The organism is Roseomonas elaeocarpi, assembly GCF_042433915.1.
GTDB classification, from domain to species: Bacteria; Pseudomonadota; Alphaproteobacteria; order Acetobacterales; family Acetobacteraceae; genus Roseomonas; species Roseomonas elaeocarpi.
The window spans coordinates 1-230,686 of sequence record NZ_JBHLUN010000012.1 but is presented as its reverse complement, the minus strand read 5'-3'; the positions used below and the strand labels follow the sequence as shown (position 1 = coordinate 230,686).

Annotated in this window: 189 protein-coding genes, 1 tRNA gene and 1 pseudogene (1 of these 191 cut by a window edge); 117 read left to right on the top strand and 74 right to left on the bottom strand. The window is 72.3% G+C overall.

Annotated features, from left to right (window positions below; genetic code table 11):
* The 3 genes from ACFFGY_RS17570 to ACFFGY_RS17560 form a co-directional block, all read left to right on the top strand.
* Positions 1–310 carry the 3' end of an aldose 1-epimerase family protein gene (locus tag ACFFGY_RS17570; protein ID WP_377045813.1) on the top strand. It extends 587 nt beyond the left edge of the window, so 310 of the gene's 897 nt are visible here — the last part of the coding sequence; its start codon lies beyond the left edge, outside the window; it ends in the stop codon at positions 308–310.
* A gap of 295 nt (positions 311–605) precedes the next feature.
* Positions 606–1,802 carry a M20 aminoacylase family protein gene (locus tag ACFFGY_RS17565; RefSeq protein WP_377045812.1) on the top strand — a complete coding sequence of 399 codons (1,197 nt, stop codon included), beginning with the start codon at positions 606–608 and terminating at the stop codon, positions 1,800–1,802.
* A gap of 331 nt (positions 1,803–2,133) precedes the next feature.
* Positions 2,134–3,726 carry an ABC transporter substrate-binding protein gene (locus ACFFGY_RS17560; RefSeq protein WP_377045821.1) on the top strand — a complete coding sequence of 531 codons (1,593 nt, stop codon included), beginning with the start codon at positions 2,134–2,136 and terminating at the stop codon, positions 3,724–3,726.
* A gap of 154 nt (positions 3,727–3,880) precedes the next feature.
* Here the strand turns inward: ACFFGY_RS17560 and ACFFGY_RS17555 are convergent, their stop codons facing one another.
* Together ACFFGY_RS17555 and ACFFGY_RS17550 are read right to left on the bottom strand one after the other, a co-directional pair.
* Positions 3,881–4,867 carry an ROK family protein gene (locus ACFFGY_RS17555; RefSeq protein ID WP_377045811.1) on the bottom strand — a complete coding sequence of 329 codons (987 nt, stop codon included), beginning with the start codon at positions 4,865–4,867 and terminating at the stop codon, positions 3,881–3,883.
* A gap of 23 nt (positions 4,868–4,890) precedes the next feature.
* On the bottom strand, positions 4,891–5,883 hold the full coding sequence (locus tag ACFFGY_RS17550) for an SDR family oxidoreductase (protein ID WP_377045810.1): 993 nt from the start codon (positions 5,881–5,883) through the stop codon (positions 4,891–4,893).
* A gap of 104 nt (positions 5,884–5,987) precedes the next feature.
* On the opposite strand from ACFFGY_RS17550, the gene ACFFGY_RS17545 reads away from it, so the two are divergent.
* The 10 genes and pseudogenes from ACFFGY_RS17545 to ACFFGY_RS17500 all read left to right on the top strand — a co-directional run.
* Positions 5,988–7,796 carry a glycoside hydrolase family 15 protein gene (locus tag ACFFGY_RS17545; protein WP_377045809.1) on the top strand — a complete coding sequence of 603 codons (1,809 nt, stop codon included), beginning with the start codon at positions 5,988–5,990 and terminating at the stop codon, positions 7,794–7,796.
* Between the two features lie 177 nt (positions 7,797–7,973).
* Positions 7,974–8,189: a hypothetical protein gene (locus ACFFGY_RS17540; RefSeq protein WP_377045808.1), complete on the top strand. Its 216-nt coding sequence runs from the start codon at positions 7,974–7,976 to the stop codon at positions 8,187–8,189.
* Between the two features lie 306 nt (positions 8,190–8,495).
* Positions 8,496–9,074 carry a DUF1684 domain-containing protein gene (locus tag ACFFGY_RS17535; protein WP_377045807.1) on the top strand — a complete coding sequence of 193 codons (579 nt, stop codon included), beginning with the start codon at positions 8,496–8,498 and terminating at the stop codon, positions 9,072–9,074.
* Positions 9,075–9,247: 173 nt separating this feature from the next.
* Positions 9,248–10,849, top strand: a complete 1,602-nt coding sequence (locus tag ACFFGY_RS17530; protein ID WP_377045806.1) for an ABC transporter substrate-binding protein — start codon at positions 9,248–9,250, stop codon at positions 10,847–10,849.
* Between the two features lie 91 nt (positions 10,850–10,940).
* Entirely contained in the window at positions 10,941–12,002 is a 1,062-nt protein-coding gene (locus ACFFGY_RS17525) for an ABC transporter permease (RefSeq protein ID WP_377045805.1), read from the top strand.
* Positions 11,999–12,847, top strand: coding sequence for an ABC transporter permease (locus tag ACFFGY_RS17520; protein ID WP_377045804.1), 849 nt, complete (start codon positions 11,999–12,001; stop codon positions 12,845–12,847). Before ACFFGY_RS17525 ends, ACFFGY_RS17520 begins: the two co-directional genes overlap by 4 nt.
* Positions 12,844–14,124: an ABC transporter ATP-binding protein gene (locus ACFFGY_RS17515; protein WP_377045803.1), complete on the top strand. Its 1,281-nt coding sequence runs from the start codon at positions 12,844–12,846 to the stop codon at positions 14,122–14,124. The genes ACFFGY_RS17520 and ACFFGY_RS17515 overlap by 4 nt, the downstream gene beginning before the upstream one ends.
* The gene (locus ACFFGY_RS17510) at positions 14,109–15,272 is read left to right on the top strand and encodes an ABC transporter ATP-binding protein (RefSeq protein WP_377045802.1); all 1,164 of its coding nucleotides are present in this window, start codon (positions 14,109–14,111) and stop codon (positions 15,270–15,272) included. The genes ACFFGY_RS17515 and ACFFGY_RS17510 overlap by 16 nt, the downstream gene beginning before the upstream one ends.
* A gap of 13 nt (positions 15,273–15,285) precedes the next feature.
* Positions 15,286–15,975, top strand: coding sequence for a nucleotidyltransferase family protein (locus ACFFGY_RS17505; RefSeq protein WP_377045801.1), 690 nt, complete (start codon positions 15,286–15,288; stop codon positions 15,973–15,975).
* A 333-nt stretch (positions 15,976–16,308) separates the two neighbouring features.
* Positions 16,309–16,635: pseudogene (locus ACFFGY_RS17500) on the top strand (cupin domain-containing protein); the annotation flags it as partial.
* 72 nt (positions 16,636–16,707) lie between these two features.
* Here ACFFGY_RS17500 and ACFFGY_RS17495 read toward each other — a convergent pair.
* On the bottom strand, positions 16,708–17,805 hold the full coding sequence (locus ACFFGY_RS17495) for an alkene reductase (RefSeq protein ID WP_377045800.1): 1,098 nt from the start codon (positions 17,803–17,805) through the stop codon (positions 16,708–16,710).
* 322 nt (positions 17,806–18,127) lie between these two features.
* Here ACFFGY_RS17495 and ACFFGY_RS17490 point away from each other — a divergent pair, with 322 nt between their 5' ends.
* The 3 genes from ACFFGY_RS17490 to ACFFGY_RS17480 all read left to right on the top strand — a co-directional run bounded on the left by ACFFGY_RS17490 (position 18,128) and on the right by ACFFGY_RS17480 (position 21,110).
* Complete coding sequence (locus tag ACFFGY_RS17490; RefSeq protein WP_377045799.1) at positions 18,128–18,892, top strand: meso-2,3-butanediol dehydrogenase; 765 nt, start codon at positions 18,128–18,130, stop codon at positions 18,890–18,892.
* Positions 18,893–19,160: 268 nt separating this feature from the next.
* A complete protein-coding gene (locus ACFFGY_RS17485; protein ID WP_377045798.1) occupies positions 19,161–20,594 on the top strand; it encodes a leucyl aminopeptidase family protein in 1,434 nt (477 codons plus the stop codon).
* Between the two features lie 114 nt (positions 20,595–20,708).
* Positions 20,709–21,110 carry a MarR family transcriptional regulator gene (locus ACFFGY_RS17480; RefSeq protein WP_377045797.1) on the top strand — a complete coding sequence of 134 codons (402 nt, stop codon included), beginning with the start codon at positions 20,709–20,711 and terminating at the stop codon, positions 21,108–21,110.
* Positions 21,111–21,375: 265 nt separating this feature from the next.
* Here the strand turns inward: ACFFGY_RS17480 and ACFFGY_RS17475 are convergent, their stop codons facing one another.
* The 6 genes from ACFFGY_RS17475 to ACFFGY_RS17450 are packed head-to-tail and all read right to left on the bottom strand — an operon-like array spanning position 21,376 to position 28,457.
* Positions 21,376–22,962 (bottom strand): ABC transporter ATP-binding protein, encoded by a 1,587-nt coding sequence (locus tag ACFFGY_RS17475; RefSeq protein ID WP_377045796.1) that lies wholly within the window; start codon positions 22,960–22,962, stop codon positions 21,376–21,378.
* Positions 22,962–23,993: an ABC transporter permease gene (locus ACFFGY_RS17470; RefSeq protein ID WP_377045795.1), complete on the bottom strand. Its 1,032-nt coding sequence runs from the start codon at positions 23,991–23,993 to the stop codon at positions 22,962–22,964. The genes ACFFGY_RS17475 and ACFFGY_RS17470 overlap by 1 nt, the downstream gene beginning before the upstream one ends.
* Positions 23,990–25,078 carry a microcin C ABC transporter permease YejB gene (locus ACFFGY_RS17465; protein WP_377045794.1) on the bottom strand — a complete coding sequence of 363 codons (1,089 nt, stop codon included), beginning with the start codon at positions 25,076–25,078 and terminating at the stop codon, positions 23,990–23,992. The genes ACFFGY_RS17470 and ACFFGY_RS17465 overlap by 4 nt, the downstream gene beginning before the upstream one ends.
* Positions 25,079–25,093: 15 nt before the next feature.
* Entirely contained in the window at positions 25,094–27,001 is a 1,908-nt protein-coding gene (locus tag ACFFGY_RS17460) for an extracellular solute-binding protein (RefSeq protein WP_377045793.1), read from the bottom strand.
* Between the two features lie 50 nt (positions 27,002–27,051).
* Complete coding sequence (locus tag ACFFGY_RS17455; protein WP_377045792.1) at positions 27,052–27,897, bottom strand: inositol monophosphatase family protein; 846 nt, start codon at positions 27,895–27,897, stop codon at positions 27,052–27,054.
* A gap of 14 nt (positions 27,898–27,911) precedes the next feature.
* Positions 27,912–28,457 (bottom strand): c-type cytochrome, encoded by a 546-nt coding sequence (locus tag ACFFGY_RS17450; protein ID WP_377045791.1) that lies wholly within the window; start codon positions 28,455–28,457, stop codon positions 27,912–27,914.
* A 124-nt stretch (positions 28,458–28,581) separates the two neighbouring features.
* Here ACFFGY_RS17450 and ACFFGY_RS17445 point away from each other — a divergent pair, with 124 nt between their 5' ends.
* The 5 genes from ACFFGY_RS17445 (at position 28,582) to ACFFGY_RS17425 (ending at position 32,915) form a co-directional block, all read left to right on the top strand.
* Complete coding sequence (locus ACFFGY_RS17445; protein ID WP_377045790.1) at positions 28,582–29,352, top strand: 3-deoxy-manno-octulosonate cytidylyltransferase; 771 nt, start codon at positions 28,582–28,584, stop codon at positions 29,350–29,352.
* Complete coding sequence (locus tag ACFFGY_RS17440; protein WP_377045789.1) at positions 29,349–30,299, top strand: prephenate dehydratase; 951 nt, start codon at positions 29,349–29,351, stop codon at positions 30,297–30,299. The genes ACFFGY_RS17445 and ACFFGY_RS17440 overlap by 4 nt, the downstream gene beginning before the upstream one ends.
* Before the next feature lie 472 nt (positions 30,300–30,771).
* On the top strand, positions 30,772–31,581 hold the full coding sequence (locus ACFFGY_RS17435) for an undecaprenyl-diphosphate phosphatase (RefSeq protein ID WP_377045788.1): 810 nt from the start codon (positions 30,772–30,774) through the stop codon (positions 31,579–31,581).
* Positions 31,582–31,689: 108 nt separating this feature from the next.
* A complete protein-coding gene (locus ACFFGY_RS17430; RefSeq protein ID WP_377045787.1) occupies positions 31,690–32,304 on the top strand; it encodes a hypothetical protein in 615 nt (204 codons plus the stop codon).
* A 197-nt stretch (positions 32,305–32,501) separates the two neighbouring features.
* Positions 32,502–32,915 (top strand): hypothetical protein, encoded by a 414-nt coding sequence (locus ACFFGY_RS17425; RefSeq protein ID WP_377045786.1) that lies wholly within the window; start codon positions 32,502–32,504, stop codon positions 32,913–32,915.
* Positions 32,916–33,058: 143 nt separating this feature from the next.
* Here the strand turns inward: ACFFGY_RS17425 and ACFFGY_RS17420 are convergent, their stop codons facing one another.
* Entirely contained in the window at positions 33,059–33,706 is a 648-nt protein-coding gene (locus ACFFGY_RS17420) for a CoA transferase subunit B (protein ID WP_377045785.1), read from the bottom strand.
* Between the two features lie 20 nt (positions 33,707–33,726).
* On the bottom strand, positions 33,727–34,476 hold the full coding sequence (locus ACFFGY_RS17415; protein WP_377045784.1) for a CoA transferase subunit A: 750 nt from the start codon (positions 34,474–34,476) through the stop codon (positions 33,727–33,729).
* 184 nt (positions 34,477–34,660) lie between these two features.
* On the opposite strand from ACFFGY_RS17415, the gene ACFFGY_RS17410 reads away from it, so the two are divergent.
* Positions 34,661–34,736 (top strand) — tRNA-Ala (locus ACFFGY_RS17410).
* A 142-nt stretch (positions 34,737–34,878) separates the two neighbouring features.
* Here ACFFGY_RS17410 and ACFFGY_RS17405 read toward each other — a convergent pair.
* Positions 34,879–37,401 carry an AsmA family protein gene (locus tag ACFFGY_RS17405; protein WP_377045783.1) on the bottom strand — a complete coding sequence of 841 codons (2,523 nt, stop codon included), beginning with the start codon at positions 37,399–37,401 and terminating at the stop codon, positions 34,879–34,881.
* A 383-nt stretch (positions 37,402–37,784) separates the two neighbouring features.
* On the opposite strand from ACFFGY_RS17405, the gene ACFFGY_RS17400 reads away from it, so the two are divergent.
* The 8 genes from ACFFGY_RS17400 (at position 37,785) to ACFFGY_RS17365 (ending at position 48,233) form a co-directional block, all read left to right on the top strand.
* A complete protein-coding gene (locus tag ACFFGY_RS17400; protein ID WP_377045782.1) occupies positions 37,785–38,747 on the top strand; it encodes a GntR family transcriptional regulator in 963 nt (320 codons plus the stop codon).
* Positions 38,748–39,325: 578 nt separating this feature from the next.
* Positions 39,326–40,819: an FAD/NAD(P)-binding protein gene (locus ACFFGY_RS17395; RefSeq protein WP_377045781.1), complete on the top strand. Its 1,494-nt coding sequence runs from the start codon at positions 39,326–39,328 to the stop codon at positions 40,817–40,819.
* A 159-nt stretch (positions 40,820–40,978) separates the two neighbouring features.
* Positions 40,979–42,652, top strand: a complete 1,674-nt coding sequence (locus ACFFGY_RS17390; protein ID WP_377045780.1) for an ABC transporter substrate-binding protein — start codon at positions 40,979–40,981, stop codon at positions 42,650–42,652.
* 163 nt (positions 42,653–42,815) lie between these two features.
* Positions 42,816–43,748, top strand: a complete 933-nt coding sequence (locus ACFFGY_RS17385) for an isocitrate lyase/PEP mutase family protein (RefSeq protein ID WP_377045779.1) — start codon at positions 42,816–42,818, stop codon at positions 43,746–43,748.
* A gap of 108 nt (positions 43,749–43,856) precedes the next feature.
* Positions 43,857–44,837 (top strand): ABC transporter permease, encoded by a 981-nt coding sequence (locus tag ACFFGY_RS17380; protein ID WP_377045778.1) that lies wholly within the window; start codon positions 43,857–43,859, stop codon positions 44,835–44,837.
* Positions 44,834–45,748, top strand: a complete 915-nt coding sequence (locus ACFFGY_RS17375) for an ABC transporter permease (protein WP_377045777.1) — start codon at positions 44,834–44,836, stop codon at positions 45,746–45,748. Before ACFFGY_RS17380 ends, ACFFGY_RS17375 begins: the two co-directional genes overlap by 4 nt.
* Positions 45,749–45,750: 2 nt before the next feature.
* Positions 45,751–47,019 (top strand): ABC transporter ATP-binding protein, encoded by a 1,269-nt coding sequence (locus ACFFGY_RS17370; RefSeq protein WP_377045776.1) that lies wholly within the window; start codon positions 45,751–45,753, stop codon positions 47,017–47,019.
* Positions 47,020–47,216: 197 nt separating this feature from the next.
* Positions 47,217–48,233, top strand: a complete 1,017-nt coding sequence (locus tag ACFFGY_RS17365; RefSeq protein ID WP_456316173.1) for an ABC transporter ATP-binding protein — start codon at positions 47,217–47,219, stop codon at positions 48,231–48,233.
* 100 nt (positions 48,234–48,333) lie between these two features.
* On the opposite strand, the gene ACFFGY_RS17360 is transcribed toward ACFFGY_RS17365, so the two are convergent.
* The gene (locus ACFFGY_RS17360) at positions 48,334–48,912 is read right to left on the bottom strand and encodes a TetR/AcrR family transcriptional regulator (protein WP_377045774.1); all 579 of its coding nucleotides are present in this window, start codon (positions 48,910–48,912) and stop codon (positions 48,334–48,336) included.
* 106 nt (positions 48,913–49,018) lie between these two features.
* Between ACFFGY_RS17360 and ACFFGY_RS17355 the strand changes: the two genes are divergently transcribed.
* Positions 49,019–49,606 (top strand): DUF308 domain-containing protein, encoded by a 588-nt coding sequence (locus ACFFGY_RS17355; protein ID WP_377045773.1) that lies wholly within the window; start codon positions 49,019–49,021, stop codon positions 49,604–49,606.
* Positions 49,607–49,763: 157 nt separating this feature from the next.
* On the opposite strand, the gene ACFFGY_RS17350 is transcribed toward ACFFGY_RS17355, so the two are convergent.
* Genes ACFFGY_RS17350 through ACFFGY_RS17340 form a run of 3 tightly spaced genes read right to left on the bottom strand, consistent with a single transcriptional unit; the run spans position 49,764 to position 52,092 of the window.
* Positions 49,764–50,927: a glutathionylspermidine synthase family protein gene (locus ACFFGY_RS17350; protein ID WP_377045772.1), complete on the bottom strand. Its 1,164-nt coding sequence runs from the start codon at positions 50,925–50,927 to the stop codon at positions 49,764–49,766.
* Positions 50,924–51,655 (bottom strand): DUF1190 domain-containing protein, encoded by a 732-nt coding sequence (locus ACFFGY_RS17345; RefSeq protein ID WP_377045771.1) that lies wholly within the window; start codon positions 51,653–51,655, stop codon positions 50,924–50,926. The genes ACFFGY_RS17350 and ACFFGY_RS17345 overlap by 4 nt, the downstream gene beginning before the upstream one ends.
* A gap of 2 nt (positions 51,656–51,657) precedes the next feature.
* The gene (locus ACFFGY_RS17340; RefSeq protein ID WP_377045770.1) at positions 51,658–52,092 is read right to left on the bottom strand and encodes a DUF350 domain-containing protein; all 435 of its coding nucleotides are present in this window, start codon (positions 52,090–52,092) and stop codon (positions 51,658–51,660) included.
* A gap of 163 nt (positions 52,093–52,255) precedes the next feature.
* Here ACFFGY_RS17340 and ACFFGY_RS17335 point away from each other — a divergent pair, with 163 nt between their 5' ends.
* Both ACFFGY_RS17335 and ACFFGY_RS17330 read left to right on the top strand, forming a co-directional pair.
* Complete coding sequence (locus tag ACFFGY_RS17335) at positions 52,256–52,534, top strand: metal/formaldehyde-sensitive transcriptional repressor (protein WP_377045769.1); 279 nt, start codon at positions 52,256–52,258, stop codon at positions 52,532–52,534.
* An 11-nt stretch (positions 52,535–52,545) separates the two neighbouring features.
* A complete protein-coding gene (locus ACFFGY_RS17330) occupies positions 52,546–53,784 on the top strand; it encodes a nickel/cobalt efflux transporter (RefSeq protein ID WP_377045768.1) in 1,239 nt (412 codons plus the stop codon).
* 182 nt (positions 53,785–53,966) lie between these two features.
* Here ACFFGY_RS17330 and ACFFGY_RS17325 read toward each other — a convergent pair whose 3' ends face one another.
* The 9 genes from ACFFGY_RS17325 to ACFFGY_RS17285 all read right to left on the bottom strand — a co-directional run bounded on the left by ACFFGY_RS17325 (position 53,967) and on the right by ACFFGY_RS17285 (position 64,544).
* Positions 53,967–54,743, bottom strand: a complete 777-nt coding sequence (locus tag ACFFGY_RS17325) for an SDR family NAD(P)-dependent oxidoreductase (protein ID WP_377045767.1) — start codon at positions 54,741–54,743, stop codon at positions 53,967–53,969.
* Between the two features lie 61 nt (positions 54,744–54,804).
* On the bottom strand, positions 54,805–55,782 hold the full coding sequence (locus ACFFGY_RS17320) for a substrate-binding domain-containing protein (protein WP_377045766.1): 978 nt from the start codon (positions 55,780–55,782) through the stop codon (positions 54,805–54,807).
* A 35-nt stretch (positions 55,783–55,817) separates the two neighbouring features.
* Entirely contained in the window at positions 55,818–57,455 is a 1,638-nt protein-coding gene (locus ACFFGY_RS17315) for an ABC transporter substrate-binding protein (protein WP_377045765.1), read from the bottom strand.
* Positions 57,456–57,695: 240 nt separating this feature from the next.
* A complete protein-coding gene (locus ACFFGY_RS17310; RefSeq protein WP_377045764.1) occupies positions 57,696–58,061 on the bottom strand; it encodes a hypothetical protein in 366 nt (121 codons plus the stop codon).
* Positions 58,062–58,077: 16 nt separating this feature from the next.
* Complete coding sequence (locus ACFFGY_RS17305) at positions 58,078–59,985, bottom strand: potassium transporter Kup (RefSeq protein ID WP_377045763.1); 1,908 nt, start codon at positions 59,983–59,985, stop codon at positions 58,078–58,080.
* Between the two features lie 263 nt (positions 59,986–60,248).
* A complete protein-coding gene (locus ACFFGY_RS17300) occupies positions 60,249–61,043 on the bottom strand; it encodes an amino acid ABC transporter ATP-binding protein (RefSeq protein ID WP_377045762.1) in 795 nt (264 codons plus the stop codon).
* 29 nt (positions 61,044–61,072) lie between these two features.
* Positions 61,073–62,206: an amino acid ABC transporter permease gene (locus tag ACFFGY_RS17295; protein WP_377045761.1), complete on the bottom strand. Its 1,134-nt coding sequence runs from the start codon at positions 62,204–62,206 to the stop codon at positions 61,073–61,075.
* A gap of 12 nt (positions 62,207–62,218) precedes the next feature.
* Positions 62,219–63,421 (bottom strand): amino acid ABC transporter permease, encoded by a 1,203-nt coding sequence (locus ACFFGY_RS17290; RefSeq protein ID WP_377045760.1) that lies wholly within the window; start codon positions 63,419–63,421, stop codon positions 62,219–62,221.
* Between the two features lie 94 nt (positions 63,422–63,515).
* Positions 63,516–64,544: an amino acid ABC transporter substrate-binding protein gene (locus tag ACFFGY_RS17285; RefSeq protein ID WP_377045759.1), complete on the bottom strand. Its 1,029-nt coding sequence runs from the start codon at positions 64,542–64,544 to the stop codon at positions 63,516–63,518.
* Between the two features lie 643 nt (positions 64,545–65,187).
* Here ACFFGY_RS17285 and lhpI point away from each other — a divergent pair.
* Positions 65,188–66,168 (top strand): bifunctional Delta(1)-pyrroline-2-carboxylate/Delta(1)-piperideine-2-carboxylate reductase, encoded by a 981-nt coding sequence (lhpI, locus tag ACFFGY_RS17280; protein WP_377045758.1) that lies wholly within the window; start codon positions 65,188–65,190, stop codon positions 66,166–66,168.
* Positions 66,169–66,232: 64 nt separating this feature from the next.
* Here the strand turns inward: lhpI and ACFFGY_RS17275 are convergent, their stop codons facing one another.
* The 3 genes from ACFFGY_RS17275 to ACFFGY_RS17265 form a co-directional block, all read right to left on the bottom strand.
* A complete protein-coding gene (locus tag ACFFGY_RS17275) occupies positions 66,233–66,763 on the bottom strand; it encodes a hypothetical protein (protein WP_377045757.1) in 531 nt (176 codons plus the stop codon).
* Positions 66,760–68,577, bottom strand: a complete 1,818-nt coding sequence (locus tag ACFFGY_RS17270; protein WP_377045756.1) for a transglycosylase domain-containing protein — start codon at positions 68,575–68,577, stop codon at positions 66,760–66,762. The genes ACFFGY_RS17275 and ACFFGY_RS17270 overlap by 4 nt, the downstream gene beginning before the upstream one ends.
* Positions 68,578–69,061: 484 nt before the next feature.
* Positions 69,062–70,318, bottom strand: a complete 1,257-nt coding sequence (locus ACFFGY_RS17265) for a methyltransferase (protein ID WP_377045755.1) — start codon at positions 70,316–70,318, stop codon at positions 69,062–69,064.
* Positions 70,319–70,682: 364 nt separating this feature from the next.
* On the opposite strand from ACFFGY_RS17265, the gene ACFFGY_RS17260 reads away from it, so the two are divergent.
* The 4 genes from ACFFGY_RS17260 (at position 70,683) to ACFFGY_RS17245 (ending at position 76,082) form a co-directional block, all read left to right on the top strand.
* A complete protein-coding gene (locus ACFFGY_RS17260) occupies positions 70,683–72,224 on the top strand; it encodes a hypothetical protein (protein WP_377045754.1) in 1,542 nt (513 codons plus the stop codon).
* An 81-nt stretch (positions 72,225–72,305) separates the two neighbouring features.
* The gene (locus ACFFGY_RS17255; RefSeq protein WP_377045753.1) at positions 72,306–72,857 is read left to right on the top strand and encodes an invasion associated locus B family protein; all 552 of its coding nucleotides are present in this window, start codon (positions 72,306–72,308) and stop codon (positions 72,855–72,857) included.
* Between the two features lie 281 nt (positions 72,858–73,138).
* Positions 73,139–74,266 (top strand): 23S rRNA (adenine(2503)-C(2))-methyltransferase RlmN, encoded by a 1,128-nt coding sequence (rlmN, locus tag ACFFGY_RS17250; RefSeq protein ID WP_377045820.1) that lies wholly within the window; start codon positions 73,139–73,141, stop codon positions 74,264–74,266.
* 253 nt (positions 74,267–74,519) lie between these two features.
* On the top strand, positions 74,520–76,082 hold the full coding sequence (locus ACFFGY_RS17245; RefSeq protein WP_377045752.1) for a carboxylesterase/lipase family protein: 1,563 nt from the start codon (positions 74,520–74,522) through the stop codon (positions 76,080–76,082).
* Between the two features lie 227 nt (positions 76,083–76,309).
* On the opposite strand, the gene ACFFGY_RS17240 is transcribed toward ACFFGY_RS17245, so the two are convergent.
* Positions 76,310–79,480, bottom strand: coding sequence for an efflux RND transporter permease subunit (locus tag ACFFGY_RS17240; RefSeq protein WP_377045751.1), 3,171 nt, complete (start codon positions 79,478–79,480; stop codon positions 76,310–76,312).
* Positions 79,481–79,495: 15 nt separating this feature from the next.
* Positions 79,496–80,839 (bottom strand): efflux RND transporter periplasmic adaptor subunit, encoded by a 1,344-nt coding sequence (locus ACFFGY_RS17235; protein ID WP_377045750.1) that lies wholly within the window; start codon positions 80,837–80,839, stop codon positions 79,496–79,498.
* A gap of 328 nt (positions 80,840–81,167) precedes the next feature.
* Here ACFFGY_RS17235 and ACFFGY_RS17230 point away from each other — a divergent pair, with 328 nt between their 5' ends.
* A complete protein-coding gene (locus ACFFGY_RS17230) occupies positions 81,168–81,749 on the top strand; it encodes a TetR/AcrR family transcriptional regulator (protein WP_377045749.1) in 582 nt (193 codons plus the stop codon).
* Positions 81,750–81,768: 19 nt separating this feature from the next.
* Here ACFFGY_RS17230 and ACFFGY_RS17225 read toward each other — a convergent pair whose 3' ends face one another.
* The 3 genes from ACFFGY_RS17225 to ACFFGY_RS17215 form a co-directional block, all read right to left on the bottom strand.
* Positions 81,769–82,365, bottom strand: a complete 597-nt coding sequence (locus ACFFGY_RS17225) for a DUF4919 domain-containing protein (RefSeq protein ID WP_377045748.1) — start codon at positions 82,363–82,365, stop codon at positions 81,769–81,771.
* 227 nt (positions 82,366–82,592) lie between these two features.
* On the bottom strand, positions 82,593–83,351 hold the full coding sequence (locus tag ACFFGY_RS17220) for a type 1 glutamine amidotransferase (RefSeq protein WP_377045747.1): 759 nt from the start codon (positions 83,349–83,351) through the stop codon (positions 82,593–82,595).
* 99 nt (positions 83,352–83,450) lie between these two features.
* Positions 83,451–83,888, bottom strand: a complete 438-nt coding sequence (locus ACFFGY_RS17215; RefSeq protein WP_377045746.1) for a helix-turn-helix domain-containing protein — start codon at positions 83,886–83,888, stop codon at positions 83,451–83,453.
* 237 nt (positions 83,889–84,125) lie between these two features.
* On the opposite strand from ACFFGY_RS17215, the gene ACFFGY_RS17210 reads away from it, so the two are divergent.
* The 9 genes from ACFFGY_RS17210 (at position 84,126) to ACFFGY_RS17170 (ending at position 95,379) form a co-directional block, all read left to right on the top strand.
* The gene (locus ACFFGY_RS17210) at positions 84,126–84,599 is read left to right on the top strand and encodes a GNAT family N-acetyltransferase (RefSeq protein ID WP_377045745.1); all 474 of its coding nucleotides are present in this window, start codon (positions 84,126–84,128) and stop codon (positions 84,597–84,599) included.
* Between the two features lie 333 nt (positions 84,600–84,932).
* The gene (locus ACFFGY_RS17205) at positions 84,933–85,520 is read left to right on the top strand and encodes a nucleotide exchange factor GrpE (RefSeq protein WP_377045744.1); all 588 of its coding nucleotides are present in this window, start codon (positions 84,933–84,935) and stop codon (positions 85,518–85,520) included.
* A 349-nt stretch (positions 85,521–85,869) separates the two neighbouring features.
* Positions 85,870–87,825 carry a molecular chaperone DnaK gene (dnaK, locus tag ACFFGY_RS17200; protein ID WP_377045743.1) on the top strand — a complete coding sequence of 652 codons (1,956 nt, stop codon included), beginning with the start codon at positions 85,870–85,872 and terminating at the stop codon, positions 87,823–87,825.
* Between the two features lie 110 nt (positions 87,826–87,935).
* Positions 87,936–89,081 (top strand): molecular chaperone DnaJ, encoded by a 1,146-nt coding sequence (gene dnaJ, locus ACFFGY_RS17195; protein ID WP_377045742.1) that lies wholly within the window; start codon positions 87,936–87,938, stop codon positions 89,079–89,081.
* Between the two features lie 200 nt (positions 89,082–89,281).
* Positions 89,282–91,516 (top strand): TonB-dependent siderophore receptor, encoded by a 2,235-nt coding sequence (locus ACFFGY_RS17190; protein WP_377045741.1) that lies wholly within the window; start codon positions 89,282–89,284, stop codon positions 91,514–91,516.
* Between the two features lie 167 nt (positions 91,517–91,683).
* The gene (locus tag ACFFGY_RS17185; protein WP_377045740.1) at positions 91,684–92,121 is read left to right on the top strand and encodes a PRC-barrel domain-containing protein; all 438 of its coding nucleotides are present in this window, start codon (positions 91,684–91,686) and stop codon (positions 92,119–92,121) included.
* Positions 92,122–92,433: 312 nt separating this feature from the next.
* Entirely contained in the window at positions 92,434–93,207 is a 774-nt protein-coding gene (gene dapB / locus ACFFGY_RS17180) for a 4-hydroxy-tetrahydrodipicolinate reductase (RefSeq protein WP_377045739.1), read from the top strand.
* A 68-nt stretch (positions 93,208–93,275) separates the two neighbouring features.
* A complete protein-coding gene (locus tag ACFFGY_RS17175) occupies positions 93,276–93,887 on the top strand; it encodes a DUF7002 family protein (protein ID WP_377045738.1) in 612 nt (203 codons plus the stop codon).
* A gap of 382 nt (positions 93,888–94,269) precedes the next feature.
* Complete coding sequence (locus ACFFGY_RS17170) at positions 94,270–95,379, top strand: SDR family oxidoreductase (protein WP_377045737.1); 1,110 nt, start codon at positions 94,270–94,272, stop codon at positions 95,377–95,379.
* A 77-nt stretch (positions 95,380–95,456) separates the two neighbouring features.
* Here ACFFGY_RS17170 and ACFFGY_RS17165 read toward each other — a convergent pair whose 3' ends face one another.
* The 8 genes from ACFFGY_RS17165 to ACFFGY_RS17130 all read right to left on the bottom strand — a co-directional run bounded on the left by ACFFGY_RS17165 (position 95,457) and on the right by ACFFGY_RS17130 (position 102,747).
* Positions 95,457–96,104, bottom strand: a complete 648-nt coding sequence (locus tag ACFFGY_RS17165; RefSeq protein WP_377045736.1) for a phosphoribosylanthranilate isomerase — start codon at positions 96,102–96,104, stop codon at positions 95,457–95,459.
* Between the two features lie 95 nt (positions 96,105–96,199).
* On the bottom strand, positions 96,200–96,922 hold the full coding sequence (pyrF, locus tag ACFFGY_RS17160; protein WP_377045735.1) for an orotidine-5'-phosphate decarboxylase: 723 nt from the start codon (positions 96,920–96,922) through the stop codon (positions 96,200–96,202).
* 94 nt (positions 96,923–97,016) lie between these two features.
* The gene (locus ACFFGY_RS17155) at positions 97,017–97,361 is read right to left on the bottom strand and encodes a LapA family protein (protein ID WP_377045734.1); all 345 of its coding nucleotides are present in this window, start codon (positions 97,359–97,361) and stop codon (positions 97,017–97,019) included.
* Positions 97,361–97,666: an integration host factor subunit beta gene (gene ihfB, locus ACFFGY_RS17150; RefSeq protein WP_377045733.1), complete on the bottom strand. Its 306-nt coding sequence runs from the start codon at positions 97,664–97,666 to the stop codon at positions 97,361–97,363. Before ihfB ends, ACFFGY_RS17155 begins: the two co-directional genes overlap by 1 nt.
* 25 nt (positions 97,667–97,691) lie before the next feature.
* Complete coding sequence (gene sppA / locus ACFFGY_RS17145) at positions 97,692–98,633, bottom strand: signal peptide peptidase SppA (RefSeq protein WP_377045732.1); 942 nt, start codon at positions 98,631–98,633, stop codon at positions 97,692–97,694.
* 124 nt (positions 98,634–98,757) lie between these two features.
* Positions 98,758–99,885, bottom strand: coding sequence for a ferrochelatase (gene hemH / locus ACFFGY_RS17140; RefSeq protein WP_377045731.1), 1,128 nt, complete (start codon positions 99,883–99,885; stop codon positions 98,758–98,760).
* Positions 99,882–100,907, bottom strand: coding sequence for a hydroxymethylbilane synthase (locus tag ACFFGY_RS17135; RefSeq protein WP_377045730.1), 1,026 nt, complete (start codon positions 100,905–100,907; stop codon positions 99,882–99,884). Before ACFFGY_RS17135 ends, hemH begins: the two co-directional genes overlap by 4 nt.
* A 355-nt stretch (positions 100,908–101,262) precedes the next feature.
* Complete coding sequence (locus tag ACFFGY_RS17130) at positions 101,263–102,747, bottom strand: catalase (protein WP_377045819.1); 1,485 nt, start codon at positions 102,745–102,747, stop codon at positions 101,263–101,265.
* A 137-nt stretch (positions 102,748–102,884) separates the two neighbouring features.
* Here ACFFGY_RS17130 and ACFFGY_RS17125 point away from each other — a divergent pair, with 137 nt between their 5' ends.
* Together ACFFGY_RS17125 and phoA are read left to right on the top strand one after the other, a co-directional pair.
* Positions 102,885–103,943 (top strand): LysR substrate-binding domain-containing protein, encoded by a 1,059-nt coding sequence (locus tag ACFFGY_RS17125; protein ID WP_377045729.1) that lies wholly within the window; start codon positions 102,885–102,887, stop codon positions 103,941–103,943.
* A 131-nt stretch (positions 103,944–104,074) separates the two neighbouring features.
* Positions 104,075–105,598, top strand: a complete 1,524-nt coding sequence (gene phoA, locus ACFFGY_RS17120; RefSeq protein WP_377045728.1) for an alkaline phosphatase — start codon at positions 104,075–104,077, stop codon at positions 105,596–105,598.
* A gap of 117 nt (positions 105,599–105,715) precedes the next feature.
* On the opposite strand, the gene ACFFGY_RS17115 is transcribed toward phoA, so the two are convergent.
* Positions 105,716–107,350, bottom strand: coding sequence for an MDR family MFS transporter (locus ACFFGY_RS17115; protein WP_377045727.1), 1,635 nt, complete (start codon positions 107,348–107,350; stop codon positions 105,716–105,718).
* Positions 107,351–107,605: 255 nt separating this feature from the next.
* Here ACFFGY_RS17115 and ACFFGY_RS17110 point away from each other — a divergent pair, with 255 nt between their 5' ends.
* The 6 genes from ACFFGY_RS17110 to ACFFGY_RS17085 all read left to right on the top strand — a co-directional run bounded on the left by ACFFGY_RS17110 (position 107,606) and on the right by ACFFGY_RS17085 (position 114,159).
* Positions 107,606–108,562, top strand: coding sequence for a lysophospholipid acyltransferase family protein (locus tag ACFFGY_RS17110; RefSeq protein ID WP_377045726.1), 957 nt, complete (start codon positions 107,606–107,608; stop codon positions 108,560–108,562).
* A 258-nt stretch (positions 108,563–108,820) separates the two neighbouring features.
* A complete protein-coding gene (locus ACFFGY_RS17105; RefSeq protein WP_377045725.1) occupies positions 108,821–109,684 on the top strand; it encodes a Hint domain-containing protein in 864 nt (287 codons plus the stop codon).
* Between the two features lie 434 nt (positions 109,685–110,118).
* A complete protein-coding gene (gene miaB / locus ACFFGY_RS17100; RefSeq protein ID WP_377045724.1) occupies positions 110,119–111,663 on the top strand; it encodes a tRNA (N6-isopentenyl adenosine(37)-C2)-methylthiotransferase MiaB in 1,545 nt (514 codons plus the stop codon).
* Positions 111,660–112,787: a PhoH family protein gene (locus ACFFGY_RS17095; protein ID WP_377045723.1), complete on the top strand. Its 1,128-nt coding sequence runs from the start codon at positions 111,660–111,662 to the stop codon at positions 112,785–112,787. Before miaB ends, ACFFGY_RS17095 begins: the two co-directional genes overlap by 4 nt.
* 64 nt (positions 112,788–112,851) lie before the next feature.
* The gene (gene ybeY / locus ACFFGY_RS17090) at positions 112,852–113,253 is read left to right on the top strand and encodes an rRNA maturation RNase YbeY (protein WP_377045722.1); all 402 of its coding nucleotides are present in this window, start codon (positions 112,852–112,854) and stop codon (positions 113,251–113,253) included.
* 3 nt (positions 113,254–113,256) lie between these two features.
* Complete coding sequence (locus ACFFGY_RS17085) at positions 113,257–114,159, top strand: hemolysin family protein (protein WP_377045721.1); 903 nt, start codon at positions 113,257–113,259, stop codon at positions 114,157–114,159.
* 126 nt (positions 114,160–114,285) lie between these two features.
* On the opposite strand, the gene dinB is transcribed toward ACFFGY_RS17085, so the two are convergent.
* On the bottom strand, positions 114,286–115,347 hold the full coding sequence (gene dinB / locus ACFFGY_RS17080; protein WP_377045720.1) for a DNA polymerase IV: 1,062 nt from the start codon (positions 115,345–115,347) through the stop codon (positions 114,286–114,288).
* A 208-nt stretch (positions 115,348–115,555) separates the two neighbouring features.
* Positions 115,556–116,419, bottom strand: coding sequence for a LysR substrate-binding domain-containing protein (locus ACFFGY_RS17075; RefSeq protein WP_377045719.1), 864 nt, complete (start codon positions 116,417–116,419; stop codon positions 115,556–115,558).
* 98 nt (positions 116,420–116,517) lie between these two features.
* Here ACFFGY_RS17075 and ACFFGY_RS17070 point away from each other — a divergent pair, with 98 nt between their 5' ends.
* Positions 116,518–117,636: a bile acid:sodium symporter family protein gene (locus ACFFGY_RS17070; protein ID WP_377045718.1), complete on the top strand. Its 1,119-nt coding sequence runs from the start codon at positions 116,518–116,520 to the stop codon at positions 117,634–117,636.
* 65 nt (positions 117,637–117,701) lie between these two features.
* Here the strand turns inward: ACFFGY_RS17070 and ACFFGY_RS17065 are convergent, their stop codons facing one another.
* Entirely contained in the window at positions 117,702–118,529 is an 828-nt protein-coding gene (locus ACFFGY_RS17065; protein ID WP_377045717.1) for a fumarylacetoacetate hydrolase family protein, read from the bottom strand.
* Positions 118,530–118,776: 247 nt separating this feature from the next.
* Between ACFFGY_RS17065 and ACFFGY_RS17060 the strand changes: the two genes are divergently transcribed.
* Complete coding sequence (locus tag ACFFGY_RS17060) at positions 118,777–119,556, top strand: SDR family NAD(P)-dependent oxidoreductase (RefSeq protein ID WP_377045716.1); 780 nt, start codon at positions 118,777–118,779, stop codon at positions 119,554–119,556.
* A 316-nt stretch (positions 119,557–119,872) separates the two neighbouring features.
* On the opposite strand, the gene recR is transcribed toward ACFFGY_RS17060, so the two are convergent.
* Positions 119,873–120,481 (bottom strand): recombination mediator RecR, encoded by a 609-nt coding sequence (gene recR / locus ACFFGY_RS17055; RefSeq protein ID WP_377045715.1) that lies wholly within the window; start codon positions 120,479–120,481, stop codon positions 119,873–119,875.
* A 577-nt stretch (positions 120,482–121,058) separates the two neighbouring features.
* Here recR and ACFFGY_RS17050 point away from each other — a divergent pair.
* The 4 genes from ACFFGY_RS17050 to ACFFGY_RS17035 all read left to right on the top strand — a co-directional run bounded on the left by ACFFGY_RS17050 (position 121,059) and on the right by ACFFGY_RS17035 (position 124,807).
* Positions 121,059–121,970 (top strand): N-acetylneuraminate lyase, encoded by a 912-nt coding sequence (locus ACFFGY_RS17050; protein ID WP_377045714.1) that lies wholly within the window; start codon positions 121,059–121,061, stop codon positions 121,968–121,970.
* A 254-nt stretch (positions 121,971–122,224) separates the two neighbouring features.
* Positions 122,225–123,043: an SDR family oxidoreductase gene (locus ACFFGY_RS17045; RefSeq protein WP_377045713.1), complete on the top strand. Its 819-nt coding sequence runs from the start codon at positions 122,225–122,227 to the stop codon at positions 123,041–123,043.
* Positions 123,040–123,885, top strand: a complete 846-nt coding sequence (locus ACFFGY_RS17040) for a FadR/GntR family transcriptional regulator (RefSeq protein ID WP_377045712.1) — start codon at positions 123,040–123,042, stop codon at positions 123,883–123,885. Before ACFFGY_RS17045 ends, ACFFGY_RS17040 begins: the two co-directional genes overlap by 4 nt.
* Before the next feature lie 109 nt (positions 123,886–123,994).
* The gene (locus ACFFGY_RS17035) at positions 123,995–124,807 is read left to right on the top strand and encodes a transporter substrate-binding domain-containing protein (protein ID WP_377045711.1); all 813 of its coding nucleotides are present in this window, start codon (positions 123,995–123,997) and stop codon (positions 124,805–124,807) included.
* 272 nt (positions 124,808–125,079) lie between these two features.
* On the opposite strand, the gene ACFFGY_RS17030 is transcribed toward ACFFGY_RS17035, so the two are convergent.
* From ACFFGY_RS17030 to ACFFGY_RS17020, 3 genes are all read right to left on the bottom strand, one after another.
* The gene (locus ACFFGY_RS17030) at positions 125,080–125,847 is read right to left on the bottom strand and encodes a DUF3891 family protein (RefSeq protein WP_377045710.1); all 768 of its coding nucleotides are present in this window, start codon (positions 125,845–125,847) and stop codon (positions 125,080–125,082) included.
* A gap of 82 nt (positions 125,848–125,929) precedes the next feature.
* Complete coding sequence (locus tag ACFFGY_RS17025) at positions 125,930–126,226, bottom strand: VOC family protein (protein WP_377045709.1); 297 nt, start codon at positions 126,224–126,226, stop codon at positions 125,930–125,932.
* Positions 126,223–126,840 carry a pyridoxamine 5'-phosphate oxidase family protein gene (locus tag ACFFGY_RS17020; protein WP_377045708.1) on the bottom strand — a complete coding sequence of 206 codons (618 nt, stop codon included), beginning with the start codon at positions 126,838–126,840 and terminating at the stop codon, positions 126,223–126,225. Before ACFFGY_RS17020 ends, ACFFGY_RS17025 begins: the two co-directional genes overlap by 4 nt.
* An 81-nt stretch (positions 126,841–126,921) precedes the next feature.
* Between ACFFGY_RS17020 and ACFFGY_RS17015 the strand changes: the two genes are divergently transcribed.
* On the top strand, positions 126,922–127,812 hold the full coding sequence (locus tag ACFFGY_RS17015; RefSeq protein WP_377045707.1) for a LysR family transcriptional regulator: 891 nt from the start codon (positions 126,922–126,924) through the stop codon (positions 127,810–127,812).
* Positions 127,813–127,981: 169 nt separating this feature from the next.
* Here ACFFGY_RS17015 and ACFFGY_RS17010 read toward each other — a convergent pair whose 3' ends face one another.
* The 7 genes from ACFFGY_RS17010 to ACFFGY_RS16980 form a co-directional block, all read right to left on the bottom strand.
* Complete coding sequence (locus ACFFGY_RS17010; RefSeq protein WP_377045706.1) at positions 127,982–128,782, bottom strand: SDR family oxidoreductase; 801 nt, start codon at positions 128,780–128,782, stop codon at positions 127,982–127,984.
* A gap of 97 nt (positions 128,783–128,879) precedes the next feature.
* Positions 128,880–129,761: a Bug family tripartite tricarboxylate transporter substrate binding protein gene (locus tag ACFFGY_RS17005; protein WP_377045705.1), complete on the bottom strand. Its 882-nt coding sequence runs from the start codon at positions 129,759–129,761 to the stop codon at positions 128,880–128,882.
* A gap of 180 nt (positions 129,762–129,941) precedes the next feature.
* On the bottom strand, positions 129,942–130,769 hold the full coding sequence (locus ACFFGY_RS17000) for a sugar phosphate isomerase/epimerase family protein (RefSeq protein ID WP_377045704.1): 828 nt from the start codon (positions 130,767–130,769) through the stop codon (positions 129,942–129,944).
* Complete coding sequence (locus ACFFGY_RS16995; protein WP_377045703.1) at positions 130,766–131,926, bottom strand: dihydrodipicolinate synthase family protein; 1,161 nt, start codon at positions 131,924–131,926, stop codon at positions 130,766–130,768. Before ACFFGY_RS16995 ends, ACFFGY_RS17000 begins: the two co-directional genes overlap by 4 nt.
* Positions 131,927–131,930: 4 nt before the next feature.
* Complete coding sequence (locus ACFFGY_RS16990; protein ID WP_377045702.1) at positions 131,931–133,085, bottom strand: Gfo/Idh/MocA family protein; 1,155 nt, start codon at positions 133,083–133,085, stop codon at positions 131,931–131,933.
* A 172-nt stretch (positions 133,086–133,257) separates the two neighbouring features.
* Positions 133,258–134,040, bottom strand: coding sequence for a trypsin-like serine peptidase (locus ACFFGY_RS16985; RefSeq protein ID WP_377045701.1), 783 nt, complete (start codon positions 134,038–134,040; stop codon positions 133,258–133,260).
* Between the two features lie 40 nt (positions 134,041–134,080).
* Positions 134,081–134,725: a TetR family transcriptional regulator gene (locus ACFFGY_RS16980; protein ID WP_377045700.1), complete on the bottom strand. Its 645-nt coding sequence runs from the start codon at positions 134,723–134,725 to the stop codon at positions 134,081–134,083.
* 403 nt (positions 134,726–135,128) lie between these two features.
* Between ACFFGY_RS16980 and ACFFGY_RS16975 the strand changes: the two genes are divergently transcribed.
* From ACFFGY_RS16975 to ACFFGY_RS16955, 5 genes are all read left to right on the top strand, one after another.
* Positions 135,129–136,112, top strand: a complete 984-nt coding sequence (locus ACFFGY_RS16975) for an SMP-30/gluconolactonase/LRE family protein (protein WP_377045818.1) — start codon at positions 135,129–135,131, stop codon at positions 136,110–136,112.
* 61 nt (positions 136,113–136,173) lie between these two features.
* Positions 136,174–136,872 carry a glutathione S-transferase family protein gene (locus tag ACFFGY_RS16970; RefSeq protein ID WP_377045699.1) on the top strand — a complete coding sequence of 233 codons (699 nt, stop codon included), beginning with the start codon at positions 136,174–136,176 and terminating at the stop codon, positions 136,870–136,872.
* A gap of 323 nt (positions 136,873–137,195) precedes the next feature.
* Positions 137,196–138,212, top strand: a complete 1,017-nt coding sequence (locus ACFFGY_RS16965) for a Bug family tripartite tricarboxylate transporter substrate binding protein (protein ID WP_377045698.1) — start codon at positions 137,196–137,198, stop codon at positions 138,210–138,212.
* A 66-nt stretch (positions 138,213–138,278) separates the two neighbouring features.
* Positions 138,279–139,268: a class I SAM-dependent methyltransferase gene (locus tag ACFFGY_RS16960; protein ID WP_377045697.1), complete on the top strand. Its 990-nt coding sequence runs from the start codon at positions 138,279–138,281 to the stop codon at positions 139,266–139,268.
* A gap of 301 nt (positions 139,269–139,569) precedes the next feature.
* On the top strand, positions 139,570–139,947 hold the full coding sequence (locus ACFFGY_RS16955) for a septal ring lytic transglycosylase RlpA family protein (protein ID WP_377045696.1): 378 nt from the start codon (positions 139,570–139,572) through the stop codon (positions 139,945–139,947).
* 399 nt (positions 139,948–140,346) lie between these two features.
* On the opposite strand, the gene ACFFGY_RS16950 is transcribed toward ACFFGY_RS16955, so the two are convergent.
* Positions 140,347–142,647: an NADP-dependent malic enzyme gene (locus ACFFGY_RS16950; RefSeq protein ID WP_377045695.1), complete on the bottom strand. Its 2,301-nt coding sequence runs from the start codon at positions 142,645–142,647 to the stop codon at positions 140,347–140,349.
* A gap of 122 nt (positions 142,648–142,769) precedes the next feature.
* On the opposite strand from ACFFGY_RS16950, the gene mutS reads away from it, so the two are divergent.
* Positions 142,770–145,568 carry a DNA mismatch repair protein MutS gene (gene mutS / locus ACFFGY_RS16945; protein ID WP_377045694.1) on the top strand — a complete coding sequence of 933 codons (2,799 nt, stop codon included), beginning with the start codon at positions 142,770–142,772 and terminating at the stop codon, positions 145,566–145,568.
* The gene (locus tag ACFFGY_RS16940) at positions 145,568–148,369 is read left to right on the top strand and encodes a [protein-PII] uridylyltransferase (RefSeq protein ID WP_377045693.1); all 2,802 of its coding nucleotides are present in this window, start codon (positions 145,568–145,570) and stop codon (positions 148,367–148,369) included. Before mutS ends, ACFFGY_RS16940 begins: the two co-directional genes overlap by 1 nt.
* A 54-nt stretch (positions 148,370–148,423) precedes the next feature.
* Here ACFFGY_RS16940 and ACFFGY_RS16935 read toward each other — a convergent pair whose 3' ends face one another.
* Entirely contained in the window at positions 148,424–149,563 is a 1,140-nt protein-coding gene (locus ACFFGY_RS16935; RefSeq protein ID WP_377045692.1) for a 2-aminoethylphosphonate--pyruvate transaminase, read from the bottom strand.
* 340 nt (positions 149,564–149,903) lie between these two features.
* Here ACFFGY_RS16935 and ACFFGY_RS16930 point away from each other — a divergent pair, with 340 nt between their 5' ends.
* A complete protein-coding gene (locus ACFFGY_RS16930; RefSeq protein ID WP_377045691.1) occupies positions 149,904–151,490 on the top strand; it encodes an ABC transporter substrate-binding protein in 1,587 nt (528 codons plus the stop codon).
* 120 nt (positions 151,491–151,610) lie between these two features.
* Positions 151,611–151,931: a hypothetical protein gene (locus ACFFGY_RS16925; protein ID WP_377045690.1), complete on the top strand. Its 321-nt coding sequence runs from the start codon at positions 151,611–151,613 to the stop codon at positions 151,929–151,931.
* 90 nt (positions 151,932–152,021) lie between these two features.
* On the opposite strand, the gene hrcA is transcribed toward ACFFGY_RS16925, so the two are convergent.
* Together hrcA and ACFFGY_RS16915 are read right to left on the bottom strand one after the other, a co-directional pair.
* Complete coding sequence (hrcA, locus tag ACFFGY_RS16920; RefSeq protein ID WP_377045817.1) at positions 152,022–153,074, bottom strand: heat-inducible transcriptional repressor HrcA; 1,053 nt, start codon at positions 153,072–153,074, stop codon at positions 152,022–152,024.
* Positions 153,075–153,307: 233 nt separating this feature from the next.
* Positions 153,308–154,207: a DMT family transporter gene (locus tag ACFFGY_RS16915; protein WP_377045689.1), complete on the bottom strand. Its 900-nt coding sequence runs from the start codon at positions 154,205–154,207 to the stop codon at positions 153,308–153,310.
* Between the two features lie 256 nt (positions 154,208–154,463).
* On the opposite strand from ACFFGY_RS16915, the gene rph reads away from it, so the two are divergent.
* Both rph and ACFFGY_RS16905 read left to right on the top strand, forming a co-directional pair.
* A complete protein-coding gene (gene rph, locus ACFFGY_RS16910) occupies positions 154,464–155,291 on the top strand; it encodes a ribonuclease PH (RefSeq protein ID WP_377045688.1) in 828 nt (275 codons plus the stop codon).
* A complete protein-coding gene (locus ACFFGY_RS16905; RefSeq protein ID WP_377045687.1) occupies positions 155,288–155,938 on the top strand; it encodes a non-canonical purine NTP pyrophosphatase in 651 nt (216 codons plus the stop codon). The genes rph and ACFFGY_RS16905 overlap by 4 nt, the downstream gene beginning before the upstream one ends.
* A 74-nt stretch (positions 155,939–156,012) precedes the next feature.
* On the opposite strand, the gene ACFFGY_RS16900 is transcribed toward ACFFGY_RS16905, so the two are convergent.
* Complete coding sequence (locus tag ACFFGY_RS16900) at positions 156,013–158,088, bottom strand: methyl-accepting chemotaxis protein (RefSeq protein ID WP_377045686.1); 2,076 nt, start codon at positions 158,086–158,088, stop codon at positions 156,013–156,015.
* A 169-nt stretch (positions 158,089–158,257) separates the two neighbouring features.
* On the opposite strand from ACFFGY_RS16900, the gene ACFFGY_RS16895 reads away from it, so the two are divergent.
* From ACFFGY_RS16895 to ACFFGY_RS16855, 9 genes are all read left to right on the top strand, one after another.
* Positions 158,258–159,019, top strand: coding sequence for an aspartate/glutamate racemase family protein (locus ACFFGY_RS16895; protein WP_377045685.1), 762 nt, complete (start codon positions 158,258–158,260; stop codon positions 159,017–159,019).
* Positions 159,020–159,226: 207 nt separating this feature from the next.
* On the top strand, positions 159,227–160,414 hold the full coding sequence (locus ACFFGY_RS16890; protein ID WP_377045684.1) for a flagellar motor protein MotB: 1,188 nt from the start codon (positions 159,227–159,229) through the stop codon (positions 160,412–160,414).
* Positions 160,411–161,277, top strand: a complete 867-nt coding sequence (motA, locus tag ACFFGY_RS16885; protein ID WP_377045683.1) for a flagellar motor stator protein MotA — start codon at positions 160,411–160,413, stop codon at positions 161,275–161,277. The genes ACFFGY_RS16890 and motA overlap by 4 nt, the downstream gene beginning before the upstream one ends.
* An 82-nt stretch (positions 161,278–161,359) precedes the next feature.
* Complete coding sequence (locus ACFFGY_RS16880; RefSeq protein ID WP_377045682.1) at positions 161,360–161,782, top strand: PaaI family thioesterase; 423 nt, start codon at positions 161,360–161,362, stop codon at positions 161,780–161,782.
* A gap of 342 nt (positions 161,783–162,124) precedes the next feature.
* Positions 162,125–163,207, top strand: coding sequence for a methionine ABC transporter ATP-binding protein (locus ACFFGY_RS16875; protein ID WP_377045681.1), 1,083 nt, complete (start codon positions 162,125–162,127; stop codon positions 163,205–163,207).
* Positions 163,204–163,875 carry a methionine ABC transporter permease gene (locus ACFFGY_RS16870; protein ID WP_377045680.1) on the top strand — a complete coding sequence of 224 codons (672 nt, stop codon included), beginning with the start codon at positions 163,204–163,206 and terminating at the stop codon, positions 163,873–163,875. The genes ACFFGY_RS16875 and ACFFGY_RS16870 overlap by 4 nt, the downstream gene beginning before the upstream one ends.
* A gap of 39 nt (positions 163,876–163,914) precedes the next feature.
* Positions 163,915–164,742: a MetQ/NlpA family ABC transporter substrate-binding protein gene (locus ACFFGY_RS16865; protein WP_377045679.1), complete on the top strand. Its 828-nt coding sequence runs from the start codon at positions 163,915–163,917 to the stop codon at positions 164,740–164,742.
* 14 nt (positions 164,743–164,756) lie between these two features.
* A complete protein-coding gene (locus ACFFGY_RS16860) occupies positions 164,757–165,575 on the top strand; it encodes a MetQ/NlpA family ABC transporter substrate-binding protein (RefSeq protein ID WP_377045678.1) in 819 nt (272 codons plus the stop codon).
* An 11-nt stretch (positions 165,576–165,586) separates the two neighbouring features.
* A complete protein-coding gene (locus tag ACFFGY_RS16855) occupies positions 165,587–166,402 on the top strand; it encodes a MetQ/NlpA family ABC transporter substrate-binding protein (protein ID WP_377045677.1) in 816 nt (271 codons plus the stop codon).
* Between the two features lie 187 nt (positions 166,403–166,589).
* Here ACFFGY_RS16855 and ACFFGY_RS16850 read toward each other — a convergent pair whose 3' ends face one another.
* Complete coding sequence (locus ACFFGY_RS16850; protein ID WP_377045676.1) at positions 166,590–166,901, bottom strand: hypothetical protein; 312 nt, start codon at positions 166,899–166,901, stop codon at positions 166,590–166,592.
* 131 nt (positions 166,902–167,032) lie between these two features.
* Complete coding sequence (locus ACFFGY_RS16845) at positions 167,033–168,598, bottom strand: transglycosylase SLT domain-containing protein (protein WP_377045675.1); 1,566 nt, start codon at positions 168,596–168,598, stop codon at positions 167,033–167,035.
* Positions 168,599–168,977: 379 nt separating this feature from the next.
* Between ACFFGY_RS16845 and ACFFGY_RS16840 the strand changes: the two genes are divergently transcribed.
* From ACFFGY_RS16840 to ACFFGY_RS16815, 6 genes are all read left to right on the top strand, one after another.
* On the top strand, positions 168,978–169,598 hold the full coding sequence (locus ACFFGY_RS16840) for an outer membrane lipoprotein (RefSeq protein ID WP_377045674.1): 621 nt from the start codon (positions 168,978–168,980) through the stop codon (positions 169,596–169,598).
* 142 nt (positions 169,599–169,740) lie between these two features.
* A complete protein-coding gene (locus ACFFGY_RS16835; protein ID WP_377045673.1) occupies positions 169,741–170,577 on the top strand; it encodes an ABC transporter permease in 837 nt (278 codons plus the stop codon).
* A gap of 2 nt (positions 170,578–170,579) precedes the next feature.
* The gene (locus ACFFGY_RS16830) at positions 170,580–171,317 is read left to right on the top strand and encodes an ABC transporter ATP-binding protein (protein ID WP_377045672.1); all 738 of its coding nucleotides are present in this window, start codon (positions 170,580–170,582) and stop codon (positions 171,315–171,317) included.
* 255 nt (positions 171,318–171,572) lie between these two features.
* The gene (locus ACFFGY_RS16825) at positions 171,573–171,887 is read left to right on the top strand and encodes a hypothetical protein (protein ID WP_377045671.1); all 315 of its coding nucleotides are present in this window, start codon (positions 171,573–171,575) and stop codon (positions 171,885–171,887) included.
* 224 nt (positions 171,888–172,111) lie between these two features.
* Positions 172,112–174,046: an acetate--CoA ligase gene (acs, locus tag ACFFGY_RS16820; RefSeq protein WP_377045670.1), complete on the top strand. Its 1,935-nt coding sequence runs from the start codon at positions 172,112–172,114 to the stop codon at positions 174,044–174,046.
* A gap of 463 nt (positions 174,047–174,509) precedes the next feature.
* Positions 174,510–175,727, top strand: coding sequence for an MFS transporter (locus tag ACFFGY_RS16815; RefSeq protein ID WP_377045669.1), 1,218 nt, complete (start codon positions 174,510–174,512; stop codon positions 175,725–175,727).
* Positions 175,728–175,965: 238 nt separating this feature from the next.
* Here ACFFGY_RS16815 and ACFFGY_RS16810 read toward each other — a convergent pair whose 3' ends face one another.
* Positions 175,966–176,184 carry a DUF1674 domain-containing protein gene (locus tag ACFFGY_RS16810; RefSeq protein ID WP_377045668.1) on the bottom strand — a complete coding sequence of 73 codons (219 nt, stop codon included), beginning with the start codon at positions 176,182–176,184 and terminating at the stop codon, positions 175,966–175,968.
* A gap of 281 nt (positions 176,185–176,465) precedes the next feature.
* Here ACFFGY_RS16810 and ACFFGY_RS16805 point away from each other — a divergent pair, with 281 nt between their 5' ends.
* Both ACFFGY_RS16805 and queE read left to right on the top strand, forming a co-directional pair.
* Positions 176,466–177,020 (top strand): 6-pyruvoyl trahydropterin synthase family protein, encoded by a 555-nt coding sequence (locus ACFFGY_RS16805; RefSeq protein ID WP_377045667.1) that lies wholly within the window; start codon positions 176,466–176,468, stop codon positions 177,018–177,020.
* Positions 177,017–177,703, top strand: coding sequence for a 7-carboxy-7-deazaguanine synthase (gene queE / locus ACFFGY_RS16800; protein ID WP_377045666.1), 687 nt, complete (start codon positions 177,017–177,019; stop codon positions 177,701–177,703). Before ACFFGY_RS16805 ends, queE begins: the two co-directional genes overlap by 4 nt.
* On the opposite strand, the gene ACFFGY_RS16795 is transcribed toward queE, so the two are convergent.
* The 6 genes from ACFFGY_RS16795 to ACFFGY_RS16770 all read right to left on the bottom strand — a co-directional run bounded on the left by ACFFGY_RS16795 (position 177,700) and on the right by ACFFGY_RS16770 (position 185,193).
* Complete coding sequence (locus ACFFGY_RS16795) at positions 177,700–178,641, bottom strand: LysR family transcriptional regulator (RefSeq protein ID WP_377045665.1); 942 nt, start codon at positions 178,639–178,641, stop codon at positions 177,700–177,702. The genes queE and ACFFGY_RS16795 overlap by 4 nt on opposite strands.
* Complete coding sequence (mdoH, locus tag ACFFGY_RS16790) at positions 178,638–180,452, bottom strand: glucans biosynthesis glucosyltransferase MdoH (protein ID WP_377045664.1); 1,815 nt, start codon at positions 180,450–180,452, stop codon at positions 178,638–178,640. The genes ACFFGY_RS16795 and mdoH overlap by 4 nt, the downstream gene beginning before the upstream one ends.
* A gap of 181 nt (positions 180,453–180,633) precedes the next feature.
* Positions 180,634–181,995: a patatin-like phospholipase family protein gene (locus tag ACFFGY_RS16785; RefSeq protein WP_377045663.1), complete on the bottom strand. Its 1,362-nt coding sequence runs from the start codon at positions 181,993–181,995 to the stop codon at positions 180,634–180,636.
* A gap of 162 nt (positions 181,996–182,157) precedes the next feature.
* The gene (locus ACFFGY_RS16780) at positions 182,158–183,666 is read right to left on the bottom strand and encodes a tripartite tricarboxylate transporter permease (protein WP_377045662.1); all 1,509 of its coding nucleotides are present in this window, start codon (positions 183,664–183,666) and stop codon (positions 182,158–182,160) included.
* A 3-nt stretch (positions 183,667–183,669) separates the two neighbouring features.
* Positions 183,670–184,149 (bottom strand): tripartite tricarboxylate transporter TctB family protein, encoded by a 480-nt coding sequence (locus tag ACFFGY_RS16775; protein WP_377045661.1) that lies wholly within the window; start codon positions 184,147–184,149, stop codon positions 183,670–183,672.
* Between the two features lie 27 nt (positions 184,150–184,176).
* Positions 184,177–185,193 carry a Bug family tripartite tricarboxylate transporter substrate binding protein gene (locus ACFFGY_RS16770; protein WP_377045660.1) on the bottom strand — a complete coding sequence of 339 codons (1,017 nt, stop codon included), beginning with the start codon at positions 185,191–185,193 and terminating at the stop codon, positions 184,177–184,179.
* 379 nt (positions 185,194–185,572) lie between these two features.
* Here ACFFGY_RS16770 and ACFFGY_RS16765 point away from each other — a divergent pair, with 379 nt between their 5' ends.
* The 3 genes from ACFFGY_RS16765 (at position 185,573) to ACFFGY_RS16755 (ending at position 188,835) form a co-directional block, all read left to right on the top strand.
* Positions 185,573–186,973: a hypothetical protein gene (locus tag ACFFGY_RS16765; RefSeq protein ID WP_377045659.1), complete on the top strand. Its 1,401-nt coding sequence runs from the start codon at positions 185,573–185,575 to the stop codon at positions 186,971–186,973.
* Positions 186,970–187,986 (top strand): hypothetical protein, encoded by a 1,017-nt coding sequence (locus ACFFGY_RS16760; protein ID WP_377045658.1) that lies wholly within the window; start codon positions 186,970–186,972, stop codon positions 187,984–187,986. Before ACFFGY_RS16765 ends, ACFFGY_RS16760 begins: the two co-directional genes overlap by 4 nt.
* Before the next feature lie 111 nt (positions 187,987–188,097).
* On the top strand, positions 188,098–188,835 hold the full coding sequence (locus ACFFGY_RS16755) for an IclR family transcriptional regulator (RefSeq protein ID WP_377045657.1): 738 nt from the start codon (positions 188,098–188,100) through the stop codon (positions 188,833–188,835).
* Between the two features lie 212 nt (positions 188,836–189,047).
* Here ACFFGY_RS16755 and ACFFGY_RS16750 read toward each other — a convergent pair whose 3' ends face one another.
* Positions 189,048–189,560: an MOSC domain-containing protein gene (locus tag ACFFGY_RS16750; RefSeq protein ID WP_377045656.1), complete on the bottom strand. Its 513-nt coding sequence runs from the start codon at positions 189,558–189,560 to the stop codon at positions 189,048–189,050.
* 313 nt (positions 189,561–189,873) lie between these two features.
* On the opposite strand from ACFFGY_RS16750, the gene ACFFGY_RS16745 reads away from it, so the two are divergent.
* From ACFFGY_RS16745 to otnC, 12 genes are all read left to right on the top strand, one after another.
* A complete protein-coding gene (locus ACFFGY_RS16745) occupies positions 189,874–192,171 on the top strand; it encodes a TonB-dependent siderophore receptor (protein WP_377045655.1) in 2,298 nt (765 codons plus the stop codon).
* A 10-nt stretch (positions 192,172–192,181) separates the two neighbouring features.
* A complete protein-coding gene (locus ACFFGY_RS16740; protein ID WP_377045654.1) occupies positions 192,182–193,360 on the top strand; it encodes an ABC transporter substrate-binding protein in 1,179 nt (392 codons plus the stop codon).
* A gap of 434 nt (positions 193,361–193,794) precedes the next feature.
* Positions 193,795–194,895 (top strand): YncE family protein, encoded by a 1,101-nt coding sequence (locus tag ACFFGY_RS16735; protein ID WP_377045653.1) that lies wholly within the window; start codon positions 193,795–193,797, stop codon positions 194,893–194,895.
* Positions 194,896–194,923: 28 nt separating this feature from the next.
* Complete coding sequence (locus ACFFGY_RS16730) at positions 194,924–196,192, top strand: isochorismate synthase (protein WP_377045652.1); 1,269 nt, start codon at positions 194,924–194,926, stop codon at positions 196,190–196,192.
* Positions 196,189–197,913, top strand: coding sequence for a (2,3-dihydroxybenzoyl)adenylate synthase (locus tag ACFFGY_RS16725; protein WP_377045651.1), 1,725 nt, complete (start codon positions 196,189–196,191; stop codon positions 197,911–197,913). Before ACFFGY_RS16730 ends, ACFFGY_RS16725 begins: the two co-directional genes overlap by 4 nt.
* Positions 197,910–198,554 carry an isochorismatase family protein gene (locus tag ACFFGY_RS16720; RefSeq protein ID WP_377045650.1) on the top strand — a complete coding sequence of 215 codons (645 nt, stop codon included), beginning with the start codon at positions 197,910–197,912 and terminating at the stop codon, positions 198,552–198,554. Before ACFFGY_RS16725 ends, ACFFGY_RS16720 begins: the two co-directional genes overlap by 4 nt.
* Positions 198,551–198,808, top strand: coding sequence for a phosphopantetheine-binding protein (locus ACFFGY_RS16715; RefSeq protein WP_377045649.1), 258 nt, complete (start codon positions 198,551–198,553; stop codon positions 198,806–198,808). The genes ACFFGY_RS16720 and ACFFGY_RS16715 overlap by 4 nt, the downstream gene beginning before the upstream one ends.
* Positions 198,805–203,457, top strand: coding sequence for an amino acid adenylation domain-containing protein (locus ACFFGY_RS16710; RefSeq protein ID WP_377045648.1), 4,653 nt, complete (start codon positions 198,805–198,807; stop codon positions 203,455–203,457). Before ACFFGY_RS16715 ends, ACFFGY_RS16710 begins: the two co-directional genes overlap by 4 nt.
* Positions 203,458–203,529: 72 nt before the next feature.
* Positions 203,530–204,291: a 2,3-dihydro-2,3-dihydroxybenzoate dehydrogenase gene (locus tag ACFFGY_RS16705; RefSeq protein ID WP_377045647.1), complete on the top strand. Its 762-nt coding sequence runs from the start codon at positions 203,530–203,532 to the stop codon at positions 204,289–204,291.
* A 133-nt stretch (positions 204,292–204,424) separates the two neighbouring features.
* Positions 204,425–205,309: an alpha/beta hydrolase gene (locus ACFFGY_RS16700; protein WP_377045646.1), complete on the top strand. Its 885-nt coding sequence runs from the start codon at positions 204,425–204,427 to the stop codon at positions 205,307–205,309.
* 390 nt (positions 205,310–205,699) lie between these two features.
* Positions 205,700–207,994 (top strand): TonB-dependent receptor, encoded by a 2,295-nt coding sequence (locus ACFFGY_RS16695; protein ID WP_377045645.1) that lies wholly within the window; start codon positions 205,700–205,702, stop codon positions 207,992–207,994.
* Positions 207,995–208,253: 259 nt separating this feature from the next.
* Complete coding sequence (gene otnC / locus ACFFGY_RS16690) at positions 208,254–208,886, top strand: 3-oxo-tetronate 4-phosphate decarboxylase (RefSeq protein ID WP_377045644.1); 633 nt, start codon at positions 208,254–208,256, stop codon at positions 208,884–208,886.
* Positions 208,887–208,997: 111 nt separating this feature from the next.
* Here the strand turns inward: otnC and hutU are convergent, their stop codons facing one another.
* From hutU to hutI, 3 genes are all read right to left on the bottom strand, one after another.
* Complete coding sequence (gene hutU / locus ACFFGY_RS16685) at positions 208,998–210,674, bottom strand: urocanate hydratase (protein ID WP_377045643.1); 1,677 nt, start codon at positions 210,672–210,674, stop codon at positions 208,998–209,000.
* Between the two features lie 468 nt (positions 210,675–211,142).
* On the bottom strand, positions 211,143–212,672 hold the full coding sequence (hutH, locus tag ACFFGY_RS16680) for a histidine ammonia-lyase (RefSeq protein ID WP_377045816.1): 1,530 nt from the start codon (positions 212,670–212,672) through the stop codon (positions 211,143–211,145).
* 101 nt (positions 212,673–212,773) lie between these two features.
* A complete protein-coding gene (gene hutI / locus ACFFGY_RS16675; protein ID WP_377045815.1) occupies positions 212,774–213,994 on the bottom strand; it encodes an imidazolonepropionase in 1,221 nt (406 codons plus the stop codon).
* Between the two features lie 185 nt (positions 213,995–214,179).
* Between hutI and ACFFGY_RS16670 the strand changes: the two genes are divergently transcribed.
* The 11 genes from ACFFGY_RS16670 to ACFFGY_RS16620 all read left to right on the top strand — a co-directional run bounded on the left by ACFFGY_RS16670 (position 214,180) and on the right by ACFFGY_RS16620 (position 230,288).
* The gene (locus tag ACFFGY_RS16670) at positions 214,180–214,842 is read left to right on the top strand and encodes a UTRA domain-containing protein (protein ID WP_377045642.1); all 663 of its coding nucleotides are present in this window, start codon (positions 214,180–214,182) and stop codon (positions 214,840–214,842) included.
* Positions 214,843–215,028: 186 nt separating this feature from the next.
* The gene (locus ACFFGY_RS16665; protein WP_377045641.1) at positions 215,029–216,024 is read left to right on the top strand and encodes a nucleoside/nucleotide kinase family protein; all 996 of its coding nucleotides are present in this window, start codon (positions 215,029–215,031) and stop codon (positions 216,022–216,024) included.
* A 63-nt stretch (positions 216,025–216,087) separates the two neighbouring features.
* A complete protein-coding gene (locus ACFFGY_RS16660) occupies positions 216,088–216,801 on the top strand; it encodes a nucleoside/nucleotide kinase family protein (protein WP_377045640.1) in 714 nt (237 codons plus the stop codon).
* A gap of 13 nt (positions 216,802–216,814) precedes the next feature.
* Positions 216,815–218,146 (top strand): lipopolysaccharide biosynthesis protein, encoded by a 1,332-nt coding sequence (locus ACFFGY_RS16655; RefSeq protein WP_377045639.1) that lies wholly within the window; start codon positions 216,815–216,817, stop codon positions 218,144–218,146.
* Positions 218,143–219,006: a hypothetical protein gene (locus ACFFGY_RS16650; RefSeq protein WP_377045638.1), complete on the top strand. Its 864-nt coding sequence runs from the start codon at positions 218,143–218,145 to the stop codon at positions 219,004–219,006. Before ACFFGY_RS16655 ends, ACFFGY_RS16650 begins: the two co-directional genes overlap by 4 nt.
* A gap of 341 nt (positions 219,007–219,347) precedes the next feature.
* Positions 219,348–220,859 carry an MDR family MFS transporter gene (locus ACFFGY_RS16645; protein WP_377045637.1) on the top strand — a complete coding sequence of 504 codons (1,512 nt, stop codon included), beginning with the start codon at positions 219,348–219,350 and terminating at the stop codon, positions 220,857–220,859.
* Positions 220,860–220,941: 82 nt separating this feature from the next.
* Positions 220,942–222,237: a lactonase family protein gene (locus tag ACFFGY_RS16640; protein ID WP_377045636.1), complete on the top strand. Its 1,296-nt coding sequence runs from the start codon at positions 220,942–220,944 to the stop codon at positions 222,235–222,237.
* A 440-nt stretch (positions 222,238–222,677) separates the two neighbouring features.
* Entirely contained in the window at positions 222,678–225,044 is a 2,367-nt protein-coding gene (locus ACFFGY_RS16635; protein WP_377045635.1) for a patatin-like phospholipase family protein, read from the top strand.
* A gap of 204 nt (positions 225,045–225,248) precedes the next feature.
* Positions 225,249–226,463 (top strand): ABC transporter substrate-binding protein, encoded by a 1,215-nt coding sequence (locus tag ACFFGY_RS16630; RefSeq protein ID WP_377045634.1) that lies wholly within the window; start codon positions 225,249–225,251, stop codon positions 226,461–226,463.
* A 70-nt stretch (positions 226,464–226,533) separates the two neighbouring features.
* Positions 226,534–228,420: an ABC transporter permease gene (locus tag ACFFGY_RS16625; protein ID WP_377045633.1), complete on the top strand. Its 1,887-nt coding sequence runs from the start codon at positions 226,534–226,536 to the stop codon at positions 228,418–228,420.
* Entirely contained in the window at positions 228,417–230,288 is a 1,872-nt protein-coding gene (locus ACFFGY_RS16620) for an ATP-binding cassette domain-containing protein (RefSeq protein ID WP_377045632.1), read from the top strand. Before ACFFGY_RS16625 ends, ACFFGY_RS16620 begins: the two co-directional genes overlap by 4 nt.
* Positions 230,289–230,686 lie beyond the last annotated feature (398 nt).

The following is a 230,686-nucleotide window of genomic DNA, read 5'->3' as shown; positions in this document are numbered from 1 at the left end:
CGACACCGCGCTCTTCGCGCGTGATGCGCTGGTGTTCCGTGACCTGCCCACCCGGCGCGCGCGCTTCTGCGGCCCCTCTGGCGCGGCGGTCGACATGCGCTGGGACGGCTACCGGGATTTCGGCGTCTGGACCAAGCCGCAGGAAGCCCCCTTCCTCTGTCTGGAGCCCTGGCGCGGCCATGCCAGCCCGGCCGGGTGGGAGGGCGAGTTCAATGGCAAGCCCGGCATCGTGAACCTGCCGGCGGGAGAAGAGGCTTCCTTCACTTGGACGGTCGACCTCGTGCCGCCCGGGTCGGCCACGGCCGGCTGATCCCGCGCGCCGCTGCGGGACGGAGCGCGGGAGCAGGGCGCAACATTGGCGCTCCGCCAGGCACCCAGCCCGGCGGCGCGACCTGCTGCGCGCCGCTTCCCATGACGGGTGACAGCGCCTCGCGGGTGATCGCCCCACAAGGCTGGTGGCCTGCGTGCTGACGCCCCCTGCGTGACGCCTCCCGGGCGGCTGATCGCCCGCGCACCCGGTGGTCCCGAATTGCCTCCGCCGCATTGACCCCTTCCGGAACGCGGGCGACCCTTCCGCACGAAAGCTCGTCCGGAAGGAAAAACCCATGCCCGCACAGAACCCCCTCGATGCCATCCGCGCCTACGAGGGCGAGCTGATCGCGATCCGTCGCGACATCCACGCCCATCCCGAAACCCGCTTCGAGGAAGTCCGCACCGCCGGCATCGTGGCGGAGAAGCTGCGCGACTGGGGCTTCGACGTCACGGAAAAGGTGGGCGTCACCGGCGTGGTCGGAACGCTGCGCGGCACCCGGCCGGGGCAGCGTGCCATCGGCCTGCGCGCCGATATGGACGCGCTGTTCATCGAGGAAGAAACCGGCCTACCCTATGCCTCCACGGTGAAGGGCAAGATGCACGCCTGCGGCCATGACGGGCACACCACGATGCTGTTGGGCGCCGCGCGCTACCTGTCGGAGAACCGCGACTTCGCCGGCACCGTCCACCTGATCTTCCAGCCCGCCGAGGAAGCCGGCACCGGCGCCAAGGCGATGCTGGCCGACGGGCTGTTCGACCGCTTCCCCTGCGATGCCGTCTACGGGCTGCACAACAGCCCCGGCATCCCGGTCGGCCGCTTCGCCACGCGGCCCGGCCCGATGCTGGCGGGTGCCGACTTCTGGGGCGTCACCTTCACCGGCACCGGCGGGCACGGCGGCGCGGCGCCGCACCTGGCCACCGACGTGACCGTGGTGCTGGGCCACTTCCTGCTAGGCCTGCACACCATCGCCGCCCGCTCGCTCGCGCCCACCGAGAGCGCGGCGATCAGCGTCGGCTACATCAATGGCGGCGCCACGGAATCGCCCAACGTCATGCCCTCCGTCGTGGAGGTGCGCGGCACCGCCCGCTACTTCGAGCCGAAGACCCAGGAGACCATCATCCGCCGCCTGCGTGAGCTGGCCGAAGGCCTGGCCGCCGTCCACGGCTGCAAGGCGGAACTCGACTACCAGGCGCTGTGCATCCCCACCGTGAACGACGCCGCCAAGACCGTGGTGGCGCGCGAGGCCGCCGCCGCCCTCGTGGGCGCGCCGCAGGTGGGCGAGGTGCCGCCTTCCACCGGCGGCGAGGACTTCTCCTTCATGCTGCGCGAGAAGCCCGGCGCCTTCATGCGCATCGGCAACGGCTCCAACCCGGACGGCAGCTTCCACAACGTCCACACGCCGCACTACGACTTCAACGACGAGGCCCTGGCGCTGGGCTCGGCCTACTGGGTCAGCCTGGTGCAGGAGGAGCTCGGCCTGAAGGACTGATGCCAGGCTGCACGGGTTTGGGCCTGTGCAGCCCTCTGTCGCGCCTGGGTTGACGGGAAGGCCGCACGCCGGACTTCCATGGGGGCCGCCATGCGGAGGGCGGTGACGTCCTCCGCATGACGGCGTGAGTTCCGGCCCGGCCCATCCGGGCGCAGCGGCCGGGCCCGCCCTTTGCAAGGTACGGCTTTGCCGATAACCCGGATGGTTACGCCTGCTCCGCACGGGCGGGATGCCCAGGCCCGGGAGCAGAGCCCCGGTCCCAAGGAGCCCCGCCGTCCGGGAACGGGGCGGCGCAGGACCAAGGATAAGGGGGAAACCGGACATGACCACGATGCTGCGCACCGCGCTGCGACCCTTGCTGCTCGGTGGGATCGTGGCGCTCTCGCTCGCGGCGCCGGCCGCGCGCGCCCAGGATGCGGCGCAGACCCTGACCATGGCGGTCAGCGCCCCACCCGCCAGCATCGACCCGCACTACTACACGCTGACGCCGAGCATCATGCTGTCGTCGCACATCTTCGACCGGCTGGTGCAGCGCGACGCCAATTCCCGCCTCACGCCCGGCCTGGCAGAGTCCTGGCGCCTGGTGGACGACACGACCTGGGAGTTCAAGCTGCGCCCCGGCGTGAAGTTCCACGACGGCAGCGACTTCACCGCGGCCGACGTGGCCTATTCGATCGAGCGCGTGCCGCAGGTGCAGAGCCCGAGCTCCTTTGCCGTCTACACCCGCGCCATCGCCTCCACCGAGGTGGTGGACCCGCTGACGATCCGTTTCCACACCAAGGAACCGTCGCCGTTGCTGCCGACGGATCTGGCCAACATCTTCATCGTGCCGCGTTCCACCGCGGCCCACGCCGCGAGCTCCGACTTCAACAGCGGCGTGGCGGCGATCGGCACCGGCCCCTATCGTTTCGAATCCTACGAGCCCAATAGTCGTGTCCGCCTCGTGCGCAACGACGCATACTGGGGCGGCAAGCCGCAGTGGGCGCGGGTGGACTACCGCATCATCACCAATGACGGCGCCCGCGTGGCGGCGCTGCTGTCGGGCGACGTCGCGCCGATCGACAACCTGCCCACCGCCGACGCCGCGCGGCTGCGCAAGGACGAGCGCCTCACGGTGGTGGAGGGCAACAGCACGCGCCTCGTCTTCATCGGCCTCGACACCGAGCGCAGCGGCGCCACGCCGGACGTGACCGGGCCCAATGGCGAGGCGCTGGACCGCAACCCCTTGCAGGACCGCCGCGTGCGCGAGGCGCTGAGCGTCGCGATCAACCGCCCGGCCATTGTGTCGCGGGTGATGGAGGGCGCGGCCCTGGCCTCGGGGCAGTTCATGCCGCCGGGTGCCTTCGGCTACGCGCCCAACATCGCCGTGCCCGCCTATGATCCGAACCGCGCCAAGCAGCTGCTGGCGGAAGCGGGCTACCCGAACGGGCTGACGATCACGCTGCGCGGTCCCAACGACCGCTACGTCAACGACGCGCAGATCGAGCAGACCGTCGCGCAGATGTGGACGCGCGTTGGCGTGAAGACCCGCGTCGAATCCCAGCCGCTGGCCACCGTGATCGGCAAGCTCAATCGCTTCGAGGCCTCGGCCTTCCTCTTGGGCTGGAGTAACTCGACCGGTGAGCCGTCTTCCTCGCTCAAGGCGGTGCTGGGCACGCGCAACGCCCAGACCGGGCTCGGTCTGTCCAACTTCGGCCACTACAGCAACCCCGCCTTCGACGCGGTGGTGGCGAAGGCGCTGGCCACGCTGGACGACAAGGCGCGCGAGGCGCTGATGCAGCAGGCCATGGCGATGGCCATGGAGGACGTGGCGGTGATCCCGCTGCACGTCCAGAAGAGCGTCTGGGCGATGCGCCGGGGCTTGCGCTACGAGGCGCGGGCCGACGAGGAAACCCGTGCCATGAGCCTCAGCCCCGCGCCCTGAGGAGGCATCGGGAGCGCGGCCAGGAAAAGGTCTCTTGACGGCCTCCGGGTGCGACATCGCGCCCGGGGCCTGCCGGCTCGGTTCACCGGTCGACCCCTTCGGCCGGCTCCCGTCGGCCGCGCCCTCGCTGACCCCGGGCTCGGCCCCCTTCGGCTCAGTCCCGGCGGGCCAGGACCTCGCGCGCCACGCCGGCGGCGCCCACCAGCCCGGCATCGTCGCCCAGCGCCGCGCGGAGGATCTCGGCCGGGCGGAAGCCGGGCAGCAGCTGCTCGCGCAGGGTGCGCTCGATGGTGGGGCGCATCTCCTCCAGCAGGGCGGAGACGCCGCCGCCCACCACGATCCGCTCCGGCGCGTAAAGGTGGTGGAGGTTGCGGAAGCCCACGCCCAGCAGCACCGCTTCTTCCTCCAGCACGCGAGCGGCCACGGCGCAGCCTTCGCGCGCCGCCCGGCCGGCATGTTCGCCGGTGGCGGGCGCGTCGCCGGCTACCGCTGCCAGGTGACACGCGGGCTCCGCCGCCACCGCCGCCCTGGCACGCCGCCCCAGCGCGGTGCCCGAGGCCAGCGCCTCCCAGCAGCCGCGCTGGCCGCAGTTGCAGGGCTCGGAGGTTTCGGCGATCCGGGTATGGCCGATCTCGCCCGCGAGGCCGCCCAGGCCGCGCAGCAGCCGACCGTCCACCACGATGCCGCCGCCGATGCCGGTGGACACCGTGACGTAGCAGAAGCTGCGGCAGCCCTGGCCGGCACCGGCATGCCATTCGCCGATCGCCGCGACCTTGGCGTCGTTCTCCAGCGCGGCCGGTAGCCCCGTCAGCTCCCGCAGGCGCCCGGCCAGCGGCACGTCGCGCCAGCCCGGCAGCGCCACCATGTGGATGACGCGCCCCTCGGCGGCGTCGAAGGTGCCGGGCAGGCCGACGCCGATCGCCGCGGTGTTCTCGTCGCGCAGCGCCGCGATCATCGCCCGCATCTGCCCGATCACCGCTTCCGGCCCGCCTTGCGCGTCGGTGCGCTGGCGCTCGGCGCGCAGGATGCGCCCCGCCGGGTCCACCAGCGCCACGCGCAGCTGCGTGCCGCCCAGGTCGATGCCGATGACGTTGGGGGGAGCGCCCGGCGAGGGGCTTCCCGGCTGTGGGTCGCTGCTCATGCGCGGCTTATCGCGCCGTGCGCTCAGATCCGCCAGCGCCGGGCGAGCAGGTGCAGGCCCGACAGCAGCCCGACGCCCAGCGCCGCCACCACCGCGCCCTTGTGGTAGGTGGTGAACATTTCCCACGAGCCGCGGCGCGCCAGGTGGTCGAAGCGGCCATGCGCCGCCTGGTGGCCCGCCACCGGCTGGAACAGGTTGCCCGGGGCGGAAGCGGGCTGGGGCCTGTCGCCCATCTGCGTGTCGTAGCCGTGCTTCGCGAGGTAGCGGTCCGCGAAGCCGGGCGCGAGGCGGTTGCCGATGATCGCCTTGACCGTCGGCAGCCCCACCCAGATCTCGCGCCGCCGGTGGGTGGCCGCGAAGACGATGGCGCGCGCCGGAACCTCGGGCTGGAAGATCGGCGGCACCGGCTGCGCCATCTTGCCCATCCGGTTGCGCGACCAGTCGAATTGCGGCGTGTTCACCGCCGGCAGGTGCACCATGGTCAGGTGGATATTGGCGCGGTCGTGGATCAGCTCGGAGCGCAGGCTGTCGGTGAAGCCGCGGATCGCGGCCTTGGCGGCGCAGTACACCGCCTGCAGCGGGATGGAGCGGTACACCAGCGCCGAGCCGACATTGACGATCGTGCCGCGCCGCCGCCGACGCATCCGCCGCAGCGCCGCGACGGTGCCGTGCACCGTGCCGAGATAGGTGACCTCGGTGCCGCGCCGGAACTCCTCGGCCGTCACCTCCATCACTGGCGCGAAGACGGTGGCCATGGCGTTGTTGACCCAGACCTCGATCGGGCCGAGCTCGCGCTCCACCCGCTCGGCCGCGGCGTCGATCGCCTTGTCGTCGGCCACGTCGGCCGGGATCGCCAGCGCGCGCACCCCCATGCCGCGCAGCTCCGCCGCCGTTTCCTCCAGCCGCTCCACGCCCCGGGCGATCACCGCCACGTCCCAGCCCTGCCGGGCGAATTCCCGCGCCGTCGCGCGCCCCACGCCGGCGCTGCCGCCCGTCACCACCACGATCCGCGCCACGCCGCACCCTCCGAAACCTGATCTCGCAGCGCCAACGTGAGGCCCCCGCCCGCGTTGCCTGGAGCGATGCGGCAGCCGGGCCGCTCCCCGAGAGTTGCAGCCCCATGTCCAAGCCCATCGAAGATTACGCCATGATCGGCGACGGTCAGACGGCCGCCCTGGTGGCGCGCGACGGCGCGGTGGACTGGCTGTGCTGGCCGCGCTTCGACAGCGACGCCTGCTTCGCGGCCCTCCTGGGCGAGGAGCGCCACGGCTACTGGCGCATCGCGCCGGAGGACGGGGAGGGTGGGGAGCCCGCGGTGTCGCGCCGCTACCGCCCCGACACGCTGGTGCTGGAAACCGGGTTCCGCACCCGCGCCGGCGCCGTGCGAGTGATCGACTTCATGCCGGTCCGTCCCGACGGCGAGGCCTCGCTGCTGCGGCTGGTGGAAGGGCTGGAGGGCGAGGTGGCGATGCGCTGCACCCTGCAGCTGAGCTTCGACTACGGCTCCATGCCGCCCTGGGTGTCGCGCGAGAGCGCCTGCCATGAATCCGGCCTCGTCGCGGTGGTGGGGGCCAACAAGGTGGTGTTCCGCACCGAAGTGCCGCTGGACACCACCGAGCACGGGGCCGAGGGCCGCTTCACCGTCCGGGCCGGGCAGCGCCTGGCCTTCACCCTCCAGCACGGCCCGTCCCACCTGCCGCCGCCGGAGCCGCTGGACGCCTGGGCGCTGCTGGACGCGACGGAGCGGCACTGGCGCGACTGGATCGCGCCGTTCAGCAAGCCCACCGACTGGCCCGAGGCGGTGCGCCGGTCGCTGATCACGCTCAAGGCGCTGATCCACCATCCCACCGGCGGGCTGGTGGCGGCGCCGACGCTGGGCCTGCCCGAGATCCCGGGCGGCAACATGAACTGGGACTACCGCTACTGCTGGCTGCGCGATTCCACCTTCACGCTGACGGCCCTGCTCAATGCCGGCTTCCGGGACGAGGCGCGGGCCTGGCACGACTGGCTGCTGCGGGCGATCGGCGGCCTGCCGGAGAAGATGCGCATCATGTACCGCCTCGACGGCGAGCGACGGCTGGAGGAATGGAACGTCCCCTGGCTGCCGGGCTACGACGGCGCGCAGCCGGTGCGCGTCGGCAACGCCGCGGCCGGGCAGCGGCAGCTCGACATCTACGGCGAGGTCCTGGACAGCACGCTGCTGGCGCGCGGGGCCGGCATCGACAGCAGCCACCATTCGGCCGAGGTGTCCTTGCGCCTCGTGCGGCACGTCGAACGGATCTGGCGCGAGCCCGACCAGGGCCTGTGGGAATCCCGCGACGCGCCGCAGCACTACGTGTATTCCAAGGCCATGGCCTGGATCGCGGTGGACCGCTTCCTGCGCCTCGACGACAGGCGGAGCGGCGTTTCGGCGGAGGAGATGGCGCGCTTCCGCCGCCTGCGCGACGAGATCCACGCCGACATCTGCGAGCACGGCTTCAACAGTCGCACCGGCACCTTCGTGCAGCACTACGGCTCGCGCAGCCTCGACGCCTCGCTGCTGCTGCTGCCGCTCACCGGCTTCCTGCCGGCCGACGAGCCGCGCATGGCCGCCACGATCACCGCGATCGAGGAGCACCTGCTGGAAGGCGGCCTCGTGCGCCGGATGGCCGCCCCCTTCGGCGCGCCGCTGATCCGTGCCGAGGAAGGCAGCTTCATCGCCTGTTCCTGCTGGCTGGCCGACTGCATGATGATGCAGGGGCGCCACGACGATGCGCGCGCGCTGTTCGAGCGGGTGCTGGCGCTGCGCAACGACGTCGGCCTGTTGTCGGAGGAATACCACGTCCCCAGCCGCCGTCTGATCGGCAACTTTCCCCAGGCGCTGAGCCACCTGGCGCTGGTGAACACCGCGCTGGGCCTGTGCGGCACGGTGATCCGGCGCGGCGGCTGAGCGGCCCCTGCCGCGTCCCTCCGCCTGCCCTTCCGGAGGTCCGGCGCAGGGACGCGGCCACAACGACGCGGTACCGGGCACAACCACGGCACGAGAAAAATTTGTTCCGGCTTCAAATGACCTGTTAACCCCTCCGGTAAATGATGCAGAGTGTTGCTGGACAAGGAACATCGCGTCATGCGTCGCTCATCCCCCCTGCGCGACATGGCCGGAGTGTTTGTTGCCACGGGCCTGTTGCTGACCGCCTATTTCGGCGCCTTCATGGTGCTGGAGCAGCGGTCGGACTGGGTTGCCGAGTGGCTGCCGCTCCGCGTCTCCGTCGGCCTGACCATCGCACCGGAAATGCCGGACACCCCGCTCTCGGTCACGCCGCTCGCCACGCGGCAATCCTGAGCCACCCAGGCCGACCTTCCGACGCGCCCCCGCGCGGTGGCCACGGCCACGACCCTTCGCGCGCTGGCGACCCGGTGCGCGGGAGTGTGACGCCGTGACGCGTTGCCCCGGCAGGCGCCGGGCGTCTATGGCGGTGGCATGACGCAGCCCCCGAACGATCCGCACGCGGCGGGCCCCGCCGCCGGGACTTCCGCTGGGAGCCCCTTTGGGAACTCCAGTGAGAACCCCACTGGGACCTCCGCCTGGAACCCCGCTGGGGATCTCACCGGGGGCGACACTGCGGCGCTGTGGGACTGGCGCCGGCGCGTGGCCGACCTTTACGCCGCGATCCGGGCCGAGCCCGAGCCGGAGCGCGCCTGGCAGCTGTGGCGCGACACCCGCGCGGCGCTGTTCCGCAGCCACCCACAATCCCCGATCGAGCCGGCGGCGCGCGCCGCCCATCCTGGCCCGCGCCTCTATCCCTACGATCCCGCGCTGCGATTCGCCGTCACGCTGCGGCCGCCCGAGACCGCCGAGGTGCTGGAACTGCCGGCCGGCGCCGACGGGGCCGTGGTGCTGGACGGTTTCGCCCGCACCGAGGGGCTGGGCGAGGCGCTGGGGGGCGAGTTGGTGCTCTACTGGATGCGCGGCTACGGCGGCGGCGTGTTCCTGCCCTTCGCCGACGCCACCAGCGGCCGGGAAACCTACGGCGCCGGGCGCTACCTGCTGGACACGATCAAGAGCGCCGATCTCGGCCGCGACGGGGCCGGCCGCACGGTGCTGGACTTCAACTTCAGCTACTTCCCGTCCTGCGCCTACTCGCCGCGCTACACCTGCCCGCTGGCACCGCGCGGCAACCGCCTGCCCATGGCCGTGCGCGCGGGGGAACGCCTGCCGGAGGGCTGAGGGCGGGAATCCTCGCCCCGGTCCCGTTCAAGACCCGTTCATCACCCGCCCCATCGCGGACCCGCTGCTTGCCCCGGCCGGGACGGATCGTTTCTATGTCCTCCCGAAGCCGCGAGGCGAGGTCCGACCCGCTTCCCGGGGGAACGGCCGGGATTGTTCCAGGAGGCCACGCGATGCGCCAACCGACCCGCCGGCAGCTGCTGTCGGCCACCGCCAGTCTTTCCGCCGCAACCGCCCTCGGCGGCCTCGCCCCCGCCGCGCTGGCGCAGGCGGCCGCGCAAGGCCCAGGGCAAGGTGGCTCGCAGGGGCGCCCGCGCAGCCTGGCCGTGGCCATGTCGCGCGACATTCAAGGCGCCCTGCTGCCGACCTCGCGCACGAGCTTCCAGGAAGCCAACATCATGCGCGCGGTGATGCAGGGGCTGATCTCCTTCAAGCCGGGCACCTTCGACTGGGAACTCCAGGCCGCGCGCAGCATCACCCAGGTCTCGCCCACCGAGATCAGCTTCGAACTCCGGCCCGGCCTCAAGTGGCACGACGGCTCGGGCGAGATGACGGCCGAGGACGTGAAGTTCTCCTTTGAAAGCTTCAGCCAGCCCGGCCCGGACGGCCGCCCTTCCACCTACAAGGCCGACTGGGACGCGCTGGACCACGTCGAGGTCACCGGCCCGCTTTCCGGCCGCATCCTGCTCAAGAAGCCAGCGCCGCAACTCTGGACCGTGGTGCTGCCGGAGGGTTCGGGGCTGATCTACTCGCGCAAGGCGCTGGAGGCCGGGGCCTACCGCACCGACCGGCAGCCGCTGCGGGTGATCGGCACCGGGCCCTACCTGTTCGGGGAATGGGTGCCCAACCAGCGCGTGGTGCTGCGGCGCAACCCCGACTGGGTGGGCGACAAGCCCGATTTCGACGAGATCGTGGTGCGCCCGGTGCGCGACCCGAAGACCGCGGAACTGGCGCTGCGGGCCGATGAGCTGCAGTTCACCGCGGTGGAGCCCTCCTCGGCCGCCGCGGTGGCGAAGCTGCCGGCCACCCGGGTGCTGAACCAGGACAGCATCAACATGGTCTGGATCGGCATCAACGTGGAGAAGCCGCCCTTCACCGACCTGCGCGTGCGGCAGGCGATCCGCCTGGCCCTCGACCCCGAGCAGATCACCCAGGGCGGCTACGACGGCGCGGTGGGCACCGCCACCGGGCCGATCGCGCCGCCGCTGCTGGGCTACTGGAAGGACGCGCCGCGCCCGGCCCGCGACGTGGCGGCGGCGAAGAAGCTGCTAGCCGAGGCCGGGATGCCGAACGGCTTCCGCACGCGGCTGACGCTGCTCAACCGCCCGGTCTTCCAGAACGTGGGCGTGATCACCCAGGCGCTGCTGGCCGAGGTTGGCATCCAGCTCGACCTCGACGTGCAGGATGCCGGCACCTTCTGGTCCGCCGGCAGCGGCGATGCCGGCAAGGCGCTCGACTTGTCGCTCCAGCGCTTCGGCGGCAAGGCGGACCCGGCCTTCCAGCTGCAATGGTTCACGGCGGACCAGGTGGGGCAATGGAACTGGGAACGCTGGCGCTCCCCCGAATATGACGAGCTGTACCGGCGCGCCGGCGCCACCGACGACAAGGCGGAGCGCGCCCGCCTCTACATCGAGGCGCAAAAGGTCATGGAGGCCTCGGCCGCCTTTATCTGGCTGACGCACGAGAAGAACGTCATGGGCTTCCGTGACTGGCTCCAGCCCGCGGTGATGCCCAACGGCGACGACATGCTGCTGGCGCGGTTCCGCAGCGCGTGACCCCGCGCCACCGGCCGGGCGGGTCGCGCCCGGATGACGCCGGCATGGCCGGGCGCGGCGCCGCGCGGCCGCGCTGGGCGGGGCAGGGCCGGTGAGCCTCGCCGGCAGCGGCGTCGCGCCGGCGCCGCCCGCCGCGCTGCGCGGGCACGCCGCGGGACCGGCCGGCCCGAAGCCGCCGCGCGCGCCCGTGCCGCCGACGCTGCGCTACCTCGGCGGCCGGCTGCTCACCACCGCAATGGTGCTGCTCGGCGCCACGGTGCTGCTCTTCGCGCTGACGCTGGCGATCCCGGGCAACCCGGCGCAGGTGATGCTGGGGCCGCGCGCCACGCCCGACGCGGTGGCCGCCTTCACCGCCGCCATGGGCCTGGACCAACCGGTGCCGCTGCGCCTGCTGCGCTTCCTGGGCAACGTGCTGCGCGGCGACCTCGGCCGCGACGTGGTCAGCGGCCGCCCGGTGCTGGCGCTGGTGCTGGAGGTGTTTCCCTACACCCTTTCGCTCACCGCGGCGGCGATCGGCCTAGCGGTGGCGGTGGGGGTGCCGCTGGGCTGCTTCGCCGCGGTGTACCGCAACTCCTGGCTCGACCAGCTGACGGCGGTGCTGAGCGTGAGCGTGATCGCGGTGCCGAACTTCGTGGTGGCGGTGGTGCTGGTGCTGGTGTTCTCGGTCTGGCTCGGCTGGCTGCCGGTGCTGGGCACGGGCGGCGATGGCGCGGCGGGGGGCGGGGGTACGGTCGCGCGTCTGGTGCTGCCGGCGCTCTCCCTGGGGCTGAGCTGGATCGGCTACATCGCCCGCCTCCTGCGCGCCTCGCTGCTGGAGGTTCTGGCCGAGCCGCATATCCGCACCGACCGCGCCTACGGCATGGCGGAATGGCGCATCGTGGGAAAATACGCGCTCAAGCTCGCGGCGCTGCCGACGCTGGCGATCCTGGGGCTGGGCGTCGGCCGCCTCCTGGGCGGGGCGATCTTCGCCGAGATCGTGTTCTCGCGCCCCGGCCTCGGCACGCTGGTCTTCGATGCCATCAACCTGCGCAACTACCCGGTGCTGCAGGCGAGCGTGCTGGTGGTGGTCTTCGTGTTTACGCTGACCAACCTCGCGGTGGACCTGCTCTACGCTTGGCTCGACCCGCGCCTGGGGCGGGAGGAGCGGCGTTGAGCGCCGCTGCGGAGGCGGTCCGCGCCATCTGGCGCGACGGTACCGGGCGCATCGGCCTCGTGCTGGTGGTGCTGGTGCTGCTGTTCAGCCTGGCAGGCCCGGCGCTGATCCCCTGGGACCCGAACCGCCTCGACGTGCTGCACCGCTTCAGCGGGCCTTCCGCGGCACACTGGCTGGGCACCGACCACCTCGGCCGCGACATGCTGGCGCGGCTGGCCGATGGCGGGCAACTGGCGCTGGAAGTGTCGATCCTGACCATCGCGGTGGCGCTGCTGGCGGGCACGGCGGCCGGCGTCGCGGCCGGCTTCGCGCCGCCGGGGCTGGAACGCGTGATCCTGGTGGTCTTCGACGTGGTCAGCTCCTTTCCGGGCCTGCTGCTGGCGCTGGCGGTGGTGGCGCTGCTGGGGCCGGGGCTGGACAAGGTGGTGCTGGTGATCGCGCTGACCATGGTGCCGCATTTCGGCCGGGTGGCGCGGGCGCAAACGCTGGGCGTGCGCAACAGCGCCTTCCTGGAAGCGGAGCGCGCCCTGGGCGCCGGCCCCGTCCGCATCGTGCTGGTCCACGTTCTGCCCAATATCCTGGGGCCGCTGCTGGTGCTGGCCAGCATGGACATTCCCGTGGTGATCACCGTCGAGGCGGGCCTGAGCTTCCTGGGCGTGGGCATCCCGCCGCCGCGCGCTTCCTGGGGGGCGCTGCTGCACGACGGCTACAACAACCTCGCGCGCTCCACCTGGCCGGTGGCGCTGGCGGCCGTGGCGCTCTGCGCGGCGACGCTGGGCTTCACCCTGTTCGGCGAGGCGCTGCGCGACGCGGTGGACCCCCGCCTGCGCGGGCCCGCGGCATGAGCGACGCCGGACAGCCGGACGGGGTCGCGGTCAGCATCCGCGGCCTGAACCTCGGCTTCCGCACCCCGCGCGGCCCGGCGCTGGCGCTGCGCGACGTGTCGCTCGACCTCGGGCGCGGCCGGGCGCTGGGGCTGGTGGGCGAGAGCGGTTCGGGCAAGTCCACGCTGGTTTCCGCGATCCTGAGGCTGCTGCCGGGCAATGTGGAGAGGCTGTCGGGCGAGATCCGCTCCGGCGGCGAGGACCTGCTGCAGCTGGCGCCGGAGCGGATGCGGCAACTGCGCGGCACCCGCTTCGCGATGATCTTCCAAGACCCGATGACGGCGCTGAACCCGGTGTTCCGCATCGGCACGCAACTGGTGGACCTCCAGCGCGCCCGCCATCCCCGCCTGCCGCGCGCCCTGCTGCACGAGCGTGCCGTGGCGATGCTGCGCCGCGTCGGCATCCCCGAGGCGGAGCGCCGGGTCCACGGCTACCCGCACGAATTCTCCGGCGGCATGCGGCAGCGCGTGATGATCGCCGCCGCCCTGCTGGCCGAGCCCGAGGTGCTGCTGGCCGACGAGCCCACCACCGCGCTCGACCCCACGGTGGAAGGGCAGATCGTGCGGCTGCTGAGCGCGCTGCGGGCCGAGATGGGCGGCACGATGGTGCTGATCTCGCACAGCCTGGCGCTGATCGGCGAGCTCTGCGACGACGTGGCGGTGCTCTACGCCGGCGTCGTGGTGGAAACCGGCACGGTGCGCGAGGTTCTGGAACAACCGCTGCACCCCTATACCCGCGCGCTGCTGGCCTGCGAGGTCGGCGCGGACGCCCCGCGCGGCGTGCCGCTGCGCTCGATCCCGGGCGAGGTGCCCGACATCGCGCGGCTGCCGCCGGGCTGCATCTTCGCCGACCGCTGCGCGCTGGTGATCGAGGCCTGCCGCGCGGCGCAGCCGGCGCTGCGCCCGCCCGGCGAAGCCTCGGCGGCAGGCGCGGCGACGGCGGCCGCCCCGTCCGGCCCGAGCCCCGATGGCCCAGTTCCCGGTAACCCGACCGCCGATGGCCTGACGCCGGATGTCGCCGGCCCTGGTGCCGCGATCCCCGGGGTTGCAATTTCCTCTGCCGCGACGTCCGCCGGCCCGGCTTCCGGTGTCCTGGCCGGCGACGCCCCACCTCACGAGGCCCCGCTCCCGGCCGATGCCGTCAGGATGGGGCGAGGGGACACGCCGCGAAACGGCACCATCCGGCGCGGCGACGCGTTCCGGGCGAATGCGAGGATGGCGGCGTGCATCCGCATCTGAGCCAGGGCGCCTCCACCCCGCCACCCGCGGCACCGGGATCGGGCCCGGCCGGAAGCGGCCGAGGCCCTGCTGGCGACGGCCTCAATGGCAACGGCCCGAATGGCGATGATCGCGGTGGCGACGGCCCCGGTCGCGCCAGCTCCGCGAACAACGGCGCGCCCCGGAACGCGGAAGCCGCCCCAATCCCCGAAGGCCCGATCCCCGAAGGTCCGATCCTGGAAGCCTCGGGCGTCACGCTGGTGTACCGCGACGGCACGCGCGCGGTGGACAACGTGTCGCTCCGGCTGCGGCGGGGCGAGATCCTGGGGCTGGTGGGCGAGAGCGGCTCGGGCAAGAGCTCGCTTGCCCGGCTGCTGCTGGGCCTCGCGCGGCCCGGCGCCGGCACGGTGCGCTTCGAGGGGCGCGACCTCGCCTCGGCCGACCGGCGGGCGCGGCAGGCGTTGCGCCGGCGCGCGGCGATGATCTTTCAGGACCCGGTGGCCTCGCTCTCGCCCCGGCTGCGCCTGGGCAGCCTGCTGCGCGAGCCGCTGCGCATCCACGGCCTGCCGCTGCGCGAAGGCTGGCCGGCGGCGCTGGCGGTGCTGCGGGCGGTGAACCTGCCCGAAGCGATCTTGGAGAAGTACCCGCACCAGATCAGCGGCGGGCAGGCGCGCCGCTTCGCCATCGCCCGCGCCCTGGTGCTGGAGCCATCGCTGGTGATCGCCGACGAGCCCACGGCCGGCCTCGATCTGTCGGTCCAGGGAGAGGTGGTGAACCTGCTCACCGGGCTGCGCGACCGGCTGGGCCTGGCGCTGCTGATGGTGTCGCATAACCTGCCGGTCGTCGGCGCCGTCGCCGACCGCGTGGCGGTGATGTACCTGGGCCGTCTCGTGGAGGCCGGCGCGGCGGAGGTGGTGTTCCGCACCCCGGCGCACCCCTATACCCGCGCGCTGCTGGCCGCCGTGCCGCGGCTGCGCCCCGGGGGGGCGGAGGCCGGGCCGGTGCGGGACGTCCTGCCCGGCGAGGTGCCGAGCCCGCGCAACCCGCCGGAAGGCTGCCACTTCCGCACCCGCTGCCCGATCGCCGAGGAGGTTTGCCGGACCGTGCCGCCGCGGCACCGGACGGGTGAGGGCGTGGAGGTGCTGTGCCACAAGCCGCTGGTGCGCTGAGGGGAGGGGCGGCATGACGGAGCCCGCGGACTTCGCCCCCTCGGCGGAAAACCTCCTCCTCGCGGCGCGGGAGAACCCGGTGAACGCGGCGCTGCTCCGGCGCCTGCCGGCGCTCGGGCTGCCGCAGGGCTTCCTGACCGCCGGATCGCTGTTCCAGGCGGTGTGGAACCGGCTGTCGGGACGGCCGGCGGCGGCGGGGGTGCGGGACTACGACGTCTTCTACTTCGACAGCAGCGATCTGAGCTGGGAGGCCGAGGACCGGGTGATCCGCCGCGTGGCCGAGGCGACCGCCGACCTCCTGCCCCCGTCCGATGCCGCACCCGTGGCATCGCGCGCGGCGCCGATGCCCGGTGCGCCAATCTCCGCTGCACCCTTGTCCGGGGCACCGCTGCCCGCGGCGCCAGTGGAGGTGCGCAACCAAGCGCGCGTCCACCTGTGGTACCGCGACCGCTTCGGCAGCGACTACCCGCGCCTCGGCTGCGCCACGGATGGCATCGATCGCTACCTGATCCCCTGCACCAGCGTCGGCATCTCGCTGGAAACCGGCGCGCTCTACGCGCCCGACGGGTTCCATGATCTTTGGGCCGGCGTGCTGCGGCCCAACCCACTGCTGCCGGACCTGCCGCTGTTCCGGCGCAAGGCCGAGAGCTACCGCGCCCGCTGGTCCTGGCTGCGGGTGGTGGAGGCGGTGGACGGAGCCTGAAGCGGCGGCGCGCCGGTCTCGTGGCGGCAGACAGAACGCCTGCTCGCGCGGACGCCCATGCGGGTGTCAGGAGGGCCGCCAAAGAGCCGCCGGGTGGGCTGCGACGGTGGCGGAACTGTTGTCATCCGCCCATGCGCTCCGGTAGCCTGGGGCTCCCTCGTAAGCCAAGCAGCGCGACCATGAGGGGCGCCGGCGATATCCCGCCGCCGCCCGTTGTGCCGCCACGCTGCGACGCGTGACCTCGCCGGCCGCGTGTCCGGCGCTTCAGGAGAAGCCACCATGTCCGATGCCGCCGCGCCGACCACGACCTATCGCGTGGGCGAGAGCGACACCCGTCCCTGGGGCTCCTGGCACCTGCTGGATGCCGGGCTGGGCTACGTCGTCAAGCGCATCGTGGTGGAGCCGGGCCAGCGCCTGAGCCTGCAGAAGCACCGCCACCGCGCCGAACACTGGGTGGTGGCCAATGGCACCGCCCGCGTGGTGCGCGGCGAGGAGGTCCTGACGGTGGGGGAAAACGAGTCCATCTTCCTGCCGCTGGGCGTGGTGCACCGCATGGAAAACCCGGGCGACGTGCCGCTGGTGGTGATCGAGGTGCAGCTGGGCAAGCACCTGAGCGAGGACGACATCATCCGCCTCGAGGACAACTACAACCGGGTCTGATACAACCGGGTCTGATACAATCAGGTCTGGCCGCGCCGTTCCGCGGCCGGGCGCCGCGTGGCGACCGGCCGCTCAGGCTGCGTCGAGCATGGGGTAATCCGTGTAGCCCTCCGCCCCGCCGCCGTACCAGGTGCTCTTGTTGTCGGTGTTGAGCGGCGCGTCGCGGCGCAGCCGCTCCACCAGGTCGGGATTGCCGATAAAGGGCCGGCCGAAGCAGATGAAGTCCGCCAGGTCGTCGTGCCGCGCGCGCAGCGCCATCTCGCGCGTGTAGCCGTTGTTGGCGATGTAGCCGCCGTTGAAGCGGGCGCGCAGCCGCTGGAAGGAGAAACCTTCCGGCTCGTCGCGGCTGCCCTGGGTGACGCCCTCGACGCAGTGCAGGTAGGCCAGCTCGAAGCGGTTCAGCTCCTCCACCAGCAGGCCATAGGTGCCCATGGGATCGCTGTCGAGCGGGATGCCGCCCACCTGGTTGGTCAGCGGCGACAGGCGGATGCCCACGCGGTCGCCGCCCCACACCGCGCAGACCGCCTCCGCCACCTCGAGCGTGAGGCGGATGCGGTTGGCCGCCGGCCCGCCGTAGCGGTCGTCCCGCTGGTTGGTGCTGTCGCGGATGAACTGATCCAGCAGGTAGCCGTTGGCGGCGTGGATCTCGACGCCGTCGAAGCCGGCACGCTTCGCCACCTCCGCCGCGTGGGCGTAGTCGCGCACGATCCCGGCCATCTCGCCGGTCTCCAGGGCGCGTGGGGTGGGGTGCGGCTTGAAACCCTCCTCGGTGAAGGCCTGCCCTTCCGGCCGGATGGCCGAGGGGGCCACGGGCAGCGCGTGGCCCGGCTGCAGGTCCGGATGGCTGATGCGCCCGACATGCCAGAGCTGCAGCACGACGTGGCCGCCCGCCCCGTGCACCGCGTCGGTGACCAGCCGCCAGCCCGCTTCCTGCTCGGGCGTGTAGCAGCCGGGCGTGAAGGCGTAGCCCTTGCCCTGGGGCGAGATCTGGCTCGCCTCCGTCACGATCAGCCCGGCGGTGGCGCGCTGGCGGTAGTATTCGGCGTTCAGCGGCCCCGGCGCGTCGCCCGCCCCGGCGCGGGAACGGGTGAGCGGCGCCATCACCACGCGGTTGCGCAGGTGCAGGGCGCCCAGCCTGGCGGGCTGGAACAGGTCGCTGCTGGCGGACATGCGGTCGAGGCTCCGTCGGTTCGGGGCCGGCGCCTCCTGTCACCCTGAGGGCTGGAGCGGCGCAGGCCGGGTTGCGGCAGATGCCGCCCTTCGGTGACGGAGCGGTTCGCGGGCCGGGAAGTTTGCCCGCCACGCCGTCGCGACACGAAATCTTCCCGCAGCGCGGGAAAACAGGAGGCGGCGCGCACGCCTTGCCGCCACGAACGCTGGAACCGCCGCCGCGATGGGCCGTTCGGCATGGGCATGGCGCAACCTGTGGCCGCGGCGGGCGGCGCTGCCACCGGTTGCCACCCAACCCGGAACATCTGGAGATCCCCCGACCATGGCTGGTTTCGAAGGCAAGACCGTGATCGTCACCGGCGCCGGCTCCGGCATCGGGGCCGCCACGGCACGGCGCTTCAACGAGGAAGGGGCCTCGGTCGTGCTGGCCGGGCGCACCGAGGAAAAGCTGAGCGCGGTGGCGCGCGGCATGGAGGCGCGGCGGGTGCTGGTGCACGCCACCGACGTGTCGGACCAGAGCTCGGTGGAGGCGCTGGTGGCCGCCACGGTGGAACGCTTCGGGCGGATCGACGTGCTGGTGAACAATGCCGGCGTGGCGCCGACCGGTCCCTTCGCGCGCACCTCGCTGAAGGACTGGCGCGAGGTCATGGCGATCGACGTGGACGGCGTGTTCTTCGGCATCCGCGCGGCGCTGCCGCAGCTGCTGAAGAACGGCGGCAACATCGTCAACGTGTCGTCCGTGTCGGGCCTGGGCGGCGACTGGAACATGAGCTTCTACAACGCCGCCAAGGGCGCGGTGAGCAACCTGACGCGCTCCCTCGCCCTGGAGCTCGGCGGCAAGGGCGTGCGCGTGAACGCCGTGGCGCCCAGCCTGACCATGACCGAGCTGACCGCCGGCATGGAAAACAACAAGGCGCTGATGGACCGCTTCGCCGACCGCATCCCACTGGGCCGCGGCGCCGAGCCGGAGGAGGTAGCCGACGTGATCCTGTTCCTGGCCGGCCACGGGGCGCGCTTCGTCAACGGCGTCATCCTGCCGGTGGATGGCGGGCTGATGGCCTCCAACGGCCAGCCGCGCCAGGCCTGAGGGCGGCCCGCGCGGCCGGGCACAGGGCCGGGTACAGGGCCGGGTACAGGGCCGCGGCGTCCCGCAGGAGAAGATCGTTTCTTGCGCAGGATGATGTATGGGCCGGGGTTTCCCGCCCCTCCGCAGGGCATCCCCACCACGATCGGCACGCTTTTGATCCGCGGCCGGTCTGGGCAGCCCGGCGGATGGGCGTAACGTCCGCGCCTTTCTTTCCGAAGCGGGGTGCCGGCGACTCCAGGCCCGCCCCATCCAGCACGAGGCCCAGCCCATGAACGAGATCCCGCCCCGGGACATCCCCCAGCTTCGCGCCCTGGAGGGCCTCGCGGCAGCCGGTGGCGACAGCCTGCCGCTGCGGGCCATGTCGGCGGCCGGGCTGGACGCCGGGCTGGCGGCGCTGGCGCCCGGGCAGGCCGCCTTCCTGCGCGCCACGGGCTTCGCCGCCAAGGCTGGCGAGCTTCGCCTGCTGCCGGGCGAGGCTGGCCTGGCCGGCGCCGTGCTGGGCCTGGGCGAGGAAGCGTCGCTTCCCTGGACCTACGGCGACCTGCCGCGGACCCTGCCGGAAGGCACCACCTGGCACCTGGAAGGCGAGGCCGACGCGGAGGCTGCGGTGCTCGGCTGGGCGCTCGGCGCCTACGGCTTTCACCGCTACCGCGCGCCCAAGCGCCAGCCCGCGCGCCTTGTGCCGCCGGAAGGCACCGGCTGGTCCGCCACGGTGGCCGAGGCGGCGCAGTGGGTACGCGACCTGATCAACACCCCGGCCTCCGACCTCGGCCCGGCGGAGCTGCTGGAGGCGGCGCGCCTGCTGGCCGCGCGCGAGGGCGCCGATTTCGAGACCGTCACCGGCCCGCTGCTGGCCGAAGGCTTCCCGGCGCTGGCCGCGGTGGGTAAGGGCAGCAGCCGCGCGCCCGGCGTCGGCATCCTGCGCTGGCAGGGCGCGGCCGACGGCCCGCTGGTGGCGCTGTGCGGCAAGGGCGTGTGCTTCGACACCGGCGGGCTCGACCTGAAGCCGCCGGCGGGCATGCTGCGCATGAAGAAGGACATGGGCGGCGCCGCGACGGTGCTGGGTCTCGCGCGGCTGATCATGCAGGCGAAGCTGCCGGTGCGATTGCTGGTGATGGTCGGCGCGGTGGAGAACAGCGTGTCGGGCGACGCCTTCCGCCCCGGCGACGTGTTGCGCACGCGCAAGGGCCTCACCGTCGAGATCGGCAATACCGACGCGGAAGGGCGCCTGGTTCTGGCCGATCTTCTCGCCTTCGCGGGTGAGCAGCAGCCCGCCCTCATTGTGGATTGCGCGACGCTGACCGGCGCTGCGCGCGTGGCACTGGGGCCGGACCTTCCCGCGCTGTTCAGCAACAACGATGACGCGGCCGCAGCCCTGCTCGCAGCGGGTGACAGGAATCACGACCCTGTGTGGCGCCTCCCATTGCGCCGTGGTTACGATTCGTGGTTGGACAGCTCCGTTGCGGACATCAACAACGTGGCCTCTCGACCAATGGCGGGTGCCGTGGTCGCGGCGCTCTTCCTGAACCGCTTCGTTCCCGGTGGAACCCCTTGGGTTCACCTGGATCTGTACGCCTGGAACGACTCGCACCGCCCCGGCCGTCCGGAAGGTGGTGAGGCACAGGCTCTTCGCGCTCTCCATGCGGGGATCGCGGATCTGCTTCCCGCGCTCAAGAACGGGAACGATGGCAAGCCGGGTTGAACGCCGTTGTTTGTGGCGCGATGCACGGCGTCGTGCCTTCGCTGGCGATGTTGAGGGGGCTGGAGCGATCCGGACACGACGTCACGGCGCAACTTGGAAGGATAAGAATACACTATGGCGGTGAAGATGACTGGAGATGAACTCGTGGAGGTCCTGCGCGACACGGTGGTCGCGCTGGTACGACGCGACGGGCCTGACCTTTCGGCACGCCAGCTCGGTGTCTTCCTGACCGCCTATCTCGCAGAAGGACCACACACGGTGCGCGGCCTGGCAGCCTCGCTCAACGTGTCCAAGCCGGCGATCACCCGCGCGCTCGACCGGCTGGGGGAACTCGACCTGACCCGCCGCAAGACGGATCCGCAGGACCGTCGCAGCGTGCTGGTGCAGCGGACCGCCAAGGGCACCAGCCTGCTGCGCGACATGTCGACGATCATGGGTGAGGCCGTCGCCATGCCGCAGGGCACGGCCACCGTCGAGGCCGCCAACAGCGAGAACAAGGCGCGTCACGCAGTCTGAGCAGTTCGGCGGGCAGGGCCTGTGGCCGCTGCCCGCGATTTCTCCGCACGAGGCTGGTGGGGCGGCGTCGCGCGGAAGGCCGTCCGGATGTCGCGCGGAGAACCGGGTTCTTCGCGCGACGATCCCTCCCCCGGACCGGGCCGCGAAGGCCCTCCCGACGCTTCACGCGATCTTCACGCAACAACTCCGGGACGTGCTCCCGCCCGGCGATGCCTTCCTGCTCCGCCACCTGTCGCGGTGATGGGCGCGGAAAGGGGCGCGGCGATCAGTTCCCGCCGTTGAAGGCCGCAGAAAGAAGCTCGCGCGTATAGGCTTCGCGCGGCGCGGCCAGCATCCGCTCCGTTTCGCCTTCCTCCACCACGCGGCCGTTGCGCATCACCAGGATGCGGTGGGCCATCGCGCGCACCACGCGCAGGTCGTGGCTGATGAACAGGAAGGCCAGCCCGTGCCGGTGCTGCAGCCCGCGCAGCAGGTCCACGATCTGCCGCTGCACCGACACGTCGAGCGCGCTGGTCGGCTCGTCCAGCACCAGCAACTGCGGCTGGAGCACCAGCGCGCGCGCGATGGCGATGCGCTGCCGCTGCCCGCCGGAGAATTCGTGCGGGTAGCGCTGCGAGGCGGCGGGATCGAGCCCGACCTCTTCCAGCGCCACCTTGACGCGGCGCTCCCGCTCAACGCGGCGCAGCGATGCCTCGTGCACGGCCAGTCCTTCGCCCACGATGTCGGCCACGGTCATGCGCGGCGACAGGCTGCCGAAAGGGTCCTGGAACACGATCTGCATCGCGCGCCGTACCGGCCGCAGCGCCGTTCGCGACAGCCCGTCGATGCGCTGGTTCCGCAGCATCACCGTGCCGCTGCCGGGTGCCAGCCCCAGCAGCCGCAGGCCCAGCGTGGTCTTGCCCGAACCGCTCTCGCCCACCACGCCCAGCGTTTCGCCCGCGCCGATGCGCAGCGACACGCCGTCCACCGCGCGCACCTCCGACACCACGCGGCGCAGGAGACCGCGGCGGACGGGAAAGGTGACGCGGATGTCGCGCGCTTCCAGCACCGACTCTCCACTGTCCGGGCACGGCGGTGCGGTGCCGCGCGGCTCCGCTTCCAGCAGCATGCGGGTATAGGGATGCGCCGGCCGTGCCAGCACCTCCGCCGCCGGGCCGGTTTCCACCGCGACGCCCTGGCGCATCACCACCACGCGGTCGGCATGGCGGCGCACCAACGTCAGGTCGTGGGTGATCAACAGCATCGCCATGTTGCCGCGACGCTTGAGGTCGTCCAGCAGGTCGAGGATCTGTCGCTGCACCGTGACGTCGAGCGCCGTGGTCGGCTCGTCCGCGATCAGCAGCTTCGGCGCGTTGGCCAGCGCCGCCGCGATCATCACGCGCTGCCGCTGCCCACCCGAAAGCTGGTGCGGGAAGGCGTCCAGCCGGTTCTCCAGCACCGCCAGCCCGGCATCGCGCAGCAGGCGGCGCACCTCCTCCGCCAGGGCGCGGCCGCGTAAGGGGCGATGGAGGGTGATCGCTTCCGCCACCTGCCGCCCGATCGTGTGCAGCGGGTTGAGCGAGGTCATCGGCTCCTGGAACACCATCCCCACCGTGCCACCGCGCAACCGCCGCAGCTCACCCTCAGGGGCGCGCAGCACGTCCACGCCGTCCAGCGTGACCTGGCCCGATGGGTTGGCGCCACCCGTCGACAGGAGCTTGAGGCAGGACAGCGCCGTGACGCTCTTGCCCGAGCCGCTCTCGCCCACGATCGCCACGGTCTCGCCGGGCTGCACCGCGAAGCTGACGCCGTGCACCACGGTGGTGCCGCGAAAGGCGACCTGCAGATCGCGGACCTCGAGGATCGGCGGCATCAGCGCCCGCCGCCCGGCAGCTTGCGCGGGTCGAAGGCGTCGCGCACCGCTTCACCGATAAAGATCAGCAGCGTGAGCGTGCCGCCCAGCACCGCGAAGGCCGTGATGCCGAGCCAGGGCGCCTGAAGGTTGTTCTTCGACTGCGCCACGAGTTCCCCCAAGGAGGGCGAGCCGGGTGGCAGGCCGAAGCCCAGGAAGTCGAGGCTGGCCAGCACGGTGACGCTGCCCGACAGGATGAAGGGCAGCATGGTCAGCGTCGCCACCATGGCGTTGGGCAGGATGTGGCGCACCATCACGCGCGCGTCCGACACGCCCAGCGCCTGCGCCGCGCGGACGTAGTCGAGGTTGCGGCCGCGCAGGAACTCCGCCCGCACCACGCCGGTCAGGCTCATCCACGAGAACAGCAGCAGGAAGATCAGCAGCGTCCAGAAGCCGGGCTCGATCACGCTGGCCAGGATGATCAGCAGCAGCAGTTGCGGCAGCCCGCTCCAGACTTCGATGAAGCGTTGAAACGCGAGGTCCACCCAGCCGCCGTAATAGCCCTGCACCGCCCCCGCCGCGATGCCCACCACCGAGGAGACCAGCGTCAGCGCGAAGCCGAACAGCACCGAGATGCGGAAGCCCCAGATCACCCGCGCCAGCACGTCGCGCGCCTGGTCGTCGGTGCCGAGCCAATTGCGCGCGTCCGGAGGGGAGGGCGCGGGGCGGCCGAGGTCGCGCACCACCGTGTCGTAGCGGAAGGGCACCGGCGGCCAGATGGCCCAGCCGCGCTTCCCGACCTCGTCGATCAGGGCCGGGTCGCGCCAGTCGGCGTCGGTGGGGAAGCCGTCGCTGAGGATGTCGCTCTCGGCGTAGTCCACCAGCACGGGAAAGAACCAGCGGCCCTCGACATGCGCCACGATGGGACGGTCGTTGCTCAGCACCTCGGCGAAGAGGGTGACGGCGAAGAGCACCCCGAAGATCCACAGCGACACGTAGCCGCGGCGGTTGGCGCGGAAGTTCGCCCAGCGGCGACGGTTCAGAGGACTCAACGGCGCGCCTCGAAGTCGATGCGCGGGTCCACCAGCGTATAGGCGAAGTCGCCGATGATCTGCATCACCAGCCCCAGCAGCGTGAAGATGTAGAGCGTGCCGAACATCACCGGGTAGTCGCGCCGGATCGCGCTCTCGAAGCCGAGCAAGCCCAGACCGTCGAGCGAGAACACGATCTCCACCAGCAGCGCACCGGTGAACAGGATGCCGATAAAGGCCGACGGGAAGCCCGCGATGATCAGCAGCATGGCGTTGCGGAAGACGTGGCCGTAGAGCACGCGCCCCTCCGTCGCGCCCTTGGCGCGGGCGGTGAGGACGTACTGCTTGTTGATCTCGTCCATGAAGGAGTTCTTGGTCAGCATCACGAGGCCCGCGAAGCCGCCCACCACCAGCGCCACGGTGGGCAGCACCATGTGCCAGGCATAGTCCAGCGCCCTGGCGCCGAAGCTCCAGTTCTCGGCACCTGAGGACAGCAAGCCGCGCAAGGGGAACCACTGCACGAAGGAGCCGCCGGCAAACAGCACCACCAGCAGGATCGCGAACAGGAAGCCCGGCACGGCGTAGCCCACCAGCACCACGCCTGAGGTCCAGGCATCGAAGGCGGTGCCGTCGCGCACCGCCTTGCGGATGCCGAGCGGGATGGAGACGAGATAGATGATCAACGTGGACCACAACCCGAGGCTGATCGACACCGGCAGGCGCTCGGCGATCAGGCTCAAGACGGAGCGGCCGCGGAACAGGCTCTGCCCGAAGTCGAAGCGCAGGTAGCTGCCGACCATCTCGGCGAAGCGCGTGGTGGCGGGCTTGTCGAAGCCGAAGGCGCGCTCGATGTCCTTGACCACCGCGGGGTCGAGGCCGCGCGCGCCGCGGTAGTTCGAGCCCTCGGAGCCGCCGCCGGGCTGCCGCACCTCGCCCGTGCCGCCGGTGACGCGCGACAGCGCGCCGCCGCCGTTGTTGCGCAGCTCCGCGATCATCTGGTCCACCGGGCCGCCGGGGGCGAACTGCACCACGACGAAGTTGATCAGGATGATCCCGAACAGCGTCGGGATCACCAGCAGCAGGCGACGGAGGAGGTAGGCGGCCACGCGTTCAGGCCCCGTTCAGGTCGGGGACCGCCGCGCCTCGCTCAGCGCCTTCTCGCGCGCCGGGTCGATCCACCAGCCCTCGATGCCGATATTGTAGTGCGGGTTGCGCGGCGGCCGGCCGAACTTGTCCCACCAGGCGATGCGGAAGGTGCTGCTGTACCAGTTCGGCACGACAAAGAAGTTCCACAGCAGCACGCGGTCCAGCGCATGGGTGCGCGTCACCAGCTCCTCGCGGTTGGGGGCGTTGATCACCAGCTCGACCAGCGCGTCCACCACCGGGTCGCTGATGCCGATGGTGTTGCGGCTGCCGGGCTGCTTGGCGGCCTCCGAGCCCCAGAAGTCACGCTGCTCGTTGCCGGGCGACAGGCTCTGGCCGAACAGGTCGATCGTCATGTCGAAGTCAAAGTTGTCGGTACGCACCTGGTACTGCGCCGCGTCCACGGTGCGGACCGTGGCCTGCACGCCGAGACGGGTCAGCGACTGCACGTAGGGCAGGGCGACGCGCTCGTAGGTGGAATCCGCCAGCAGGATCTCGAAGCGCAGCGGCTGTCCGTTGCGGTCCACCATCTGCCGGTCCTTGATGACCCAGCCCGCCTCGCGCAGGAGGTCCAGAGCGCGGCGGGCATTGTCGCGGTTGTTGCCGCTGCCGTCGGTGGTGGGCAGCTTGAAGGCCTGGGTGAAGAGCGCCGGCGGCAGCTTGTCGCGGAAGGGCTGGAGGATCTCCAGCTCCCGCCCCTGCGGCACGCCCGACGACGCGAGCTCCGAATTCGCGAAATAGGAGTTGGTGCGCGTGTAGGAATTGTAGAAAAGGTTGGCGTTCATCCACTCGAAATCGAAGACCAACCCCAGCGCCTCACGCGTGCGGCGGTCGGCGAAGACCGGGCGGCGCAGGTTCATGATGAAGGCCTGCATCCCGGCCGGGATCTCGTGGTGCAGCTCGTCGCGCTTGACCAGCCCGCGCGCCACGGCCGGGAAGTCGTACTGCGTGGCCCAGGAGCGGGCGATGTTTTCCTGCCGGAAGTCGAGCTGCCCGGCCTTGAAGCCTTCGAAGGCCACGGTGGCGTCGCGATAATACTCGAAGCGCTGCGTGTCGAAGTTCTGCAGCCCCCGCATGGTCGGCAGGTCGCGGCCCCAGTAGTCGGGCACGCGCTGCAGCACCATGCTGCGCCCGGCCTCGAAGCGCCCGACCTTGTAGGGACCCGAGCCCAGCGGCAGCTCCAGCCCCGGCTGCGCGAAGTCGCGCCCTTCCCACCAGTGCTTCGGCAGCACCGGCATCTGCCCGATGATCAGCGGCAGCTCGCGGTTGCCGGGGTTGCGGAAGCGGAACACCACGCGGCGCTCGTTCTCGGCCGTGGCGCCCTCGATGTCGCCCCAGTAGTTGCGGTAGCGTGGATGGCCCTTCTCGCGCAGCGTCGCGAAGCTCCAGGCCGCGTCCTCCGCCGTGACGGGCCGGCCGTCGTGCCAGCGCGCCTCGGGCCGCAGCTCGAACGCGGCCCAACTGTTGTCGGCCGCGACCTCCACCACCGCCGCCAGGTGCGCGTAGGCGGTGCTGGCCTCGTCGGCGCTGTCCATCAGCAGCGTTTCGAACAGCAGCGTGATGCCCACGGCCGGGGTGCCGCGCAGGATGAAAGGGTTGAAGCTGTCGAAGGAGCCCAGCGCGGTGCGCACGAACTCGCCCCCCTTGGGCGCGTCGGGGTTCACCCAGGCCCAATGCGGGAAATCCGCCGGCAGCTTGGGCTCGCCCAGCAGCGACAGCGCGTGCGTGCGCCGCGCGGCGCCAGTGGAGGCGGCGGCTGCACCGGGCGCGGCCGGGGTCGGCGTGGCCGGGGCCTGGGCGCCCGTGGACTGGCCCCGGGCGCCCCGCCCGATCACGGGCAGGGTGGCGGTGGCGAGGGAGGCGGCGAACAGGTTGCGGCGGAACATGCGCCCAGGATGGGGCTTCCCGCCGGTCCCCTCAACCGTCTCGCGGGCAATCAGGCACTTCGCAACAATCGGCCGGCCTGAGCGGTCAGCGCCCGGTCGCCCACCGCCAGCACCGTACCGTCGCTCTCGAGCGTCAGGGGCTGCCCATCCCAGTCGGTGACGGCGCCGCCCGCGCCTTCCACCACCGGTACCAGCGCGGCCCAGTCCCAGGGCTTCATGGTGCTGTCCACCACCACGTCCACCAGCCCCAGCGCCAGCAGCCCGTAGCTGTAGCAGTCGCCGCCCCAGGTGACGCGCCGCACGGCGCCGCAGATCGCGTCGCGCGCCGCGGCTTCCTCGGGGCGGAAAATGGAAGGGCTCGTGCAGCTCAGCTCCGCCGCGTCCAGGCCGGGGCAGGGGCGGCAGCCCGCGGTGCCGCCGAAAGGACCACGGAAGCGGGTCGCCTCCCCGGCGAGGCCGATCCAGCGCTCGCCGGTCACCGGCTGGTCAATGATGCCCAGCACCGGGCGGCCGCGGTGCAGGAGGCCGATCAGCGTGCCGAACAGCGGGCGGCCGGTGACGAAGGCGCGCGTGCCGTCGATCGGGTCGAGCACCCAGACCCACTCGGCCTCGGGGCGGAGGCTGCCGTGTTCCTCACCGATCACGCCGTGCTCGGGAAAATGGGTGAGCAGGTGCTCGCGGATCGCCCATTCGGCGTCGCGGTCGGCCTTGGTGACGGGGCTGGCATCGCCCTTGGCCTCGACCAGCAGGGCGGAGCGGAACAGCGGGCGGATCACCCTGCCCGCGAGGTCGGCCGCCGACTCGGCCGCCGCCAGGAACGCGTCCGCCTCCGTCGCGGCGGAGGGGAAGCCGGGGCGCGCGCCATCGGTCGCGGGGGTGTGCCCGGTGCCACTCATCGTCCTGTTGGCCTTTACTGCGGGGTGGGCAACGGTTCGGGGTTCGGGCTCAGCGTGCGGAGAAAGGCGATCACGTCGGCGCGCTGCTTCTCGCTGGCCAGCCCCGCGAAGCCCATGCGGGTGCCGGGCATCGCCTTGGCCGGCGCCGAGATAAAGGTGCTGATCGCCTGGTAATCCCAGACCTTGTCGGACAGGGCCTTGTTGGCGGCGGAATAGTTGAAGCCTGCCTCGGCCGCGTGGTGACGCCCGACGATGCCGTACAGGTTCGGGCCGACGCCGTTTTTGCCGTTGTTCTCAAAGATATGGCAGGCGCCGCAGGTGCGGGTCGCCAGCGCCTTGCCGGCATCGGCGTCGGCGGAGGCCAGCAGCGGCGCGATCGGGGCCACCTCGTAGGGTGCGGCCGGGGCGCTGCCGGCCGCGGCGGGCGCGTCGCCCACCTGGATGGCGGGCTTTTCCAGCGGCTCCGGATGCACCACCACGCTGCCGATAAAGCCCGCGACACCGAAGACGACGCCGGCCGTCAGGACCGCCGCAAACACCTTATTTGCTTCCAGGCTCATGCGCCCCGCCCATCCCTCAAGCTTCGTGCGCTTGGGAAACGCCCGGAGGGCACAGGTTTGCGCCAGCCCCACGCCTCCACTACAAGCAAGAAACCTTAAACACGCGAAACCTGTCCCACAACCCGTGCGCCCGCTCGTCCTGATCCCGGCCCGGATGGCCTCGACCCGCCTGCCCGACAAGCCGCTGGCCGACATCCATGGCAAGCCCATGATCGTCCATGTCCTGGAGCGTGCCCGCGAGGCCGCGATCGGGCCCGTGGCGGTGGCCTGCGACACCCCCGCCATCGCGGACGCCGTCCGCCGCGCCGGCGGCGAGGCGGTGCTGGTGCCCGACGACGTGCCGTCCGGCACCGACCGCATCAACCTGGCGCTGGCCACCCTCGACCCGCTCGGCGAGCACGACGTGGTGGTGAACCTCCAGGGCGACCTGCCGACCCTGCCGTCCTCGATGCTGCGCTCGGTGCTGATGCCGCTGGCCGACCCGGCGGTGGATATCGCCACGCTGGTGGCGCCCATCACCTCGGCGGAAGAAGCCGCCACCCCCAGCGTGGTGAAGTGCGCCTGCGCCTTTGCCCGCGGCGGCACGGTGGCGCCGGCGCTGTACTTCTCGCGCAACGCCATTCCCTCGGGCCCCGGGCCGCTGTGGCACCACATCGGCGTCTACGCCTATCGCCGCGTGGCGCTGGCGCGCTTCGTGGCGCTGCCGGAAGGCTTCCTGGAAGCGCGCGAGAAGCTGGAACAGCTGCGTGCCCTGGAAGCTGGGATGCGGATCGGCGCGGCCCGGGTGGACCACGCGCCCTTCGGGGTGGACACGCCGGCCGATCTCGAGCGCGCCCGCGAGGCGCTGCGGCCGCGCGGGGCGCCGGCCGGCGGGGTGGCCGGAGGGGCAGCATGACGGACGAGGTGACCGTGATCGAGGACGCCGCGGTTCAGCGAACCGGCAACACCCCTCCGCTGCCCGGTGGGCAACCGTCGCGCAGCACGGGCGGGCCCGAACGGGTGATCGCCTTCCAGGGCATGCCCGGCGCCTATTCCGACCTCGCCTGCCGCGCCGCCTATCCCGGCTGGACCACGCTTCCCTGCCCCTCCTTCGAGGCCGCGATCGTGGCGGTGCGCGAGGGCCGCGCCACGCTGGCCATGCTGGCGTCCGAGAACTCGCTGGCCGGGCGCGTGCCCGATATCCACCGCCTGCTGCCCGATGCCGGCCTGTACGTGGTGGCGGAGCATTTCGAGCGCGTGGAGCACTGCCTCCTGGCGCCGCGCGGAGCCACCATGCGGTCGATCCGCCGTGTCCACAGCCACCCGGTGGCGCTGGGACAGATCCTCCGTCTCCTGCGCGACAACAACTACCAGCCGGTGATCGAGGCCGACACCGCCGGCGCCGCCGAGATCATCGCGGCGCGCAACAGCCTCGAGGACGCGGCGGTCGCCTCTTCACTGGCGGCCGAGCTCTACGGCCTCGAGATCCTGCGCCGCAACGTCGAGGATGCCGAGCACAACACCACCCGCTTCTACGTGGTGTCGCGCGAGCCCGAGGCGCCGCCGGCCGAGGCGCCCGACTGCGTCACCACCTTCGTGTTCCGCGTCCGCAGCGTGCCCGCGGCGCTCTACAAGGCGCTGGGCGGCTTCGCCACCAACGGCGTGAACCTGACCAAGCTCGAATCCTACATGCTCGACGGGCATTTCACCGCGACGCAGTTCCTGTGCGACGTGGACGGACACCCGGATCAGCCGCCCCTCGCCCGGGCGCTGGAGGAGCTGCGCTTCTTCTCGCGCGAGGTGCGGGTGCTGGGCACCTACCCCGCGCATCCCTACCGCCGGGAACAGGCCGCGGCCGGCTGAGGTTCCGTCGTGCCGCCCCAGGCCTGCCGCGGCCCGCTGCCGGCCCGTGACGCCCGCCGCCGGCCCGGCGCCGCGGGGCGCGGGGCAGCACGGCCGCGGGCGGGAGCACCGGTGACGCGGCCCCGGCTGTCCGGATCCTGGCTGGCCCGGCTCTGCGTGGCCCGACTCTGCGTGGCACGGGTCTGCGTGACCCGGCACCGGGCGGCGCGGTCCGCAGCGCCCCGCGCGCCCCGGTTGGCATGGTTCGCCGCGACGTGGCTCGCTCCGGCGCGGTTTGCCGCGGCAGGCTCCGCCCCGCCGCCGTCCCGCCCCGAAAGCGCCGGCCCGGAACCCCTCCCGCCCGGCGCCGCATCCCGCCGCGCAGCACCCCCGGCCGCCGCGACCCGCGGCCCGGCCGCGCCACCCGCTTCAACCCCCTCCCGACCCTCCCGCCGTCCCCTCGCGGCCTGATCCTCCCGGAGCGAATGACGACATGGATATCGCTGCCCTGATCCCGGCCATCATCATGGGGCTCGTGGAAGGCCTCACGGAGTTCCTGCCGGTGTCCTCCACCGGCCACCTGATCCTGATGGGCGACCTGCTGGGCTTCCAGGAGCCGCCGGGCAAGACCTTCGAGATCGCGATCCAGCTCGGCGCCATCCTGGCGGTGATCTGGGCCTATCGCGCCGACCTCGTCACCATCCTCCTCGGCATGTGGCGGCCGCGCACGGCGGAACGCTTCGTGGCGATGAACATCATCCTGGCTTTCCTGCCGGCGCTGGTGCTGGGCGCCACGCTGCACGGGATCATCACCAACCTCCTGTTCAACGCCTGGGTGGTGTCGTGGGCGCTGGTGCTGGGCGGCATCGCGCTGATCGTGATCGAGCGCCGCCGCCCCAAGGCCACGATCCCCACCATCGCCGAGATCGGCCCGCTGTCCGCGGTGATCGTGGGCTTCGGCCAGGTGCTGGCGATGATCCCGGGCACCAGCCGCTCGGGCGCCACCATCATCATGGCGCTGCTGCTGGGCGTGGAGCGCCGCGCGGCGGCCGAGTTCTCCTTCCTGCTGGCCATTCCCACCATGCTGGCCGCCACGGTGTTCAGCCTTTGGAAAGCGCGCAACGAGCTGGCGGGGGGCGACCTCACCCAGATCGGCGTGGGCTTCGTGGTCGCCTTCGTGGTGGCGCTGCTGGTGGTGAAGGCGCTGCTGCGGATCATCACCCGCACCGGCTTCGAGCCTTTCGGCTGGTACCGCATCGCGCTCGGAACCGTGATGCTGGTCTGGCTGTACCTCCGGGGTTAGACCTATCGGAGGTTGTGGAAGGGACGATTCGTGCCCGTCCCGGCCCAATCCGTCCCGCCTTGCCCTTTCCCTGGGTGAGGCCGGACTCAACCGGGAAAGAACTGCGCCATGCGCCGGACCCAGCCCTTCCTCCTCGTGCTTCTGCCGGTGCTGGTCGCGGCCGGCGGCGCGGCGGCGCAGTCCTGGCCCAACGACGTGAACCCGCGCGGCGACGCCATCAACGCCGCGGTGGCACCGCTGGAGCGGATGCTGGATGCGGCGCCGCGTCCCACCGTGGCGCGCCCCGGCCTGCCCGTGGCCGAGCGCGCCGCGCCCATCCCGATCCTGGACTGGACCCCGCCGCCCGCCGCGGCACCCGCCGCCGCGCCCCGCCGGCCGGCCCGCCGCGTTGCCCGGCGCGCCGCACCGCGCGCGGCCGCGCCGCCGCGCCAGGACAACGCCTGGCTGGAACAGCGCCTGGCCACGCGCGAAGGGCAGATGGAAACGCTGCGCCAGCAGATCGAGCAGGACCGTCGCACCCTGCAGGCTCAGCGCGCGAGCGCGACCCCCGGCCAGCCCGCCCCCCAGCCCTCCACTGGCCAATCCGTCATCGGCCAACAGCCCAGTGCCCAACCGCCCGGGGGCGCGGACGCGCCGGCCTCCGCGCGCCCGGCCTCCGCCCCCGTATCAGCACCCGCGGCGGTCCCGGCCGGCGGCGCGGTTCCGCCCGGCAACGGGCGCTGAGCCGCCCGCCCTGCGCCGTTTGCGACCCTTGGTCAGCCCCTGTTTTCATTCAGGGTAACAGGGCTGTCTGACAGAAATGCCACACTGTGTCCCTGAACCAATCTTGTGTTCGGTGGGGGCTGGTAATGGTTCCGGGTTCCATGCGGTCATGCGCCCCGGGTGATTCGCTTCAGACTCACCGGGAAAGGATCCGTTACATGAACCCCCGCTTCCTGCTGGCTCTGCCCATGCTGGTGACCCTGGCTGCCTGCGTGAATCCGCCGGCCCCGCCGCCGGCGCCGCCGCCGCCGGTCGTGCCGCCCGCGCCGCCCGTCGCCGCCGTGCCGCCCGGCCTCGACGGCACCTATATCGGCCAGGCCATCGCCGCGCCGCGCCAGCGCGCCTGCCGCCCGCAGCGCATGAACCTGAGCATGACCGTCAGCAACGGCCACGCCGTCCTGGCCGTGGACCGTCGCCGCGAGGTCGAGTCCGACATTAACTCCGACGGCAGCGTCAGCTTCAACACCGACATGGGCACGGTCGACGGCAAGTTCGCCAACGGCGCCATGACCGGCCAGGGCGTGCGCATGGGCGTGTGCAACTACAACTTCTCGCTCAAGAAGCAGGGCTGATCCGTTCCGCCGCCGGTCCCGGCCGGCGGCTCCCGGAACGCGGCAAGGGCCGGTCCCACGGGGCCGGCCCTTTTCCGTTCCTGCCCGCGAACCAGTTCCGGGCGGCCGCGGGAGCGGGCGGAACCGCAGCCCCGCGTCCCGCTTCAGGCCGTGGCGAGCGCCACCGCGTAGTCCGCCTCGGTCTTGGCGCGGACCTCCTCCTCCGACACGCCGGCGGCGAGCTCGACCAGCCGCATCCCGCCCGCCACCTTGTCGATCGCGAAGACCGCGAGGTCGGTGATCACCAGGTCCACGACGCCCGTGCCGGTCAGCGGCAGCGTGCAGCGGTGCAGCAGCTTCGGCGCGCCGCGGGCGGTGTGCTCCATCAGCACCACCACGCGCTTGACCCCGGCCACGAGGTCCATCGCACCCCCCATGCCCTTTACCATCTTGCCCGGCACCATCCAGTTCGCGAGGTCGCCGTTCTCCGCCACCTCCAGCGCGCCCAGGATCGACAGGTCGATATGCCCGCCGCGGATCATCGCGAAGGAGCTGGCGCTGTCGAAGAACGAGGTCGAGGGCAGGGCGGAAACCGTCTGCTTGCCGGCGTTGATCAGGTCCGGGTCTTCCTCGCCCTCGAAGGGGAAGGGGCCCAGGCCCAGCATCCCGTTCTCGCTTTGCAGCTGCACCGCCATGCCATCGGGAATGTGGTTCGCCACCAGGGTCGGGATGCCGATGCCGAGGTTGACGTAGAAGCCGTCCTCCAGCTCGCGCGCCGCACGGGCGGCCATCTCGTCGCGTGTCCAGGCCATGTGCTTGCTCCCCCTCGTTTTCAGGCCACCGCCGGCTCGGAACCGGCCGCCGCCGGTGCCGCCGCGGCGCGCTTGCGCGTGGTGCGCTGCTCGATGCGCTTCTCGTAGCCCGGCGGCACCACCACGATGCGCTGCACGTAGATGCCCGGCGTGTGCACGTGGTCAGGGTCGATCTCGCCTGGCTCCACCAGCTGCTCGACCTGCACCACCGTGGTTTTCGCGGCGGTGGCCATCATCGGGTTGAAGTTGCGCGCCGTCTTGCGGAACACGAGGTTGCCCTCCGTGTCGGCCTTCCAGGCGTGGATGATGGCGAGGTCGGCGAAGATGCCGCGTTCCATCACGTAGCGTTGGCCGTCGAACTCGCGCACCTCCTTGCCCTCGGCCACCGCGGTGCCGACGCCGGTGCGCGTGAAGAAGGCCGGGATGCCGGCGCCGCCCGCGCGGATGCGCTCGGCCAGCGTGCCTTGCGGGTTGAACTCGATCTCGAGTTCCCCGGCCAGGTACTGCCGCGCGAACTCCGCATTCTCACCCACGTAGGAAGAGATCATTTTCCGGATCTGCCGCGTGTGCAGCAGCAGCCCCAGCCCCGCATCGTCCACGCCGGCATTGTTGGACACCACCGTCAGGTCGCGCACGCCGGACTCCCGTAGCGCCTCGATCAGCAGCGCGGGAATGCCGCACAGGCCGAAGCCGCCCGAATGGATCAGCATGCCATCGTGCAGCAGCCCCTCCAGCGCCGCCGCCGCCGTGTCGAAGACCTTCCTGCTCATGCTGCGTGCCTCTCCGGACGTGTTCCGGCGCGACGCTAGCGGCGAATTCGCCGCCCCGGAAGCGGCGGCGCGATGGGGTCGGTGAAAGCCCCGGCGCGCCAACCTGCGACATGGCCGCAAAAGCGTGGGCAGGGGGGCTTGCGGCCCCTCCGATGCCCGGCTATACGCCGCGAACCGCAACGGCGGGGCCATAGCTCAGTTGGGAGAGCGCCTGAATGGCATTCAGGAGGTCGTCGGTTCGATTCCGATTGGCTCCACCACGCGGTTCCAGTTTTCCTCCGCTGGTGTCCGGTGTCGCGATAATCCGCTGACGCCATCTCGCGCGAAGCCGATCGCGCAAGTCTCACACATCATCATGCGCGACGCTGCGATCATCGGGCGCGGCGCTTCGCGCAACGCGCGTCACCGCACGCGCGATCGCATCTCCGCGCAGCTCGGCGCCTGATCGCCGCCGAACAGCGCGCCGAGCAACAGCCCCACCTTGTCGAGGCCCGAAGCGTCGAGCTTGCCCTCGATCGCGCGGAACGGCCCTTCCACCACCACCGGTGCCGAAACCTGCGCGCCCGCCAGCGGCACCAGCGGCCGCAGGCCCAGCGACAGCCGCTCCGCCCCGAGATCGACCTCGCCCGCGCCGTCGAGCTGCAGGTGCGTGCTGTTCAGCGCGATCAGCGGGAAGCGGCCGACGCCGCCGTCAAACGTCCCGGTGAGGTCGAGGCAGCGGATCTCCGTGCGCCCTTGCGCCGGCACGGTGATGCCCAGCGCCTTCAGCGCGGGCGCCGCCACCGCCATCAGCGCCGCGTTGCTCATCCCGCCGCCCGTGACGCTCGCGGCCACGGTGCCGTCCAGCGTGGCGCCGATCGCGTGCAGGCTGCGCCCCCGGGCCCGCAGCCGCGCCTGGAGGCGCATCGCCCCCTCGAAGCCACCTGGCAGCCCGGCATAGCGCCCGATCAGCGACAGCGGCACGGCGGGCGCGTCGAGCGTGAGGCTGACCGGCACCGCAGCGCTCCTGGCATCGGCGCTGAGCGACAGCGTGGCCGGGCCGCCCGGCAGCTGCAGCCCCAGGCGCTCCACCTGGAGCTGGCTGTCGGCCAAGCGCATCGCCAGGTCCAGCCCGCGCCAGTCCTGCGCCCAGAGCCGCGTCGCGCCGACCTTGGCCTGGAGGTCGATCCGGTTGCCACGCAGCGCCTCCCAGTGCAGCGGCGTGTCCGGAATGACGGTGCCGCCCGCCGCCTCCCGCGACGACGTGGTTCCGCCCGACAGCGCATCCCCCAGCAGCGCGTCGAGGTCCAGCCGGTCGCCGCGCAGCCTGGCCTGCACCGCGGGCACCGTGCCGGACGTGAGGGTGACCTCGCCCGCGAGCACCGCTTCCCGCGCCGAAAGCTTCGCGTCGCGCAGCCGCAGCGTGCCGGCCCCTTCCGGCAGGCTCAGCCGCGCCTGCGCCGACAGCGCCGTGAGCGGCGGCAGCGCCGTGCCCTTTGGCAGGATGCGCGCCCAGGGCGGCAGGCTGGGCGTTTGCAGCGCCGTGTCGGCCTCGAGGCCGCGGAAGCCGCCGTCCTCGGTGGCCAGCGTACCGTCCAGCTGCAGCGTGCCGGCCGGCGCCGCGCCGCCCGTCCCGCCGCCCTCGGCCTTCAGCATGAGCGCGACCGGGCTGCTGTTGCGCTCCTCCAGCCGTGCCGGCACGCCGAAGCGCCCCTCGAAGCCGAAGGGCTGCGCGGCGTAGCGCAGGCTACCCGAGGCTTCCGCCACGCCGCCCGCCTCCGGCAGCCGCAGCGTGGCCGGGCCCAGCACCAGCCCCGGCACCTGGGCGCCCAGGTCGCCGCCGGTGATCCGCAGCGCCGTCTTGCCGATCACCGGCAGGTCCCCGGTGTCGCGGCCGCTGCGCAGGTGGCTCGACACCCGCACCCCGCGCAGCGCCGGCAGCCCCATCGGCGGCAAGAGGGCGTTGAGCTTTTCCAGCGCCGGCACGTCGCCCTCGACCTGGAGGTCGTAGCGCCCGGCCAGGCTCATCTGCCCGCTCGCCTCGAGCGTGGCGTCGAAGGCGGTCACCCGCCATTGCGTGTTCCAGGGATCGTGCACCTCGCCGGTGGGCGTGGCCGAGGCCTCGAACGAGAAGGCCTCGTAGTCCGAGTAAACCAGCACCGAGCGCAGATCGAGCGGCGCCCCTTCGCGCAGGTGCTGCCAGTCGAGCGAGCGGATGCCGACCACGTGCGTGCGGTTGGGCAGGCGCAGCGTGACCATGCCGTTGCGCACCCGCGCCCGCTCGATCGCCAGCGCGACCGGCGAAGCGGGCGAGGCGGGCGGGGGAGGCGGCGCGGCGGCGGTGCTGGCGCGCGGCGAGGCGACGGGCACCGCACCGGAGGGCCCGGAGGGGGTGCCAGTGGTGGCACCAGGGGGAACGCCAGTGGTGGTGCCCGGGGCGGCGCCCGGAGTGGCGCTCGTGGCGGGCCCGGGGATGGACCCCGGTTTCTCCGGGGCAGGCGAGGGCACCGTGGCAGCCGGTGTTGCGGCGGCAGGGTCCGCCCCGGGCACGTCCGGCCCCAGCACCCAGTTCGGCCGCCCGTCCACCAGCTCGAACAGGATGTTGGGACCGATCAGCGTGAGCTGCTCCACCTCCAGCCGGCGGTGCAGCAGGGCCCAGAGCGACAGCCGGGCCTCGATGCGCTCGGCCCGCGCCATGTCGGGGCGCGTGCCGCCGGGCAGGTTGGCGAGCGTGACGTCGGACACCTCGACCGTGGGCGACAGCGCCCAAGCCACGCGCAGCGGCCCGCCCAGCGAGAGCACCCGCCCCGTGCTCCGTTGCACCGCGGCGGTGAGTTCGCCCTTGTAGTCGTCGGGGTCGAGCACGGCCAGGGCCGCGCCCACCGCCGCCACGGGCAGCAGCGGCACGAGCGCGAGCAGCAGCAGCCAGCGGTTCCGTCGCCTCACGCGGTCCTCCTGCGCGCTGGTTGCCGGCACCCGGCGGAGCGGCCTTTATAGCGTGGCCCTGGCAGGGGCGCTTCCCCCACGCCGTTCACAGGGGCGTCGCCGGGGGATGGCCGCCGCCCTGCCGGCCGGGCGCACCCCGGTCGCGGCGCCGTTTCCGGCCCGGCTCCGCGCCCCCGGTCCGAAACCGGTCTCCGGCGCCGCGCGACCCGCCCTTGCGCCTCCCTCACGATCCGGGCGCGGGCCGGCCGTCGGCGGCGTCGCGGCGGGGTGCTCACGGGCGGGGGTGATTCCCCGCCGTCCGCGTCCGTTCTAGCCTCCGCCCGAGGCACGGGGCGGCCGCTGGCCACGTCGCGTGCGCCGGTTCTTTCCGCCCGGCACGGTGCATGGAGGCGACCGCTGCGATGACCAAGGCCGCGCGACACGACGGGACCTCCGGTGCCGAGGCTCCCCGCCCCGAGGTTCTCCACCGCGAGGCTCTCCATCGCGAGGCTCCTCACGGTGGTGCGTCTCATGGTGAGGCTTCCCAGGGTGAGGCTTCCCAGGGTGATGCTTCCCTGGGTGAGGTCCCCCATCGCGACGCCCCGTTCGTCGAAGCCCGGCATCCCGCCGCCCCGGACCCCCACGGCGCCCCGCACGCCGCTCCGCACGCCCCCCCGGCGCCCACCGCCCCGTGCGCAGTCCCCGCCACGCCGCCGCCCCTGGCGGAACAGGCCTACCGCGCCATCCGCTCCCGCATCATCGCCTGCCGCTACCGCCCGGGCAGCCGGCTCAACGAGGCCGAGGTCGCGGCGCAGCTCGGGCTGGGGCGCACCCCCGTGCGGCAGGCCTTTGACCGGCTGCGCCTCGAAGGGCTGGTGACGGTTCACCCGCGCAAGGGGGTCGAGGTGCGCGGCTTCGAGGTGGGGGAACTGCTGGAGATCGCCGAGGCGCGGCTGGCCAACGAGTGCCTGGCGGCGGGGCTGGCGGCCGAGCGCGCCACCGCCGCAGACCTCGCGGCGCTGGAGGAGATCCTGCTGCGCAGCGGCGTCGCCACCGAACCGCAGGAGACCGCGCGGCTGATGCAGCTCGACGCCGAGTTCCACGGCAGGCTGGCCGACATCGCCGGCAACACCGTGCTGGCCGCGCTGCTGCGCAACCTGTGCGACCGCACCATCCGCTTCTGGTTCGTGGCCGCCGGCCGGCAGCAGCACCGCCGCGCGGTGATCGAGCAGCACGCCGACATCGTGGCCGCGATCGCCGCCGGCGACCGCGCGGGCGCCGAGGACGCGATGCGCCGCCACCTGGAGGATTTCCGCCGCAGCGTGATGCGGCAGCCGGGGCTGGAGCGCCTGTCCGGAACGCCCTGAAGGCGGGCGGCCGAGGACCGGGCGCCCCGAGGACGCGGCGCCTGAGGACGGGTGCCTGAGGGCAGGCGCCCCAGGGTGGGCGTTTAAGGACGGGCGCCTGAAAACGAAGGATCCCGGAGCGTGAGGGTCCCCGAAGCGCAGCGCGTTCCGGCGCGCGGCCGCCGTACCATGCCCGCCCGCCGGTAATGGCCTGCCGGCCGTCGGTTCCATCCCGGCCGCCGCGACGCCGGGGCACCGGTCGGACGCAGCCTTCGCGCCCCGATCACGGTCACGCTGCTCGCGCCTTGGTCTGATATTTCTCAGACCCGGTTTTCTGCCGCATTTCGTCCGAACAAGGCCGTTGACCGGGCCGATCCGGAAAGATCACAGTTCACTCGGGAAATCCACTCCCGGTTTTAAAAGAAACCGGAAGAACGGATTGGTGGGGTGAGGCCAGTTCCGGGGCTGGTCCCGGCGCCAATGCTTCTGGCGTGACTTCGCTGTTCTGGTTCCTGGTCGTGCTGGATTGCTGAACATCCGGACCTGATCTGATGCTGGACTTGGTGGAACCCGGGAAGGCCCGGAAAGGAAAAGACCCGATGACCTCCGCGCGGGACGCCGCCCTGCCCGATGCCACCGAGGCCCTGGCCCGCTGGGCGCGTTCGGACCTGGCCCGCATTGCCCATCCCGCGCGCCCCTGGGTGCCGCCGCGGACCGGCCCGGACGGGGAACCGGCGCTGGACGTGCTGGTGGTGGGGGCCGGGCAGTCGGGCCTGGCCACGGGCTTCGGCCTCCTGCGCGCGCGGGTGGACAACATCCTGCTGGTGGACCGGGCGGAGCGCGGGATGGAGGGCCCCTGGCGGACCTTCGCGCGGATGCCGACGCTGCGCTCGCCGAAGGACTACACCGGCCCCGACCTCGACATCCCCAGCCTGACCTACCAGTCCTGGCACGAGGCCCGCTACGGCGCCGCCCACTGGCAGGCGCTGGACCGCATTCCGCGGGGCGACTGGGCGGACTACCTGCTGTGGCTGCGCGACACCGTGGGGGTTCCGGTGCTCAACGGCGTGGCAGTCACCGGCATCGTCCCCGCGCGCGGTCCCGGGGGCGAGTTCCTGGCCGTCACGCTGCGCGACGGGGCAGGGGTGGAAACCGTGCGCTACGCCCGCCGCGTGGTGCTGGCCACCGGGCAGGACAGCATGGGCCGCTGGGTGATGCCGGACTTCATCGACCGCCTGCCCGAACACCTGCGCGCCCACAGCGCCGACCCGATCGACTTCGCCGCCCTTCGCGGCCGCACCGTGGCGGTGCTGGGCGCGGGCGCCTCGGCGCTCGACAACGCCGCCATGGCGCTGGAGGCCGGCGCGGCTTCGGTGCACGTCTTCTGCCGCCGGCCCGAGCCGCAGCTGGTGCAGCCCTATCTCTGGCTGACCTTCCGCGGCTTCCTGCAGCACCTGAGCGAGCTCGACGATCCGTGGCGCTGGCGGCTGATGCGCTACATCCTCAGCCTGCGCGAAGGCTTTCCGCAGCCGACCTGGGACCGCTGCGCGCGGCACGCGAACTTCACGCTGCACACCGGCGCCCCCTGGCTCGATGCCCGCGCGGCGGGGGATGGTCCAAAGGGGGATAGCCCAAAAAGGGACAGCTTAGTGATCGAAACGCCGCAGGGACCCTTCCGCGCGGATTTCGCCATCTGCGGCACCGGCATCGACGTGGACCCGACGCTGCGGCCCGAACTCGCCGCCTGTGCCAGCAACATCGCCAGCTGGGGCGACCGCTACGCCCCGCCCGAGGGGGAGCGGGACGACCGCCTCGCGCGCTTCCCCTATCTCGGCCCCGACTACGCCCTGCAGGAACGTGTGGCGGGCGAAACGCCCTGGATCGGGCGGCTGCACCTGTTCTCGATCGCCTCGACCGTCAGCTTCGGCCCCTCCGGCTCCTCGATCAACGCCATGACCACGGCGGTGCCCAAGCTGGTGACCGGCCTCACCGGCGCCCTGTTCCGCGAGGACCTGGAAACCCACTGGGCCTCGCTGCAGGCTTGGGACGTCCGGCAGACGGATCTCCGCCTGCCGGTGCCGAGCCCGGCCTGAGGGAAAGGCGGCGCCATGCTCCCGACCGACCGGCCCCGAGATCCCGCCGCCCCGTTGGCCCCGGATTTGCCTGGCGGATCGCCAGCGACCCGCCATCCCGCCACCCGCGCGCCGCGACCCGCGTCGCGCCGCCGCCATGCCCGAGGGAGAGACCGTTCCATGCTGCCCCCATCCCCCCCGAGTATCCCCGCACCCACCAGCACCGGCCTTTCCGCCCCTGGCGTCCCCTCCGGCGACCGGGCGCGTAGGCTGCGCCGGGTTGTCGGGCGCGGCCTCGCCGCACTGGCGCTGTCGCTGGCCCTGGCGGCTTCGCCCCTGGTACCCGCAGCCCAGGCCCAGGGAACGGCGGAAACCCCGGTGCGCGGCGGCACCATGACGATCATCAACGGTTCCGACATCCGTTCCTGGGACCCGGCGATCACCAGCGGCACCTACCCGGGCGGCCCGATGGACGTGCTCGACGCCGTGTACGGCTTTCTCGTCTACGTGGACGTGAAGGGCATCGTCACCGGCGGCATGGCCGAAGGGCTGACCAGCCCCGACGCCGTGACCTGGACGCTGAAGCTGCGCCCCAACCTCCGGTTCACCGACGGCACGCCCTTCGACGCCGAAGCGGTGCGGTTCAACTGGGACCGCATCGCCAACCCGCAGACGCTCTCGCCCGCGCAGGGCTTCGTGGCCGCCTGGGCCAAGAGCATGACCGTGGTGGACGCAACGACGCTGCGCATCACGCTGAACTCACCCAATGCCAGCTTCGCGGCCCAGGTGGCGGAATTGTGCCCCTTTATCGCCTCGCCCGCCGCGCTCAAGGCCGCGCAGCAGAAGACCGACATCAAGCCGGTGGGGGCGGGCGCCTTTGTCCTGCAGAACTGGAACCAGGGCATCTCGATGACCCTGACCCGCAACCCGGACTACTGGGACCAGCCGCGCCCCTATCTCGACACGTTGAAGTTCGCCATCATCCCTGAAACCAACAGCCGCATCGCGACGGTGGTGCAGGGCGGCGCCACGATGATGGCGGGCTATCCCTTCCAGTTCGGCAGCAACGCAAAGGCCAGCGGCGTGGCCACGCGGGAAATCCCGATCCGCGGCATCTATCGCGGCTACTTCAACCAGGCGAAGGGCATCTTCACCGACCCCCGCGCGCGGGAAGCCGTGTACGAGGGCATCAACCGCGCGCGACTGATGCAGGCCTATACGCAGGTGGGCGGCTACACCCCGCCGAGCAGCTACTTCGGCACCCAGTCGCCTTACTACGACGGCTCGCACCCGCTGCCGGGCTATGATCCGAAAAAGGCGCAGGCCGCCTTCGACGCGATGAAGCGCGACGGCAAGCCGCTCGACATCCGCATCGTCACCTACACCAACTCCGACCTGAAGCGCCTGACGGGCTACGTGCAGCAGGTGCTGAACAGCTTCGACGGCGTGAAGGCCACGATCACCGAGGTGGATCAGGCGATGCTGGTGACGCGCTGCCGGCAGCAGCTCGAATTCGACCTGTGCTTCGAGGGCGGCGTGACGGTGGCCAACGGGGCGGAGCCGCTGATCTCCAACCTGCTCAGCTCCGACGGGTCCTTCAACTGGGGGCAGTACCGCAACCCGGCCATGGACGCCGCACTCGCCCGCGCCAACGCCACGCCCGACCCGGCCGCCGCCAAGGCCGCCTATGCCGAGGTGCAGGCGATCTTCGCCCGCGACCTGCCGCTCTACATCTTCGGCGAGGAAACGCGCTTCCTGCTGCTGCGCAACAACACCGGCGGGATCGTGCCCTCCAACGGCGGCATCCTGCAGAAGCAGTTCCTCTACCTTTGCCCGGATGTCTGCGTGAAGTGACGCCTCCGGGCGGGGAGATCGCGCGACCACGGCCGCGTGACGCGACGGGCGGCGCCGGAACCGCCGCGGGCGGCATGAACCGCCCCGGCAGCGAACGGCCCGACACAATGACGATGACGCCGCGCGGATCGCGGCGCCGGTGCAACGGAAGTGGAGACGGTTGATGCTCGACGGGCGAAAAAAGAAGACCTTCCGCGAGGTGATGTCCGAGGGCCAGGTCTTCACGCCCTGCGTCTGGGACTGCTACTCCGCCAAGGCGGCCGAGATGGCGGGCTTCGGGGCGATCCTGCTCAGCGGCGCCTCGCTCGGCTTCAGCATGTCGGGCGTGCCCGACCTCGGCCTGCACAACCAGGAAGAGCTGGTCTGGGCCACCGACCGCATCGCGGACTACTCGCCGCTGCCGCTGATCATCGACGCTGATGACGGCTTCGGCGACGTGGCGCAGGCCTATCGCACCTGCCGTCGCCTGGCCAAGGCGGGCGCCGCCGCCATCCTGCTCGAGGACACGCCCAACGAGCGCGGCTACGCCCGCTTCGGCCGCGCCATGGAAGCGGCGACGCTGGCGGGCAAGGTGGACGGCAACGTCCCGCACGAGGTCATCCCGCAGGACCTGTGGCTCGCCAAGATCAAGGCCGGCATCGAGGCCTGCGCCGGCACCGACTGCGTGGTGATCGCGCGCACCGAGAGCAAGCTGGAGCACGGCCTGGACGACGCCATCGAGCGCTGTTTGCGCGCCGAGGCGCTGGGTGCCGAGATGACCTACGTCCACGGCCTGCGCACCATCGAGGAATGCCGCAAGGTCGCCGCCGTGCTGCCGGGCTGGAAGATGTTCGGCGACGTGGCGACGGTGAACGGCGTACCCTTCGTGGAGCTGGATGAGATCGCGGCGCTGGGCTTCAATCTCGTGACCATGCATTACCTCGAGAAGGGCTCGATGTTCGGCATGATGGATTACGGCCGCCGCGTCTTCGCCGACCGCAGCACGCGCTACGCCGACGAGCACACGATGGGGGGCCTGAGCAAGCAGGAGCAGCGCGCCCTGCAGGAGCGCGACCGCGGCTGGCTCGACGCCGAGGAGGAGTGGAAGCGGCTGTGACCGGGCACCGGGTTCCATGGCTGGCCGACCGGTCCGGCGCGCTCACGACGGTTCCGCCGGCACGCCCCCGGGCGGCGGCTGAGCCGGTTGCTTAAGGAGCCCCGCACCATGCGCGCCGCCATGCCCCGCCTGCCCCTGCCGCCGGTGCTGCGCGCCGTGGTGACGCGGCTGCTCGCCGGCATTCCGGTCTTTCTCGTGGTGACCTTTGCCGCCACGGCGCTGAGCGGGCTGATGCCGGGCTCGGCGGCGCAGCTGATCCTGGGCGACACCGCGACGCCCGAGCAGATCGCGGCGCTCAACGGGCGCTACGGCTACGACCTGCCGGTCTGGGAACGCTACGCGCACTGGCTGAACCGGCTGCTGCACGGCGACCTGGGCGAAACCCTGTTCAGCGGCCAGTCCGTGGCGGGCCTCCTGTTCGACCGCGCCGCGGTGACCTTCGAGATCGCCACGCTGGCGATGGGCGTATCGCTGCTCATCGCCCTGCCGCTGGCGCTGCACAGCGCGAGCCACCCCAAGGGCGTCCTCGATGCCGTCTTGCAGGGCGTGTCGTCGCTGATGCTGTCGCTGCCGACCTTCGTGACGGTGGTGATCCTGGGCTTCGTCTTCGCCGTCGTGCTGCGCTGGCTGCCCGCCACCGGCTGGGTCGGCCTCACCGAGGACCCGCTCAACAACCTCCGCTCCGTGGCGCTGCCGGTGATGTGCCTGAGCGTGCACCAGTGCGCCTATTTCTACCGCGTGGCGCGCGCCGAGTTCACCGCGACCCTGGCGGAGGACTACGTCACCGTGGCGCGCGCCAAGGGCATGCCGCTGCGCCACATCCTCCTGCGCCATGTTCTGCGCCCGTCGCTGCCGCCGGTGCTGACGGTGATGGGCCTGTCGATGACCTACCTGCTCGGCGGCTCCTTTATCGTCGAGAGCTACTTCGCCGTGCCCGGCATCGGCTGGACGGTGCTGAGCGCGGTGAGCAGCCACGACCTGCCGGTGGTGCAGGCGATCCTGACGCTCACCGTCGCGATCTTCGTGGTGATCTTTATCCTGGTGGACCTGGGCTACGCCGCCGTCGACCCGCGGGTGACGATGCGATGAGCGCGCCCCTCAACCCCGACCTCGCCTCCGCCGACGCGGCCATCCCGCCGGAGGTCCGCGCCGCCTGGCCGCGCACCGCGCGCCTGCGCCTGCCGCGCACGCGGCCCACCGAGCTCTTCAGCATCCTGTTCCTCCTCGCCCTGGTGCTGGCGGCCGCCCTGGTGGAGTTCATCCCCGGGCTGGAGCGGCCGAACTTCCCCTATGGCGACTTCTCGCAACCCCCCGAGTGGAGCCTGAACGGCTTGCTCGGCACCGACGCGCTGGGCCGCTCCATCCTGTCGCGCGTGCTCTACGGCGCGCGCACCTCGCTGGGCATCGTGGCCGTGGCCACCGCGATCGCGCTCAGCCTCGGCCTCTTGCTGGGGATGCTGGCCGGCTACCACCGCGGCTGGGTGGAACGCGCGGTGGACCTGTACAGCAACGCCATGGCCTCGCTGCCGCCGATCCTGGTGATCCTGGCGCTGATCGCGGTGGTGGGGAATTCCGTGCTGACCATGATGCTGGCGCTGGGCATCCTCGACATCGGCACCTATGCCCGCATCGCCAAGGGCGGCGTGATCGCGCAGAACGACCGCGACTACGTGCTCGCCGCCCGCGCCATGGGGGCCGGCGACGGGCGCATTCTCCTGCGCGAGATCCTGCCCAACCTCGTGCCCGCGCTCACCGCCATCGTGCCGCCGCTGATGGCCGGGCTGATCATCACCGAGGGCTCGCTGAGCTTCCTGGGCTACGGCATCCCGGCCCCGGCGCCGAGCTGGGGCGGCATGATCGCGGGCTCCACCGACCTGCTCAACCGCTTTCCGCTGCTGATCCTGGGGCCGGTGCTGGCGATCGTGCTGACGGTCTACGCCCTCAACACCGCGGGCGACGCGCTGGCGCGCCGCCTCAACAGCCGCGAGCGGGACGGTTGACCATGATCCTGGGTCGTTCCCGTTCCGCCGCGTCGCTGCCCCTGGCCGCGCTGCCCCGCCCCGCAGCCCGCCAGCCCGGTGACGCGACGGCCCTGGCCGCCGCGCCCGGGATCGCCTCGGCCGACAACACCGCGGCCGGCACCATGGCGCCCGCCGCCATCGCGCCCGGCACCGCCGCGCCCGATACCACCGCGCCGGGCGCGGTCGCCGCCGGAACCGTCAACGCCGGGACCGGCGCAACCGGACGGCGCGCGGCGGAAGCACCGCTGCTCGAATGCCAGGCCTTGCGCTGCGAACTCGGGCCCGTGGCGCGGCCGGTGCGGGTGCTGCACGGCATCGACCTGCGCCTCGCCCCGCGCCGGGCGCTGGGCATCGTGGGCGAGTCCGGGGCCGGCAAGTCCATGCTGATCAAGACGGTCATGGGGCTGCAGCCCGCCGGCGCCCGCGTCGGGGGCCGCGTGGTGCTGGGCGGCACCGATCTCGGCGCCCTGCGGGAAGACCGCCGCCGCGCCCTGCTCGGCCGCCGCGTGGGAATGGTGTTCCAGAACCCCATGACCTCGCTCAACCCCTTCGTGCGCGTCGGGCAGCAGATGGAGGAAGCGAGCCGCTTCCATCGCGGCCTGAACCGGGCCGAGGCGCGGGCGCTGGCGATCTCGCTGCTGCGCATCGTGGGCATCCCCGATGCCGAGGCCTGCCACCGGCAATACCCGCACCAGTTCTCCGGCGGCATGAAGCAGCGCATCATGATCGCGACCGCGCTCGCCTGCGAGCCGGAGCTGCTGATCGCCGACGAGGCCACCACCGCGCTGGACGTGACGGTGCAGCGCGAGATCCTCGATCTGCTCGGGCGCCTCCAGGCGGAGCGGCACATGTCGATGATCCTGGTGACCCACAACCTCGGCATCGTCGCCGGCCGCACCGATGAGGTGCTGGTGCTCTACGCCGGCCGCGTGGTGGAACACGGTCCCACCGAGGCGGTGTTCCGCCGCCCCCGGCACCGCTACACCGAGGCGCTGCTCGCCGCCATGCCGCGCCTCGACCAGCCGGCGCACGCGCGTCTGCGCACCATCCCCGGGCAGCCGCCCAACCTCGTCAACCCGCCCGCCGGCTGCCCCTTCGCGCCGCGCTGCCCGGCCGCCGAGGCGCGCTGCCACCGCGAGATGCCGCCCGAAACCAGCGAGCCCACCTCGGACGGCGTGGCGCACCGCTTCAGCTGCTGGGTGCCGGTGGACCGCGCCGCGGCGCCGGTTCTGGCGGAGGCGCTGCCGTGAGCGGCGTTCCGGCCCAGCCGCAGGCCCGTTCCCCGGCGCCGCTGCCGGCCTCCGCACCCCCGGTCGCCACGCCACTGGCCGCGATGCCCCCGGTCGCCACGTCACTGGCCGCGACGACGGCCGCCCCGTCGCCGACCACCTCGCCCCTGCCGGCCTCATCCCCGGCCGCCTGGCCTGCTTCTGCCGGCGACGCGCCCATGCCCGATCCTTCTGCCCCCGCCCCATCGGCCAGCCCCGCGCAGCCCGTGCTGTTGGTGCGCGACCTGACGGTGCGCTTCGAGCGCGGCGGACGCCGCTTCAACGCGGTGGACGGCGTGTCCTTCGCGGTCGCGCCCGGGGAAACGCTGGGGCTGGTGGGCGAGTCCGGCAGCGGCAAGACCACGATCGGCCGCGCCATCCTCCAACTCCTGCCGCAAGGCTCAACCGTGGAGGGCGCCGTCCTGCACGAGGGCGTGGCGCTGAACACCCTGTCCGCCGCCGCCCTGCGTGCCCGGCGGGCGCGGCTGCAGATGATCTTTCAGGACCCGGTTTCCTCCTTCAATCCGCGCCGCGCGGTGGAGGAGATCGTGGCGGAAGGCCTGGCCATCCAGGGCCTGCCCCGCGCCGAGCGCACCCGCCGCGTCGAGGCCGCCCTGGCCGACGTGGGCATGAGCCGCGAGGCCGTGCGCGGCCGCCGTCCGCACCAGTTCTCGGGCGGGCAGTGCCAGCGCATCGCCATCGCCCGGGCGCTCGCCGTAGGGCCGGAGCTGATCGTGTGCGACGAGCCGGTGGCCTCGCTCGACGTGTCGGTGCAGGCGCAGGTGATCAACCTGCTGGGGGACATCCGCGCCCGGCGCGCGCTGGCGCTGATCTTCATCTCGCACGACCTCGCGGTGGTGCGAAACGTCAGCGACCGCGTGGCGGTGCTCTACCTGGGCCGCATCGTGGAGATCGGCACCAACGACGCCCTCTACGCCCGGCCGGCGCATCCCTACACGCGCATGCTGCTCGACGCCGTGCCGGTGCCCGATGCCAGCCGCCGGCTGGTGCCCGCCGCGGTGCCGGCCGAGATGCCGTCGCGCCTGGCGCCGCCCTCGGGCTGCCGCTTCCGCACGCGCTGCCCCCGCGCGCAGAGCCTCTGCGCCGAGGCCGAGCCGCAGCTCCGCCCCGTGCCGGCCGGCCAGCAGGTCGCCTGCCACTTCCCACACGACGAGCCCGCGCCCGGCGCCGCCTAGCGCAGCTTCGACCCTTCCTCGCGACAGCGGACCGGGTCGACAGCCGCCGGCGGCCCGCACCGGCGCCCGCACTCGATCAGCAGGGCGCCCCCATGCCCCGTCAGCCGGGCGGGCGGATCCGGTCCAGCGACGCTTCCACGATCGGCGCGAACTTCGCCGGATCGTCGAAGGCACGCGCCGCCAGCATCGCGCCGTAAACGGAGGCCATGAACATTTCCGCCTCGGCCGCCGCCGGGTGGCGCAGTTGCATCGTGCCCTGCCGGACGCCGAGGGCGAGCACGCGCGTGAGCCAGGTCGAGAGATCACCGAAATGGCCCCGAACCGCGGCCGAGACTTCCGGCGGCAGGCTGGGCATCTCGGCGGCAAGAACGCCCGCGAGGCAGAAGGGCGCGCTCTGGTCGGTGATGCAGCGCTCCCAGTAGCCGGTATAGGCGCGCAGCTGCTCGTTCGCCGCAGGCTCCGCTGCCGCCAGCAACTCCGTCTGCTCGCGGATCAGGGCACGGGCTTCCTCCACCACCGTCACCACCAGGTCGACCTTGGTGGGGAAGTGGTGATGGATGCTGGCCTTCCGGATGCCGAGGCTTTCCGCCAGGTCGGCGTAGCTGAACCCGTTATATCCGTTTCGCATGATCAGCTGGCGCGCCTCGCTGACCAGCCGCGTCGCGGTTTCGCTCACCATGATGCCGTCCAGACCTACCTTCTGATAGGCAGATAGGTCGCCCCGGGAACGCTTGCAAACGCCAAAACTACCTTCTAGTAGGTAGACAGGAGCAAGGAGAACCCTCGTGCAGCCTGACACCGCCATCAACTGGACCTCCGCCAGCCGCGACGGCTGGCTCAAGCCGTACTACTTCACGCGCGCCGCCTTCTCCCTCGTCTGGGTGGCGCTCGCCTTCGGGATCGGGCGAAGCGATCCCGTGGCCGCCGCGGTGCTGTTCATCAGCTATCCGGCCTGGGACGCACTGGCGAACTACGCCGACGCGCGCCGCAACGGCGGTCTCGCCCGCAACCGGAGCCAGTCGCTCAACCTCGCCGTCAGCGCACTGACCACGGTTGCGGTGATCGTCGCGCTCGGCCAGAGCCTGGCCGCGGTGATCTCGGTCTTCGGGGTCTGGGCGTTCCTGGCGGGCCTGTTCCAGCTCCTCACCGGGGTGCGTCGCTGGAAGGCCGGCGCGCAATGGGCCATGGTCCTGAGCGGCGCCCAGTCCGCCCTGGCCGGCGTGCTGTTTATCGGCCGCGCGGCCAGCCCCGACATGCGAGGCGTCACCGACATCGCGCCCTACGCGGCCTTCGGCGCCTTCTATTTCCTCGTCTCGGCCGTCTGGCTCACGGTTGCCGACCTGCGGCGAGGCGCGGTGCGGATCGCGGGGTAGGTCGTTGCCGGCCGGCGCGGGAGGGAAGGGCGATGACCCTCCATCCCGTCCGGGTTGGAGAACGGGTCGCGCGCCCTCGGGCACAGGCCGGCCATCCGTGCGCCGATCGCGACCCACCCGCCCGGAGGCGGCCGGGGCGCGGCAGGAACCGGGACGCTCAGCGGAACAGGTGCGGCAGCACGCGGCTGTTCTCGCGCACCACGGCATCGCGGGATTCGCGGAAGATGATGCCGCAGGCCCTGTCGCCGGCGATCCAGGAGCCGATGACGCCCGTCCAGCCGTCCTGCGTCAGCATCGCGGCCCGGCGCTGGCTGACGGTCGCGCCGCCGCCGTAGCTGCCGTCGGTGCTGGCCACCGGCCGGCCATCGCGCAGCATCCGGATATTTGCGCCCTCCCGCCCCAGCGCCGGCTTCTCCACCCATTCGCCACTGGCGGGGGCGGGGCCGTGATGGGCTTCCAGCAGGTTGGGATGGCCCGGGTTCAGCTCCCACAACAGGGGCAGGATGGCCTTGTGGCTCAGCACGGCCTTCCAGGGCGGCTCCACCACGCCCAGGGTGTCGCGCGCGAAGAAGGGGCCGAACTCGTCGGTCGCGGCCCATTCCCAGGGATAGAGCTTGTGCAGGAAGTGGATGCGGTTCTCCGCCGCGTCGCGGAACTCTCCCGCCGCGTCGTTCCAGCGGATCTCGGGGATGTCGATGGCGCGCGTCGCGATGCCGGCCTGCGTGGCCAGGTCACGGAAATAGGTGGAATGCGCCCATTCCTCCGGCGCGTCGCGAAAGGCGGTGAAGTGCATGGGCCGGCCGTGCATGCGCGCGCCCAGGGACCGGAAACCGTCCAGCAGCGCCTCGTGCAGCGAATTGAACTGGTCGGCGCCGGGATCGACCTCCTGCAGCCAGAACCACTGGGCGAGCGCCGTCTCGATCGCGAGCGTCGGCGTGTCCGCATTGTATTCCAGCAGCCGCGCGGTGCCGGTTGAGGCATCCCAGGCGAGGTCCATGCGGCCCATCAGCGCCGGATCGCCGCGCAGCCAGCTCCGGCAGCTATAGTCGGCCAGCCATTCCGCCATGCCGAACTCCGTGAGGAGCCGCTGCGGCTCGCGCCGCACCAGGTGGTCCACGGCGCCCAGGCACAGCGCGTGCAGCTCCGTCGTGGCGTCATCCAGCGCATCGACCTCGGCTTCGCTCAGCTCCCAGTGGTCGCCTTCGTGCCACCACAACCCGCCGCCCGGCTCGGGTTCCAGCCCGCCGGAATGGTAGTCGAGGCCGATCTCCGCCAGCCGGTCCTGCCAGTCCGGCCGGGGCTCGCCGGGCCGGCGGATCAAGAGCCGCCGCCGGCATGCGCCGCGGCGGAAAAGCCGAGCCCGCCGGCGCGGCTCACCGAACCGCCGGCGCGGGCGTAGCTCGATCCGGTTCGCGCCCCCCGCGACAGCAGCCCCTCGCCCTCGGCGGAGGTGGCGGCCCGGCGGAACCCGCCCCGCGCCTCGCCGTCCGAGGAGCCGGCATAGCTGTTGCCGGAATACCAGTAGCGCCGCCCGCCGCCGCCGGCGCCGCCCGAGCCGGAGGAGGATGCGGTGCACCCGGCGCCACCCTGAGTCCCGGGCGGGCAGGCCGGCGGCGCGGCCCCGGCATAGACCGGGGTTGCCCCGCGCGTGCCGTCGGACAGGGCCCGCCCGATCATGACCCCCGCCATGACGGGGATAAAGGTCGAGGCGGCGGTGGCGGCTCCAGGGGAGGCTCCAGGGGCGGTCCAGGGGGAGGCTCCAGGCACGTCGTCGGCCTGGGAGGGCTCGGCCCCCAGCGGCGCGCAGTCCGAGCCGGTGGCGGCGCGGCAGGCCTCGGCGGAGCTGAAGCGGGGCGCGGTGGCGGCATGGCTCAGCCGGGCGGAGCGGAAAACCTCGGCGCATTCCGAAGCGGCCTCGTCCCCCAGGCGGTCGACGCAGGCGGCCTGCGTTTCCAGCACGCCCTCGGTGTCCGGGTCTCTGTTGCAATAGGCCAGGCCCAGCCCGGCACCGGCCAGCAGGGTGAGCGTGATGGTGGTGGAGCGGCGCATGCTCAGGGCTCCGCCGTCGTGCCATCGGGCGTCATGGTGGCGGCGTTGAGCAGGCCGCAGGCGAGGCTGAGCCCGGCCAGCACGATCCCCGCCGCGAGGTCGCCGCGCTCCATCCGCTCCCGCAGGCCCGGGCCGATGATGAGCCGGGCGAGCAGGAGGGCGAGGAGCTGCACCGCCAGCCCCACCAGGCCCCAGCTCAGCATATCCGCCCGGGACACCGCGCCGCGCATGATGCTGCAGAGCACGAGCGCGTAGCCCGTCAGCGTGCCGGTGAAGCTGAGGGCCGCGGCCGCGTTGCCGGCGCGGATCAGCCGGAACTCCCGCCAGGGCGTGAGCAGCGTGTAGGCCAGCACGAAGGCGCCGGTCATCGCCGCCGCGGTGGCGAACCAGGTCAGGAAGTCCGGCAGGGTCGCCAGGTAGCCGATCGAGGACCTCATCGTGTCGTGGGGGCCATGGGAAGCTCCGAATCCGGGCGGGCGGCGCGGGCCGTCACCGTGTGACCGTACGTAACCACCATTGCGCCGAAGCGGCGAGCCCGGTCCCGACCGGGTCCGCAGGTCGGCGTTGCAGTACCATAACCCCCCACCCTATATGCGTGGCATGGCCCATACCGTCGCGAACAAGTCGAAGCTGATCGCCCGCGTCAGGCGCATCAAGGGACAGGCCGAAGCCCTGGAGCGTGCGCTCGAGGCCGAGGTCGGCTGCACCGACGTGCTGATGCTGGTCGCCTCGCTGCGCGGCGCGGTGCACGGCCTCAGCACGGAAGTCGTGGAAGATCACATCCGCAACCACGTGGCCGATCCGGCGACCGACCCCGATCCGGCGCGCGCCAAGGGCGCCGCCGAGCTGATCGAGGTCATCCGCACCTACCTGCGGTAACGAGGCCCGCCATGACATCGCTCACCGACCTGTTGCAGCAGGGAAGCGGACACGCCTGGCTGTTCATCCCCACGGCCATCCTGCTCGGCGTGCTGCACGGGCTGGAGCCCGGCCATTCCAAGACCATGATGGCGGCCTTCATCATCGCCATCCGTGGCACCGTCACCCAGGCGGTGCTGCTGGGCCTTTCCGCCGCGCTGTCGCACACGGCCGTTGTCTGGGTGGTGGCGCTGGGTGGCCAGTACCTGGGCCGCAACACCGCCTCCGAGGAGATCGAGCGCTGGCTGCAGATCGCCTCGGCCGTGGTCGTCGCCGGCGTCGGCCTCTGGATGATCTGGCGCACGCGCCGCGACCAGCTGCTCGAGGCGGCCGGACACCACCATGCGCATGGGCATGATCATGGGCATCACCATGGCCACGCGCACGAACACGACCAGGGCTACGGGCACAGCCACAGCCACAGCCACAGCCACGGGCACGATCACGGGCCAGAGCACGACCACGCGCACCATGGCGCGGAAACCCGGCAGTTCGACACCGGCCACGGCATCGTCGCGCTGGAGATCTTCGAGGACGGCGTGCCGCCGCGCTGGCGGCTGCGCAGCCTCAGCGGCCAGCGATGGGCCGCCGCCGACGTGGCCGTGACCACCGGGCGCGGGGACGGGGAGAAGCAGCGGTTCAGCTTCGTGGACCGGGGCGACTACCTCGAGAGCGTGGAGGAAATCCCGGAGCCGCACGCGTTCATGGCCCGCATCAGCCTCGGCCACGGCAGCCACACCCACGACTACGACCTGCCCTTCGTCGAGGGCCACGGCCACGACCTCCTGCACGAGGAAGCGCGGGGCCTCCAGATCGTGCAGGGCGGCGAGTACATGGACGCGCACGAGCGGGCGCACGCCGACGACATCGCCGCGCGCTTCCAGGGGCGGAGCGTCACGACAGGGCAGATCGTCCTGTTCGGGCTGACCGGCGGGCTCATCCCGTGCCCGGCGGCGATCACCGTGCTGCTGCTCTGCCTGCAGCTCAAGCAGCTCACGCTCGGCGTGGTGCTGGTGGTCTGCTTCAGCATCGGCCTGGCCGTGACGATGGTGTCGGCCGGCGTGATCGCGGCGCTCAGCCTCCGCCACATCCAGAAGCGGTGGTCAGGCTTCGGCACCCTGGCGCGGCGGGCGCCCTACGCCTCGGGCGTGCTGATGCTGCTGATCGCCGCCTACATGGCCTTTTCGGGCTGGCACGGCCTCGCCGTGTAAGGCGCAGCCCTGGCGCCGCCGCGGCCGGTCAGGTCCCGCCCTGCGACGGGCGAGGTTGCCGCGGCCTGCAAACGGTACGGGGCGGCAGTCGTCACGGGTGGCACCCGGCAGTGGCGGCGCCCTGCGGGGGAGGACAGCGGACAGTGCAAATCCAGCCGCTGCCCCATCGCAAAGCCCCGGCGCTACAGCCCCGGCCGGCCCTGCGCCCCGTCCACCGGGATATGCGCGCCGTTGATCCAGCGGGCCCGCTCCGACAACACGAAGCACACCACGTCCGCGATCTCCTCCACCGTGCCCATGCGGCCGGCGGGGAACTCGTCGCGCAGGAAGGCCGTCATGCGCTCCGGCTCCGCCTGCATGCGCCGCGCCCAGCCGCCGCCCTCGAACATGATCGAGCCGGGGCTGACGGTGTTGACGCGGATGTTGTCGCGCGCGAGCTCGGGTGCCAGCGAGGCGGCGAGCTGGATCTCCGCCGCCTTGGCGGTGGCGTACTGCGCCTTGCTGCCGGGCTTCCAGCCGGAGATCGAGGAGATCAGCACCACCGAGCCGCCGCCCTGCCGCCGCATCTCCGGCACCGCGGCACGGATGGTGTTGACGCTGTGGAACAGGTTCAGCCCGAAGGTCCTGGTCCAGTCCTCGGCGCCCGCTTCCTCGAACCAGCCGCCGGCGGTGCCGCCGACGTTGCACACCACGAGGTCCACCCCGCCCAGCGCCGATGCGGCCTCCGCCACGAAGCGCGCGGCATCCTCGGGCACCGCGACGTCGGCCACCGTGCCGAAGACCTGCGCCCCGTCCGATGCCGTCCGCAGCGCCGCCTCGGCGTCGCGCAGCCCCTCGGCCGAGCGGCCGCAGACCGCCAGCGCCGCGCCCTCGCGCAGCAGCGCGGTGCCGATGGCCCGGCCGATCCCCCGCGTGCCGCCGGTCACCAGCGCCCGCTTTCCCCGCAATCCCAGTTCCATCCTGCGTCTCCCCTGATCCCCTGCCGCGACGGCGGGCGCGCTGCCCGCCGCCCCCTCCGCCTCAGCTCTCCAGGTATTCCCGGAAGAACTCTTCCGGCTCGACCATCCGGCCCACGATGCCGGAACGGTAGGCCTGGTCGGCGAAGACCCGCACCTGTTCCCGGTTCCGCTCGAAGCCGTAGGGGTGGAAGTCCTCGCCCAGCAGCGCCTCGGTACGCTCCAGCTCATCCTCCAGCCAGGGCGTGGCGTAGGGGAAGTTGCGCTGGGCGGCGGTGAAGGCGTCGTTGCAGCGGCTGAAGCCTTCCGTCAGCGCCCCGGCGATCCAGCGGTTGCTTTCCCACACCGCGCGGCGCACCAGCACGAGGTGCTGCACGGGGAACATCGCGGTGCGGCGGAAGTATTCGCTCTCCACCTCGGGGAAGTCGGGCGTCAGCCGCACGATCGGCCCGTTTTCCCGGTGGTAGGCGAGGGGGCGCGGCGGGGAGAACAGCGCGTCGATCTCGCCCGCGATCAGCATCTCCGACAACGACCGCCCCGTGGCCACGGCCTGCACGCCGGCGGGCAGCGGGCCGGGGCCGCTGGCGGGCTGCGGCTCGTCCACCGTGCCGATCCACCACTCAATTCCCTCGACCGAAACGCCGAAATATTCCAGCAGGTGCCGGTACCAGACCGCGCCGCTGTTGGCCCAGCCGTACATGCCGATCCGCCGCCCCTGGAGGTCGGCCGGCACCCGCACCGCGCCGCCGGCACGCACGTAAAGGTCGCGCGCCGTGAAGCCGCGCAATGGGAAGACCGGCAGTGCGACGTGGCTGCGGTCGCCCGCGGCCAGCCGCATCAGGTGGCGGCACATCGAGGACTCGCCCCCGTCCACCGCCGGGTCGTTCAGCGCCCGGCGCAGCATCTCCGCCCGGTCCGGCCAGGAGCCGCCGCGCCCCAGCGTCAGGGTGAGGTCGATGCCCGGCACCGAGACCTCCCCGCGCGCGAGCGGCATCAGCCGCGCGTAGTCGGCGCAGCACAGGTGGATCGGCAGATCAGCCATGACTGGCTCCCCCTCGGGTCTATTCGCGCCCGTCGTCACTGCGGCTGCACCATGGCGGCCGCCAGGTAGCCGTCGGAGCGCGGCGCGTAGTGCAGGCCCTTGCGCAGGGCGTAAACATTGTCGGTGTAGAGCAGCGGCACCACCGCCTGGTCCGCCATCGCGATCTCGGCCGTCTTCTGCAGCAGCGCCGACCGTTTTGCGTCGTCCACGGTGCGCATCGCTTCCGCCAGCACCGCGTCCACCTGCGGGTTGGAATAGCGCGACCGGTTGGAGGAACCCATGCCGGTCTTGAAGTCCACCGTTCCCACCTGCGAGCGCAGCGGGAAGGATGCCTCGCCGGTGGTGGAGCTGTTGCCGATCAGGAAGGCGCTGTAGTTGTAGTTCGGCGCGCTGGCCTGGGCGATGAACACCGACCAGGGCGGCGTCTCGACCTTGGTCTCGATGCCCACCCGGCCCAGCATCTGCCCCACCGCCTGCGCCACCTTGGCGCCGTTGATGTAGCGGTCGTTGGGCGCATACAGCGTCATCGCGAAGCCGTCGGCGTAGCCGGCTTCCGTCAGCAGCTTCTTCGCCATGGCCGGGTCGTAGCTGTCGGGCTTCAGCCGCGGGCTGACGCCGAAGAAGCCGTCCGCCAGCAGCTGCCCCGCGGGCGCCGCCGCGCCCTCCATGATGTTGCGCACCAGCGCGTCGCGGTTGATCGCGTGCGAGATCGCCTTGCGCACCCGCAGGTCCTGCAAGGGGTTGCGCGGCAGGGGCGAGCCGTCGCGCGCCGTCACGCCCGGCGTCTGCGCCCGGAAGCTGTCGAGGTGGAGGAACTGCACCGCGTTGGATCGCGTGCTGACCACGCTCAGCTGCGCGTTCTTGCGCAGCTGCGGCGCGTCGCTCGGCGGCACGCTGTCGATCGCCTGCACGTCGCCCGCCAGCAGCGCCGCCACGCGCGAGGCGTTGACCGGGATCATGCGGATCGTGGCCTTTTCCCAGGCCGGCTTCGGACCCCAGTAGCGGTCGTTGCGGCGCAGCGTCACGCGGTTGTTGGGCACGTATTCCACGAAGCTGTAGGGGCCGGTGCCGACGGCGGCCACGCCGCTGTTGAAGTCCGCAGTGGGCGCGTGTTCCAGCGCGCGGGGCACGATCATGACCGAGCTCAGATCCACCGGCAGCAGCGGGGTGGGTCCTTCGGTGCGGAAGCGGATGGTGTGGTCGTCCACCACCTCGATCCCGGTGATGGCACGCGTGTAGACCAGGAAGGAGCCGGGGCTGTTGGGCACCCAGGCCACGCGCCGGATCGAGGCCGCCACGTCCTCCGCCCCGAAGGGCTTGCCGTCGTGGAACACCACGCCCTGCCGCAGCGTGAACTCCCAGGTCGTGTCGTCGAGCGCCTTCCAGGCGGTGGCGAGGCCCGGCTGCGGTTGCTGCCGCTCGTCCATGTGGATGAGGCGGTCGAACAGGTTGATGTCGATGTTGAAGTTGGAGGACAGGTTGTGGAAGTGCGGGTCGATCGAGGTCACCGCCGAGGCGACGCCGATCGAGATCTCCCGTGCCTGATCCCCCGGCGCGCCGCTCCCCTGGGCCGCGGCCGGCTTCAAGGCGCCCAGCCCACCCGCCAGCAGCGACACCCCCGCCAGCACCGCCTCGCGCCGCCGCAGCGTGCCGCCTCGTCCGATCCGCACCATCACGGCCTCCGTTCCATTGAGCGTCGCCGTCCAGCAAGCTGCGTGCCGACCCCACCGCCGGAGCCATGTGTCAGCGGGGAGGCTGGCGCGCGGGCGCCGAACCGGGCCACGCCGGGACCATCGCCCGTCACCCGGGCGGGCACACGGGCAGGTCAGCGCGGCCAAGTCAGTGCGGGCAGACGGGGCCAGCCAAGCGGGGGCGAGCAGGCGGGGAGGGGCCGGCAGCGACCCGCCCGGAACTCAGCTGACGCCGACCACCCGCCAGGAATTGCTGCGGCCGTCGGGCTCCACGATGGTGACGTGCTCGCCCGGGCGCAGGCGCAGGTGCCCCTGGATCATGGCGTGCAGCGGCGCGTCGTCGGCAGCCCCCGGCTGCCGGAAGAAGCGCAGCGTCCAGCCGAGGTCGGGGTCGTACTGCACGTCGCCCTCGCTCAAACCGTCGCCCGGCCAGATGCGCCGCGCCAGCCAGGGCGCCGGGTCGGCCTGCCAGGCCTCGGCCGAGGGCAGCCCGCCGCCGTCCAGGGTCAGGTTGATCTCGTAGCGGTGCTCCGGGCTTCCTTCCGGCAATCCCGGGCCACCGCTCGGGGACAGGATCACCAGGGCCACGCCGCTTCTCCTCCGCTCAGATCGCGATTCTTACACCCAGTTCCACCACCCGGTCGCTGGGAATCCGAAAGAACTCCGTGGCAGGCAGCGAGTTGCGGCTCATCACCGTGAAGAGCCACTGCTGCCACATCGACATCTTGGGCACCGTGGCCTGCACCAGCGTTTCGCGCCCGAGGAAGTAGGAGGCCTGCATCGGCTCGAAGGTGTTGTCGTCGCCGTGCAGCGCGTCGAGGTCGCGCGGCACGTTGGGGCTTTCCAGGAAGCCGTAGCGCAGCATCACCCGGTGGATGCCCGGCGCCAGCGTTTCCACCGAACCCCGCTCGGCCGCGGTGGGCACGTCCTCGTTGATCACGGTCACGAAAATGATGCGCTCGTGCAGGACCTTGTTGTGCTTGAGGTTGTGCAGCAGCGCGTTGGGCACGTAGTCCGCCTGCCCGGTCATGAACACCGCGACGCCGGGCACCCGGATGGTGCGCGACTGCGGCAGCCGCGCCAAGAAGGATTTCAGCGGCAGGCTGTCCTGCCGGAAGCGGCTGAACAGCAGCTCCCGCCCACGGCGCCAGGTCAGCATCTGCCCGTAGAGCAGCGCGCCCAGCAGCAGCGGCACCCAGCCGCCATCGGGGATCTTCAGCACGTTGCTCAGGAAGAAGGCGAGGTCGAGCAGGAAGAGCGGCAGAAATACCACCACCACCAGCGGCCAGGACCAGCCGAAGCGCTTGTGGAACACCAGCCCCGCGAGGCAGGAGGTGGCCAGGAAGGTGCCCGTCACCGCGATGCCGTAGGCGGCGGCCAGGCTGTCGGAATTGCGGAAGGTCAGCACCAAGACCACCACGCCGCTCAGCAGCGCGAAGTTCACCTGGGGCACGTAGATCTGCCCTTCCTCGGTCTCGCTGGTGTGGCGCACCACCAGGCGCGGCAGGAGGCCCAGCTGCACGCATTGCCGCGCGATCGAGAAGGCGCCCGAGATCATCGCCTGGCTGGCGATGATGGTGGCCAGCGTCGCCAGCACCACCATCGGCAGCCGCAGCCATTCCGGGGCCAGCAGGAAGAAGGGGTTGTCCAGCGCCGCCGGGTCGCCCAGCACCAGCGCGCCCTGGCCCAGGTAGTTCAGCACCAGCGAGGGCAGCACGAAGAACAGCCAGGCCAGCCGGATCGGGCGGGAGCCGAAATGCCCCATATCGGCATACAGCGCCTCCGCCCCCGTCACCGCCAGCACCACCGAGCCCAGCGCCACGAAGGCCGCGAGCTGGTAGGTGATGCAGAAGCGGATGGCGTGGTGCGGCGACAGCGCTGCCAGCACGCCCGGCTCACGCACGATCTCGACCAGGCCCAGCAGACCCAGCAGGGCGAACCACATCACCATCACGGGGCCGAAGATCCGCCCCATGGCGTGGGAGCCGCGGTACTGCACCAGGAACAGCGCCACCAGCACCACCAGCGAGATCGGGATCACCCACTCGCCGAAGGTGGGCGAGATGACCTTGAGGCCTTCCACCGCGGAGAGCACCGAGATCGCCGGCGTGATGATGCCGTCGCCGAAGAACAGGCAGGCGCCGGCGATGCCGATCAGCAGAACGATGCCGCGCGCCCGCTCGCTCACCACCGCGCGCTGGGCCAGCGCCATCAGCGCCAGGATGCCGCCCTCGCCACGGTTGTCGGCGCGCAGCACGATCAGCACGTATTTCAGCGTGACCACCAGGATCAGCGACCACACGATCAGGCTGAGGACGCCCAGCACCTCCCACCGCTCCAGCCCGTCGGAGGAAAAATGCAGCAGCGCGGCCCGCAGCGCGTAGAGCGGGCTGGTGCCGATATCGCCGTAAACGACGCCGAGGACGCCCACCAGCAGACCGAGGGTCAGGGGGCGGGCACCGCCGGGAGACGTGTGGGATGTCACGAAGGTCCGGGCAAGATCGTTGAACATAACGCATACGCCCGCGCCCGACGGGGATGCAAGGGACGGCCCGATGAAGGGATGGCGAGCCGCCGCACCCCCTCTCGCCGGCGGGGCGGGGCGCCGGTTCCGGTGGCCCGCGCGGGGCGGTCACCGCCGCCGCGGCGGCGTCCGCTGGCCGTCCGGTGGCCGGTGGGGCCGGGCTCTGGCCCGCGGCGGCGCCACGCGGCCGGGCCTCCCCGCCGCCCCGCGTCACCCCCGGCGCCCGTGGGGCGCCGGGGAGGGGGACGCCCTCAGTGGCCGCGCAGGATCTGGCTCAGGAAGCCGCGCAGGCGATCGGTGCGGGGGTTGTTGAACAGCTCCTCCGGCGGGCCGCTCTCCACCACCTCGCCGCGGTCCATGAACACCACCCGGTCGGCGACGGTGCGGGCGAAGCCCATCTCGTGGGTGACGCAGATCATGGTCATGCCGGTGGCGGCCAGGCCGATCATGGTGTCGAGCACCTCCTTGATCATCTCGGGATCGAGCGCCGAGGTCGGCTCGTCGAACAGCATGATCTTGGGCTTCATGCACAGCGCCCGGGCGATGGCCACGCGCTGCTGCTGCCCGCCCGACAGCTGGCCCGGGTACTTGTTGGCCTGATCGGGGATCTTGACCCGGCGCAGGTACTCCATCGCCTCTTCCTCGGCCTGGGCCTTGGGCGTGCGGCGCACCCAAATCGGCGCCAGGGTGCAGTTCTGCAGGATGGTGAGGTGTGGAAACAGGTTGAAGCTCTGGAACACCATGCCGACCTCGCGCCGGATGGTGTCCAGCGCCCGGACGTCGTCGGTCAGCTCCACCCCGTCCACCACGATGCGGCCCTGCTGGTGCTGTTCCAGCCGGTTGATGCAGCGGATCATGGTAGACTTGCCCGAACCCGAGGGGCCGCAGACCACCACGCGCTCGCCGGTCGCGACCTGCAGGTTCACGTCGCGCAGCACGTGCATCGCGCCGTACCACTTGTTGACGTTCTCGAGCAGGATGGCCGGCGGCGCGCCGGCCTTCACGGCGGAGGCGACGTGGGGTTCGAGGGCGAGGGCTTCGCTCATGCTGTGATCCCTTCGGAACGGTTGCGGCGTCAGCGCCGGCGATGGCGGTTGAGCTCGGCCTCGAGGCGCTGCGAGTAGCGCGACATGGCGAAGCAGAACAGGAAGTAGACGAGGGCCACGGTGATGTAGACCTCGACGCCGAAGCCCTGCCAGGCGGGCTCGATCACCGAGGTCTTGGCGGCCGTCAGCAGGTCGAAGATGCCGATGATCAGCACCAGCGAGGTGTCCTTGAAGAAGCCGATGAACGTGTTCACCAGCGGCGGGATCACCAGCCGCAGCGCCTGCGGCAGCACGATCAGCCCGGTCTTCTTCCAGTAGCTCAGGCCCAGCGCGTCGGCCGCCTCGTACTGGCCCTTGCTCAGCGCCTGGAGGCCGCCGCGCACCACCTCGGCCAGGTAGGCGCCGGCGAACAGGATGATGGCGATCTGCGCGCGCAGCAGCTTGTCGATGTTCATGCCCTCGGGCAGGAACAGCGGAAACATCACGCTGGCCATGAACAGCAGCGAGATCAGCGGCACGCCGCGGATCAGCTCGACGTAGACGATGCACAGCAGCCGGATCGCGGGCATCGATGAGCGTCGCCCCAGCGCCACCAGGATCGCCAGCGGAAAGGCCACCGCGATGCCGAAGGTGCTCAGGATCAGCGTGATCGGCAGCCCGCCCCAGCGCTCCTGCGACACGTAGCTCAACCCGAAGACGCCGCCCCACATCAGCAGCGCGATCACCGCCAGCGTCACCACCCAGATGACCGCCAGCTCCCATCGCCAGAAGCGGCGCATGGCCGAGATGGCGTAGAGCGCGATGAACAGCAGGCACACGATGGCCGGGCGCCACTGCTCCTCATAGGGGTAGGTGGCGAACAGGATGAAGCGGTGCTTCTCGGTGATCACCGCCCAGCAGGCGCCGGTGCCATGCAGGTCGCGGCACACCTGGGTCTGGTTGTCGGGCACCCACCAGATCGCGTTGATGAAGGCCCAGTCCACGAAGCCCACGGCCCAGCGGATCAGGAGATAGGCCAGCAGCAGCGTGACGGCGGTGGAGATCCAGCCCGAGAACAGGTTGGCCCGCACCCAGGCCACGGGCCCCACCACGGTGGCGGGGGGCTGGCGCGGCGCCGCCTCGGGCGAGGCGGCGGCCGCGGTGTTGAGGGTGATGTCGCTCATCCCCGGGGCTCCTCAGCGCTCAACCAGCGCGATGCGCGTGTTGTACCAGTTCATGAAGAGGCTGATGCTCAGGCTGATGCACAGGTACACCAGCATGATGATGGCGATGCCCTCGATCGCCTGACCGGTCTGGTTCAGCGTGGTGTTCGAGATGCTGACGATGTCCTGGTAGCCGATCGCCACCGCGAGCGAGGAGTTCTTGGTCAGGTTCAGGTACTGCGAGGTCATCGGCGGGATGATCACCCGCAGCGCCTGCGGCAGGATGATCCGGCGCAGCACCGTGGAGCGCTTCAGGCCCAGCGCCTCGGCCGCTTCCCACTGGCCGCCGGCCACCGAGGTGATGCCGGCCCGCACGATCTCGGCGATGAAGGCCGCGGTGTAGAGCACCAGCCCCAGCAGCAGCGTGAAGTATTCCGGGCTGATCGAGGCGCCGCCGGCGAAGTTGAAGCCCCGCAGCACCGGCAGGTCCGGCTGCCAGGGCGCGCCCGCCGCCGCCCAGACGGCCACCGGAAACACCACCAGCGCGCCGATCGCCGCCGGCCAGACGCGGCGCGGCTGCCCGTCCTGCATCTGCCGCGCGCGGGCGTTGCGGGCAAAGGCCCAGAGGCCCAGCGCGCCGAGGATAAAGGCCAGCACGGCGTAGGTATGCGCGTCCTGCCACTGCACCCAGGGCAGCTTCAGGCCGCGGTTGCTGAGGAAAACGCCGGTGACGGGGTTGAGCGACTGCCGCGGCGCCGGCAGCGCCTGCATGATGGTGTACCAGAACAGCAGCTGCAGCAGCAGCGGGATGTCGCGGATCACCTCGACGTAGATCGCCGCGATCTTGCCCAGCAGCCAGTTGCGCGACAGCCTGGCAATGCCCACCAGCGTGCCCAGGACGGTGGCCAGGATCACGCCCACCACCGCGACCTTGAGCGTGTTCAGCACGCCGATCAGCAGCGCCCGAAAATAGGTGCTGGTGGGGGTGTAGTCGATCAGGTGCTCGCCGATCGGCAGCCCGGCCTCGCGGTTGAGGAAGCCGAAGCCCGTGGCGATGCGCCGTACCTCGAGGTTGTGCATCGTGTTGCCGACCAGCCACCAGATGATGGCGGCCACCAGCGCCACGATCAGCACCTGCCACACCACGGCGCGGACGCGCTCGTCGCGCCAGCTCAGGCGGATCGCCCGCTTGGGCGGGGCTCGGAGATAGCGCGGATCGGTCGAGCTCTGCGACATCGTCGGGGCCTCTGTTCTTCTCAGGCGCTGTCAGCAAGTCTTCAGCAAAGGGGTGGCGCGGGCCGGGAAGATGTCCCGGCCCGTGCCCGTCACATCAGCGCAGCGGCGGCGCGTACTGAATGCCGCCCTTGTTCCACAGCGCGTTCACGCCGCGCGGCAGGCCGATGGCGGCGAGGTTGCGGTCAAAGATCTCGCCGTAGTTGCCCACCTGCTTGATCATGGTCGCCGCCCAGGTGTTGGGCACGCCCAGCATCTGGCCGAAGTCGCCGCTCTTGCCCAGGAAGCGCTGCACGTCGGGGCGCGGGTCGTTGGCCAGGCTGTCGACGTTCTTGCTGGTGATACCCAGCTCCTCGGCGTTGATCTGCGCGAAGAACACCCAGCGCGCAAGGTCGGCGAAGCGCGCGTCGCCCTGGCGCACGGCCGGCGCCAGCGGCTCCTTCGAGATCAGCTCCGGCAGGATCACGTAGTCGGCCGGCGTCGGCTGGGCCGAGCGCGTGGCGGCCAGGCCCGAGCTGTCGGTGGTGTAGGCGTCGCAGCGCCCGGCCACGAAGGCGCCCACCAGCTCCTCCAGGCGCTCGATCACCACGGGGGTGAACTGCACCTTCTCGGTGCGTGCCCAGTCGGTCAGGTTCTGCTCGGTGGTGGTGCCCGGCTGCACGCAGATGGTGGCGCCGTTCAGGTCCTTGGCGTGCTCCACGCCGGCGGACTTCTTCACCATGAAGCCCTGGCCGTCATAGAAGGTCGTGCCGGCGAAGTCGAAGCCCAGGCTGGTGTCGCGCGACAGCGTCCAGGTCGTGTTGCGCGCCAGGATGTCGACCTCGCCCGACTGCAGCGCCGTGAAGCGGTTCTGCGCCGTCAGCGGCACGTAGCGCACCTTGCTGGCATCGCCCAGGATGGCGGCCGCCACGGAGCGGCAGAAGTCGACGTCGAAGCCCTTCCACACGCCCTGGCTGTCGGGCTGGGCGAAGCCGGCGAGGCCGGTGTTGGTGCCGCACACGAGCGAGCCGCGCGCCTTGATGGCGTCGATGGTGTTGCTGTTCGCCGCCGGCGCGGCGGGGGCCTGCGCCCGGGCGGAAGGCGCGAGCGGGCCGCCCAGCGCCGCGGCGCCGAGGGTCCCGAGCATCAGAGCAAGCCGAACTGGCCGCATAAAGCTAGTCTCCCAACATTTCCTCGAAGGCCCGGACGAGGCGCTGCCGCGTCGGGCGAAACCCTGTCCGGACCGGTCTGTCCCAACCCCTGGCTTCGGATCCTCCGTAGCCCTCCCCCGCTCGCGGCGCAAATGAGCCATGCGCTTCGGCGGGGTCACCTTGCCCGGAATGCACGTGTCCGGGCGCCGCTGCGGGCGCGCGCCGGAAAAGCGTTGCTCGCTGTGCCGCAGCAATCCTTGTGCCAGGGCAATTTGCTGTGCCATCGCCCAGCGGAGTGACGGGCACCGTCTCCGCCGCAGCCAAGCTGACACCCACTCACGGCCGGTAGCGGTCATGGCCGGTCCCCTTCGCCTGCGGCCGGGGAGCCACCGCGCCGGGCAGGCTCGCCCGCCCGGATGGTTCGGCCACCCGGCCCGGCAGGGCGGCACAACGGGCTGACCCGGTGGGACAGGGGATGTCCGGGGCGCGGGTGGCCAGGATGCGCGGTCCGGACCATGCTGGGCGGGTTCCACCGGCCACGGCGGCGCGGAACCCGCGCCTTCCCCGCTGCCATGTTCCCGGCAGCGGCCCGGATGAACCGTTCCACGGCCCCACGACCCCCCGAAGGAGGCGAGGCAGATGCACCACATGGACCGGCCCGCCGTGGCCGCGGCCCTGCCCTGGCCGGCGCTGATCGAGGCGCTGCACGACGTCTTCCGCACCGGTTGCGAGGCGCCGCTGCGCCACCGCCACGCCCTGCCGCCCTCGGGCGGGCAACCGGCCTCGCTGCTGCTGATGCCTGCCTGGCAGGCAGAAAGCCCCACCGGGGGCAAGGGAGGGGGCTACACCGGCGTCAAGGTCGTGCACGTCATGCCGGGCAACGCCGCGCTGGGCGTGCCGGCGGTGCAGTCGGCCTTTCTGCTGAGCAGTGGCACCACCGGCGAGCTCCTCGCGGTGCTGGACGGCGGCGAGCTCACGGACCGGCGCACCGCCGCGGCCAGCGTGCTGGCGGCGGGCTTTCTCGCGCGGCCCGACAGCCGCCGGCTGCTGATCCTGGGCAGCGGCCGCGTGGCCCAGGCCCTGGCCGAGTGCTACCGCAGCGCCTTTCCCCTCGAGGACGTGGCCGTCTGGTCCCGCCGTGCCGCCAGCGCCGAGGCGCTGGTGGCCACCCTGCGCGCCCACGGCCACCCGGCCCGCCTGGCCGCCCGGGGCGCGGAGGGCGAGGGCCCGCCCGAGGCGGAGCTCGCCGCCGCCGACATCATTGCTGCCGCCACCCTGTCCGACCGGCCGCTGGTGCGCGGTGCCGCGGTGCGGCCGGGCACCCATGTCGACCTGGTGGGCGCCTTTCGCCCCGAGATGCGGGAGTCCGACGGGGCGCTGCTGCGCCGCGCCCTGCTCGCGGTGGACACCCGCCCCGGCGCGCTGGCCGAGGCCGGCGACGTGGTGCAGGCCATCGCGGAAGGTGCGATCACCGAGGCGGAGGTCGCGGCCGACCTGTTCGCGCTGTGCCGGGGCGAGCACCCCGGCCGCACCGACCCGGCAGAGGTGACGGTGTTCAAGTCGGTGGGCTGGGCCGGCGAGGACCTGGCCGCGGCGGCCATGGCCTTCGGGAACCGCTGAGCGCCCGCTCTTCAAACGTGCGGTGGCAGGAGGTGGTGCTGGCGGAGCGGGCGCCATCGCCCCGCTAGCCCGGCGGCAGCGCCAGCTCCCACCCGTCCTCGCCCCGGGTCAGGCCCGCCCCGGCCTCGCGCAGCAGCGCCGCTTCCGCCGCCGGCGGCTCCCAGCCCATCATCAGCACCTCGCCCCGCAGCACCAGCGCCACCGGCGCGTCGGCCGGCATGCGCGCCGCCAGCCGCAGCAGCGCCGCGTCCAGCGTCGGGCGGCGGATCTCCAGCTCCACCCCCGCGTCGTCGGCCTCCAGGCTGAGCCGCCGCCCCGCCGCGAGGCTGAGCAGCGGCAGCATCTCGCGCAGGTAGGTCGCGGCCTCGATCCGGGCCACCTGCGCGTCGCGCGTCAGCCCCAGCAGCGACCGCATCAGCCCGTCATATTCCTCCGCCGCCTCCAGCGCGCGCCGGATCTGCCGGCCGCCGCGCTCGCTCTCCGGCAGGGCGCGCACGGCCGATTCCAGGTTCATCAGCAGCACCATCGCGAGGTTGTTGGCCGCGTGGCGCGCCGGGCTGAACAGGAAGGAGAACTCGTCGAGAACCGAGCTCATCGCGGCAGAGCCTCCAGGATGTCGTGAAACAGGCGCGCGGGGAGTGTTCCTCCTCCAACGTTGTCCATGGGCGTTCCGTCATCATTGCCGAGCCAGACGCCGATCACATTCCGGCCGGAAAAGCCGATGAACCAGGCGTCGCGGGAATCCTGGGTGGTGCCGGTCTTGCCGCCGACGATGCGCCCCGGCACCGCGGCCGCCCGCCCGGTGCCGCGCGTCACCACCGCTTCCAGCGCCCGGCGGATGGCAAAGGCGTCGTCCTCGCTCATCGCCCGTTCCGGCGGCGGCGCGGGCAGGGGGCGCAGCGCCGTGCCCTCGCGCGTGGCGCTCAGCGCGTAGGGCGTGACCCGCAAGCCCCCGTTGGCGAAGGCGGCATAGGCGGCCACGAGCTCCAGCAGGCTCGCCTGCCCCGTGCCCAGCACCACCGTGGCGTCGCGCGGGAAGGGCCCCGCCAGCCCGAGCCGTTCCGCCACCGCGATCGCCGGCGCCGGGCCGCCGGCGCGCAGCAGCACCCGCACCGCAGCGGTGTTGATGCTGTGCGCCAGCATGTCGGTGACCGTGATCTCGCCCCGGCTGACCCAATGGCCGTTGCCGGGCGACCAGTTGCCCAGCGTCAGCGGCTCGTCCGACACGGTGCTGTCGATCGACATGCCGTTCTCCAGCGCCGCCAGTACCACGAAGGGCTTGAAGGCCGATCCCGGCTGGCGCCTGGCATCCACCGCCCGGTTGAACTGGCTTTCGCGATACGAGGCCCCGCCCACCATCGCCCGCACCGCGCCGCTGGTGGCGTCCAGCACCACCACCGCGCCCTGCGTCACGCCGGCCTTCTCGCCCGGGCCGTGCAGCGTCGCCTCCAGACGCGCTTCCGCCAGCGCCTGCACCCGGGCATCGAGCGTGGTGCGCAGGATGAGGTCGCCGGCCTCGGGGAACTGCGCCGCCAGATCGTCCTGCGCCCAGTCGGCGAACCAGCCGGCGTTGCGCGCGCTCTGCCTGGGCAAGCTGATCCGCTCGCCCTCGCGCGTGGCCTGCTCCTCGGTGATCGCGCCGGTTTCCGCCATGGCGTGCAGCACCTCCTTGGCGCGGCGCGTGGCGGCCTCGGGGTTGGCGCGCGGGTTGAGGCGCGACGGCGCCTTGGGCAGCCCCATCAGCATCGCCGCCTGCCACAGCGTCAGGTTGCGCGCCGACACCCCGAAATACATCCGCGCCGCCGCGTCCACGCCCCAGGCCCCGGCGCCGAGGTAAACGCGGTTGAGGTAGATCTCCAGCAGCTGGTCCTTGGTGAAGCGGTGCTCCAGCCACAGCGCCATCACCACCTCCTGCGCCTTGCGCCGGAAGGAGCGGTCGGGGCTGAGGAACAGGTTCTTGGCCAGCTGCTGCGTCAGCGTCGAGCCGCCCTGCACCACCCGCCCCGAGGTCACGTTGGTCACCGCCGCCCGCAGCAACCCCACCGGGTCCACCCCGAAATGCGACCGGAAGCGCCGGTCCTCGATGCTGATCAACGCCGCCGGCAGGAAACGCGGCACGTCGCGCAGCCGCAGCGTGTCGCCGTACAGGTCGCCGCTGGTGGAAATCGTCTGCCCGTTGGAAGCCTCCAGCGTCAGCGCCGGGCGCCGCGTGGCGGCCAGCGCCTTTTCCGGCGCCGGCAGGTCCCACACCAGCGACAAGGCCAGCACCGCGGCCGCGATGCTCCCCCAGATGCTCAGCACGATCCCGCGCCGCAGCCAGCGCCCCCAGCCGACCGGCGCCCGCGCCCGGCCGGCCGCGCGCGGTGGTGGCGCCTCGGGCAGCTCACCCCGGCTGGCGGCGCGTCCCATCGGACTGCCGGCGGGGTTGCCGGGGCGGGCGGCGTCCGGAGGGGGGCGCCTCACGTGGGGGAGCTTTGGCGTTCGGGTGCGGCGGCGTCCCGGTGGGAAGGCGCTGCCTTCCCCCGGACCCCCATCCGCCAGGAACCTGAGGTTCCTGGACCTCCCGTTCGTGGGTGCCGGCAGGATCGGACCGCCGGTGGCGGTGTCAGGGAGTTGATTTGCAGCAGCACCTGCCGCGGCCGGCTCACGCCGGAGAGCCTGGCTCTCCGGCGACTGCGGGGGCCGCCCGTGCGCCGTTCCTGAAAATTCTTCCTGGTGCCGCGCCCTGCGTTAGCCGCCGAAGTTCCACCGTTACTGCCCCACGCCAAACTCCTGGCGGGGTCTCGGGGTGGCCCTGCCACCCTGGGCGGAAAGGGTCCGGGAAAGGCAGCGCCTTTCCTGGCCACGGCGCCCCGCCCGGGCGCGACATCCGTCCCCCCGGACAGCGCCACCCTCAGCCCGGTGCCCGCAGCAGGAGGCGGTTCAGCGGCTCCATCACCCGCCGCAGCGCCGCGAAGTCGCGCCCCACCGCCTCGCGCGACGCGCCGTTGGCCGCCAGCAGGTCGGTGATCTCGCCGATGCTCCGCACCCCGTCCACGCGCCCCAGGATGGCCGCCCCCAGGCGGGGCAGGGGCATCTGCACCCGCAACCCGTCGAAGCTCACCGGCAGGGTGCCGCCCCCGCCGATCCCCTTGGCCACGGTGGGCCCGTCCAGCTCCCGCAGGATCGGCACCGAGGCCGGGTCTTCCCACAGCGCGTCGCGTCCCTCGGCCGGGTCCTGGTCCTCGGGGCGCGTGCAGTAGGCGATGTGGATGCCCATGTTGCCCGTCAGAGCCTCGGCCAGCGCGGCGCGCCCCACCGGGTCGAGCCGCGCCGCGCGCTCGCGCAGCTTCGGGTCGGGCAGGTAGATGTCGGGATCGTAGCGCAGCGGTTCCACCAGGCAGCTCAGCCGCAGGCCGGCACCTTCGATCAGCGCGGCCAGCTGCGGCACCGTGAAGGCCACGTCGCGGGGGTTGAGCAGCAGGTCATACAGCCCCGCATCGCCGCCCTCGGTATGGTCGGTGATCCAGGGGTTGCGCCGCAGCCAGGCGGTGTCCGGCGCGTGCCGCCACACCCGCTTGCCGATGTCGAGGCGGGTCGCCGGCGCCTCGTCGGTGGGCGTGAGCATCCGCATCGCGTCCTGCAGCATGTACACGCCCGTCCGCCCGTGCGGCGCGTACACCATCAGCCCGATCCCCCCGCCCGGCGCGAGCGAGGCCGCGAGGTTGCGCAAGCCCGCGAGCGGGTCGGGCAGGTGGTGCAGCACGCCGCAGCAGTCGATGTAGTCGAACAGGCCCAGCGCCGGGTCCGGCAGCTCCAGGATCGAGCCTTCCACGAAGCGCAGGTTCCCCAGGCCCCGCTTCGCTGCCCGCGCCTCCGCCACCCGGCGCGCCGCCGCCGAGCGGTCGAGCCACACCACCTCGCCCGGCCGTTCCTCGCGCGCCATCTGCTGCGCCAGCATGATCGTGCCGTCGCCCGAGCCGCCGCCGGCCATCAGCGCCCGCATCGGCCGGCTGGCGGCGCGGCGCGCGCCGAACACCCAGTGGTCGACCTCCCGCAGGTGCGAGGGCGAGCCCACGATCAGCCGCCTGGCTTCCTCCGCCGGGTCGCGGGCCGGGTAGGGGTAGCTGTCGTACTGCGCGGCGAGCTCGCGGTCGCGTTGGTCCTGCATGGGGTGGCTGCATAGGGCGCCGCCGCGGGGCGCGCCAGCGGCAGTTCGGCGGAAGCAACGCGCCCGGCGCGCGGCACGCGGGTTGGGCCCGCGGCGGCCACCCTCGGCCCGCCCGCTGACACAGCACCGGCTGGCGCGGTCGCCCGGGGGCGTGGCTGCCGCTGGCGTGGCCATTCGGTGGCGTGCCGCCCGCCGCCGTAGCCATCCGATGGCATGGCCGCCCGTTGGCCTAAGGCCTCCGGCGGCGTGGCTACCCGCCGACATGACCGCCCGGCGACGCGGCCGCCGCGGAATGCGCGCCGTTGACAGGGCGACGGATGCGTGGCGCTGCTGGAGGTCAGCTGAGCCTTGGCGGTGCTTCGCGATGATGCGACGGAAACCCTTCGGCTCGATGGCCCTGCCCTTCGCACCGGGCGGTGGGACCGTGGCGCCGCGCCGCGCGCTGGCCGTGGTGGTGGGCCTGCTCGTCCTGCTGCTCCTGCTCGGCCGCCTCTGGTGGCTGCCGGCGCATGCGCCGCTCGACGTCAACGAGGGGTGGAACGCGATGCAGGCGATGCGGGCCTTCGGGCCGGGCAGCCTGTACCCGCCGCCGGACGCGCTGACGGCCAACAACTACCCGCCGCTCTCCTTCTTTCTCGTGGGCGGGGTCGGCCGCCTCACGGGCGACAACGTGGTGGCGGGACGGCTCGTCTCCCTTCTCGCCGAGGCCCTTGCCGCCGCGGCCGTCCTCGTCGCGGCCGGGCGGCTGGCGCGGGGGCGGGTCTGGGGCTGGCTGGGCCTGGGGATCTTCGCGGGCTTCGCCGTGACCCTGCTGCGCCCCTACGCCGTGATGAACGACCCGCAGTGGATCGCGGAGGCCGCCATGCTCTGGGCCTTCGTGCTGCTGCTGCCCGCCTCGCCGGACCGCCGGCTGCGGCGCGGCGCCGTCGCCTTTTCGGCGCTGCTGGTGGTGGCCGGGCTGCTCACGAAGCACAACGCCGTGGTGTTGCCGGCGGTGATGTTCCTCTGGCTCTGGCGGACCGAACGCGCGGCGCTGCTCCGGTGGTGCCTCACGGGGCTCGGGCTGGCCGTCCTGGCGGGCGGCGCCATGCTGCTGCTCTGGGGCACGGCGCCCTTCGTCGGCATCCTGGGGGCGGCCCGCAGCTACTCGCTGAGCCGCATGGTGCTGAAGGGCGGCCCCACGCTGCTGGCCCTCCTGCCCGGGCTGCTCGCCTGCGCGCCGCTGTGGCGGCGGCGGCGCGACCCCGCGGGATTCGTCTCGATCCTGCTGCTCCTCTTCTCGGTGCCCGTCGCGCTGATCCAGCGCAGCGGCGACGGCGTGGACGTCAACGCCGCCTTCGAGGCGGTGATCGCCCTCGCGGTCGCGCTGCCGGTCGCCTGCGCCACCCGCCCCGAGGGCGCGGGTCGGCGCGTGCTGCTCGCCGTCCTGCCGGTCCTCTGCCTCCTGCCTTTCGCCATGCGCGACAACCTTGGCGAGCTGAGCGGCCGCGACGCTGCCGTGCGGCGCTGGGCGGACCTCGTCGCCCGCGTCGCCGCCGCCACCGGCCCGGTCGCCTGCGACGACCAGGTGGTCTGCTACTGGGCCGGGCGGGATGCCGGGCTCGACGTCTTCCTGCTCAAGCAGCGGCTGCTCAAGGGGCCGGACCCCGCGCTGGAGGCCGCCCTCGCGGCGCGGCGCTTCGCCATCATCGAGCTGCGGACCGACGACACCAGCTGGCACGCCGACCTGCTGCGGCCGCTGATCCTTCGCTACTACGTGCCGGCCTACGCGGCGGGGGGCGTGGCGCTGCTGGTGCCGGCAGGGGCCGCCGCCGGCCCGACGCCTGCCTGCGGACCGGCGCGAGCGTCGCCGGGCGGCCCCCCGGCGGATGCCTGCGTGGCGGGAAGCACCCCGGATCACCCCTGAACCGACGGTTGTTCCTGCTTCGCAACATCGTCCTGGGGGGATTTTAGCCGGAGCTTCATGCATTCAAGCGGTTGAAGCCGGGTGCTGCGACCGCTTATCTGCCGCCGCATGAAGCCGCAGCTCTTCCTCACCCTCGCCGCCCTGTCCTTCCTCGCCCCGGCCCCGGCCTTCGCACAAGCCCGGGGGGCAGCCGCGCCGCAAAGGCTGGGGAGTTTCGGCAACTGGACCGCGGCCACCCACCAGGAAGGCGGCGCCAAGGTCTGCTACGCCTTTACCCGCGCCAGCAAGAGCGAGGGCGGCGGCAACCGCCAGAACGTCATGCTCACCGTGACCCAGCGCCCGCAGGGGCGTGACCAGGTGGCGGCCTCGCTCGGCTACGCGCTGCGCCGCGACGCCGGCAACGACGACGTGTCCGGCAATGTCGGCGGCAACGACCTGCGCTTCTACGGCGCCGGGACCAACGCCTTCGCCCAGGAAGGCACCGCGGCGGTGGCGGCCTTCAAGGCGGGCCGCGACCTCGTGGTGAAGGGGCCCGGCCCCCAGAACAAGGGTGGTACGACGGATACGTTCTCCTTGAGCGGCTTCTCGGCGGCGTATGATGCCATCTCCAAGGAGTGCCCACCCCGCCGATGAACCAGATCGTCCCGCCCGCCGCCCCGACGGAGGCGCCGCTGTCCGACCGGACCGCCGCGCAGCCCGTCCGCCACGATGCCCCCGCCCGCGACACCGTCCCGGCGGAGGCCGCCGCGCGCGTGGACGCACCTGCCATCGCCCCGCAGCGCGGGCCTTCCCCGGCGCAGCGCCTGCCCAGCCGGGCGGCCGCCGCGGTTCCCGCCCAGCCGGCCCAGGCCTCCGCGCCGGCCCCCAGGCAGGCCATCGTGCCCGACGTCACGCCCGACGAGGCGTCGCGCATCATGATGAAGTCCGCCCTCTTCGCCCCGCCGCCGGCCACCCTGCCGGACGGCCGCCGCGACCTCGTGGGCCTGTCGCGGGCCGAGCTCGAGGCCGAGATGGTGGCGATGGGCGAGAAGGCCTTCCGCGCCCGCCAGCTCTGGCACTGGATCTACCACCAGGGCGTCCGCGACTTCGCGCAGATGCCCACCATCGCGCGGCCCATGCAGCAGCGCCTGGCCGAGCGCTTCGTGGTCGGCCGCCCCGAGGTCGCCACCGAGCAGCTGAGCAAGGACGGCACCCGCAAGTGGCTGCTCCGCTTCCGCGACAGCCAGCAGGTCGAGACCGTCTACATCCCCGACGGTCAGGAGGACCGCGGCGCGGTGTGCATCTCCACCCAGGTGGGCTGCACCCTGAGCTGCCGCTTCTGCCACACCGGCACCCAGAAGCTGGTGCGCAACCTCGGCGCCGCCGAGATCGTCGGCCAGTTCATGGCCGCCCGCGACACCTACAACGAATGGCCCTCGCCCAAGGACGGCACGCCCCGCCACCTCAGCAACATCGTGGTCATGGGCATGGGCGAGCCGCTCTACAACTACGAGAACGTGGCCAAGGCGCTCACCATCGTCATGGACAACGAGGGGATCGGCCTGAGCCGCCGCCGCATCACGCTCTCCACCTCGGGCGTCGTGCCGATGATGGACCGCTGTGGCGCGGAGCTGAACGTGGGCCTCGCCGTCAGCCTCCACGCCGTCACGGATGAACTCCGCGACGTCATCGTGCCGCTGAACCGCAAGTACCCCATCAAGGAGCTGATGGCCGCCTGCCGCCGCTACCCCTCCGCCTCCAACGCGCGTCGCATCACCTTCGAGTACGTCATGCTCGACGGCGTCAACGACTCCGAGGCCGAGGCGCGTGAGCTGGTGCGGCTGCTCAAGGGCATCCCGGCCAAGGTCAACCTGATCCCCTTCAACCCCTGGCCGGGCAGCGAGTACCGCACCTCCAAGGGCGAGGTCGTCCGCCGCTTCGCCGAGATCGTCAGCGACGCCGGCTATTCCGCGCCGATCCGCCGCCCGCGCGGCCGCGACATCCTGGCCGCCTGCGGCCAGCTCAAGACCGAGAGCGAACGCCAGCGCCGCCCGGCGGCCTGAGCGGCGCGCTGTTTCGGGGGAGGGCTCCGCCTTCCCCCGGACCCCCTGCCGCCAGGAAACTGAGTTTCCTGGACCTTCCGGGAATGGGCGCGGGTGAATGGGGTGACACGCGGCCCGGTGCGGTGCGCCGCATCCCGATAACCCGCTTCGCGCAGACCAGACTGCCTGACCGGAACCCTCGCCGCCGCCGGAACGCCCTGGCCATGCCGCCGGACCCGGGTCTAGCCTCCCCGAAAAAGAGGGAGCGTCCAGCGTGATCCGTTCATCCACCGCCCTGTTCGCGGCCGCCCTGTGCTGGTCCGCCGCCGCGGCCGCCGCCGAAGGGCCCGTCGTCACCACCCAGTCCGGCCAGGTGCAGGGCAAGCTCGCCGAAGGGGTCGAGGCCTTTCTCGGCATCCCCTACGCGGCCTCGCCGGCCGGGCAGGGGCGCTGGCAGCCACCGCAACCGCCGGCGGCCTGGAGCGGGGTTCGCCCGGCGCAGAGCTACGGCCCCGCCTGCCCGCAGCTCAACGGCATCGACTCCCCTCGCACCGAGGATGAGGACTGCCTCGCCGTCAACGTGCAGCGCCCGCCCAACACCGCGGCGGGGGCGAAGCTGCCCGTGCTGGTCTACATCTACGGCGGCGGCTTCACCGGCGGCACCGGCAACAACGAGGACATGGACGCGCTGGTGCGCACCAACGGCATCGTCGCGGTGACGATGAACTACCGTCTCGGCGCGCTCGGCTTCCTGGCTCACCCGGCGGTCGCGGACGCGAAGGGGCAGAGCGGCAACTACGGCTTCATGGACCAGCAGGCCGCGCTGCGCTGGGTGCGCGACAACATCGCGGCGTTCGGCGGCGACCCGGCACGCGTCACCATCGGCGGCGAGTCCGCGGGCGGCCGCTCCGTGCTCGCGCACCTGGTGGCGCCCGGCTCGCGCGGGTTGTTCAACCGGGCCATCGTGATGAGCGGCAGCGACGCCACGCCGCCCCTGCGCGAGGCCGAGGCCGCCGGCACCAGCTTCGCGCAGAGCCTGGGCTGCGACGGTCCCGGCGCCGCCGACTGCCTGCGCAGCAAGCCCGTGGGCGCGCTGATCGACGCCAAGGACCCGCCGCACCTGCTGACCGGCGGAACGGATGTCCTGCCGCAGGGCCCGGTCGCCGCGCTGCAGGGTGGCGCCAGCACCGTGCCCGTGCTGATCGGCGGACAGCGCGACGAGTACCGCGCGCTGATGACGGAATGGCCCACGCGCTCGGTGCCCGAGTACTCGCGCGAACAGTACCTCCGCTACGTCCGTGACCAGTTCAAGGACCGTGCGGAGGCCGTGCTGGCCGTCTACCCCTGGCCCAGCGATCCCACGCGCTACACCGGCACCTACCTCGTGACGAAGCTGCGCACCGACAGCATGAACACCGGCAGCGTCGGGGCGTGCTCCACCCAGAAGATCACCGACGCCCTGGTGGCCCGCGGCGCCCCGGTCTGGCGCTACGAGTTCGACCATGCCGAAGGGCCGGGCTGGTTCAGCATCCCCGGCTACGTCTGGGGAGCCGGGCACGCGGCGGAACTCGCCTACATCATCCCGCACCGGCACAACCTGGCCAACAACGGCGGGGCGCTGAACCGGGACGAGCAGCAGCTGTCGGACCAGATGCTGCGCGCCTGGGGCGGCTTCGTGCGCGACGGCGACCCGGCGAACGAGGGCACCGGCCCCTGGCCGCGCTTCGAGGCGAACGGCGCCGTGCTGTCGTTGCAGGCCGGCGGGCGAAGCGCCGTCGTGCCGGTGGCGGCGATCAACGCCGCGCACAACTGCACCTTCTGGGACGCGATGCGGTAGCACCGCCGCGCGTCTCATCCGGACCCGGAACACCGCCGGGGCCTGAACGTGCGAAGGGCCGGCGCTCCGATGGAGCGCCGGCCCTTCATGTCTGGGTCAACAAGAACGTCCTGGTGACCCCGCACCAATTCCCGGCGGGGTCTCGGGGTGGCCCTGCCATGCCTTGAGCGGGGCGGGTCCGGGAGGGGCAGCGCCCCACCCGGGACAGGGCTACACCGGCAGCACCATCACTCCGCCGCCGGCGCCGCCACCGGGTTCTGCTTCTGCCGTCCGAAGCGCAGCACGAGGTGACGGATCACCACGTAGAAGACCGGCGTCAGGAACAACCCGAACACGGTCACGCCCAGCATTCCGAAGAACACCGCCGTGCCCAGCGCCTGCCGCATCTCGGCGCCCGGTCCCGTGGCGATCGCCAGCGGCACCACGCCCAGGATAAAGGCCAGCGCCGTCATCAGGATCGGCCGCAGCCGCAGCCTTGCGGCCTCGGTCACGGCGGCGATCGGGCTCAACCCCCGCTCGGCCTCCGCCTCGCGCGCGAACTCCACGATCAGGATGGCGTTCTTGGCGGCGAGACCCACCAGCACCACCAGCCCGATCTGCGTCAGCACGTTGTTGTCCTGGCCGCGGATCATCACGCCCACCAGAGCCGACAGCACGCTCATCGGCACGATCAGGAGGATCGCGATCGGCAGCGTCCAGCTCTCGTACTGCGCGGCCAGCACCAGGAACACGAACAGCACCGACATCGCGAAGATCAGCGTCGCCGTGTTGCCGGTGGTGCGCTCCTGATAGGCGAGCTCGGTCCATTCCGCGCCCATGCCCACCGGCATCACCTCGCGCGACAGCGCCTCCATCCGCGACAGCGCCTGCGCCGAGGACACGCCCGGCGCCGCGTTGCCCTGCAAGGGCACCGAGGTGAACATGTTGTAGCGCTGGATCAGGTCGGGACCCGCGTCCTGGCGCACCTTCACCAGCGTGCCCAGCGGCACCAGCGCCCCGGTCGAGGAGCGCACGCGCAGCCGGCTGATATCCTCCGGCGTCAGGCGGAAGCGCTGGTCGGCCTCGGCGCGCACCTGGTACACGCGGCCCAGCGCGTTGAAGTCGTTCACGTAGGCAGCACTCAGGTTGTACTGCAGCGCCTCGAAGATGCCCGACACCGGCACGTTCAGCACCCGCGCCTTCTCACGATCCACCTCCAGGAAGATCCGCGGCGTGCCGGAGGAGAAGGTGGTGAACACCCCCGCGAGCTCCGGATCGCCGGCAGCCTTGCCCATGATCTCCCGCGCCGCGGCCAGCACGCGGCCGACCTCGGCGCCGCGGCGTTCCTGTAGCTGCAGCTTGAAGCCGCCGGAATTGCCGATGCCGGGCACGGGCGGCGGCGGCACCGCGATCACGAAGGCCTCCTCGATGCCCTGGAGGCGCCCGAACAGGTCGCCGATGATCTTGGGCGCGGAATCCCCCGTCTTCAGCCGCTCCTCCGGCGGCTTGAAGCCCACGAACACCGCCACCGCGTTGGTGGCGTTGGTGAAGGTGGCGGCCGAGAAGCCGGTAAAGGCGATCGCGTCCTGGATGCCCGGTGTCTGCAGCGCGATCTCGTCGATGCGCCTGGTCACCTCGTCGGAGCGCGACAGCGCGGCGCCGTCGGGCAGCTGCGCGATCACGATGGCGTAGCCCTGATCCAGCGTCGGGATGAAGCCGCGCGGCACGTGGTTCATGCTCCACACCGTGGCACCCAGCAGCCCGGCATAGATCGGCAGCACCAGCAGGCGCCGCCGCAGGATGCCGCCCACGCCGCGCGCGTAGCCACTGCTCATCCGCTCGAAGCCGCGGTTGAAGCCGCCGGCCGCGGCGCCCAGGCCGCGCATCAGGATGTTGCGCGACGACCCATGCGCGTGCGGCCGCAGCAGCATCGCGGCGAGTGCGGGCGACAGCGTCAGCGACACCGAGGCCGAGATCAGCGTGGACACCGCGATGGTCAGCGCGAACTGCCGGTAGAACTGCCCCGTCAGCCCGGGAATGAACGCGGTCGGCACGAACACCGCCGCCAGCACCAGGGCGATGGCGATCAGCGCGCCGCCGACCTCGTCCATGGTGCGGTGCGCGGCCTCGCGCGGCAGCAGCCCGTCGCCGATATGGCGCTCGACGTTCTCCACCACCACGATGGCGTCGTCCACCACGATGCCGATCGCCAGCACCAGCCCGAACAGCGTCAGCGTGTTCAGCGAGAAGCCGAAGGCGGCCATGAAGGCGAAGGTGCCGATCAGCGACACGGGAATCGCGATGATCGGGATGATCGCGGTGCGCCAGGACTGGAGGAACACGATCACCACGATCACCACCAGCGCCACCGCCTCGTAGAGCGTGTGGTACACCTCGTCGATCGACTTCGCGATGAACTCGGTGGGGTTGTAGACCACCTGGTAGGCGATGCCCGGCGGGAAGTCGGCCTTGAGCGTGTCGAGCGTGCGCAGGATCTCGGCCGAGGTCGCCAGCGCGTTGGTGCCGGGCCGCTGGAAGATCGCCAGCGCCACCGCCGGCTTGCCGTTGAGGTAGCTGTTGGTGAAGTAGTCCTGCGCGCCCATCTCGACGCGCGCCACGTCGCGCAGCCGCACCAGCCGCCCGTCGGGCGTGGAGCGGACGATCACCTCCTCGAACTGCGCCGGATCGCTGAATCGCCCCTGCGTGGTGACGGTGAACTGGAAGGCGTTGTCGCCCTTGACCGGCTCCTGGCCCAGGGCGCCGCCGCTCACCTGCACGTTCTGTTCCTGCACCGCGCGCACCACGTCGCCTGCCACCATGCCCAGCTGCGACAGCCGGTCGGGGTCGAGCCAGACGCGCAGGCTGTACTGCCGCTCACCGAACATCTGCAGGTCGCCAACACCTTCGAGGCGCAGCAGCGCGTCGCGCACGTTGTTGCGCGCGTAGTTCGAGACGTACAGCTGGTCGTAGCTCTCATCCGGAGAGAGCATGTGGACCACCATCATCAGGTTGGGCGAGGACTTCAGCGTGGTGATGCCCAGCTGCCGCACCGCGTCCGGCAGGCGCGGCGTCGCCACCGCGACCCGGTTCTGCACCAGCACCTGCGCCTTATCGAGGTCGGTGCCCAGCCGGAAGGTGACCGTCAGCGCGTAGTTGCCGTCGCCGGTGGAATAGGAGGACATGTAGAGCATGTCCTCGACGCCGTTGACCTCCTGTTCCAGCGGCGTGGCGACGGTGGCGGCCACCGTCTCGGAATCCGCGCCCGGGTAGGAGGCGCGCACCACCACGGTGGGCGGCACGATCTCGGGGTACTGCGTCACCGGCAGGCCGAGATAGGCGATGGCGCCCACCACCACCACCACGATCGCCAGCACGGAGGCGAAGATCGGGCGTTCAATGAACGCGTGCGAGAACCGCATGATCCCTCTCCGTCCTTACCGTGCCGCGGAGCGCTGCGGCGCGTCCTCGCCACGGCGCGGCGGCAGCTCCACCAGCCGCGGCGCTACCACCGCGCCCGGCCGCACGCGCGCCAGCCCGTTGATGGCGATGGTCTCGCCGCCGCTCAGCCCGTCGCGCACCACGCGGTAGCCGTCCACCAGCGGGCCGGTGCGGACGGGGCGCGCCGCGACCTTGTTGCCCTCGCCCACCACGTAGACGATGCGCCGGTCCTGGTCGCTCGACAGCGCCTCGTCAGGGATCAGCACCGCGCGGTGCTCCGGGCCTGAGGGCAGCCGCACGCGCCCGAACATGCCGGGCAGCAGCGCCTGGTCGCGGTTGCGCAGCAGCGCCCGCCCGCGCAGCGTTCCGCTGTTGCCGTCGAGACGGTTGTCGAGGAAGTCCAGCACGCCTTCGCGCTCCACCGCCGTGTCGGTCAGCGTCACGAAGACCTTCGGCCGGTCGCCATCCTCGGCGGCCGCCCCAGGGGAGACCGCCGGCGGGGAGACCGCCGGCCCCGCGCCACCCGGCGCGCCGCCGCCTGCCTCGTCCCGGCCGGCCACCCGCACCGCGCCTGCGCGCGCCTCGCCGGTGCGCCCGGCCAGCGCCGCGAGGTAGGCGCGCTCGTCCACGTCGAAGTAGAACTGGATCGGGTCGGTGCTCACGATATTGGCCAGCACCGTCTCGTTGGCGTTGATCAGCGCGCCCGGCGACACCAGCCGCCGCGACAGCCGGCCCGAGATCGGCGCCCGCACCTCGGTGAAGCCCATGTCGAGCCTGGCGCGCGCCAGTGCCGCCTGGGCCCCGTCCACCTCGGCGCGCGCCGACTGCAGCACCTGCCGGCGCTGGTCGGCCACCTGGGTGGCGATGGTGTTGGTGCGGCGCAGCTCATCCGCGCGCGCGAGGTCGGCCACCGCGAAGTCGCGCTTGGCGACCGCGGAGGCGAGGTCGGCCTCGGCCTGCCGCAACGCCGTGTCGTAGGTGCGCGAGTCGATCGTGAACAGCACGTCGCCCTGGCGCACGACCGCGCCGTCGGGCACCCGGACACTGTCGAGGTAGCCCGTCACGCGCGCGCGCAGGTCCACGCTGTCCACCGCCTCGAAGCGGCCGATGAAGCTGCTCCATTCCACCACGTCGCGCACCACCGGCCGCGCCACCGTGACGGCGGGCGCGGGCGGGGCACCGCCTTCCTGGGCCTGGGCGCCGTCAGTCCAGGGCAGGACCGGCAGCGTCACCATCACGGCCGCCAGGGCCACGCCCCGCCACCAGGCCCGCAGCCCCCGGCGCTGCCACCGCGCCAGCGTCGCGCCCGTCGGGTGCGGGCCACCATGCGAAAAGCCCATGCCGCGCCACATCATGCCGAAACCCCGCCTGAGCGGCCTTGCGGCAGCGTGCGGTGGCTTCCCTCGCGTCCCACTGGTCCATGGTTCGGTTCCATCGCAATCACCTTGCCGGTTCACTACCGGTCGATACAGTACCTTTCAGTATGGAATTGCTTGCCGTGGGTCAAGAGATTATGTATCGAACGGTAAGAAATTTCCGGGATGGTTGCATCGTTCCGGCAGAGGCGTCATTCGGAAACGCCGCAGTGTCCGGGCACACGCGCCCGGGCCGCGGACCGTTCCCCGGTTGAGGCGTGGAACACAGGCGGGAAAGGCACGGAGCACGGCGATGGGACGCCATCGGGAGTTCGACACGGATCAGGCCCTGGGGCGCGCGCTCCAGGTGTTCTGGCAGAAGGGCTACGAGGGCGCCTCGCTGAGCGACCTGACCGAGGCCATGGGCATCACCCGCCCCAGCCTCTACGCCGCCTACGGCAACAAGGAGGAGCTGTTCCGCAAGGCGCTCGACCGCTACGAGCGGAGCTACTTCCAGTTCTTCGAGTGCGCCCTGTCCGCCCCCACCGTTCGCACGGTGGTGGAACGGCTGCTCCTCGGCTTCGTGGAGGCCGCCACGCAGGAAAGCTGCCCCGCCGGCTGCCTCGGCGTGAACTCCGTCACCGCCTGCGGCGACGAGGCCCAGGCGGTGCGCGCCGAGGTGGTGGAACGCCGCCGCCGCTCCGAAGCGCGCCTGGCCGAGCGCCTCCATGCGGCGCGCGACGCCGGCGACCTGCCGCCCGACCGCGACCCGGAAGCGCTGGCCCGCTACGTCATGACCGTGGCGCTGGGCATCGCGGTGCAGGCCGGCGCGGGCGCCGGGCGCGATGCGCTGCGCCAGGTGGCGGCGGACGCTGTGGCGACGCTGCCGGGGTAGGGACCCCGGCGCCTCGTGGTCAGCCTGCCCCGGGAATGGTGCGGGCGTAGCCGGCGAAGAGCAGGTCCACGTTGAAGTAAACCTGCGCCGTGCGTCCGTCGGCCGACACGGCGGTCAGCTGGTCATACGCATGGCCGTTCTCACGGATCAGCGCCTGCCGGGTCCGCTGCAGCTTCATGGTTTTGAGAAGCGTGTATTCCTCGCCGATGTTGATGACGGTGAAGGCGGAGGCCGGGCTGACACCGCTTCCCGAACGCAGAACCGAACGGATCAGGCCCGCGCCGGCAACGGCATGGCGCTCAGCCACTTCCTTGTTGCCCAGCCTTTCGGCCGCGAGGACGGCGAGGAGGTGCATCTCCCCGTCCAGCCAGAACTGGTCCAGTTGCGCCTCGGCCTGCGCCAGGGCTCCCGTCCAGTCCTGCGCCACGAGGGCGCGGGAAACCTCGGCCTGGTTGCGCGGGCTGCCCGCCATCGGGTCGTAGGACGGGCCCGCGGCATAGGCCATGCGCAACGCGGTGTAGTCCGCCCTCGCCGGGTCCTGCTTCGCGGCCCGCAGCAGATCCTCGTAGCGACCGGCAGGCTGGGTGATGCCCGCGGCGGGAGCGGCCTGTGCCACGGTCGGAGCGGCGGACGGGGCCGCACAGCCCTGAAGCGCCAACCCGACCGCCAGCACGAGGCCGAGGGGCGAAAAGCGGTTCGGCTTCGGAGATGAGGATTTCATGACCGGAACGTAACTCTGGTGCGCCACCATGAACAGGAGGCCGCCGCACGAAGCTCCACAAGAAGCTTCGGCAACCTCGCCATTCCGCTCACGACCCGTGTCCCGACGATCCGACCCGGGTTTCACCCCGCCGCGAGAAAGCGCCTGATCCAGCCGTCCACCCGCTCGCAGCTGTCCGCCTCGCCGTAGGACGCGATCGCCGCATCGGCCAGCTGGGGATAGGTGTCCCGCCGCAGCGCCGTCAGCGCCGTGCCGAAGGCGGGCGAAAACTCCGGATGGAACTGGAAGGAGATGGCGTCGCCGTAGTCCAACCCGGCAAAGGGCGTGAACTCGCTCGCCACCGTCACGCGCGCCCCGGGCGGCAGCTGCACCACCTGATCCTGGTGCGAGGCCGGCACCGCGATCGCGGCCGGAGCGTCCGAGGCCTCTCCCATCCAGGGCCGCCGCTCCCGCAGGGCGTAGCGGTGCAGCCCCACGCCCCAGCCCCGCGGCGACTGGATCACCTCGCCCCCGAAGGCCTGCGCCATGGCCTGGTGCCCGAAGCAGATCCCCACCAGCTTCGCCCGCCCCCTGGCATTCCGCAGGAACTCCAGCAGCGGCGGGATCCAGGGCAACGGGTCGTAGACCCCGGCCGGGGATCCGGTCAGCACGTAAGCGTCGCAGGCCGTGGCCGCCTCCGGCAGCACCCCGTCGCGCGCCCGGAAGCTCACGACCTCCCACCCGGCCGGCCCGCCGCCCGCCGCATCACCCGCCGCCTCGCCCCGGCTGTCCGCTTCCGCGGCCCCGCCGCGCAGCAGCCGCCGCACCATCGTGTCGTAGCTGCCGTGCTCTTCCAGCAGCGGCGCCGGCGGCAGGCCGCATTCCAGGATGCCGATCCTCACGCGCTCCGATCTCCCCTTCGTCGATCCCTGGGCTGACCCCTGGGCTGACCCCTGGGCCGACCCCTGGGCCACCCCTGAGCCGATCCCCTGGCGCCAACCTCAGGCCTTCCGCCGCCCGCCCGTGGCCCGCTTGACCGGCTCGGGCTCCGGCGCCGGACCGCCCATGCGGGTCGCCACCACCAGCAGCGCCTGTTTCGCCGCGAAGTCGAGCTTCGCATAGGCCCGCAGCAGCGCTTCCTGATCCCCCGACAGCAGGCCGAAATCGCCCTGGTCCTCCTGCAGCAGCTCGGGCGGCGGCGCCGTGTCGGGGTCGAGGCCCACGAGGTAGGAGATCGAGGTTTCCAGCACCTCCGCCAGCTTGCGCAGCGCCGTGCCGCGCGGCGGCGGCGCCTCGCCGCGCAGCAGCTTCAGGATCAGCCCCGGCGGCAGCCCGGCCCGCTTGTTCGCCGCCTCGGGATCGAGATCGAGCCGTTCCAGCCGCGACTCGATGCGCTCCGCCATGGGGGAGATCGCGTCCGACGGGTCCTCGTCGATCATCCCGGTCCTGCCTTCCGCCCTGTTCGCCCTTCAGATGCGTTCCCCCGCCGCCGCCGCCAAGACGCTGGCCTCGCCGGTCTGGCCGGCCCGCAGAGCGGCACCGGCCCGAACAAACCGCACCCGGCCCCGGCGCACCATCGGAGCGCCGCCGGCCCGGCGCCCCGCTCCTGACGGCGAGCCCCTTGGCAGCGGCGGCGGCGCATTCTCCAATTCCGCTTTCCCGGAGATCCCCACCCCATGGTCCCGCCGCCCGACGACGCCCCGCCCCCCGTGAACATCGAACTCACCGACGCCCCGCCGCCCGAAACGCGCGATGCCATCCTCGCGCCGCTGCTGGAGTTCAACGCCGCCCAGGCCGGCCCCTCCAATGCCCGCCCGCTGGCGATCCTGCTGCGCCGTCCGGGCAGCGACGCGGTGGTGGGCGGCCTCCTGGGGCGCACCGCCGGGGGGATGCTCTTCGTGGAACTGTTCTTCATCCCCGAGGACCTGCGCCGCGGCGGGCTGGGCCGCCGCCTCCTTGCCCAGGCGGAGGAGGAGGCGCGCCGGCGCGGCTGCCACGGCGCCTGGCTCGACACCTACAGCTTCCAGGCGCGCGGCTTCTACGAGAAGCAGGGCTACACGGTGTTCGGCGAGATCCGGGACTACCCGCCCGGCCATTCCCGCTACTTCCTGAGCAAGCGCTTCGCCCCGGCTGGCGCCTCGGCCGGCTGAGGCGCCGCGGCCCCACTCCTCGCCCGGGGCGCCGTTTCCCCGGTGGCCGGACCCCGCGACGCCGTGGCCCGTGGAGGCGGTCCCCCCCTGGGGCGCTCCTCCTGGATCGCTCCCCTTGGGCCGCTCCCAGATACGGTCCTCTAGGTGCGGTTTCACGCGGGCGAAGCGCGGCGAGCCGGGCAGGGGCCCTGGCCCGGTTCGCGCGACGCGTCCCCGACTTGCCCCGCGGCGTCGCGAACCCTAGGTGAACGGCGCAAAACACCACCGTCCACAACCGGCGCCCCGCCCGTCACGGGCCGGGGGCACCACGCCTTCACACCATCCGGGATTTTCATGAGCGACGATCTTCGCACGTCCCCGGCCGGCCCCGAGGCCGCCGACCTTCCGCCCCACGCCTCCCAAGGCACTGCACCGGGCGACGCCGCCACCGCCGACCAGCAAGACCCCGCCGCCCGCATCGCCGCGCTGGAGGCCGAGCTGGCCGAGATGCGCGACAAGTGGGTGCGCGCCGAGGCCGAGGCCCAGAACGCGCGCAACCGCCACCGCAAGGAGCTGGACGACGCCCGCAACTACGCGGTGCAGAAGTTCGCCACCGATGTGGCCGAGGCCGCCGACAACCTCGGCCGCGGCCTGGCCGCCCTGCCCGCCGCCACGGAAGGCGAGCCGGAGCTGCTGACCAAGCTGCGCGGCGGCTTCGAAGGGGTTGAGCGCGCCACGATCGCCATGCTGGAGCGCCACGGCGTGCAGCGGGTCGAGGCGCTGAACCAGCCCTTCGACCCCGCCCTGCACCAAGCCATGGCCGAGCAGCCGGCGCCCGAGGGCGTGGCGCCGGGCACGGTGATCCAGGCCTGGACCCCGGCCTGGACGCTGAACGGCCGCCTGCTGCGCCCCGCCATGGTGGTGGTGGCCGGCAAGAACTGAGCCGCCGCACCGCTTGACGCCCGCAGCCTTGACGCGGGCGCCTCGGCGTTGTAGGAATATAAGCATAAACACGCCCCGTCCGCCCGGCTCTGCTCGGCCCGCGGCCGGGGCGGTGCCCCGCCGGTGAGAGGCCCTGCAGGCAGGGCAGCCCTTCGCCCAGCGGGGCGGAACAGGGGGCGGAACGGCACGGCAACCTCTTGTTCAGGGGCTCCGTGCTGAATACATCTCCCCTCGCGGAGGCCAATGCTGTTCGGCCTCCGGTCCCATCACCCTTCCAACCATCCGACGGAGGGGACCGCCGCGGCGCCTGAGCAGGGCCGCCCCGGTCCGCCGCAACAGGAGACCACGGATGAGCAAAGTTATCGGCATCGACCTCGGCACCACGAATTCCTGCGTCGCCATTCTCGAGGGCGGCGACACCAAGGTGCTGGAGAATGCCGAGGGCGCCCGCACGACGCCCTCCATGGTGGCCTTCACCAAGAACGGTGAGCGTCTGGTCGGCCAGGCCGCCAAGCGCCAGGCCGTGACCAACCCGGTCGACACGCTTTACGCGGTGAAGCGCCTGATCGGCCGCCGCTTCGACGACCCGATGGTGCAGAAGGAGAAGGGCCTCGCCCCCTTCCACATCGTGCGCGCCGACAACGGCGACGCCTGGGTCGAGGCGCGCGGCGAGAAGCAGGCCCCGCAGCAGATCTCGGCCTACGTGCTCGGCAAGATGAAGGAAACCGCCGAGGCCTACCTCGGCGAGACCGTGTCGCAGGCCGTGGTGACCGTGCCCGCCTACTTCAACGACGCCCAGCGCCAGGCCACCAAGGAGGCCGGCCGCATCGCGGGCCTCGAGGTGCTGCGCATCATCAACGAGCCGACGGCCGCGGCGCTGGCCTACGGCATGGACAAGAAGAACAGCGGCACGATCGCGGTCTACGACCTCGGCGGCGGCACCTTCGACGTGTCCATCCTCGAGATCGGCGACGGCGTGTTCGAGGTGAAGTCCACCAACGGCGACACCTTCCTGGGTGGCGAGGACTTCGACCAGCGCGTGATCGACTACCTGGCCGATGAGTTCAAGAAGGAGAACGGCATCGACCTGCGCGGCGACAAGCTCGCCCTGCAGCGGCTGAAGGAGGCCGGCGAGAAGGCCAAGATCGAGCTGTCGAGCGCCAAGCAGACCGAAATCAACCTGCCCTTCATCACCGCCGACGCCTCGGGGCCGAAGCACCTGGTGATGCAGCTGACCCGCGCGAAGCTGGAAAGCCTGGTCGACGACCTGGTGACCCGCACGCTCGAGCCCTGCCGCGCGGCGCTCAAGGACGCGGGCCTGCAGGCCAACGAGATCGACGAGGTGATCCTGGTCGGCGGCATGACCCGCATGCCCAAGATCATCGAGACGGTGAAGCAGTTCTTCGGCAAGGAGCCTGCCCGCAACGTCAACCCGGACGAGGTCGTCGCCATCGGCGCCGCGATCCAGGGCGCGGTGCTCAAGGGTGAGGTCAAGGACGTCCTGCTGCTCGACGTGACCCCGCTTTCGCTAGGCATCGAGACGCTGGGCGGCGTGTTCACCCGCCTGATCGACCGCAACACCACGATCCCGACCAAGAAGTCCCAGACCTTCTCGACCGCCGACGACAACCAGACGGCCGTGACGATCAAGGTCTTCCAGGGCGAGCGCGAGATGGCGGCCGACAACAAGCTGCTCGGCAACTTCGACCTGACCGGCATCCCGGGCGCCCCGCGCGGCGTGCCGCAGATCGAGGTGACCTTCGACATCGACGCGAACGGCATCGTGTCCGTTTCGGCGAAGGACAAGGCCACCGGCAAGGAGCAGAACATCAAGATCCAGGCCCGCTCCGGCCTGTCGGAATCCGACATCGAGCGCATGGTCAAGGACGCCGAGGCGAATGCCGAGGCCGACAAGAAGCGCCGCGAAGGTGTCGAGGCCCGCAACTCGCTCGAGGCTCTGATCCACCAGTCGGAGAAGACCCTGGCCGAGAACGGCGACAAGCTGGGCGATGCCGAGAGGGGTGAGCTGCAGGGCGCCATCGAGGCCGCCAAGTCGGCCCGCGAGGGCGGCGACGCGGAGGCCATGAAGCAGGCGACCGAGCGCCTGGGTGCCGCGTCGATGAAGGCGGGCGAGGCGATGTACCGCGCCCAGGCCGAGCAGGCCGGTGCTTCCGGCCCCAGCGGCCAGCAGGGTGGCCCCCAGGGTGGTCCGGGTGCCGGCGCCGCCGGCGGCACGGGCCCCGACGGTGCCAAGGTGGTGGACGCCGAGTTCGAGGACGTCGACCACAAGAAGAACCAGGGCTGAGGCAGCAGGGCTGAAGGGCCGCGAGGCCCAGAGGCACTGAAGGGCAACACGCCCGGCTCCACGCGGGCCGGGCGTTTTGCTGTAGGGTGCCCGCACGAACGGGACAGCGAATGGCAAAGCGCGACTATTACGAGACCCTCGGCGCCAGCCGGGACGCGAGCGAGGAGGACCTGAAGAAGGCCTACCGCAAGCTCGCCATGAAGTACCACCCTGACCGCAACCACGGCGACGCGAGCGCCGAGGTGAAGTTCAAGGAGGTCAACGAGGCCTACGAGGTCCTGAAGGACGGCGAGAAGCGCGCCGCCTACGACCGCTACGGCCACGCGGCCTTCGAGGGCGGCGGTGGCGGGGGCGGTGGCTTCGGGGGCGGCTTCGGCGGCGGCTCGCCCTTCGAGGACATCTTCGAGCAGATGTTCGGCGGCGGCATGGGCGGCAGGCGCGGTTCCGCGCAGGCGGCCGGCCGCGGCTCCGACCTGCGCACCACGATCGAGATCACCCTGGAAGAAGCCTTCGCCGGCACCAAGAAGACCATCCGGGTGCCGAGCTCGGTGGCCTGCGAGGCCTGCGACGGTTCCGGCGCCGAGGGCGGCAAGGCCTCGGTGCAGACCTGCCCGACCTGTCACGGCCAGGGCAAGGTCCGCGCCCAGCAGGGCTTCTTCCTGGTGGAGCGCACCTGCCCGACCTGCGGCGGCACGGGGCGCCAGGTGAAGAACCCCTGCAAGGTCTGCCAGGGCGCCGGCCGCGTGCAGCGCGACCGCACCCTCAACGTCACGGTGCCGGCGGGCGTCGAGGACGGCACGCGCATCCGCCTGACCGGCGAGGGCGAGGCCGGGCTTCGCGGCGCGCCGTCGGGCGATCTTTACGTCGATGTCGGCGTCAAGGCGCACCCGATCTTCCAGCGCGACGGCAACAACATCTTCGTCCGCGTGCCGCTGCGCATGACCCAGGCGGCGCTGGGCGGCAATGTCGAGGTTCCCACCATCGACGGTGGCCGCGCCCGCGTCACCATCCCGCAGGGGACCCAGGCGGGCGACCAGTTCCGGCTGCGTGGCAAGGGCTTCTCGGTGCTGCGCTCGGCGGCCAAGGGCGACATGTACGTCCAGGTTGCGGTGGAAACCCCGCAGAACCTGTCGGCCAAGCAGCGCGAACTGCTGGAACAGTTCGAGGCCGAGGCGCGCGAGGGCGACCGTTCCTCGCCGGAATCCGAGGGCTTCTTCGCCAAGGTGAAGGAGTTCTGGGACGGGCTGGGCCGCTGAGCGGCGGGTAAGATAGTAAGATAGTAAGATAGTAAGGCGGATGCGGGCGGGTTCCGGGATGGGCCCGCCCGCATCTGTGTTGTTCGTGCCACAGGCCTGGCGCATCTGCCACGAAAGCCTTTCACGGCAACGCGACCGATACTAAGAAGCGCTCGCAGAACAATTGCGCTTCCACGCCGTATCGAGGTTCCCTACCCACGATGGCTCACGCCTCGCCCCGCCGCCTCCACTGGCTGCTCGCCACCAGTGCCCTGATCCCGCTGGCGATGGTGCCTGCCGCGCACGCCCAGACGACGGCCCCGGCGGTTGCCCCTCCGGCCGCCTCGGGAACTGCCGACACCCCGACCCTGCTGCCTACGGTGGACGTGCAGGGCCGCCGCCAGACCGCGCTGGACCCGATCGACGGCTACGTCGCGACGCGCGAGGTCACCGGCACCAAGACCGACACCCCGATCAACGAGGTGCCGCAGAGCATCTCGGTGGTGCCGCGCGACGCCATCGACCAGCGCCAGGCGCAGACGCTCGGCGAGGCGCTGCGCTACACCGCCGGCGTGCGGCCCGAGCAGTTCGGCGCCGACAACCGCGCCGACTGGATCCAGATCCGCGGCTTCGAGGCGACCGACACCAGCCAGTTCCTCAACGGGCTGCGCTACAACCCGGGCTTCGCCGCCGGCGCCTTCGAGACCTACGGGCTCGAGCGCTACGAGATCGTGCGCGGGCCGAGCTCGGTGCTCTACGGCCAGATCGCGCCCGGTGGCCTGATCAACATGGTGCAGCGCCGCCCCACCGACGACCCGACCGGCGAGGTCCGGCTGACGGCGGGCAACAACGGCTGGGCGCAGGCGGCCTTCAACACCTCCGGCCCGCTCACCGCCGACAAGCGCTGGAGCTACAGCCTGACCGGCCTTGGCCGGCTGGCCGATACGGACGTCGATTCCTCGCGCAACGACCGCCTCTTCATCGCGCCGGCGCTGACCTTCCGGCCCGACGGCGACACCCGCATCACGCTGCTCCCCTACTACCAGCGCGACCGCACCACCGGCGCGCAGTTCCTGCCCTATCTCGGCACGGTGGTGCGCACCGCCGACGGCCAGCGCATCTCGCGCCGCCTGAACACCGGTGAGCCGCACGACTTCGACAAGTACGACCGCACGCAGTACGGCATCGGCTACGAGATCGAGCACCGCTTCAACGACGTCTTCACCGTGTCGCAGAACGCGCGCTACGCCCATATCGGCGTCGACTGGCGGCAGGTCTACGGCGGCGGCTTCGTGTCGGGCAGTGAGCGCGACCTCAGCCGCTTCGCTTATTCCGAAGACTACGCCTTCGACACCTTCCAGGTGGACACGCGCGGGCAGGCGCAGTTCCGCACCGGGCCGCTCGACCACACGCTGCTGGCCGGCGTGGACTACCAGCACATCAGCTACAAGAGCGTCGCGGCCTTCGCCAATGCCTCGCCCCTCGACGTCTTCGCCCCCGCCTACGGCAGCGCCATCCCCGACCTGTCCTCGCCCTACCAGAACCGGGTGCAGGGCATCGACCAGACCGGCCTTTACGGGCAGGACCAGATCAAGCTCGCCGACCGCGTGGTGGTAACGCTGGGCGTGCGACACGACTGGGTGGACCAGAACACCAAGAACCGCGCCTTCGGCTTCACCAGCGCCGACCAGGACAGCAGCGCCACCACTTGGCGCGCCGGCATCGCCTACCTCGCGCCCGGCGGCCTGACGCCCTACTTCAGCTACAGCACCTCCTTCCTGCCGCAGGCCGGCACCACCTCGGTGGCGCGCGGCAGCAGCGCCTTCGACCCGACGCGCGGCCAGCAGTTCGAGGTCGGCATCAAGTACCAGCCGACCGGGCTGAACAGCTTCGTGCAGGTCTCGGCCTTCCACATCCGGCAGAGCAACGTCCTGACCACCGACCCGGACAACTCCCTGTTCCAGGTGCAGACCGGCCGGGTGCGCGTTCAGGGCGCCGAGTTCGAGGCCGTGGCGAGCCTGGCCGAGGGGCTGAACCTGATCGGCTCCATGACCTATCTCGACCCCGAGATCACGCGCGACAACGCCGGCAACGAGGGCAACCGCCCGGCCGGCGTGCCGAAGTTCTCGGCCGGCGCCTACGTCGACTACAGCTTCGGCCAGCGCGCGGGCTGGGTGGGCAAGCTGAACGGCCTCGGGCTGGGTGCGGGCGTGCGCTTCGTGGGCAACACCGCCACCAGCAACGCCAACACCAACGACGTGCCTTCGGTGACGCTGTTCGACCTCGCCGCGCGCTACGACCTGGGCGTGCTGGGGCAGAACCTGCGCGGCTTCGGGCTGGCGCTCAACGTCAGCAACGTCGGCGACAAGCACTACGTGTCGCGCTGCTCCAGCGACACTGCCTGCTTCTACGGCAACAGCCGCCTGGTGCTCGGCAGCCTGAGCTACCGCTGGTAAGGCCAGCGGCCCGGCGGCGGCAGGACAGTCTCCCGCCGGGCCCCGCGAAGCCCCCACGGCCCCCTTGACCGGGCGGGGGGGGGTGCAACCCCGTTCGCCGCGGGGACGTTGGACTCATCCGGGAACGGTTCTGGCCGTTCCGCCCGAACAACCAAGGGAGAGCACGGATGAGCACCACCATGGCGGACGCCGGCCTCGTGGGCCTGGGCAGCGAGGCGACGACCCCCACCGGACCGCAGGACACCGGCGAAGCCCGCCGCCTGATCTCCGCCGACAAGGTCGAGGGCACCGCCGTCTACAACAAGGCGGGTGAGCGGCTCGGCACGGTCGAGGACATCATGCTCGACAAGATCAGCGGCAAGGTCGCCTTCGCGGTGATGAGCTTCGGCGGCTTCCTGGGCATCGGCGAGAAATACCACCCGCTGCCCTGGTCGGCGCTCCACTACGACATCCAGCAGGGTGGCTACGTCGTGGACATGACGCGCGAGCAGCTCGAGGGCGCCCCGTCCTACGGCACCGACGAGAACGTGGACCTCAACGACGACGTCTACGGCCGCCGCGTCTACGACTACTACAAGGCGCCCTACTGGAACGCCGGCATCTGACGGCATCCCGCCCCGGACGACGGGGCGGGAAACGGGATGGCCCGAACGGGGCCGGGGCGGGGATGATCCTGCCCCCGGGCCGCGTTCGCGTCGTCCCACCCATGGCGGGACCGGGGGTTCCGGGGCAGATTGAATGAACCCGTTTCCCTGCTGTCCGCCCTCGCCGGTGCGGCTGCCGGAGGCTCATTCTCCGTGCGCCCGCCATCGCGTGGCGATGCGCCGGCGGCGGAACGGGGGCGCGGACCGGGAAAGCGCCCGGGGAGGCACCCGGAGAAGAACCAGTCCGGGCAGCACGAGGCAGGAACACGCATCATGACGGCACGCATCGGCATCCTCGGCATTTCCGGCCGCATGGGGCGGCTGCTGGTGGAGGAAAGCCGCAACGCCGGCGCCACGCTCTCGGGCGGCGTGCGGCACAGCGGCGCCGAGCCGGTGGCCGAGGTGCCGCTCTTTCCCGACGCCGCGACGCTGCTGCAGAGCTGCGACGTCGCCATCGACTTCACCCGGGCCGAGGCGGTGGAGCTGCACCTGGCCGCGGCGCTGGCCGCCAACCGCCCGCTGGTGCTGGGCACCTCCGGTTTGAGCGCCGCGCAGGAAACCCTGGTGGCCGAGGCCGCGCGCTCCGTTGCCGTCGTGTATTCCGCCAACTTCGCGCCGGGCGTGAACCTCCTTTTCGCCCTGGCCGAACGCATGGCCGCCGCCCTGCCGCCCGAGCACTACGACGCCGAGATCCTGGAGATGCACCACCGCCAGAAGGTCGACGCCCCGTCCGGTACTGCGGTGGCGCTGGGCCGCGCGGTGGCCGCCGGCCGCGGCTCGACGCTGGAGCGCGAGGGCACCGAGAGCGGCCGCGACGGCCACACCGGCCCGCGCCGCACCGGCACGATCGGCTTCGCGGCGCTGCGCGGCGGGCAGATCGTGGGCGAGCACGCGCTGAGCTTCACCTCGGGCACCGAGCAGATCGTGCTGGAACACCGCTCCTTCGACCGCCGCGTCTACGCCACCGGCGCGGTGCGCGCGGCGCTCTGGGCCGTCGAGCAGCCGCCGGGCCTGTATGACATGCGGCACGTCCTCGGCATGCCGTGACGGCCGCCCTGGTGTCTGGGCAAGGGGCGGGCGCAGACGCCAGCCCCACCACAGGGTCCGTCACCGGCATGGAGGCTTTCACCCGCCGCTATCCCAGGCTGTTCCACGTCACCGACCCGGCGGCGCTGCCGGGCATCGAGGCCGACGGGCTGCTCTCGGCCGAGGCGTTGCTGCGGCTCTACGCGGTGCCGGATCGCGAGGCGATCCTGGGCCGCAACCGGGGCCGGGGAAACTTCCAGGTGCTGGAGCGTGCCGGCCATCCCGGCGCCGTGCTGCGCGATCAGTGGATGCCCGACGAACCGCTGCGAGCCTGCCTGGGCGGGCGCTACCGGGACCGGCCGGAAGCCTGGCGGCGGCTGATCAACGCGCACGTCTTCTTCTGGGTCGAGGAAGCCCAGGCCCGGCGCCTCGCGGGCGTGAACCGGGCACGGGAGCAGCGGGTGCTGGTGTTCGGCAGCGCGGCACTGCTGGCGGGCTGCGACATCGGCGACGTCTTCACCACGCCGATCAACGCCGGCTACGCCCTGCCGCGCTACGGCCGCCCACCCTCGCCGCGCGACGAGACGACGTTCCGGCCGCTCGCCGGCTATCCTTACCGCGACGCCCCTGACCGCCGGCCGCCGCGGGAACTGGCGGTGCGCGGCGGCGTCGCGGGCGCGATGCGGTTCCGGGTGACGTAAGCGAGCGTTCAAGTGTCACGGACTCGTTTTCGGACGCTTGGCTTGGCGCGGACGACGCTCGCGGACCCGGAGGATCGTGAAGGTGACGCCGAAGCCTCTGAGGCGGAGATGCCGCTTGTTCAGCATGATGGTTTCCTCGGTCCACAGAGGCGTCCGACGCGACGGCCGGTCCTGATCTACTCGGCTGCACCGCCGGGATGTCGGACATCCCGTCCGGAATTCCGGAGGGGCTGCCTGGCGCGATGGGTGGTCCGTGCGGCCAAGTGTTCGTGTTCCTGCGGCGTCCTTTCATCGCAAACCTTGGGCGAAAGCGCCTGTTTGAACGGGTGGCGGCGCGTTTCCGGCGGGCCGCTCCAACCCCTCCCGCAGGAAGGCAGCTCCCATGAGCAGCAAGAACGACCTCCCGTCGCGCCGCAGCCTGACGCAGGGTGCCGTGGCCGGCCTGGCCGCCGCGATCGCGGCACCGACCCTGGCCCAGGCCCAAGGGACGACGCAGGGGACGACAACGACGCAGGGGGCGGCGCAGACCCCGGCCTCGGCCGGGGCGGCCACCAACAGCGCGACCACGCTGGACAGCGCACCGGCCGCAGCAGGCTCCGGCACGGCGGCGCCGGCCCTGCGCGACCCGCGCACGGCCTATCCCAAGGCGCCTTTTCCGGAGCAGTCGCAGCCCTGGCCCGGCCTCGCCTCGCGCATGACGCCGCGCCCCGACCATGGCGAGACGAGCTATCGCGGCAGCGGCAAGCTTGCCGGCCGCAAGGCGCTGATCACCGGGGGCGATTCCGGCATCGGCCGCGCCGCCGCCATCGCCTATGCCCGGGAAGGGGCGGACGTCGCCATCTCCTACCTGCCGGCCGAGGAGGAGGATGCGCGCGAGGTGGCGGAGCTGATCCGCCAGGCGGGCCGCAAGGCGGTGCAGCTGCCCGGTGACATCCGCGACGAGAACTTCTGCCAGAAGATGGTGGGTGAGGCGGTCGGCGGCCTGGGCGGCCTCGACATCCTGGTCAACAACGCCGCGCGCCAGCAGCACCACGACAGCATCCTCGACATCAGCACCGAGGATTTCGACTGGACCCTCAAGACCAATCTTTACGCGATGTTCTGGATCACCAAGGCCGCGGTGCCGCACATGCCGCCGGGCTCGGCCATCATCAACACCAGCTCGGTGAACGCCTACGAGCCCTCCGAGATCCTGCTCGACTACGCCACCACCAAGGGCGCGATCATGATCTTCAGCAAGGGCCTGGCCAAGCAGCTGATCAAGCGCGGCATCCGCGTGAACGCCGTGGCGCCGGGGCCCTTCTGGACGCCGCTGCAGGTCTCGGGCGGGCAGTCGGCCGAGAACCTCAAGAGCTTCGGCGCCCAGACGCCGCTGGGCCGCCCCGGGCAACCGGCGGAACTGGCCCCGGTCTACGTCGAGCTCGCCTCCTCGGAAGCGAGCTACGTCACGGGGCAGGTCTATGGCGCCTCGGGCGGCAACGGGATGCCGTGACGGTCAGGGACGGTTTCGACGTCCGCGCGCCGGGGCAGAGGTATCTCCCGGCGCGGTGCGATCCGGAACCGTCGCCTTCAGCCGGCGGCGTGCGCGGCCGCGACGAAGCGGGCGATCCGCTCCGGGTCCTTCTGGCCGCGGGCACGCTCGAGGCCGGAGCTCGCATCCACCCCCGGTGCCCGGGCGATGCGGATCGCCTCGGCCACGTTGTCGGGCGTGAGCCCCCCGGCCAGCAGCCAGGGGCGCGGCACGGTCACGTCGTGCAGCAGCGCCCAGTCGAAGACCGTGGCATTGCCGCCGGGAATGGCCGAGCCCGGCAGCGGCTTGGCGTCGAGCAGGAACTGGTCCACCGACGCGGCGTAGCGGGGCAGCAGCGCGAGGTCCTCTGCCCCTGCGATGCCCAGCGCCTTCATCACGGGCCGGCCGGTGCGGGCGCGGATCGCGGCGCAGCGTTCCGGCGTCTCGGTGCCGTGCAGCTGGATCAGGTCCAGCGGCAGCGCCGCCAGCACCGCGTCCAGGGCGGCGTCCTCCGGGTCGACGAAGAGACCGACCCGCTGCGGCCCGCCCTCGGCCGCGGTGGGGATCAGCGCCGACAGCGCCGCCGCCCTTTCGGGCGTCACCGCACGGGGCGAGGCGGCGAAGAACACGAAGCCCAGCATCTCCGTGCCCGCCGCGTGGACGGCGCGGATCGCGGCCTCGTCGTTGATGCCGCAGATCTTGACCACGACACCGTGCGCCGCGGGGGAGGGGGGGACCGCATCCGCTGCTGCCGACGCGCAGCCCTCGGCCGCGGCGCTGCCCGGGCTTTCCCCCGCCTCGGTCACCGCGGCATTTCCGCCACGGCGGCGCGGGCGGCCGCCACCGGGTCGGCATGGCCGGTGATCGGGCGGCCCATCACGATCCAGTCCGCGCCGGCCGCGATTGCCTCGGCAGGAGTGGCGGTGCGCGCCTGATCGCCCGCCGCCGCGCCGCGCGGCCGGACGCCCGGCACCACCAGCATCGGCGCCTCGCCGAAGGCATCGCGCAGGCGCGACACCTCGTGCGGGGAGCACACCAGCCCGTCCGCCCCGGCATCGAGCGCGATGCGGGCCAGGCGCAGGACCTGCTGTGCCGGGCCGCCGGCCACGCCGGTCTCGGACAGGGTGGCCGCGTCGAGGGAGGTGAGCACCGTCACCGCCAGCACCGCCGGCCGGTCGCCGCCCGCGGCCTCGGCCGCTTCGCGCGCGGCGCGGATCATCGGCGCGCCGCCGCTGGCATGGACCGTCAGCATCGCCGGGCGCACCGCGGCGCAGGCCGATCGCACGGCGCCCGCCACGGTGTTGGGAATGTCGTGGAACTTGAGGTCGAGGAAGACCGGTGCCTCGCCCGCAACGGCGCGGATCGCGGCCGGGCCGTTCGCCACGAAGAACTCCAGGCCGAGCTTGAGCAGCCCGGCCTCGGGTGCGAGGCGCGTGCAGAGCTGCCGGGCGGCGGCCGGGTCGGCGGTGTCGACCGCCACGATCAGCTGCTGCCGCCCCGACTGCGGGCGGGCGATCAGCGGCATGGCGGCATGCTCTGGCGGGCCGGCTGTCCCGGGACCCGGCGCGGAAAAGCCGCCTGCGGGACCATCGCGCCGGCAACCGTGGTGCGGCGGGCGATCATGCGGCGGGGCGCTGTCCGCGCACGGGGGCCGGCAGCGCCGCGGTGTCGGTGGCGGGAACCGGGCGGGCCAGCTGGGCGCGCAGCTGCGCCACCTCGGCCTCCAGCCGCCGGGTGGTGCCGGCGAGTTGCCGGGCGCGGCGGCGCGGCCCCAGCGAGGCCGCCCAGGCGATCACGGCACCCAAGAGGAAGGCGAAGGCGGACACGGACAGCACCGCGACGGACAGCGGCGTTTGCCACACGAAATCGAAGGGCCAGAAGCCCACCGGCACGGGCGCGGTGTTCGACAGCGCGAACAGCACCAGCACGAGCAGCAGGGGGGCGACCAGCAGCCAGCGCCACATCAGTCATCACTCCGGGATTGCAGCGGCCCGCCATTGACCCGCTCGCGCAGCTCCTTGCCGGGCTTGAAGTAGGGAACGGCCTTGCCGGTGACGGCAACGGCCTCGCCGGTGCGGGGGTTGCGGCCGGTGCGGGCGTCGCGCTTCTTGGCGGTAAAGGCGCCGAAGCCGCGCAGCTCCACCCGGTCGCCGCGGGCCAGCGCCGCCGAGATCTCGTCGAAGATCGTAGACACGATCAGCTCCACGTCGGGCTGGCGCAGGTGGGGGTTGGCCGCGGCGAGCGAGGCGATCAGTTCCGACCGTGTCATCCCAACCTGTCTCCGCCCAACCCGATCAACGCAGCCCAGGCTGCCAAAGCGCCACGACCCCGTCAACGACGCCCATTTCCGCAAGCCCTTCGGAAACAAGGCTTTTCGCGCCCGTGACGATGCTGCGCCACCAGGGGCGGTCCCCGGTGGTGTCGATCTCGCGCGCTTCGGGGCGGGTGGGGATGTTGTACTTCTCGCGCAGCCAGGCGCGCGCCTCGCGCTCGCCGCCGATGGCGTCCACGAGGTTGAGCGCCAGCGCCTGGTGGCCGGTGTAGACGCGCCCGTCGGCCAGTTCGCGCACCCGCGCCTCGGGCATGTTGCGCCCTTCGGCCACCATGGCGACGAAGCGGCCGTAGATGTCGTCGATCACGCCCTGCAGCACCTGCCGCCCGGCCTCGCTGGTGGGGCCGAAGGGGTTGGGCTGCGCCTTGAGCGGACCGGAGGTCAGCGTGTCCGCCCGCACGCCCACGGTGTTCAGGAGGCCCTCGACGTTGAAGCTCTGCATCAAGACGCCGATCGAGCCGGTGATGGTCGAGTCGCGGGCGAAGATGCGCTCGGCCGGCATCGAGATCATGTAGGCCGCCGAGGCCGCCGTGCCGCCCATCACCGCCACCAGCGACTTGCCGGAGTCGCGGAAGCGCGTCAGCGCGGCGTGCAGCGCCTCACCCCCTGCGACGGTGCCGCCGGGGCTGTCCACCGAGAGAATCATGGCGCGGATCGCCGGGTTGCGCCCGGCGGCGTCCACGGCGCGGATCACGTCGCGGTCGTCGGTGATGGTGCCCTGCACCGTGAGGCGCACCACCGGGTTGCGCCCGACGGCCAGGACGCTCTGGCGCGTCGGCAGCGTGGCCGGCACCGCGAAGGCCGCCACCAGCGCGATGAGTGCCACGATCGCGGCGCCCCGCCACAGCCCCCGGCTGCGCTTCAGGCGGCGCCGGTCGATCAGCAGGTCGGGGTCGAGAGCCATGGATGCGTGATGGCCAAAGGCGGGCCTGCGGTCAAATCGATATCTCGGGAAGAGATGCGGGACGGGCGGCGCGGCAGTGCCGGGCCGGCCGTTTTTCCAGGTCGGGGCGGGCCCGCCACCCCCTTCAGGCAACAGCCGCCAGCCCCACGGCGGCCATCGGGCGATCCTCCGGCAGCCAGCCGCGCAGCTCGTCGCGCACCAGCGCTTCCAGGAGGTCGATCGCGCCGACGCCATCGTTGAGGCAGGGGATCGCGTCGTAGTGGGTGCCGCCTGCCTCGGTGAAGACGTGGCGGGATTCGCGGCCGATCTCGTCGATCGTCTCGATGCAGTCCGACAGGAAGCCCGGCGTGATCACCGCGACCCGGGTGATGCCGCGCCCGGGGAGGGATTCGAGCTTGCTGTCGGTGTAGGGCTCCAGCCAGCGTTCCCGGCCGAAGCGCGACTGGAACACCATCGGGAAGTCGCGCGCCGACAGGCCGAGCTCTCGGCGCAGCGCCACCATGGTCCGGTTGCACTCGGCCGGGTACGGGTCGCCGGCCTGGACGTAGCGCCGCGGCAAGCCGTGGAAGGAAGCGAGCAGCAGCTGGGGCTGCCAATCCAGCGCCGCCAGCCTGGTCCGCACGCTGTCCGCCAGGGCGCGGATGTAGAGCGGGTGGTCGGCGAAGGAGCGCAGCGTGCGCAGCGCCGGCTGCCGCCGCTGCCGCATCAGCGCGCGAAAGGCGGCGTCGTTCACGGTGGCGGTCGTGGTGGCGCTGTATTGCGGGTAGAGCGGCAGCACCAGCACGCGCTCGCAGCCCGCGGCGGTGAGGGCGTCGAGACGCTCCGCCACCGAAGGCCTGCCGTAGCGCATCGCCCAGTCCACCACCACGCCGGCGCCGAGGTCGGGCGCCAGGCGCTCCGCCAGCAGCCCGGCCTGGGCGCGGGTAAAGGTGCGCAGGGGCGACTCGTTCTCGGCGCTGCGCCAGATGCGGCGGTAGTTGGCACCGGAGCGGAACGGGCGGGTGGTCAGGATCACCCCCTGCAGCAGCGGCTGCCACAGGAGGGGATTGATCTCGATCACGCGGCGGTCGCTCAGGAACTCGCTCAGGTAGCGGCGCAGCGGCCAGTAGCCGGTGCCCTCGGGCGTGCCGAGGTTGACCAGCAGCACGCCGATCCGGCCGGCGGTGCGGTCCGCTGGACCAGCCAGCGCGGCGCCGGCGCGTTGGCCGAGCACGGGCGGCGGCGCGGGGAGGGGGCGGCGCGGCGGGCTCATCCCTGCCCCACCCCGACCGTATCCCGGGTGACGGGCGCGGCCTCGTCCCGGCGCAAGGCCTCCGCCAGCCGGGTGCCGAGCGCCGCGGCCTCCCCGATCGGGGCGGACAGGGTCGCGCGGCGCGGCTCGCCACCTTCGGGGGGCAGCACGAGGCCGGCAAGGCGCAGCAGGCCGCCCGGCAGTGGCCAGGCATGCGCCGCCACGACCGCGCCGGCATCCCCGAGGGCCCGCAGCAGCGCGCCCTCGGCGGCCCAGGCGGCGCGGCTGTCGGCACTGTCCAGCAGCCGCAGAAGGCGCCGCGTCGCCGCGTCCGCGGCTCGTGCGGTGACCGCCAGGATGCCCTGCCCGGCGGCGGGCACCACCAGCTCGGGGTCGAGCGGCAGGACCGAGCGGCCGGGATGGTCCAGCCGGCGCAGCGCCGCCACCGACAGCACCGTGGCCGTCTGGTCGCCGTTGCCCAACGCCCGCAGCCGCGCCGCGGCGTCGCCGGGCAGCGCCCGGAAGCGCAGGTCGGGGCGGAGGTGGCGCAGCTGCGCCTCGCGCAAGCGGTCGCTCAGGCCGAGGCAGGCGCCGATCGGCAGTTCCGGGATAGCGACGCGGCGAAACACCGGCGGAGTGTTCGGCGCCAGCACCAGGGCGTCGCGCGCATCCTCGCGCGGCAGCAGGGCCGCGAGGGTGAGGTCCTCGGGCAGGAGGATCCGCCCCCGCTGCGACAGGTCGCGCAGCCGGTGCACGGCGAAGTCGAGGCGCCCTTCCCGCAGGGCGGCGTGCAGCGCCCCGGTGGAGGGGGTGGAGGCGGCGTCCTCCCAGGAGGTGTCTTCCCAGGGAGCAGTACCCCGGGGGCCAACCTCCCGGGGCGCGTGCCAGTCGGTGGCGAAAGACTGTAGCACGTCGGGTGATCCCGCGAGGCGTCGGAGGCGGGCCCGGAGCTGTTCCGCCGTACCGGCGCGGCGGCAGGCGGCGGCGCGCAGCTTCGGCAGGGCGGCGGGGAGGTGGGTGGGCGCGTGCAGAACGGCGGACATGCGGGAAACACTCCGTTCCGGCAGTGGAGATGAAGGCGCCAACCCGGCCGGCGACGGGTGGCGTGTCCGGGCGGCCCGGATGACGTCGGGGCGCCCTGGACCGGGCGGGCGGTGAGCCGGGAGGACCCCGGCCCGCCGCGCGCGTGGAAGACGCATGGCCTGGGCGTCTTCGCTCTGGTTCCCGCAGCCACTGGCGCGGCTGCGGGCGGGTCAGGCCGTCGCGACCGGCGAGGGTGCGGCGGCGATGCGGCCAATGTAATGCCGCGGCCCGCGGCAGGGTCCTATCCCGCGGCCCAGGGGCGGCCTTCTCCCGTGGGCCGCGGCAGAACCCTGCGCCGCGGCCCGCGGCACGGGTTTACTCGGCTGCCTGCGGGATCACGTCGGCCGTGGTGGTGGGCGCCGAGGCCGGCGCGGTGTGGATGCGCGCGATCGCCGCTTCCACGCCCGCGGCGTAGCGCGGATCGGCCCGGCGGAAGTGTTCCAGCTGCCGGTCGATGATGAAGCGTGGCACGCCCTGCATCGCGCCGGCGATGTTGCTGAACAGCCGCTCCTGCTGCTCGGCGCCGAGGAGGCGGAACAGGTTGCCGGGCTGGGTGTAGTCGTCGTTGCCGGCGCGGTGGTCGTAGAAGGTGGCGTCGCCGTTGATGCGCAGCGGCGGCTCCTTGACTGAGGGAACCTCCACCGGGCCGCCGAAGGAGTTCGGCTCGTAGTAGGCATCGGTGCCCACGGGCGCGTCGAAGCGCATCGCGCCGTCGGCGTGGTAGGTGTTCACCTGACTCCGCGGCTTGTTCACTGGCAGCGCCTCGTAATGCGTGCCCACGCGATAGCGGTGCGCGTCGGCATAGGCGAAGAGGCGCGCCTGCAGCACCTTGTCCGGGGAATAGCCGATGCCCGGCACCACGTTGGAGGGCGAGAAGGACGCCTGCTCGACCTCGGCGAAGTAGTGGTCGGGGTTGCGGTTCAGCTCCACCACGCCGACGTCGATCAGCGGGTATTCGCTGTGCGGCCAGACCTTGGTCAGGTCGAAGGGATTGTAGGAGGTCTTCTCGGCATCGGCCTCGGGCATGATCTGCACGCACATGCGCCAGCGCGGGAAGTCGCCGCGCTCGATCGCCTCGTAGAGGTCACGCTGCGCGCTTTCGCGGTCTTCCGCGATCACGGCATTGGCTTCCTCGTTGGTCCAGGTCCGGATGCCCTGCATCGACTTGAAGTGGAACTTCACCCAGTACCGCTCACCATCGTTGTTCCAGAACGAGAAGGTGTGCGAGCCGTAGCCGTTCATCGGCCGGTAGCCCTGCGGCAGCCCGCGGTCCGAGAACAGGATCGTCACCTGGTGCAGGCTCTCGGGCGACAGCGACCAGAAATCCCACATCGCGGTGGCGGAGCGCATGTTGGTGCGCGGGTGGCGCTTCTGCGTGCGGATGAAGTCGGGGAACTTCATCGGATCGCGAATGAAGAACACCGGCGTGTTGTTGCCGACGAGGTCCCAGTTGCCCTCCTCGGTGTAGAACTTCAGCGCGAAGCCGCGCACGTCGCGCTCGGCATCCGCCGCACCGCGCTCGCCGGCCACGGTGGAGAAGCGCAAGAGCAGGTCGGTCTTCTTGCCGATCCCGTCGAACAGCTTGGCGCGCGTGTACTTCGTGATGTCGTGCGTGACGGTCAGCGTGCCGTAGGCGGCGGAGCCCTTGGCGTGCACCACGCGCTCCGGCACGCGCTCGCGGTTCTGGTGCGCCAGCTTCTCGATCAGCTGGTAGTCCTGCAGCAGGATCGGGCCGCGCGGGCCGGCGGTGATGCTGTTCTGGTTGTCGGGGATGGGGGCACCGGCGGTGCTGGTCAGCATCGGGCGGCTGTTCTGGTCGGCCACGGACTTCTCCCTCAGGCGTCGCGGTTCGTGCCACCGGGTATGACACTGCCCTCCTTATCGGTGAAATCGATCCTTCCTATCTTGTCGATAAGCACTCCCTAAGGAGCCTGGGCATGGCGAGAGCAGCAGGACGACCCGGAACCGGGCAGGAACCACCGGATGAGGGCGCGACGGCGGGCGGCGCAGCCAGCGGGGAGTCCGGCACCCGCGTCCCGGTGCCGGGCGGGCGGCCGCAGCACAGCCTGTCCGGCCTGTCGCTGCGGGACCTGGAATACGCGGTCACCGTGGCGGAGCTGCGCCATTTCGGCCGCGCGGCGGAACGCTGCGGCGTCAGCCAGCCGGCGCTGAGCGAGCAGGTCCGCAAGCTCGAAGCCCTGCTGGGCACGCCGCTGTTCGAGCGCGGCAGCCGCGGCGTCGCCCCGACGCCTGCGGGCGAGGCGCTGCTGGCCCAGGCCCGGCAGGTGATCCGCGAGGCGCGGGGCCTGCTGGAGATGGCGGGCGGGCGCGCCGGCGTGCTGGCCGGGCCGCTGCGGCTGGGCGTGATCGCGACGCTGGGGCCCTACTACGTGCCGGGCCTGCTGCGCGACGTGCGGCAGCGCTTCCCGGCGCTGCACCTGCGGCTGCAGGAAGCGCGCACGGTGGAGTTGCTGGACGCGCTGGCGGCCGGGACGCTGGACTTGGCGCTGGTGGCGCTGCCCGCGCCGGCCCCGGGGCTGGTGGGGGAGGCACTGTTCTTCGAGCCCTTCCAGCTCGCCTGCCCGGCCGACGACCCGCTGCTGGCGCGCCCGCTGCCCCGGCTGGAAGACCTGCCCGAGCAGCGGCTGCTCTTGCTGGAGGAAGGGCACTGCCTGCGGGAGCAGGCGCTGTCGCTGTGCCGCCGCCCGGCGGGGAGCGGGGCGGCGGACGGGCGCTTCGCCACCTCGCTCGAGATGCTGCGGCACATGATCGCGGCGGGCGAGGGCTATTCCCTGCTGCCGTTGCTGGCGCGGCGCGAGGGCGGGGCGCTGGACGGGCTGGTCGCCTGGCGGGACCTGGAGAGCCCGGAGGTCGGCCGCACGGTGGGGCTGGTGTGGCGCGCCACCGACCCGCGCGGGCCGCTGTTCCGGGACCTCACGGCCTTCCTGCGCGACCATAACCCCGAGGGCACGCGGCCCGTGCAGCAGGCGGGCTGAACTCGGGGCCTAAGTTTCAGCTCTGTGTCGGATTTCATAAAATTATGACATTCGCCGGCAAGGTGAACGCCTAGTTGGGGGCGCCGAATTCCCCGGTGTTCGCTGCCGGGACCGACCGGAAGGGCCGATCGATGCTACGCTTCACCCGACACCACCTGATGACGACCGCCGCCGCGGCCGCGCTGCTGAGCTTCAGCGTTCAGGCCCAGACCCCGGCCCCCGCTCAGGCCCCCGCGCAGGCCGCGGCCGGTGCCCGGCCCGCCGCCGCCTCCGTGGCGCAGCCTGCCGCCCCCGCCGCGACCGCCGACACCCTGCTGCAGCGCGCGGCCACGGGCGACCTGACGCGCACCGGCGGCGCGCGCCGCATCTCCGGCGACATGACGGAAGCGCTGCGCGCCTCGCTGACCAACGGCGCGGTGCGGAACGTCATCCTGCTGATCGGCGACGGCATGGGCGACAGCGAGATCACGCTGGCGCGCAACTACGCCGAGGGCGCCGGTGGCTTCTTTCGCGGCATCGACGCCCTGCCGATCACCGGCCAGTACACGCACTACGCGCTGGATCGCCAGACCGGCAAGCCGGACTACGTGACCGACAGCGCCGCCTCCGGCACTGCCTGGGCCACCGGCACCAAGAGCTATAACGGCGCCATCGGCGTGGACGTCCACGGCAAGCCGCAGCAGACGCTGCTGGAACTGGCCAAGGCCGCGGGCCTGGCCACCGGCAACGTGTCCACGGCCGAGCTGCAGGACGCCACCCCGGCGGTGCTGATGTCGCACGTCACCAGCCGCCGCTGCTACTCCCCGTCCTCGACCACCAAGGCTTGCCCCGAGAACGCGCTGGAGAACGGCGGCGCCGGCTCGATCACCGAGCAGATGCTCAACACCCGTCCCGACGTGACGCTGGGCGGCGGCGCCGCCAGCTTCGCCGAGCAGGCCACCGCCGGCCAGTGGAAGGGCCAGACGCTGCGCGCCCAGGCCGAGGCGCGCGGCTTCCGCATCGTGGAGAACCTCGAGGCGCTGAACGGCGTCAACGGCGCCAATCAGGGGCAGCCGCTGCTGGGCCTCTTCGCGCCGGGCAACATGGAGGTCCGCTGGACCGGGCCGAAGGCTTCGCTCCATGGCAGCCTGGAGCGTGAGCCGGTGACCTGCCAGCCCAACCCGAACCGCGTCGCCACCGCGCCCACGCTGCGGCAGATGACGGACAAGGCGATCCAGCTGCTGGGCAGCAACGAACGCGGCTTCTTCCTGCAGGTCGAGGGCGCCTCGATCGACAAGCAGGACCACGCGTCCAACCCCTGCGGCCAGATCGGCGAGACGGTGGACCTCGACGAGGCGGTGCAGGCGGCGCTGGCCTTCGCCAAGGGGCGCAACGACACGCTGGTGATCGTCACCGCCGACCACGCCCATACCAGCCAGATCATCCCGCCCGAGACCAAGGCGCCGGGGCTGAGCGAGGCGCTGCGCACCAAGGACGGCAGCGTGATGGCGGTGAGCTACGGCACCAGCGAGGGTGATTCGCAGGAGCACACCGGCACGCAGCTGCGCGTCGCGGCCTACGGCCCTCGTGCTGCCAATGTCACCGGCCTGACCGACCAGACCGACCTGTTCTTCACCATCCGCGACGCGCTGCGCCTCGTGCCGACGGTGAACTGACGGAGGCCGGCCGGAACCAGGTCAGGTCCCGCCGCCGGTTTTGCGGCCGGGCTGCTGGCCCTGGAAGAGCGGAGGGCGGCCGGAAACGGCCGCCCTTTCGCGTTCTGAGGATCGGGGTCAGTGCCCGATCGCTGCCGCCTGCGGGGCTTCGCCGGCGGCGGCCGAGGAGGTGCGCAGCGGGATGTCGCGCATGCCGGCCGCGATCACGACGCCCACCACCGTCAGCCCGGCGCAGAGCGCGAAGCTGAGGTGAAAGCCGCTGAGCAGGCCTTCGAGCACCTGCGCGCGGGCGGCGGCGTCCAGCCCGGCCAGCGGGTCGGCCGCACCGGTGCCGCCGTGCCGCAGGGCACCGAGGTCGAGGGCGCGCGTGACGCCGGCGGCGGCCACCGCGTCGCTGAAGCGCAGCGCCAGGATCGCGCCCACCACGGTGGAGCCGAAGGCCCCGCCCATGGAGCGCAGGAACAGCATGGTGCCGGTGGCCACGCCGACGTCGCGCCGCTCCGCCGCGTTCTGCACCGTCACCAGGGTGGAGGGCAGGGTGAGGCCGATGCCGCCGCCCACCAGCACCATCCCCAGCAGCAGCACCGCCCAGGGGGTCGTGGCGCCCACCATGACCAGCGCCACGAAGCCGAGTGCCGAGGTGGAAAGCCCCGCCAGCACCAGCCCGCGCGTGCGTCCGAGGCGCTTGATGATCCGCCCGGCGGTGAAGGCGCCGAACACGTTGGTGAGCAGGAAGGGGATCACCAGCAGCCCCGAGAGCGAGGCGTCGGTGCCGCGCACCAGCTGCAGGAACAGCGGCAGGAGGAAGGTGGCGCCGAACAGGCCCAGCGAGGCGAAGAAGGCGATCAGGATGCCGCGCACGAAGACGTTGGAGCGGAAGATGCGCGGCGGCAGCAGCGGGTCGGCGTCACGCCGCTCATGCCAGAAGAGGATCGCGAACATCGCCGCGGCCAGCGCCGCCAGCCCCAGGATGGTGGGGGAGGACCAGGCGTACTCGTTGCCGCCCCAGCTCAGCAGCAGCAGCGCCGCCGTGACGCCGGTGGTGAGAAGTGCGGCGCCGAGATAGTCGATGCGGGCCTGCCGCCGCTGGACCTTGAGGATGCGCAGGCCGCGGTTGCTCAGCCACATGGCGGCCAGGCCGATCGGCAGGTTGATCCAGAACACCCAGCGCCAGCTCAGGTGGTCGGTCACGAAGCCGCCCACGATCGGCCCGGCGATCGAGGCGATGCCCCACATCGAGGCCATGTAGCCCTGGTAGCGCCCGCGCTCGCGCGGGGACACCACGTCGGCGATGGCGGCCTGGGCCATGGACATCAGCCCGGCGCCGCCCAGGCCCTGCAGGGCGCGGAAGATGATCAGCTGGAACAGCGACTGCGACAGGGCGCACAGCACCGAGGAGACGATAAACAGCGCCAGCGCCGGCAGCAGCAGCGCCCGCCGGCCGTAGATGTCGGAAAGCTTGCCGTAGATCGGCGTGGCGGCGGTGGAGGTCAGCAGGTAGGCGGTGACGATCCAGGACAGGTGGCCGAAGCCGTTGAGGTCGGCCGCGATGGCCGGCACCGCCGGGATCACCACCGTCTGGTCCAGCGCCGCCAGCAGGATGCACAGCACGATGCCGCCGATCACCTGCATGATCTGCGCGTGGGTGAAGCCCGCGGGCGCCTCCGCCGCGGCGGGCGTGCCGGCGGGGGCGGGCCGCGCGGCACCGCCTGGCAGGGGGGCAGGGGGGTGGGGGCGCGCCGTGGAACTCATGGAGCCGACCATTTCCCGGATCGTGTTGGCGGGGAAGCACGATCTGGCTTACTCCCCTGGGGCACCGCCACCAGCCGTGATCGCGCAACCCTGCCAGACGTCCGTGCTGCCGGGGTTGCAGCCCGGTGCGGGCGGCGGGGCGGGTCGCGGCCGACAGTGGCCAGGAACGCTCCGGCCGCTGCCGGTCAGGAAGCATGGACCGAGGTCGGCCGGGGAAATTTGCCCCCCGCCGGCCGGCGCGCTACGCCCCGTCACATGGTGGTCACGTCCGGCAACAACAGCTCCGCGCCCGCAAGCCCTGTCCGGCTGGGGCGCGGGACGCCGCCGCGCTTCGCGCCCGCCATCCAGGCGCCCTGGTTCGCCGGGGTCATGGAGGACCGGCCGATGGGCGGGCGCTTCCGGGCCGCGCGGCGGCTGGCGCTGGTGCTGCTGTGGACCGTGCTGTCGCTGCCGGTGCAGGCGCTGATCCTGGCGCTGCCGCTCAGCCTCGCGGCGCGGGCCAGGGTGCGTTTCGCCCGGCTGTTCTGGCGCAATGTGGCGCGGCTGCTGGGGCTGCGGCTGCGGGTGATCGGCGTGCCGCCGGCGGGACCGGGCACGCTGTTCCTGGGCAATCATTCCTCCTGGCTGGACATCGTGGTGCTGGGCGGCGTGTTGGAGGCCTGCTTCGTCAGCAAGGCCGAGGTCGCCCGCTGGCCGGTGATCGGCACCGTGGCGCGGCTGGGCCGCACCGTTTTCGTCAGCCGCGAGCGCGGCCGCACCGGTGCCGAAGCCGACGAGATGCGCGCCCGTCTCACCCATGACGACAGCCTGATCCTGTTTCCGGAGGGCACCAGCAGCGACGGCGGCCGGGTGCTGCCCTTCCGCTCCTCCTTCCTGGCGGTGGCCCCGTCGGCGGCGCGGCTGCAGCCGGTGAGCGTCGGCTACGACCGGCTGGGCTGGCTGCCCACGGGGCGGCGCGACCGCCCGGTCTTCGCCTGGTTCGGCGACATGGGCATCGCGGAGCACCTTTGGGCGCTGGCGCGGCAGCCGGGGATCCAGGCGACGGTGCTGCTGCATCCGCCCGTGGCGCCGGACGCGCAGCCCAACCGCAAGCTCCTTTCGGCGGCGGTGGAGCGCACCGTGTCGGACGGCGCCGCGGCGCTGCGCCAGCACCGCGAGGACCTTCTACCGGTTCCGGCCGACGCCGCCGCCGTGGACGGACCGCGCGGATAGCCACCGCGGCCGCCCCTCGGGGCGCTGCAGGGGTGCCTCGCCGCAACCGATGACATTTCCGTCATTCCCTCCTCCAAACGAGGGATGTTGTTGCCGCGACCGTTGCGCATCTTCCCGCCACTCCGGCGTGCCGGGGAAGCAGCACCCTGCGCTTGGCCCCGGCGGTCGTCACGATCGCCCGACGGGACCGCGCCGCCGCAACAGGGTGCAGCCCCGGCACGCCGGCTCGTTGCGCGAGGCGGAGGCACCAGGATGGGCGTGAGCTACGGCACGGTCGGAACAGGTCATCTGAGCGGCACGGACGGGAACCGCGTGATCGACGGCGGGCCGGTCGCGAACTTGGAAACCGGCACGCTGAGCGGCCCCGGCGGCAAGGACCGGCAACCCGGCTGGGGCGGCAGCAATGCTGGTGGAGTGGGCAACGACGCGCTGACCAAGGCCGGCGACGGTGCCACGCGCTTCACCGGGGGCGACACGCTGCGGCCCGGCGACCGGACGCCCAAGGTGGCCTGCTACGCCACCGGAACCCTGATTACCACCGCGCGGGGCGACGTGGCGGTGGAGGAGCTGCGGGTCGGCGACCTCGTGCAAGTGGTGTCGGGCAAGGGCGGCTGGAGCCCGGTGACCTGGATCGGCCGGCGCGACGTCGACCTCCTGCGCCACCCGCAGCCGGAGCGGGTGTGGCCGGTCCGGGTGCGGGTGGGCACGTTCGGGCGGGGCTGGCCGGACCGCGACCTGATCCTGTCGCCCAACCATGGACTGTGGCTCCGTGGCCTGCTGGTGCCGGTGCGCTTCCTTCTCGACGGCGTCTCGGTCGTGCAGGAACGCCACGAGGCGCGGATCACCTACTGGCATGTCGAGCTGCCCCAACACGCGGCGATCCTGGCCGAGGGGCTGCCGGCGGAAAGCTACCTCGACACTGGCAACCGCAGCAGTTTCAGCAACGGTGGCGTGGTGGTGCGGCAGCATCCCGACTTCGACGACGGCCCCAGTCTCGACGGCCCCGGCAACCGGCGCCTGGCACCCAGGATCGAGGCTGGGGACGAGCGGCTCGGGCCGATCCGCGACAAGATGCGCGCGCCTCGCACGACCCGGCGCCGCCGGAGGCAGGGGGAGGGCTGAGCGGGCCGGGCGCCGCCGCGCGGGGGAGGGCCACCTGGGAGAGGGGCTGCCGTCGGTCCTGCGAGGCGGCTCCCGGGCCGGCGCCGCGCTGCGTCGGCTGTCGGCCGGCCCGGCGCGGGCCCGGCATGACCTGGCCCCCGAAATCGGATCCCCGAAATCCGGCCCCGGACATCCACTCCCCGAAATCCAGTCCCGGACATCCGGCCCTCGGGGCTTCGGCCCCGGCGGCGATGCCCGGCCCCGTGACCGAGAGGCTCCGCCGGCAGCGGGTTTCACGCCGCTTTCGCTTGACCGCGCGGCCCCCGATCCCCGACGCTCCACCCCGATGCAACGCCGCCCGCCCTCAGGAGTCGCTTGACCCCCGCCCGAGCGGGTCGCACATGCGCGCCGCAACCCGGCCAGCTTCCGCCGGGTGGAGAGGATATTCTGCGCGCATGACCGAGGTTCTGGCCCCCATCGCCCCGGCTGGTATCGTTGAGCCCACCGCTTCCGACCATCGCGATCGCCACGCCTCGGCCGCCGAGCCCGCCGGGCGGCCCGCCGCGGGGCAGCCCGTGACCGACGAGGCCGGCGTCACGCTGCCGGCCGATCTTCGGGTGCCGGGCGCGCGGACCGATGCCGCCCAGCCCCGCCGCAAGCTGCTGATCCGCACCTGGGGCTGCCAGATGAACGTGTACGACAGCGCGCGGATGGCCGACGTGCTGGCGCCGCTGGGCTACGCGCCGACCGAGGACGCGGCAGAAGCGGACATGGTGGTGCTCAACACCTGCCATATCCGCGAGAAGGCGGCGGAAAAGGTCTTCTCCGACCTCGGGCGCCTGCGCGTCACCAAGGAAGCGCGCGCCGCCGAGGGGCACGAAACCATCATCGCGGTGGCCGGCTGCGTCGCCCAGGCCGAGGGCGCCGAGATCACCGCCCGCGCCCCCTGGGTGGACATGGTGCTGGGGCCGCAGACCTATCACCGCCTGCCGGAGATGGTGGCCCGTCTTTCGCGCGCGGCGGGGCAGGTGATCGAGACCGACTTCCCGGCCGAGGACAAGTTCGACCACCTGCCCGAGAGCGGCGCCTCGCAGGGGCCGGTCGCCTTCCTGACGGTGCAGGAAGGCTGCGACAAGTTCTGCTCCTTCTGCGTCGTGCCCTACACGCGCGGCGCCGAGTTCTCACGCCCCGCGGAGGCGATCCTGCGCGAGGCGCGGCGCATGGTGGCGCAGGGCACGCGCGAGATCGCGCTGCTCGGGCAGAACGTGAACGCCTACCATGGCGAGGGGCCGGATGGCCGGACCTGGAACCTGGCGCGGCTGGTGCGCGCGCTGGCCGAGATCCCGGACCTCCCGCGCATCCGCTACAGCACCAGCCACCCGCGCGACATGGACGACGACCTTATCGCCGCCCATGGCGAGGTGCCGCAGCTGATGCCCTTCCTGCACCTGCCGGTGCAGTCGGGCTCGGACCGCATCCTGCGGATGATGAACCGCGGCCACGACGCCGCGCTGTTCCGCACGATCGTGGAGAAGCTGCGCCGGGCGCGGCCCGACATCGCGCTGTCGTCGGACTTCATCACCGGCCATCCGGGCGAGACGGATGCCGACTTCCGGCAGACCATGGACCTCGTGCGGGAAACCGGCTTCGCGCTGGCTTATTCCTTCAGCTACTCAGCGAGACCCGGCACGCCGGCCGCCACCATGGCGGGCCAGGTGCCCGAGGCCGAGCGCCACGCCCGGCTGCTGGAACTCCAGGCGCTGCTGCGCGAACAGCAGGACCGCTTCAACGCCGAGACGGCCGGGCGGGTCTGCGACGTGCTGGTGACCGGCCACGGCCGCCGCCCCGGGCAGTTGCAGGCGCGCTCGCCCTGGCTTCAACCCGTTCACTTCTACGCAAACGCAGACCTGATCGGACGGGTCGCGAGGGTGCGCCTCGAGGCTGCACTCACCAATTCTATGTCCGCAACATGCCTTGCTCAGGAGCGAGCCACCGCTTGAACACACCCCTCTCGTCGGTGGGCATCGCCCTCCGGACGGACCCCCAGGCCCTTGCCCGTCCCATCCTGGCCGATGCCGGCCCGGGCACGCGCGCCGTGTCGCTCACCTTCGACGACAACGCCCTGTTGCCGCTGCTGCTCGGCCAGCATGACCGGCACATCGCGCGGATCGAGCAGAAGCTGGGCGTCAGGATCGCGGCGCGCGGCAACCGCGTGACCGTGACCGGCAGCGGCGGCGCCACGGAAGCGGCGGAGAACATCCTCCGCGGGCTGTGGTCGCGGCTGCGACGGGGGGAGGTGCTGAACCTGAGCGAGATCGACGCGGCGCTGCGCTTCGCCGAGGCCACGGCCGGTGACGGGGACGGGGCGGGCGAGAACCCGCGCCTGCCGCTGCGCGACCTGCCGGCCATCCGCACCCGCAAGGGCGCCATCGCCCCGCGCTCCCCGGCCCAGGCCGGCTACATGGAGCAGCTGGCGGCCAACGAGATGGTGTTCGGCGTCGGCCCCGCCGGCACGGGCAAGACCTACCTCGCGGTGGCGCAGGGCGTCGCGATGCTGCTGGCGGGCCAGGTGGACCGCATCGTGCTGAGCCGCCCGGCGGTGGAGGCCGGCGAGCGGCTGGGCTTCCTGCCCGGCGACATGAAGGAGAAGGTCGATCCCTATCTCCGCCCGCTCTACGACGCGCTGCACGACATGCTGCCGGGCGACCAGGTGACGCGGCGCCTCGCCTCGGGCGAGATCGAGATCGCGCCGCTGGCCTTCATGCGCGGCCGCACGCTGGCGCATTCCTACGCCATCCTGGACGAGGCGCAGAACACCACGCCGGCGCAGATGAAGATGTTCCTCACCCGCATGGGCGAGGGCACGCGCATGGTGATCACCGGCGACCCGTCGCAGGTGGACCTGCCGCCCGGCCAGCCTTCGGGCCTGGTGCAGGCGCTGGGCGTGCTGGAGGGTGTCGAGGGCATCGGCGTCACGCGCTTTGCCGAGGGCGACGTGGTCCGTCACCCGCTGGTGGGCCGGATCGTTGCCGCCTATGCCCGCTTCGATGCTAAGGATGGCGGCTCAGCCGGAGCCATGAGGGCGGGCCGGCGTGGGAAGGATCGGGATGGACCCGTCGAGTAGTAACCCCGGCAGCGAGGCCGGGGAGATAGAAGTCGTTGTTTCCGAGCCGCGATGGCGGGCCGCCGTGCCCCGTGCCTCGCGGCTCGCACAGGAAGCCGTGCTCGCGGCGCTGCGGGCGGAAGGGGTGCAGGGCGCGGTCAACGTGTTGCTGACCGACGACCGCGAGGTGAAGCGCCTGAACGGGCTCCATCGCAGCAAGAACAAGCCCACCAACGTGCTGAGCTTCCCGGCGGAGATGCCGGGGTTCCTGGGCGACATCGCCCTGGCGCTGGGCGTTGTCCGGCGGGAAGCGCGGGCAGCCGGCAAGCCGCTGCACGCGCACCTGGCGCATCTCGTGGTGCACGGCGCGCTGCACCTCGTGGGGCACGACCACCTTCAGGCCGGCGAGGCCCGGCGCATGGAGCAGGCGGAGGCGCGCATCATGCGCCGGCTGGCCCTGCCCAATCCCTGGCGCGGGGTATTCTGAGCGATGAGCGAGAATAACGGACAGGGCCAGGACCGCGGCCTCCTCTGGTGGCTCGGCGCGCTGACCCGCAAGAAGGAGGCCGAGAGCGTCCGCGAGCGCTTCGAGGCGCTGGTGGACGGCACCGAGGAACCCGGCGAGGAAGGCGAGCTCCCGGAGCTCGACGCCGGGGAGCGGCTGCTGCTGCGCAACGTGCTCAAGCTGCGCGGCAAGACGGTGCTCGACATCATGGTGCCGCGCGCCGACATCGTGGCCATCCCCGAAACGCTGACGCTGGAGGAAGCCATCGCGCTGATCCAGCGCGAAGGCCACAGCCGCTTCCCGGTGTACCGGGAAAACCTCGACGACGTCGTGGGCATGGTCCACATCAAGGACGTCTTCGCCTCGGTGGGGCGGGAAGAGCCGTTCAGCCTGCAGGCGATCCTGCGCAAGCCGCTGATGGTGGCGCCGCAGATCCCGGTGCTGGCGCTGCTGCTGCAGATGCGCATCGCCCGCGTCCACCTGGCGCTGGTGATCGACGAGTACGGCGGCATCGACGGGCTGGTGACCATCGAGGACCTCGTGGAAACCATCGTGGGCGACATCGCCGACGAGCACGACGAGGAAATGCAGCCGCAGCTGGTGGAGCGCCCCGACGGCACCTGGGACCTCGACGCGCGCATGCCGATCGAGGCCTTCGAGGCGCAGATGGGCTCGGTGCTGACCCCTGAGGAGCAGCACCAGGACATCGACACGGTGGGCGGCCTCGTCTTCACCCTGGCCGGGCGCGTGCCCACCAAGGGGGAGCTGGTGTCGCACTCCTCGGGCCTGGAGTTCCGGGTGCTGGAATCCGATCCGCGCCGTATCCGCCGCCTGCGGGTGCGACGCGCGGCGCCGGAAGCGCCGGAAACCCAGGAAGCGGCGGAGTAGCGCGGGAGGCCGCCGCGGGCTGTTGTTGCGCCCGCGCTGCCAGGAGGCGCTGCCTCCTGGACCTCCGCCGGGGAGCCTGAGGCTCCCCGGACCCCAGCATTCCGCTGCCGCGCGCCGCTGGGGCGCTCAGAGCCCCAGGGTCAGCTGTTGCAGCGGCACCGCGGCCTCGCCCTCGAGGTTCGACAGCGTGATCCCCAGCAGCCGCACGCCGCGCGGCAGCGGGAAGACGCCCTGCAGCAGCTCCAGCCCCGCCTGTTCCAGCCCCGTCGCGCCCGTGACCGGCGCCACCGAGCGGCTGCGGGTGATCTGCCGGAAGTCGGCGAACTTCACCTTCAGCGTCACGGTGCGGCCGGACACGCGGTGGCGCTCGCAGTGCTGCCAGACCTTGGCCACCAGCGGGCGCAGGGCGTCGCGCATCTCCTCGAACTGGCTGAGGTCGCGGGCAAAGGTGTTTTCCGCCCCCACCGACTTGCGCTGCCGGTCGGCGCGCACCGGCCGGTCGTCCAGCCCGCGCGCGATGGCGTGGTAGTGGTTGCCAGCCTTGCCGAAACGCTCCTGCAGAAACAACCGGCTCTGCGCGCGCAGATCGAGGCCGGTGTGGATGCCCAGCGCCTGCATCTTCTCGGCGGTGCGCGGGCCGATGCCGTGGAACTTGCCCACCGGCAAGTCCTCCACGAAAGCGGGGCCCATGCGCGGGGTGATCACGAAGAGCCCGTCCGGCTTGCGGTGGTCGGAGGCGAGCTTGGCCAGGAACTTGTTGTAGGACACCCCGGCCGAGGCGGTGAGGCCGGTCGCCTCGCGGATGGCGGCGCGGATCTCCTCGGCAATGCGCGTCGCTGAGGGGATGCCCGGGATGTTCTCGGTGACGTCCAGGTAGGCCTCATCCAGCGAGAGCGGCTCGATCAGGGGCGTGTAGCGGGCGAAGATCGCGCGGATCTCGGCCGAGATGGCGCGGTACACCTCGAAGCGCGGCGCCACGAAGACGAGGTCCGGGCACAGCCGCCGAGCCACGGCCGAGGACATGGCGGAATGCACCCCGAAGCGCCGCGCCTCGTAGCTGGCCGCCGCCACCACGCCCCGTTCGCGCGACCCGCCGACCGCCAGCGGCCGGCCGCGCAGCGCCGGGTCGTCGCGCTGTTCCACCGAGGCGTAGAAGGCATCCATGTCGACGTGGATGATCTTGCGCATCGGCGGGACGGGGGCGGCTACGGCGGCCCCTTCAACGGCTTCGGCGGCGGCGATCAGTCGCGGGGCTCCGGTCGGTGGCGGGCGCGGCGGAGTTTAAGGGTTTCGGGCTGCGCGGTCATCGCTTCGGACGCCCGGCCGTTCCAGATTTGTTCGCCAGATGTGTTCGGGGGTGTTGCCGGACCGTGAGGGAGGCGGAGGCCGCCGCGCCTCAGGCCGCATCCTGCAGGCGCTCGGCGTTGCGGGCGATCACGCTGGCCAGCGCCGCGGCCGGGCCGCGCAAACGACTGGCGCGGCCCATCAGTACGAACTCGACCTCTTCCAGCGGCGGCAGCTCCGGACTGCGGAGCTCCACCAACTCGCCCCGCAGCAGCAGGCGCGACTGCGCGGAAACGCCCAGCCCCGCCTGCACCGCCGCGGTCAGCCCGCTGAGGCTGCCGCTGGAACACGACACGCGCCAGGACCGCCCGGCCCGCTCCATCGCCTCCACCGCGAGGTTGCGGGTGATCGAGCGCGACGGGTAGACCACCAGTGGCACAGGTGCTGCGGGGTCCACGACGGTGTCGCGCGCCCCCACCCAGGCCAGGCGTTCGCGCCAGACGAGGCGGCCGCGCTCCTCGCCCGCGCGGCGCTTGGCGAAGATCAGGTCCAGCTCGCCCGCTTCCAGCCCGTCATGCAGGGTGCTGCTCAGCCCCACCGTCAGGTCGAGGTCCACCAGCGGGTTGGAGCGCACGAATTCCCGCAGGATGCCCGGCAGGCGGGACAGCACGAGGTCCTCGGAGGTGCCGAAGCGCAGCCGCCCGCGCAGCTCCGTGCCGCGGAAAAAGGCGGATGCGCGGTCGTTGGCCTCCAGGATGCGGGCCGCGAACCCGCGCATCGCCTCGCCATCCGGGGTGAGCGAGGCGCCGTGGGTGTCGCGCAGCAGCAGCGGCCGTTCCACCGCCGCTTCCAGGCGGTGGATGTGCTGGCTGACGGTGGACTGGCGCAGGCCCAGCCGGTGCCCCGCCTCGGTGAAGTGGCGGGTTTCCGCGACGACGAGGAAGGTCCGCAGTAGAACAGGGTCGAGGTCGGCCATGGCCATCACGATACGCGATGGCTGTTAACGCTGTCATTGCCGCGCTGCATGGCGCAGAAGGCGCTGAACCCCTTCTCACTGGAAAAAGGCCGCCCAGCATGGCCAGCCCGACAGCCACCCCCACCCCCACCAAGGCCTCCGCCGTGCCGGTGAAGCCGAAGCCCTCGCTGCTCGCGCGGCTCAGGATCGACCCGTACATCCTGCTGATCGTCTCGATGGTGGTGCTGGCCAGCCTCCTGCCCGCGCGCGGCGTGGGTGCGGTGGTGGTGGACGATGCCACCGACCTTGCCATCGCGCTGCTGTTCTTCCTGTACGGCGCGCGCCTGTCGCGCGAGGCGGTGATCGACGGCATCACCAACTGGCGCCTGCAGCTGACGGTGTTCGTGGCGACCTACGTGATCTTTCCGGTGCTGGCACTGGGGCTGAGCTACGCCATGCGCCCGATCCTGGGGCCTGAGCTGGCGGCGGGCATCGTGTTCCTGGGCGTGCTGCCCTCCACGGTGCAGAGCTCGATCGCCTTTACCTCGATCGCGCGCGGCAACGTGCCGGCGGCGCTGTGCTCGGCCTCGCTGAGCAACCTCGTGGGCATCGTGCTGACGCCCGTGCTGGTGGGCTTCCTGATGACCACCACCAACGGCGCCGGCGTGTCGCTGGGGGCGATCAAGGGCATCATGCTGCAGCTGCTGCTGCCCTTCGTGCTGGGGCAGCTGGTGCGGCGCTGGATCCTGCCCTTCCTGAACCGCCACAAGCAGGTGGTGGGCTACGTGGACCGCGGCTCGATCCTGTTCGTGGTCTACGGCGCCTTCAGCGAGGGCGTGGTGAACGGCCTCTGGCACCAGGTGGACGCGCTCAGCCTCGTGGAGCTGCTGATCGCCAATTCCGTGCTGCTGGCGGTGGTGCTGGGGATCACCCATTTCGCCGGCAAGCGGCTCGGCTTCAACCGCGAGGACCGGATCACCATCCTGTTCTGCGGCTCCAAGAAGAGCCTGGCCAGCGGCATCCCGATGGCGAGCCTGCTGTTCCCGGCCAGCACCGTCAGCCTGATCGTGCTGCCGATCATGCTGTTCCACCAGATCCAGCTGATGGTCTGCGCCGCGCTGGCCGCCCGCTGGGGGCGCGAGGCCGCCGCGGCGGAAGCGGCGCGCTCCGCCCGCGCTCTGAACGAGGCACCGCCGGCACAGGCGATGCCGCAGCCGGCGGTGCCCGGCCGCGCCTGAGGGGTGAAGCTGAGGGGCCGAAGGTGCCGCGGGTCCCGCCGGAAAGGGCGGGACCCGCGCCGCGCTCAGCCCTGCACGATCCGCACCTCGAGGTCGCTCAGCCCGTCGACCTGGGCGAGCAGCGTGTCGCCCGGCCCCACCTTGCCCACACCGGCCGGCGTCCCGGTGTAGATCAGGTCACCCGCCGCGATGGCGAACAGCGTCGAGAGCTGCGCCACGATCTCGGCCGGGTTCCAGATCATGTCCTTGATGTTGCCGTCGGTCACGGTGCGTCCGTTGACTGCGAGGTGGATGCGCGCGTCCCGCATCGGGGCCGCGCCCATCGGCGTGATCGGGCCGCAGGGGGCGGACTGGTCGAAGGACTTGCCGGCTTCCCAGGGCTGGCGCTTTTCCTGCGCGCGGTTCTGCAGGTCGCGCCGCGTCATGTCGAGACCGACGGCGTAGCCGTAGACGTGGCCCATCGCCTCTTCCGGCGTGATGTTCATGCCGCCCGACTTCATGGCCAGCACCAGCTCGACCTCGTGCTCGTAATCCTCGGTGCGGCTGGGATAGGCGACCTCGCCGCCGGTGCGCACCAGCATGTCGCGCGCCTTCTGGAAAAAGAACGGCGCCTCACGCGTGTCGTGGTTCAGCTCCTCGACATGGGCGAGGTAGTTGCGGCCGACACAGTAGATGCGGCGCACGGGGAACTCCGCCTCCTGCCCGTTGACCTGCAGCGTTGGCACGGGCAGCGCCGGCAGGACCAGCTGCGGCGGCGTCGCCGCGGGGGACCGGGTGGCTTGCTGCGCCACGGCCGGGCCTGTTGTCAGCGCGATCCCCAGGGTGCCCGCCCCCAGCGCCCCGAGGCCCATCGCCCCGGCGCTGCCGGCCAGGAAGTTACGGCGGTTGTTCATGGTGATCCTTCTTCTCCGTGCCAGCTCGGGCGCCGGCGTGTCCTGTCCAGCCGTTCCCGCGACCCTGCCGGACCTGCCGGATGCCGCCGCCGGATAAGGTCTTAACGCGGCAGCCCGCGAGACAGCCGGGCGCAGGGCGCCGGCGATGCGGCGCGCGCCCTTGCGCCACCCCGGTGCCGCGTTCCCCGCAGCCGGCGGAGCCGGTATGACCGTGGGCGCCGCCGCACCGGCGGAAAGGAGGGCGCAGATGGACTTCGCAGCCGAGATGGTGGGCAAGCGCGTGGTGGTGACCGGGGCGGGCGGCGTGATCGGCCGCTGGCTGGCGCGCGCCTTTGCCGAGGCTGGCGCCAGCCTGTGCCTCACTGACACGGACGTCGCCGCGCTGGAGGGCATGGAACTCGGCCCGGACGGCTTCCGCCACGCTGCCGACCTGCGCGACGCCGCGGCGATCGAGGCGCTGGCGGCGGCGGTTGCCTCGCGCTGGAACAGCGCCGACGTGCTGGTGAACAACGCCGGCGTTTATCCCAGCGCCTTCCTGCTCGACGTGGATGCCGAGGAATGGGACCGCATCTTCGACATCAACCTGCGCGCGCCCTTCCTGCTGACGCGCGCGGTGGCCAAGAACATGATCGCGGCGGGCGTGCGGGGCAGCGTGATCAACATCTCCTCCGGCGCCGCGCGCAAGATGCGCCGTACCGTGGCGCCCTACTGCACCTCCAAGACGGCGCTAGACCGGATCACCAAGGGCTTCGCGATCGAGCTGGCGGAATACGGCATCCGGGTGAACGCGCTGGAGCCCGGCTTCGCCGCCGGCAGCAGCGTCAGCCCGGTGAGCGAGACGCATGCCGCGACCACCACCGCCAACATCCCCGCCGGACGCGCCACGCGCTACGAGGACGTGCGCGATGCCGCGCTGTTCCTGGCCAGCAGCGCCAGCAGCTACATCACCGGCGCGTCGCTGCCGGTGGATGGCGGCAACTCGATCGGCTCGCTCGCGGTGTACCAGGACAAGAAGAGCGCGCTCTGATCGGAGTGGAGGCGGGGCGCTGCCGTGGCCGGGGGAGAGAAGGAATTCTCTCCCCCGGACCCCCACTCATCTTTTTTCGGGACGCTGCCGCGGGATGGTGGCGGGGTGGGCGCGATACGGCCGCCAGCGCTTCTGAAAAGAAGCAAAGCTTCCTGTCAGCTCAGGCTGACGCGTCCCTCGCTCCGGCTCGATGAGCCGGAGCGCACAGCCCTGGCCACGTTCCCGCGGCAGCGTCCTGAAAAAAGATGAGGGGAAGGGGTCCGGGGAGGGGGAGAATTCTTTCTCCTCCTCCCCGGCCACGGGCGAACCCTCCGGATCACACCGGCCGGCGCGCCCGCAGCGCCGCGGCCAGGGTGCCGTCGTCCAGCACGTCCAGCGCGCCGCCCATCGGCACGCCCTGTGCCAGCCGCGTCACCTGCACCGGCAGGTCGTGGAGGCGGTCGCCGAGGTAGTGGCCGGTGGTGGCGCCCTCCACCGTGGCCGGCAGCGCCAGGATGACCTCGCGCACGCCCTCCTCCGCCACGCGGCGCACCAGCGGCTGGATGCTCAGATCCTCTGGCCCCACGCCGCCCAGCGCCGACAGCAGCCCGCCCAGCACGTGGTAGAGGCCGCGATGCGCCCCCGCCCGTTCCAGCGCCCAGAGATCGGCCACGCCTTCCACCACGCAGACCAGTCCGCGTTCGCGATGCGGGTCGCGGCAGACATGGCAGGGCGAGGTGACGTCGAGGTTGCCGCAGGTCTCGCAGGGGCGCACCGCCTCGGCCGCGGCGCGCAAGCCGTCGGCCAGCGGCAGCATCAGCCGCGCCGGGTCCTGCAGCATCCGCAGCACCGCGCGGCGGGCCGAGCGGCGGCCATAGCCGGGCAGGCGCGACAGGAGGCCGATCAGCTGTTCGACCGGGTCGTTTACTCTCCGCTGATCATCCATCGATCGCTGACAGTTCCCTGATGTCCATGGCAGTGCCGGTCCCGTCCCATACCCCGTCATCCCGCCTGCGCGACCGGGGCGGCGGGTGCTCACCCGGAGTGGCAGCGCGGCGAGCCGGGGAGGCCGCGCGAAGGGCGCCAGGATGCTGAGCCTTCAGGAATGTAGGAACGCCGTCCCGCGGGAGAAGCCCTGGCGCATCCGCGGCGGGCGGGGATTGTGGCTTTGGCCTTGGCTCTGATCCCGGCCCCTGTGCAGCGGCGGCAGGTCCTGTTGCTGCCGGCGGCGGTGCGGAGGGGGACGCCCTGCTTCGCTGCCCCGGCGGCAGCGGAGCATAATCCGCAGCCGCGCATGGCCCCCGAGGCCGGTGCCACCCGCCTGGCCTGGAAGGGCGCGGGGCGCCCCGGTGCGGGCGGCACCGGCGGGGCGTCCTCGCGTCGCGGAAACACGCCCGTCATCACGCCTGCGGCCTTGGAGTGAGGCTGTTCATCGCTCAGGCTATGGAGGTCGCCGCATCCTCGCCGCGGGCAACGCGGTCCGATGGGGTGCGACGAAGGCAACGCAAGAAGGAACAACTGATATGGTGACGCAGGACCCGGGCGGGCTGGCGCGGCTCTACGCCGCCCTTCCCACGCCCTTCGACGCGCAGGAAGGCTTCGCGGAGACCTGCCAGCGATCGCTCGCGCGCTTCGTGCTGCGCCAGGGCATCGACGGGCTTTACGTCGGCGGCTCCACCGGCGAGTCGCTCATGCAATCCGTGGAGGAGCGGCGGGAAGGCCTGCGCGTCGTGGCCGACGAGGCCCGCGGCCAGGCGAAGCTGATCGGTCATGTCGGGGCGATCAGCACGCGCGACGCGGTCGCCCTGGCGCGCGCCTGCGCCGAGGCGGGCTACGACGCCGTGTCCGCGATCCCGCCGATCTACTTTCCCCACGGCAAGGACGCGATCACCGGCTATTACCGGGACATCGTGGAGGCGGCGCAGGGCCTGCCCCTGGTGATCTACAACATCCCGGCCATGAGCTCCGTCAGCTTCTCGCTCGCCGAGCTGGACCGCCTGCTGGCCATCCCGGGCGTCATCGGGATCAAGCAGACCAGCATCGACATGTACCAGATGGAGCAGCTCCGCCGCCGCTATCCCGGCACCCTGCTGCTGAACGGCTACGACGAGGTGTTCCTGGCTGGGATGGTGTCGGGTGCCAACGGCGGCATCGGCAGCACCTACAACGTCATGGGCGGCCGCTACCGTCGCATGCAGCAGGCCCTCGCGGCCGGGCAGGTCGAGGAAGCGATGCGGCTGCAGTCCGCCTGCAACGAGGTGATCGACCTCCTGGTGCAGGCAGGCGTCTTTCCTGGCCTCAAGTTCATGCTGCACCACATGGGCGTCATCGCCTCGCCGCGGACCCGCGCGCCGCTGCTTCCCGTGGCCGAGCAATTCCACGCGCCATTGCGGCAGACGGCAGACACGCTGATGGCGGAGATCGGCGGGAGCTGAAGCGGCCGCTGCGTCCAGCTGCGGGGTCGCAGCGCGACCGAGAACAGCGTTGACATATGTCATAAGACATAACAAGCTCGTTCCGTACGCGGGATGAGCCTCAAAGCCAACTGCCCGACGACTGAAGCAAGAACAGGGAAGGGACGACACGATGCCGCCCGGGATCACGGTCCTTCCTCGCCCATCCCGGCGCTCCGCACCTGTCAGGCGCAGCGGGGCCGCACACCCATAATCACCAGCGCGCGAGGCTGCCTATGAAAGACATCTTCTCCGTCCGCGATAAGGTCATCATCGTGACCGGCGGCCTGGGCCAGCTCGGCACGCAGTTCACCGACTGGCTCGCCCAGAACGGCGCCAGGGTGGCCGTCTACAGCCGCCGGCCTTTCACGGCAGAGGAAACCGAGCGCAAGTTCCCCGGCCTTTCGGACCGGATCCGGGTCTTCCACGCGAGCGTGCAGGACAAGGCTGCCCTGGAGGCCGCGACCGACGCGCTGATCGCCAGCTGGGGCGTGCCGCACGTGCTGATCAACAATGCCGGCATCGACTCCAAGCCCTCGGGCTCGGCCGATCAGAACGGCCCCTTCGAGACCTATCCCCGGGAATACTGGGACGAGATCATCGACGTGAACCTGACCGGCGTGATGCAGTGCTGCCAGGTGGTGGGCGCGCACATGGCCGCCAGCGGACGCGGCAGCATCATCAATGTCGGCTCCATGTACGGCATGGTGTCGCCAAACCAGGCGCTCTACGCCTATCGCGAGAAGCGCGACGGCGTGCCCTTCATCAAGGCGGTGTCCTACGCGGCGTCCAAGGCGGGGTTGCTCAACCTCACGCGCTACCTCGCGACCTACTGGGCGCCGAAGAACGTGCGCGTCAACACGGTCACCTTCGGCGGGGTGAAGACGGCGAGCTTCGATCCCGAGTTCATCGAGGCCTTCCTGCAGCGCGTGCCGCTGGGTCGCCAGGCCGAGATCGACGAGTTCAACGGCGTCGTCCAGTTCCTGTCGTCGGACGCCTCCACCTACATGACCGGCTCCAACGTGGTCGTCGACGGCGGCTTCACCGCGTGGTGAGCGGCCCAGCCGCCGCGCTGCTGCCGCCAGCCAGCCCGCGCGCGCGGCGGGCCGCGCCGTCGCAACCCGGGGCGGTCACGGCGGAGCGCGGCAAGCTGCAGGACTCCATCGTGGAGTACTACGAGGCGGAGATCTTCGCCGGCCGCCTGCCGGTCGGGACGCGCATGCCGGCGGAGGCCGAGATCGCGCGGCTCTTCGCGGTCAGCACCCGCACCATCCGCGACGCGATGCAGGTGCTGGAAACCAAGGGGCTGATCCAGCGCCGCCACGGCGAATGCGCGGTTGTCGTGCGCGACGACGTCGGCGGCTTCCTCGATTCCCTGGCGCTGACGGTGAAGCAGCTCTGCTCGAGCGATGCGCGCTACTTCGTGGAGCTGATGGACGTGCGGCGCATCGTGGAGCTCGACGTGGTGGAGCGCCTCGCCTCGTCCGGAGGCGTCGCCGGTGCCGAAGTGATGCGGGCGCTGCAGGGCATGGAGGCCGCGGCGCGTGCGGGCGATGCGGCAGGCTTCGCCCGCTGCGACGTGGACTTCCACGTCGCGCTCGTCCGCTCGGTGCCCAACAAGATCCTGCACATCCTCTACGACAATCTTTACGGGCTGATCAGCGACGTCATCCAGGTCTCGGCCCGGGTGCCGCGCAAGTCGCTGGACGATGCCTACGAGGAACATGCCGGGATCTACAGGCTGATCCAGGCCGGCGACGGACAGGCCGCGCGCTCCGCCATCGCGCAGCACATCGAGGCCAGCGCCGGCTACGTGCAGATCGCCATCGCCGCCCGTGCGCAGGAGCCGTCCGGCGCCGGGAAGGACGCGCCGCGCGCCAGGGCCGAAGAAGCTTAGGGCCCGCCAGCGATTTTCCGGCCGCTTCGCCGACGGCCGGAACTGCAACAATGCATCGGCAGCAGTTTCTTCGGCCTAAGCACAAGAAAAAACAATCAGGGAGGAAACAATGATCGGACGTAGAGGTCTCTGCACCGTCGCGGCGGGTCTGGCGATCCTGGGCGGAACCCGCCGCGCGATGGCCGAGACCAACCTAGCAACCATCCGCCAGAACAAGAAGCTGCGCGTGGCCATCGACATGGGCAACCCGCCGCACGGCATGCTGGACGGGAAGTTCCAGCCGATCGGATCGGACGTGGAAACGGCGCAGCTGCTCGCCAAGGATCTCGGCGTCGCACTGGAAGTGGTGCAGGTTCCGACACCGAGCCGGGTGCAGTTCCTGCTGTCCAACCGGGCGGACCTGGTGATCTCCGCGCTGTCCATCACGCCGGAGCGGCGGCAGGTGGTGGAGTTCTCCATCCCCTACGCCTCGCTCAAGACGGTGGTGGCGGCGCCCGCCGCGATGGCCATCTCCAGCTACGCCGACCTCGCGGGCCAGAGGGTCGCGGTGACGCGGGGCACGGTGAACGACCAGTACCTGACCCAGGGCGTCAAGAACGTTCCGAACGTCACGGTCACGCGCTTCGAGGACGATGCGACCACCAGCACGGCGATCACCAGCGGCCAGCTGCAGATCTACGCTTCCTCGCTGCCGCTGATCACGCAGCTGAAGCAGACGAACCCCTCGCTCGACCTCGCGGTCAAGTTCACGATGCACGGCTTCCCCATCGGCATCGCGCTCCGCAAGGACGATCCGGAGTTCAAGGCCTATCTTGACAACTGGGTGACCACGAACCTGCGCAACGGCAAGCTCGTGGACATCTACAAGAAGTGGCAGGACGTGGTGATCTCGCCCGAGGAACTGATCGCCTACCACGACTAGCCGGACCGGCGGTTTCCACGGCCGAGGTCGCGCCATGGCGGTGGCCCTTGCCGTCCCCGTGGTGCGGGGCCGCGCCGCGCAACGCGCCGTTCATCGCGTTGCGTGCGCAGGCTGCCATGAAGCATCCCGGGCGCATGGTGCGCACCGACGGTGTGCGCCGCTCCAGCACACCAGCGCCGCCACCCCCAGGCCAGTCACGAGCAGTGCGCTGCCCCTGCCCGGGCGCAGGGCCCAGCGCGGGCCGGCGGACAGCGCCGCCGCCGTCCCGTCCGTCAGGCCGGGACCAGTGTTTCGGTCAGCGTGCTCCAGCCTGCGTCGCGCAGGTCGCGGCGCATCGCCGCCTCGTCGCTCCAGCGGGTGTCCTCGGGCAGGCGGATGGCTTCGCAGCGCAGCGTGACCGTGTTGTCGCGGAAGGGCCACGGGTTCAGCGACCAGCGCGCCGCCGCCTGCCGGACGAGTGTCATCTTTCGGGTGCTGCCATCCTCCATCGGGGCTTCCCCAGCCTTGCTGGGATCGGCGAAGCACAGTGCGAGGGACAGGGCGTCCGTTACCGCGACCAGGGCGGAGTTCCGCGCGACCTGATCGGGTGGCGCGCCGAGCTTCTCCCTCCAGTCCGCCTGAAGCGCCTCCTCCTTGGCCGCGTTGCGGTGGATCGCGGCGCGGTCCTCCGGGGGCAGGTGCTCCGGGTCCATGTACTGGGTGTAGATCCGCGTGCCGTGCAGCGAGATGAGCAGCGCGGGCCAGAGCCCCCAGGCGGCGCGAGCCATCTCCACGCCCTCGGCCCACATCGGCGCATGCACCGCGGCGCCGAGCCGGGTAAAGGGGTGGGGCAGGCCGGTCTCCCGGTCCAGGGTGGGTGCCGTTTCCCAGCGCAGCCAGGCGATGTCGTGCTGCCCGGCGGCGAGGATGACCTCGGGCGCCGGGTCGGGGCGGGCGAAGCCGGGGGCGCCCCAGGCCGCCATCATCTGGCCGGAAAGCAGGGCGTGGGAGGGCTGGGGGATGAGGAGGCGTGTGCCGTCCTCCGGGGCGCGCAGGATCATGCAGCCTCAACGCGCGAGCAGGGCTTCGGGACACGACGTTTCCTGCCCGACCGGGCACGGAGGGGCATAGGAGCGGCTTCTGTCACAATCCCACCGGGTTGGCCGGCCCACGGCGTTCACTGGGCATATGGGCCACCTTGAGGGCGAGATGGTGCAGGCCGACCTGGGCACGGCGGTCGAACGGCGCCGCCGTGTCGGGATCGGCGACCCGCCACAGCGTCACCATGGTGGTCCCGTCGGACACGAAGACCGAAGGACAGGCCGGCACGCCGCCCGTCACCGTCCAGCCGAGCGCGTCCACGAAGAACCTCTCGACCGCGGCGAGGTCCGGCACGGCGAGGCCGACATGGTGCACGCCGCGGGTCAATGGTTCGATCATGCGTTGGCTTCCTTCAGCCGCGCCAGCTCGGCGCGCAGACTTGCATTCTCCGCCAGGAGCGACTGGAGCCCGGCCTCGATCTCGGCCCGCGTGAAGCGCGGCTCGATGTATTGCGGGCAGTTCCAGTCGAAGCCCACGACATCGATCACCAGCGCCGCCTCGGCGTCCGGAGCCGCCGGATGCGAGACCTGCTCGACCAACACGGGGTCGTCCGCGGCGGTGACGAGGCGGGCCCGGCCGATCAGCTTGAGGCGCCGCCGCGCCGGGTAGTCCATGGCGAACAGCGCCACGCGCCCACGCTCGACCACGTTGCCGAACGAGATGAACTGGCGGTTGCCCGGGTAATCCGCGAAGCCGATCCGGTTGTCGCCCAGCGGGCGGATGAAGCCGGCCGGGCCGCCGCGATGCTGCACGTAGGGCCAGCCGTCGGAGGTGACGCTGGCGAGGTACACGCTGTCGCGCGCGGCGAGGAACGAGAGCTCGCGCTCCGTCAGCGCGTCGCGCCCGTCGTCGGACGTCGCCTCCCGCCGGGCGTAGCTGGCGCGCGAACCGGCCTGCGCCTGGAAGTTCCGGGCCGCGTCGCCGAACAGGTGATGAAAGAAGGAACCTGGCATGGCTCAGGAGGTAGGCGCTTCAAGCTGCACCGAGAATCCGCCAACTTCGCAGTTCAGAATTCCACTCTGGGGAATAATCCGATGGATCGGTTCGCGGCGCTGACCACCTTCGTCGCGGTGGCCGAGCGCAACGGCTTCGCGCCGGCGGGCCGCCATCTCGGCATGTCGCCGCCCGCGGTGACCCGGACGATCGCGGCGCTCGAACGCCACCTCGGCGCGTCGCTGTTCCGCCGCTCGACCCGCAGCATCGCCCTGACGGAGGAGGGCGCCGCCTTCCTCCACCGCGCCCGCGACATCCTGGCGGAACTGGGCGAGGCCGAGCGCGAGGTCATGGGTGGCCAGTCGGCGCCGCGCGGCGAGCTGCATGTCACGGCGCCGGTGATCTTCGGCCGTTTGCATGTCCTGCCCGTGGTGACGGAGCTTCTCGCCCGTTACCGGGACCTGTCGGTGCGTCTCATGCTGCTCGACCGCAACATCCGCCTGGTCGAGGAGGGGATCGACGTGGCCGTCCGCATCGGCGAGCTGCGCGACAGCAGCCTGCGGGCCGTCGCGGTCGGCTCCGTGCGCCAGGTGGTCGTCGCCAGCCCCGCCTACCTCGCGCGGCGCGGACGACCGGCCCACCCGCGCGAGTTGTCCGGCCACGACACCATCGCGGGCGACAACGCTCGCACCGGTGCGCACTGGCGCTTCGGGCCGAGGTCGCGCGGGATGGCGGTCACCCCGCGTCTGACCGTGACCTCGATCGACGCGCAGCTCGCGGCGGTCCTCGCCGGGCAGGGGCTGGCGAATGTGCTGAGCTACCAGGCGGCCGAGGGGCTCGCCTCGGGCAGGCTGTGCAGCGTCCTCGACGAGCACGCGCCGCCGCCGATCCCGATTTACCTGATCTTCGACGCGAGCCGCGCCCGCACGCCGGCGGTTCGCCTCTTCATCGACGGCATGCGCGAAAGGGCGAAAGCCGGGAACTGGAACTGAGGAGCTGGTTCAGGAGCCGGCGCGCAAACTCCTTCGCCGGAGCCGCGCGCCGGAACGATCCCGGCCCGGGGCCGATTCAGAAACCAGGCCGGCCACCGGGCGAGCACCGCCATCCCGGCCAGTCGCCCCCGCCGAAGCGCCGGGGCGGCTGCCGGCTTGTGCGCGGATCTCAGTAGTTGATGGCTCCCCGAACGCCTCCGCCCACATCGATCGCCACGCCGTTGACCGTGACGGAACGGGGCGAGGCCAGGAAGGCGATCACCTGCGCCACCTCCTCCGCGCTGGGCAGGCGGCCCATCAGCACGTTCTCCGCCATCGCCGCCTGCACCTCTCCCACGCTGCGGCCTTCCGTACGGGCGCGCGCTTCGATCATGGCGTCCACCTTTTCCGTGCGGGTCAGGCCGGGATGGACCGTGGTGACCGCGATGCCGGTGCCCGACAACTCGTCGGCCAGGTTCTTCGCCAGGGCGACCACGGCGACGTTGCGGATGGTGCCCACCACGTCGCCGGTCCGCCGCGCGCCCAAGCCGCTGACGTTGATGATGCGGCCCCACCCAGCCCGGCGCATGGACGGCAGCAGCGCGCGGGCGCAGCGCAGGTAACCCATGACCTTGGTGTCCATGTGCGACGCCAGGGACGCCCATTCCGCCTCCGAGGGCGCGGGCACCGCCTTCTGCCCGGCGGGTTCGGCCGCGGCGTTCACCAGGATCTGCGCGCCGCCCATCTCGCGCTCCACGGTGGCCGCCATGGCGGCCACCGCGGCGTCGTCGGTGGTGTCGGCAGCCAGGCCCAGGACGCGGCGGCCCGTGTCGCGGGTCAGGTCGCCTGCCACCCGGGCGGCCTCGTCAGCGTTGCGCGACACCAGGACCACGTTGGCACCTTCGGCCGCGAGCAGCCGCGCGGCCGCCAGCCCGATGCCGCGCGTTCCGCCGGTGACCACCGCCACCTTGCCCCCAAGTTCCAGATCCATGCACCGCACTCCTGCTGTTCGCGTGGCGAAGCCCGCCAGGCTCGACGATGGAACCTGCCTGATGGGCCGAGGTCGCGACGACCCGTCGCAGGACCACCTAGTTGACGGTGATCTTCGCCTCGCGCACCACGCGGCCCCATTTCTCGGACTCACGCGCGTTGATGGTCGCCAGTTCCTCAGGGGTCGAGCTCACCGCGTCGGCGCCGGCCGCCGCGAGCTTCGCCTGCACCGCGGGGTCGGCCAGGGCGGCGCGGATCACGGCATTCATCTGCGCCACCGCAGGGGCCGGGGTGCCGGCCGGCACCATCACCGCGCCCCAGGAGGTGGCCGTGGCGCCGGGCAGGCCGATCTCCGCCACGGTCGGCACGTCCGGCAACAGCGGGAAGCGCTTCGTTCCGGTGGTGGCCAGGGCGCGGACCTGGCCTCCCTGGACCATGGCGAGAGCGGAAGGGGCCTGATCCAGCATGAACTGCACGTTGCCCGCCACCGTGTCGTTCAGCGCCGGCGCGCTGCCGCGATAAGGGACGTGCAGCGGTTCCGCCTCGGCCGACAGGCGGAACAGTTCCGCCACCATGTGCGTGCTCGATCCCGATCCCGCCGAACCGTAGCTGAACTTGCCCGGGTTCTCGCGCAACAGCGAGACGAAGCGCCGGGCATCGGGTGCAGCCACCTTGGGGTTGACGATCAGCAGGTGGTCCGTGCCGAAGGCCATCGACACCGGTGCAAGGTCGCGCAGCGGATCAAAGCCCATATCCTTGTAAAGGTGCGGGTTGATGGTCAGTGCCCCCATCGTTCCCATCAGCAGCGTGTGCCCGTCGGCGGGTGAGCGCACGACGTTCTCCATGCCGAGGTTGCCACCCGACCCGGTGCGGTTCTCCACCACCACCGGCTGCCCCAGCGCCACGCTCATGCGCTCCGCCAGCACGCGCGCCACCACGTCCGTTGCGCCGCCCGCGGGAAACGGCACGACGAAGCGCATCGGGCGCGTGGGTTTCCAGGATGATGATAAGGCGTCCGCCGCGGCCGGTCCTGTCTGGGCCCTCGATCCTGTGGACAGTGCCAGGGACGGCAACAGCAGTCCGGTGGCAAGCAGTGCGCGACGCATCGTCATGTTCGTTTTCTCCCGACGGGCACGGAGCCCGTCGGGACGCGCGTCGCGTCAGCAGACGGTTTCGTGCCGTTCCTTCAGCAGCGGCAGAACCTCATCCGGATCCCTTGACCACCACCGACGTGACAGAATTTCCACCTCGGCTCCACCTGTCCAGCCGGATTCTTGCGCCATGGCGCGGATCGCGGGGATGTCGATCACGCCGTCGCCCGGCAGTCCGCGATCGAACACCGTGTCGTTGGTGGGCACCAGCCAGTCGCAGGTATGGAAACCCGCGATACGACCCTTCGCGCGCCGCATCTGCCGCGCGAGATCCGGGTCCCACCAGACGTGGTACACGTCGAGCGCGATGCCCGTGCCCTCGCCAAGTTCGTCGCACAGGTCGAGCGACTGGCCCAGCGTCGAGAGCACCGAGCGGTCGGCGCAGGTCATGGGGTGCAGCGGCTCCAGCGCGATCGTCACGCCGGCGGCGCGCGCCTCGGGCATGATCGCGTGGAGGCCTTCGCGCACCATCTCCCGTGCGCCGGGCAGGTCCTTGGACCCGGGCGGCAGACCGCCGCAGACCATCACGAGGCAGGCCGCGCCGATCGTGTGCGCTTCGGCGATGGCGCGGCGGTTGTCCTCGATGTTTGCCGCGCGCCCCGCCGCGTCGGCGGCCGGGAACATGCCGCCGCGGCACAGGCCGGTGACGTTGAGGCCAGCGTCGCGGATCTGCCGCGCCGCCTGCTCCACGCCCATCGCCTGCAGCACGTCGCGCCAGGGCGAGATGCCCGGGATGCCGTGTCGCGCACAGCCTTCGATGCAGTCGCGCAACCCCCAGCGCTCCTTCACCGTGACGGTGTTGAGGCTCAAGGGGCCGATCGGTCCGGCGGTGCTCATGCGACGCCGTGCACCGCGAGGAGCTGGCGCATCCGTGACGCCGCCCGATCCGGGTCCTGCAGCAGCCCGGCCTTGTCGGCGAGGCGGAAGAGTTCCGCGAAGTGCTGGATGGATCGCGTGGACTGCTGCCCGCCGATCATCACGAAGTGGTCCTGATGGCCGTTCAGCCAGGCCATGAACACCACGCCCGTCTTGTAGAAGCGTGTGGGCGCCTTGAAGATGTGCCGCGACAGCGGCACGGTCGGTGCCAGGATGTCGTGGAAGGTGGACAGGTCGTTGTGCGCCAGGCTCGCCAGCGCGCCGCCCACGGCCGGGGCGATCGGGTCGAAGATGCCCAACAGCGCGTCGGAATGGCCCTGCTCGTCGCCCGCGATCAACTCGGCGTAGTTGAAGTCGTCGCCGGTGTACATGCGCACGCCCTTTGGCAGGCGGCGGCGCATGGAGATCTCCTTGTCCTTGTCCAGGAGCGAGATCTTCACGCCGTCCACCTTGTCGGCATTGCTGGCGATGACCTCGAGCGCGACCTCCATCGCCTTCATGTGGTCGTGGTGGCCCCAGTAGCCTTCCAGCGCCGGGTCGAACATCTCGCCCAGCCAGTGGATCACCACCGGCTCCCGCACACCGCGCAGGATGCGGTCGTAAACGCGAACGTAGTCGTCGGGCGTTTTCGCCGCCTTCGCCAGCGCGCGCGAGGCCATCAGGATGATGCGCCCGCCCATGCCCTCGACCGCCGAGCATTGTTCCTCGTAGGCGCGGATCACGTCATCCACGGAAACGTCCGGCCCGGGCGCGAGGTGGTCGGTGCCGGCGCCCGAGGCCATCTGCGCCCCCGGCACGTCGCGCATCGCATCCAGCGAGCGGCGGATCAGCTCCTGCGCCTGCGCCCAGTCGAGGCCCATGCCGCGCTGCGCCGTGTCCATCGCTTCCGCCACGCCCAGGCCCAGCGACCAGAGATAACGGCGGAAGGCGATGGTCCGGTCCCAGTCGATCTTGGCGTCGAGCCAGGGGTCGCTCTCGGCCAGCGGGTCCACCACCACGTGCGCGGCGGCGAGCGCCACGCGCGGGAAGGGCGGCGTCGCCGTCGCGAAGTGTCGCGGCTGGCTGGTGGTGAAGGGCACGAGCGTGCCCTCCGCCGTCGGCAGGTTCAGGGTCGGCACGAGGTCAGGCCTCCAGCTTCGGCAGGTCGATCCAGCGGCGCTCGGCCCAGCTCTTCAGCCCGGCCTCGGCCAGCTGCACGCCCTTGGCGGCGGCCAGCAGATCCCATTTGAAGGTTGGCAGCTCCCCCGCGACGTGGCGCAGGAACAACTCCCACTGCGCGCGGAAGCCGTTGGGATAATTCTGCGTGTCGGGCACTTCTTCCCAGCCTTCGAAGAAGTTGATGGTCTGCGGCGTGTCGGGGCTCCAGACCGGCTTGGGCGTGTTCACGCGGCTCTGCGTCCAGCACTTCATCAGCCCCGCCACGGCCGAGCCGTGCGTGCCGTCGACGTGGAAGGTCACGAGGTCGTCGCGCCGCACGCGCGTGGTCCAGGACGAGTTGATCTGCGCGACGATGCCGCCCTCGAGCTCGAAGGTGGCGTATGCCGCGTCGTCGGCATCGGCTTGGTAGGCTTCGCCCTTTTCGTCGTAGCGCGTCGGGATATGTGTGGCGCCGAGGCAGGAGACGGCCTTGGTTTCGCCGAAGATGTTGTCCAGCACGTAGCGCCAGTGGCAGAGCATATCGAGGATGATGCCGCCGCCCTCGTCCTTCTTGTAGTTCCAGCTCGGCCGCTGCGTCGGCTGCAGGTCGCCCTCGAAGACCCAGTAGCCGAACTCGCCGCGCACGCTGAGGATGCGGCCGAAGAAGCCGCTGTCGATCGCCATCTTCAGCTTCACCAGCCCCGGCAGGAACAGCTTGTCCTGCACCGCGCCGTTCTTGACCCCGGCCCGGCGGGCGAGGCGCGCGACGTCGAGCGCGTCCTCGAGGTTATCGGCGGTGGGCTTCTCGGTGTAGATGTGCTTGCCGGCGGCGATGGCGCGGCGGATCAGCTCGGCGCGCATCTGCGTGGTGCCGGCGTCGAAGAAGATCTCGTCATCGGGGTTGCGCAGCGCGCTCTCGAGGTCGGTGCTGACGCGCTCCACCCCGTTCGCCTTGGCGAGCGCCTCGAGCTTCTCGCGGTTGCGGCCCACCAGGATCGGGTCCGGCATCAGCCGGTCGCCGTTGCGCAGCAGCACGCCGCCGTCGCGCCGGATCGCCGCGATCGAGCGCACCAGGTGCTGGTTGGTTCCCATGCGTCCCGTCACGCCATGCATGATCAGGCCGATGCGGCGTTGTGCCATCGTTTATCTCCCCACGGCTCGCTTAGTAACCGTGTGGTTACCTAAGCGCGCGGCAAAACCGCGGTCAAGCGGGAAGCTGAACCCGCCTCGCACGGCCGGCGGAAGTTTCGGTTCCCGTCAGGAGAAAATTCCAGCGGGGCACTGCCCATGGGGCAATGTCGGTGGGGAGACGTCAGTCCGGGCGCAGGCTCGCAGCAGGCACCGCGATGCCCATGGCCCTGTTGAGTGACGCCGCGACCGCGACCCCCGCCACCGCCCAGTCGCCGCCCGGCTGCCGCGCCAGCACGGGCGCGCCGCTGGAGCCCCGCGTGCCGGCGCAGCCGTGCACCAGCATCGGAACCCCCTCGACCAGCTGCAGGCCCAGGGCGCGGCACGTCGTGTCGGCGATCAGCACCTCCGCCCGGTCCTGCTGGTAGCCGCCGAGCGACAGCGGGGTGCCGGGCGGCGGCACCGCGCGCAGCAGGGGCAGCACCCGCCCGGGCACCCCGATCGCCGCGTCCAGGGTCAGGATGGCCCAGTCGGCGCCCGGCGGGCCGCGCCGTGCCGCCTCGAAACCGGGGCCGACCCGGAAGCCCGTGGCGCGGGCCTGCGCCACCCAGTTCCCCGCATGGTAGCCGAGCAGGAAATGCACCGAGCCCGGCTGCACCAGCTGCCCGGAGCGCGGCGCCACGAGGCAGTGCGCGGCGGTGAGCACGACGCGGGGCGCGATCATGGTTCCGGTGCAGCGCGTGCCGAGCTCCGTTTGCACGCGGCCCAGCGCGGTCCAGGGCGCTGCCTCGCCATCCACCACGTGCCGGGCGTCGTGGGCCTCGACTCCCGGCAGTTGCGAGGGTGGGATGACCGGCGCAGCCTCCCGCGCCGCGGCGCTTCCGACCCAGAACGGGAGCATCATCGCCAGCCCGGCCAGCAGCGCGATCCGGGCCGGTGCCGCGCCGACGCCGCCCCGCCGCGGCACCGGGGCCTTCCGGGCGTGCCCTTGTTTCACCCGCCTGTCCTCACGCCGGCCGCAGGTAGCCCAGCACGACCTGGACGCAGTGCTGCTCACGCGCCGCCAGCGCCGCTTCGGAGCCGAGATCGACCCCGAAGATCGTGGACAGCGTGTGCATGTTGGCCACGTAGAAGTGCCCGAGGCTCACGATGGTGAGGTAGCATTGCACGGGATCGGCGTCGGCGCGGAACTGCCCCGCCTCGACGCCGCGGCGCAGCACGTCGCGCAGCACTTCCAGCAGCGGCGAGTAGAGCGCCCGGACCGACTCCGACCGCGCGAGGTAGGCGGCCCGATGAAGGTTTTCCGCGTTCAGCAACGCCACGAATTCCGGGTGTCGGGCCACGTAGCGCAGGTTGAACCGCACCAGCGCCGTCATGGCCTCGACCGGCGGGAGGTTGTTGACCGCGAGCGCCCGCTCCTCCGCGCGCTTGGCGGCGTAGGCACGCTCCAGCACCACCATCCACAGCTCCTCCTTGGAGCCGAAATAGGCGTAGAGCATTCGCTTGTTGGCGCCGGAGCGCGCCGCGATCTCGTCCACCCGGGCACCCGACAGCCCGTTGGCCGCGAACTCGGCGAGGGCGGCGTCGAGGATGCGCTGGCGCGTGGCGGCCGCCCGCCCGTGGCGGGCCGGGGGCTCGGGAAGCAGGTCCATGAGCGGAGTGTCGCCTCAAGCGGCGGCCCGGGCCAGGGTGGCCGAGACCCCGTTCCCGTGATGTCCTGTCCCGGACGCCGCGCCGCCGGCCTCCACGATCCCCCGCGCTGCGGGATGGACGGTCGGCTGGCCGGGAGCGGGCGCCCGGTGATCGCGCCTCAGTGCAGCACGCCGAAGATCCACAGCAGGATGATCACCGGGATCGGGATACCGATCAGCCAGAGCAGAATACCGCGCACCTCGTACCTCCCTTTGGGGTTGCGGGGGAGCAACGTTGCCCAGCCGCAGGCAGTTGCGCCCCCGGTCCCGAAGCGTCAGCCTCCCGTGGCAGGCGGGCCACGGTGCCGGCCCGGGTGGAACATCAAGGGGGAGCGCGGCCATGCAGAACACGGCCCTGCAGAACATGGCGCCAGGCCAGGCGGAGGCCGCTGCCGCCCCGGTGGGCTGGAACGAAACGCCCTGGTCGCCGTCGCCCTGCTATCCCGACCGTCGGGTGCGCTCGCTCGACCCCTCCTTCGACCGCTACCGCGTGATGAACGCCGCGGTGGAGAAGCTGGCTGGCGGGCTGCGCTGGGGCGAGGGGCCGGTCTGGTTCGGCGATCAGCACTGCCTGCTGTGGTCCGACATTCCCAACAACCGCATCCTGCGCTGGGACGAGCGCAGCGGCGCCGTGTCGGTGTTCCGCCAGCCCTCGAACTTTGCCAACGGCAACACCCGCGACCATGCCGGGCGCCTCGTCACCTGCGAGCACGGCGCGCGGCGGGTGACGCGCACGGAATACGACGGCAGCATCACCGTGATCGCCGACCGGTTCGAGAACAAGCGCCTGAACTCGCCCAACGACGTGGTGGTCAAGCGCGACGGCACGATCTGGTTCACCGACCCGGCCTTCGGCATCAGCGGCGACTACGAGGGGGAGCGTGCCGAGCCGGAACTGCCGCAGAACCTTTACTGCGCCGACCCTGCGCGCGGCACCGTCGAGTTGGCGATGGCCGGGATCGAGGGGCCCAACGGCCTGGCCTTCTCGCCCGACGAGACGCTGCTCTACGTCGTGGCCTCGCGCGCCTCGCCCCGCAAGATCCTGAGCTTCCCGGTGGGCGAGGGGAACCGGCTGGGCGAGGGGCGCGTGCTGATCGATGCGGGACCCGGCGGCACCCCCGACGGCTTCCGCGTGGACGAGGACGGCAACCTGTGGTGCGGCTGGGGCATGGGGGCGGAAGGGCTGGACGGCGTGCGCGTCTTCAACCCCGCCGGCGAGCCGATCGGCCACGTCGACCTGCCGGAGCGCGTGGCCAACGTCGCCTTCGGCGGCCGCCACCGCAACCGCCTCTTCATGGCGGGCTGCCGCTCGCTCTACAGCCTCTTCGTCAACACGCGCGGCTGCTGAGACCCCAACCCGCGCGACACGGGGCTTCCGCGCGGGGCCGGGCAGGGGCAGGCTCCGCCCCATGACCCTGGTCCTGCACGAGCTCTGCGGCTCCGACCCCGCGCGCGTTTTCAGCCCCTTCTGCTGGCGCATCCACATGGCGCTGCTGCACAAGGGCCTGCCCTTCGAGAGCCGGCCCTGGCGCTTCGGCGACCGCGCGGAGATCGCCGATGCGGGCGCCGACAAGGTGCCGGTGCTGCGCGACGGCGACCGGTCGCTGCGCGAATCCTGGGACATCCTCCTCTACCTCGAGGACCATTATCCTGGCCGCCCGACGCTGTTCGGGGGCGAGGGCGGTCGGGCGCTGTCGCGCTTCGTGCTGGACTGGTGCGACACCGTGCTGCACCCGGCCGTGGGTGGGCTGATCATTTCCGACATCCCGCCGCTGCTGCGCCCCGCCGACCGCGACTACTTCGAGAGCAGCCGCACCGCCCGCTTCGGCAGGCCGCTGCACGAGGTCACCGCCGGCCGCGAGGAACGACTGCCCGCCTTCCGCAAGCTCCTCGAACCCCTGCGCGCCACGCTGCGCCGGCAGTTCTGGTTGCACGGCGCCACGCCGGGGGCGGCGGACTACATCGTCTTCGGGGCCTTCCAGTGGGCCCGCTGCGTCAGCCCGTTGCCGCTGCTCGAGGCGGAGGACCCGGTGCATGGCTGGCGCGGCCGGCTGCTCGACGCCTTTGGCGGCGCGGCCCGCGCGGTGCCGGCGGTGGACCCGGGCTGAGCGCCGCGCTCCTCCGACACGGCGCCGTTGGTGGGCCGTCCGCCGCGCGCCAGGGAGGGCAGGGGCGTTCCGGTGGTGCGCCCCGATCTGCCCCGACGACATGGGCATCCTTCCGCACGGCCGCCGCGCCAGCCCCGCGCCTGACGCCGCTGCGTGACGGTCAGGCCGTTCCCGCAGCCGCATCGGGCCGGCAAGCCGTCCCGGCAGCGCCGCACCCGCATGGCGGCGCGGCACGGCGCGTGCTTAGAAGGCGCTCGTTCCGGTCGCGGCCCCGTCGCGATTCCGGGGCCGACCAGCGCCCGATCCTGCGGAATCCTCCAGCGATGCTTCAACGCCGCCTTCTCGTGACCGGCCTCGCCGCCCTGCCGGTTCTCGCCGCGCCGGGGATCCGCCGTGCTCAGGCCCAGCTTCCCGCCCAGGTGCCCGCCGCGGCTGCCGGCAACTGGCCGGATCATCCGCCGCGCTGGGTGGTGGGCTACCCGCCCGGCGGCGCCTCGGACGTCTTCGCCCGGCTAATCGGGCACGAGATGGGCAGCGCGATCGGCCAGAACGTGGTGGTGGAGAACCGCCCCGGCGGCGGCGCCGTGCTGGCGAGCGAGCTGGTCGCCCGCTCAAGCCCCGACGGCTACACCTGGCTGCACGCCGACAACGGCAACCTCGTCTACAACCCGGCGCTCTATGCCCGGCTGCCCTATGACCCCGACCGGGACCTCGCGGGGGTGGGCTTCATCGGGCGCTTCCCGCTGTTTCTCGCGGTGCGTGCCGACAGCCCGCAGCGCTCCTTCGCCGACTACGTCGCGGCGGCACGGGTGAAGGCGCCGACCTACGGCTCGCCCGCCGTGGCCTCGCCGCACCACCTGGCGATGGAGATGCTGCGCCGGCGCGCCGGCACCTTCCCGGCCGAGCACGTGCCCTATCGCGGTGCGCCGGCGGCGATGCAGGACCTGGTGGCGGGCACGGTGGACAGCGTGGTGGTGGACAGCGCCACCGGCATCCCCTTCCTGCGCGACGGCTCGGCCCGCGCCCTGCTGGTGCTGAGCGAGCGCCGTTCCGCCGCGGCGCCCGAGGTGCCGACGGCAATCGAGCTTGGGGTGTCCGACGCGGTGGCCTATGGCTGGCAGGCCCTGGCCGTGCCCGCCGCCACGCCCGCCCCGGTGCTGGAGCGGCTGAACGCCGCGCTGAACCAGGCCGTGGCCTCGCCCGTGGCGCAGAGCCGCATGGCGACGCTGGGCATCGAGAGCGAGGCGATGACGGTGCCGGGCTTCGCCGCGATGGTGGCGGCCGACAGTGCCCGCTGGCGCCCGCTGATCCGCGAACTGGGCATCCGCCTCGACAGCTGAGGCCGCCCCCTATCCGCCCTTCCTGGGCACGGGCAAACAGGCGCGATGATGAGGCAGTGGGGTTCCGTGGCACGCGTGCTGGACTGGTTGCGGGGTGGCCGGCGGCGGCGTGAGGCCGAGGTGATGGCCTGGAACACCAAGCTCATGGGCTCCACCCTGGCGCGCGCCGCCTATGACCAGGGCATCGCCGGCTACGACGCGCCCGCGGTGACGGAGCCGGTGCCCGCCGGCCTCACCGGCCGCCTGTGCCGGCAGGAAGACATCGAGGCCCCCTGGCTGCGCTACTGGTGTGGCCGGCAGCGCTTCGCGCCGCTCTATCACCGCAAAGTCTGGGAAGACTGCTTCGTGCCCCAGGCCGTTTGGGAGGCCGGGATGCTGGTGCCCGGCAAACGCGCCCTGGGCTTCGCGGTGGGGGCGGAATACCTGCCGAGCCTGTTCGCGGCCCACGGCATGGAGGTGGTGGCCACCGATCTCGACCCCGGCGACCGGCGTGCGCGCGACTGGATCCGTACCGCGCAGCACGGCTCCAGCCGCGACACGCTGTTTCAGCCGCACCTGCTCGACCGCGATGCCTTCGATGCCCGGGTCACCCACCGCGTGGCCGATATGAGCAGCATCCCGGCCGACCTCCAGCGCGGCGGCTTCGACGTGGTCTGGTCGGTCTGCTCCTTCGAGCACCTGGGCTCGATCGAGGCGGGCCTGCGCTTCGTGACCGAGGCGATGCGCTGCCTGCGCCCGGGCGGGATCGCGGTGCACACCACCGAGTTCAACCTCCACGACACGGGCCCGGGCGTGGAGCGCGGCCCGACCGTGCTGTTCCGCCGCCGCCACCTGGAAGCCCTGGCGGAGCGTCTGCGCCGGGCCGGGCACCACCCGTTGCCCTTCGACTTCGCGATCGGGAACGGGGTGCTCGACCGTTTCGTGGACCTGCCGCCCTATGCCCGCAACGAGGAGTGGCCCTTTCCGGTGGATTCCGGCGAAACCCCGCACCTGAAGCTCTCGGTCCGGGGCTGCGTCTCGACCTCGGCGGCGCTGATCGTGCGGGCTGGGGGCTGACGGACGGGGTTCCGGCGGCGCGGCCAGGCGGCTCCCGGCAGGTTCTTCGAAAAAAGATTATCCGCCCGGTTGCCAGCAATCGCATCGTTTTGATCGCGAAAACCGGCGCTCACAGGGCGGAAAATGCCTGTCGGCCCCTCGGAACCGGAAATTAGCCGACGGACGGCTACGAAACAGAAAAAATTGTCAAGGTTGCGCGATCACTATTTTTTGCGCATGGAACCTCTGCCCGGCAACAGAGGAGCGGCGTGGCGGCGTGCGGAAGATCCTGACGACAACCCTGTGTGTGATGCTCGGAAGCATGGGGGCCGCCCTGGCCACCGAGGCGCCCGAGGAGATCGTGGTGAAGCTGGAAGCGCAGCAGGACCATGACATCAAGTCGCAGCGTGGTCGTGCTTCCTACTACGCGTCCCGCTTCCACGGCCGGCTGATGGCCAATGGTGAGCGCTTCGACCGCCACTCCAACTCCGCCGCCAGCCTGACCCTGCCGCTGGGCACCCAGGCCGAGGTCCGCAACCTCGAGAACGGCCGCGTGACCGTGGTCACCATCGAGGACCGTGGCCCCTATGTCGGCGGCCGGGTGATCGACGTGAGCCCCTATACCGCCGAGCTGCTGGGCATGCGCGCGCAGGGCACCGCCATGGTCGAGGTCACCCCGATCGACCTGCCGACCTCGTAAGCACCCTTTCGTCAACGCATGTCGCTGCCCGAACGGGCGTGACGTCGCCGGGCCGCTTGACCCGGCGGATGCCGGGTGGCGGGGATGACCTGCCACCGGAGGGGTGAAGCGGGGCGGCGATCACCGCCCCGGCACGGCTGGCCCCCACGTTGCCCACCCGGTTTCCACGGATGTCTTCCATCGGCTGCCCTAGTGGGCGGCCTGAGTTGGTGGCCTGAGTGGGCAGTCTGACTGGGCGACCTGACCGGGTGGCCCGCCCGGTGTTCCCACCAAACAGTTCCAACCGGCAGTTCACGGGGCGACTTGCCCGACGCGCCCGTCGGGCAATCCCGCCGGATCATCGTGCGGAAGCAGTTTCGCCGGGCGGCGGAAGGACCCACCGCCCGACGGGTTGCGGCCTCAGCCTTCCTTCTTGCCGTCGATGGCCTCGTGCGCGGCCAGGCAGGCCATGTCGAGCACGCTGTTCACCGAGGCCGAGAGCGGCACGATCTGCGCCGGCTTGTTCAGCCCCATCAGCACCGGCCCGATCGTGGTGGCGTTGGTCAGCCGCGGCACCGCCGTGCTCAGGATATGGGCGGCGTGCAGGCTCGGCATGATCAGGACGTTGGCGCTGCCGGTCAGGCGGCAGAACGGGTAGAGCGCCCGCAGCGACGGGTCGAGCGCCACGTCGGCCGCCATCTCGCCGTCGTACTCGAAGTCGGTCTCCTGGCTGTCCAGCAGCTTCACCGCGTCGCGCACGGAGCCGGGGATGGTTCCGCGCGGGTCGCCAAAGGTGGAGAAGCTGAGGAAGGCCACGCGCGGCTCCAGCCCCAGGCGGCGCGCCTGGGCGGCGCTCTGCCGGGCGATGGCGGCCAGCGTCGCGGCGTCGGGGCGCTCATGCACCGTGGTGTCGGCGATCAGCACCGTGCCGTGGGCGCGGGTCAGCAGCATGGTCAGGCCGAACAGCACGCCGCCATCCTCGGCGTCGAGCGCCATGGTGATGCCGTCCAGCGTCGCGGCGTAGGAGCGGGTGGAGCCCGTCACCATCGCGTCCGCGTCGCCCAGCGCCACCATGCAGGCGGCGAAGACGTGGCGGTCCTGGTTCACCATCCGCTGCACGTCGCGGAACAGGAAGCCTTCGCGCTGCCGGCGCCCATAAAGATAGTCGGCGTAGCGCTTGTTGCTGTCCGACAGGCGGGCATTGTGGATCTCGACGCCGTCGGGGAAGGGGATGCCCAGCGAGGCCACGCTGGCCATGATCCGGTCCTCGCGCCCCACCAGCACCGGTGTGCCGTAGCCGGCGTTGCGGAAGGCCACCGCGGCGCGGATCACCTTCTCCTCCTCGCCCTCGGCGAAGACCACGCGCTGCGGGTTGGCCCGCACCCGCTCGGTGATCGCCTCCAGCGCGCCGGCACCGGCGTCGAGGCGGTTTTCCAGCCCGCGGGTGTAGCGGCGCAGGTCCTCGATCGGCCGGCGCGCCACGCCGCTCTTCATCGCGGCCTCGGCCACGGCGGGGGAGACGCGCGAGATCAGGCGCGGGTCGAAGGCGTTGGGGATGATGTACTCAGGCCCGAAGCGCATCGGCTTGCCGGCGGACACCTCCTCCGGCACGTCCTCGCGCGCCAGCTCGGCCAGCGCCCGGGCGGCGGCGACCTTCATCGCGTCGTTGATCGTGCTGGCCCGCACGTCCAGCGCCCCGCGGAAGATAAAGGGGAAGCCCAGGACGTTGTTGACCTGGTTCGGGTAATCCGAGCGGCCCGTGGCCACGATCGCGTCCGGCTTGGCGGCCTTGGCCTCGTCCGGGGTGATCTCCGGGTCGGGGTTGGCCATGGCGAAGATGATGGGCTTGTCGGCCATCAGCTTCACCATCTCCTGCGTCACGGCGCCCTTCACCGACAGGCCGAAGAAGGCGTCGGCCCCGGTCAGCGCGTCGGTCAGGGTGCGGGCGTCGGTCTGCACCGTGTAGGCCGACTTCCACTGGTTCATGCCCTCGGTGCGGCCGCGGTACAGAACGCCCTTGGTGTCGCACATCAGGATGTTCTCGGGCCGCATGCCCATGGCCTTGACCAGCTCGGCGCAGGCGATGGCGGCGGCGCCGGCACCGTTGATCACCAGGCGCGTGGTCTTCAGGTCGCGGCCCGTCAGGTGGCAGGCGTTGATCAGCCCCGCCGCGGCCACGATGGCGGTGCCGTGCTGGTCGTCGTGGAAGACCGGGATGTCCATCAGCTCACGCAGACGGTCCTCGATCACGAAGCACTCGGGCGCCTTGATGTCCTCGAGGTTGATGCCGCCGAAGGAGGGCGCGAGGTAGCGCACGCAGTTGACGAACTCCTCCACGTCCTCGGTCGAGACGCACAGGTCCACCGAATCCACGTCGGCGAAGCGCTTGAACAGGGCGGCCTTGCCCTCCATCACCGGCTTGGAGGCCAGCGCGCCCAGGTTGCCCAGGCCCAGCACCGCGGTGCCGTTGGAGATCACGGCCACCATGTTGCCCTTGGCCGTGTAGTCGTAGGCCGTGGCCGGGTCGCGGTGGATATGGAGGCACGGCACCGCAACACCCGGCGAATAGGCGAGGCTCAGGTCGCGCGCGGTGATCAGCGGCTTGGTAAGGCGGATTTCCAGCTTGCCCGGCTTGCCCTCGGCGTGGAGGGCCAGGGCCTCCTCGTCGGTGACGCGCGCCGTGCGGGAGTCCTTGGGGAGAGCCTTGGGTCCACCGTCCATCGGTCTGTGCGTCCTTGAGCTAGAGCATGAATTAAGGCGAGGAGCCTTTATGGCCTTCCTTTGCGGGCCGGGGAAAGCGGGGTGCTTCGCGCCTGCGGCATGGGCGGCTAGGCTGGGTTTGCATGCCATCCGATCTTGCCAACGCCATTTCCCCTGCCGCGCGGCGCGACCCCGCAGGCGCCACGCCGGCCATGGCCCAGTGGTTCGCCGCCAAGGCCGCCCATCCTGACGCGCTCGTGTTCTTCCGCATGGGCGATTTCTTCGAGATGTTCTTCGAGGACGCGGTCACCGGCGCCGAGGTGCTCAACCTCGCCGTCTCGCATCGCGGCGAGCACGGCGGGCAGCCGATCCCCATGGCGGGCGTGCCGGCCCACGCGCACGAGGCCTACCTGGCCCGGCTGCTGCGGCGCGGCTTCCGCGTGGCGATCTGCGATCAGATGGAAACCCCGGAGGAAGCCAAGGCCCGCAAGGCCTCGACCCTCAGGCGCGAGGTGGTGCGGGTGGTAACCCCTGGCACCGTAACCGAGGACAGCCTGCTGGAAGGCGGCCGCGCCTCCTGGCTGCTGGCCCTCTCCGCGCCTGCTGCCTCCGCAGGCGCGGCGGGGGAAGGGGCGCTGGGCGCCGCCTGGCTCGACATCTCCACCGGCGCCGTGTCCACCGAGGCGCTGACGATAGCCGAGGCGGCGGCGCTGCTGTCGCGGCTGGAGCCCGCCGAGATCCTGGTGCCGCCGGCGCTGATCGAACCCGGTGCCGCCTACGCTCCCGCCCTGTCCGGCTTCGAGCATCGCCTCCGCGCGGCCACCGCGCCGCGCGACGAGGCGCGGCTGTTCCAGGCCGCCTGGGAAGTTCCGGTCCTCGACGGCTTCGGCAGCTTCGGCCCGGCCGAGACGGCGGCGCTGGCCACCGCGCTCGACTACGTGCTGCAAACCCAGGGCGGCACCATGCCGCGCCTGTCGCCGCCCGAGAGCCGGGGCGGCGCCGACACGCTGCGCATGGACGCCGCCACCCGGCGCTCGCTGGAAATCCTGCGCTCCGAGCGCGGCGAGGCCGAGAGCTGCCTTTTCGCCGCGGTGGACCGGACGCTGACCGGCGCCGGCGGGCGCGAGCTCGCCGCCCGCCTGGCCGCCCCCCTTGCCGAGGCCGGGCCCATCGCCGCGCGCCACGACGCGGTGGAGTTCCTCCTCGCCGAAACGGCGCTGCGGCAGCGGCTGCGGCAGTCGCTCCGCGGCGCCCCCGACATGGCCCGGGCGCTCGGGCGCCTCTCGGTCGGCCGCTTCAACCCGCGCGACCTCGCCGCCCTGCGAGACGGCCTGACGCGCGCCGAGGCGATGCGCGAGGCGCTGCGGGAACCCTCCCAGGTACCGCTGCTGCTCACCCGCGCCGCGGTGGCGCTGATGCCTGACGGCTCGCCCCGCGCCGAACTCGCCCGCGCCCTGGCCGAGGAACTGCCGGCCCGCTTCGAGGATGGCAACGTGGTGGCCGCCGGCTACGATGGTCAGCTCGACGCGCTGCGGCGGCTGCGCGACGGGGCGCGCGAGGCGATCCTGGAGATGCAGCGGGAACTGGCGCGCGCCTGGAACATCGCCAGCCTCAAGATCAAGCACCACCAGCAGTTCGGCCACCTGGTGGAGGTCCCGGCCTCGGCCGGCGAGGCGCTCTTGCGGGCCAAGGCCATGGAAGGCCCGCACGCGCCGATCCACCGGCAAACCATGGCCAACGCCCACCGCTTCACCTGCCTGGCGCTGGCGGAACTGGACCGCAAGCTGAGCTCGGCGCGCGAGGAAGCGGCCCGGCGCGAGGCGCGGGTGGTGGCGCACCTGCGCGGCCTGTGCCTGGACGCGGCGGGCGCGATCAACGCCGCCGCCGCCGCGGTGGCCGAGGTCGACGTGCAGCAGGCGGCGGCCGAGCTCGCGGCCGGCGGCGGCTGGTGCCGGCCGGAGATCACGGGCGGCACCGAGTTCCGCGTCCGCGGCGGCCGCCACCCGGTGGTGGACGCCGCGCTGCGCCGGGCCAAGGGGCCGGCCTTCGTGCCCAACGATGCCGACCTGTCCGCCGGGCGGCGCCTGTGCCTGCTCACCGGCCCCAACATGGCAGGCAAGTCCACCTTCCTGCGGCAGAACGCGCTGCTGGTGGTGCTGGCCCAGGCCGGTCTCTTCGCGCCGGCCGCGGAAGCGCGGCTCGGACTGGTGGACCGGCTGTTTTCCCGCGTGGGCGCCGCGGACGACATCGCCGGCGGCCGCTCCACCTTCATGGTGGAGATGAGCGAGACGGCGGTGATCCTGAACCAGGCCGGGCCGCGCTCGCTGGTGATCCTGGACGAGGTCGGGCGCGGCACCGCCACCTGGGACGGCCTCGCCATCGCCTGGGCGGTGCTGGAAGCGCTGCACGACCGGCTGCGCTGCCGCGCCATCTTCGCCACCCACTTCCACGAGCTGACGGCGCTGGCCGGCAAGCTGCCCGAACTCGCCCCCGCGCGGATGGAGGTGCGCGAGCATCGCGGCCGCGTGGTGTTCCTCCACACCGTGGCGCCGGGGGCCTCGGAGCGCTCCTGGGGCCTCCATGTCGCGCGTCTTGCCGGCGTGCCGCGCGCGGTGCTGACGCGGGCCGAGGCGGTGCTGGCGGCGCTGGAGCTGCGCGCCAGGAACCTCGATCCGCTGGCGGAAGAACTGCCGCTGCTGGCCGCGGCGCAGCGCGGGGACGGTGCCGCCGCGGATGGTGGGCAGGCGGAGAATTCCACTGATTCCGTTGTGGCAGGGGAACAGGTTCCGGAAATCGGAACGCTGCTGGCGCTGCTCGACGCGATCGATCCTGATGCGCTGACGCCACGCGAAGCGTTGGAAGCGCTGTACCGGCTGAAATCCGCCGCACCGCAGCAGGCAAGTGCTGTCAAGCAGCCACGCGAAGTCCTATCTTCACGTTGATGAAACTCTTCGGCGACAGCCTGGACTTCGTGAGCATTGCTTCCTCGGATGACGCGCAGGCCCTGACCGAGAGCCTGCTCTACTCCGGTCCTTCCCCTGCGGGCATCACCGCCCGCGGCACCCCGCTGTCGCGCGACCTCGCCTTGTCGCTGCTGCGCCGCCGCCTCGGCCGCATCCAGGGCAGCATCCAGGAGGAATTCGAGCGCGGCGAGCTGCCGGGCCTTTTCGCCGGCCGCCGCCTGGGCGCGCTGATGGACGGGCTGATCGCCGCGATCCACCGCTACAGCCTGGCCGTCGCCGGCTCCGAGGCCGAGGAGGAGCCCTTCGCCCTCGCCGCCACCGGCGGCTACGGCCGCGGCGTGCTGGCGCCCTTCAGCGACATCGACCTGCTGTTCGTGTCGCGCGCGCCGCTGAACCCCGGCGGGCAGCGCGCGGTGGAGTTCATGCTCTACCTGCTGTGGGACCTGGGCCTGAAGGTCGGCCACGCCACGCGTTCGGTCGCCGAGTGCATCGAGGAGGCGCACAAGGACGCCACGGTGCAGACGGCGCTGCTGGAAGCCCGCTTCCTGTCGGGCGACGCGGCCATCTTCGAGGAATTCGAGACCGCCTTCGGCGCCGCGCGCCGCGAATGGGGCATCGGCCAGTTCTTTCATGCCAAGCGCGCCGAGCGGCAGGCCCGCCACAAGCGCTACGGCGACAGCCCTTACTTGGTGGAACCGCACATCAAGGAAGGTCGCGGGGGCTTGCGCGACCTTCAGGCCATGTACTGGTTCGCCTCCTACGCCTTCGGCACCCAGAAGATGTGGCAGCTCGTGGGCTCCGACAGCCCGGGCGGCGGGCTGCTCACGGCCGATGAGGCGCGGGCCTTCCGCCGGGCCTGGAGCTTCCTTTGGACGGTGCGCTTCCACCTCCACTACACCACGGGCCGCGCCGAGGAGCGCCTGACCTTCGACCTGCAGCCGGTGGTGGGCGCCCGCATGGGCTACACCCGGCACGGCAAGCAGGAAGGGGTGGAGCGCTTCATGAAGCACTTCTTCCTCACCGCCCGCGACGTGGTGCGGCTGAGCCGGTTGCTGGAGCCCGCGATCGAGCGCGCCACCCTGGGCCCGCCCGCCCTGCAGCCCACGCCGGGTGCCGAGGACACGGCGGCTGGCATCACGCTGGCCGACGGCCGCGCCCTGATCGCGCCGGGCTTCGACGTCGCCGCCGACTCGGCGGTGATGCTGCGCCTCGTGCGCATCGCGCGCGACCGGGGGTGGGAGCTGCACCCGCTCGCCCATCGGCAGCTGATCCGCAACGCCCGCTTCGCCGTGCCGCTGCGCGAGGATCCGGCGGCGGGCGAGCTGTTCCTGGAACTGCTGACCGGCCACGCCTCGGCCCACTGGATGCGGGTGCTGAACGAGGTGGGCTTCCTCAGCCGCTTCATCCCCGACTGGGCCCGCATCGTCGGGCTGATGCAGTTCGACACCTACCACGTCTACACCGTCGAGGAGCACACGATCGAGGCGATCGGCGTGCTCAACACGCTGGACGGGGGCGGCCTCGAGGACGTGGCCCCGGTGGCGTCGGAGCTGATCGGGCAGGTGCAGTCACGCCGGGCGCTCTACGTCGCCACGCTGCTGCACGACATCGCCAAGGGCCGCGGCGGCGACCATTCCGAGCTCGGCGCCGCCATCGCGACCGAGGTCTGCCCGCGCCTGGGCCTGTCGCCGGAAGAAACCGAGACGGTGTCCTGGCTGGTGCTGAACCACCTGCTGATCTCCCAGGTGGCCTTCAAGCGTGACATCGACGACCCCAAGACCATTCTCGACCTGGCCGAGGTGGTGCAGTCGCCCGAGCGCCTGCGCCTCTTGCTGCTGCTGACGGTCGCCGACATGCGCGCGGTTGGGCCCAAGGTCTGGAACGGCTGGAAGGCCACCCTGCTGCGCGAGCTCTACTGGCGCGTGGCCGAGGTGCTGGCCGGCGGGCTGTCGGTACCCGAGCGCGACGTGCGCGTGGCGCGCGCCAAGCAGGCGGTCGAGGCGTTGCTGTCCGACTGGCCGCGCGAGGCGGTGGAAAGTTTTCTGCGCGCTGGCTACCCCGGCTATTGGCTTTCCTTCGACGCCGCCACCCACGCCCGCCACGCCGCGCTGATGCGCGAGGCCGAGGCCACCGCGGCGCCGCTGACGGTGCGCACCCGCGTGCTCGACAGCCGCGCGGTCACCGAGGTCACGGTCTTCGCCGCCGACCATCCCGGCCTGTTCTCGCAGATCGCGGGCGCCCTGGCGCTGGGCGGCGCCTCGATCGTGGACGCGCGCATCCACACCATGACCAACGGTATGGCGCTCGACACCTTCTGGGTGCAGGACGCCACCGGCGGGATGCTGGAAGCGCCGCACCGCCTCAGCCGCCTGGGCGTGCTGATCGAGGGCGCGCTCACGGGGCGCATCCGCCTGGCCGAGGAGATCCGCAAGGTCCGGCGCGAGCCCTCGCGCCTGCGCGCGGTGACGGTGCCGCCGCGCGTGCTGCTGGACAACCACGCCAGCACCTCGCACAGCGTGATCGAGGTCAATGCCCGCGACCGTCCCGGCCTGCTGCACGACGTGACGGCGGCCATCAGCGAGCAGGGGCTGCAGATCGCCTCGGCCCACATCACCACCTACGGCGTGCGGGCGGTGGACGTGTTCTACGTCAAGGACGTGTTCGGGCTGAAGGTCGAGAACGAGCGCAAGCTGGCCTCGCTGCGCAACGCCATCCTGGGGGCGCTGTCCCCCCGGGTGGAGGCCGAGGACGCCGCGCCGGTGGTCCGCGCCGTGTTCTGACGTGCCGCCGCACCGGCGAACCGGTGCGGCAGGAGATAAGTCAGGAACGGTGGCTCACGCCCCGGCCGCCTCGACGCGGCCGAGATCGCGGATGCCCATCTCCGTCATGACCTCGGCCAGGGCTTCCATGGCCTCGGCGATGTCGGCTTCCTCCACCGCGCCCATGCAGCCGATGCGGAAGGTGTTGGCGAGCGCCAGCCGCCCGGGAAAGATCACGAAGCCGCGCCGCTTCATGCCGGCGAACAGCGCCTCGAAGCTGAAGCCCGGGTGCTCGGGCGCGCGGAAGGTGGCGACGATCGGCGAGGCGTGGGCATCGGGCACCACCGTCGCGAAGCCCATCTGCCGCATCCCGTCCACCAGGCGCCGCCAGTTGCGCCGGTAGCGCGCCAGCCGCGCCGGCGCGCCGCCCTCGTCCGCGTGCTCACGACAGGCCTGCGCGAAGGCGGAGACCACGTGGGTCGGCGGCGTGAAGCGGAAGCCGCCGGTGCGCTGCATGTGCTGTTCCTGGTCCCAAAGGTCGAGCGTGAGCGAGCGGCAGTGGCCCTTGGCGCCTTCCAGCGCGTCGCGCGCCACCACCGCCCAGCCGACGCCGGGCACGCCCTGCATGCACTTGTTGGAGGACAGCACCGCCGCGTCGAAGCGCAAGCTTCGCGCGTCGAGGTCGATCGCGCCGAAGGAGGCCACCGCGTCGATCAGCAGCCGCTTGGCGTAGCGCTGGCACAGTGCGGCCACCTCCTCCAGCGGGTTCAGCACGCCCGTGCTGGTTTCGCAGTGGACCACCATGATGTGGGTGATGACGGGATCGGCGCGCAGCATCGCCTCGAACTGCGCCGCCGTGGGCGGGGTGAAGGGCTCCGTCCGCAACACGGCGTAAGGCGTGCCCAACGCCTCGCAGATCTCGATCAGCCGGTCGCCGTAAACGCCGTTGCTGTGCAGCAGCAGCTTGCCGCCCTCCGGCACCAGCGTGGCGATCACCGCCTCGTTGGCATAGGTCGCGCTGCCCGGCACCGGCACGGCGGTGTAGCGCCCCCCGCCGTTCACGATGCTCACTAGGTATTCCCGCGCGAAGCGCAGGTCGGCGGAAAACTCCACGTCGCCCGAGGGCCGGTCGAGCAGCATCACCTCCTTGGTGCTGCGCGAAACGCTGACCGGGCCTGGCGTCAGCAGCAGCGGCAGGGCGGGATCACGGGGCATGGGCGCATCCTCAGTCAGGCCGGGGCAATGCCGGCAGGCGGCGCCGGCGGGCAGCACCGGCAGGCATCGGGAAGGAGGCTAGCGCAGGCAGCTTGATGGGGGCGACGGCGGCGATGCGGCATCCGGCGCGTTGCGGGGCAGCAATGAACGCCGGCGCGACAGGCTGCCTCGCGGGAGACGCGGATCTGCACGTCAAACCGGCAAAGCGCGCGCGGCGGAGGGCTGGCCGATCCGTGACAGCCGCAGAATGGTTTTGACCATTCCGTCGGCACGCGGAAAGCTCGGCGCCGTGCAGGGCGCCCCCTCGCGCGCGCCGCACCGCAACAGGACACCGAACGGCATGACACCTCGCCTGCGCTGGATCGCACCCGCCCTCGTCGCGGCGCTGCTGGCGGCGCCGCTGCCCGCCTGGGCGCTCAAGCGCGGCGGCACCTTCAGCTTCGGCCGCGCGATGGACAGCATCTTCCTCGATCCCGTCCACACGACGCAGAACGCCGATATCTGGATCTCGCTCAACCTGTACGACACGCTCCTGCAGCCGACGCCCGACGGGAAGGGGCTCGAACCCGGCCTCGCGGTCGAGCACACGCTGTCGGAAGACGGCAAGACGCTGCGCTTCCGGCTGCGTCCCGACACGAAGTTCTCCGACGGCTCGCCGATCACGGTGGGCGACGTGAAGTGGTCGCTCGACCGCGCGCGCAACAAGGACACCGGCGGCGACTTCGCCTTTCTGCTGGAATCCGTGGCCTCGATCGACACCGAGGGCCAGGACGTCGTGATCCTGCACCTGAGCAAGCCCGATCCCGCGATCCTGCAGGAACTCGCCACCTTCAACAGCGGCATCATGCCGGAAAAGCTGCTGATGGCGGCACCGGGCGCGGACCTGCTGGAGAAGAGCAAGAACTTCGCCGAGCATCCCATCGGCTCCGGCCCCTTCGTGCTCAGCCGCTGGACCCGCGGCAGCGAGATGGTGCTCACCCGCAACCCGTACTACTGGAAGAAGGGTGCCGACGGGCAGGCGCTGCCCTACCTCGACGCCGTGCGGCTGGTGATCGTGCCCGACGACTCCACGCGCATCCTGAAGCTGCGCGCCGGCGAGATCGACGCGGCCGAGTTCGTGCCCTATTCCCGCGTGGCCGAGCTGCGCAACGATCCGAAGCTGAACATGACGCTGTTTCCGGCGGCGCAGGTGAACTACTTCAGCCTGAACAACCGCCCGAAGCTGCCCGACGGCACCGCCAACCCGCTGTCGGACCAGCGCGTGCGGCAGGCGCTGAACTACGCCACCAACAAGCAGGCGCTGAACCAGCTGGTGAGCTACAATACTGGCCTGCCGCAGCGCTCCTTCATGCCGATGACGACGCCGCTGGCCTCTGGGCCGGAGCAGCCCTATCCCTACGACCTCGCCAAGGCCCGGGCGCTGCTGGCGGCGGCGGGCTTCTCCAACGGCTTCGAGATCACCTGCCTCGCGCTGGCCGGCAATGTCGACGACAACGCCAAGCTGGTGTCGCTGCAGCAGATGTGGGCGCCGCTCGGCGTCAAGCTGAAGATCGAGCAGCTGGAAAACGCCACCCGCCTGGCGCGCACCAACAACAGCGACTTCCAGATGCGCACGGCGCTGTGGACCAACGACCTGAACGACCCGAAGCAGGTCACCTCGCTCTTCACCTACTATCCCCTGCGCCAGAACCAGCGTACCGGCTGGCGTGACGAGGGCGTGGAGGCCCTGTTCCTCCAGAGCCAGGAGGAGCTGGACGTGGCGAAGCGGGCCGAGCTCTACCGGGAGATCCAGGCGCGCTACCTCGAAGCCGCCCCGATCGTCTTCGGGCTGGAGGTGCCCTATCCGGTGGCGATGGCCAAGAAGGTCCACGACTTCGTGCAGATCCCGCTGGGCAACAACATCTTCGTCGGTACCTACCTCGAGTAGCGCGGCTGCCCGGGCCGTGGTGCGCACGGCCCGGGCCTCGTCCGGCCATCATCCTCTGACCCGAACCCCTCAACCGGGCGCCGAGCCGGGCGTTACCCCTTGCAGCAAGGAGGTGCCGCCGTGGCCGAAGAAACGCTGAGAGAAGAGTTCGAAACCTGGGGCGGTGGCACCAAGACCAAGTCCGCGCGTCCCGCCAATGTCGGTCCGCACGACCGGGCCGACGACCAGCACGATCCGAACGCCAAGGGCGTGACGCCGGAGGACTACAAGGTCAATCCGGCCGACAGCGTGGCCAAGGCACCCCCGGGCGAGTCGGGCGAGGAAGCCAACGTCAACGTCGCGGCCAGGAACCATACCGGGGATCAGACCGGCAACAAGCCACAGGGCAAGAGCGAGTCGCCGCGCAGCGCGCCGCCGCTGAGTGGAACGGCCCAGGAGTAACGGCCCGGGAGCGGGAGGCGCGGGATCAAGGGCCGGCGATACCGGCGCGAAACGGGTCCCGGGCCCGCAAACGCGGTCCCGGCGCTCCCGTCAGCCCAGCAGCCGGCCGATCACCCGCGCGGTGTAGTCCACCACCGGGATGATCCGGCCGTAATTGATCCGGGTCGGCCCCAGAACGCCGACGGCGCCGATGATCTGTTCCTTGCCGTTGCGGAAAGGGGCCACCACCATCGACACGCCCGAAGCGTCGAACAGCCCGCTCTCGGCGCCGATGAAAATCTGGACGCCCTCGCCGCGCTGCACCAGCTCCAAGAGGCGCAGCATGGTTTCCTGCGCTTCCAGCCGGTCGAACAGCGCCTGGATCTCCTCCACGCGCGCCGTCTGGTCGAGGTTCTCCAGCAGCCGCGACTGCCCCCGCAGGATCAGCGAGCCCCCGCCGCCGCCCGTCCAGGTGGCGAGGCCGGATTCCACCACCTGCGCCGTGAGCGCATCGAGGGCGGAGCGGTTTGCGGCGATCTCCTCGGTGACCTCGGTGCGGGTATCCTCCAGCGTCCGGCCGCTGAGGCGGGCGTTGAGGTAGTTGCTGGCCTGCACCAGCGATCCCGTCGGCAGGCCCGCGGGAACGGAGATCACGCGGTTCTCGACCTGCCCGCCTTCGCCCACCAGCACCACCAGGGCCCGGCCGGTGCCGAGCGGCACGAACTCGATGTGCCGGACCCGGTCATCTGTCTTGGGCGCCAGCACCAGCCCGGCCGCCCCCGCCAGGCCCGACAGCATCCGCCCGGCCTCGCCCAGCGTATCCTGGAGCGAGCGGCCCGAGGCGGCGCAACGGGCGGCGATGGCCTCGCGCTCCTCCTCCGTCAGGTCGCCGAATTCCAGCAGCCCGTCCACGAAAAGGCGCAGGCCCCGTTCCGTCGGCAGGCGCCCGGCGCTGGTATGCGGCGCGAACAGCAGCCCCGCTTCCTCGAGATCGGACATGGCGTTGCGGATGGTGGCGGGCGACAGCGTGACCGGCAGCCGCCGCGACAGGGTGCGCGAACCGACCGGGCCCCCGGTCTCGACGTAAAGCTCCACGATCTGTCGCAGGATGGCGGCGCTGCGCCCGTCCAGCCCCGGGGGCAGGCTCGCCAGCCCCCGTGACAGCGTCGGCGCGCGCGGAAACGTGGTCCAGTCTTGCACGCCCCGAAGGTAGGTTTGCCCCCGGCGAGGGTCAATCTGCCGCCACATCGTGACATTGCACGGCCGCCGCGCAGTTCCGTCGCGGCAGCCCCTTTGCTTGCACCCCTTTCCGACACCCGCTGCTGGCGGCCCTTCCTGGCGGCCCCGACGCGGCGACCCCGCCGCGCTTCGACCGGCCAGGGTCGCGAACCGCGGCGCTACTGCGGGTGGATCGGCGGCGTGCGCTCGGCGCGCGGCGTTCCGCGCTGGCGCTCGCGCACGAAGGTGAACAGCCCCGCCAGCATGATCACCCCCGTGCCCAGGAACATCAGCGCGTCGAGGTGGTCGCCGAAGACGAGGTAGCCGAAGCCGATGGCCCAGACCATCTGGCTGTACTGCGGCGGCGCCACCAGGCTGGCGGGCGCCCGGGCGGAGGCCAGCATCAGCAGCACGTTGCCCGCCGCCGCCAGCAGCCCGTAGCCCAGCAGAAAGATCCATTGGTGCGGCGTGGGCCATTGTGCATGGGGCATCATCAGCACGCCGCTGGCCAGGATCGGTCCGATCAGCCCCGCGCCGTAGAGTGAGATGCGCTTCTCGGTGGGGCCCATGGCGCGCAGCAGGATGATCGTCATGGCGCCGGAAAAGCCGCCGATGATGGCCCCGAGATGGCCCACCGACAGTTCGCGGAAGCCCGGGCGCAGCACGATCAGCACGCCCACGAAACCGGCCACCACCGCCGACCAGCGCCGCCAGCCCACCTGTTCGCGCAGGAACACCACGGACAGGATCGTGACGAAGGCCGGCAGCAGGAAGATCAGCGCGAAGGCCTCGGCCATCGGCAGAGCCGTGAAGGCCACCACCGAACTCAGGCTGCCCACCACGGCGAACAGGGCGCGCAGCAGCCAAAGCGTCCAGTTGCGGGCCCGGAACAGGTCGCCCCAGTTCTCGCCCGGCCGGCGCACCAGCGGGATGGCCACGATGCCCAGCAGCGCGCCGATGAACACCACCTCCAGCGGCGGCAGCGTGCCTTCCAGCAGCTTGATGCTGGCGTCGCTGAAGGCGTAGGCGGCGTAGGCCAGGAAGGACAGCAGGACGCCCTTGATCACCGTGGTTTCCAAAGGTGGGTCTCCCGGTGGGGCAGGGGGTGGGGCAGGGGGTGGAGCGGGGGATCGTCGGACCGCGTCGGCACCCCGACTAGCCGCCCCCCAGGGGCGAGGGCAACCGGGCAAGCGGCGCGAAACGGTGGCGCGGCCCCGCGGAATGGCGGAACAAGGACGCGGCGGTTGACACGGACCCCGCCCTGCCGCGATGCCACCGCCCCCGGCCGGGCCTGACGAGGCTCCGGCCCACCGGCAACTGGCGGAGACCCCCGAGATGACGCGCCCTTCCGGCCGTGCGCCCGACGCGCTGCGGCCCGTCCGCCTCCAGACCGGCTTCAGCCGCCATGCCGAGGGTTCCTGCCTGATCCGCCTGGGCGACACCGAGGTGCTTTGCACCGCCAGCGTCGAGGGGCGGGTGCCGGGCTTCCTGCGCAACTCCGGCAAGGGCTGGGTCACCGCGGAATACGGCATGCTGCCGCGCGCCACCCACAGCCGCGGCGGGCGCGAGGCGGCGCAGGGCAAGCAGTCCGGCCGGACGCAGGAGATCCAGCGCCTGATCGGCCGCTCGCTGCGCGTCGTGACCGACACCAAGGCCATGGGCGAGATGACGGTGACGCTGGACTGCGACGTACTGAACGCCGATGGCGGCACCCGCTGCGCCGCGATCACCGGTGCCTGGGTGGCGCTGCACCTGGCCTTCGAGCACTGTCGCCGCATGAACATCATCTCGCGCAACCCGCTGGTCGGGCAGGTGGCGGCGGTGTCCGCCGGTCTGTGGCAGGGCGAGGCCGTGCTGGACCTCGACTATCGTGAGGACAGCGCCGCCGGGGCCGACGGCAACTTCGTGCTGACCGGCACGGGCGGCATCGTGGAGGTCCAGGCCACCGCCGAGGCCGAGCCCTTCACCGACGCGCAGTTCCAGGCCCTGCTGGCGCTGGCCCGCCAGGGCACGGCGACCCTTTTCGCCGCGCAGCGGAGCGCACTGGGCCTGCCGGAGCCGGGCCTCCCAGGGCCGGGACTCCCAGGGCCGGGACTCCCAGGGCCGGGACTCCCGGAGCCAGCCCCGTCGCGACCGGGCGCGCCCGCGGGAGGTGCGGCATGAGCCACCGCCGCCTCACGGAGCGCCGGCTGATCCTGGCGACCCACAACGCCGGCAAGGTGCGCGAGGTCGCGGCGCTGCTGTCCCCCTGGGGACTCGAGGTCACCGGCGTCGGCGCGCTCGGCCTGCCCGAGCCCGCGGAAACCGAAACGAGCTTCATCGGCAACGCCACCATCAAGGCCCGTGCCGCGGCGGAAGCCACCGGCTGCGTCGCGCTGGCCGACGACTCCGGCTTTTCGGTGCGGGCGCTGGACGGGATGCCCGGGGTCTGGACCGCCGACTGGGCCATGCAACCGGACGGCACGCGCGACTATGCCAAGGCCATGGCGCTGGTGGCCGAGCGCGCCGCCGAGGTGCCCGGCAGGGGCGAGGACCGCGCCGCCTGGTTTTCCTGCGCCCTGGTCCTGGCCTGGCCCGACGGCCACACGGAAGGCTTCCTGGGCGAGGCGCACGGCACCTGGGTCTGGCCCCCGCGCGGGGAGCGCGGCTTCGGCTACGACCCCATGTTCGTGCCCGTCGGCGAAGCGCTGAGCTTCGCGGAGATGGCGCCCGAGCGGAAGCACGCGATCAGCCACCGCGCCCATGCCTTCCAACAGCTGGCGGAACATTGCCTGCCGCCGCTGGAAGGCACGGCGCCGGCCGGGGGCTGAGCCGGGCGCCGGCTCCGACCCTTCCCGGCGGGAGGCGCCAGCTACAGCCGGCCGCGCCTCCCGCCACGTCTTCCTCAGGCCGTCCGCACGGCGCTCAGGAAGCCTTCCACCTGGCCGCGCACCCGCTGCGACACGGCGGCCACGTCCTCGACCTGACCGAAGACCTGCTCCGCCGCCCCGCCGGCCGACTGGCTCGCCTGCGCCACGGTGCCGATGGTAACGGTCACCTGCTCCACCCCGTGGGCCGCGAGCTGGATGCTGCGGGCGATCTCCTCGGTCGCGGCGCTCTGCTGCTCCACCGCCGCGGCGATCCCTGAGGTGCTGCCGTTGATCGTGTCGATCGCGCTGGCGATGCCGCGCACGGCCTGCACGGCCTCGTCCGTGGCGCCCTGGATCTCACGCACCAGCACGGTGATGTCCTCGGTGGCCTTGGCCGTCTGGCTGGCCAGGGTCTTCACCTCGCCCGCAACCACCGCGAAGCCCTTGCCGGCATCGCCGGCCCGGGCCGCCTCGATCGTGGCGTTGAGCGCCAGGAGGTTGGTCTGCTCGGCGATGCGGCGGATCAGCTGCACCACGTCGCCGATGCCGCGTGCCGAGCGCGACAGGGTCTGCACCATGCCGTCGGTCCGCTCCGCACGCTCGGTGACTTCCTGGGTTTCCAGCGCCGCGGCCTGCACGCGGCCGGTGATCTCGCGGATCGAGGCGGTCAGCTCTTCCGTCGCGGCGGCCACCGTCGCGACCGAGGAGGTCGCGTTCGCCGCCGCGTCGGCCACCACCCCGGCCTCGGTGCTGGAACGCCCGGCGAGCGAGCGCATCTCGCCGGCCGTGTCGTGCAGCTGCCGCGCGGCACCGTCGAGCCCGCCCAGCGCACCGCTGACCTCGGCGTCGAAATCCCGGCACAGGGCGGCCAGCGCGCGGGCCCGCTGCTGCTCCGCTTCCTCCGAGGCACGCCGTTCCTCGCCCAGCCGCTCCGCCTCGGCCGCGCTGGCGCGCAGGCCTTCCAGGGCCTGGGCCATGCCGCGAAGCTCGTCGGCGTGGCGGGGCTGCGTCACCGGCGTCGTGAAGTCCCGCGTCGCCAAGCGATCCGCCGCCTCGCCCAGCATCCGCACCGGCCGCGCCAGGCGCCGCAGGAGGAACAGCGTGGCCAGCACCGCGAAGCCCAGCGCCAGCAGCGCCGCGAGGCAGGCTGCGCCGAAGCTCCAGCGGGCCGCCACGACGCCGCGGTCCGACAGCGCCACCGCCTCGTCCAGCGCGCCGAGCGCCAGCGCCATGATGGCCGGCGCGGGGCTGTTGCAGCGCTGCGTCCATTCGGCGGCCGGCACCACCGGGCGGCCGCTGCCGTCGAGGCGCGTCAGCAGCCCTTCCACCCACTCGTTCGTGCCGTTGGTGTCGGCGGCGGCCTTGTTCAGCGCCGTGCGCAGCGCGGGCGAGGCGCCGGGGCGCGACAGCAGCGTGTTGATGCTGGCGAGGCTGTTGCTGGTGATGCTGCGATAGCCGCCCAGCGTCCGCAGCTCGGCCGGCGTCAGGGCGCGCGAGGTCGAGATGGCGGGACGGAGCATGGCGCATTGCAGGCCCTGCACCAGCCGCACGTCCCAGGTGGCGCCGCGCACGTCCTCGAGCTCCGCGAAGACCGGGTCCACCATGCGCAGCTCGTTGCCGGCTTGATCGGTGATCGCGCCGAGCTTGTCGCTGGTGTTGCGGAAGGCGTCGACGCGCGGACCCGTCGCGGCGATGTCGCGCGACGCCCGCGGCTGGACCGCCTGGTCATCCACCAGCCGCGCCAGCGAGTCCTGCCGTTCGATCAGCGACTGCAGGGCATCGGCCTGCTCCGTGAAGGCCGGCAGGCCGGAGCGGCGCAGCGACTGCAGGGCGCGGTCGAGGCTGGCGCGCATGCCGGAGCGCGCTTCGGCCAGCTGCGGGCGCGGATCGTCCTGGGTTTGCAGCGCGGTCACCTCCGTGCCGCCCTGGCTACGCTGCAGGTCCTGCGAAGCCATCAGGTGGCGGTCGATCACGGCGAGGCTGCGGGCATGTTCTGCGACCTGAAGATCGCTCCAGGTGCGCCACATGGCGACGCCGGCGCCGGCCAGCACCAGCGCGAGGGGAAAGGCGATCAGCAGCAGGATTGATCGGACAAGGGAGCGGCGCGACACGGTGGAACCTCCAAGGGAACCGCATCGTGGCCAGCAAAGTCTGTGCGGCCCCTTAACGGTTTCGCCTCGCGCGCGGTCGCGTGGCGGCGCCCGACACCCACGGTCCAAACACCGTGCCCCGTAGACTGCCCGGTTTTCCGCGGGCGCCGCCGCTGCCATCCTCCGCGCCATGAGAATGCTGCTCCTCAACGGCAACACCGATGCCGCGATGACCGAACGCCTCCGCGCCCTGGCGCAGGCCAGGCTCGACCGGCTCGGCCGCGCGGAGGTCGTGTTGCAACCCGCCACCGCGCGCTTCGGGGCGCGCTACATCGCCACGCGCGCCGCCGCCGCCGTGGCCGCGCACGCGGTGATCGAACAGGTGGCGGAACACGCGGCCTCGGTGGACGCGGTGGCGATCGCCTGCTTCGGCGACCCCGGGCTGCTGGCGGCACGCGAGATCGTGCCGCTGCCCGTCCGCGCCATGGCCGAGGCCAGCATCGAGGCCGCCCTCCGCCTGGCGCCGCGGGCGGTGCTGCTGACCGGCGGTCCGCTCTGGGTGCCGATGCTGGGTGAGCTCGCCCACGCCCTCGGCTACGGGGCGGATCGGGTGCTGGTGCGCGCGGTGGCACCGCCGGGCGACGTGCTGGCGCGCGATCCCGAAGGATCGGCGGCGCTGCTGGCCGAAGCGGCCGCCGAGGCGGTGCGCGACGGCGCCGGGGCGGTGGTACTGGGCGGCGCTGGCCTGGCCGGGCTCGCGCCCCCCGTGGCGGCGCGGCTGGCGGCGCGGCTGGCGGCGATCGGCGGCGGGGCGACGCCCGTGCTCGACAGCCTGGACTGCCTCCTCGACGCAGCCCTGGCGCCCTCCGCCGCGGCATTCCCCGCCGCGCCGTCGGCACCCTCGGTCGGCCTGTCCCCGAGCCTCGCCGCGGCGCTGTCGGGCGGGCGTTGACGCCGGCCGGGGAATCGCCCGGGCTGTCGCCCAGGGCCGGGCGCGGGAACCGGCCACGGGTCGTCGGCCGTCAGCCCGGCCAGACCTCGCCGCGGGGCGTATGCCGGCAGCAAGTTCTTGCCACGCGCCCCGCCGGATCAACCACCGCTTAAGACCCGGCGGTGCAGGATAAGCCCCGGTGCAAAACGGCGCGGGGGCACGGGATACGTGGCGAAAGGCCAGAAGGACGGTGCCACCATCGTCATCCGCCGCGAGGAAGGCGGTGAGGGCGGGCATCACGGCGGTGCCTGGAAGGTCGCCTACGCCGACTTCGTGACGGCGATGATGGCCTTCTTCCTGCTGATGTGGCTGCTCAACGCCACCACCGAGCAGCAGAAGCGCGGCCTGGCCGACTACTTCGCGCCCACCAACCTGCTGGCCCAGGCCGACTCGGGCAGCGGCCAGCCCTTCGGCGGCAAGACGCCCAATTCCGCCGGGCAGCAGGTGAGCGACACCGGCGCGCTGCGGCTGGAACACGGGCCGATGCCCGTGGTGCAGGATATCGAGCGCGACGACGACAGCGACACGCCGGCCCAGCCCGTCCTGATGCGGCAGGCCCCGCCCGGCAGCGCCGACGACCCGGACCTCGACCCCGGCAACACCGACCGTGCCACCGCGGCCTCCGTCCAGGGGGCCGCGGACACCGGTTTCGCCCGGGCCCTGCCGGCGCAGTCTTCGGCGCAGGACCCGGCGCAGAACGGGGCCCAAAACGGGACCCAATCCCAGGCGCAGTTGCTGGGACAGTTCCAGGCGCAATCCCAGGGGCAATCCCAGGCACCGCGGGGAACCAGCCTCGCCGCCCGCGACGCCGACCTCGCCGCCACGGCCGAGGCCGCGCTGCGCGAGGAGCTGAACCGGCGCGAGCGCGAGAAGCTCGACCAGCTGGCGCAGCAGCTGCGCGACGCCGTGCGCGACGACCCGGCGCTGGCCGACCTCGCCAGCCAGCTGCGGGTGGAGCAGGTGCCGGAAGGGCTGCGCATCCAGCTGCTCGACGCCGACCGGCAGTCCATGTTCGCGCTGGGCGGCACCACGGTGAACGACCGCTCCCGCGCGCTGATCGCCCGCGTCGCCGCGGTGATCCGCAAGGTGCCCAACGCGGTGGCCATCACCGGCCACACCGACGCCACACCCTTCCGCAGCACCGACCGTTCCAACTGGGACCTGTCGGCCGAGCGCGCCAACGTCACCCGCCGCATCCTGGTGGACAGCGGCGTGGCGGAAGCGCGCATCCGCAGCGTGGCCGGCCTGGCCGAGCGCGAGCCGCTGGTGCCCGACCATCCCGAGGCCGCGGCCAACCGCCGCGTCGCCATCCTGCTGCTGCGGCAGAACCCCGCGCCCGGGACCACCGGCCAATGACCACGATCGTCGGCCTCGTCTTCCTGCTGGCCTGCGTCTTCGGCGGCTACGTCATCGCCGGCGGCAAGTTCGACATCATCACGCATTCCCTGCCGCACGAGATGCTCGTGATCGGCGGCGCCGCGCTGGGCGCCTTCGTGATGGCCAACAGCATCCACGACATCAAGCACGTGCTCGGCGGCATGATGAAGATCATCAAGGGTGCCCGCTTCCGCAAGGCGCAGTACGTCGAGCTGCTGAGCCTGCTGTTCTTCTTCGTGCGCCTGGCGCAGACCAAGGGACCGATGGCGCTGGAGCCGCATATCGAGAAGCCCGAGGAAAGTGCGGCCTTCACCAAGTTCCCGCAGATCAGCAAGGACCACCACGCGGTGCTGCTGATCTGCGACTACCTGCGCATGGTAGGCATGAACGCCGACGACCCGCACCAGATCGAGGACGTGATGGCGCGCGAGCTCAAGAAACTGCGCGAGGAGGAGCTGCACCCCTCCCACGCGCTGCAGAGCGTGGCCGACGCGCTGCCGGCGCTGGGCATCGTGGCCGCGGTGCTGGGCGTCATCAAGACCATGGCCTCGATCGACCAGCCGCCCGCCATCCTGGGCGCCATGATCGGCGGCGCGCTGGTGGGCACCTTCCTGGGCGTGCTGCTGGCCTACGGCATGGTGGCGCCGATGGCCGCGCGGCTGAAGGGCGTGGTGGACGAGGAATGCAAGTTCTACGAGGTCATCCGCGCCGTGCTGGTCGCCCACCTGCACGGCAACGCGCCGCAGGTTTCGGTGGAAACCGGCCGCAAGATGGCGCCCAGCCAGCACATGCCGAGCTTCCAAGAGCTGGAAACCGTGCTGCAGGACCTGCAGATCGGCTGAGCGTCTGCGCCCGATCACGAGGGCTTGGGCGCGGGTGCAGGGTGCCTTGACGGGCCGCTGTCAGGATGCGCCGCATGGAGGCATGAGCGTGAACGAACCGCATCTCGAGGGCATGGCGGCCTCGCTGGGCTTCAACGTGGAACAGTGGGAAGAGAACTTCGCCCGCGTCAGCCTCGAGGCCGAGGACCGGCACCTCAACCCCATGGGCATCGTCCATGGCGGCACGATCCTGGCGATGATGGATCACGCCGCCGGCCTCGCCGGCCTGTGGTGCAGCGTGCCCGGCAACCGGCGCTTCGGCGTGACGGTGGACCTCGACTGCCGCTTCACCGGCAAGACCGAGCCCAGCCGCGTGGTGGCCGAGGCGACGGTCGTGTCCCAGGGCCGCAGCACCTACTTCTGCCGGATCGAGGTCCGCGACGGCGACGGGCTGCTGGTGGCCTTCGGCAGCAGCACCCACCGCTGGCGCGGCGGCAGCGAGTCCCGGGAAGGCGTGCCCGGCTGAGCGCGGGCCGGGTGATCCACGGAAGTTGATCGTGGTTTCTCCGGCGTCTTGTTGACAGCGGGGGACAATCTCCCTACCTCCGCCCCGTCCTCGTTCCGGCTCCGTGGCAGCGCCGCGCCGGGAAGGGGGCCGCGGGCGATTTGACGGATGCAGCTTGCGCCGCGTCACCAAGTGCTAAAGCGCCAGGAAGCGACGGCCGCGCAGGCTGTGCCCGCTTCGTGGGTCATCCGACGGTGTTGGAGGATCGCGATGCGTCGCACCATGTGTTTCACCCGCTCGAACTGACCGCCGCCCGCGCGCATCCCGCGCGGCCCGACCACGCTTCCCGGGTGATTTGCCGCCATGCCTGTTTCCCCTTCCTCCGCCGGGGCCGCGATCCGGCTCCGTGACCTCGTGCGCCGCTTCCGGGTGCGCGGCTCCGTGACCGCGGCGCTCGACGGCGTGTCGCTCGATGTCGCACCCGGCGAGATCTTCGGCATCGTCGGTCGCTCCGGCGCCGGCAAGTCCACGCTGATCCGCTGCGTCAACCTGCTTGAGCGCCCCGACAGCGGCTCGGTCGAGGTGCTGGGCCGCGACATGCTGGCGCTCGACGACGCGGCGCTGCGCGAGGCGCGCCGCGGCATCGGCATGGTATTCCAGCACTTCAACCTGCTGAGCTCGCGCACCGTGGCGGAAAACATCGCCTTTCCGCTGGAGGTTGCGGGCATCTCCCGTGCCGAGCGCGAGGCGCGGGTTCGCGAGGTGCTGCCGCTGGTCGGGCTGGAGGGCAAGCGCGACAGCTACCCGGCGCAGCTTTCGGGCGGCCAGAAGCAGCGCGTCGGCATCGCCCGCGCCCTGGCCTCGCGCCCGAAGATCCTTCTTTGCGACGAGGCCACCAGCGCCCTCGACCCCGAGATCACGGCCGAGATCCTTGCCCTGATCCGCTCGCTCCGCGACCGGCTGGACCTGACGGTGCTGCTGATCACTCACGAGATGAGCGTGGTGAAGCAGATCTGCGACCGCGTGGCAGTGATGCAGTCCGGCCGCGTCGAGGAACAGGGCCGCGTCTTCGACGTCTTCACCCGCCCCGCCCATGCCACCACCCGCCGCTTCGTGGCGGAGGTGATCGGCCACGCCGTGCCGCCCGGCACCGTGGCGCGCCTGCCGGCGCCCGAGCCCGGCGAGGAGCGTCGGCTGCTGCAGGTCCTTTTCGCCGGGCCCCACAGCACCCGCGCGGTGGTGAGCGAGGCCTCGCGCCGCTTCAACCTCGACCTCAACATCGTGTCGGGCCGCATCGACGAGATCGGCGGCGAGCCCTTCGGCCTGATGGCGCTGGCCGCCTACGGCGCACCGGCGCAGCTCGACGCCGGCACGGCCTGGATGCGCGCGCTCGGCCTCGACGTCACCCTGCTCACGCCCGAAACCCTGGCGGAGGCCGCGGCATGATCACGCTTCCCTGGCTGACCCCCACGCTGACCGACCTGATGCTGGACGCGGCGTGGGAAACGCTGCTGATGGTGGTGATCTCAGTGCTGGTCGCGGTGGCCATCGGCCTGCCGCTGGCGCTGGCCCTTTACAGCACCGGCAACGGGGGGCTGCGGCCGAACGCCTGGGTGAACCGGCCGATCGGCCTCCTGATCAACGCCGTGCGCTCCACGCCCTTCATCATCCTGATGGTGGCGATCGTGCCCTTCACCCGGCTGGTGGCGGGCACCTCGATCGGCACCGCCGCCGCGATCGTGCCGCTGGCGCTCGCTTCCACCGCCTTCATCGCCCGCCTGTTCGAGAGCGCACTGCGCGAGGTGGACCGCGGCGTGGTGGAGGCGGCGCGCGCCATGGGCGCCACCCGCCTGCAGATCCTGCTCAAGGTGCTGGTGCCCGAGGCCCTGCCCGGGCTGATCGCGGCGGTCACCGTCACGCTGGTCAGCCTGGTGGGATATTCCGCCATGGCGGGTGCCGTGGGCGGCGGCGGCCTCGGCGATCTCGGCATCCGCTTCGGCTACCAACGCTTCATGCCCGAGGTGATGGCCACCGTGGTGGTGGTGCTGATCCTCTTCGTGCAGGCGCTGCAGTCGATCGGCGACTGGCTCGTGCGCCGCGTGCGCCGCCGCTGAACCAACACACCGCAACAAGAACGGACAAGGGAAAACACCATGCACACCACCCGCCGCGCCCTCCTGGGCGCCAGCCTCGCGCTTCCCGCTACCGCGCTGATCCTGCGCCCCGGTACCGCCCTGGCGCAGGCGGCGGTCGGCACCGCCGCGCGTCCCCTGCGCATCGGCGTCACCGCCGGCCCGCATGCCCAGGTGATGGAGAAGGTGCGCGACATCGCCGCCAAGGACGGGCTGGTGATCCGCATCATCGAGTTCACCGACTACGTCCAGCCCAACGCCGCGCTCGACGCCGGCGACCTCGACGCGAACTCCTTCCAGACGCAGCCTTTCCTCGATCAGCACGTGCGCGACCGCGGCTACAAGCTGGTGTCGGTGGCCAAGACCCTGACCTTCCCGATGGGGGTCTACTCGCGCAAGCTCAAGTCGGTGGATGCGCTGCCGCAGGGCGGGCGGGTCGCCGTTCCCAACGACCCGACGCAGGGCAGCCGGGGCCTGCTGCTGCTGGCCCAGGCCGGCGCCTTCAAGCTGACGCCGGGCCTCGAGGGCAACGCCACGGTGGCGGACATCGTGGAGAACCCGAAGCGCCTGCGCGTGCTGGAGCTCGAGGCCGCGCAGCTGCCGCGCGCGCTGGACGACGTGGACGCGGCGGCGATCAACACGAACTACGCCATCACCGCCGGCCTGAACCCCACGCGCGACGCCATCGCCATCGAGCGCAGCAACAGCCCCTACGCCAACGTCATCGCGGTGCGGCAGGCGGACAAGGACGCGCCCTGGGTGAAGCAGCTGATCGCCGCCTACCAGAACGATGACGTGAAGGCCTTCGTGGCGGAAACCTTCTCCGGCTCCGTCGTGCCGGCCTTCTGAGCGGGGGACGCATCGTGCAGCGACGTCACCTCCTGGCCGCCACGGTCGCCGCCGGCGGCGTGCTGGCGCACCCGGCCCTGCTGCGGGCCCAGGGCGCCGCGATCGGCAGTGCCGCGCGGCCGCTGAGCATCGGCGTCACCGCCGGCCCGCATGCCCAGGTCACCGAGAAGGTGCGCGAGGCCGCCGCGCGCGACGGCCTGATCCTGCGCGTCGTGGAGTTCACCGACTTCATCCAGCCCAACGCGGCTCTGGCCGCGGGCGACCTCGACAGCAACTCCTACCAGCACCGCCCCTTCCTGGAGCAGCAGAACAAGGACCGCGGCTACAAGCTCGCCGCCGTGGCCAAGACGCTGGTGTTCCCGCTTGGCATCTACTCGCGCCGCTTCCACGCGCTGGCGGAACTGCCGCGAGGGGCGCGCGTGGCCATCCCCAACGACCCGTCCAACGGCGGCCGCGCGCTGCTGCTGCTGGCCAGGGCTGGCCTCCTCACGCTGACGCCGGGCATCGACACCCGCGCCACCGTGGCCGACATCGTCGACAACCCGAAGCGCCTGCGCATCGTGGAGCTCGAGGCGGCGCAGACGCCCCGCGCGCTGGATGACGTGGACGCCGCGGTGGTGATCACCGACTACGCCATCATCGCCGGCCTCGACCCGGCCAAGGATGCGCTGGCGCGCGAGGATGCCGACAGCCCTTATGCCAACCTCATCGTGGTGCGCGAGGCCGACCGCGACGCACCCTGGGTGAAGCGCCTGGTCGCCGCCTACCAGACCGACGAGATCCGCAACTTCGTTCGTGACACCTTCCACGGCAACGTCGTGGCAGCCTTCTGAGGAGACACGGGATGACCCAGCGACGCTCGCTCCTGCTGGCCACGGCCGGCGGACTGCTCGCCCCCACGGTGCTGCGCGCCCAGAACAGCGCCGCGATCGGCACCACCGCGCGCCCCTGCCGCGTCGGCGTCACCAGCGGCGTCCACGCCCAGGTGCTGGAACAGGTGCGCGACGTCCTGGCCAAGCGCGACTTCGCCGTGCGGATCACCGAGTTCGGCGACTTCATCCAGCCCAACGCGGCGCTGGCCTCGGGCGATCTCGACGCCAACACCTACCAGCACCTGCCCTTCCTCGACGCGCAGAAGGCGCAGCGCGGCTACGACTTCGCGCCCGTGGGCAAGACGGTGCTGACGGTGATGGCGGTGTTCAGCCGCAAGCACAAGTCGCTGGCCGACCTGCCCAGCGGCGCCCGCGTCGCCATTCCCAACGACCCGACCAATGGCGGCCGCGCGCTGCTGCTGCTGGCCCAGGGCGGCGCCTTCAAGCTGACGCCGGGCGTCGACTTCCGCGCCACGGTGGCCGACGTCACCGACAACCCCAAGCGCCTGCGCTTCGTGGAGCTCGAGGCCGCGCAGATCGCCCGCGCGCTGGACGACGTCGACGCGGCGGCGATCACCGGCAACTACGCCGTGCCGGCCGGGCTGAACCCGCTGAAGGACGGCCTCGTCGTGGAAACGGCGGACAGCGCCTATACCTGCCTCGTGGTGGTGCAGCGCCGCGACGCCGCGGCGGACTGGGCGAAGACCCTGGCGGGCGGCTACGCGGCGCCGGAGATCAAGGCCTTCGTGACGGAGAAGTTCGGCGGCGCGGTGATCGTCGGCGCTTGAGCGGCGCGGGGATCGCTGGCGCCTGACCGGCGCGGGGCAGGGGACATTCCCCGGCCTGCCCCTTGGCCCACCCGCCGCGCTGTTTTCCGGCGCATCCCGGTTCCGTTCCCGGAATCGTCATGCATCCCCGCCCGGCGCCGCGGACCAGGCGACACCGACGCGCTGCGGGCGGCCCGCGCCCTCGGGGTCACGCATCCCCGCCCAGCGCCGCGTACCAGGCGGCATAGGGCGTGTTGCGCGCCATGTGGCGGTTGAGATCCGGCGCCCCGTCGTCCCACCAGACCGGCCCGCGCTCGCCCAGCGCGTGCTTGGCAGCATCCACCCGCCGGCGCGCCGCGGCCACGGCGGCCTCGTCGCCCCGCCGGCCGGCGGTGCCGACGTCGCGACGCGCCGCCATCAGCTGCCGCACCAAGGTATCGCGCAGGTCAGGGGGAAGCTCGGGATTGGAGCAGCGCCAAAGGCGCCCGCGCACCACGAAATAGCGTCCGTCCGGCGTCACCGGCGGGCCCCGGCGCTCCTGCGCCGGGCTGCCGGGCGTTTCCGCGGCGGCCAGTCCAGCACTGCCGTCCTTCCGCCGACGGCGCCGTGCCGCCGGCGGGGCGTCGTCAGCCAGCCGTCAGGCCCCAGCCATTAGCTCTGGGCGTCGGGCGAGAGCGTCATGCACTGCGTCCGCAGCCGCTCGCAGGCACCCTGGGCGCCGTCACGCGACAGGCCCATGACGCGGGCGCGGTAGAGCACGTTGCGGCCCTGCATCACCGGCTGCACCATCACGCGCGTGCCCATGCCGCCGATCTGGCGCTGCGCCGTGCCGGCGGCCGAGCGTGCCAGGTTCTCGCTGGCGAAGGCGCCGACCTGCACCGCCCAGTTGCCGCCGCCCGCCGAGCTCGTGGCGCTGCGGATGTTGCCGGCGGCCGGCAGCGTCGCGGCGCTGGCGGAACCGACGAAGCCCAGGGTCCGCGGCGTGGTGCTGCGCGGCGGCGGAACGTCCAGCGCGGCGAAGCGGCTGTCCCCACCGCGCGCCACCGGCGCGGGCGGCGGCGGCAGTGCCAGCCCACGCTCGCTGGCATGGGCCGAGCCGAGGAAGGAAGGCGGCGTCGGCAGGGCCGCGGCCAGTTCGGTGCGCGCCGGCTCGGGCCGCGGCTCCGCCCGCGGCGAGGTCGAGCCGTCGGGGATCGGGTCCATCGCGATGACCTCGCCGCGCGGCGCGGCGGCCGAGGGCGCCGGGCTGGTGGAGCCGTCCGGGATCGGGTCCATCGCGATCACCGTGCCCTGCGGGCGGTTGGCGCGGCTGGTGGAGCCGTCGGGGATGGGGTCCATGGCCACCACGGTGCCCTGCGGGCTGTTCGAGCGGCTGGTGGAACCGTCGGGGATCGGGGCCATGGCGATCACCGGGCCGCCGCCCAGGCTCGCCACCTGCACCGGCGCCGGGCTGGTGGAACCGTCGGGGATGGGGTCCATGGCGATCACCGGGCCGGCCGGCAGGCGCGCGACCTTCACGCCCGGGTCCACGGCGCGGCGCTGTTCGCGCAGCGCCAGCATGGTGGCGGTGTCGCCCCGGCGCGGGCCGGGCGGGATGTTCAGCGGCAGCTCGGCGGCGGCGTAGACCTCCGGCGGCGCCTTGCGGTTCGGCTCGGTGCCCGCGATTCGCGGCCCGATGCGGGCGACGTAGTTGCGGGTTTCGGCCGGCAGGCTCTTGCCGCCCCAGAGGTAGTCCTCCAGCCGGCGCGGGCCGCCGTTGTAGGCGGCCAGGAAGCCCGGCGTGCCGTACAGCTCGTACATCTCGCGGACATAGGCCGTGCCCGCCATGATGCTGTCGTAGGGGAAGTAGGGATCGTTGCCGAGGCCGTAGCGCGAGGCGAGCTCGGCATAGGTCGCGGGCATCACCTGCATCAGCCCCATCGCGCCCACCGGGCTGGTGGCCGTGGTGCGGCCGCCGGATTCCTGGCGCATCACCTCGCGGATCCAGCGCTCCGGAATATCGAATCGCTTGGAGGCGTCACGGATATAGGGTCCCCAGGGGTCGCTCGGCGGTCCCGGCGGGTCGTAGGACGAGGGGCGGTGGTAATAGGGCGAGGTGGTGCTGGCGACGATCGGTCCGGTGGCGGTGGGCTGGCTGCCGCAGGCCGCGAGCGCGGCCAGGAGCGACAGGGCCGCAACGCCTCGCAGACGGGATCCCGCTCCGCGCCCCTTGGGCACCGGCAAGGCCCCACGCTGAGTGTCGCTGCGACCGACCATCCCTTGCCCCCCAATCGGTGATGCCGTCACGGCCGGATCAAGCGTGCCCTGCAGGCGCCCCCACGCCCGCCGGAACCTCCGGCCCTGACAGATGCAGGCCTCGCCTGCGCCCGGAAGGGCTAACGGAACCCCCCGCCCGAAGCAAGGGGAGATGCCCGGACGGGCGCCGGCACTGTCGGGACTGTGTGTGCGGGGCCACTTTACGGGGCGCGCGGTTAACGCCTTCTATCCGCCCGTGTGAGCAAACAAGGAAAGGCGCGGGGGCGCCATCTTCGGTCCGGAACCCGGGCCGGATGACCCACGGCGCCACAACCCGCGCCACCACGAAGGAGTGCTGCCCATGCCCGTCACCCGAACCGCCTCGCTGCGCCGCCTGCGGCTGCTTCTCGTGCCCCTGGCGCTCGGCGGCAGCCTCGTGGCCTGCGCGCCGCAGAACACCGGCGCGACCTACAGCTCCGCCGCGTTGGGCGTGCCGGCCACCGTGACCTACGGCGTCATCAAGGGCACCCGCCCCGTGGTGGTGCAGAACAACCAGACCGGCATCGGCACGGTGGCCGGCGCCGGGCTGGGCGGCGTCGCCGGCTCCTTCATCGGCGGGCACAGCACGCGCGGCAACATCCTGGGCGCGCTCGGCGGCGCCGTGGTGGGTGGCCTGGCGGGCAACGCGATCGAGCGCGGCGCCGGCACCGGCAACGCGATCGAGTTCGTGATCGGCCAGGACAACGGGCCCGACATCACGGTGGTGCAGACCAACGAGGAAAACCTCCAGGTCGGCGACCGGGTCTTCATCTCCTACGGCGCCGACCGCGCCCGCATCGGCCGCGCGATCACCGCGCCGCCGGGCGCGGCACCGGCCGGCTACGGCGCCAGCCCCTACCCCGCGCAGGCGACTCAGCCCTACGCGGCCCAGCCTTACGGTGCCCAGCCCGGCTACCCCGCCGGGAGCTATGCGCCGCGCTGATCACGCGCGAGGCGCGCGCCCGGCTTCGCCGCCGGGCGCCGCTGCCCCAGGCCTCACGACCCCACCCGATGGCCGCACCGGATTGCTCCGGTGGCGCGGCAGGTGTTGTCGCCCGGAGGCGCTTCGGCTAGGCGTGCCGGCCATGACCGCCCTGCCGGCAAACCTCCTCGACATCGACGCTGCCAATCCGCGCCGCCTAGCCCGGGCGCTGCAGGACATCGCCGCCGGGCTGCGCGCCTGGCGGCTGAGCTGGGCGCTGGCGCGGCTCGACCTGCGCAACCGCTACCGCGGCTCGGTGATCGGGCCCTTCTGGATGACGCTGTCCACCGCGGCGATGCTGGTGGGCCTCGGGCTGCTGTATTCGCGCCTGCTGGGCATCTCGCTGACCGACTACCTGCCGCACCTGGCCGTCAGCCTCGTGACCTGGAACGTCATCAACGGCATCGTGACCGATGCCTGCACCGCGCTCACCAGCGCCGACGGCGTGATCCGGCAGATGCGCCTGCCCTATACCACCCACGCGCTGCGCTGCGTGTTCCGCAACACGCTGACGGCGGCGCACAACATCCCGCTGCTGTTCCTGGTGCTGCTGATCTTCAACCGCTGGCCGGGCGCCGAGGTGCTGCTCCTCATCCCCGGCCTGCTGGTCCTGCTGGTCAACGCGCTGGCCGCGGCGCTGCTGCTGGGCATGCTCTGCGCCCGCTTCCGCGACATCGCGCAGATCGTGGCCAACGTCATGCAGCTGGCCTTCTTCCTGAGCCCGGTGATATGGAAGGCCGACCAGCTGACCGGCTACTGGGCGTCGCTGCTGCCGCTCAATCCCTTCTACGACCTGCTGGAGGTCGTGCGCGGCCCGCTGGTGGATGGCGGCGGGGGCTGGGACGCCTGGCTGGGCGCCGCGCTCTACACCGTGGCGGCCGTGGTGATCTCGCTCGCCTTCTTTGTCCGCTTCCGCGGACGCCTCGCCTTCTGGGTCTGACCATGCCGAGCATCGAGGCACGCGGGCTCGCGATCGAGTTCCCGCTCTACCACGTCTCCGCGCGCTCGCTGAAGAAGCGGCTGCTGGCCAAGGCCGCCGTGCGCGTGAAGACCGACGAGGCCAACCGCGTCGTGGTCAGCGCGCTGCGAGACCTCAGCTTCACCATCGGCCATGGGGAGCGCGTGGCGCTGATGGGCCACAACGGCGCCGGCAAGACCACGCTGCTTCGCACCCTGGCCGGCATCTACGAGCCCGTGGGCGGGAGCCTGCGCGTCCAGGGCACGATCGGCACGCTGATCGACCCTTCCGCCGGCATGGACCAGGACTCCACGGGCCGCGAGAACATCCGCCTGCGCGGGCTGTTCCGGGGCCTGAGCGAGGCCGAGATGCAGCACATGGAGGAGGAGGCCGCCGCCTTTTCCGGCCTGGGCGAGTTCCTCGACGTGCCGATCCGCGGCTATTCCGCCGGCATGGGCGTGCGCCTCGCCTTCGCGGTCGCCACCGCGATGCAGCCCGAGATCCTGCTGATGGACGAGTGGTTCTCGGTGGGCGACGCCGACTTCATGGAGCGCGCCGAGGAACGCCTGCGCGGCCTCGTCACCAATGCCGAGATCATGGTGATCGCCACCCACAGCGAGGACACGGTGCGCCGCTGGTGCAACCGGGTGATCCGCCTCGACGCCGGCCGCATCGTGGCCGACGGCACCGTGGAGGACGTCCTGGGACCGCCGCCGGGCTGAAGCCGCCCGTGCCGTTCCCCTGTCGCCCATCGTCGCGCCACCTGCGCCTCCGGGTGGCCGTCGCGCCGCCATCCGGCAGGCCGCGTCTTCCGCTCCGGCCCGGGCCGTCGGCAGGCGTGCCACGAAATCGTCCCACCTGCCCTGAAAGCACCTCGCCTCGGTCGCGCCCTGGCCTCCGGCCAGGTGAAACATTGAGGCTCCTGGAGCGCTGTTTGATCCCGGGTGACGCTAAACGAGAGCCGGAAGGAGCCGATTTTGCGTAAAGCTTTATTCGCCCTGCTGCTGATCCCCGCGCTGGGTGGTCTGGGCCTGGGTGCGGTCGGATCGGGCGAGGCACAGGCCGCGGTGCCGCATGCTGCACCGCTGGTCGCGGGTGCCGGTCCCGTTTCCGCCGCGCCGGCCCTGTTGCAGGAAGCCCAGTACTACCCGCCGCCGCGCTACTACCGCGGTCCGCCGCCCCGCCGCTGGCGCGGCCCGCCGCCGCGTCGCTGGCATGGTCCGCCGCCGCGTCGCTGGCACGGCCCGCCGCCGGGCTACCGTCGCGGTCCGCCGCCGCGCTACTATCGCTGAGTGAAACGACGGGCAGCGCGCCGGAACGCGCTGTCCGTCGCTTGTCTGTCCGCGCACTGGCCTGAGCCAGGGGCGCGCTCGACCTGCGGGGGCCGAGCGGCCGCCCCTGACCGGGCTGTTCCCGTTGCGGCCTTGCTGCCTCGCGGGCCGCGCCGCTTGACGGCACCCCGGCAGCCGTCCCCAAATCCCCCGCAACAAAGCTTCGCAAGGCCAGGGGAACCGCCATGACCGACGACACGCGCATCGCCGTGAAGCCCAATGTTCTGGCAGGCACCCACGTGGATGCCTCGAAGCGCGAGGCCATGGTCGCCGCCGCCCGCGACGAGCCCGACGTCTTCTGGAAACACGAGAGCCGCCGCGTTGCCTGGATGCGCGAGCCGACGCGCATCAAGAACACCTCCTTCACCGGTGACGTCTCGATCCGCTGGTACGAGGACGGGGAGCTCAACGCCTCCGTGTCCTGCCTCGACCGCCACCTCGCGGAGCGGGGCGATCAGGTCGCGATCATCTGGGAAGGCGACGACCCGAACAACGATGCCAAGGTCACCTATCGCGAGCTGCACGAGCGCGTCTGCCGCCTGGCCAACGTGCTCCGCAAGCTGGAGGTCAAGAAGGGCGACCGTGTCACCATCTACCTGCCGATGGTGGTGGAGGCCGCGGTGGCGATGCTGGCCTGCGCCCGCGTCGGCGCGATCCATTCCGTGGTGTTCGGCGGCTTCTCGGCCGAAAGCCTCGCCAGCCGCATCCAGGACTGCGAGAGCACGCTGCTGATCACCGCAGACGAGGGCCGCCGCGGCGGACGCCGCGTGCCGCTCAAGACCAATGCCGACGAGGCGCTGAAATCCTCGCCCACCATCCGCAACGTCGTGGTGGCCCGCGTCACCGGCGGTGAGGTGCCGATGCAGGAAGGGCGTGACCACTGGTGGGACGACCTGTGCCGCGACGTGGAACCCAGCTGCGAGCCGGAGCGGATGAACGCGGAAGACCCGCTCTTCATCCTCTACACCTCGGGCTCGACCGGAAAGCCCAAGGGCGTGCTGCACACCACCGGCGGCTACATGGTCTGGGCCAGCTTCACGCACGAGCTGGTCTTCGACTACCGCCCGGGCGAGGTCTACTGGTGCACCGCCGACGTGGGCTGGGTCACCGGCCACAGCTACATCGTCTACGGACCCCTCGCGAACGGCGCGACCTCGCTGATGTTCGAGGGCGTGCCCTCCTGGCCCGACAATTCCCGCTTCTGGCAGGTGATCGACAAGCACCAAGTCAACATCTTCTACACCGCGCCCACCGCCATCCGCGCGCTGATGCGCGACGGCGAGGAGCCGGTGAAGCGCACCTCGCGCAAGTCGCTGCGCATCCTGGGCTCGGTGGGTGAGCCCATCAATCCGGAAGCCTGGCTCTGGTACTACCGCGTGGTCGGCGACGAGCGCTGCGCCGTGGTGGACACCTGGTGGCAGACCGAGACGGGCGGGCTGATGATCGCCCCGCTGCCCGGCGCGGTGGAGCTCAAGCCCGGCTCCGCCACGCTGCCGCTGCCGGGCGTGCAGCCGGCGCTGCTCGACAACGACGGCAACACGCTCACCGGCCCGGCCGAGGGCAACCTCGTGATCACCGACAGTTGGCCCGGGCAGATGCGCACCGTGTTCCGCGACCATCAGCGCTTCATCCAGACCTACTTCTCGACCTTCCCCGGCGTCTACGTCACCGGCGACGGCGCCCGGCGCGACGAGGACGGCTACTATTGGATCACCGGCCGCGTGGACGACGTGATCAACGTGAGCGGACACCGCATGGGCACCGCCGAGATCGAGAGCGCCCTGGTTGCCCACCCCAAGGTCGCCGAGGCCGCGGTCGTGGGCATGCCGCACGACATCAAGGGCCAGGGCATCTACGCCTACGTCACGCTCAATGCCGGCGAGGAACCCACCGAGGCACTGCGCAAGGAACTCGTCACCTGGGTACGCAAGGAAATCGGCCCCTTCGCCGCGCCGGACGCGATCCAGTGGGCGCCAGGCCTGCCCAAGACGCGCTCGGGCAAGATCATGCGCCGCATCCTGCGCAAGATCGCGGCCAACGAGGTGGACGGGCTGGGTGATACCTCGACGCTGGCGGACCCGACCGTGGTGGGCGACCTGATCGACAATCGCGTCGGCTGATCCGGGGACGCCGTTTCCCGGGAGGCGCTGCCTCCCGGACCCTCCGCCGGGGAGGCAACGGCCTCCCCGGACCCCGCGTGGACGCTGCCGCGGGGCGGTGGTGAGCGGGGGCGCGGAACGCCGGGCCGGCCCGCATCTGGGAAAATTATTGATCTGCAGCCCGTGCGGCGCCGTGGCTCGCCCGAGGCCGTGGGCCTCGGGCGCACGAACCTTTCCGCCAGCGCCATTCATCCTGAGGAACAACCCAAACCCTCTTCGCGACCCAGCCACAACCACCCCGCGGCAGCGTCCCGAAAAAAGATGAGGGAGGGTCCGGGAGGGAGAATTCCTTCTCCCTCTCGGCCACGGCGCCACCCCGGATCACGGCCCCAGCGCCACACCTGCCGACCAACCGCCGTCCCCGCGCCCGGATCGGTCTGCCCTGGCCTTGCCGCCCCGGCCGTGCCCGTCACCAATGCGGCGCATGAACGACGCCACCCCTTCGCGTGTCGAGGCTCCGCTGGCAGTGCCCTCCACCGCCCGCCTCGTGCTGGTTTTCGGCCTGGCGGGCTTCGCCTCGGCGCTGACCACGCGGGCGCTGGACCCGCTGCTGCTCTCGGTCGCGGCCGACTTCTCCGCCTCCACCGAGCGCGTGGCGCTGCTGGCCTCCGCCTACGCGCTGCCCTACGCGCTGATCCAGCCGCTGCTGGGGCCGGTGGGCGATGCGCTGGGCAAGCGGCGGGTGATCGTGGTCTGTGCCCTGCTGCTGACGGCGGCGCTGCTGCTGGGGGCCTTCGCGAACAGCCTGCCGCTGCTGTTCGCCTCGCGCATCTTGGCGGGGCTGGCGGCCGGCGGCATCACCCCGCTGGCGCTGGCCACCTTCGGGGATGCCGTGCCCATGGCGCAGCGGCAGGTGGCGATGAGCCGCTTCATGGCCTGCGCGATCGGCGGGCAGGTGGCGGGCGGTGCGCTGTCGGGCCTTTTCGCGGGCGTGCTGGGCTGGCGCGGCGTGCTGGCGGCCTGCGCCCTGGCCACGCTGCTGGCGGGGCTGGTGCTGCGCTGGGATGCCCGCCGTGCCCCCGACCCGGCGCGGGGCCGCCTCGATCCTTCCCTGGCGCTGCTGCGCTACCGCGAGATCCTGACCAACCCGCTGGCCCTGCGCCTGTTCGGCGGCGTGGCGGTCGAGGGGCTGCTGGTGTTCGGCATCTTTCCCTTCCTGGCGGCGATCCTGGCGCTGCGCGGGATCGGCGGCACGGCCGAGGCCGGGCTGGCGCTGGGTGCCTTCGGCCTGGGCGGCTTCGGCTACGCCGCGCTGGCGCCGCTGCTGGTTCGTGGCATCGGCCAGGAGAACATGATGCGGCTGGGCGGTGCCTGCGCCGCCGCCGGGCTGATCCTGGTGGCGATCGCGCCCGCGCTGGCGGTGGTGGTGCTGGCGACGCTGGTGCTCGGGCTCGGCTACTTCATGCTGCACAACAGCATCCAGGTACGCGTCACCGAGGTGGCGCCCCTGGCACGCGGCTCCGCCGTGGCGCTGCACGCCTTCAGCTTCTTCATGGGTCAGTCCCTCGGGCCGGCCCTGTTCGCCCTGGCCCAGACGGGGTTCGGCACCGTGCCGACGCTGGCGGCCAGCGCCGTGGGGCTGGTGGTGCTGGGTTTCTGGCTCGCCGCGGCGGTGGGCCGCACCGTCCGAGTCGGAGCGTGAACAGGACACGAACTTCGCGGCCCCACCGTTGGCAGATCACCAGCCTGCCTGCCGAGTCGGCGGCGCGACTCGGCGCGAACCGTGACTTGTTCTTCCACCACAAGCCGTAGTGGTTGGCCCGGCTCCCGAACCACCACTACGTTCGCGGCATGTTCCGTGCTGTGAACCATTCGGAAGGCTGCGTGCCGCCGCCGGACGGTGGCAAAACCCAGCGCCCGGGAAAGGCCCTGAACGAGGCTCAGAAGTCGGTGACGCGCCCTTTCTGCTCCCAATCGCCGTAGCGGGTGGGCTCGGGCCCCTTGGGGCCGCCGATCTCGGGTGGCAGGTGCCGGGCGGCCTCCTGCGGCGTGTTGCTTTCCGCGGGCGCTCCCCCCTGCGCGGGCGTGTCGGCGGAGGGTGAGGGGGCGGCGCCCGCCTGGTCGGCAGGCGTGGGGGAGGGGTTGGGATTCTGGCTCATCCTGCGCATATGGCGTCGCGGACCCCCGGCGAAAACGCCCCTCGGGCGGGCGGTGCCCGGCACGGTTGTTGCGGCGCTGCATTGCGGCACCCGGGCGCAATCGTGCTAGAAGCCGCGCCGCCTCACGCCTGGGTGCGGCCGCGCCTCCCCGGCACCGCACGTCCGCTCCACGGCAACCCGCGGGGATCCAGGTCCTTCAACCCGGCAACGGCACCACTCTGCCGGCCGCAGGAAGAGGTCCACGGAACGCCTCCCGGGAACCTCCCAGTTCGGAACCGTCCATGTTCAGCCTCGTCTTCAGCCGCCGCTTCAGCATGGGCCACCGCCTGATCTCGGGCGCTTCCGAGAAATGCGCCCTGCCGCACGGCCACAACGAGACCGTGACGGTGCGGCTGGAGCCTGTGAACCCCGGGCGCCTCGACGGGGCGGCCAACATGGTGGAGCCCTTCGAGCGCGCCAAGGCGACCTGGCACCGCTGGATCGACACCGCCGTGGACCACGCCCTCCAACTGGGTGAGGGCGACCCGCTGCTGCTGTGGTTCCTGCGGCACGAGCCGGGGCGGGCCGCGCGCATCCTGGTGACGCCGGGCGACCCTACCACCGAGGCGCTGGCCTGCTGCCTGATGGCGAAGCTCAGCAGCTTCCTCGCGGCCGATGGCGGCCGGCTGCGCTGCCGCGAGATCCGCCTCGAGGAAACGCCCACCAACGCCGTGATCTTCGAGGGCGATCCGCTGGCAGCCCTGCCCGCCGCCCCCCCGGGCCGGAGCCCGTGGTGGACCCGCCCCGACATGAGCATCAACGACCTGCCCGCCCCTCTCGCGGAGGCTGCGGCATGAGCTACGCGGTCAAGGAAATCTTCTTCACCCTCCAGGGTGAGGGCGCGCAGGCCGGGCGGCCGGCGGTGTTCTGCCGCTTCGCCGGCTGCAACCTGTGGTCCGGGCGCGAGGCCGACCGCGAAACCGCCACCTGCCGCTTCTGCGACACCGACTTCGTGGGCACCGACGGCGAGAACGGCGGCCGCTACGCCGATGCCGCGGCCCTGGCCGATGCCGTGGCGGCGCTCTGGCCCATTCCCGGCGCAGGAGCCCCGGACCAACACGGAACCGGCCCTGGGGCGCAGGAGGGGCGCGGCCGCCCCTTCGTGGTCTGCACCGGGGGCGAACCGCTGCTGCAGCTCGACGAAGCCCTGATCGAGGCGCTGCACGCGCGCGGCTTCGAGGTGGCGGTGGAAACCAACGGCACGGTCGCCCCGGCGCCGCCGGGGCTCGACTGGGTCTGCGTCAGCCCCAAGGCCGGCGCGCCGCTGCGCCTGACCGAGGGCGACGAGCTCAAGCTTGTGGTGCCGCAGCCGGGGCTGGAGCCGGAAGCGCTGGAAGGCTTGCGCTTCCGCCGCTTCGCCGTGCAGCCGATGGACGGGCCGAACCAGGTGGAGAACACCCGCCTGGCACTGGAATTCTGCCTGCGCCACCCGCAATGGCAGCTCAGCCTCCAGACGCACAAGCTGCTGGGGATCCCTTAGGGCTCCGCCACCTCCGTCTCCACTCTGGCGCCGACGCCACGCGCCACGTCCAGCACGGTGCGGCGCAGCCACGCATGGCCGGCATCCGCCTCGAAGCGGCGGTGGAACACCAGCGACAGCCGCGTGTGCTGCGCGTCCAGCGGCACGGGGCGCAGCACCATCCCCTGCGTGTCCGCCAGCCGCCGGGCGAGGCGGGCCGAGAGCGTCATCACCATCCCGGTCTGCTGCAGGATCTCGGGCACCGCCGCCAGGTGCGCCACCACCGCGCCCAGGCGCCGGGTGAGGCCCATCTCGCGCAGCACTCGGTCCAGCGCCCCGTCGCGGGAGCCGTTGGGCGAATGGAGCAGGTGCGGCACGCCGAGGAAGCGCTCCAACGTCAGCTCGCCCTCGGCCAGCGGGTGGTCCGGCCGCATAATCACCAGGAAGCCTTCCGACAGAAGGCGCAGGCGGGTGTAAAGGCCCGGCGGCTCCCCCAGCATCCCCACCGCCAGCTGCGCCTCGCCCGATTCCAGCAGCGCCAGCGCGTTGGTGCGGTCGCCGTGGCGGATCGCCAGCAGGCAACCCGGTGCCTCGCGCAGCATGCGCGCCAGCAGCGGCGGCGCCAGCACCGCCTCGGCATATTCGCTGAAGGCCACGGGGAAGACGCGCTCGGTGGTGGCCGGGTCGAAAGGGGCCTGGGTCGCCAGCACCTCGCCCAGGCGGCCCAGCATCTCCGACACCGGGGCGGCCAGCGAGATCGCCAGCGCCGTCGGCTCCACCCCGCCCGGGGCGCGCAGGAACAGCTCGTCGCCCAGCGCCGCGCGCAAACGGTTGAGCGCGTTGCTCACCGCCGGCTGCGACAGGTTGAGCCGCGCCGCCGCGCGGGTGACGTGCCGCTCCTGCGCCACCGCGTCGAAGACCCGCAGGAGGTTGAGGTCGAGCTTCTCCAGCCCGCTCACGAGGCCGCCACTCCGCCGGCCACGAAGCCGCGCGGCACGGGGTGGGCGGCGCCCGCGGCCACCTCCTCCGGCGTGGCGGCCAGCCCCCATCGCCGCATCGCCGCCCCCAGCCTTGGCGAGGCCGTGGCGACGCAGAGCGGCACCGACAAGGCCGGGCCCAGCAGGAAGCAGCCGCCCCAGAACAGCGCCGCCGGCGACACGGTGGCCAGGGCGAGGAGCGCGCACCACCCCAGCAGCGTGTGCGGCCAGAGCAGCCGCAGCGCCGCGCCCCAGCCCACGCCGCCGCTCTCGCGCCGCTGCGCCGCCCAGTTGCCACCCTTCCCACGCCAGCGCCGCAGCGGCAGGGCAAGGAGGAAGAAGCCCTTATTGAACAGGCTCACCGGGTCGAACAGCGCGGTGAACACCAGCTCCGCCACGGCGCCCCGCAGCACCGCCAGCCGGCCGCCATAAGGCGCCGCGCGCCGGGGGCGCAGCATCAGCTCGGCATAGGCCGCGAGCTTGGAGCTGTAGGCACAGACCCAGGTGGCCGCGATCGCCGCCGCCAGCGCCCCGTCCGGCGTCGCCGCCCCGCCGCCCGTGGCGGCATTCATCACCGCCGCCCCTGCCAGCAGGAGCCAGAGCGGCGCCCCCAGGAACAACAGGATCGCCTGGCACAGCTGCCAGCGCCCCATCCCGCGCAGCCCCGGCCGCCCGAGCAGCGACAGGTACTGCATGTTGCCCTCGCCCCAGCGCTGGTCGCGGGCGAGGAATTCCGGCATGGCCGGCGGGTTGCCTTCCAGGCTGCCATCCTCGAGCGGCAGGCAGCGCAGCTTCCAGCCGGCGGCCTGCAACTGCACCGCCTCCACTTGGTCGTGCGACAGGATCGCCCGCCCGTCCGGCAAGGGCGCCAGCCGCGCATGCGCCCGGAAAGGCGCGATCCGCAGCACCGCGTTATGCCCCCAGTAGGGCCCGTCGTCGCCCTGCCACCAAGCCTGCCCCGTGGCCCAGGCGCGCATGCCGGCGCGCATGCCGAACTGGAACAGCCGCGTGAAAGCGGTGTCGGCGGGCCGGCCCACGATCAGCGGCTGCACCACCGCCAGCGCCGGGTCCGCCTCCATGCAGCGCACCAGCCGCAGCACCGCCGGCGCCGTCATCTCGCTGTCGGCGTCCAATAGCAGGAACAGGTCCCACCCCCCGGCACGGCGGTCCAGGAACTCCATGACGTTGCCGGCCTTGAACCCCGCATTGTCGGTGCGGCGGCGGTAATGCACCGCGACCCGCCCTTCACCGCCCGTCCCGCGCCCGGCCTGGAAGCGCGCCACCGCCGCCTCCTCGATCGCCGCCTCAGCCGCCGGCGTGTCCGACAGGAACCACAGCGCGAAGCGCCCGCCGGCCCCGGCCGCCTCCAGCCCGTCGAGCAGCCGTTCCAACGGCGGCAGCACCGCGGCCATGGGCTCGCGCCGCAGGCAGCACAGCAGCGCGGTGCGCAGCGGCGGCTGCCCGGGTGCCGGCGGGGCACCCAGCTGCGGCATCACCGCCCGCGCCGCATCCACCGCCGCGCCGTGCCGCAGCAGGATCGCGAGGCCGATCGCGGCATTGGCCAGGCCGATCGCCGACCAGGGCACGGTGCCGGCGAAGCAGAGGAGCACCACCACCTCCCAGACCGTCCAGCCGCCGGGCGAGAGCGCGCGCCACAACAGCCACAGCAGCGCCAGCGCGGTAAGGGCGCAGAGCAGCACGAACACCACCCGCCGCCGCGCCACGGGATCGGGCGGAAAGGGCGAGGGGGGTGGCAGGACGCCGTCGGGCGGCGGGGGCGGGTCATCGGGCACGCTTCCGCTCTAGACCATTTCCCCACCTCGGCGGAGGCGGGACGGTTCCGGGCGCCCCATGGCTGCCACCGGGCGGAGGGGGGCGGTCCGCCCCGCGCGGCGCCGCGGTTGCCGCGGGGCAGGGCAGTGGCGCCCGGAAGCACCGCACCCCCGGCGGATCGCGGGTTCCGGCCACGCGGCCTCAGCCCGGGACCTCCGGAACCTCGTGCACCCACAGCCCACCGGCCGGCGCGGCGCCGGGCGGCTCCTCCGGCAGGTCGTCCAGCAGCCGCAGCGCCGCGCGCATCTGTTGCTCGCCATGGTTCCAGCGTTCGCGCAGCGAGGTCGCCGAGAAGTCCATCACCTTCAGCCCGCCGGCTTCCTCGGGCGAGGCGCGGTGTTCCAGCAGCAGCAGGGTTTGCCGTTGCCGCTGGCCTTCGCGCAGCAGCGGCGCCACGGCCGGGTCGCGGCGCAGCTCCGGCGGCAGGTGCTCGCCCAGCCGGGCGATCACCGCCCGCAGCTCGGCTTCGCGCTGGCAGCCTTCCAGCACGCGGCGGCTCTGGTTGCCGAAGATCACGTCCTCCGCCCGCCCCACCGCGGCGCCGAAGCTTCGCGGCGCGCGGCCGCGGCGGCTGAACAGTTCCACCGCGAAGCACAGCAGATCGCCCCCATCCTCCGCCGGGCCAACGCCCTGCGAGGCGCCGTCGCCCGGCCGGCCGCTCGTGGGGGCCTCCGGATCGCCCACCTCCGCGGTGTCGCCGCGCGACTGCTCGCCCCCGCTACCCTCCGGCGCGCTCCCACCCGTGGCAGCGCTGCTCGGTCGGTTGCCGCCCGGCACCGCGTCGCGCCCCACGGCGTCCGAGGGCGCGGGCGCCGTTTCCGCGTGGGAGCCCGCGCCGCGGCCCAGCACCAGGTCCAGCGGCAGGTTGCCGCTCATCCCGCCATCGCCCAGCAGCCGCCCTTCCACCTCGACCGGCGCGAAGAAGGGCATCAGCGCGCCGGAGGCCAGGACGTGCCCGGCGCCGATCCGGCTGCCCAGGCGGTTGTCGAACACCACGCGCTCCCCCGACACGAGGTCGGTGGTGGTGAGGCTGACGCGCAGCGCCCCGTTGTTGAGCCGCCCCCAATCCACCAGCGCGTCGAGCCGTGCCCGCAGCGGCGACAGGTCGTAGAGGCCGGGGCGCGTCGGGTCCTCGCCGGGCGCGCGGGGGCGGAACAGCCCGGGACGGCCGAACAGGTGGCTGCGCAGGATGCTGGCCTCGTTGGTGACCTCCCGCAGCGGGCCCCCCTGCGGCGCCGGCAGCCAGAAGCGCCAGGGCAGCACCGGATCGTCGGCCAGCCCTTCCCAGAAGCGGCGCAGCTGCGCCACGCGGCGCTCCGGCGGGTTGCCGGCCAGGATCGCCGCGGTGATCGCCCCCACCGAGGCGCCCACCACCCAGTCCGGCGGCAGGGCGGGGTGCAGCGCGGCATAGGCGCCGGCATGAAAGCTGCCGAGCGCCACGCCGCCCGACAGCACGAGCGCCACCGTCCCCGGGCGTTCGCCGGCGGTGCGAGGCTCCGTCATGTGCGGGATCATCGGTGTCGGTTGCGGCTGTGTCTGGTCATCACGACGCAGCAACGCCGGTGCGGCGGGCATCGTTGGGGCGCCTCGCCAGGATGCGAGCGGGCCAAGGTCCGGGCCCCGCTCGTGGCCGCCGGGCTGTCGCACCCGGCGGCCGTCGCGCGCTCAGGCCGTCGCGGCGGCCCGGCGGCGCGCGATGACGCCGAAGACCGGCGGCGCCAGCAGCGCGAAACCCGCCAGCAGCAGCAGCGCCAGCGACACCGGCCGCGTCAGGAACACGGTCCAGTCGCCCTGGGAGATCGTCAGCGCCTGCCGCATCGCCTGTTCCGCCATCGGCCCCAGGATCATGCCGATCACCACCGGCGCGGTGGGGAAGTCGAAGCGGCGCATGAACATCGCCACCACGCCCAGGCCATACAGCAGGATCAGGTCGGTCACGGAGTTGCTGATGCCGTAGGTGCCGATCGTCGCGAAGACCAGGATGCCGGCGTAGAGCTGCGGCTGCGGGATCTTCAGGATGCGCGCCCAGAGCCCCACCAGCGGCAGGTTCAGCACCACCAGCATGACGTTGGCGACGTAGAGCGAGGCGATCAGCGTCCAGACCAGCTCCGCCTGCGTGGTGAACAGCAGCGGCCCTGGCTGGATGCCGTAGCTCTGGAAGGCGTTGAGCATGATCGCAGCCGTGGCCGAGGTCGGCAGGCCCAGGGTGAGCATCGGCACCAGGATGCCGGCGGCCGCGGCGTTGTTGGCCGCTTCCGGCCCCGCCACGCCCTCGATCGCGCCGGTGGTGCCGAACTCGTGCCGGTGCTCCGGCTTCACCAGCCGGCGCTCGGCGTAATAGCTCAGCATCGTCGGCATCTCGGTGCCGCCCGCCGGCATCACGCCGAAGGGAAAGCCCAGCGCCGAGCCGCGGATCCAGGGCCAGAAGGAACGCTTCCAGTCCGTGCGGCTCATCATGATGTTGCCCACCGGCCGGACGATCTGGTTGCCCTCGACGTAGCGCCAGGCGAGGAACAGCGTCTCACCCACCGCGAACAGCGCGACGGCCACCAGCACCACGTCCATGCCGTCGAGCAGGTCCACCAGCCCGAAGGTCATGCGCGGCTGCCCGGTCTGCAGGTCGATGCCCACCAGCCCCAGCATCAGCCCGAAGCCCAGCGAGGTCAGCCCGCGCAGTGCCGAGCCGCCCAGCACGGCCGACACCGTCACGAAGCACAGGATCATCAGGCAGAAATATTCCGGCGGCCCCAGCTTCAGCGCCAGCTCGACGATAACCGGGCCCAGGAAGGAGATGCCCAGCGTGCCGATCGTGCCCGCGATGAAGGAGCCGATCGCGGCGGTGGCCAGCGCCGGCCCCGCCCTGCCGTTGCGCGCCATCTTCGCACCCTCGAGCGCGGTGATGATCGAGCCCGATTCGCCCGGCGTGTTCAGCAGGATCGAGGTGGTCGAGCCGCCATACATCGCGCCGTAGAACACGCCGCAGAACAGGATGAAAGCGCCCTGCGCGCTGACCTGGAAGGTGATCGGCAAGAGCAGCGCGATGGTCAGCGCCGGGCCGATGCCCGGCAGCACGCCGATGGCAGTGCCCAGGAAGCAGCCCAGCAGCGCCCAGCCGAGATTGGTGATCGAGAGCGCGTTGCCGAAGCCCAGCGCCAGACCGGACCAGACGTCCATGGTTCAGAGGATCCCTTCCAGCACGCCCGCGCCGATGTTGACGCCCAGCAGCCGGCTGAAGGCAAGAAAAGCCACCACGGTGACGATGATGCCGGTGACGAGGTTGATCAGCGGCCGGCGCGACCCGAAGGCGGCGCAGACCAGCACGTAGAGGATCGTGGAGGCGATCACGAAGCCCAGCCAGTCGATCAGCGCCACCTGCACCACCAGCCCCGCGGCCAGCAGCCCCAGCGCGCGCCAGTTGGTGCGCGGCGCGTCCTGCATCTCTTCCAGCGTGTGGCTCCAGCCACCGCGCAGCGCCGAGCCGCAAAGCCCGATGCCCAGCGCCGTCAGCAGCGCCGCCACCAGCCAGGGCACCAGCTTGGCGCCCACCGCGGCATAAACCGGCGTGTCGGGGATCACCGCCGCCTGCCAGGCCGTCAGCAGGCCCAGCGCCAGCACGCCCAGCCCGACCAGGAAGTCGGGCCTCGCTTCGGGTCTCATGCCCGGGTCCTCAGCGCGGCAACGGCCTCAAGCAAGGCCGAGATCCTTGAGCACGGCCTCGGTCGCGGTGATGTCGCTCTTGACGTAGGCGTCGAAACCCTCGCCCGCCAGGAAGTCGTCGTCCCAGGCGCGGGTCTGCAGCAGCTCCTTCCAGGCCGGCAGGGCGTGCAGCGCGGTCACGAACTTCACCAGCGTTTCCTTGTCGGCCGGCTTCACGCCCGGCGGCGCGAACACGCCGCGCCAGTTGGAGGCCAGCACGTCGATGCCGCCTTCCTTGAGCGTCGGCAGGTCGGGCTCGATGCGCTTCTCGCCCGAGCTCGCCAGGGCGCGGAGCCGCCCGGCCTTCACCTGCTCGGAGAATTCCGACCAGCCGGCGATGCCGGCCTTGACCTGCCCGCCCATGATCGCCGCCTGGGCCGGGCCGCCGCCGGCAAAGGCCACGTAGTTCGCCTCGCGCGCCGACCTGCCCAGCTGCTTGATGATCAGGCCCAGCAGGATGTGGTCGGTGCCGCCCGCCGAGCCGCCCGCCACCGGCACGGAGCGCGGATCGGCCTTCAGCGCGGCCGCGAGGTCGCCCATCGTCTTGAACGAACTGTCGGCGGGAACCACGATCACGCCGGCCTCGCCGGTCATGCGCGCCACCGGCACCACGTCCTTGAGGCTGTAGGGCGACTTGTTGCTCAGCGCGGCGCCCACCATGACGCTGCCGCCGATCATCAGGTTGTCGGCGCGGCCCTTGCGCTGCGAGATGAAGCGCGGCAGCCCCACCATGCCGCCGGCGCCGCCGACGTTCTCGAACTGCATGCTGCCCACCAGGCCGTTCTGGCGCGCCACCAGCTCCATCGCGCGGCCGAGCCCGTCCCAGCCGCCGCCCGGCGCTGCGGGAATGAACATGTTCAGGCTCTGGATGATCACCTCGGCGCGCGCCGAGCGGCCGCCCAGGGCGGCGGCGCCCAGCAGGCCGGCGGTGGCGAGCAGCAGGCTGCGGCGCCCTGCGGACGCGCGGGATGTCCCGTTGCTGGCGGGGGTCATGAGGGACTGCATCGCGACGTCTCCGGAATCTTATGAGTTTGTGACGTGTATTTTAGACGTTTCGCGCTTCAGGGCAATTCGCCCGTCCTGGGCCCGTCCGGCATAGAGGCGCCCGCGACACGCCGCGGCCCAAGCGGCGTTGCCGCGCCCGGCATGGGCTTGCGGTGCCGCGCGCGGCTGGGGATGTTGGCCGACCGGGATGGTTCCGGAAGGCGCGGGTCCGGCGGCGGAGGAGCAGGCAGCATTGTTTGAGGGCGTGAGCACGTCGCGCACCGCGCAACGCATGGGCACCGCACCGGCACCGGCCCTTCTCCACGCGAGCCAGGTCCAGATGGGCACGGCCCGCATGCGCCCGGTCTGGATGCGCCCGCTCTGGATGCGCCCAACTGGGATGCGCCAGCCCCGAACGCCCCGGCGCGACGGGGAAGGGGTGCCGGGCCGTGTCCCCTTCCACCCCCGCCTCCTGTGGGGGCTGGCACTGTGCCTGCTGGTGCTGCCAGCCCTTCCGGCGGGGGCGCAGGGCCGCCGGGGCGCCGCACCGCCCCCGCCGCGCCCCGCCGCGCGGGAGCTGGCGGTCACCAACCACACCGACACGCCGCTGCGGGAACTCTATCTCCGGGCGGCGGGCAGCGGCGCCGCCACCCCGCCGGCGCCCGGTCGTGGCGAGGACCTGCTGGGCGAGGACCTGCTCGCGCCCGATGCCACCCGCCGCCTCCGCCTGCCGGGCCGCGGCTGCAGCTTCGACGTCGCGGCGGTCTTCGCCGACGACCGCGAGGAAGCGCGGCAGAACCTCGACCTGTGCCGCGACGGCCGGCTGGCCCTCGGCGACCCGGCGGTCCCGCGGCGCATCGTCACGGTGGAAAACCATGCCGGCCGCCCCCTGGCCGAGCTCTATGCCCAGCCCAGCGGCCGCGTTCCGCGCGAGCCGTCCCGGCCGGCCGCGCGCGGCGCCGCCCCGGGCGGGGCCAGCCCCGGCACCGGCGCCACTCCGGGGACGGACGAAGGCGACGAGGCCGCCGTGGCGCCCGACCCCTGGGGCATCGACCGGCTGGACGACACCTCGGTGGCCGATGGCGGCACGCGCCGCCTGACGCTGCGGGTGCCCGACTGCCGGGTCGACCTGCGCGCCGTGTACGAGGACGACGCGGCGGAGGAGAAGCGCGACGTGGATGTTTGCCACGAGGCGCGCATCCGCTTCGACGGCAGCGGCATCCCCCGGCCGCCGGACGTGCCCTTCGTGCTGGTCAACCGCCACGCCGCACCGATCGCCGAGTTCTACGTGTCGGCCGCCAGCGACAGCGACTGGGGTTCGGACCGCCTCGCGGGCCCACTGGACCGCGGCGGGCAGCAGCGGCTGACGGCGGCGGTGGACTGCGTGGCCGACCTGCGGGCGGTGTTTCCCAACGGCGCCGCCGAGGAACGCCGCGAGGTGGACCTGTGCGCCACCGGCGTGGTGGTGGTGCGCCCCGGCTGGACCGTGGCCGCCCGCCTGGATGAGGGCGCGCCGGACCTGCCGCCCCCGCCGCCGCGCCCGGGCAGCCTGCGCCTGAGGAACCGCGGGGGCGTGCCGGTGGTGCAGCTCTACCTCGGCGCCGCCGGGGCCGCGCCCGACGCCCCGGCCGGTCCCGACCGGCTGGGCCGCAACGTCCTGGGTGCTGGCGAAACGCTGGACCTGCAGCCGCCCGAGCCCGGCGCCTGCGCCGCCTCGCTGCGCGCGGTGTTCCGCGACGGCACCGAGCTGCGCCGCGACCCGATCGACCTGTGTTCCGGCACGGAGGTGCCGCTGCCATGACCCGCCCGTTCCCCCCCGCCGTGCTGCGCGCCCCGCTGCCCTCCCTGCGACCCTCCCTGGCGGCCGCGCTCGTGGTTCTGCTGCTCGCCGCGGCGCCGGGGGGCGCCCAGGTGCCGGCGGCCGGCGCGCAGCCCGCCCCAGCCCCGGCTCCGGCAGCCCAGCCGCTGCGCCCGATCCCCGAGGCGCTGCGCGGCGCCTGGTTCAGCGGCTCCTGCGCCGCGCCCGACGCGATGCTGGCGCTGACCGCCCGTTCCGCGGCCGAGGTCACGGCGCGCGGCACCTCGCGCCTCGACCGCTTCCTGCGCACGCGCGAGGCCGGGGGCTGGCTGCTCGGCGTCAGCGGCGGGGCCGAGGCGCCGCGCCTGATGATCCGCGCCCGCCCCGCCGGCGAGAGCGCCACCGCCCCCGGTGGTGCCCCCGGAAGCACGCCCGGCAGCATTCCCGCGGGCGCCGGCGCCACCCTGGAAACCGCCCGGCCCGACAGCAAGGCCCTGGACGAGCAGCTGCCCGGCGCCACGCCGGTGACGGCCTGGACGCGCTGCGACCCGCTGCCGCTGTCCTGGGCGCTGCGGCACGGGGAGGGCATCGCCGTGCTCGGCGCGCTGGAAGGGATGGAGGCCGCCTGCGGGCCCACCGCCGCGCCGCAGAACTGCGCCGAGGCGGTGGTGGCCGGCGGCGACATCTCCGGCGACCGCCTGCTCAGCACGGCCGAGGTGGCGCGCCTCGCGCGCGGGATCGGCTGGGTCCTGGCGGTGGCCGACGGCAGCGCCGGCGATGTCGGCCCGCTGGCGGTGAGCGGCGCGGCGCTGAGCAGCCTGGGCACCGCGCAGCTCCTGGTCAGCAGCCTCGACTTCGACGGCGACGGCCGCCTTTCGGCGCGCGAGCTGCTGCAGGACCGCGCCGCCGTGGTGGCGCGCGGCAATGCCGGCGGCCGGCCCCTGCGCCTCGACGGGCTGACCGACGGGCTGGACGTGTTGCGGAGCCTGGTGGACGGGCTGCTGGGCGGGCACTGAGGGGTTTCCCTGGCCGCCAGCGCCCGGCCGACATCATTCAGTCACATAAGCGGAGGAGAAAGACCGGCACTGGCCGGAAACTGCCACTCCGTCCCCTGGTTCTGGAAAGCGATGACCACGCTCTCGACCGCCGCCGCCGTTCTGCGCTGTTTTTCCGCCCAACGGCCCGAGCTTTCCACCTCCGACGTCGCGACGATCCTGGGCCTGCCCAAGAGCAACGCCTCGCGCCTGCTGCGCGCGATGCGCGAGGCCGGCTTCCTGGAAACGGCGCCGGGCTCGCGCCGCTACCGCCCCGGCCTGCCGACCTTTGAGCTGGGTCAGGTGTTCCGCCGCGGCTCCCGCCTGACGCGGCTGGTGCAGGAAGCCGCGCTCCGCCTCACCCGCGCGCGCAACCAGGCCAGCCACGTCGCCATCCTCGAAGGCCGCTCCGTGGTGCCGATCTTCGCGCGCGAAAGTGCCCGCACCTTGCCGCCCGTGCCCGGCGAGCACCTGCCGGCCGAGGGCACCGCCGCGGGGCTGGCCCTCCTGGCGCGGCTGGAGCCGGCGGAACTGGCCGCCCTCTACGACGAAATGCCCGGGGACAGGCCCGCGCCGGAAGCCTTAGGCACCGTGCGGGAAGACGGGATCGCGGCGCTGCACGACCCGGACAGCGACACCACCACCTTCGCCGCGGCCCTGGCCGATCCCGGCACGGGCGAGGCCGTGGCGCTGGCCCTCACCGGCACGCCGGCGGAGGGCGAGGCCACGCGCGCCGCCCTGCTGGGCGAGGTGCGCCGGATCGCCGCCGTGGTGGGCGACCGCGCGATGCTGCGCACCCGCCAGGGCGAGGCGCTGCGCTCCGCCGCCTGAAAGGCGGAGGAGAGCCGCCGCGACGTGACCTGAACAAAGGGTGCTCCCAGGCGTCCACCGCCCGGGTTCCGGCCTCCCATTTTCCGCTGCCTGGGCTTTCGCTGCCCGCCCCTCCACCGCCCGGCTTCTTCAGCGCTCAATCCCGTCGCCGCTGACCGCGGCCCGCCGGCGCTGCCGCCGCGGCGTGACGGCCGCCGGTCACAGCGCGCCACTCAGGCCCCGGGCGCTTCCCCGTCGAGGCGCAGCACCGCGTCGCCCAGCGCCACCTCGCCCCCGGCCAGGATGCGCGCGCACAGCCCACCATGCCCGCGCACGGCGTTGTAGCCGCCGGTGCCCAGCGTTTCCTCCATGCGGGAGCACGGGTGGCATTCCCCCGTGATCGCCAGCACCGCCGAGCCCAGTTGCAGCCGGGCCCCCTTGAGCGCCCGCAGGTTCAGGCCCGACACCACGATGTTGCGGCGGAGCTGTTCCGGCGGCACCGCGTCGCGCCCCAGGTAGCTGGCGATCGCCCGCAGATCCTCTTCCGCCACCAGCGTCACCTGCCGCGTCCGGGTCGAGCTGTTGCGGTAGCGGTCGCCCTGCAGCCCCGCCCCGGGATCGAGCGTGGCGTGGGGCACCGTCACCATCGGCGCGCGCCGCTCCGGGCGCAGCCCGATCCAGCGCACCACGCCGGGGCGGACCGGCGCCGCGAACAGGCGCGACAGGGGCGAGGCGGGGTTCAGCATGGTGGCTCCCTGATCGTGTCGGAGGTTGGGGTGAGCCCCGCTCAGCGAAACCCCCGAGGGTAATCCGAAGCTCCAGCTTCCCAGCATGGCGACGTGGCGCAAGGCCGGGCTCCCAGGTGGATGCGGTTGAAAGCACCCGGAAACTCTGTGGTATCCCTGCCACAGCTGTGAATAAGAATGAGAAAAACTCGCAACAACTCTTGCCGATCGTGTCGCCTGTGGTTGTTTCCGCCCGATCGCGGGGGTGCCGGAAGGGCCGGCGCGGATGGCTAGGCAAGGACGACGGGCGGTGCGGATGAACGGCTTCAGGAGATTGCATGATCGCGCCCGGCTCCAGCGGAGCACGGCCTGCGCCTTCGCCCTGCTGGTGCTCGGCGGCACCGCCCTGCCGGGTGCGGCCCGGGCGCAGGGCTCGTCCGGCAACCCCGCGCCGGCCAACACCCCCGCCACAGCGTCCGACGCCACCACCGCCGCCACCGCCGCGCCGGCCGCGGAGGCTGCGCCGCCCGTCCTGGGCGACGCCCCCACCCTGATCCCGGAGGTCAACGTCCAGGCCACGGCCTGGCGCGCCTGGCAGCCCACCTCGGGCTACGTCGCCCCCGTCACCACCACCGGCTCCAAGACCGACACGCCGATCATCGAGGCGCCGCAGTCGCTGGGCGTCGTCACGCGCGATCAGATCGACGACCAGCAGGCGCAGAGCGTGTCGCAGGCGCTGCGCTACACCGCGGGCGTCCTGCCGGAGGTTCGTCCCAGCAACCGCTACGACAGCGTCTTCGTGCGCGGCTTCGGCGGCACCGGCAGCAGCGCCGCCTACGTCAACTTCCTCGATGGCCTGCGGCAGCAGCGCGGCATCTCCTACAACGTGCCCGGCGTCGATCCCTGGCTGCTGGAGCGTATCGAGGTGCTGCGCGGCCCGGCCTCGGTGCTGTATGGCCAGACCGGCGCCGGCGGCCTGGTGAACCTCGTGAGCAAGCGCCCGACGGAGGAGCCGATCCACGAGGTGCGGCTCGAGGCCGGCAACTACGGCCGGGTGCAGAGCCTGTTCGACTTCGGCGGCAAGCTGACCGAGGACGGCGAGTTCACCTACCGCCTGACCGGCGTCGCGCGCCGCGCCGACACGCAGTACGACGACACCACCGAGAGCCGCATCGCCATCGCGCCCGCCGTGACCTGGCGGCCCGACAACGACACCACGCTGACGATCCTGGGCAACTTCCAGCGCGATCCGGAAGGCGGCTTCTACAACTTCGTGCCGGCCACCGGCACCGTGATCGCCAATCCGCGCGGCAAGCTGCGCAGCAGCTTCTTCGGTGGCGACCCGAACTTCGACGACTACGAGCGCAACCAGGCCTCGATCGGCTACCAGTTCGAGCGGCGCCTGGACCAGGTTTGGACCGTGCGGCAGAACTTCCGCTACAGCTACATCGACTCCGACTTCAAGGCGCTGTCGATCCGCACCGTCAACGCGAGCACGGGTGCCGCCACCCGCCTCGCCACGCAGTCCTTCGACGTCGCCAACACCTTCGCGCTGGACAACCAGGCACAGGCCAGCTTCGACACCGGGCCGCTGCGTCACACCGTGCTGTTCGGCCTCGACTGGGCGCGCGATTCCGCCAAGCGCAAGCTGGGCAGCGCCAACAGCACCGCAGCCTTCAACATCTTCCAGCCACTTTACTACCAGTACATCACGCCGCTCACGATCGGCGCGGCGCAGACGACCTACCAGAACCAGGACCAGCTCGGCCTGTATGCGCAGGACCAGGTCGCCTTCGGGAAGTTCCGCTTCAACATCGGCGTGCGGCACGACTGGGCGACCAGCGAAACGGTGACGCGTTCCACCAGCGCCCATACCAGCCAGGACGACGGCAAGACCACCTGGCGCACCGGGCTGCTCTACCTTTTCGACAACGGCCTCGCGCCCTACGCCAGCTACTCCACCTCCTTCCTGCCCAACGCCGGAACCTCATCGCCCGCGCGCGGCAACACGCCCTTCGATCCCACCACGGGCGAGCAGTACGAGGCCGGCGTGAAGTACCAGCCGCCCGGCTTCAACAGCTACGTCCAGGCGGCCGCCTACCACATCCGCCAGGACAACGTGCTGACCACGGACCCGAACAACGCGCTCTACAGCGTGGAAACCGGCCGCATCCGCTCGCGCGGCGTGGAGCTGGAAGCACGCGCCAGCCTCGCCGACGGCCTCGACCTGATCGCGGCCTACAGCTACATCGACGCCGAGGTCACGCGCTCCAACGGTACCGACCTGGGCAAGCGCGTGCCGCAGGTGCCGCACAACCTGGCCAGCGGCTGGCTCAACTACCGCTTCAACGAGGGTCCGCTGCGCGGGCTCGAGCTCGGCGGTGGCGTGCGCTACGTCGGCTCGACCTACGGCAACACCACCAACACCTTCAAGGTGGACGACGTGACGCTGTTCGACGCCGCGATCCGCTACGACGTCGGCGCCGCCATCCCGCAGGCCAAGGGACTGGAGCTGACGCTCAACGCCAACAACATCGCCGACAAGAGCTACGTCGCCAGCTGCTCCAGCGAGGTGGCCTGTTACTACGGCAACCGTCTCCTGCTGCTGGGCGGCGTGCGCCTGAAGTGGTGAACTGCGGCGCATGACCCCTGATCGCCCGTCTCCTCCCGCGCGTCTTGCCCGGCGCGCCCTGCTGCCGCTCCTCGCCGCGCCGCTGCTGCCGCTGGCGGCCCCCGCCATCGTGCGGGCCCAGGGTGCGGCGGATGGTGGCGCAGGAGGCGGGCCAGTCGGCGGCCGCGACCTGCTGGGGCGGGAGGTGCGGCTGTCCCGTCCGGCGCGGCGCATCGTGCTGGTGCAGGGGCGCCACCTGGCGGTGCTGAACCTGCTGCATCCCGACCCGGCCTCGCTGCTGGTGGGCTGGGGGCAGGACCTCCGGCGCGACCAGGGCGGCGAGTACCGCGCCTTCCGCGACCGCTACCCCGCGCTCGACGCCCTGCCGGTGCTGAGCGACGACCCGGGCGTGGAGCAGGTCCTGGCGCTGCAGCCCGACCTGGTGCTGCTCAGCCGCCGCGGCGCCGCGGGGCGGGGCGGCGGCGCCGACAGTCCGCTGCTGGGCAGCCTCGGCAGCGCCGGGGTGGCAACGGCGGTGATCGACTTCTTTGCCCAGCCGCTGCGCGACACCGAGCCCAGCCTGCGCCTGCTGGGCACGCTGCTCGGCCGCGAAGCGCAGGCCGAGGCGCTGATCACGCTCCACCGCGCCCGCCTCGCCAACGTCGCGGACCGGCTCAAGGCCCTGGGTGAGCCCGCGCCCACGGTGTTCATGCACGCCCACGCCGGCGGCACCGACTGCTGCTTCTCGCCCGGGCGCGGCACGCTGGACGACTTTATCCGGCTGGCGGGCGGCACCAACATCGGGGCGGAAACCATTCCCGCCGTCACCGGGCAGATCAGCCTGGAAGCCCTGCTCACCCGCGACCCGGAGGTCTATGTCGCGACCGGCGGTCCCTATGGCGGCCGCGGCGGCGTGTCGCTGGGTGCCGGGGTGGACGCTGCGCTGGCGCGGAGCAGCCTGCGCGACGTGGTGGCGGCCCAGCACCTCGAGGCGCTGCGCGCGGTGCGCAACGGCCGGGCGCACGCGATCTGGCACGGCTTCAACGACTCGCCCTCGCACGTGCTGGCGGTGGAAGCGCTGGCGCGATGGTTCCACCCGGCGCTGCGCCCGGCGATCGACCCGGCGGCGACGCTCGCTGAGCTGAACAGCCGCTTCGCCGCGGTGCCCATGGAGGGCACCTACTGGATCGACCTCGCCCCGGCGGGCTGAACCAACGAGGGCTGATCCGTCGCGGGCTGTCCGGGCCGGGAAGGGGGTGCAGCCTCCGCCCCGCCGTCCACTGCCCGCCGCCCACCGGTGCCGCACCCGAGACTCGCGCGCCGCTGACAGGGCCGCGACACCGCACGGGACCCGCACGGCGTTGACGGGTCCGTAACACCGGCCGGAAGCCGTGCGGCGCTGAACAGGCCCGCGACGCCGCGCGTGCTCCGCCCACGGCGCCACGGCCCGGTGATGCACGGGGGAAGGCGCCCCGCACGCGGAAAACTCCGTCGCTTCCGGGCTTGCCCTGCCCCCGGCGAAGGCGCAAATAGCTCGCAACTGAGAACTACTCTCATTCACGCCTCCTTCGGGGCGGATGAGCTTCCGGGCTTTCCCCGCGTCAGGGGCACGAGCCGCAGTCCAGCCAGGGTGGAGCCTGCACCATGACCGATCCTTCGCACCGTTGCGCATCCCGCCGCGCCTGGCTCGGGGGCGGCGTCGCGCGCCGGCCGCTGCTGGGCTCGGCCCTGCTGATCGCCGCGGCCCTGACCTGGACGCTGCCCGCCGCGGCGGAGCCCACGCTGGGCACCACCCGCCGCATCGCCCCGGGCCTGTACGAGCTGGTGGTGAGCGACACCCCCAAGCAGGTCTACGTCGCCAGCGCGGGCGACCGCGGCAAGGACAACGCCCGCATCCTGGCCCTCGACCCTGCGACGCTGGAGCCGCGCGGGGCGATCGAACTCGGCGGCGACCCGGCCTTCGGCCTGGCGATCAACAACCGCACCGGCATGATCTACACCACCAACACCCGCGACGGCAGCGTGTCCGCCATCTCGGTGCGCGACAACCGCGTGGTGGCGACGATCAAGCCCGACAGCGACGGCAAGCGGCAGGTCCGGCAGGTGCTGGTGGATCCGGATCACGACCGCGCCTACGTCTCGGCCTTCGCGCGCGAAGGCGACGCGGCGATCTGGGTGGTCGACACCAAGGCCAACAAGGTCGAGCGCATGATCACCGCCGATCTCGGCCCGGGCATCACCGGCCTAGCGCTGGATGCCGCGGGCAACCGCCTTTTCGCCACCGCGCTGACCACCAACGAGGTGGTCGAGATCGACCTCAGCAAGGGCGCCGTGGCGCGCCGCTTCCCGTCGGGCGGCGAGGGTTCGATCAACATCGCCTTTGACGCCGCGCGCCGGCACCTGATCGTGGCCAACCAGAAGAGCGGCGGCGTGACCGTGCTCGACGCCACCGACGGCAAGCTGCTGCGCACCGTCGAGACGGGCGCGGGCGCGCTGAGCGTCACGGTCGACGCGCCGCGCAACCGCGTCTTCGTCGCCAACCGCGGCGCCGGCACGGTGACGGTGCTCGACGCCGACAGCCTCGCGGTGCTGGCGACCCTCGCGACCGGCACGCATCCCAACACCGTCGCGGTGGATGCCGCCACCGGCATCGCCTACGTCAGCAACAAGGCCGCCACCGGCCCGCGCGGCGCGCCGCCGGTGGACGACCCCAAGGGCGACACCGTGTCGGTGATCCGTCCCTGACGCGGCGCCGCTGAAACCGGTCTGCGTGATGAGCACGGCAAACCCGATGACGGGCGCGGCGAGGCAAGGCGGAGCGGAGGCGGTGCTGTTCCGCTTCCGCGCGCCCGACGGCACGGTGGCCGGGCAGGGCCTGCGCCGCGTGCTGCCGCTCGGCCCGGCCAACACCCTGGCCGAGCGGGTGGCGCGCTTCTTCGCCGAGAACGACGGGCCGCCGCTGCTGGCCGGGGCGCTGCCCTTCGACCGCGCCGGCGCCGACCACCTGGTGCAGCCGCAGCGCCTCCTCTCGCCCGAGGACGAGGCCGCGATGCCGCCCGCGCCCACCCCCGCACGGGGCCGTTGGCAGCTGCGGCCCGAACCCCCGGCGGCGCGCTTCGCCGAGGCGGTGCGCGAGGCGCTGGCCATCATGCGGGACGAGGCGCCGGACGCGCTGCGCAAGGTCGTGCTGTCGCGCACGCTGCTGGCCGAAACCGACACGGCGATCGACCCCGACGCCCTGCTGGAGCGCCTGGGCAGCGACCCGCGCGTCACCGCCTTCCGCGTGCCGCTTCCCGACGGCACCGACGGCAATGCCGCCGGCCCCGTGCTGGTGGGTGCCACGCCGGAACTGCTGATCCGCAAGCGCGGCGAGGCGGTGCTGTCGCATCCGCTCGCCGGCTCCGCGCCCCGCCAGCGCGACGGCGCCGCCGACCGCGCGGCGGCCGAGGCGCTGCGCCGCTCCGACAAGGACCATCGCGAGCACGCGCTGGTGCGCGAGTTCATCCTGGACACGCTGGCGCCCTACTGCACCGAACTGTCCACGCCCGACGGCACCGCGATCACCGCCACCGCCACGCTGTGGCACCTGGGCACCCGCATCACCGGCCGGCTGCGCGACCCCGCGACCTCCGCCGCCGCGCTGGCGGCCGCCCTTCACCCCACGCCGGCGGTGTGCGGCGTTCCGCGCGCGGCCGCGGCCTCGCTGATCCCGCGGCTGGAGGGTTACGACCGCGGCTTCTACGCCGGGGCGGTGGGCTGGTGCGACGCGGCCGGCGACGGCTGCTGGTACGTCACGATCCGCTGCGCCGAGATCCGCGGCCACCGGGCACGCCTCTTCGCCGGCGCCGGCATCGTGCCCGGCTCCGACCCTGTTTCCGAGGTGCGCGAAACCGCGGCTAAGTTCGGCGCCCTGCTGCGCGCGCTGGCGGTGCCGCCCGAGGCGATGCCGGAAGAGGCGCCGGAACACTTCAACGAACTGCGCATGGACAGCGCGGCGCGTGGGGCCGACACCGCGCCGGGACTGTCCGGGAACGCCCGATGACAGCTTCTTCCCCCAGCCCGCGCCAGATCTGGCCCGAGGATTTCGCCGCCCGCTACCGCGCCCGCGGCTACTGGCGCGGCGAAACCTTCTCGGATTTCCTGCGCGCCCGCGCGGCGGAACTGCCGGACAACCTCGCCGTGGTGGATGCGGCGAACCGCTGGACCTATGCCGAGCTGCTGCGCCGTGCCGAAAGCATGGCGGCGGGTTTCCTGGGCCTGGGCTTACGTCGCGGCGACCGCGTGGTGGTGCAGCTGGGCAACCGCGCGGAGTTCTTTTCCGTGGTGTTCGGCCTGTTCCGCGCCGGGCTGGTGCCGGTCTTCGCCCTGCCGGCGCACCGCCTCACGGAAATCCGGCACTTCGTCGCCAAGTCCGGCGCTGCGGCCTACCTCGCGGCCGATCGTGGCGACGGTTTCGATTACCGCATGCTGGCGCGTTCCCTGATCCTTGAGCGCGACACCGCCGCCCCGCCGCTGCGCGTGCTGATCCTGGGCGAGGCGGAAGAATTCACGCCCCTGCACGCCCTGCCGATGGTGCCCCTGCCGGAAGAGGACGCATCCCCCTCCGACGTGGCCTTCGTGCAGATCTCCGGCGGCAGCACGGGCCTTTCCAAGCTGATCCCGCGCACGCACGACGACTACATCTATTCCTTCCGCGCCAGCGCCGAGATCTGCGCGCTCTCGCTCCGCAGCGTGTATCTTGGCGCGCTGCCGATCGCGCACAACTTCCCCATGAGCTCGCCCGGCACCTTCGGCACGCTCTACGCCGGCGGGCGCGTGGTGCTGAGCCCGTCGCCCAGCCCCGAGGCCGCCTTCCCCCTGATCGAGCGGGAAGGCGTCACCATCACCGGCCTCGTGCCGCCGCTGGCGCTGCTCTGGCTCGATGCGGCACCGAAAACCAAGCACGACCTGTCGAGCCTTCAAGTTCTCCAGGTCGGCGGCGCCAAGTTCACGCCCGAGGTCGCGGCCCGTGTCCGCCCGGTGCTCCGCTGCACGCTGCAGCAGGTCTTCGGCATGGCGGAAGGTCTGGTGAACTACACCCGCCTCGACGATGCGGAAGAGGTGATCGTCAACACGCAAGGGCGCCCCATCAGCCCCGACGACGAGGTGCTGGTGGTGGACGACAGCGGCGAGCCGGTGCCCGAGGGCGAGCCCGGCTACCTGCTCACCCGCGGCCCCTACACGATCCGCGCCTATCACGACGACCCGGGCGCCAACGCGCGGAGCTTCACCGCCGACGGCTTCTACCACACCGGCGACATCGTGCGCCGCCGCGCCGACGGCTACCTCGTGGTGGGCGGCCGCGCCGGCGACCACATCAACCGCGCGGGCGAGAAGATTTCCGCCGAGGAGATCGAGGACCATCTCCTGGCACACCCGCAGGTCTTCGACGTGGCCGTGGTCTCGATCCCCGACGAATACCTGGGCGAGCGTTCCTGCGCCTTCGTGATCCCGCGCTCCGGCGCGGAACGGCCGAGGCCGACCGCGCTGAAGGCCTGGATGCGCGCCCGCGGCATCGCCGAGTTCAAGGTGCCCGACCAGGTGGTGCTGGTGGAACGCTTCGACACCACCGCCGCCGGCAAGACCAGCCGCAAGGAGCTGCGCGCCCGCCTGCGCGCGGAGTTCCTCGCCGCGCAGGCGGCCAGGGCGGCCGGAACACCCGCCGAGGGCGCCGCGCCGCCGCCCGCCGACAACCGCAGCCAGAACGGAGGAACCGGCGCATGACCACGCCCAAGGGCCTGCCGCAGATCCCCGCCTACGACCTGCCCACGGCGGCGGAACTCCCCACTCCCCGCGCACCCTGGCGGGTCGAGCGCGGGCGGGCGGCGCTGCTGGTGCACGACATGCAGCGCTACTTCGTGGCGCCCTTCGCGCCCGATGCCGCGCCGATCGCGCCCGCCACCGCCAACATCGCGCGCCTCGCCCGGCATTGCCGCGCGGCGGGCATCCCCGTCTTCTACACCGCGCAGGAGGGCAATCAGGACCGGCGCGACCGTGGCCTGCAGGCCGACCTCTGGGGTCCTGGGATGCGCGACATCCCCGAACACCAGCCGATCGTCGACGCACTCGCGCCCGAGGCCTGCGACTTCGTGCTGGTGAAGCACCGCTACAGCGCCTTCCAGCGCTCCAACCTCGAAACCCTGATGCGCGTGCGCGGCCGCGACCAGCTCATCATCTGCGGCATCTACGCCCATATCGGCTGCATGCTGACCGCGGCGGAAGCCTTTCAGCGCGACATCGAACCCTTCTTCGCGGCCGACGCGCTGGCCGACTTTTCGCGCGAGAAGCACGACCTCGCGGTGCGCTACGTCGCCGATCGCTGCGGCGTGCCGATGACCGCCGCGCAGCTCCTGGAGGTCCTATGACCGACGCCCTGCCCACCTCGCGCGACGCGATGCGGCGCGAGATCGCAGCCCTGCTGCACGAGGAACCCGACGTGATCGGCGACAGCGACGACCTCGCCGATCTCGGCCTCGATTCCATGCGCGCCATGACGCTGCTGCTGCGCTGGAACGAGGCCGCGCCGGGGCTGGAATTCTCCGAGTTCGCGGAGTCGCTGACGCTGGACCACTGGTGGAGCCTCGTGGAGCGGGAGATCGCCGCGCGGAAGGCCGGATGAGCATGGCGGCCGAACTCCAGGCCCCGGCGCTCGCGCAGCCCGCAGCCGGCGCCGCCACGGCGCCGGAGGAGGTCGCGCTCACCGAGGCGCAGCTCGGGCTGTGGGTGTCGCAGCGCCTCGACCCGGCCAACCCGATCTTCAACACCGCGCACCTGATCCTGCTCACCGGCCCGCTCGACCGCCGCGCCTTCCGCGACGCCGTCACGCAGGCGGTGGCGGAGGCGGAGGCGCTGTCGCTGCGCTTCCGCGACACGCATGCCGGCCCGGTGCAGCGCACCGACCCGACGCACCGGCCGCAGCTCGGCACCGTGGACCTCAGCGACCACCCGGAGGCCGAGGCCACGGCCCGGGGCGCCGTGGCACGCGACCTGGCGCGGCCGATCGACCCCGCGCGCGACCAGCTGGCGGCCGAAACCCTGTTCTGCCTGCCCCCCGACCGCGAAGGCCGTCCCCGCCACCTCTGGTACCAGCGCATCCACCACCTGGCGGCCGATGCCTTCGCCCACGACCTCATCGCCCGCCGCACCGCCCGCCTCTACGAGGCGCAGCTCACCGGCGCGGCGCCGGGCGCGCCGCTCACCCCTTTCCGCAACGCGGTGGAGGAGGATGCGCGCTACCGCGCGGCGGAGCGCCGGCTGCTGGATGGCGACTACTGGAACAAGCTGTTCCGCGACGCGCCGGTTCCGCCGAGCCTGAGCGGCCGCGCCGCCCGGCCCGTCTCCGCGCATGGCCACCACCGCGCCAGCCGCACCCTGGACGCGGCCGCGGCCGCGCGCCTGGCCGCCGCCGCCGCGCATTGGGGCGTGAGCTGGCCCGACCTCGCGGTGGCGGTGCTGGCCGCCTATCTCCGCCGTTGCACCGGCGCCGCCGAGGCCACGCTCGGCGTGTCCTTCATGGGCCGCCTGGGCAGCGCCGCCGCACGCACAGTGGCCACGCTGGTCAACGTGCTGCCGATCCGCCTCCATCCCGACGAGGCGGCGCCCCTCGCCACCCTGGCCACCGAGGCCGCCCGGCAGCTCACCCGCGCCCGCCGCCACGGTCGCTTCCGCGAGGAACAGCTGCGCCGCGACCTCGGCCGCGTCGGCACCGACCGCCGCCTTTACGGCGTGCTGGTGAACCTGCTGCCCTTCGAGGAACCCTTACGCTTCCACGGCCTCGACACGCGGCTGGAGGTCCTGGGCACCGGCCCGGTGGACGACCTCACTGTGACGCTGCGCGGCGGGGCCGCCGGCACGCCGCTGCGCCTCGACCTCGACAGCAACCCGAACCTGTATTCCGAAGCGGAAACGGCGGCCCATGCCGACCGCTTCCTCCACTTCCTCGGCGCCGCGATCGAAGCGGCGGAAGCCGAGATGCGGGGAGGGAAGGGCGCCCCCGCCGGCACGGTGCCTGGGGGCGGCGAGACCGGCCGGAGCAACCCTGGGGTCGCCCATCTCCAGGACGACGCGTCCGGCGACCTGGCCGGTAACTCACCTGGCAACTCTGTCGTCCATGGGCCGGTGACCCCGCCGGTCGCGCCCGTTCCGCTCGCCGTCCTGCCGCTCGCCACCCCGGCCGAGGCCGCGGCCCAGCTCGCGCGCTACGAGGCCCGCGACCTGCCGCCCGATACGCTGTGGGACCTGCTCCACCGCGCCGTCGAGCGCACGCCCGAAGCCACCGCCGTGCGCATCGGCGCGCAAGCGCTGAGCTACGCCACGCTGGATTGCCGCTCCGCTGCCCTGGCCGAGGCGCTGCGCGCGCGCGGCGTCGGGCGCGGGGATTTCGTGGCGGTGATGCTGGATCGCTCGCTCGATCTCGTGGTGGCGCTGCTGGCGGTGCTGCGCGCCGGCGCGGCCTACCTGCCGCTCGACCCCGAGCACCCGCGCGAGCGCACCGCCCGCATCCTCGGCACCGCCCGCCCGCCGGTGGCGCTGGCCAGCGAGCGCGACGCCGCGCTGCTCGGCGGCACCACGCTGTTCGCACCCGAAAGCTGGCCGTTGCGCACACGCGGGAAGGGTGCGCCCGCGGCAGCTTCGGGCACAGCCTCCGCCCCGGCAACGCCATCCAGGCCTGCCCCGAACGATGCTTCCGCGCCCATACCGGACGATGCCTCTGCGCCGTTGTCGGGCGCAGGCTCCACGCCCGTCCCGGGCGCTTCACCCGCGCTCACTCCGGGTGCTTCATCCACGCCCGTCCCGGGCGATGCCGCCTACGCCATCTTCACCTCCGGCTCGACCGGGGAGCCCAAGGGCGTGGTGGTGGAACACCGCGCCATCGTGAACCGCCTCGAATGGATGCGGGAACACTACGGCATCACCGCCGCCGACCGCGTGCTGCAGAAGACGCCCGCCACCTTCGACGTTTCGGTCTGGGAGTTCTTTCTGCCGCTGATCAGCGGCGCCACGCTGGTGCTGGCACCCCCCGGCGCGCACCGGGACCCGGCGGCCCTCGCCGCGATCCTGCGGGCCGAGCGCATCACCGCCTGCCACTTCGTGCCCTCGATGCTGGCGGCCTTCCTGCGTGAGCCCGCGGCGCGCGGCCTCCGTATCCCCCGCGTCTTCTGCTCGGGCGAGGAACTGCCGGCCGAGCTGCGCGACGGCTTCCACGACACGCTGTCGGGTGAGCTGCACAACCTTTACGGCCCCACCGAGGCCGCGGTGGATGTCAGCTACTGGCCCGCCGGCGCGGAGGACCGCTCCCGCCCCGTGCCGATCGGCTGGCCGGTGTGGAACACCCGCCTGCTGGTGCTGGACGACGCCATGCGCCCGCTGCCGCCGGGCGTCGCGGGCCACCTGTATCTCGGCGGCGTGCAGCTGGCGCGCGGCTACCTCCACCGGCCGGACCTGACCGCCGACCGCTTCATCCCCAGTCCCTTCCACGCGGGGGAGCGGCTGTACCGCACCGGCGATCTCGCGCGGCTGCGCCACGACGGCGCCGTGGTGTTCCTGGGCCGCTCCGACCACCAGGTGAAGATCCGCGGATTGCGCATCGAGCTGGGCGAGGTCGAGGCCGTGCTTGCCCGCCTCCCAACCGTCCGCCAGGCCACCGTGATCGCGCGCGAGGACCGGCCGGGCGACCTGCGCCTCGTGGCCTACCTCGTCGCGGCGCAGGGCGCGGGCGACGGCATCGGCGCCGACCGGCTGCGCGCCGCGCTGGCCGCGACGCTGCCGGACTACATGATCCCCTCCGCCTTCGTGGTGCTGGACCACCTGCCGGTGACCGCGAACGGCAAGCTCGACCGCGCCGCCCTGCCGGCGCCGGCGGCCGAACCCGTGGGCACCCGCGCCCCCGCCACCGAGGCGGAGCGCCGGATGGCCGCCCTCTTCGCCGAGGTGCTGGAACTGCCCGCCGTCGGCCCGGACGACGACTTCTTCGGGCTGGGCGGCCATTCGCTGCTGGCGGTGGACCTGTGCCTGCGCATCCGTGAGCTGTGGGGGCGCGACCCCGGCCTCGGCGCCCTGTTCGAGAACCCCACCCCGGCCCGCCTCGCGGCGATCCTGGGTGCCGTGCCCGGCGGGGGCGAGGCTGGCGACGGGGCACGGACGGCAGCCTGGCAGGCGCCACTGGATGGGCCGGCGCCGTCCTCCTCGCGCATGGTGGAGGCGGATGGGCGGGTTGAGCCAGGGCGAACGGCGCTTCAGCCGGCGCGGGGCCTGAACCCCGGTGGCCGCGGCAGCGGCGGTGACGGCACCGGCAACGGCGCCGAGGCGAACAATGGCCGTACCGACGATGCCACGGATGCTGGCCCCGGCAACGCCGGCGCCATCAACAGCGGTTCCACGCACAGCGGCCCCACGGACAGCGGCCCCATCAACAACGGCCCCATCAACAACGGCCCCATCAACAACGGCCCCATCAACAACGGCCTGGGCCCCATCCTGCGGCTCAGCGCGGGCAGTCCACGCCGCGCCCCGCTCCTCGCCATCCATCCGGCCGGCGGCATCGGCTGGTGCTACGGCACCCTGGCCCGCGCCCTGGCACCGGAGCGTGCCACCGTCGCCCTGCAGGCCCCGGCGCTGGACCCTGCGGTGCCGCTGCCAGAAAGCCTCGACGCCCTGGCCGACGACTACGCGGAGCGCGCCCTGCAGCTGCGCAACGAGGGCCAGCCGGTCCACCTGCTCGGCTGGTCGGTGGGCGGCATCATCGCCCAGGCGGTGGCGGTGCGGCTGCGGGCGCTGGGGCACCGCGTGGGCCTCCTGGCCATGCTCGACAGCTACCCGGCCGACCTGTGGCGCGACGCGCCCGAGCCGGGCCCCGGCGCCGCGCTGGGCGCGCTGATGGCCATCGCCGGCCACCCGCTCGAGGACCACCCCGAGGTCCCGCTGGAACGCGCGGCGGTGCTGGACTTCCTCCGCCGCTCCGGCAGCGCGCTGGGCCGCCTCCCGGCGGCGGCACTGGACGGCGTGGCGCGCGTGGTGGAAGGCAACAACCGCCTGGTGCGCACCCACCATCACCGCCGCTTCGACGGCACGGTCACGCATCTCCGCGCGGCGCTGGACCATGCGGACCGGCCCGAACTGGTGCCGGACCGCTGGCGCCCCTACGCCGCCGCGCTGGAGGTGGAGCCGATCCCCGCCCGCCACGGCGAGTTGTGCGGCGCCGCGGCCACCGCCCTGATCGCGCCAATCCTCCGGCGGCGCCTCGACGCGGCGGAGCGGGAGCGCGGCTGATGCGCCGTCGCGCCCGCAGCACGGCGCCCGCCGGCGCATCCTTCTGACCTTCCCGAACGGAACCCTCCGCCCATGCGCCCGACCGGTCTCGAAGCTCGCAACGCCCTCGTGACCGGCGCCGCCGGCGGCATCGGCGCCGCCGTGGTGCGGGCGCTGCGGGCGGAAGGCGCCCGCGTCCTGGCCACCGACCTCGATCCGGCGCGCATCCCGGCGGGTGAGGGGATCCATCCCTACGCCCTCGACGTGGCCGATGGCGCGGCGGTGGAAGCGCTGCTGGAACGGCTGGAGCGCGAGCACGGCGCCGTCGACCTCGTGGCCAGCGTGGCGGGCGTGCTGGGCAACACCCTCGTGGCCGACACCACGGACTCGGAATGGCGGCGCGTCTTCGCGGTGAATGCCGACGGCGTGTTCCACCTCGGCCGCGCCTTTGCCCGCCGCGCCACCCCGCGCGGCCGCGGCAGCTTCGTTGCCGTGTCCTCCAACGCCGCCGGCGTGCCGCGCCACGCCATGGCCGCCTACGCCGCCTCCAAGGCCGCGGCCACCATGTTCACCCGCTGCCTCGGCCTCGAGCTCGCGCCGCACGGCATCCGCTGCAACATCGTGGCCCCGGGCTCGACGCTCACCCCGATGCAGACCGGCATGTGGGCGGATGCGCAGGGCGGCGCCCGGGTGATCGCGGGCTCGCCGGAAACCTTCAAGGCGGGTATTCCGCTGGGCAAGCTGGCAACGCCCGAGGACGTGGCGGAGGCCGTGGTCTTCCTGCTGTCGGATCGTGCCGGGCACATCACCATGACGGATCTCTACGTGGATGGCGGCGCGACCCTGCGGGGCTGAGGCCCCGCGACCCGACCCTGTGGCAGCCTCCGCCCCGCAACCGGGTGTCGGCGGCGTGGCCCGCCCGGTGCCCGACCCCGCGCCCGGCCCGGTAGACGGCGCGGCGTCCACTCCCGCGACAGCTTCCAACCCGTTGCCTGGCACGACACCCGTACCCGGCCCCGCACCTGCCTCCGGGACAGAGCCCGCGCTGGTCGGCGCCGTCGCCCTCGCGGCCAGCGAGGAATGGCGTCTCACCACCCTGGCCGGCGACTACCGCATCTTCCTGGCCCTGCCCGAGGGTGCGGCCCCGCCCGAAGGCTTCCCGGTGCTGACGGTGCTCGACGCCAATGCCTGCTTCGCCACCGTGGCCGAGGCCATGCGCCGCGCCACCCACCGCCCCGGCGCCACCGGCGTGCGCCCGGCCGCCGTGGTGGGCATCGGCTACCCGACAGAGGGCAGCTACAGCCAGGAACGCCGGCGCCTCGACTACACGCCCGGCCCCTCCTCCGAGGGCGGGGACGGGCCCTGCGGCGGCCGCGATCGCTTCCTGGACACCATCCTGCACCGCGTCCGGCCGCTGGTGCGCGCCCGCTTCCCGGTGGACGAGGCGCGGCAGTCGCTGCTGGGCCATTCGCTCGGCGGCTTCTTCGCGCTGGACGTGCTGCTGCACGACACCGGCTGCTTTCGCGACTACGTGGCCATCAGCCCCTCGGTCTGGTGGGACCGTTCGCGGCTGGAGCGCGGCATCGCCGCGCTGGCCCGGCGCGCCGGGGAGGCGCCCGCACCCCGCGCCGCGCTTAGCGTCGGCGCCTGGGAGCAGAGCCTGGCCCCCTGGCAGCGCAACCGCCCCGACAGCGAAGTTGCCGCCCTGCGCCGCGGCCGCCGCGCCATGGTGGACAACGCGCGCGAGGTCGCCGCGCTGCTGGGCGAGGCGCTGCCGCCGGACGCGGTGCGCTTCGACCTGTTTCCCGACGAGGACCACGCCTCGGTTTTCCCGGTGGCGCTCGGCCGCGCCCTGCGCTTCCTGGCGGGCTGAGGCGCCTCCCCGCCGGCCGGACTGCCTTCCTGCCACGGCGGCGCGGCGCCACCGGCCGTGCGGCACCCCTGCGCCGGGACGCCGTGCTGCCGCGCCCGGGATTGCTGCGGGGACAGGTTCCCGTGACAATCCGCCCCGTGCATCACCCTTGAGCGCCGGGCAGGGACGGGGCTTCCGCGCCCGTGTGAGGGCGCCCGGACAGGAAAAATCCGCCACGAACAGGGATTTGCCCGATCCTGCCCGTTGCATGCCTGAAATGCGGAAAGTGCAGTCATTGATGCAAATGAGACACACTCACACAAACCCGTGAAATCGGTGCAACGAGCGGCTTGTTGCGAATCAGTCTCGCTCTTACTGAGAACCACTCTCATTATCACTGGGATCGAGACGATGACCGGCCGAGTAAGCGCTTCCGAGATCGTGACGCAGGGACTTCTGACGGGCCTGATCATGGCCATCCCCGCCGCGGCACAGGCGCAAGGCTCCGGCGGTCCCGCCCCGGCCGCGACGCTGGCGCAGGCCGCCCCGGCCAGCCAGGCACCGGCCTTCAGCCCCGAACTTTCCGCCGGCGGCAACGGCCCGGTGATGATCCCCGAGGTCAGCGTCCAGGGCGTCGCGCCGCCCAACACCCTGCGCCGCGGCACCGGCATCGACCGCCTGCCCGACAGCATCCAGGACACGCCGCAAACCATCAACGTCGTGCCGCAGGAGGTGCTGCGCGAGCAGAACGTCACCACCCTCGATCAGGCGCTGCGCAACGTGCCCGGCATCACCGCCTCGGCCGGTGAAGGCAACGGCGGCGTGGCCGGCGACCAGTTCCGCATCCGTGGCTTCAACGCCCAGAACGACCTCTACACCGACGGCCTTCGCGACTTCGGCTCCTACACGCGCGATGCCTTCACCACGGAATCGGTGCAGGTCCTGAAAGGTCCCTCCGGCTTCGCGCTGGGCGGCGCCGGCACGGTGGGCGGCGGCGTCAACCAGGTCAGCCGCACGCCGCACCTGGGCAACAGCTACGACGGCGTGGCCACCGGCGGCATGGGGCCTTTCGCCCGCGCCACGGCGGACGTGAACGTGCAGGTGGGCGAAACCTCCGCCGTGCGCCTCAACGCCATGGGCCAGTCGAGCCACACCGTGGACCGCGACGGGCAGGACCAGCGCCGCTGGGGCTTCGCGCCCTCGGTCGCCTGGGGCCTGGGCACCGACACGGTCGCCACGCTGGAATACCTGCACTACGAGTACGACCAGGCCACCGAGAGCGGCGTGCCGGTCGTGACGCCGTTCAACGGCGTCGGCCGCCCCGCCACGGAATACGGCGTCAGCCGCAAGAGCTACTACGGCAATCTCAGCGACCGCGACGAGGTGACGGTGAACCGCCTCACCGCGCGCCTGTCGCACCGCGTCAACGACTGGCTGACGCTGAGCAACGACTTCCGCACCTCCTGGGTGGATCGCGACTTCGCCTACAGCGTCCCGGGATGCGCCACCGGCACCACCCTCGCGGCCTTCAACGCGAGCTGCTCCGGCCAGTTCCTGGCCGGCCGCAACCCGGCGGTGGCGCTGGGCGGCGGCACCGGCGGCTACAGCCAGGAAACCTGGGGCATCCAGAACGTTTCCACCGCGAACGCGAAGTTCAACACCTGGTCGCTGCGGCACGAGCTGACGGCGGGCGTGGACATCTCCTACGAGGACACCGACCGCGTGTCGCGCAACGTCGTGGGCACGCGGATCATCCCCACCATCCGCAACCCCGACAACAACTACTATCTGGGCTTCACCTCGGGCAGCGCGCTGCGCAACACCGACCTCACCAACCTCGGCTTCTTCGCGCGCGACCGCATCTGGCTGATCCCGGAGCTCTCGGTGATCGGCGGCGTGCGCTACACGCGCTACAACCTCGACTACTCGGCCGGCAACCGTGGCCAGGCGCCCACCACCGACATCAGCGACAATCGCGGCTTCGCCGATCCCAACGCCAGCCTGGTGTGGGAGCCGACGCCGGCGCAGACCTACTACTTCTCCTACTCGACCTCGACCACGCCGCAGGGCGCCAACTTCACCACGCTGCCCTTCTCGGTGAACCCGAACACCCAACCCGAGCGCAACCAGAACTTCGAGTTCGGCGCCAAGGTCGGCGTGCTCGACAACCGCCTGGGCCTCTACGCCTCGGTCTTCCGCATCAACAAGAAGAACGCGTCCGAGCCACTGGGAGACGGGACCTTCTACGTCACCAGCGACCGCCAGCGCGTGCAGGGCGTCGAGGCCGGCATCACCGGCCGCATCACGCCGGACTGGAACATCAACGCCAACTACACCTTCCTCGACAGCGACATCACGTCCTCCACCACCGCCGCCAATGTCGGCAACCGGGTGCAGTACGTGCCCAAGCACGCGGCCTCGATCTGGACGACCTACGAGATCGCGCCGCGCACGCCCTACAACGTCACGCTGGGGGCGGGCATGTTCTTTCGCAGCCAGGTCTACCTGAACGCGGCGCAGTCGGCCGAGGTGCCCTCCAACCTCACCTTCGACGCGCTGGTCTCGCACAAGCTGACCGAGAACCTCACCGTCTCGGTGAACGGCTACAACCTCGGCAACGCGCTGAACTACGACAGCTTCTTCTCCGGCCGCGCCGTTCCCTCAGCCGGGCGCACGGTGCTGGCCTCGCTCGCCGTCAGCTTCTGAAGGCGAGCATCCCCCCTCGGGAACGGCCGCACCATCGCCGTTCCCGTCACCACGCCGCCCCGGCCCACTTCCCTCCCGGGGCGGCGTCCCTCACGTCGCTGCCCGCTGCCCGCTGCCCGCTGCCCGCTGCCCGCTGCCCGCTGCCCGCTGCCCGCTGCCCGCTGCCCGCTGGCACCGCCGCGCCTGTTGCGCCCGCCGGCGAAACCCCCGAACCTCCGCCCCCGTTGGCAGCCCAACCGGGCCCGAGGAGGAAACACCCATGAACGAGCAGTCCCTGCGCGAAGCCCTTTGCGCCCATGGCCGGCTGCTGTTCGGGCGCGGCTATTCCGTGGGCTCGGCCGGCAACATCTCGGTGCGCCTCGAGGACGGCTACCTGATGACGCCCACCAACTCCTGCCTCGGACGGCTGGAGCCGGACCGCATCAGCAAGCTCGACCGCGACTGGAACCACGTCGGCGGCGACAAGCCCTCCAAGGAGGTCTTCCTCCACCGCGCCTTCCTGGACAACCGGCCCGAGGCGGGCGCCGTGGTGCACCTCCATTCCACCCACGCCACCGCCATCGCCTGCCTGGCCACGCCGGGCGAGGACGCGCCGATCCCGCCGCTGACCCCTTATTTCGTGATGCGCGTCGGCCGCCGCCTGCCGGTGGTGCGCTACTATCGCCCCGGCGACGCGGCGATGGAGCCCGCGGTCGCCGAGGCGGCGCGCGGGGCGCGTGCCCTGCTGCTGGCCAACCACGGCCCGGTGGTCAGCGGCAAGACGCTCGACGACGCGGTCTACGCCGCCGAGGAGCTGGAGGAAGCCGCGCGCCTCGCCCTCATGCTGCGCGGCCAGAACGCCCGCACGCTGACGCCGGCCGAGGTGGACGACCTGCTCGCCACCTTCGGCTGAGGACGACCTGGGCGGCTGAGAGCGTCGGGGCGCCTGGCCTCTCCCCGAGCCCCCCGCGCGACGCAGCCTCCCCGGTCCACGTGGCCGCCTGTCAGGACCGCCTGCCGCGCCCTACAGGATCCCCGGCAGGTCCAGCCCCATCGCCCGCGCGCAGTCCTGCGCGTCCTCGTAGCCCGCGTCGGCGTGGCGCATCACCCCCGTGGCCGGGTCGTTCCACAGCACGCGCTCCAGCCGCCGCGCCGCGGCCTCGGTGCCGTCGGCCACGATCACCATGCCCGCGTGCTGCGAGAAGCCCATCCCCACGCCGCCGCCGTGGTGCAGCGACACCCAGGTCGCGCCCGACGCGGTGTTGAGCAGCGCGTTCAGCAGCGGCCAGTCCGACACCGCGTCGGAGCCGTCGCGCATCGCCTCGGTTTCCCGGTTGGGCGAGGCGACGGAACCGGAATCCAGGTGATCACGCCCGATCACCACCGGCGCCTTCAGCTCGCCGCGCGCCACCATCTCGTTGAAGCGCAGGCCCAGCCGGTGCCGGTCGCCCAGCCCCACCCAGCAGATGCGCGCCGGCAAGCCTTGGAACTTGATCCGCTCGCGCGCCATGTCGAGCCAGCGGTGAAGATGCGCATTGTCCGGCAGCAGCTCCTTCACCGCCGCGTCGGTGCGGTAGATGTCTTCCGGGTCGCCGCTCAGCGCCGCCCAGCGGAAGGGGCCGACGCCGCGGCAGAAGAGCGGGCGGATATAGGCCGGCACGAAGCCCGGGAAGTCGAAGGCCTCCGCGACGCCTTCCTCCTTCGCCACCTGCCGGATGTTGTTGCCGTAATCCACCACCGGGATGCCCATGCGGTGGAAGTCCAGCATCGCCCGAACATGCCCCGCCATCGAGGCCCGCGCCGCCGCCGTCACCGCCGCCGGCTCCCGCTCCCGCCGCGCTTCCCACTCGGCCACGCTCCAGCCCCGCGGCAGGTAGCCGTTCAGCGGGTCGTGCGCCGAGGTCTGGTCCGTCACCAGGTCCGGCCGCACCCCGCGCCGCACCAGCTCCGGAAACACCTCCGCCGCGTTGCCCAGCAGCCCCACCGACACCGGCACGCGATCGCGCACCGACTGCTCGATCACCGCCAGCGCCTCGTCGAGGCTGGCCGCTTCCCGGTCGAGGTAGCCCGTGCGCAGCCGCATCGCGATGCGATCGGGCCGGCATTCCACCGCCAGCATCGAGGCGCCCGCCATGGTCGCTGCCAGCGGCTGCGCCCCGCCCATGCCGCCAAGCCCGGCGGTCAGGATCCAGCGCCCCGCGAGGTCGCCACCGTAGTGCTGCCGCCCCGCCTCCACGAAGGTCTCGTAGGTGCCCTGCACGATCCCCTGGGAGCCGATGTAGATCCACGACCCGGCCGTCATCTGGCCGTACATCATCAGCCCCTTGCGATCGAGCTCGTGGAAATGCTCCCAGGTCGCCCAGCGCGGCACGAGGTTCGAGTTCGCGATCAGCACCCGCGGCGCATCCGCGTGGGTGCGGAACACGCCCACCGGCTTGCCCGACTGCACCAGCAGCGTCTGGTCGTCCTCCAGCCGCCGCAGCGCCGCGGTGATGCGGTCGAAGCTGTCCCAGTCCCGCGCCGCCCGCCCGATGCCGCCGTAGACCACCAGGTCTTCCGGCCGCTCCGCCACCTCAGGGTCGAGGTTGTTCATCAGCATCCGCAGCGCCGCCTCGCTGCCCCAGGACTTCGCGGAGCGCTCCGGTCCGCGCGGGGCACGCACGGTGCGGCTGTTGCTGCCGGTCTGGCTGGGCGTGCTCATGCGCTGGCTCCTTGTGCGGGGTGATGGGGGTGGTGCGGCGTTGCTCCGTCGCGCCGCGGGGGAGGGCTCCGCCTTCCCCCGCACCCCCAGCCGCCAGGAAACTGAGTTTCTTGGACCTTCCGGGAAGGGGATCGGGGAAGTCGGGCCACGGGGCGCCGCACGATCGGCCGAAGTTTCAGTCCACCCACGGCGATCCTCCGCACGATGGCTGAACCAGACAAGCCAAAGGCCGCACCATGCCCCGCCCGGCTCACGCCGGAGAGCCACGCTCTCCGGCGCCCGACGGTGCAGCCCGTGCTGCCTCGCGTAATTCTCAAAATCAGCCCCGTGCCCATCGGACCACGCCGGGACTGCCACCCGCCACCGGCACCGGGCTCCCGGCGGGGTCTCGGGGCAGCCCTGCCGTCCTGAGCGGAGAGGGTCCGGGAGAGGCAGCGCCTCGCCCGGGGCCAGCCGCCCGCGGCCACCTCAACCACCATCCAGCCAGGGCAGCGCCACCGCCCCCACGGCCGAAACCAGCGCTCCGCCCCGCAGCAGCGCCGTCGCCGCCTCCATGTCGGGCGCGAAGTGCCGGTCCTCCTCCAGCGTCGGCACCGCCTTCCGCAGCACCGCCCGCGCCGCGTCGAGCGCGGCGGAGGAGCGCAGCGGGTGGTGAAAGTCGCAGCCCTGCGCCGCCGCCAGCCACTCGATCCCCAGGACATGCGCCAGGTTCGCCGCCATCGGCAGCAGCCGCCGCGCCCCGTGCGCCGCCATGGACACGTGGTCCTCCTGGTTGGCCGAGGTTGGGATGGAATCGACGCTGGCCGGCATGGCGCGCTGCTTATTCTCGCTCACCAGCGCGGCGGCGGTCACCTGCGGGATCATGAAGCCCGAGTTCAGCCCGGGCCGCGGCGTCAGGAAGGCCGGCAGGCCCGACAGCGCCGGGTCGATCAGCATGGCCGAGCGACGCTCCGACAGCGAGCCGATCTCACAGAGTGCGAGCGCGATCGTGTCGGCGGCGAAGGCCACGGGCTCGGCGTGGAAGTTGCCGCCCGAGAGCGCTTCCAGCGTGTCCGGAAAGATCAGCGGGTTGTCGCTGACGCCGTTGGCCTCGGTTTCCAGCGTCGTGGCCGCCTGGCGCAGGAGGTCCAGCACCGCGCCCGCCACCTGCGGCTGGCAGCGCAGGCAATAAGGGTCCTGCACGCGCGGGTCATCGACGCGGTGGCTGTCGCGGATCTCGCTGCCCGCGAGCAGCCCGCGCAGCGCCGCCGCCGTCTCGATCTGCCCGCGATGGCGACGCAGCGCGTGGATGCGCGGATCAAACGGCGTGTCGGAACCGCGCGCCGCGTCCACCGACAGGGCGCCGGTGACCAGCGAGGCGCGCAGCAGCGCCTCGGCCTCGAACAGCCCGGCCAGCGCATAGGCATTGGAGAACTGCGTGCCGTTGAGCAGCGCCAGCCCTTCCTTGGCGCCCAGCACCACCGGTTCCAGCCCCGCGCGGAGCAGCGCCTCCGTGGCCGGCAGCCGCGCGCCGTCGAACCATGCCTCGCCGTGGCCGATCATCACCGCCGTCATGTGCGCCAGCGGCGCCAGGTCGCCGGAGGCCCCCACCGACCCCTGCGCCGGCACCACCGGGATCACGCCGCGCGCGAGCATCGCTTCCAGCAGTTCCAGCGTCGCCGGCTGGATGCCGGACGCCCCCTGCGCGAGGCTCGCCAGCTTCAGCGCCATCATCAGCCGCGCCACGGGGATCGGCATCGGATCGCCCACGCCGGCGGCGTGCGACAGCACGATGTTGCGCTGGAGGGTTTGGAGGTCCTCCGTCCCGATGCGGATGCTGGCGAGCTTCCCGAAGCCGGTGTTGATGCCGTAGACCGGCTCGCCCCGCTGGAGGATCAGCGTCACCGCCTCGGCGCTGCGCGCCACCGCGGCGGCGCAGGCAGGATCGAGGCGCAGCGCGGCGCCGCGATAGATCCGCCGCCAGAGCGCGAGAGGCACCGCGCCCGGCGTGAGCAGGATCGGCTCCCCGGAATCCACGGCCGCGCCGCCCGGCAGCAGGCCCGCCCCGGCAGCGCCCGGCGGTCCGGCCGTGTTCCCCTGCGCCATCGGCATCTCCTCGGTCATTGGCCCCTCCGGACGCGGCGGTGCAGCGGGTTGAAGCCCAGGCGGTACACCAGCTCGGCCGGCGTCTCGACGTTCCAGATCGCGAGGTCGCACCACTTCCCCGCCTCCAGGGTTCCGACCTCGTCCAGCCGGCCCAGCGCCCGCGCCGCTTCGCGCGTGGTGCCCAGCAGGCACTCCTCCACTGTCAGGCGGAACAGCGTCGCGGCCATGTTCATGGCCAGCAGGATGGAGGTCATGGGCGAGGTGCCGGGGTTGCAGTCGGTCGCCACCGCCATCGGCACACCGTGCTGCCGCATCAGCGCCACCAGCGGCGCCACGCTTTCGCGCAGCATGTAGAAGGCGCCCGGCAACAGCACCGCCACCGTGCCCGCCCGCGCCATGGCGGCGACGCCCGCCTCGTTCGCGTGTTCCAGGTGGTCGGCCGAGAGCGCGCCCCATTGCGCCGCCAGCGCCGCCCCGCCGCCATCCGACAGCTGATCGGCGTGGAGCTTCACCGGCAGTCCCAGCGCCCGCGCGGCCCGGAACAGCCGCGCCACCTGCGCCGGCGTGAAGGCGATGGTCTCGGCGAAGGCATCCACCGCGTCCACCAGCCCTTCCGCGTGCAGCGCCGGCAACATCTCCTCGCACAGCAACGAGACGTAGCCCTCGGCGTCGCCGCGGTATTCCGGCGGCACGGCATGGGCGCCCAGGAAGCTGGTGCGCACCGAAACGCTCCGCGCACCCTCCAGCGCCCGCGCCGCGCGCAGCTGCGCCCGCTCGGCGTCCAGCGTCAGGCCGTAGCCGGACTTCACCTCCACCATGGTGACGCCCTCGGCGATCAGCGCGTCGAGCCGGGGCAGGGCGGTGGCGATCAGCCCGTCCTCGCCAGCAGCCCGGGTGGCGCGGACGGTGCCCAGGATGCCGCCGCCCGCCCGCGCGATCTCCTCGTAGCTCGCGCCCGCCAGGCGCTGCTCGAACTCCGCCGCGCGGTGGCCGCCATGAACCAGGTGGGTGTGGCAGTCGATCAGCCCCGGCGTGATCCAGCGGCCGCCGCAATCCACGACCTCGGCGGCCTCGGCGGAGGGCAACGCCGCTTCCGGGCCGGCAAAGACGATGCGGCCGTCGCGCATCGCCACGGCGCCGTGCTCCACGATGCCCAGCGCGTTGCCCTCGCCCGGCCGCATCGTGGCGAGCCGGGCGTTGCGCCACAGCCCGTGGAACGGAGCGTCCTGCTGCATCGCCATCCCCGGCTCCTCGATATGTCTATACTTATCGGCATGGCCGCACCCTGTCCATCGCCCGCTGCGCGACGGCGCGGCCAGCCGTTGACATGGGGTTGGGCGAACCGCATCCACCGCCCGTGCCGAGGCACTGGTGCCGGGATGGCCGCGCGGCACGCGGGGAGGGGGAGGGCTGAGCGCGCATGGAAGGCCTGAGCACCCGCATCCGCGCCGCGATCGAGGGCCGCATCCTCAGCGGCGAATGGCGCCCCGGCCACCGCATTCCCTCGGAAGCGGAGCTGGCGGCGGCCTGGAACTGTTCGCGCATGACGGTGAACAAGGCGCTCTCGGCCCTGTCCGCCTCCGGGCTGATCAACCGGCGGCGCCGCGCCGGCTCCTTCGTGGCCGAACCCGCCGGCGAAACGGCGGTGAGCGGCATCGCCGACTTCGCCGAGCAGGCCGCCCGCCAGGGACAGCCCTACGGTTGGGAACTGCTCAGCCGCGCGGTGGAAGGCGGCACGCTGCGCCTCCAGGGCCTCCACCGCATCGGCGGCATCCCCGTGGCGGCCGAGGACCGCGCGATCACCCTGGGCACGGTGCCCGAGGCGGCGGCGCAGGATTTCGCCAGCACCCCGCCCGGTTCCTGGCTGCTGCGCAACATCCCCTGGACCGAGGCCGAGCACGTGATCCGCGCCGTGGCCGCCGACGCCGCCCTGGCCGCGCTGCTGGAGGTGCCGCCGGGTGCGGCCTGCCTCCTGCTGGAGCGCCGTACCTGGAACAACGAGGCACCCGTCACCGAGGTCCGCCTGAGCCACGCGGCGGAGCGCCACCGCTTCGTGGGCCGCTTCCACCGCGCGGGCGGCTGAACCGCGTCCGAGGCATCCCGCCACGGGTGAACAGGCAGGGACGGCGCAAGGCCCTGCCCGGCCGATGTCGCCTGCTTAGATAATTCGTAATAATGACGCGGGGGCCGCAAATCAGTTCGGTTTGCTACAATATCGTGAATGTTATCGAACGACGGCGCTGCCGTCCTGGTGTCGGAAGGCACTGCCTTGCTGAAGCTGTCCCAGACCTTTCACGATCCCCTCCTGCAGCCCGCGGCGGCGCCGCGCGTCCCTCATCCGGAACCCTCCACGGGCCTGTCGCTGCGCGGCTGGCTCCGGCGCCTCCACTGGCTCAGCCTCGCCACGCTGCTGGTGGCCCTGCTGCTGCTGATCCAGCACAGCAGCCGCGGCCTGGTCGCGGCGGACCTCGTGGTGTCGCTCGCGCTGTTCCTGATCTCCGACGCCCTGCTGCGCTGGACCGACATCCGGGCGGAGGATCTGGCGCCGCTGATCGCCATCGTGGGCTGCGACGGCTCGGGCAAGTCCACGCTCTCGACCGATCTGCAGCGGACCCTGAGCGCCACGGGGCCGACGGAGCTCTGCTACCTGGGGTTGGGCTCCGGTGAGCTCGCCAACCGGATCCGGCGCTGGCCGGTGCTCGGCCCGCCGGTGGAACGCGCCCTGGTGCGCAAGGCCACGCAAACCCGCAGCCGCGGCAAGAAGATCCCCGGCCTCGCCACCGCGCTGGTGGTGTTCGGCTTCTCGCTGCTGCGCCTGCGCCGCTTCTGCCGGGTGCTGCGGCTGCGGCAGCAAGGCGTGACGGTGATCACCGACCGCTATCCCCAGACGGAGTTCGCCGGCCTTTACGACGGCCCCGGCCTGTCGGCGGCGCGGCCCTCCAGTCGGGCGGTCGCCTGGCTCGCCGCGCGGGAGCGCCGGATCTACGGCTGGATGGCGGGCTTCCGGCCCGACCTCGTGTTCCGGCTGAACGTGGACCTGCCCACGGCGCTGGCCCGCAAGCCCGACCACCGGCCGGAGCTGCTGCAGGCCAAGGTCGAGGTGACGCCGCTGCTGCGCTTCAACGGCGCCACCATCGTGGACATCGACGCTTCCGCCGACTACGAGGCGGTGCGCGACCGCGTGCTGGAACGCCTCCGGCCCGTCCTGGCCGGCCGGGGCAGGCCCGAAGGCGCGGCCAGCGGCGCCGGAACCACGCCGGCCTGAAACTACGCCGGCCTGAACCACCGCGCCCATCGCCCTCAAGAAGAACAACACCGCGATCCTCCGATGTCATCTCCGTCCAACACCACGCGCCCGCACGAGGCGCCGCTGATCGCGCTCGTCGGCTCCGACGGTTCGGGCAAGTCCACGGTGGGTGCCGCGCTGCTCCAGTGGATGCAGGAACAGCGGCCGACCGAGCTGTGCCACCTGGGCAAGCAGACCGGCAACATGGGCCGCGCCATCGCGCGCTGGCCGATCATCGGCCGCCGCTTCCACCGCAAGCTGACCGAAAAGGCCGACAAGGCGCGCGAGCCCAAGGGGCCGGGCACCGCCACCGCGTTGGTGATGTACCTGTTTTCCATGCGCCGCGTCCGCCGCTTCCGCCGGATGCTGCGGCTGCGGCAGCAGGGCATCGCGATCCTGACCGACCGCTTCCCGCAGGTGGAGGTTCCGGGCCCCATGGACGGGCTCTCGCTGCCCTCCACCGCCGCGCAGCCGCCGCTGGTGCGCGCGCTCGCCCGGCGGGAGAGGGGGCATTACCAGTGGATGGTGTCGCACCGGCCCGACCTGGTGATCCGCCTGACCGTGGACCTCGCCACCGCGATCCGCCGCAAGCCCGACCATCGGGAACGCTCGCTCGCCACCAAGATCGCGGACCTCGCGCGGCTGCGCTTCAACGGCGCGAAGGTGGTGGATATCGACGCCACCCAGCCGCTCGATCAGGTGCTGGCGCAGGCCAAGCAGGCGATCGGCGAAGTTCTCGCCGCCCGGCCCGCCTGAGCATCGCTTAAGCATGAAGCGCTGGTTCCAGGACGGGCTGCTGCGGTCCGTGCTCCGCAACGCGGGCTACCTGCTGTCGGGCAAGCTGGCCGGGGCCGTGCTCGGCCTCGTGGCGCTGAGCTGCGCGGGCCGCGGGCTGACGCCCGCGCTGTTCGGCACGCTGATGATCGTCCACACCTACGCCAATGGGGCCGGGGCGCTGGTGAAGTTTCAGACCTGGCAGTTCATCATCCGCTTTGGCGCCCCGGCGCTGGCGCGCGGCGAGCGCGACGCGGCGCGCGACACGATCCGCTTCGCCTTCGGCCTCGACATCGCGAGCGGTCTGCTCGGCATGGTGGCGGCGATGGCGATCCTGCCCTTTCTCGCGAACTGGCTGGAACTGCCGCCGGAGGATTTCCGGCTCGCGCTGTTCTACTGCACGCTGGTGCCGACCATGACGGCGGCAACGCCGGTGGGCGTGCTGCGCCTGCTGGACCGCTTCGACCTGATCGGCTGGCAGCAGACCGTCACGCCGACGCTGCGCGCCGCGGTGGCGGCCGCCGCCTTTTTCGCCGGCTGGGGCTTTCCCGGCTTCGTGGCCGCCTGGTACCTGGCCGACCTCAGCGGCGACCTCGTGACCTGGTTCCTTGCCGCGCGGGAGCTGCGCCGGCACGACCTCGCCGATGCCTTCCGCCCCGGGCTGTTCGCGACGGCGCGGCGGCTGCCGGGGGCCTGGGGCTTCGTGTGGACCACCAACCTCGCCCACTCGGTCTACGGCGCCTGGGGATCGGTCAGCAACCTCGTGGTGGCGGGCGTGCTCGGCCCCGTGGCGGCCGGGCTGTTCAAGATCAGCACCACGCTGCTCGACAGTTCCGCCAAGCCCGCCGACATGCTCAGCCGCGGCTTCTACCCCGAGATCATGCGCCTCGACCCGAGCAGCCGGCAGCCCTGGCGGCTGGGCCTGCGCGTGTCGCTGCTGTCCGCCGCGATGGGCGCGGCGCTGGCGGTCGTGGTGCAGCTCGCCGGTGCCCCGGTGATCGGCTTCGTGTTCGGGCAGAAATACCTGGCGGCCTTCGGCCTCCTGCAGGTCATGACCTGGTCGCTGGTGATCTCCACCGCCGCCTTTCCGCTGGAATCGCTCCTCTACATGGCCGACCGGCAGCGCGCGGCGCTGGCGGCGCAGCTCGTGGCCACCGCGCTCTACCTCGCGCTGCTCTTCGTGCTGACGCACCGCTTCGGCCTCGCCGGCGCGGGCTACGCCTTTCTCCTGGGCACGGTGCTGAATGCCGGGCTGATGCTGCTGCCCACGCTCGGCAGCTATCGTCGCCGCGCCAGCCTGCACCGCCACGCGGAGGCAGCGGCGTGAGCACCACCCTGACGCGCCGCGACCTCGACGCGCACCGCTTCCCGGCGGAGCAGTGCGAGGCGCTGTTCGAGGCGGTGCTGATCGACGACGAGGTGGACGCCCAAACCCCGCTGCCCGACCACGTCACCCTCGACCACCCGCAGCCGCTGCTGATCGACGGCTTCCGCCTCTGCCGCCAGCTCTGGATCGAGGGCGTGGAGCGGGCCGAGCTGCTGGCACTGCTGGACCGCCTGGCGCGCCAGCGCGACCTCGAACCGGCGGAGCGCCTGCGCTTCAAATACGCCCGCGCCAAGCTCAAGCACCTGCGCTTCGCCTGCGCGCTGTATCGCGCCGACCACCGCTACCCCGCGGTGATGAACGCCATGACCACCGCCTTCGGCCACCTGCAGGACGCCTTCAAGAACGGGCAGCGCGGGCGCGTGCTGCGTGAGGCCTGGCTGTGCCGCGCCTTCCTGGCCGCCCCCGTGCAGGCGGTGCTGCGGCGCGAGCACGACCGCCTCCTCCCCACCGACACCGCCGGCTTCCGCCGCTACCTCGCCCACGAGGTCGGCGGGCTGGAGGCGGCGCTGGCGCGCCCGACGGTGACCGGCGCGCAGTTCCACGCCACCCGCAAGATCGCCAGCCGGCTGGTCTCCTTCTACGACACGATGCGCACGCTCCGCCCCGCCGAGGAGGAGTTCCACCGCATGTCGCGCGCCGTGGCGGCGGTGAACGGGCTGATGGGCTCCATGCACGACGTGCTGGTGGAACGCCGCGTGGCGGGCCTGCAGGACTACCACCGTGAGGCCTTCGCCCTGCCCGACGAGATCCGGGGGCGCATCGGGGCGCTCGCGGTGCGCTACCGCGCCGCCGGGCTGTAGGAAGCCTTCGGGCCGGCCCGGATTGTGCGGGCGTCCTCGCCGACGACGCGGCCCGGGCCTCACCCTGGCCGGTACATCTCCCGCAGGGCCGGGCTCCGGACGCGCTCCCGTGACCTTCCGGGTGCGCTGGACCGGTCGGAACGCGCCCCGCCCACGCCCTGGAGAACAGGAGCGGGCTGAGCGCTGCCAGGGACATATCCGGAGCCGCCCCATCCATGAACGAGGCGTCTCCACACCCGGCAACGTGTTCTGCCGGACGCCCAGCCATGCCGGCTTCCGCCTTGCGCGCCCGATCTCTCTGGGATTGAGCTTCCGGCAATCATTTGCCGGAAACCGTCCCAGTGACCGCCACCGATACCGTCGCGCCGCCGCGCTTGCGAAGACCCTTCGTGCTCGCCTCGGTGATGCTCTCGATGTTCATGATCGCGATCGAGGCCACCATCGTGTCCACCGCCATGCCGCAGATCGTGGGGCAGCTGGGCGGGCTGACGCTGTATGCCTGGGTCTTCTCGGCCTTTCTGCTGGCGCAGACCGCCACCACCGTGGTGTTCGGCAAGCTGGCCGACCTGTACGGCCGGCGCCCGGTGATGCTGGTGGGCATCGCGATCTTTCTCCTGGGCTCGCTGCTCTGCGGCTTCGCCACGGGCATGGTGGCGCTGATCGTCTTCCGCCTGGTCCAGGGCATCGGCGCCGGCGCGATCCAGCCGATCGCCCTGACCGTGGTGGGCGACCTGTATTCCGTGCAGGAACGCGGCAAGATCCAGGGCTTCCTCGCCAGCGTCTGGGGCATCTCCTCGGTGCTGGGCCCGCTGGCCGGCGGGCTGATCATCTCGCAGCTCAGCTGGGCCTGGATCTTCTGGATCAACATCCCCGTGGGCCTCCTCGCCGCGGCGGGCTTCACGCTCTTCCTGCGCGAGAACATCTCGGCCGAGCGCCGGCGCGTGGACGTGGCCGGCGCGCTGCTGTTCACCGTGTCGGTGACGGCGCTGATGCTGGCCCTCACCGAAGCGGGCAGCGCCGGCAGCGGCACCGTCGCAATCGCCCTCGCGGTGTTCCTCGGCAGCGCGCTCCTGTTCATCTGGCAGGAAGCGCGCGCGCCCGACCCGATGCTCGACATCCGCCTGTGGTCGCTGCGCCCGGTCGCGACCTCCAACCTCGCCACGCTGCTCAGCGGCATGGTGATGATCGGCCTGACCACCTTTCTGCCGATCTACGTGCAGGCCGTGCTCGGTCGCTCGCCGCTGGTGGCGGGCTTCGCGCTGACCATGATGGTGCTGGGCTGGCCGATCGGCGCCACGGTCTCGGCGCGCAACTTCGCCCGCTTCGGCCTGCGCAACACGCTGCTGACGGGCGCGGTGCTGCTGCCGGTGGGCGCGGCGATCTTCCCGATCCTGTCGCCCGGCGCCTCGCCGGTGCTGGCCGGGCTGGGCTCCACGGTGGTGGGGCTGGGCATGGGCGTGTTCAGCACCTCGGCCATCGTGATGGTGCAGGAAAGCGTCGGCTGGACCCAGCGCGGCGCCGCCACCGCGGCCAACGTGTTCTCGCGCAACCTGGGCTCCACGCTGGGCGCCGCGGCGCTGGGCCTGGTGCTCAACCTCAGCCTGCGCCACGCCGGCCCCAACGGCGAGGCCGTGGATGCCGAGCGCATCCGCGCGCTGCTCGACCAGCCCGCTGCGGGCGTGGCCGGCGACGGCGGTCCCGCCGCAACCGCGGTCGACCCGGTGGTGCAGGCGGCGCTGGCGCAGGGGCTGCACCTGACCTTCTGGGCGGTCTTCGCGGTCGCGGCGCTGACGCTCGTGGTGGCCACGCTGGTGCCGTCGGTGGCGATCAAGGCGCGCGCGGCGGCGGAATAAGCGCCGCCGCCCGATCACCTTGCGGGCCCGCGCCCTCCGGCGCCACTCTGCCACGCAAAGCAGGCTGGAGGGAGCAGGCGTCATGGACCCGCGCGAAGCAGACGAGACCCGGATCGGGCGGCGCGATTTTTCCGCGATGGCCCTGAGTGCCGCAACAGGGGGCGCCGCGGCCGGGGGCGCCGCGCTCGCCGCCGCCGCGCCGGCGCGGGCGCAGAAGCCGCCGGCGCACACGAGCTTCCACGTCGCCGTCGGCGCCGAGCTTCGCCGGCACGCGGTCGATCCGGGCGCCCTGACGCTCGCTCCTCTGGAGGCTGTGACGCTGCCGGCCGCGGTGCAGTACGCCTGGCAGCACCCGGCGCTGCCGATCCTCTACGTCGCCTACAGCAATCGTGGCACAACCAACGACCGCCACGGCGTCCAGGCCTTCCGCATCGGCGAAGGCGGCGCGCTGACGGCGCTGGCCGAGCCACTGACGCTCGACAACCGCCCGATCCACCTCACCGTGGACCCTTCGGGGCGCTTCCTGCTGGTGGCCTTCAACGCGCCTTCCGAGCTGCGCGTCCACGGGCTGCGCGAGGACGGCACGATCGCCGGGGCGGTGCGGCAGGCGGCGACGCTGGACTTCGGCATCTACGCCCACCAGGTGCGCGTCGCACCCTCAGGCGCCCTCGTGGTGCTGCAGACCCGCGGCAACGACCCGACGCCGACCGCCAAGGAAGACCCCGGCGCGATCAAGGTGTTCCGCTTCCGGGACGGGCAGCTTTCGGACGAGACCTCGGTGGCCGAGAACGGGGGCATCGGCTTCGGCCCGCGCCACGTCGACTTCCACCCCACGCTGCCACGCCTCTACGCCTCCATGGAGCGTGGCAACCAGCTCCTCACCTACGGCGTCGGGGAAACCGGCCTCAGCCAGCACCCGCTCTTCACCGCGGGCACCGTGAAGGGTGGCGCGGTGCTGCACCTGCCGGTGCAGTACGCCGGCGCGATCCACCTCCATCCCGACGGGCGCACGGTCTACGTGGTCAACCGCTCCGACGGCACGGTGGAGTTCAACGGTGCCAAGGTCCATGGCGAGGGCGAGAACAGCGTCGCCGTGTTCCGCCTCGACGCGGGGAGCGGCGAGCCGGTGCTGGCGCAGACCGCCGACACGCGCTCCTATCACTGCCGCACCTTCGCGATCTATCCCGACGGGCGGATGCTGGTCACCGCCTCGGTGGCCCCGCTGGCCGAGCGCGACGGCGACGCGGTGCGCACCGTCCCCGCGCGCCTGACGGTGTTCTCGGTGGACGGGGAAGGACGGCTCACCTTTGCCCGGACCTACGACGTGGACACGGCGGGCGGCGCGCAGATGTTCTGGTGCGGGATGGTGACGGCGTAGCGCCAAAGCAGCATCAGGCGTCGCCCTGGGGCTTGGGGCTTGGGGCTTGGGATCTGCGGGCGCGGGTGGCTCGCCGGCTTCCGCCCCGCCGGACATGAGGTCGGCCGGGAGGGCGGCCCCAATCGCCCCCGGGGCCGGGCGGTGGCGTGAAGTTGCGAATATGCAACATCGCGCGCGCATCCCGTGACGGTAAGGCGTTCCTGGCGTGACCCGGCTGGACCGGCCGCAACAGGCCTTTAGTTTCGGTATAGAGACAAAAGGCGCTCCGGAATGCCGCCGATTCCCGCCCGCCCGCGCCCCTGGACACGCGGGCGCGGCAGCCTCCCGCTGATCCCGGCCTTTTCCGCGGCCTGCGCCGGGAGGCCGGGCACCATGCTGAAGCCCCTCAGCCCCTCGCCGCACGACTGCTGGCCGGGCATCGCCTCGCAGGGAGGCCACCGTTGAGCGCGACCCGGCAGGACGCGCGGCCGCCCGACCCGCAGGAAGCCTTCCGCCGGGTGCAGGAAGCCGAACTGCGCTACATCAACGCCTGGCGGAACCATCCCGGCAACGAACGCGGCGGCGAGGCCGCGCCGCTCTCGCCCGAAGCGGAAGCCCTGTCTCAGGGCATGACGGGCACGCCCGGAACCACGCGGCCGGACGGCACCGCGGCGGCCGGCGCAACGATGCAGGGCGCGGCGGGCTCCGGCACACAACTCCCCCTGGCCGGCGGTGCCGGGCGCCCGCTCACCGGCCTGGCACTCTCGGGCGGCGGCATCCGCTCGGCGGTGTACTGCCTGGGCGTGCTGCAGGCGCTGGCGGCCGAGGGCGTGCTGCGGCGCTTCGACTATCTCTCCACCGTGTCGGGCGGCGGCTATATCGGCACCGCGCTCACCTGGTTCACGCGGGCGGGTAAGGCGCCGGAACAGGACCCCTGCGGCGCCCATTTTCCGCTGGGCCGCGACGACCCCGCGATGTTCCCGCGCGAGGACGACCACACCGAGCGCAGCGTGCTGAAGCACCTGCGCCGCCACGGCAGCTACCTCATCCCCGGCCACGGCATCACCCTCGGCTCGGGCATCAGCATCGTGCTGCGCGGCGTGCTGCTGAACCTGCTGGTCTGGATGCCGGCCGCCGTGACCGCCTGCCTCATCCTGCGGGGGATCGCACGCGGGCTGCGCTGCTGCGGCCCGCGCGGGGTCGAGTTCTGGCTGCACCCGCTGGCGCTGGCCTTCTACGCGCTGCTGGTCTTCGTCGCGATCGGCGCGGCCTATTCCCTGCGCTCCTTTCCCAGGCGCGGTTCGGGCCGGCGCGACGGCATCCCCTACGCACTGCGCCGGCGCTTCGAGATCTGGACGCCCTGGCTGCTGCTGACGGCGCTGGCGCTGGCCGTGCTGGGCTCGCTGCCGCTGCTGGCGCCGCAATGGGGCCCGGGCGCGCCGGCCGGCGGATGGCCGCTGGCGCAGTGGCTCCTGGGCCCGGGCGCCACCCTGCTGGGCGCGGCCACGGGGCTTTGGGCGCGCTTCGTGCAGCGCGGCACGGCGGCGCGGGAACGGCCCGGCTGGGTCGGGCCGGTCGGCGCGGTGCTGGTGTTCTACGGCCTGGCGCTGGTGTCCTGGGGCCTGGCGGGCTGGGCCCTGCGCGGGCATCTGTGGTGGCTGCCGCCGGTGCTGGTGCTGGTCAGCATCCCCGTCGGTCTGCGGGTGAACCTGAACTACACCACGCTGCACCGCTTCTACCGCGACCGGCTGATGGAAGCCTTCATGCCGGACTTCACGGTGCAGCCCGGCCCGCCGCCCAACAACGAGGTCGATCAGGACGGGCAAGCCGACGCGGCCGAGAACGCCCCGCTTTCCGCCATGTGCGACGAGGCGGCGCCGGCCGCGCCCTACCACCTGCTCAACACGCACCTCGTGATCACGCGCAGCCCGCACCGGCGCCTGCGGCTGCGCGGCGGCGACAGCTTCGTGCTGTCGCCGCGCTTCTGCGGCAGCTGGTCCACCGGCTGGTACCCGACCGAGACCTTCATGCGGAACGACCTGACGCTGGCCACCGCCATGGCGATCTCGGGCGCCGCGGTGAACCCCGACGCGGCCAATGCCGGCGTCGGCCCGCAGCGCAGCTGGGCCTTCGCGCTGCTGATGTCCTTTCTCAACATCCGCCTCGGCTGCTGGGTGCCCAACCCGGACGAAAGAAAGGCGGGGCAAACAAAGGCGGCGAACCACTTCGACCCCGGGCTGGTCCGCGCCATCCGGGGGCACCGCGTCGAGGACCCGCTGCTGGAGCTCACCGACGGCGGCAACTTCGAAAACCTCGGCGTCTACGAACTGCTGCGCCGGCGCGTGCGCACGATCCTGGTTTGCGACGCCACCGCCGACCCGCGCTACGCCTTTTCCGACCTGCAGAACCTGCTCAGCCGCGCCGAGGCGGATTTCCGCGTGAAGATCGACTTCGGCGACCAGCCGCTGGGCGACCTGCTGCCAGCGCTCGGCCCCGGCTACCCGTCGGGCATCGCCTGGTCGGGCAAGCCCTTCGTCTGCGCGACGATCACCTATCCGCCGCTGGTGGGAGAGGAGCCGGAATTCGGAGAACTCTTCTACCTCAAGCCCGCCATCTACAGCGGGCTGGGTCTGGAGCTGAAAGGCTACAAGGGCACCTTTCCGGACTTCCCCAACGACCCCACCGCCGACCAGTTCTTCGACGAGGCCCGCTTCGAGGCCTATCGCGAGCTGGGCTTCCTCAGCACCCGGGTGATGCTGGACGGAACCTGCGCCGGCCATGGAAGGATGGGGGAGGGGGTGATCCGCGACAGGCTCCGGGCGATGTAGTCACAACCCCCGGAACCGCGGCGCCGCGCCGCCCGCCGTTCCCGCGCCGGAAACATCCCGGGCACTGGCCACCCTGGACATCCGCCACCACCTGCGCGATGCCATGGCCCCTGGCGCGGCAGGCCTCCCCGCCGTGCCGAGGGCCGGCGGCGGTTTCCCCGAGGGAGCGCACGGCCGTTCGCGCGCGAGAAGGACAGGGCGATCATGCATCCCACCCGGCGACAGCTCCTGGCCACGGCCGGCGGCGCCCTGCTCGCGGCACCCGCCGCCGTCCGCGCCCAGGGCGAGGTCCCGATCCGCATCGGCGAGATCAACAGCTACACCGCCGTGCCGTCCTTCACGCTGCCCTACCGCAACGCCATGAACCTCGCGGTGGACGACCTCAACGCCGCCGGCGGCGTGCTGGGCCGCAAGCTGGAGCTGATCACCCGCGACGACGGCGGCCGCCCCCAGGACGCGGTGCGCCTGGCGGCCGAGCTGGTGGAAGCGCAGAAGGTCGACCTGCTGGCCGGCGGCTACCTCAGCAACGTCGGCTTGGCGCTGGGCGAGTACGCCGCGAACAACCGCAAGCTCTACGTGGCAGGCGAGCCGCTGACCGACGCGCTGGTGTGGGAGCACGGCAACCGCTTCACCTTCCGCCTGCGCCCCTCGACCTACATGCAGGCCGCGATCCTGGCCGAGGAAGCCGCCAAGGTTCCCGCCCATCGCTGGGCCCTGGTGGCGCCGAACTACGAGTACGGCCAGAGCGCGGTGAAGTGGTTCCGCCAGTTCCTCCAGGCCCGCCGGCCGGAGGTCGAGTTCGTGACCGAGCAGTGGCCGGCGCTGGGCCGCATCGACGCCGGCCCCACGGTGCAGGCGATCGAGGCCGCCAAGCCCGACGCCATCTTCAACGTCTTGTTCGGCCCCGACCTGACCGCCTTCGTGCGCCAGGGCAACACGCGCGGGCTGTTTGACCGCCGCATGGTGGTGTCCATGCTGACCGGCGAGCCCGAATACCTCGATCCGCTGGGCGACGAGGCGCCGGAAGGGTGGATCGTCACCGGCTACCCGGGTGAGCAGATCGACACCGCCGAGCACCGTCGCTTCGCCGAAAGCTACCGCGCGCGCTTCAACGAGAAGCCGATGTGCGGCTCCATGGTCGGCTACGCGCTGATCCAGTCGATCGCCGCCGGCCTCTCGCGCGCGGAGTCCGCCGACACCGAGAAGCTGATCGCGGGCTTCAGCGGCCTGGAGTTCGAAACCCCCGTGGCCCATGCCAGCTACCGCGCGCTCGACCACCAGGCCACGCTGGGCGTCTTCGTGGGCCGCACCGCGCTCAAGGACGACAAGGGCGTCATGAGCGACTGGCGCTACGTCGACGGCGCCACGCTGCTGCCCGACGACGCCACGGTGCGCACGCTCCGTCCCGCGAAGGACTGAGCCCCGCCCCCGATGCAGCCCCCGCAGGGAAGACGAAACCGGCGGCCCGCCGCGCAGGCCGCGCCGCACGGTGGCTGAGCTGCTGCCGCAACTCGTCACCGGCCTGGCGGGCGCGTCCTCGCTGTTCCTGCTGGCCGCCGGGCTGACGGTGATCTTCGGCGTCACGCGCATCGTCAACTTCGCCCATGGCAGCCTGATGATGCTGGGCGCCTATCTCGGCTGGACAATCCTGCAGTGGCTGCCGCGCACGCCGCTCTTCTTCGCGCTCGGCGTCCTGCTCGCCGCCGCCGCCACGGCCGCCATCGCCGCGGCGATCGAGGTCGCCGTGCTGCGCCGCGTTTACCGGGCGCCGGAACTGTTTCAGCTGCTGGCCACCTTCGGCGTGGTGCTGATCCTCCAGGATGTCACGCTGTGGCTCTGGGGCCCCACCGAGCTCGCCCTGTCGCGCCCGCGCTGGATGCGCGCCGCGGTGGAGATCGCCGGCAGCCGCGTGCCCGTCTACGACCTCGTGCTGATCGCGGTCGGGCCGCTGGTGCTGATCCTGTTGTGGCTGCTGCTCCATCGCACGCGCTGGGGCATCCTGCTGCGCGCCGCCACCGAGGACCGCGAGATGGCGGGGGCACTCGGCATCAACCAGCGCTGGCTCTTCACCGCGGTGCTGGCGCTGGGCGGCGCGCTGGCCGGGCTGGGCGGCGCGCTGTCGCTGCCCGAGGCCTCGGCCAACCTCGCGATCGACCTGCGCGCCGTGACCGACGCCTTCGTGGTGGTGGTGGTGGGCGGTCTCGGCAGCCTCGCCGGCGCCTTCCTGGCGAGCCTGCTGCTGGGCCTGCTGCAGGCCTTCGGCATCGTGCTGTTCCCGCAGGCGACGCTGGTGCTGGCCTTCGCCGCCATGGCCGCCGTGCTGGCGGTCCGCCCGCGCGGGCTGCTCGGCCGCCCCGAGCCCGCCCCGCCGCCCGCCGCCGCCGGCACCGCGCCACCGGTGCTGCGCCCGTCGCAGCCCACCGGGCGCTTCCTCTGGGCCGCGCTGATCGGCCTGGCGGCGGTGCTGCCCTTCCTGCTCGACCCTTACGCGCTGACGGTGCTGACCGACGCGCTGGTGGCGGTGCTCTTCGCGGCCAGCCTCCATCTGTTGATGGGGCCGGGCGGCATGCCCTCCTTCGGTCACGCCGCCTGGTTCGGCCTGGGCGCCTACGCCGCGGCGCTGCTCCCCCACCTGCTGCTGCCGGACGCCTCGCCCCCGGCGTTTCTGGCCCTGGCGCTGCTCGCGGCACCACTCCTGGCCGGCGCGGTGGCGCTGCTCTTCGCGGCGCTGGTGGCCCGGCTGTCGGGCGTCTACCTCGCCATGCTCACCCTGGCCTTCGCGCAGATCGTCTGGGCGGTGTCGTTCCAGTGGGTCGCGCTGACCGGCGGCGACAACGGCCTGCTGGGTGTTTGGCCGCCCGACGCGCTGCGCGACCCGGCGCGCTGGTACGCCGTGGTGCTGGTGCTCACCGCCGCCGGGGTGATCCTCCTGCGCCACATGATCTTCACCCCCGCCGGCTACGCCCTGCGCGCCGCCCGCGACAGCGAGCCCCGCGCCCGCGCCCTGGGTCTGCCGGTCATGGCGCTGCGCGCCGCGGCGATCACCGTGGCGGGCGCCGCGGCGGGCCTCGCGGGGGCGCTGTTCAGCTTCGGCAAGGGCGCGGTGTTTCCGACCTATGTCAGCATCCCGCACTCGGTGGACGCGCTGCTGGCGGTGCTGCTGGGCGGCCTGCAAACCATCAGCGGCCCGGTGGTCGGGGCGCTCCTCTATACCGGCCTCGCGGACCGGCTGGTGCGCGCCACCGACCTGTGGCGCGTCTGGCTGGGGCTGGCGATCCTCGTGCTGGTGACGCTGTTTCCCGAAGGCCTGGCCGGTGCCGCGCTGCGCCTCCAGGCCCGGCTGCGCGAGCCCTTCCGCGACCGGGGCCGCACGTGACCCCGCGTCCCGGCACCGCCGGCGAGACCGCGCCCGATCCACTGGTCTCCAACCCGATGGACTCCGGCCCGGCGCCTCCCGGCCAAGCTGGTCCCGGCGGGCGCGATAGCCCCGATCCATCTCGCCTCGGCCCATCTCACCCTGGCCCCGGCGCCACCGATCCGGGAGCCACCGGCGGCTCCACCCCACCGGCCCCGGCCGCCGTGGTGCTGGAAGCCACCGCGCTCGCCCGCTCCTTCGGCGGCGTCGCGGCGGTGCGCGACGTGTCGCTCGCGGTGCGCGCGGGCGAGGTCGTGGCGATCATCGGCCCCAACGGTGCCGGCAAGAGCACCTGCTTCGCGATGCTGGGCGGCCAACTCCGCCCCGACCGAGGCGAGGTCCGGCTGCTGGGCCGCGACATCACCGGTGCGGGGCCTGAGGCGGTGTTCCGCGCCGGCGTCGGCCACACCTTCCAGGTCACCGCGAGCTTCGCCTCCATGACGCTGCGCGAGAACGTGCAGCTCGCCCTGCTCTCGCACCGCGGCAGGCTGTGGCGCCTCACCCGCGCGCTCACCCGGCACGATCCGCGCCCGGCCGAGGCGCTGCTGGATCAGGTCGGGCTGCTCGACCAAGCGGACCGCGCCGCGGCGGTGCTGGCCTACGGCGACCTCAAGCGCCTGGAACTCGCGCTCGCGCTCGCCAACGACCCGAAGCTGCTGCTGATGGACGAGCCCACCGCCGGCATGGCCCCGCCCGAGCGCGCGGCGCTGATGGCCGAGGTGCGCGCGCTGGCCAGCCGACGCGGCCTCGCGGTGCTGTTCACCGAGCACGACCTCGACACCGTGTTCCGCGTGTCCGACCGGATCCTGGTGCTCGACCGTGGGGCCGTGATCGCCGCCGGAACCCCGAACGCGATCCGCGCCGATGCGCGCGTGCGGGCGGTCTATCTCGGCACTGAGGTGGCGGAGGGCATGGGGGCGGAGATTGTGCCCGGGCCCCGGGACGCCGGCCCGGACGCTACCCGGCAGCCCCCGGTCGCGCATCCATCAAACCCGTCCTCCATCGCGATCCCGCCGGGCGCCGCGCTGCGCGAGGCCGGGGCGGCGCCCGAAGCGAGCCGCGACGCCGCCGCGAAGGCCGCGCCCGATGTCGCCCCGCAGGCCACCCCGGGGGGCGACCCGGCGCCCGTGCTGCGCGTGCAGGGCCTCACGGCGCATTACGGTCGGGCGCAGATCCTCCACGACCTGCGCTTCTCCGTTGCCCCGGGCGAGGTGCTGGTGCTGCTCGGCCGCAATGGCGCCGGCAAGACCACCACGCTGCGCGCCGTGATGGGCCTCCTGCGGCCCAGCGCGGGCGAGGTGCGCTTTCGCGGCCGCGACGTGGCGGGCGAGGCGCCGTTCCGGATCGCGCGCCTGGGCATGGGCTACGTGCCCGAGGAGCGCCGCGTCTTCGCGGGCCTTTCGGTGGAGGAAAACCTCGAGGCCGGCCGCCGCCCCGCGCGCCCCGGCCTCGCGCCCTGGACGCCCGAGCGGATCTTCGCGCTGTTCCCGAACCTCGGCCGGATGCGCCGCCGTCCGGGCGGACGGATGAGCGGCGGCGAGCAGCAGATGCTGGCGGTCGCGCGCACGCTGATGGGCAACCCGAGCCTGGTGCTGCTGGACGAACCGAGCGAGGGCCTGGCGCCCATCATCGTCGAGGCCATGGCCGAGGCGGTGCTGGCGCTCAAGCGCGAGGGCATCACCGTGCTCCTCGCCGAGCAGAACCTACGCTTCGCGGGCGCCGTGGCCGACCGCGCCGCGATCCTGGAGCGCGGCACGCTGGCCTGGAGCGGGGGCATGACGGCGCTGCTGACCGACGAGGCGCTGCGCCGCCGCTACCTCGCGGTCTAGCGCGGGCACCCTACCTCCGCCCCGGCGCTGCACCCCAGAGGCCCGCTCCAAAGGCCCGCTTCAGAGACCCACCCTGGCAGCCCCCCCCCGCGTCGCTTCCGCCGCGCCGCCGCCCCGCCGAGGCCGGTCGCGCCGCGACCCGCCACGATTCATGACCCACGACGCCGCGATCCACGACGTCGCCGCCGCCCGCCCGCCGCGCGGTCCGGTCGCGCCGATGGCGCGCCGCGACCCGTGGCGCCGCTACCCCGCCGCGCGCCGCGCTGCCCCGGCCGGCGCGATCCAGCGCGGCATCCGCTGAGCCACGGTGACCTCGAGCGCCACCGCATCGCGCAGCATCGAGGGCGGGATCAGCGCCGCGCCGTCGGTCCAGCGCCAGGGCGTGCCGTCCGCGTCCT

Bases quoted from the DNA above. Each gene is read 5' to 3' on its own strand.
- ACFFGY_RS17110 (WP_377045726.1), top strand. From the start codon at position 107,606: ATGGTGGTCACGTCCGGCAACAACAGCTCCGCGCCCGCAAGCCCTGTC.
- ACFFGY_RS16720 (WP_377045650.1), top strand. From the start codon at position 197,910: ATGACCACGCCCAAGGGCCTGCCGCAGATCCCCGCCTACGACCTGCCC.
- ACFFGY_RS16835 (WP_377045673.1), top strand. From the start codon at position 169,741: ATGACCGCCCTGCCGGCAAACCTCCTCGACATCGACGCTGCCAATCCG.
- ACFFGY_RS17490 (WP_377045799.1), top strand. From the start codon at position 18,128: ATGGCTGGTTTCGAAGGCAAGACCGTGATCGTCACCGGCGCCGGCTCC.
- ACFFGY_RS17540 (WP_377045808.1), top strand. From the start codon at position 7,974: ATGCGTCGCTCATCCCCCCTGCGCGACATGGCCGGAGTGTTTGTTGCC.
- ACFFGY_RS17130 (WP_377045819.1), bottom strand. From the start codon at position 102,747: ATGCTGACCAGCACCGCCGGTGCCCCCATCCCCGACAACCAGAACAGC.
- ACFFGY_RS17260 (WP_377045754.1), top strand. From the start codon at position 70,683: ATGATGCGACGGAAACCCTTCGGCTCGATGGCCCTGCCCTTCGCACCG.
- ACFFGY_RS17015 (WP_377045707.1), top strand. From the start codon at position 126,922: ATGGATCGGTTCGCGGCGCTGACCACCTTCGTCGCGGTGGCCGAGCGC.
- ACFFGY_RS17050 (WP_377045714.1), top strand. From the start codon at position 121,059: ATGGTGACGCAGGACCCGGGCGGGCTGGCGCGGCTCTACGCCGCCCTT.
- ACFFGY_RS17360 (WP_377045774.1), bottom strand. From the start codon at position 48,912: ATGGTGAGCGAAACCGCGACGCGGCTGGTCAGCGAGGCGCGCCAGCTG.
- ACFFGY_RS16695 (WP_377045645.1), top strand. From the start codon at position 205,700: ATGACCGGCCGAGTAAGCGCTTCCGAGATCGTGACGCAGGGACTTCTG.
- ACFFGY_RS17115 (WP_377045727.1), bottom strand. From the start codon at position 107,350: ATGAGTTCCACGGCGCGCCCCCACCCCCCTGCCCCCCTGCCAGGCGGT.
- ACFFGY_RS17070 (WP_377045718.1), top strand. From the start codon at position 116,518: ATGGCCAGCCCGACAGCCACCCCCACCCCCACCAAGGCCTCCGCCGTG.
- ACFFGY_RS16805 (WP_377045667.1), top strand. From the start codon at position 176,466: ATGTTCAGCCTCGTCTTCAGCCGCCGCTTCAGCATGGGCCACCGCCTG.
- dnaK (WP_377045743.1), top strand. From the start codon at position 85,870: ATGAGCAAAGTTATCGGCATCGACCTCGGCACCACGAATTCCTGCGTC.
- ACFFGY_RS16750 (WP_377045656.1), bottom strand. From the start codon at position 189,560: ATGCTGAACCCCGCCTCGCCCCTGTCGCGCCTGTTCGCGGCGCCGGTC.
- pyrF (WP_377045735.1), bottom strand. From the start codon at position 96,922: ATGCCGCTGATCGCCCGCCCGCAGTCGGGGCGGCAGCAGCTGATCGTG.
- ACFFGY_RS17295 (WP_377045761.1), bottom strand. From the start codon at position 62,206: ATGAGCGACATCACCCTCAACACCGCGGCCGCCGCCTCGCCCGAGGCG.
- ACFFGY_RS16880 (WP_377045682.1), top strand. From the start codon at position 161,360: ATGAGCGTGAACGAACCGCATCTCGAGGGCATGGCGGCCTCGCTGGGC.
- ACFFGY_RS17240 (WP_377045751.1), bottom strand. From the start codon at position 79,480: ATGCGGTTCTCGCACGCGTTCATTGAACGCCCGATCTTCGCCTCCGTG.
- ACFFGY_RS16970 (WP_377045699.1), top strand. From the start codon at position 136,174: ATGACCCTGGTCCTGCACGAGCTCTGCGGCTCCGACCCCGCGCGCGTT.
- ACFFGY_RS16785 (WP_377045663.1), bottom strand. From the start codon at position 181,995: ATGACGGAGCCTCGCACCGCCGGCGAACGCCCGGGGACGGTGGCGCTC.
- ACFFGY_RS16980 (WP_377045700.1), bottom strand. From the start codon at position 134,725: ATGGACCTGCTTCCCGAGCCCCCGGCCCGCCACGGGCGGGCGGCCGCC.
- ACFFGY_RS17275 (WP_377045757.1), bottom strand. From the start codon at position 66,763: ATGAGCTCGGTTCTCGACGAGTTCTCCTTCCTGTTCAGCCCGGCGCGC.
- ACFFGY_RS16715 (WP_377045649.1), top strand. From the start codon at position 198,551: ATGACCGACGCCCTGCCCACCTCGCGCGACGCGATGCGGCGCGAGATC.
- phoA (WP_377045728.1), top strand. From the start codon at position 104,075: ATGCTACGCTTCACCCGACACCACCTGATGACGACCGCCGCCGCGGCC.
- ACFFGY_RS17320 (WP_377045766.1), bottom strand. From the start codon at position 55,782: ATGGCTGATCTGCCGATCCACCTGTGCTGCGCCGACTACGCGCGGCTG.
- dinB (WP_377045720.1), bottom strand. From the start codon at position 115,347: ATGCGCAAGATCATCCACGTCGACATGGATGCCTTCTACGCCTCGGTG.
- ACFFGY_RS17485 (WP_377045798.1), top strand. From the start codon at position 19,161: ATGAACGAGATCCCGCCCCGGGACATCCCCCAGCTTCGCGCCCTGGAG.
- miaB (WP_377045724.1), top strand. From the start codon at position 110,119: ATGACCGAGGTTCTGGCCCCCATCGCCCCGGCTGGTATCGTTGAGCCC.
- ACFFGY_RS17455 (WP_377045792.1), bottom strand. From the start codon at position 27,897: ATGAGTGGCACCGGGCACACCCCCGCGACCGATGGCGCGCGCCCCGGC.
- ACFFGY_RS16640 (WP_377045636.1), top strand. From the start codon at position 220,942: ATGGACCCGCGCGAAGCAGACGAGACCCGGATCGGGCGGCGCGATTTT.
- ACFFGY_RS16855 (WP_377045677.1), top strand. From the start codon at position 165,587: ATGACCCAGCGACGCTCGCTCCTGCTGGCCACGGCCGGCGGACTGCTC.
- ACFFGY_RS17390 (WP_377045780.1), top strand. From the start codon at position 40,979: ATGCTGCCCCCATCCCCCCCGAGTATCCCCGCACCCACCAGCACCGGC.
- ACFFGY_RS17230 (WP_377045749.1), top strand. From the start codon at position 81,168: ATGGGACGCCATCGGGAGTTCGACACGGATCAGGCCCTGGGGCGCGCG.
- ACFFGY_RS17545 (WP_377045809.1), top strand. From the start codon at position 5,988: ATGTCCAAGCCCATCGAAGATTACGCCATGATCGGCGACGGTCAGACG.
- ACFFGY_RS17375 (WP_377045777.1), top strand. From the start codon at position 44,834: ATGAGCGCGCCCCTCAACCCCGACCTCGCCTCCGCCGACGCGGCCATC.
- ACFFGY_RS17450 (WP_377045791.1), bottom strand. From the start codon at position 28,457: ATGAGCCTGGAAGCAAATAAGGTGTTTGCGGCGGTCCTGACGGCCGGC.
- ACFFGY_RS17300 (WP_377045762.1), bottom strand. From the start codon at position 61,043: ATGAGCGAAGCCCTCGCCCTCGAACCCCACGTCGCCTCCGCCGTGAAG.
- acs (WP_377045670.1), top strand. From the start codon at position 172,112: ATGACCGACGACACGCGCATCGCCGTGAAGCCCAATGTTCTGGCAGGC.
- motA (WP_377045683.1), top strand. From the start codon at position 160,411: ATGACCACGATCGTCGGCCTCGTCTTCCTGCTGGCCTGCGTCTTCGGC.
- ACFFGY_RS16660 (WP_377045640.1), top strand. From the start codon at position 216,088: ATGTCATCTCCGTCCAACACCACGCGCCCGCACGAGGCGCCGCTGATC.
- ACFFGY_RS16975 (WP_377045818.1), top strand. From the start codon at position 135,129: ATGGCGCCAGGCCAGGCGGAGGCCGCTGCCGCCCCGGTGGGCTGGAAC.
- ACFFGY_RS16765 (WP_377045659.1), top strand. From the start codon at position 185,573: ATGCGCCAGCCCCGAACGCCCCGGCGCGACGGGGAAGGGGTGCCGGGC.
- ACFFGY_RS17555 (WP_377045811.1), bottom strand. From the start codon at position 4,867: ATGAGCAGCGACCCACAGCCGGGAAGCCCCTCGCCGGGCGCTCCCCCC.
- ACFFGY_RS17425 (WP_377045786.1), top strand. From the start codon at position 32,502: ATGAACCCCCGCTTCCTGCTGGCTCTGCCCATGCTGGTGACCCTGGCT.
- hemH (WP_377045731.1), bottom strand. From the start codon at position 99,885: ATGAGCCCGCCGCGCCGCCCCCTCCCCGCGCCGCCGCCCGTGCTCGGC.
- ACFFGY_RS17135 (WP_377045730.1), bottom strand. From the start codon at position 100,907: ATGTCCGCCGTTCTGCACGCGCCCACCCACCTCCCCGCCGCCCTGCCG.
- ACFFGY_RS16875 (WP_377045681.1), top strand. From the start codon at position 162,125: ATGCCTGTTTCCCCTTCCTCCGCCGGGGCCGCGATCCGGCTCCGTGAC.
- ACFFGY_RS16770 (WP_377045660.1), bottom strand. From the start codon at position 185,193: ATGCAGTCCCTCATGACCCCCGCCAGCAACGGGACATCCCGCGCGTCC.
- ACFFGY_RS16935 (WP_377045692.1), bottom strand. From the start codon at position 149,563: ATGCCCCGTGATCCCGCCCTGCCGCTGCTGCTGACGCCAGGCCCGGTC.
- ACFFGY_RS16775 (WP_377045661.1), bottom strand. From the start codon at position 184,149: ATGAGACCCGAAGCGAGGCCCGACTTCCTGGTCGGGCTGGGCGTGCTG.
- ACFFGY_RS17290 (WP_377045760.1), bottom strand. From the start codon at position 63,421: ATGTCGCAGAGCTCGACCGATCCGCGCTATCTCCGAGCCCCGCCCAAG.
- ACFFGY_RS17185 (WP_377045740.1), top strand. From the start codon at position 91,684: ATGAGCACCACCATGGCGGACGCCGGCCTCGTGGGCCTGGGCAGCGAG.
- hutU (WP_377045643.1), bottom strand. From the start codon at position 210,674: ATGAGCACGCCCAGCCAGACCGGCAGCAACAGCCGCACCGTGCGTGCC.
- ACFFGY_RS16905 (WP_377045687.1), top strand. From the start codon at position 155,288: ATGAGCCACCGCCGCCTCACGGAGCGCCGGCTGATCCTGGCGACCCAC.
- rph (WP_377045688.1), top strand. From the start codon at position 154,464: ATGACGCGCCCTTCCGGCCGTGCGCCCGACGCGCTGCGGCCCGTCCGC.
- ACFFGY_RS17315 (WP_377045765.1), bottom strand. From the start codon at position 57,455: ATGGTGCGGATCGGACGAGGCGGCACGCTGCGGCGGCGCGAGGCGGTG.
- ACFFGY_RS17560 (WP_377045821.1), top strand. From the start codon at position 2,134: ATGCTGCGCACCGCGCTGCGACCCTTGCTGCTCGGTGGGATCGTGGCG.
- ACFFGY_RS16655 (WP_377045639.1), top strand. From the start codon at position 216,815: ATGAAGCGCTGGTTCCAGGACGGGCTGCTGCGGTCCGTGCTCCGCAAC.
- ACFFGY_RS17270 (WP_377045756.1), bottom strand. From the start codon at position 68,577: ATGGGACGCGCCGCCAGCCGGGGTGAGCTGCCCGAGGCGCCACCACCG.
- ACFFGY_RS17370 (WP_377045776.1), top strand. From the start codon at position 45,751: ATGATCCTGGGTCGTTCCCGTTCCGCCGCGTCGCTGCCCCTGGCCGCG.
- hutI (WP_377045815.1), bottom strand. From the start codon at position 213,994: ATGCAGCAGGACGCTCCGTTCCACGGGCTGTGGCGCAACGCCCGGCTC.
- ACFFGY_RS17125 (WP_377045729.1), top strand. From the start codon at position 102,885: ATGGCGAGAGCAGCAGGACGACCCGGAACCGGGCAGGAACCACCGGAT.
- ACFFGY_RS16725 (WP_377045651.1), top strand. From the start codon at position 196,189: ATGACAGCTTCTTCCCCCAGCCCGCGCCAGATCTGGCCCGAGGATTTC.
- ACFFGY_RS17065 (WP_377045717.1), bottom strand. From the start codon at position 118,529: ATGAACAACCGCCGTAACTTCCTGGCCGGCAGCGCCGGGGCGATGGGC.
- ACFFGY_RS17010 (WP_377045706.1), bottom strand. From the start codon at position 128,782: ATGGATCTGGAACTTGGGGGCAAGGTGGCGGTGGTCACCGGCGGAACG.
- ACFFGY_RS16630 (WP_377045634.1), top strand. From the start codon at position 225,249: ATGCATCCCACCCGGCGACAGCTCCTGGCCACGGCCGGCGGCGCCCTG.
- ACFFGY_RS17385 (WP_377045779.1), top strand. From the start codon at position 42,816: ATGCTCGACGGGCGAAAAAAGAAGACCTTCCGCGAGGTGATGTCCGAG.
- ACFFGY_RS17475 (WP_377045796.1), bottom strand. From the start codon at position 22,962: ATGCCGCCGATCCTCGAGGTCCGCGATCTGCAGGTCGCCTTTCGCGGC.
- ACFFGY_RS16950 (WP_377045695.1), bottom strand. From the start codon at position 142,647: ATGGACGGTGGACCCAAGGCTCTCCCCAAGGACTCCCGCACGGCGCGC.
- ACFFGY_RS16810 (WP_377045668.1), bottom strand. From the start codon at position 176,184: ATGAGCCAGAATCCCAACCCCTCCCCCACGCCTGCCGACCAGGCGGGC.
- ACFFGY_RS16940 (WP_377045693.1), top strand. From the start codon at position 145,568: ATGAAACTCTTCGGCGACAGCCTGGACTTCGTGAGCATTGCTTCCTCG.
- ACFFGY_RS16705 (WP_377045647.1), top strand. From the start codon at position 203,530: ATGCGCCCGACCGGTCTCGAAGCTCGCAACGCCCTCGTGACCGGCGCC.
- ACFFGY_RS16740 (WP_377045654.1), top strand. From the start codon at position 192,182: ATGACCCCTGATCGCCCGTCTCCTCCCGCGCGTCTTGCCCGGCGCGCC.
- ACFFGY_RS17330 (WP_377045768.1), top strand. From the start codon at position 52,546: ATGACATCGCTCACCGACCTGTTGCAGCAGGGAAGCGGACACGCCTGG.
- ACFFGY_RS16735 (WP_377045653.1), top strand. From the start codon at position 193,795: ATGACCGATCCTTCGCACCGTTGCGCATCCCGCCGCGCCTGGCTCGGG.
- ACFFGY_RS17045 (WP_377045713.1), top strand. From the start codon at position 122,225: ATGAAAGACATCTTCTCCGTCCGCGATAAGGTCATCATCGTGACCGGC.
- ihfB (WP_377045733.1), bottom strand. From the start codon at position 97,666: ATGACACGGTCGGAACTGATCGCCTCGCTCGCCGCGGCCAACCCCCAC.
- ACFFGY_RS17565 (WP_377045812.1), top strand. From the start codon at position 606: ATGCCCGCACAGAACCCCCTCGATGCCATCCGCGCCTACGAGGGCGAG.
- ACFFGY_RS17060 (WP_377045716.1), top strand. From the start codon at position 118,777: ATGGACTTCGCAGCCGAGATGGTGGGCAAGCGCGTGGTGGTGACCGGG.
- ACFFGY_RS17075 (WP_377045719.1), bottom strand. From the start codon at position 116,419: ATGGCCGACCTCGACCCTGTTCTACTGCGGACCTTCCTCGTCGTCGCG.
- ACFFGY_RS17395 (WP_377045781.1), top strand. From the start codon at position 39,326: ATGACCTCCGCGCGGGACGCCGCCCTGCCCGATGCCACCGAGGCCCTG.
- ACFFGY_RS17335 (WP_377045769.1), top strand. From the start codon at position 52,256: ATGGCCCATACCGTCGCGAACAAGTCGAAGCTGATCGCCCGCGTCAGG.
- ACFFGY_RS17430 (WP_377045787.1), top strand. From the start codon at position 31,690: ATGCGCCGGACCCAGCCCTTCCTCCTCGTGCTTCTGCCGGTGCTGGTC.
- ACFFGY_RS16730 (WP_377045652.1), top strand. From the start codon at position 194,924: ATGAGCACGGCAAACCCGATGACGGGCGCGGCGAGGCAAGGCGGAGCG.
- ACFFGY_RS17170 (WP_377045737.1), top strand. From the start codon at position 94,270: ATGAGCAGCAAGAACGACCTCCCGTCGCGCCGCAGCCTGACGCAGGGT.
- ACFFGY_RS17380 (WP_377045778.1), top strand. From the start codon at position 43,857: ATGCGCGCCGCCATGCCCCGCCTGCCCCTGCCGCCGGTGCTGCGCGCC.
- ACFFGY_RS17005 (WP_377045705.1), bottom strand. From the start codon at position 129,761: ATGCGCTTCGTCGTGCCGTTTCCCGCGGGCGGCGCAACGGACGTGGTG.
- ACFFGY_RS16955 (WP_377045696.1), top strand. From the start codon at position 139,570: ATGGGGGCCGCCCTGGCCACCGAGGCGCCCGAGGAGATCGTGGTGAAG.
- ACFFGY_RS17155 (WP_377045734.1), bottom strand. From the start codon at position 97,361: ATGTGGCGCTGGCTGCTGGTCGCCCCCCTGCTGCTCGTGCTGGTGCTG.
- ACFFGY_RS17415 (WP_377045784.1), bottom strand. From the start codon at position 34,476: ATGAGCAGGAAGGTCTTCGACACGGCGGCGGCGGCGCTGGAGGGGCTG.
- ACFFGY_RS17000 (WP_377045704.1), bottom strand. From the start codon at position 130,769: ATGAGCACCGCCGGACCGATCGGCCCCTTGAGCCTCAACACCGTCACG.
- ACFFGY_RS16870 (WP_377045680.1), top strand. From the start codon at position 163,204: ATGATCACGCTTCCCTGGCTGACCCCCACGCTGACCGACCTGATGCTG.
- ACFFGY_RS17235 (WP_377045750.1), bottom strand. From the start codon at position 80,839: ATGGGCTTTTCGCATGGTGGCCCGCACCCGACGGGCGCGACGCTGGCG.
- ACFFGY_RS17210 (WP_377045745.1), top strand. From the start codon at position 84,126: ATGGTCCCGCCGCCCGACGACGCCCCGCCCCCCGTGAACATCGAACTC.
- ACFFGY_RS16755 (WP_377045657.1), top strand. From the start codon at position 188,098: ATGACCACGCTCTCGACCGCCGCCGCCGTTCTGCGCTGTTTTTCCGCC.
- ACFFGY_RS17495 (WP_377045800.1), bottom strand. From the start codon at position 17,805: ATGTCCGCCAGCAGCGACCTGTTCCAGCCCGCCAGGCTGGGCGCCCTG.
- ACFFGY_RS16780 (WP_377045662.1), bottom strand. From the start codon at position 183,666: ATGGACGTCTGGTCCGGTCTGGCGCTGGGCTTCGGCAACGCGCTCTCG.
- ACFFGY_RS17460 (WP_377045793.1), bottom strand. From the start codon at position 27,001: ATGTTCCGCCGCAACCTGTTCGCCGCCTCCCTCGCCACCGCCACCCTG.
- sppA (WP_377045732.1), bottom strand. From the start codon at position 98,633: ATGGCTCTCGACCCCGACCTGCTGATCGACCGGCGCCGCCTGAAGCGC.
- ACFFGY_RS17340 (WP_377045770.1), bottom strand. From the start codon at position 52,092: ATGAGGTCCTCGATCGGCTACCTGGCGACCCTGCCGGACTTCCTGACC.
- ACFFGY_RS16840 (WP_377045674.1), top strand. From the start codon at position 168,978: ATGCCCGTCACCCGAACCGCCTCGCTGCGCCGCCTGCGGCTGCTTCTC.
- ACFFGY_RS17305 (WP_377045763.1), bottom strand. From the start codon at position 59,985: ATGTTCAACGATCTTGCCCGGACCTTCGTGACATCCCACACGTCTCCC.
- ACFFGY_RS17285 (WP_377045759.1), bottom strand. From the start codon at position 64,544: ATGCTCGGGACCCTCGGCGCCGCGGCGCTGGGCGGCCCGCTCGCGCCT.
- ACFFGY_RS16830 (WP_377045672.1), top strand. From the start codon at position 170,580: ATGCCGAGCATCGAGGCACGCGGGCTCGCGATCGAGTTCCCGCTCTAC.
- ACFFGY_RS17480 (WP_377045797.1), top strand. From the start codon at position 20,709: ATGGCGGTGAAGATGACTGGAGATGAACTCGTGGAGGTCCTGCGCGAC.
- ACFFGY_RS17190 (WP_377045741.1), top strand. From the start codon at position 89,282: ATGGCTCACGCCTCGCCCCGCCGCCTCCACTGGCTGCTCGCCACCAGT.
- ACFFGY_RS17205 (WP_377045744.1), top strand. From the start codon at position 84,933: ATGAGCGACGATCTTCGCACGTCCCCGGCCGGCCCCGAGGCCGCCGAC.
- ACFFGY_RS17020 (WP_377045708.1), bottom strand. From the start codon at position 126,840: ATGCCAGGTTCCTTCTTTCATCACCTGTTCGGCGACGCGGCCCGGAAC.
- ACFFGY_RS16930 (WP_377045691.1), top strand. From the start codon at position 149,904: ATGACACCTCGCCTGCGCTGGATCGCACCCGCCCTCGTCGCGGCGCTG.
- queE (WP_377045666.1), top strand. From the start codon at position 177,017: ATGAGCTACGCGGTCAAGGAAATCTTCTTCACCCTCCAGGGTGAGGGC.
- ACFFGY_RS17530 (WP_377045806.1), top strand. From the start codon at position 9,248: ATGCGCCAACCGACCCGCCGGCAGCTGCTGTCGGCCACCGCCAGTCTT.
- otnC (WP_377045644.1), top strand. From the start codon at position 208,254: ATGAACGAGCAGTCCCTGCGCGAAGCCCTTTGCGCCCATGGCCGGCTG.
- mutS (WP_377045694.1), top strand. From the start codon at position 142,770: ATGCCATCCGATCTTGCCAACGCCATTTCCCCTGCCGCGCGGCGCGAC.
- dapB (WP_377045739.1), top strand. From the start codon at position 92,434: ATGACGGCACGCATCGGCATCCTCGGCATTTCCGGCCGCATGGGGCGG.
- rlmN (WP_377045820.1), top strand. From the start codon at position 73,139: ATGATGAAGTCCGCCCTCTTCGCCCCGCCGCCGGCCACCCTGCCGGAC.
- ACFFGY_RS17175 (WP_377045738.1), top strand. From the start codon at position 93,276: ATGGAGGCTTTCACCCGCCGCTATCCCAGGCTGTTCCACGTCACCGAC.
- ACFFGY_RS17265 (WP_377045755.1), bottom strand. From the start codon at position 70,318: ATGCAGGACCAACGCGACCGCGAGCTCGCCGCGCAGTACGACAGCTAC.
- ACFFGY_RS17400 (WP_377045782.1), top strand. From the start codon at position 37,785: ATGGAGGCGACCGCTGCGATGACCAAGGCCGCGCGACACGACGGGACC.
- ACFFGY_RS16710 (WP_377045648.1), top strand. From the start codon at position 198,805: ATGAGCATGGCGGCCGAACTCCAGGCCCCGGCGCTCGCGCAGCCCGCA.
- recR (WP_377045715.1), bottom strand. From the start codon at position 120,481: ATGGATGATCAGCGGAGAGTAAACGACCCGGTCGAACAGCTGATCGGC.
- ACFFGY_RS17030 (WP_377045710.1), bottom strand. From the start codon at position 125,847: ATGATCCTGCGCGCCCCGGAGGACGGCACACGCCTCCTCATCCCCCAG.
- ACFFGY_RS17440 (WP_377045789.1), top strand. From the start codon at position 29,349: ATGACGGACGAGGTGACCGTGATCGAGGACGCCGCGGTTCAGCGAACC.
- ACFFGY_RS17435 (WP_377045788.1), top strand. From the start codon at position 30,772: ATGGATATCGCTGCCCTGATCCCGGCCATCATCATGGGGCTCGTGGAA.
- ACFFGY_RS16965 (WP_377045698.1), top strand. From the start codon at position 137,196: ATGCTTCAACGCCGCCTTCTCGTGACCGGCCTCGCCGCCCTGCCGGTT.
- ACFFGY_RS17420 (WP_377045785.1), bottom strand. From the start codon at position 33,706: ATGGCCTGGACACGCGACGAGATGGCCGCCCGTGCGGCGCGCGAGCTG.
- ACFFGY_RS17215 (WP_377045746.1), bottom strand. From the start codon at position 83,888: ATGATCGACGAGGACCCGTCGGACGCGATCTCCCCCATGGCGGAGCGC.
- ACFFGY_RS16895 (WP_377045685.1), top strand. From the start codon at position 158,258: ATGAGAATGCTGCTCCTCAACGGCAACACCGATGCCGCGATGACCGAA.
- ACFFGY_RS17035 (WP_377045711.1), top strand. From the start codon at position 123,995: ATGATCGGACGTAGAGGTCTCTGCACCGTCGCGGCGGGTCTGGCGATC.
- ACFFGY_RS17505 (WP_377045801.1), top strand. From the start codon at position 15,286: ATGACGGAGCCCGCGGACTTCGCCCCCTCGGCGGAAAACCTCCTCCTC.
- ACFFGY_RS16670 (WP_377045642.1), top strand. From the start codon at position 214,180: ATGGAAGGCCTGAGCACCCGCATCCGCGCCGCGATCGAGGGCCGCATC.
- ACFFGY_RS16815 (WP_377045669.1), top strand. From the start codon at position 174,510: ATGAACGACGCCACCCCTTCGCGTGTCGAGGCTCCGCTGGCAGTGCCC.
- ACFFGY_RS17025 (WP_377045709.1), bottom strand. From the start codon at position 126,226: ATGATCGAACCATTGACCCGCGGCGTGCACCATGTCGGCCTCGCCGTG.
- ACFFGY_RS17325 (WP_377045767.1), bottom strand. From the start codon at position 54,743: ATGGAACTGGGATTGCGGGGAAAGCGGGCGCTGGTGACCGGCGGCACG.
- ACFFGY_RS17345 (WP_377045771.1), bottom strand. From the start codon at position 51,655: ATGCGCCGCTCCACCACCATCACGCTCACCCTGCTGGCCGGTGCCGGG.
- ACFFGY_RS16865 (WP_377045679.1), top strand. From the start codon at position 163,915: ATGCACACCACCCGCCGCGCCCTCCTGGGCGCCAGCCTCGCGCTTCCC.
- ACFFGY_RS16990 (WP_377045702.1), bottom strand. From the start codon at position 133,085: ATGGCACAACGCCGCATCGGCCTGATCATGCATGGCGTGACGGGACGC.
- dnaJ (WP_377045742.1), top strand. From the start codon at position 87,936: ATGGCAAAGCGCGACTATTACGAGACCCTCGGCGCCAGCCGGGACGCG.
- ACFFGY_RS17515 (WP_377045803.1), top strand. From the start codon at position 12,844: ATGAGCGACGCCGGACAGCCGGACGGGGTCGCGGTCAGCATCCGCGGC.
- ACFFGY_RS16760 (WP_377045658.1), top strand. From the start codon at position 186,970: ATGACCCGCCCGTTCCCCCCCGCCGTGCTGCGCGCCCCGCTGCCCTCC.
- ACFFGY_RS17085 (WP_377045721.1), top strand. From the start codon at position 113,257: ATGAGCGAGAATAACGGACAGGGCCAGGACCGCGGCCTCCTCTGGTGG.
- ACFFGY_RS17365 (WP_456316173.1), top strand. From the start codon at position 47,217: ATGCCCGATCCTTCTGCCCCCGCCCCATCGGCCAGCCCCGCGCAGCCC.
- lhpI (WP_377045758.1), top strand. From the start codon at position 65,188: ATGCACCACATGGACCGGCCCGCCGTGGCCGCGGCCCTGCCCTGGCCG.